193 protein-coding genes and 1 pseudogene (1 of these 194 cut by a window edge) are annotated in these 230,686 nt (G+C 51.6%); 90 read left to right on the top strand and 104 right to left on the bottom strand.

What is annotated here, in order from left to right:
• The 5 genes from ABD920_RS14965 to murB all read right to left on the bottom strand — a co-directional run.
• Nucleotides 1-2,392, bottom strand: the 5' portion of a protein-coding gene (locus ABD920_RS14965) for a SusC/RagA family TonB-linked outer membrane protein (protein ID WP_345160166.1). Its footprint begins 1,004 nt before the window's first position; the window shows 2,392 of its 3,396 coding nt (coding positions 1-2,392); its start codon is at nt 2,390-2,392; its stop codon lies off the left edge, out of view.
• Nucleotides 2,393-2,614: 222 nt separating this feature from the next.
• Nucleotides 2,615-3,241 (bottom strand): collagen-like triple helix repeat-containing protein, encoded by a 627-nt coding sequence (locus ABD920_RS14960; RefSeq protein ID WP_345160165.1) that lies wholly within the window; start codon nt 3,239-3,241, stop codon nt 2,615-2,617.
• Between the two features lie 386 nt (nt 3,242-3,627).
• Nucleotides 3,628-4,128: a lipocalin family protein gene (locus tag ABD920_RS14955; RefSeq protein ID WP_345160164.1), complete on the bottom strand. Its 501-nt coding sequence runs from the start codon at nt 4,126-4,128 to the stop codon at nt 3,628-3,630.
• A 270-nt stretch (nt 4,129-4,398) separates the two neighbouring features.
• Nucleotides 4,399-4,899, bottom strand: a complete 501-nt coding sequence (locus tag ABD920_RS14950) for a hypothetical protein (RefSeq protein WP_345160163.1) — start codon at nt 4,897-4,899, stop codon at nt 4,399-4,401.
• 93 nt (nt 4,900-4,992) lie between these two features.
• Entirely contained in the window at nt 4,993-6,009 is a 1,017-nt protein-coding gene (murB, locus tag ABD920_RS14945) for a UDP-N-acetylmuramate dehydrogenase (RefSeq protein ID WP_345160162.1), read from the bottom strand.
• A 267-nt stretch (nt 6,010-6,276) separates the two neighbouring features.
• Between murB and ABD920_RS14940 the strand changes: the two genes are divergently transcribed.
• Complete coding sequence (locus tag ABD920_RS14940) at nt 6,277-7,464, top strand: THUMP domain-containing class I SAM-dependent RNA methyltransferase (RefSeq protein ID WP_345160161.1); 1,188 nt, start codon at nt 6,277-6,279, stop codon at nt 7,462-7,464.
• A gap of 68 nt (nt 7,465-7,532) precedes the next feature.
• On the opposite strand, the gene ABD920_RS14935 is transcribed toward ABD920_RS14940, so the two are convergent.
• The 5 genes from ABD920_RS14935 to ABD920_RS14915 all read right to left on the bottom strand — a co-directional run bounded on the left by ABD920_RS14935 (nt 7,533) and on the right by ABD920_RS14915 (nt 13,562).
• Nucleotides 7,533-8,339, bottom strand: a complete 807-nt coding sequence (locus ABD920_RS14935) for an MBL fold metallo-hydrolase (protein ID WP_345160160.1) — start codon at nt 8,337-8,339, stop codon at nt 7,533-7,535.
• 159 nt (nt 8,340-8,498) lie between these two features.
• Nucleotides 8,499-9,803 carry a UDP-N-acetylglucosamine 1-carboxyvinyltransferase gene (gene murA / locus ABD920_RS14930; protein ID WP_345160159.1) on the bottom strand — a complete coding sequence of 435 codons (1,305 nt, stop codon included), beginning with the start codon at nt 9,801-9,803 and terminating at the stop codon, nt 8,499-8,501.
• A 6-nt stretch (nt 9,804-9,809) separates the two neighbouring features.
• Complete coding sequence (locus ABD920_RS14925) at nt 9,810-10,490, bottom strand: DUF4290 domain-containing protein (protein WP_345160158.1); 681 nt, start codon at nt 10,488-10,490, stop codon at nt 9,810-9,812.
• Nucleotides 10,491-10,646: 156 nt separating this feature from the next.
• Nucleotides 10,647-11,003: a tRNA-binding protein gene (locus tag ABD920_RS14920; protein WP_345160157.1), complete on the bottom strand. Its 357-nt coding sequence runs from the start codon at nt 11,001-11,003 to the stop codon at nt 10,647-10,649.
• Nucleotides 11,004-11,156: 153 nt separating this feature from the next.
• Entirely contained in the window at nt 11,157-13,562 is a 2,406-nt protein-coding gene (locus ABD920_RS14915; protein ID WP_345160156.1) for an ABC transporter permease, read from the bottom strand.
• A 352-nt stretch (nt 13,563-13,914) separates the two neighbouring features.
• On the opposite strand from ABD920_RS14915, the gene ABD920_RS14910 reads away from it, so the two are divergent.
• The 5 genes from ABD920_RS14910 to ABD920_RS14890 all read left to right on the top strand — a co-directional run bounded on the left by ABD920_RS14910 (nt 13,915) and on the right by ABD920_RS14890 (nt 19,680).
• A complete protein-coding gene (locus tag ABD920_RS14910) occupies nt 13,915-15,300 on the top strand; it encodes a sigma-54-dependent transcriptional regulator (RefSeq protein WP_345160155.1) in 1,386 nt (461 codons plus the stop codon).
• On the top strand, nt 15,290-16,660 hold the full coding sequence (locus ABD920_RS14905) for a sensor histidine kinase (RefSeq protein ID WP_345160154.1): 1,371 nt from the start codon (nt 15,290-15,292) through the stop codon (nt 16,658-16,660). Before ABD920_RS14910 ends, ABD920_RS14905 begins: the two co-directional genes overlap by 11 nt.
• 123 nt (nt 16,661-16,783) lie before the next feature.
• Nucleotides 16,784-17,233, top strand: a complete 450-nt coding sequence (locus ABD920_RS14900; protein WP_345160153.1) for an OsmC family protein — start codon at nt 16,784-16,786, stop codon at nt 17,231-17,233.
• 315 nt (nt 17,234-17,548) lie between these two features.
• Complete coding sequence (locus ABD920_RS14895) at nt 17,549-18,880, top strand: type IX secretion system plug protein (protein ID WP_345160152.1); 1,332 nt, start codon at nt 17,549-17,551, stop codon at nt 18,878-18,880.
• A 212-nt stretch (nt 18,881-19,092) separates the two neighbouring features.
• On the top strand, nt 19,093-19,680 hold the full coding sequence (locus tag ABD920_RS14890) for a CREC-EF hand family protein (protein ID WP_345160151.1): 588 nt from the start codon (nt 19,093-19,095) through the stop codon (nt 19,678-19,680).
• Nucleotides 19,681-19,758: 78 nt separating this feature from the next.
• On the opposite strand, the gene ychF is transcribed toward ABD920_RS14890, so the two are convergent.
• Together ychF and ABD920_RS14880 are read right to left on the bottom strand one after the other, a co-directional pair.
• On the bottom strand, nt 19,759-20,856 hold the full coding sequence (gene ychF, locus ABD920_RS14885) for a redox-regulated ATPase YchF (RefSeq protein ID WP_345160149.1): 1,098 nt from the start codon (nt 20,854-20,856) through the stop codon (nt 19,759-19,761).
• A 147-nt stretch (nt 20,857-21,003) separates the two neighbouring features.
• The gene (locus ABD920_RS14880; protein WP_345160800.1) at nt 21,004-21,351 is read right to left on the bottom strand and encodes a DUF3276 family protein; all 348 of its coding nucleotides are present in this window, start codon (nt 21,349-21,351) and stop codon (nt 21,004-21,006) included.
• A 130-nt stretch (nt 21,352-21,481) separates the two neighbouring features.
• On the opposite strand from ABD920_RS14880, the gene ABD920_RS14875 reads away from it, so the two are divergent.
• Entirely contained in the window at nt 21,482-21,892 is a 411-nt protein-coding gene (locus ABD920_RS14875) for a septal ring lytic transglycosylase RlpA family protein (RefSeq protein WP_345160148.1), read from the top strand.
• A 15-nt stretch (nt 21,893-21,907) separates the two neighbouring features.
• The gene (locus ABD920_RS14870; protein WP_345160146.1) at nt 21,908-22,819 is read left to right on the top strand and encodes a DUF58 domain-containing protein; all 912 of its coding nucleotides are present in this window, start codon (nt 21,908-21,910) and stop codon (nt 22,817-22,819) included.
• 119 nt (nt 22,820-22,938) lie between these two features.
• On the opposite strand, the gene ABD920_RS14865 is transcribed toward ABD920_RS14870, so the two are convergent.
• The 6 genes from ABD920_RS14865 to ABD920_RS14840 form a co-directional block, all read right to left on the bottom strand.
• Nucleotides 22,939-23,550, bottom strand: a complete 612-nt coding sequence (locus ABD920_RS14865) for a hypothetical protein (protein WP_345160144.1) — start codon at nt 23,548-23,550, stop codon at nt 22,939-22,941.
• Between the two features lie 165 nt (nt 23,551-23,715).
• Nucleotides 23,716-24,339, bottom strand: a complete 624-nt coding sequence (locus ABD920_RS14860; RefSeq protein ID WP_345160143.1) for a DNA-3-methyladenine glycosylase family protein — start codon at nt 24,337-24,339, stop codon at nt 23,716-23,718.
• Nucleotides 24,340-24,615: 276 nt separating this feature from the next.
• Entirely contained in the window at nt 24,616-25,737 is a 1,122-nt protein-coding gene (locus ABD920_RS14855) for a porin (protein WP_345160142.1), read from the bottom strand.
• A 254-nt stretch (nt 25,738-25,991) separates the two neighbouring features.
• On the bottom strand, nt 25,992-27,311 hold the full coding sequence (locus ABD920_RS14850; protein WP_345160141.1) for an ammonium transporter: 1,320 nt from the start codon (nt 27,309-27,311) through the stop codon (nt 25,992-25,994).
• 63 nt (nt 27,312-27,374) lie between these two features.
• Nucleotides 27,375-27,713: a P-II family nitrogen regulator gene (locus ABD920_RS14845; RefSeq protein ID WP_345160140.1), complete on the bottom strand. Its 339-nt coding sequence runs from the start codon at nt 27,711-27,713 to the stop codon at nt 27,375-27,377.
• A 610-nt stretch (nt 27,714-28,323) separates the two neighbouring features.
• Nucleotides 28,324-29,370 carry a threonine aldolase family protein gene (locus tag ABD920_RS14840; RefSeq protein WP_345160139.1) on the bottom strand — a complete coding sequence of 349 codons (1,047 nt, stop codon included), beginning with the start codon at nt 29,368-29,370 and terminating at the stop codon, nt 28,324-28,326.
• A gap of 78 nt (nt 29,371-29,448) precedes the next feature.
• Here ABD920_RS14840 and ABD920_RS14835 point away from each other — a divergent pair, with 78 nt between their 5' ends.
• The gene (locus tag ABD920_RS14835; protein ID WP_345160137.1) at nt 29,449-29,661 is read left to right on the top strand and encodes a hypothetical protein; all 213 of its coding nucleotides are present in this window, start codon (nt 29,449-29,451) and stop codon (nt 29,659-29,661) included.
• Nucleotides 29,662-29,771: 110 nt separating this feature from the next.
• Here the strand turns inward: ABD920_RS14835 and ABD920_RS14830 are convergent, their stop codons facing one another.
• The 3 genes from ABD920_RS14830 to pyrE form a co-directional block, all read right to left on the bottom strand.
• Complete coding sequence (locus tag ABD920_RS14830) at nt 29,772-30,269, bottom strand: metallophosphoesterase family protein (protein ID WP_345160136.1); 498 nt, start codon at nt 30,267-30,269, stop codon at nt 29,772-29,774.
• Between the two features lie 331 nt (nt 30,270-30,600).
• Entirely contained in the window at nt 30,601-31,116 is a 516-nt protein-coding gene (locus ABD920_RS14825; RefSeq protein WP_345160135.1) for a hypothetical protein, read from the bottom strand.
• 120 nt (nt 31,117-31,236) lie between these two features.
• The gene (gene pyrE, locus ABD920_RS14820) at nt 31,237-31,878 is read right to left on the bottom strand and encodes an orotate phosphoribosyltransferase (RefSeq protein ID WP_345160133.1); all 642 of its coding nucleotides are present in this window, start codon (nt 31,876-31,878) and stop codon (nt 31,237-31,239) included.
• A 108-nt stretch (nt 31,879-31,986) separates the two neighbouring features.
• Here pyrE and ABD920_RS14815 point away from each other — a divergent pair, with 108 nt between their 5' ends.
• Nucleotides 31,987-32,667 carry an NUDIX hydrolase gene (locus ABD920_RS14815; RefSeq protein WP_345160131.1) on the top strand — a complete coding sequence of 227 codons (681 nt, stop codon included), beginning with the start codon at nt 31,987-31,989 and terminating at the stop codon, nt 32,665-32,667.
• On the opposite strand, the gene coaD is transcribed toward ABD920_RS14815, so the two are convergent.
• The 3 genes from coaD to ABD920_RS14800 form a co-directional block, all read right to left on the bottom strand.
• Nucleotides 32,621-33,100 carry a pantetheine-phosphate adenylyltransferase gene (gene coaD / locus ABD920_RS14810; RefSeq protein ID WP_345160129.1) on the bottom strand — a complete coding sequence of 160 codons (480 nt, stop codon included), beginning with the start codon at nt 33,098-33,100 and terminating at the stop codon, nt 32,621-32,623. The two genes, ABD920_RS14815 and coaD, sit on opposite strands and share 47 nt — an antisense overlap.
• A 225-nt stretch (nt 33,101-33,325) precedes the next feature.
• Nucleotides 33,326-34,213 carry a DUF3822 family protein gene (locus tag ABD920_RS14805; RefSeq protein WP_345160128.1) on the bottom strand — a complete coding sequence of 296 codons (888 nt, stop codon included), beginning with the start codon at nt 34,211-34,213 and terminating at the stop codon, nt 33,326-33,328.
• An 89-nt stretch (nt 34,214-34,302) separates the two neighbouring features.
• A complete protein-coding gene (locus ABD920_RS14800; protein ID WP_425568629.1) occupies nt 34,303-34,797 on the bottom strand; it encodes an NUDIX domain-containing protein in 495 nt (164 codons plus the stop codon).
• Between the two features lie 37 nt (nt 34,798-34,834).
• Here ABD920_RS14800 and ABD920_RS14795 point away from each other — a divergent pair, with 37 nt between their 5' ends.
• The 5 genes from ABD920_RS14795 to ABD920_RS14775 all read left to right on the top strand — a co-directional run bounded on the left by ABD920_RS14795 (nt 34,835) and on the right by ABD920_RS14775 (nt 39,862).
• Nucleotides 34,835-35,290 (top strand): PaaI family thioesterase, encoded by a 456-nt coding sequence (locus tag ABD920_RS14795; protein ID WP_345160125.1) that lies wholly within the window; start codon nt 34,835-34,837, stop codon nt 35,288-35,290.
• 130 nt (nt 35,291-35,420) lie between these two features.
• A complete protein-coding gene (locus ABD920_RS14790) occupies nt 35,421-35,612 on the top strand; it encodes a cold-shock protein (RefSeq protein ID WP_115564124.1) in 192 nt (63 codons plus the stop codon).
• A 221-nt stretch (nt 35,613-35,833) separates the two neighbouring features.
• Entirely contained in the window at nt 35,834-37,240 is a 1,407-nt protein-coding gene (locus ABD920_RS14785) for an ATP-dependent DNA helicase (protein ID WP_345160122.1), read from the top strand.
• A gap of 80 nt (nt 37,241-37,320) precedes the next feature.
• Nucleotides 37,321-37,770 (top strand): DUF1573 domain-containing protein, encoded by a 450-nt coding sequence (locus ABD920_RS14780; protein WP_345160120.1) that lies wholly within the window; start codon nt 37,321-37,323, stop codon nt 37,768-37,770.
• 610 nt (nt 37,771-38,380) lie between these two features.
• The gene (locus tag ABD920_RS14775; protein WP_345160119.1) at nt 38,381-39,862 is read left to right on the top strand and encodes a TolC family protein; all 1,482 of its coding nucleotides are present in this window, start codon (nt 38,381-38,383) and stop codon (nt 39,860-39,862) included.
• Nucleotides 39,863-39,914: 52 nt separating this feature from the next.
• Here the strand turns inward: ABD920_RS14775 and ABD920_RS14770 are convergent, their stop codons facing one another.
• From ABD920_RS14770 to ABD920_RS14735, 8 genes are all read right to left on the bottom strand, one after another.
• Nucleotides 39,915-40,292 carry a DUF423 domain-containing protein gene (locus tag ABD920_RS14770; RefSeq protein ID WP_345160118.1) on the bottom strand — a complete coding sequence of 126 codons (378 nt, stop codon included), beginning with the start codon at nt 40,290-40,292 and terminating at the stop codon, nt 39,915-39,917.
• Between the two features lie 119 nt (nt 40,293-40,411).
• Complete coding sequence (locus ABD920_RS14765) at nt 40,412-40,861, bottom strand: DUF2750 domain-containing protein (protein WP_345160117.1); 450 nt, start codon at nt 40,859-40,861, stop codon at nt 40,412-40,414.
• 165 nt (nt 40,862-41,026) lie between these two features.
• Complete coding sequence (locus ABD920_RS14760) at nt 41,027-41,929, bottom strand: glycerophosphodiester phosphodiesterase (protein WP_345160115.1); 903 nt, start codon at nt 41,927-41,929, stop codon at nt 41,027-41,029.
• Between the two features lie 360 nt (nt 41,930-42,289).
• Nucleotides 42,290-42,553, bottom strand: coding sequence for a hypothetical protein (locus ABD920_RS14755; RefSeq protein ID WP_345160113.1), 264 nt, complete (start codon nt 42,551-42,553; stop codon nt 42,290-42,292).
• Between the two features lie 192 nt (nt 42,554-42,745).
• Nucleotides 42,746-43,429, bottom strand: coding sequence for a YggS family pyridoxal phosphate-dependent enzyme (locus tag ABD920_RS14750; RefSeq protein ID WP_345160111.1), 684 nt, complete (start codon nt 43,427-43,429; stop codon nt 42,746-42,748).
• Nucleotides 43,430-43,536: 107 nt separating this feature from the next.
• On the bottom strand, nt 43,537-44,589 hold the full coding sequence (locus tag ABD920_RS14745; protein ID WP_345160110.1) for a VWA domain-containing protein: 1,053 nt from the start codon (nt 44,587-44,589) through the stop codon (nt 43,537-43,539).
• Nucleotides 44,570-45,481, bottom strand: coding sequence for a hypothetical protein (locus tag ABD920_RS14740; protein WP_345160109.1), 912 nt, complete (start codon nt 45,479-45,481; stop codon nt 44,570-44,572). The genes ABD920_RS14745 and ABD920_RS14740 overlap by 20 nt, the downstream gene beginning before the upstream one ends.
• Nucleotides 45,474-46,355, bottom strand: coding sequence for a DUF58 domain-containing protein (locus ABD920_RS14735; protein WP_345160108.1), 882 nt, complete (start codon nt 46,353-46,355; stop codon nt 45,474-45,476). The genes ABD920_RS14740 and ABD920_RS14735 overlap by 8 nt, the downstream gene beginning before the upstream one ends.
• Nucleotides 46,356-46,413: 58 nt before the next feature.
• On the opposite strand from ABD920_RS14735, the gene ABD920_RS14730 reads away from it, so the two are divergent.
• Nucleotides 46,414-46,827 (top strand): DUF4296 domain-containing protein, encoded by a 414-nt coding sequence (locus ABD920_RS14730; RefSeq protein WP_345160107.1) that lies wholly within the window; start codon nt 46,414-46,416, stop codon nt 46,825-46,827.
• 22 nt (nt 46,828-46,849) lie between these two features.
• Here the strand turns inward: ABD920_RS14730 and ABD920_RS14725 are convergent, their stop codons facing one another.
• Nucleotides 46,850-49,093 (bottom strand): ATP-dependent helicase, encoded by a 2,244-nt coding sequence (locus ABD920_RS14725; RefSeq protein ID WP_345160105.1) that lies wholly within the window; start codon nt 49,091-49,093, stop codon nt 46,850-46,852.
• A 299-nt stretch (nt 49,094-49,392) separates the two neighbouring features.
• Between ABD920_RS14725 and ABD920_RS14720 the strand changes: the two genes are divergently transcribed.
• The 3 genes from ABD920_RS14720 (at nt 49,393) to ABD920_RS14710 (ending at nt 55,781) form a co-directional block, all read left to right on the top strand.
• A complete protein-coding gene (locus ABD920_RS14720; RefSeq protein ID WP_345160104.1) occupies nt 49,393-51,003 on the top strand; it encodes an ankyrin repeat domain-containing protein in 1,611 nt (536 codons plus the stop codon).
• Between the two features lie 168 nt (nt 51,004-51,171).
• A complete protein-coding gene (locus ABD920_RS14715) occupies nt 51,172-51,750 on the top strand; it encodes a DUF3109 family protein (protein ID WP_345160103.1) in 579 nt (192 codons plus the stop codon).
• Nucleotides 51,751-52,385: 635 nt separating this feature from the next.
• The gene (locus ABD920_RS14710; protein ID WP_345160101.1) at nt 52,386-55,781 is read left to right on the top strand and encodes a GEVED domain-containing protein; all 3,396 of its coding nucleotides are present in this window, start codon (nt 52,386-52,388) and stop codon (nt 55,779-55,781) included.
• Between the two features lie 63 nt (nt 55,782-55,844).
• On the opposite strand, the gene accC is transcribed toward ABD920_RS14710, so the two are convergent.
• The 3 genes from accC to efp all read right to left on the bottom strand — a co-directional run bounded on the left by accC (nt 55,845) and on the right by efp (nt 58,339).
• A complete protein-coding gene (gene accC, locus ABD920_RS14705; RefSeq protein ID WP_345160100.1) occupies nt 55,845-57,188 on the bottom strand; it encodes an acetyl-CoA carboxylase biotin carboxylase subunit in 1,344 nt (447 codons plus the stop codon).
• A 101-nt stretch (nt 57,189-57,289) separates the two neighbouring features.
• Nucleotides 57,290-57,772, bottom strand: coding sequence for an acetyl-CoA carboxylase biotin carboxyl carrier protein (gene accB / locus ABD920_RS14700; protein WP_345160098.1), 483 nt, complete (start codon nt 57,770-57,772; stop codon nt 57,290-57,292).
• Nucleotides 57,773-57,775: 3 nt separating this feature from the next.
• Nucleotides 57,776-58,339 (bottom strand): elongation factor P, encoded by a 564-nt coding sequence (gene efp, locus ABD920_RS14695; RefSeq protein WP_345160097.1) that lies wholly within the window; start codon nt 58,337-58,339, stop codon nt 57,776-57,778.
• A 376-nt stretch (nt 58,340-58,715) separates the two neighbouring features.
• On the opposite strand from efp, the gene ABD920_RS14690 reads away from it, so the two are divergent.
• The 3 genes from ABD920_RS14690 to ABD920_RS14680 all read left to right on the top strand — a co-directional run bounded on the left by ABD920_RS14690 (nt 58,716) and on the right by ABD920_RS14680 (nt 61,932).
• Complete coding sequence (locus ABD920_RS14690) at nt 58,716-59,729, top strand: NADP-dependent oxidoreductase (RefSeq protein WP_345160096.1); 1,014 nt, start codon at nt 58,716-58,718, stop codon at nt 59,727-59,729.
• A gap of 127 nt (nt 59,730-59,856) precedes the next feature.
• Nucleotides 59,857-61,014: an iron-containing alcohol dehydrogenase gene (locus ABD920_RS14685; RefSeq protein ID WP_345160094.1), complete on the top strand. Its 1,158-nt coding sequence runs from the start codon at nt 59,857-59,859 to the stop codon at nt 61,012-61,014.
• Between the two features lie 672 nt (nt 61,015-61,686).
• Nucleotides 61,687-61,932 (top strand): hypothetical protein, encoded by a 246-nt coding sequence (locus ABD920_RS14680; RefSeq protein WP_345160093.1) that lies wholly within the window; start codon nt 61,687-61,689, stop codon nt 61,930-61,932.
• Nucleotides 61,933-62,076: 144 nt separating this feature from the next.
• On the opposite strand, the gene ABD920_RS14675 is transcribed toward ABD920_RS14680, so the two are convergent.
• Together ABD920_RS14675 and ABD920_RS14670 are read right to left on the bottom strand one after the other, a co-directional pair.
• Nucleotides 62,077-62,316 carry a hypothetical protein gene (locus ABD920_RS14675; RefSeq protein WP_345160091.1) on the bottom strand — a complete coding sequence of 80 codons (240 nt, stop codon included), beginning with the start codon at nt 62,314-62,316 and terminating at the stop codon, nt 62,077-62,079.
• Between the two features lie 65 nt (nt 62,317-62,381).
• A complete protein-coding gene (locus ABD920_RS14670; RefSeq protein WP_345160090.1) occupies nt 62,382-63,071 on the bottom strand; it encodes a hypothetical protein in 690 nt (229 codons plus the stop codon).
• Nucleotides 63,072-63,221: 150 nt separating this feature from the next.
• Here ABD920_RS14670 and ABD920_RS14665 point away from each other — a divergent pair, with 150 nt between their 5' ends.
• Together ABD920_RS14665 and ABD920_RS14660 are read left to right on the top strand one after the other, a co-directional pair.
• Entirely contained in the window at nt 63,222-63,911 is a 690-nt protein-coding gene (locus ABD920_RS14665; RefSeq protein WP_345160089.1) for a hypothetical protein, read from the top strand.
• 70 nt (nt 63,912-63,981) lie between these two features.
• The gene (locus tag ABD920_RS14660) at nt 63,982-64,518 is read left to right on the top strand and encodes a hypothetical protein (protein ID WP_345160087.1); all 537 of its coding nucleotides are present in this window, start codon (nt 63,982-63,984) and stop codon (nt 64,516-64,518) included.
• Nucleotides 64,519-64,918: 400 nt separating this feature from the next.
• Here ABD920_RS14660 and ABD920_RS14655 read toward each other — a convergent pair whose 3' ends face one another.
• The 8 genes from ABD920_RS14655 to ABD920_RS14620 form a co-directional block, all read right to left on the bottom strand.
• The gene (locus tag ABD920_RS14655) at nt 64,919-66,028 is read right to left on the bottom strand and encodes a lysylphosphatidylglycerol synthase transmembrane domain-containing protein (RefSeq protein WP_345160085.1); all 1,110 of its coding nucleotides are present in this window, start codon (nt 66,026-66,028) and stop codon (nt 64,919-64,921) included.
• 502 nt (nt 66,029-66,530) lie between these two features.
• Nucleotides 66,531-67,382 carry a hypothetical protein gene (locus ABD920_RS14650; RefSeq protein WP_345160084.1) on the bottom strand — a complete coding sequence of 284 codons (852 nt, stop codon included), beginning with the start codon at nt 67,380-67,382 and terminating at the stop codon, nt 66,531-66,533.
• A 217-nt stretch (nt 67,383-67,599) separates the two neighbouring features.
• Entirely contained in the window at nt 67,600-68,439 is an 840-nt protein-coding gene (gene dapA / locus ABD920_RS14645) for a 4-hydroxy-tetrahydrodipicolinate synthase (protein WP_425568625.1), read from the bottom strand.
• Nucleotides 68,440-68,675: 236 nt separating this feature from the next.
• Nucleotides 68,676-69,413 carry a LytR/AlgR family response regulator transcription factor gene (locus ABD920_RS14640; protein WP_345160080.1) on the bottom strand — a complete coding sequence of 246 codons (738 nt, stop codon included), beginning with the start codon at nt 69,411-69,413 and terminating at the stop codon, nt 68,676-68,678.
• A 4-nt stretch (nt 69,414-69,417) separates the two neighbouring features.
• Nucleotides 69,418-70,464, bottom strand: a complete 1,047-nt coding sequence (locus ABD920_RS14635) for a sensor histidine kinase (RefSeq protein ID WP_345160078.1) — start codon at nt 70,462-70,464, stop codon at nt 69,418-69,420.
• A gap of 498 nt (nt 70,465-70,962) precedes the next feature.
• Nucleotides 70,963-72,975 carry an NAD-dependent DNA ligase LigA gene (ligA, locus tag ABD920_RS14630; RefSeq protein WP_345160077.1) on the bottom strand — a complete coding sequence of 671 codons (2,013 nt, stop codon included), beginning with the start codon at nt 72,973-72,975 and terminating at the stop codon, nt 70,963-70,965.
• A 260-nt stretch (nt 72,976-73,235) separates the two neighbouring features.
• Entirely contained in the window at nt 73,236-73,739 is a 504-nt protein-coding gene (locus ABD920_RS14625) for a DUF4920 domain-containing protein (RefSeq protein WP_345160076.1), read from the bottom strand.
• Between the two features lie 127 nt (nt 73,740-73,866).
• Complete coding sequence (locus tag ABD920_RS14620; protein ID WP_345160075.1) at nt 73,867-74,445, bottom strand: hypothetical protein; 579 nt, start codon at nt 74,443-74,445, stop codon at nt 73,867-73,869.
• Between the two features lie 291 nt (nt 74,446-74,736).
• On the opposite strand from ABD920_RS14620, the gene ABD920_RS14615 reads away from it, so the two are divergent.
• The gene (locus tag ABD920_RS14615; protein WP_345160073.1) at nt 74,737-75,363 is read left to right on the top strand and encodes a cytochrome c oxidase subunit 3; all 627 of its coding nucleotides are present in this window, start codon (nt 74,737-74,739) and stop codon (nt 75,361-75,363) included.
• A 198-nt stretch (nt 75,364-75,561) separates the two neighbouring features.
• Here the strand turns inward: ABD920_RS14615 and ABD920_RS14610 are convergent, their stop codons facing one another.
• Nucleotides 75,562-78,009 (bottom strand): T9SS type B sorting domain-containing protein, encoded by a 2,448-nt coding sequence (locus tag ABD920_RS14610; RefSeq protein ID WP_345160071.1) that lies wholly within the window; start codon nt 78,007-78,009, stop codon nt 75,562-75,564.
• Between the two features lie 179 nt (nt 78,010-78,188).
• Complete coding sequence (locus tag ABD920_RS14605; protein ID WP_345160070.1) at nt 78,189-78,731, bottom strand: hypothetical protein; 543 nt, start codon at nt 78,729-78,731, stop codon at nt 78,189-78,191.
• 273 nt (nt 78,732-79,004) lie between these two features.
• Between ABD920_RS14605 and ABD920_RS14600 the strand changes: the two genes are divergently transcribed.
• Entirely contained in the window at nt 79,005-79,466 is a 462-nt protein-coding gene (locus tag ABD920_RS14600) for a hypothetical protein (RefSeq protein ID WP_345160069.1), read from the top strand.
• Between the two features lie 283 nt (nt 79,467-79,749).
• Here ABD920_RS14600 and ABD920_RS14595 read toward each other — a convergent pair whose 3' ends face one another.
• The 3 genes from ABD920_RS14595 to ABD920_RS14585 all read right to left on the bottom strand — a co-directional run bounded on the left by ABD920_RS14595 (nt 79,750) and on the right by ABD920_RS14585 (nt 81,659).
• Complete coding sequence (locus ABD920_RS14595; protein WP_345160067.1) at nt 79,750-80,148, bottom strand: DUF2147 domain-containing protein; 399 nt, start codon at nt 80,146-80,148, stop codon at nt 79,750-79,752.
• 669 nt (nt 80,149-80,817) lie between these two features.
• Complete coding sequence (locus ABD920_RS14590) at nt 80,818-81,192, bottom strand: hypothetical protein (protein ID WP_345160066.1); 375 nt, start codon at nt 81,190-81,192, stop codon at nt 80,818-80,820.
• A gap of 110 nt (nt 81,193-81,302) precedes the next feature.
• The gene (locus tag ABD920_RS14585) at nt 81,303-81,659 is read right to left on the bottom strand and encodes a C40 family peptidase (protein WP_345160065.1); all 357 of its coding nucleotides are present in this window, start codon (nt 81,657-81,659) and stop codon (nt 81,303-81,305) included.
• Nucleotides 81,660-82,171: 512 nt separating this feature from the next.
• Between ABD920_RS14585 and ABD920_RS14580 the strand changes: the two genes are divergently transcribed.
• From ABD920_RS14580 to ABD920_RS14570, 3 genes are all read left to right on the top strand, one after another.
• Nucleotides 82,172-82,594, top strand: a complete 423-nt coding sequence (locus ABD920_RS14580) for a hypothetical protein (RefSeq protein WP_345160064.1) — start codon at nt 82,172-82,174, stop codon at nt 82,592-82,594.
• 93 nt (nt 82,595-82,687) lie between these two features.
• Complete coding sequence (locus ABD920_RS14575; protein ID WP_345160063.1) at nt 82,688-84,496, top strand: M61 family metallopeptidase; 1,809 nt, start codon at nt 82,688-82,690, stop codon at nt 84,494-84,496.
• Between the two features lie 354 nt (nt 84,497-84,850).
• On the top strand, nt 84,851-85,297 hold the full coding sequence (locus ABD920_RS14570) for a hypothetical protein (RefSeq protein ID WP_345160061.1): 447 nt from the start codon (nt 84,851-84,853) through the stop codon (nt 85,295-85,297).
• Nucleotides 85,298-85,326: 29 nt separating this feature from the next.
• Here the strand turns inward: ABD920_RS14570 and ABD920_RS14565 are convergent, their stop codons facing one another.
• On the bottom strand, nt 85,327-86,751 hold the full coding sequence (locus ABD920_RS14565) for a Glu/Leu/Phe/Val family dehydrogenase (RefSeq protein ID WP_345160060.1): 1,425 nt from the start codon (nt 86,749-86,751) through the stop codon (nt 85,327-85,329).
• Nucleotides 86,752-87,046: 295 nt separating this feature from the next.
• Here ABD920_RS14565 and ABD920_RS14560 point away from each other — a divergent pair, with 295 nt between their 5' ends.
• Nucleotides 87,047-87,526: a hypothetical protein gene (locus ABD920_RS14560; protein WP_345160059.1), complete on the top strand. Its 480-nt coding sequence runs from the start codon at nt 87,047-87,049 to the stop codon at nt 87,524-87,526.
• 276 nt (nt 87,527-87,802) lie between these two features.
• Here ABD920_RS14560 and bamJ read toward each other — a convergent pair whose 3' ends face one another.
• The 3 genes from bamJ to ABD920_RS14545 all read right to left on the bottom strand — a co-directional run bounded on the left by bamJ (nt 87,803) and on the right by ABD920_RS14545 (nt 92,834).
• The gene (bamJ, locus tag ABD920_RS14555) at nt 87,803-88,402 is read right to left on the bottom strand and encodes a BamJ family beta-barrel-assembly machinery protein (protein ID WP_345160057.1); all 600 of its coding nucleotides are present in this window, start codon (nt 88,400-88,402) and stop codon (nt 87,803-87,805) included.
• 443 nt (nt 88,403-88,845) lie between these two features.
• Entirely contained in the window at nt 88,846-88,977 is a 132-nt protein-coding gene (locus ABD920_RS14550; RefSeq protein WP_345160055.1) for a hypothetical protein, read from the bottom strand.
• 470 nt (nt 88,978-89,447) lie between these two features.
• Nucleotides 89,448-92,834: a methylmalonyl-CoA mutase family protein gene (locus ABD920_RS14545; protein WP_345160053.1), complete on the bottom strand. Its 3,387-nt coding sequence runs from the start codon at nt 92,832-92,834 to the stop codon at nt 89,448-89,450.
• 307 nt (nt 92,835-93,141) lie between these two features.
• Here ABD920_RS14545 and lepA point away from each other — a divergent pair, with 307 nt between their 5' ends.
• Together lepA and folD are read left to right on the top strand one after the other, a co-directional pair.
• Nucleotides 93,142-94,926 carry a translation elongation factor 4 gene (lepA, locus tag ABD920_RS14540; RefSeq protein ID WP_345160052.1) on the top strand — a complete coding sequence of 595 codons (1,785 nt, stop codon included), beginning with the start codon at nt 93,142-93,144 and terminating at the stop codon, nt 94,924-94,926.
• Nucleotides 94,927-95,133: 207 nt separating this feature from the next.
• Nucleotides 95,134-96,015 carry a bifunctional methylenetetrahydrofolate dehydrogenase/methenyltetrahydrofolate cyclohydrolase FolD gene (gene folD / locus ABD920_RS14535; protein WP_345160051.1) on the top strand — a complete coding sequence of 294 codons (882 nt, stop codon included), beginning with the start codon at nt 95,134-95,136 and terminating at the stop codon, nt 96,013-96,015.
• A 72-nt stretch (nt 96,016-96,087) separates the two neighbouring features.
• On the opposite strand, the gene thrA is transcribed toward folD, so the two are convergent.
• From thrA to ABD920_RS14515, 4 genes are all read right to left on the bottom strand, one after another.
• Entirely contained in the window at nt 96,088-98,535 is a 2,448-nt protein-coding gene (thrA, locus tag ABD920_RS14530; RefSeq protein WP_345160049.1) for a bifunctional aspartate kinase/homoserine dehydrogenase I, read from the bottom strand.
• A gap of 144 nt (nt 98,536-98,679) precedes the next feature.
• On the bottom strand, nt 98,680-100,008 hold the full coding sequence (thrC, locus tag ABD920_RS14525) for a threonine synthase (RefSeq protein WP_345160048.1): 1,329 nt from the start codon (nt 100,006-100,008) through the stop codon (nt 98,680-98,682).
• Between the two features lie 2 nt (nt 100,009-100,010).
• Complete coding sequence (locus ABD920_RS14520) at nt 100,011-100,964, bottom strand: homoserine kinase (protein WP_345160046.1); 954 nt, start codon at nt 100,962-100,964, stop codon at nt 100,011-100,013.
• Between the two features lie 10 nt (nt 100,965-100,974).
• A complete protein-coding gene (locus ABD920_RS14515; RefSeq protein WP_345160043.1) occupies nt 100,975-102,384 on the bottom strand; it encodes an aspartate kinase in 1,410 nt (469 codons plus the stop codon).
• Nucleotides 102,385-102,832: 448 nt separating this feature from the next.
• On the opposite strand from ABD920_RS14515, the gene ABD920_RS14510 reads away from it, so the two are divergent.
• The 4 genes from ABD920_RS14510 to ABD920_RS14495 all read left to right on the top strand — a co-directional run bounded on the left by ABD920_RS14510 (nt 102,833) and on the right by ABD920_RS14495 (nt 108,563).
• The gene (locus ABD920_RS14510) at nt 102,833-103,486 is read left to right on the top strand and encodes a 7-carboxy-7-deazaguanine synthase QueE (RefSeq protein ID WP_345160799.1); all 654 of its coding nucleotides are present in this window, start codon (nt 102,833-102,835) and stop codon (nt 103,484-103,486) included.
• Between the two features lie 7 nt (nt 103,487-103,493).
• On the top strand, nt 103,494-105,422 hold the full coding sequence (locus ABD920_RS14505) for an OmpA family protein (protein ID WP_345160040.1): 1,929 nt from the start codon (nt 103,494-103,496) through the stop codon (nt 105,420-105,422).
• A 265-nt stretch (nt 105,423-105,687) separates the two neighbouring features.
• Nucleotides 105,688-107,151: a M16 family metallopeptidase gene (locus tag ABD920_RS14500; protein WP_345160037.1), complete on the top strand. Its 1,464-nt coding sequence runs from the start codon at nt 105,688-105,690 to the stop codon at nt 107,149-107,151.
• Between the two features lie 5 nt (nt 107,152-107,156).
• Nucleotides 107,157-108,563, top strand: a complete 1,407-nt coding sequence (locus tag ABD920_RS14495; RefSeq protein ID WP_345160034.1) for a M16 family metallopeptidase — start codon at nt 107,157-107,159, stop codon at nt 108,561-108,563.
• Nucleotides 108,564-108,687: 124 nt separating this feature from the next.
• On the opposite strand, the gene ABD920_RS14490 is transcribed toward ABD920_RS14495, so the two are convergent.
• The 5 genes from ABD920_RS14490 to ABD920_RS14470 all read right to left on the bottom strand — a co-directional run bounded on the left by ABD920_RS14490 (nt 108,688) and on the right by ABD920_RS14470 (nt 116,280).
• Nucleotides 108,688-110,733: a M13 family metallopeptidase gene (locus ABD920_RS14490; protein WP_425568624.1), complete on the bottom strand. Its 2,046-nt coding sequence runs from the start codon at nt 110,731-110,733 to the stop codon at nt 108,688-108,690.
• Nucleotides 110,734-111,263: 530 nt separating this feature from the next.
• Entirely contained in the window at nt 111,264-112,496 is a 1,233-nt protein-coding gene (locus ABD920_RS14485) for a sensor histidine kinase (protein ID WP_345160033.1), read from the bottom strand.
• A 708-nt stretch (nt 112,497-113,204) separates the two neighbouring features.
• Nucleotides 113,205-113,699 carry an ankyrin repeat domain-containing protein gene (locus ABD920_RS14480; RefSeq protein WP_345160032.1) on the bottom strand — a complete coding sequence of 165 codons (495 nt, stop codon included), beginning with the start codon at nt 113,697-113,699 and terminating at the stop codon, nt 113,205-113,207.
• 188 nt (nt 113,700-113,887) lie between these two features.
• Complete coding sequence (locus tag ABD920_RS14475) at nt 113,888-114,367, bottom strand: VOC family protein (protein WP_345160030.1); 480 nt, start codon at nt 114,365-114,367, stop codon at nt 113,888-113,890.
• Nucleotides 114,368-114,615: 248 nt separating this feature from the next.
• Entirely contained in the window at nt 114,616-116,280 is a 1,665-nt protein-coding gene (locus ABD920_RS14470; RefSeq protein WP_345160028.1) for an alpha-amylase family protein, read from the bottom strand.
• A 128-nt stretch (nt 116,281-116,408) separates the two neighbouring features.
• Between ABD920_RS14470 and ABD920_RS14465 the strand changes: the two genes are divergently transcribed.
• Nucleotides 116,409-117,251, top strand: coding sequence for an MBL fold metallo-hydrolase (locus ABD920_RS14465; RefSeq protein ID WP_345160026.1), 843 nt, complete (start codon nt 116,409-116,411; stop codon nt 117,249-117,251).
• Between the two features lie 82 nt (nt 117,252-117,333).
• On the opposite strand, the gene ABD920_RS14460 is transcribed toward ABD920_RS14465, so the two are convergent.
• Nucleotides 117,334-117,603: a hypothetical protein gene (locus tag ABD920_RS14460; RefSeq protein WP_345160025.1), complete on the bottom strand. Its 270-nt coding sequence runs from the start codon at nt 117,601-117,603 to the stop codon at nt 117,334-117,336.
• A gap of 499 nt (nt 117,604-118,102) precedes the next feature.
• On the opposite strand from ABD920_RS14460, the gene ABD920_RS14455 reads away from it, so the two are divergent.
• The 5 genes from ABD920_RS14455 to ABD920_RS14435 all read left to right on the top strand — a co-directional run bounded on the left by ABD920_RS14455 (nt 118,103) and on the right by ABD920_RS14435 (nt 122,563).
• Nucleotides 118,103-119,170: a mechanosensitive ion channel family protein gene (locus ABD920_RS14455; protein ID WP_345160023.1), complete on the top strand. Its 1,068-nt coding sequence runs from the start codon at nt 118,103-118,105 to the stop codon at nt 119,168-119,170.
• A gap of 89 nt (nt 119,171-119,259) precedes the next feature.
• Entirely contained in the window at nt 119,260-120,246 is a 987-nt protein-coding gene (locus ABD920_RS14450; RefSeq protein ID WP_345160020.1) for an aldo/keto reductase, read from the top strand.
• A 233-nt stretch (nt 120,247-120,479) separates the two neighbouring features.
• Entirely contained in the window at nt 120,480-121,034 is a 555-nt protein-coding gene (yjjX, locus tag ABD920_RS14445) for an inosine/xanthosine triphosphatase (protein ID WP_345160018.1), read from the top strand.
• Nucleotides 121,035-121,087: 53 nt separating this feature from the next.
• Nucleotides 121,088-121,984 carry an aldo/keto reductase gene (locus ABD920_RS14440; RefSeq protein WP_345160017.1) on the top strand — a complete coding sequence of 299 codons (897 nt, stop codon included), beginning with the start codon at nt 121,088-121,090 and terminating at the stop codon, nt 121,982-121,984.
• A gap of 273 nt (nt 121,985-122,257) precedes the next feature.
• A complete protein-coding gene (locus tag ABD920_RS14435; RefSeq protein ID WP_345160016.1) occupies nt 122,258-122,563 on the top strand; it encodes a hypothetical protein in 306 nt (101 codons plus the stop codon).
• Nucleotides 122,564-122,838: 275 nt separating this feature from the next.
• Here the strand turns inward: ABD920_RS14435 and hypE are convergent, their stop codons facing one another.
• The 6 genes from hypE to ABD920_RS14405 form a co-directional block, all read right to left on the bottom strand.
• Nucleotides 122,839-123,858, bottom strand: a complete 1,020-nt coding sequence (hypE, locus tag ABD920_RS14430) for a hydrogenase expression/formation protein HypE (RefSeq protein ID WP_345160015.1) — start codon at nt 123,856-123,858, stop codon at nt 122,839-122,841.
• A 9-nt stretch (nt 123,859-123,867) separates the two neighbouring features.
• The gene (gene hypD / locus ABD920_RS14425; protein ID WP_345160013.1) at nt 123,868-124,974 is read right to left on the bottom strand and encodes a hydrogenase formation protein HypD; all 1,107 of its coding nucleotides are present in this window, start codon (nt 124,972-124,974) and stop codon (nt 123,868-123,870) included.
• 61 nt (nt 124,975-125,035) lie between these two features.
• The gene (locus tag ABD920_RS14420) at nt 125,036-125,299 is read right to left on the bottom strand and encodes a HypC/HybG/HupF family hydrogenase formation chaperone (RefSeq protein ID WP_345160012.1); all 264 of its coding nucleotides are present in this window, start codon (nt 125,297-125,299) and stop codon (nt 125,036-125,038) included.
• 2 nt (nt 125,300-125,301) lie between these two features.
• Nucleotides 125,302-127,635, bottom strand: a complete 2,334-nt coding sequence (gene hypF / locus ABD920_RS14415; RefSeq protein WP_345160010.1) for a carbamoyltransferase HypF — start codon at nt 127,633-127,635, stop codon at nt 125,302-125,304.
• 6 nt (nt 127,636-127,641) lie between these two features.
• Nucleotides 127,642-128,355 carry a hydrogenase nickel incorporation protein HypB gene (hypB, locus tag ABD920_RS14410; RefSeq protein ID WP_345160008.1) on the bottom strand — a complete coding sequence of 238 codons (714 nt, stop codon included), beginning with the start codon at nt 128,353-128,355 and terminating at the stop codon, nt 127,642-127,644.
• A gap of 46 nt (nt 128,356-128,401) precedes the next feature.
• Complete coding sequence (locus tag ABD920_RS14405) at nt 128,402-128,749, bottom strand: hydrogenase maturation nickel metallochaperone HypA/HybF (RefSeq protein ID WP_345160007.1); 348 nt, start codon at nt 128,747-128,749, stop codon at nt 128,402-128,404.
• 336 nt (nt 128,750-129,085) lie between these two features.
• On the opposite strand from ABD920_RS14405, the gene ABD920_RS14400 reads away from it, so the two are divergent.
• Genes ABD920_RS14400 through ABD920_RS14385 form a run of 4 tightly spaced genes read left to right on the top strand, consistent with a single transcriptional unit; the run spans nt 129,086 to nt 134,026 of the window.
• Nucleotides 129,086-130,813 (top strand): NAD(P)H-dependent oxidoreductase subunit E, encoded by a 1,728-nt coding sequence (locus ABD920_RS14400; RefSeq protein WP_345160006.1) that lies wholly within the window; start codon nt 129,086-129,088, stop codon nt 130,811-130,813.
• Complete coding sequence (locus ABD920_RS14395; protein WP_345160004.1) at nt 130,800-132,092, top strand: NADH-quinone oxidoreductase subunit B family protein; 1,293 nt, start codon at nt 130,800-130,802, stop codon at nt 132,090-132,092. Before ABD920_RS14400 ends, ABD920_RS14395 begins: the two co-directional genes overlap by 14 nt.
• Entirely contained in the window at nt 132,085-133,554 is a 1,470-nt protein-coding gene (locus ABD920_RS14390) for a Ni/Fe hydrogenase subunit alpha (RefSeq protein ID WP_345160002.1), read from the top strand. Before ABD920_RS14395 ends, ABD920_RS14390 begins: the two co-directional genes overlap by 8 nt.
• Nucleotides 133,535-134,026, top strand: a complete 492-nt coding sequence (locus ABD920_RS14385) for a hydrogenase maturation protease (RefSeq protein WP_345160001.1) — start codon at nt 133,535-133,537, stop codon at nt 134,024-134,026. Before ABD920_RS14390 ends, ABD920_RS14385 begins: the two co-directional genes overlap by 20 nt.
• Nucleotides 134,027-134,731: 705 nt before the next feature.
• Here the strand turns inward: ABD920_RS14385 and ABD920_RS14380 are convergent.
• From ABD920_RS14380 to acsA, 5 genes are read right to left on the bottom strand one after another with little or no spacing between them, the layout of a single operon-like run.
• On the bottom strand, nt 134,732-134,986 hold the full coding sequence (locus tag ABD920_RS14380; RefSeq protein ID WP_345159999.1) for an acyl carrier protein: 255 nt from the start codon (nt 134,984-134,986) through the stop codon (nt 134,732-134,734).
• Nucleotides 134,983-136,287, bottom strand: a complete 1,305-nt coding sequence (locus ABD920_RS14375) for a dihydrolipoamide acetyltransferase family protein (RefSeq protein WP_345159997.1) — start codon at nt 136,285-136,287, stop codon at nt 134,983-134,985. The genes ABD920_RS14380 and ABD920_RS14375 overlap by 4 nt, the downstream gene beginning before the upstream one ends.
• On the bottom strand, nt 136,280-137,266 hold the full coding sequence (locus tag ABD920_RS14370) for an alpha-ketoacid dehydrogenase subunit beta (RefSeq protein ID WP_345159996.1): 987 nt from the start codon (nt 137,264-137,266) through the stop codon (nt 136,280-136,282). Before ABD920_RS14370 ends, ABD920_RS14375 begins: the two co-directional genes overlap by 8 nt.
• A gap of 3 nt (nt 137,267-137,269) precedes the next feature.
• A complete protein-coding gene (pdhA, locus tag ABD920_RS14365) occupies nt 137,270-138,265 on the bottom strand; it encodes a pyruvate dehydrogenase (acetyl-transferring) E1 component subunit alpha (RefSeq protein ID WP_345159995.1) in 996 nt (331 codons plus the stop codon).
• 10 nt (nt 138,266-138,275) lie between these two features.
• On the bottom strand, nt 138,276-139,994 hold the full coding sequence (acsA, locus tag ABD920_RS14360; RefSeq protein WP_345159994.1) for an acetate--CoA ligase: 1,719 nt from the start codon (nt 139,992-139,994) through the stop codon (nt 138,276-138,278).
• A gap of 339 nt (nt 139,995-140,333) precedes the next feature.
• On the opposite strand from acsA, the gene ABD920_RS14355 reads away from it, so the two are divergent.
• The 3 genes from ABD920_RS14355 to ABD920_RS14345 all read left to right on the top strand — a co-directional run bounded on the left by ABD920_RS14355 (nt 140,334) and on the right by ABD920_RS14345 (nt 143,924).
• Nucleotides 140,334-140,975, top strand: coding sequence for an SRPBCC family protein (locus ABD920_RS14355; protein ID WP_345159993.1), 642 nt, complete (start codon nt 140,334-140,336; stop codon nt 140,973-140,975).
• A gap of 638 nt (nt 140,976-141,613) precedes the next feature.
• The gene (locus ABD920_RS14350) at nt 141,614-142,255 is read left to right on the top strand and encodes a phosphoribosyltransferase (RefSeq protein ID WP_345159992.1); all 642 of its coding nucleotides are present in this window, start codon (nt 141,614-141,616) and stop codon (nt 142,253-142,255) included.
• Nucleotides 142,256-142,427: 172 nt separating this feature from the next.
• Nucleotides 142,428-143,924: a trypsin-like peptidase domain-containing protein gene (locus tag ABD920_RS14345; protein WP_345159990.1), complete on the top strand. Its 1,497-nt coding sequence runs from the start codon at nt 142,428-142,430 to the stop codon at nt 143,922-143,924.
• Nucleotides 143,925-143,952: 28 nt separating this feature from the next.
• Here ABD920_RS14345 and ftsH read toward each other — a convergent pair whose 3' ends face one another.
• Entirely contained in the window at nt 143,953-145,902 is a 1,950-nt protein-coding gene (ftsH, locus tag ABD920_RS14340) for an ATP-dependent zinc metalloprotease FtsH (protein WP_345159988.1), read from the bottom strand.
• 313 nt (nt 145,903-146,215) lie between these two features.
• On the opposite strand from ftsH, the gene ABD920_RS14335 reads away from it, so the two are divergent.
• Both ABD920_RS14335 and ABD920_RS14330 read left to right on the top strand, forming a co-directional pair.
• Nucleotides 146,216-147,220: a zinc-dependent alcohol dehydrogenase family protein gene (locus ABD920_RS14335; protein ID WP_345159987.1), complete on the top strand. Its 1,005-nt coding sequence runs from the start codon at nt 146,216-146,218 to the stop codon at nt 147,218-147,220.
• A 334-nt stretch (nt 147,221-147,554) separates the two neighbouring features.
• Nucleotides 147,555-148,022 carry an Hsp20/alpha crystallin family protein gene (locus ABD920_RS14330; RefSeq protein WP_345159986.1) on the top strand — a complete coding sequence of 156 codons (468 nt, stop codon included), beginning with the start codon at nt 147,555-147,557 and terminating at the stop codon, nt 148,020-148,022.
• Between the two features lie 568 nt (nt 148,023-148,590).
• Here ABD920_RS14330 and ABD920_RS14325 read toward each other — a convergent pair.
• The 4 genes from ABD920_RS14325 to ABD920_RS14310 form a co-directional block, all read right to left on the bottom strand.
• On the bottom strand, nt 148,591-149,016 hold the full coding sequence (locus tag ABD920_RS14325; protein ID WP_345159984.1) for a hypothetical protein: 426 nt from the start codon (nt 149,014-149,016) through the stop codon (nt 148,591-148,593).
• A gap of 309 nt (nt 149,017-149,325) precedes the next feature.
• Nucleotides 149,326-150,273 (bottom strand): gamma-glutamyl-gamma-aminobutyrate hydrolase family protein, encoded by a 948-nt coding sequence (locus ABD920_RS14320; protein WP_345159983.1) that lies wholly within the window; start codon nt 150,271-150,273, stop codon nt 149,326-149,328.
• Entirely contained in the window at nt 150,264-151,265 is a 1,002-nt protein-coding gene (locus tag ABD920_RS14315) for an amidoligase family protein (RefSeq protein ID WP_345159981.1), read from the bottom strand. The genes ABD920_RS14320 and ABD920_RS14315 overlap by 10 nt, the downstream gene beginning before the upstream one ends.
• 484 nt (nt 151,266-151,749) lie before the next feature.
• Nucleotides 151,750-152,979 carry an MFS transporter gene (locus tag ABD920_RS14310; RefSeq protein ID WP_345159979.1) on the bottom strand — a complete coding sequence of 410 codons (1,230 nt, stop codon included), beginning with the start codon at nt 152,977-152,979 and terminating at the stop codon, nt 151,750-151,752.
• 403 nt (nt 152,980-153,382) lie between these two features.
• Between ABD920_RS14310 and ABD920_RS14305 the strand changes: the two genes are divergently transcribed.
• Complete coding sequence (locus tag ABD920_RS14305) at nt 153,383-154,639, top strand: metallophosphoesterase (protein WP_345159978.1); 1,257 nt, start codon at nt 153,383-153,385, stop codon at nt 154,637-154,639.
• 212 nt (nt 154,640-154,851) lie between these two features.
• Here ABD920_RS14305 and ABD920_RS14300 read toward each other — a convergent pair whose 3' ends face one another.
• Nucleotides 154,852-156,111, bottom strand: coding sequence for an asparagine synthetase B (locus tag ABD920_RS14300; RefSeq protein ID WP_345160797.1), 1,260 nt, complete (start codon nt 156,109-156,111; stop codon nt 154,852-154,854).
• 369 nt (nt 156,112-156,480) lie between these two features.
• Complete coding sequence (locus ABD920_RS14295) at nt 156,481-156,687, bottom strand: hypothetical protein (protein WP_345159977.1); 207 nt, start codon at nt 156,685-156,687, stop codon at nt 156,481-156,483.
• Nucleotides 156,688-157,341: 654 nt separating this feature from the next.
• Here ABD920_RS14295 and ABD920_RS14290 point away from each other — a divergent pair.
• The 7 genes from ABD920_RS14290 to ABD920_RS14260 all read left to right on the top strand — a co-directional run bounded on the left by ABD920_RS14290 (nt 157,342) and on the right by ABD920_RS14260 (nt 167,234).
• The gene (locus ABD920_RS14290; RefSeq protein WP_345159975.1) at nt 157,342-159,270 is read left to right on the top strand and encodes a PrkA family serine protein kinase; all 1,929 of its coding nucleotides are present in this window, start codon (nt 157,342-157,344) and stop codon (nt 159,268-159,270) included.
• 163 nt (nt 159,271-159,433) lie between these two features.
• A complete protein-coding gene (locus tag ABD920_RS14285) occupies nt 159,434-160,702 on the top strand; it encodes a YeaH/YhbH family protein (protein WP_345159974.1) in 1,269 nt (422 codons plus the stop codon).
• A gap of 235 nt (nt 160,703-160,937) precedes the next feature.
• Nucleotides 160,938-162,452 (top strand): SpoVR family protein, encoded by a 1,515-nt coding sequence (locus ABD920_RS14280; protein WP_345159972.1) that lies wholly within the window; start codon nt 160,938-160,940, stop codon nt 162,450-162,452.
• Between the two features lie 484 nt (nt 162,453-162,936).
• Nucleotides 162,937-163,710 (top strand): M15 family metallopeptidase, encoded by a 774-nt coding sequence (locus tag ABD920_RS14275; RefSeq protein WP_345159970.1) that lies wholly within the window; start codon nt 162,937-162,939, stop codon nt 163,708-163,710.
• Nucleotides 163,711-163,849: 139 nt separating this feature from the next.
• Nucleotides 163,850-164,059 carry a hypothetical protein gene (locus ABD920_RS14270; RefSeq protein WP_345159969.1) on the top strand — a complete coding sequence of 70 codons (210 nt, stop codon included), beginning with the start codon at nt 163,850-163,852 and terminating at the stop codon, nt 164,057-164,059.
• Nucleotides 164,060-164,584: 525 nt separating this feature from the next.
• On the top strand, nt 164,585-165,874 hold the full coding sequence (locus ABD920_RS14265; RefSeq protein ID WP_345159968.1) for a serine hydrolase domain-containing protein: 1,290 nt from the start codon (nt 164,585-164,587) through the stop codon (nt 165,872-165,874).
• A gap of 928 nt (nt 165,875-166,802) precedes the next feature.
• Complete coding sequence (locus ABD920_RS14260; RefSeq protein WP_425568634.1) at nt 166,803-167,234, top strand: fasciclin domain-containing protein; 432 nt, start codon at nt 166,803-166,805, stop codon at nt 167,232-167,234.
• Nucleotides 167,235-167,520: 286 nt separating this feature from the next.
• Here ABD920_RS14260 and ABD920_RS14255 read toward each other — a convergent pair whose 3' ends face one another.
• The 7 genes from ABD920_RS14255 to ABD920_RS14225 form a co-directional block, all read right to left on the bottom strand.
• Entirely contained in the window at nt 167,521-168,414 is an 894-nt protein-coding gene (locus tag ABD920_RS14255; protein ID WP_345159966.1) for a phosphorothioated DNA-binding restriction endonuclease, read from the bottom strand.
• 84 nt (nt 168,415-168,498) lie between these two features.
• Complete coding sequence (locus ABD920_RS14250) at nt 168,499-170,868, bottom strand: AIPR family protein (RefSeq protein WP_345159965.1); 2,370 nt, start codon at nt 170,866-170,868, stop codon at nt 168,499-168,501.
• Nucleotides 170,862-171,875 (bottom strand): PD-(D/E)XK motif protein, encoded by a 1,014-nt coding sequence (locus tag ABD920_RS14245; RefSeq protein ID WP_345159964.1) that lies wholly within the window; start codon nt 171,873-171,875, stop codon nt 170,862-170,864. Before ABD920_RS14245 ends, ABD920_RS14250 begins: the two co-directional genes overlap by 7 nt.
• Nucleotides 171,853-174,771 carry a Z1 domain-containing protein gene (locus ABD920_RS14240; protein WP_345159962.1) on the bottom strand — a complete coding sequence of 973 codons (2,919 nt, stop codon included), beginning with the start codon at nt 174,769-174,771 and terminating at the stop codon, nt 171,853-171,855. Before ABD920_RS14240 ends, ABD920_RS14245 begins: the two co-directional genes overlap by 23 nt.
• A gap of 1 nt (nt 174,772) precedes the next feature.
• On the bottom strand, nt 174,773-176,242 hold the full coding sequence (locus ABD920_RS14235; protein ID WP_345159961.1) for an ATP-binding protein: 1,470 nt from the start codon (nt 176,240-176,242) through the stop codon (nt 174,773-174,775).
• 260 nt (nt 176,243-176,502) lie between these two features.
• Nucleotides 176,503-178,107 carry a DNA cytosine methyltransferase gene (locus ABD920_RS14230; protein WP_345159960.1) on the bottom strand — a complete coding sequence of 535 codons (1,605 nt, stop codon included), beginning with the start codon at nt 178,105-178,107 and terminating at the stop codon, nt 176,503-176,505.
• Nucleotides 178,088-178,567 carry a very short patch repair endonuclease gene (locus tag ABD920_RS14225; protein WP_345159958.1) on the bottom strand — a complete coding sequence of 160 codons (480 nt, stop codon included), beginning with the start codon at nt 178,565-178,567 and terminating at the stop codon, nt 178,088-178,090. Before ABD920_RS14225 ends, ABD920_RS14230 begins: the two co-directional genes overlap by 20 nt.
• Nucleotides 178,568-178,569: 2 nt before the next feature.
• Here ABD920_RS14225 and ABD920_RS14220 point away from each other — a divergent pair, with 2 nt between their 5' ends.
• The 9 genes from ABD920_RS14220 to ABD920_RS14180 all read left to right on the top strand — a co-directional run bounded on the left by ABD920_RS14220 (nt 178,570) and on the right by ABD920_RS14180 (nt 185,907).
• A complete protein-coding gene (locus ABD920_RS14220; protein WP_345159957.1) occupies nt 178,570-178,782 on the top strand; it encodes a hypothetical protein in 213 nt (70 codons plus the stop codon).
• 258 nt (nt 178,783-179,040) lie between these two features.
• Nucleotides 179,041-180,231: a serine hydrolase domain-containing protein gene (locus ABD920_RS14215; RefSeq protein ID WP_345159956.1), complete on the top strand. Its 1,191-nt coding sequence runs from the start codon at nt 179,041-179,043 to the stop codon at nt 180,229-180,231.
• Between the two features lie 395 nt (nt 180,232-180,626).
• On the top strand, nt 180,627-181,451 hold the full coding sequence (locus ABD920_RS14210) for a hypothetical protein (RefSeq protein ID WP_345159954.1): 825 nt from the start codon (nt 180,627-180,629) through the stop codon (nt 181,449-181,451).
• A gap of 91 nt (nt 181,452-181,542) precedes the next feature.
• Nucleotides 181,543-182,226 (top strand): transposase, encoded by a 684-nt coding sequence (locus ABD920_RS14205; protein ID WP_345159952.1) that lies wholly within the window; start codon nt 181,543-181,545, stop codon nt 182,224-182,226.
• 465 nt (nt 182,227-182,691) lie between these two features.
• Complete coding sequence (locus tag ABD920_RS14200; RefSeq protein ID WP_345159951.1) at nt 182,692-183,141, top strand: hypothetical protein; 450 nt, start codon at nt 182,692-182,694, stop codon at nt 183,139-183,141.
• The gene (locus ABD920_RS14195; protein ID WP_345159950.1) at nt 183,107-184,231 is read left to right on the top strand and encodes a toxic anion resistance protein; all 1,125 of its coding nucleotides are present in this window, start codon (nt 183,107-183,109) and stop codon (nt 184,229-184,231) included. The genes ABD920_RS14200 and ABD920_RS14195 overlap by 35 nt, the downstream gene beginning before the upstream one ends.
• Complete coding sequence (locus ABD920_RS14190) at nt 184,231-184,407, top strand: hypothetical protein (protein ID WP_345159949.1); 177 nt, start codon at nt 184,231-184,233, stop codon at nt 184,405-184,407. Before ABD920_RS14195 ends, ABD920_RS14190 begins: the two co-directional genes overlap by 1 nt.
• Nucleotides 184,404-185,231, top strand: a complete 828-nt coding sequence (locus ABD920_RS14185; RefSeq protein WP_345159947.1) for a hypothetical protein — start codon at nt 184,404-184,406, stop codon at nt 185,229-185,231. The genes ABD920_RS14190 and ABD920_RS14185 overlap by 4 nt, the downstream gene beginning before the upstream one ends.
• Nucleotides 185,232-185,526: 295 nt before the next feature.
• On the top strand, nt 185,527-185,907 hold the full coding sequence (locus tag ABD920_RS14180; RefSeq protein ID WP_345159946.1) for a rhodanese-like domain-containing protein: 381 nt from the start codon (nt 185,527-185,529) through the stop codon (nt 185,905-185,907).
• Nucleotides 185,908-186,058: 151 nt separating this feature from the next.
• Here the strand turns inward: ABD920_RS14180 and ABD920_RS14175 are convergent, their stop codons facing one another.
• Both ABD920_RS14175 and ABD920_RS14170 read right to left on the bottom strand, forming a co-directional pair.
• Entirely contained in the window at nt 186,059-187,189 is a 1,131-nt protein-coding gene (locus ABD920_RS14175) for an MBL fold metallo-hydrolase (RefSeq protein ID WP_345159945.1), read from the bottom strand.
• Nucleotides 187,190-187,618: 429 nt separating this feature from the next.
• Entirely contained in the window at nt 187,619-188,377 is a 759-nt protein-coding gene (locus tag ABD920_RS14170; RefSeq protein WP_345159944.1) for an SDR family NAD(P)-dependent oxidoreductase, read from the bottom strand.
• 521 nt (nt 188,378-188,898) lie between these two features.
• Between ABD920_RS14170 and ABD920_RS14165 the strand changes: the two genes are divergently transcribed.
• From ABD920_RS14165 to ABD920_RS14115, 11 genes are all read left to right on the top strand, one after another.
• A complete protein-coding gene (locus ABD920_RS14165) occupies nt 188,899-190,059 on the top strand; it encodes a dienelactone hydrolase family protein (protein WP_345159943.1) in 1,161 nt (386 codons plus the stop codon).
• A gap of 348 nt (nt 190,060-190,407) precedes the next feature.
• Entirely contained in the window at nt 190,408-191,667 is a 1,260-nt protein-coding gene (locus ABD920_RS14160; RefSeq protein ID WP_345159942.1) for an FAD-binding protein, read from the top strand.
• A 133-nt stretch (nt 191,668-191,800) separates the two neighbouring features.
• A complete protein-coding gene (locus tag ABD920_RS14155; protein WP_345159940.1) occupies nt 191,801-192,841 on the top strand; it encodes an alcohol dehydrogenase catalytic domain-containing protein in 1,041 nt (346 codons plus the stop codon).
• Nucleotides 192,842-193,269: 428 nt separating this feature from the next.
• On the top strand, nt 193,270-194,031 hold the full coding sequence (locus ABD920_RS14150; RefSeq protein ID WP_345159939.1) for a hypothetical protein: 762 nt from the start codon (nt 193,270-193,272) through the stop codon (nt 194,029-194,031).
• A 40-nt stretch (nt 194,032-194,071) separates the two neighbouring features.
• Complete coding sequence (locus tag ABD920_RS14145; protein ID WP_345159938.1) at nt 194,072-194,788, top strand: hypothetical protein; 717 nt, start codon at nt 194,072-194,074, stop codon at nt 194,786-194,788.
• Nucleotides 194,788-196,128 carry a hypothetical protein gene (locus ABD920_RS14140; protein WP_345159937.1) on the top strand — a complete coding sequence of 447 codons (1,341 nt, stop codon included), beginning with the start codon at nt 194,788-194,790 and terminating at the stop codon, nt 196,126-196,128. Before ABD920_RS14145 ends, ABD920_RS14140 begins: the two co-directional genes overlap by 1 nt.
• Before the next feature lie 15 nt (nt 196,129-196,143).
• Nucleotides 196,144-198,192, top strand: coding sequence for a hypothetical protein (locus ABD920_RS14135; protein ID WP_345159935.1), 2,049 nt, complete (start codon nt 196,144-196,146; stop codon nt 198,190-198,192).
• The gene (locus ABD920_RS14130; protein WP_345159934.1) at nt 198,185-199,261 is read left to right on the top strand and encodes a hypothetical protein; all 1,077 of its coding nucleotides are present in this window, start codon (nt 198,185-198,187) and stop codon (nt 199,259-199,261) included. Before ABD920_RS14135 ends, ABD920_RS14130 begins: the two co-directional genes overlap by 8 nt.
• Before the next feature lie 4 nt (nt 199,262-199,265).
• A complete protein-coding gene (locus tag ABD920_RS14125; protein WP_345159933.1) occupies nt 199,266-200,327 on the top strand; it encodes a hypothetical protein in 1,062 nt (353 codons plus the stop codon).
• A gap of 25 nt (nt 200,328-200,352) precedes the next feature.
• Nucleotides 200,353-201,777: a dipeptidase gene (locus tag ABD920_RS14120; RefSeq protein WP_345159932.1), complete on the top strand. Its 1,425-nt coding sequence runs from the start codon at nt 200,353-200,355 to the stop codon at nt 201,775-201,777.
• Nucleotides 201,778-201,815: 38 nt separating this feature from the next.
• Nucleotides 201,816-202,655 (top strand): amidohydrolase family protein, encoded by an 840-nt coding sequence (locus ABD920_RS14115; RefSeq protein ID WP_345159931.1) that lies wholly within the window; start codon nt 201,816-201,818, stop codon nt 202,653-202,655.
• A gap of 83 nt (nt 202,656-202,738) precedes the next feature.
• Here the strand turns inward: ABD920_RS14115 and ABD920_RS14110 are convergent, their stop codons facing one another.
• Nucleotides 202,739-204,124: a sigma 54-interacting transcriptional regulator gene (locus tag ABD920_RS14110; RefSeq protein WP_345159930.1), complete on the bottom strand. Its 1,386-nt coding sequence runs from the start codon at nt 204,122-204,124 to the stop codon at nt 202,739-202,741.
• 434 nt (nt 204,125-204,558) lie between these two features.
• Here ABD920_RS14110 and ABD920_RS14105 point away from each other — a divergent pair, with 434 nt between their 5' ends.
• The 5 genes from ABD920_RS14105 (at nt 204,559) to ABD920_RS14085 (ending at nt 209,967) form a co-directional block, all read left to right on the top strand.
• Nucleotides 204,559-205,542, top strand: a complete 984-nt coding sequence (locus ABD920_RS14105; protein ID WP_345159928.1) for a 2-dehydro-3-deoxygalactonokinase — start codon at nt 204,559-204,561, stop codon at nt 205,540-205,542.
• Nucleotides 205,539-206,192 (top strand): bifunctional 4-hydroxy-2-oxoglutarate aldolase/2-dehydro-3-deoxy-phosphogluconate aldolase, encoded by a 654-nt coding sequence (locus tag ABD920_RS14100; RefSeq protein ID WP_345159926.1) that lies wholly within the window; start codon nt 205,539-205,541, stop codon nt 206,190-206,192. The genes ABD920_RS14105 and ABD920_RS14100 overlap by 4 nt, the downstream gene beginning before the upstream one ends.
• 109 nt (nt 206,193-206,301) lie before the next feature.
• A complete protein-coding gene (gene dgoD / locus ABD920_RS14095; RefSeq protein WP_345159924.1) occupies nt 206,302-207,450 on the top strand; it encodes a galactonate dehydratase in 1,149 nt (382 codons plus the stop codon).
• Between the two features lies 1 nt (nt 207,451).
• Complete coding sequence (locus ABD920_RS14090) at nt 207,452-208,816, top strand: GntP family permease (protein ID WP_345159923.1); 1,365 nt, start codon at nt 207,452-207,454, stop codon at nt 208,814-208,816.
• A gap of 311 nt (nt 208,817-209,127) precedes the next feature.
• Nucleotides 209,128-209,967, top strand: a complete 840-nt coding sequence (locus ABD920_RS14085) for a lytic transglycosylase domain-containing protein (protein WP_345159921.1) — start codon at nt 209,128-209,130, stop codon at nt 209,965-209,967.
• 197 nt (nt 209,968-210,164) lie between these two features.
• Here the strand turns inward: ABD920_RS14085 and ABD920_RS14080 are convergent, their stop codons facing one another.
• The 4 genes from ABD920_RS14080 to ABD920_RS14065 all read right to left on the bottom strand — a co-directional run bounded on the left by ABD920_RS14080 (nt 210,165) and on the right by ABD920_RS14065 (nt 215,742).
• Nucleotides 210,165-210,998, bottom strand: coding sequence for a 6-phosphogluconolactonase (locus ABD920_RS14080; protein WP_345159919.1), 834 nt, complete (start codon nt 210,996-210,998; stop codon nt 210,165-210,167).
• The gene (locus ABD920_RS14075) at nt 210,964-212,043 is read right to left on the bottom strand and encodes a Gfo/Idh/MocA family protein (protein ID WP_345159917.1); all 1,080 of its coding nucleotides are present in this window, start codon (nt 212,041-212,043) and stop codon (nt 210,964-210,966) included. Before ABD920_RS14075 ends, ABD920_RS14080 begins: the two co-directional genes overlap by 35 nt.
• Nucleotides 212,044-212,564: 521 nt before the next feature.
• A complete protein-coding gene (locus ABD920_RS14070) occupies nt 212,565-213,230 on the bottom strand; it encodes a protein-L-isoaspartate(D-aspartate) O-methyltransferase (RefSeq protein WP_345160796.1) in 666 nt (221 codons plus the stop codon).
• Nucleotides 213,231-213,768: 538 nt separating this feature from the next.
• The gene (locus ABD920_RS14065; protein WP_345159915.1) at nt 213,769-215,742 is read right to left on the bottom strand and encodes a fructose-1,6-bisphosphatase; all 1,974 of its coding nucleotides are present in this window, start codon (nt 215,740-215,742) and stop codon (nt 213,769-213,771) included.
• 984 nt (nt 215,743-216,726) lie between these two features.
• Between ABD920_RS14065 and ABD920_RS14060 the strand changes: the two genes are divergently transcribed.
• Nucleotides 216,727-219,222, top strand: coding sequence for a glycogen/starch/alpha-glucan phosphorylase (locus ABD920_RS14060; RefSeq protein WP_345159913.1), 2,496 nt, complete (start codon nt 216,727-216,729; stop codon nt 219,220-219,222).
• A gap of 114 nt (nt 219,223-219,336) precedes the next feature.
• On the opposite strand, the gene ABD920_RS14055 is transcribed toward ABD920_RS14060, so the two are convergent.
• Both ABD920_RS14055 and ABD920_RS14050 read right to left on the bottom strand, forming a co-directional pair.
• Nucleotides 219,337-221,595, bottom strand: coding sequence for an IPT/TIG domain-containing protein (locus tag ABD920_RS14055; RefSeq protein WP_345159912.1), 2,259 nt, complete (start codon nt 221,593-221,595; stop codon nt 219,337-219,339).
• 216 nt (nt 221,596-221,811) lie between these two features.
• Nucleotides 221,812-223,128: a hypothetical protein gene (locus ABD920_RS14050; protein WP_345159911.1), complete on the bottom strand. Its 1,317-nt coding sequence runs from the start codon at nt 223,126-223,128 to the stop codon at nt 221,812-221,814.
• A 1,039-nt stretch (nt 223,129-224,167) separates the two neighbouring features.
• Between ABD920_RS14050 and ABD920_RS14045 the strand changes: the two genes are divergently transcribed.
• From ABD920_RS14045 to ABD920_RS14040, 3 genes are all read left to right on the top strand, one after another.
• Nucleotides 224,168-225,196 carry a phosphotriesterase family protein gene (locus ABD920_RS14045; RefSeq protein WP_345159910.1) on the top strand — a complete coding sequence of 343 codons (1,029 nt, stop codon included), beginning with the start codon at nt 224,168-224,170 and terminating at the stop codon, nt 225,194-225,196.
• Nucleotides 225,197-225,266: 70 nt separating this feature from the next.
• Nucleotides 225,267-225,407 (top strand): IS1/IS1595 family N-terminal zinc-binding domain-containing protein, encoded by a 141-nt coding sequence (locus ABD920_RS24975; protein ID WP_425568622.1) that lies wholly within the window; start codon nt 225,267-225,269, stop codon nt 225,405-225,407.
• Between the two features lie 24 nt (nt 225,408-225,431).
• Nucleotides 225,432-225,800, top strand: coding sequence for an IS1 family transposase (locus ABD920_RS14040; RefSeq protein ID WP_425568621.1), 369 nt, complete (start codon nt 225,432-225,434; stop codon nt 225,798-225,800).
• Between the two features lie 141 nt (nt 225,801-225,941).
• On the opposite strand, the gene ABD920_RS14035 is transcribed toward ABD920_RS14040, so the two are convergent.
• The 5 genes and pseudogenes from ABD920_RS14035 to ABD920_RS14005 form a co-directional block, all read right to left on the bottom strand.
• Complete coding sequence (locus ABD920_RS14035; RefSeq protein ID WP_345159909.1) at nt 225,942-226,631, bottom strand: hypothetical protein; 690 nt, start codon at nt 226,629-226,631, stop codon at nt 225,942-225,944.
• A gap of 71 nt (nt 226,632-226,702) precedes the next feature.
• On the bottom strand, nt 226,703-227,278 hold the full coding sequence (locus ABD920_RS14030; RefSeq protein ID WP_345159908.1) for a Crp/Fnr family transcriptional regulator: 576 nt from the start codon (nt 227,276-227,278) through the stop codon (nt 226,703-226,705).
• Nucleotides 227,279-227,336: 58 nt separating this feature from the next.
• A pseudogene (locus ABD920_RS24970) lies at nt 227,337-228,312 on the bottom strand (IS701 family transposase).
• Between the two features lie 360 nt (nt 228,313-228,672).
• On the bottom strand, nt 228,673-229,134 hold the full coding sequence (locus tag ABD920_RS14010; protein ID WP_345160795.1) for an IS1 family transposase: 462 nt from the start codon (nt 229,132-229,134) through the stop codon (nt 228,673-228,675).
• Nucleotides 229,135-229,172: 38 nt separating this feature from the next.
• Nucleotides 229,173-229,601 carry an IS1/IS1595 family N-terminal zinc-binding domain-containing protein gene (locus ABD920_RS14005; protein ID WP_345159900.1) on the bottom strand — a complete coding sequence of 143 codons (429 nt, stop codon included), beginning with the start codon at nt 229,599-229,601 and terminating at the stop codon, nt 229,173-229,175.
• Nucleotides 229,602-229,872: 271 nt separating this feature from the next.
• Here ABD920_RS14005 and ABD920_RS14000 point away from each other — a divergent pair, with 271 nt between their 5' ends.
• Nucleotides 229,873-229,998, top strand: a complete 126-nt coding sequence (locus tag ABD920_RS14000; protein ID WP_345159898.1) for a hypothetical protein — start codon at nt 229,873-229,875, stop codon at nt 229,996-229,998.
• A 71-nt stretch (nt 229,999-230,069) separates the two neighbouring features.
• Nucleotides 230,070-230,540 carry a L,D-transpeptidase family protein gene (locus tag ABD920_RS13995; protein WP_345159896.1) on the top strand — a complete coding sequence of 157 codons (471 nt, stop codon included), beginning with the start codon at nt 230,070-230,072 and terminating at the stop codon, nt 230,538-230,540.
• The last annotated feature ends 146 nt before the right edge of the window (nt 230,541-230,686 follow it).

Raw genomic sequence — 230,686 nt, 5'->3', positions numbered from 1 at the left:
TCAACTCCGAGTTCTCCAGGTTCTGGATATAGATCATGGACTCCACCTCCGTGAGGTAAGGCCTCCTGGTGCTGCCGCTCTGCAAAACCAGGCTGGAGTTGGTGGCGTTGCCCATGCTGGCGGTGAGCCCATAGGTGGCACGCAGCGTGAGCCGGTTGACGATGTCCTGCTGCTGCATGAAAGGTTCGGTGTCTATGTTCCAGGAGCCGCTCACGTTCCAGGTGGGCAGCCAGCGCGCCGTGCGCGACTCCCCAAGCAGGTTCGAGCCATCGTAGCGCACAGTGCCGTTCAGGTTGTATTTCCCGTTATAGGAGTAAGCCGCATTGGCCATATAGGCCAGGAAGCGATCGTAGCGCAGGCTCATGCCATAGTAGTTGAAGTTCCCCTCCACGCCCTGCTTAATAATGTTGGGGTCTATATAGGGTACGCCTCCTTTGTCGTACTGGTACCCGTAGCCGTTGAAGAACTTGTTCTGCCGGTCGGCATACCGCAGCTCCTGCGACGCAAACAGCCGGACGGTATGGATGTCGCTGAGCGTCTTGTCCCAGTCCAAAGTATTGCGCAGGTAATAGCTGACCAGGTTATCGTCGTTGGTATTGTAAAAGCCGCCGTACGGCAATACCACTACAGGCTGGGCCTCGGGGTTGTCCGGGTCGCGGTACAGGAATTTATTATTGGCCTGCACCGTGGCATCGTCTGCCGCCCGGTAGGCCAGGGCCATATTGGCATTCTCCCGCACCTTGTGCTCACGGTTTGTGTTGGCGTAGCGTAAGGCCCCTGAAAAATTATAGTTCAGGTTAGGCAGGATCTTGTATGCAAAGTCAGCCTGCAGCTTCAGGTCCAACACCGAAAGGTCCAGGGTGTTGTTGTCCAGTTCGTTCAGGATGTTGAAAGGGGCGAAGTTTCTCCGGAAGTACTCCAGGTTGCCGGCATCATCGAAGGCCGTGAGCGTGCGGCTGCTGTTAAGTGCATAGCTGAACGGGTTGATATCAAAGTCCCGGGTGTACTCGCCGGTGACAGGGTTGCTGATCCGCTCGATCACCCCCGGGGCCTGCTGATCCCGGATCGAGCCCTGCGTGATCAGGCCCAGCGATATCTTGTCTGAGAAGTTGAAGTTTGCCCGCGCATTGCCTGTAAAGCGTTTCACTTCGTCCGCGATCGTCCAGCCTTCGTCCTCCAGAAAGCTGGTGGAGAAATAGAGCTGCGTTTTTTCTGTTCCGGACGATATACTCACCGAATGTTCCTGCATGAAGGAGTTCCGGAACAGCTCGTCGAACCAATCGGTGTTGGCCCTGGCATAGCGCTCCAGAAAAGCCCCTCTCGCTTCCGGAGTGTTCTGTAAGGCAAATGTACCTGTGGTTGGGTCATAGGTGTTGATCAGGTCATACATCTTGGTGTATACACCGCCGTTTTGCCTGCGGGAGGCGTCGGAGTGGTTCAGCCATCCTTTGCGGGCAATCTCTGCGTAAACCGACATCTGGTCGGCTGAATTCATGATGTCAAACGAGCTGTAGGTTGGCTTGAGATAGGTAGAGAAGTTCCCGGTATAGGACACGACCGGTTTTCCGATGCGCCCTTTTTTTGTGGTGATCACCACCACGCCATTCATGGCCCGTGCCCCGTACATCGCGGTGGCGGAGGCATCTTTCAATATCTGAAAACTCTCGATGTCATCCGGGTTCAGGCCGGCCACCGAAGAGCCGATCAGCGTGGCAGGGTCGCCGGTGGAGAGTTGCTCGTTGGATATATTCACCACGTCTTCCAGGATGATGCCATCCACAACCCAAAGCGGTTTATTGTCGCCCGTGATGGAGGTGGCGCCGCGCACCCTGATTTTAGGGGCAGCCCCAAAGGTGCCCGACACGTTCTGCACGGATACCCCGGCCACACGGCCCTCGAGCATCCTGCTGACATCGGTCACGCCTTCCCTTTTGGCGTCCTCGCCGGTGAGTAGTGCAGCCGAGCCGGTAAACATTTTTCGGTCAATGGTCTGGTAGCCAGTCACCACCACCTCGCGCAGAGCGTTGTCGCTTTCTTCCAGCGTGACGTTGAGGGTTGTGCTGCCGTTCACACTTACATCCTGTGTTGTATAGCCGATCATGGAAAAAACCAAGACGGCATTTGGCTGTACCTGTAACTGGAAATTACCGGCGGCGTCCGTGGAGGTTCCGTTGGTTGTGCCTTTCTCCAGGACCGTGACCCCGGGAGAGGCTTCCGCGGGTGCGCCACTGGCAGGCTGCAATCGCACGGTTCCGCGCACAGTGATTGCCTCCTGAAGATCCTGGGCAGGCGCGAAGTTGTTTGCCTGGGTAGGGTAGGGTGAGACTACGTGGAAAAAGGCCAGCAGCATTGACGGAAACCAGGCCTTTTTACTTTTAAAATAATTATTCATATATGCGTGGCTGTGCTCCTTTGTTGATGAATAACCAGGTCGTATTCTTAAGTCAGCACCTTGTACCTGCTGATGCTAATGTAAGCGGGTGAATTATGTCATCAGCCTACAGATTATACTTCAAGATTTCTTGGGAGGCGGTGACATTTATCCTGTGCCTCACTGCAAAATAATGGCAAAAAGAATGTTAGAGCCGCCAGAGAGGCGGCTCTAACACTTGTATTATTTTAAATCAATTTTCTGAACACTGGCTTCAGTAAGTTTGAAGAAGTCAGCTACGTCTGCATAATTCTTGAAGTCTACCGGAGGCCCGGAGGTTCTTCCGCCATCCATAAAATCACCAGGAATAACTACTATCCTGAAACCTTGGTTAGTAGTATAACGTGCCAAGTCCTCAGCGCTAAGGGTTGCTAAATCAAATTGAGAATCAATATACACCAGCACTTCAGCTAAGCTATGAAGGAAACTGTATTGGAATATTCTATTCTGGGGTAATAAAACCGTCTCGGGAAGTGGGCTCCACAATAAAATATCGGTGTCATTATCATCCGTATACGCCCCCCTAAACCTATACACCAACACCACATCAGATTCAGCGGCCTCAATTTCATTTGCAGTGAAGTTTATATATATAGAGTACAAGCCATCGTCATCCTGCTCAAAATCTGCCGGAAATTCATATACCTGAGCTGCGCCTGACTCCCCAGGCTCACCTTGTGGTCCTGTAGGTCCAACTGGCCCCTGTGCCCCTGTTGGTCCCGGAGGCCCTTCCGGCCCTTCGTCGCCCTCACACGAAACCTGGCCAAGTGCAACGGCTAACACCAGGATAAATTGTAAGATTTTCTTCATAATAAATTGGTTAGATAGTTATAGAATAAGGACTGGCTACTAAAGAAGAATGGTTTAATATACGCATTATTTAAATATTATATTTTATTCATGTTAAATTACTTACCTTAAAATGTGTCGAATTGTTATACAAAAAACTGACTTGATCAGAATTTAGACAAAGAGCCGTCAGGCTTACAGACCGGACTATCCAGCTCAAAGCGGTTTTCTGAATTTCCCACGTCTTATATCTTTGCTTAGAGATAAGCCTATCTAAAAGGTTTTGAAACTCTGAACAGACCTGCCGCTGGCTATATAAATGGAGGCCAAGAGAAGAACACGTAAGCTATATAAACGCCAAAGGCCCCTGTTTTCAGGGGCCTTTGGCGTTTATATATGGTAAAAGTCTATGGCCGCACCAGGCGCAGTTCTAATGTATTGATCGTGTTGCCCTGTAACTCAACCGGCTCCATGCCCAACTCCTCAATATTAAGTTCTAAATTAAGATTGTTGGCGGTCAGGTTTTTAACTGTGAAAGTAGTTTCATCGTTATCAGCATCCGTGATCACTATCTTTTGCTCGTCTTCTGTGAATTTCCATTTGCCGGAATCTGCAATGCCATTTGCTGTTGCTGTGAAGGTGCCGTCTTCTTCGAAGTTGAATTTCGCATCCTTGATGGCATCCAGCTGGTCGGCAAGCTCCTGTTCCCCTGCTAGCTGTAAAAGCAGCGCCACGGAGATAGAATTGGCACCCTGCACCACATAGATACCCTCTCCGCTCCATTCACCGTCGGTTAGAAATGCGCTTCTTGGAGACACTTCCTCATCTTCGTCGCCATCTTTACAGCTGGAAAGAGATAGTGTGAACAGCGTCACCAGGAGCAGGGCAAACAAATTTATTTTTTTCATAGGATAAAACGGTTTAATAAAATAGCTATACGCAGTTAACGGCAAAGTTGGGTAAAATGATAAACGGAGTTCCTGGAGTTTCAGTATGAGTTCCTTTAATATATAAATTTACGGGATAACTGACCTTCACAAATGCATCACCTATGGGCTAAAACTAGTTTGCCAGGGTCAGATGCACACTGAAAAGTATTCTGAATAAGCCACCTTCCGATATATAGCTAAGCGGCGGCGACGGCAGAACTGCAAATCTATATATGGAAACGTTTTGCCTTACGGCTTCACAAACCTGATTTCAGCTTCGATCTCCGTTCCGTCAGGTAATTTTGTAAGGGGGCCTAAACTAAGGTTCAGGAGTTGGGCGAGCAGCGTGAGCTGGTCTTTGGAAACACTGGTGCCGAGTTGAAAGCTGTCATTGGTCAGTTCCTTTATATCAACCTCCCCCAAGGCCAAAAAGTCGAAGTAGATTTTGGTCTCGTCTTCGTTGAACCTCCATTCCCCTTCAAACGTGAGGACGTCACTTTCGGCAAGGTAGGTATGATCGGGTCTGAAGGTAAGTTGCAAGGTGCGTACGTCCGGTGCGTTCGGCGGAATCGCTTCATTATTTGTCACGTCGAGACCCATCAAAAAGACTTTTTCTCCCTGCCAGACATGCGCCGTGAGCAGCTCGGTTTTAGTGGGGGCCACATCTTCGTCATCGTGGCGGTTGCAGGAAAAAAGGAAAGGAAGGGTGAAGAGTGCTACCAGTAGCAGTTGGAAATGTTTTGTCTTCATTTTAAAAAACCTATAAAGTAAATCAAGAATATTGTGAGAACGATATTCTTATAGGAAAGATGCTTAAAAGAGACAATTAGGGGAGAAATATTTTTACAGGATGTTCACCTCGGGGTGGAGCCGGATGCCGAATTTCTCCTCGACGGACGCGATGATGTCGTAAGCCAGCTGCCGCACGTGCTCGCCGCTGGCACCGCCGTAGTTAACCAGTACCAGTGCCTGGTTTTTATGCACGCCATAGTTGCCGATCACTTTGCCCTTCCAGCCGCACTGCTCGATCAGCCAGCCGGCCGGCACCTTCACGGTTTCGGGGGTTACGGGGTAGGAGGGGATGCCGGGGTATTCCGCTTTCAGCTGCTCGTAATGCGCCAGCGGGATCTCCGGGTTTTTGAAGAAGCTGCCGGCGTTGCCGATCTGTTTCGGGTCGGGGAGCTTGCTCTGCCGGATATGGCACACAGCCGCGCTTACGTCCTGTATGCTGGGCTGCTGCACCTGCATCTCCTGCAGCGTGGTGGTGATGGCGCCATAGGAGGTGTTCAGGGTGTGCTTTTTTGAAAGTCTGAAAACCACGGATGTCACTACAAACTGGCCCTTCAGCTCATTCTTGAAAACACTCTCGCGGTAACCGAACCTGCAGGTGGCATTGTCGAAAGTGCGCACCTCGCCTGATTGCAAATGCACAGCCTCCAACTCATGGAACACGTCTTTCAACTCCACCCCATAAGCACCAATGTTCTGAAGCGGCGAGGCGCCCACCGTGCCCGGAATAAGGGAGAGGTTTTCGATGCCGCCGTAGTTTTTCTCCAGGGCATATAGCACGAAATCGTGCCATACCTCGCCGCCGCCTACTTTTATATATACCTCGTCCTCGTCCTCGCGCAGCACCTCAATGCCCGTAATGCCGTTCTGCAGCACCACGCCCTCAAAATCCCTGGTGAAGAGCAGGTTACTGCCGCCGCCCAGTATCAGCTTGTCGAGGTGCTGCAACTCCGGTAAAGCCAGAAGCTGCTGTAACTCTCCCACACTTTCAAAGCGGGCAAAGTAGCGGGCTTTTACATCGATGCCAAACGTATTGAGCGCTTTCAGCGGAAAGTCAGACTGCAGTTTCATAAGCGTAAGTTTGTACAAAGATAGGGCATGGAGTTAGAAAGTTTAGGAGTTAAAGCGTTAGAATGTTACAGGGAGGAAGCTGAGAAGATCTTAAGGCCACGGAGTTATGGTGACACAGCGGCGCGTTTTAATTCTTATGAATTTGACAAGGCACTACAAAAACTACATGAAGGCAAATACTTCATCCTTTATACTGTTTAACTCTTTACTTCTTTCACTCCCAAAATTCCTAACTCATACCCTATCTTTGTGGTTTATATATAACTGATGGCAAAACAGAAACCAAACGGGAATTTTAATATAACAGTCACGACGCTGGCGGGGCTGGAAGAAGTGCTGGCCGGGGAACTGCGCGCCCTGGACATGGAGTACATCAAGGTGGGCACCCGCGCCGTGACCTGTTCCGGCAACCTGCGCCAGCTGTACGAGGCGAACCTGTGGTGCCGCACGGCCATCCGCGTCCTCAAGCCATTCCGCAATTTCAAGGCCCGCGACGAAAACGACCTGTATGCCCAGGTGCAGAAGATCAACTGGTCGGAGTACCTGGACGTGAAGCAGACCTTTGCCATCAGTGCCGCTGTCAGCCATTCCACGTTTGAGCACTCGCTGTTTGTGGCGCAGCTAACGAAAGACGCCATCGTGGACCAGTTTCGCAAAGCGACCGGCGAGCGGCCTTCCGTAGACCTGGTGCACCCGGATATACGCCTGAACCTCCACATGCACGAGAACATCGTCACGCTCTCCCTCGATTCGTCCGGCGATTCGCTGCACCGGCGTGGTTACCGCCTGCAAACGAACGTGGCGCCGCTGAACGAGGTGCTCGCCGCTGGAATGATCGGGCTGAGCGGCTGGGATAAAAAGTCACCGTTTGTTGACCCCATGTGCGGGTCCGGCACGCTGCTGATCGAGGCCGCCATGATGGCGCAGAACATTGCGCCGGGCCTGTACCGCCGCGACCCGTACGGCTTCGAGAAATGGAAAGATTACGATGCCGGCTTGTTCGAGATGGTCTGGAAAACAGCCGAGGTCAAAGCCTCCTTCGAGCCCAGGGCCACCATCCTTGGGTATGATATTGACCCGGATTATGTGGAGGCGGCCCGGAACAACATCGAGAACGCCGGGCTGGAAAATGTGATCAAAGTAGAAGAGGCGGATTTCTTCAAAACATCAGCGCCGGAAGAGCCTGGCGTGGTGGTCATGAACCCGCCTTACAACGAGCGCATATTGTCAGACGACATCAACCTGCTTTACAAGAACATCGGGGATACGCTGAAGAACAATTACCAGGGCTACGATGCCTTTGTTTTAACCGGTAACTTAGAAGCCGCTAAGAATGTGGGCCTGAAAGCTTCGCGCCGTATCCCGCTTTACAACGGCCCGATTGAATGCCGCCTGCTGAAGTACGAACTGTACCGCGGGAGCCGCCGGAGTGGGGAAGAACACACGGAATCATAAGAAGGCTTATGGCCTCCCCACAGGCTCGTCCTGTTGTATAACTATGACTCAGGCGCTGCGAGACAGTATTATCCATATATCCGCAGGTAGCGCTTCACTGACTTGTCAAAGGCTGTGCGTGCACCGCTGGCTATATGGGTGTCGAAGGCGGCATAGATGCGTTCAAACGCTAACCCAGCCAGTGCATCCCGGATACCCTCCACCTGCGGCTTCCGCAGCGGAATCAGATTGGGAAAGCTGTGCATAAATGAAACGGACCTGCGATCCATGTTCACATGGATGGTGTCGCCGGTCAGCAATGCGCCTTTGCCGTTCGCGCCTTCAGGCCAATACAAGACACAGGAGCCCGGGAAATGGCCGCCGGTTTTAATCACCTCCAAGCCATCCCACAGCGTAAGCGTTTCACCTTCCCAGAAACTGATGACAGCGTCGGGGCGCATCACCCACTGCCTGTCCTGCGCATGTATATATACCGGTATATCTCCAAACGCATGACTCCATTCCACCATGGAAGCATAAAAATGCGGGTGGGAGATGACGATGGCACGCAAGCCCCCGAACTGCTGTATTCGGTCGGCAGTAGCTTCGTCCAGCAACGAAATACAGTCCCAGAGCACGTTTCCCGAGGACGTCTGCAGCACAAAACACTTCTGCCCAATGCCAAAACGCGGTTCGGTCCTAATGCTGGTCAGGTGCGGTTCAGCCTCCTGAAAAGTGTTGTGATGCTCTTTCTTAAGGCTTTCGGAAGTCGTCCAGGCCTGGCCGTCCCAGTTCACGTACTGGCGCTCGTCCTCGCAAACCGGGCAATGGCCTGGCGTTGCGCCTGTAGCCGCGAACTGCGCGCCGCAGGTGACACATATGGCATGCTGTTGCATCGTTTTCCGTCGGAAAGGAGTGGAGACGAAATATAAAGAAAAACCAGCAAATTTGGATGTCAGGTCATCCCTCCAAGGGCTTGAGCAAGGACCGCCTCAAAAGCAAGAGAGCACCCATCGCCGGGTGCTCTCTTGCTTTTGATGTTATATATAACTGGTTTATATCCTCCTGATCTGGGCGCCGATGGCGTTCAGGCGGCCATCGATGTTCTGGTAGCCGCGGTCTATCTGCTCCACGTTGTCGATGATGCTGCGGCCTTCTGCCGAAAGCGCGGCGATCAGCAGGGCAACCCCCGCACGGATGTCAGGCGAGGTCATGCGGATACCACGCAACGGTACTTGGTTGTTCTGGCCGATGATGGTGGCGCGGTGCGGGTCACAGAGAATGATCTGCGCACCCATGTCGATGAGCTTGTCTACGAAGAACAGGCGGCTCTCAAACATCTTCTGGTGAATAAGCACCGTTCCTTTCGCCTGTGTCGCTACAACCAACGCCACGCTCAGCAGGTCCGGCGTCAGGCCCGGCCAGGTATGGTCCGAAACGTTGAGGATGCTGCCATCTATATAGGTGTCCACCTCGTAGTGGTCCTGCTCCGGTATATAGATGTCATCTCCCCGGAACTCCATCTTGATGCCTAGGCGCTGGAATGTCTCTGGTATCAGGCCCAGCTCCGGTATCTTACAGTTCTTGATGGTGATCTCAGAACCCGTCATTCCGGCAAGGCCGATAAACGAGCCGATCTCGATCATGTCGGGGAGCATGCTGTGCTCCGTGCCGTGTAATTTCTCCACGCCCTCGATGGTGAGCAGGTTAGAGCCCACGCCCGTGATTTTGGCGCCCATGCGGTTGAGCATGCGGCAGAGCTGCTGCACATAGGGCTCACAGGCGGCGTTGTAGATGGTAGTGATGCCCTCGGCTAGCACGGCTGCCATCACGATGTTGGCCGTGCCTGTAACGGAAGCCTCATCGAGCAGCATATAGGCGCCCTTCAGGCCGTCCGTTGTCACGTTAAAAAAGCTTTCGGGGGAGTCATACTCAAACCGGGCACCCAGCTTCTCAAACGCGAGGAAGTGCGTGTCGAGGCGGCGGCGGCCAATCTTGTCGCCACCCGGCTTCGGCATCTTGGCCTGCCCGAAACGCGCCAGCATCGGGCCGACGATCATGACGGAGCCCCGGATAGCGCGGCCCTGCTCCACGAATTGCGCTGTTTCAAGGTAGTCGAGGTTTATGTTGTCGGCCCGGAAAACATAGGTGTCCGGGGCCGTTTGCTCTACCGCCACGCCCAGGTCGCGCAACAACTCAATCAGTTTGTTTACATCCCGGATATCCGGAACATTGGAGATGGTAACGGGTTCAGGGGTCAGCAAAACCGCACACAGTATCTGGAGTGCCTCGTTTTTCGCCCCCTGCGGATAAATGTCGCCTTTCAGTTTGTTGCCGCCAATTACTTCAAATGAAGCCATTCAGTATTATTTATTTCTTTGGTTAGAAGAAGAGGTTCTGGTGTTCTTGCGGGTCCTGTTGTCGCTGCCGCCGCCACGGTTTTGCTGCTGGTTGCTGCTCCGCTGGTTCTGGCTATCCTGCTGCGGCTTCACATTCGACTCGAACAGGTTATTGCGCTCAATATAGGCCAGGTCCATATCCAGCTTGCCCTTCGACAGCTGCCGGATATCATCCAGGATCACGATGTCCGTGATGCTGTCCTTGTTGTACGAGCGGTACAGGGTTTTCATCAGCTTGCCGAGCGACACGATCGCCGCATCGCGCTCCTGCTCATCCTCGAGCTCCGTGGCCTTCTCTATCAGCAGCTCCACATTTTTGCCGTAGTGCTTGTAGCGCGGCGTGTCCAGCGGGTATTCTATTTTCTGCGGTTTGTCGTTGAGGTACTCCATGGCGCTCAGCTTGTAGGGCGCATCCACATCCAGGGTAGAGCCGGACATCACGTAGAGGTGGTTCCAGAGCTTCTGCTGGTAGTCCTGCGTGTCGCGCAGCTGCGGGTTCAGTTTGGCCATCAGGTTGATGAGCAACTGCGAGAGCCGGGTGCGCTCTGCGCGGTCTTCCACCCGGGTGATATAATTGACCAGATCCTGCACATTGCGGCCGTATTCGCGCAGCAACAGGTCTTGTTTAAAAGTGGTACTAGCTTCCATTATTTCTTATATATGGATTCAAAATTAGAAATTTGAGCGCACAATGGCTCAAGGCATGCTTAAAATTCTTTCTGCGTCCTGTTCAAAGCTTTACGCAAAAGCAGGGCTAAACGGTCAGTTATACGGGCCCGCACCGGTAGGGTGGGGCCCGGGCCGCTATTTTAGCTTAGACCCGTTCGGCACCGGCGCGGCGGGTTGCGCCAGCACAATAGCGCCGTCCTCGTCCTCAAAGCCGGTTACGAGCACCTCCGATATGAATTTGCCGATCTGTTTTTTGCCCAGGTTCGAGACGCATAGCACCTGCCTGCCCACCAGGTCTTCGGGCGTGTACCGCTCCGTGATCTGCGCGCTTGACTTTCTCAGGCCCAGGGGGCCGAGGTCCACGAGCAGCTGGTAAGCAGGGCGGCGCGCCTCCGGAAAAGCACGTGCCTCCACAATAGTGCCAACGCGAAGGTCTGTCTGTTCAAAGTGCTGCCACGTGATAAGGCCAGGCTGATCAGGAGGTGTGTGCATAGGTACTCAGGCGCGGTGTAAGCGTGATGTCACAAATAGAGGTACAATATAGGGCTTTATTCTGAACATTGTGCTATATAGCCTGCAGGCTGCCAGGGTTAGGGCAGCCTGCAGGCTATATAGCAATTATATATGGATATATATATAAGCGGCTTACTCGCTCTTCAGCGACACCACCGGGTTCGCCATGGCAGCTTTCACGGCTTGGGTGCTCATTGTGACCAGGGCGATCAGCAGCGTAGCAAAACCGGCCAGCAGGAAGGGCTCGTAGCTTAGGCTGATGCGGTAGGTGAAGTCCTGCAGCCAGAGCGTCATCAGGTAGTAGGCAATCGGCACGGCGATCACGAAGGCAACCAGCACCAGCTTGATGAACTCTTTCGAGAAGAGGTACGTGATGTTGAAAATGGAGGCCCCCAGCACTTTCCGGATGCCGACTTCCTTGGTGCGCTGCGCCGCCATGAAGGCAATCAACCCATATAGCCCCAGGCAGCCAATGAAGATGGCGATGAAGGAGAAGATCTTGAACAGTTTGTTTTGCCGCGCCTCTTCCTGGTAAAAATCAGCGATCGTCTCATCCAGGAACTCGTAGTTGAACACGTCATCCGGGTACGCCATTCCCCACACTTTCTCCAGATGGCTAAGCGCCTCCTGCTTCTTGCTCAGGTCAATTTTGGCCGACAGGAAATAGTAAGTGTCCGGGTTCGTCATCATAATGGTGGGGTCGATGGGCTGCTGCAGGGGGTGCTGATGGAAGTCGCTCACCACGCCGATGATGCTGACCTTTTTGTCGCGGCCTATCTTGAGCGTTTTGCCGATGGCCTCTGCCGGGCTGGCGATGCCCAGCTTGTGGCGCATGGTTTCGTTGATGAGCACCACGGCAGAGTCATTGTCGGAATAAGCGCGCCCGGCGGCCAGCTTGATGTCATACAGGTCGAGGTACTTCTCATCGGAATATTTCATGTTGGCCTGGAAGTTGGCGTCCTCGCTGGAGTTGTTGTAGGTGAAGTTGGAGCCCCAGGTCATGTTGGCGGATGGCGGGGCGGCCGCCAGGCTGACCTTCCGGATGGCGGCGTTGCTGAGCATCTCCTCGCGCAGCGGCAGCATCTTTTTGCCCGCCTGGCTGGGGAGCTGCACGGTTACGACGGCGTCCTTGTTAAAGCCGAGCGATTTGGTACGGAAGTAGTCCATCTGCTCGTTTACCAGGATCGTGCAGATGATGAGCACCTGGCATATGGTAAACTGCAACACCACCAGCCCCTGCCGGATGGGCAGGCCCGCCACCTGCTGCGTGGAAACTTTGCTTTTTAGGGCGGCGATCGGCTGGAAGCGGGACAGGATCAGGGCCGGGTACAAGCCCGCGAACAACGTTACTAGCAGGACCTCCGCCACCAGGAACAGCACCAGCACCGGGTCCTGCAGCAGGCTGAACGTGATCTTCAGCTCCAGCAGGCTGTTGAGGTAAGGCAGGGCCAGTTCCACCAGTATAATTGAAACGAAGGTGGCCAGCAGCGTAATCAGGAGTGTCTCCCCGATAAACTGCAGCATCAGCTGGCTTTTGCTGCTGCCCATCACCTTCCGCACGCCTACTTCTTTTGCCCGCTTCATGGCCTGGGCGGTGGCCAGGTTCACGAAGTTGATGCAGGCCACCAGCACCAGGAACACGCCGATGAGGGCCATGGACCATATGATTTCCCTGGAGATGGTGCGCTGGCCGTAGTTGCCGAAGTCGGGGTTGAAGTGGATATCGCTCAGGGGCTGTAGCAGGTAGGTTTCTTGCCCCCGTGCATCCTTTGGCTGTAACCGTTTGATAAAAGCGTTTAGCTCAGCCTCCTTTGCTTCCGGCGAGGCGCCTTCCGGCAACAGCACATATAGCTGCTGGTTGCTCGAGAGCACATCGAAACCGTCGAGCGGCAGCGGCGAATAGCTCTTGAAAGAAGGGTAAGAGATCAGCATCACGAACGGAAAGTCGGTGTTGGGAGGGTAGTCCGGGATAACGGACGTCACTTTGAGGGTGAGGCTGTTGTTGAACTTAATGACCTTGCCAACCGAGTTGCCCTCGGGGAAATACTTGGCTGCTGTGCTTTGGGTGAGCACGACGTTGTTCGGCTCCGCCATGCCGGGCTGTGGGTCCATCTCCCCCTGGGGAATATCAAACAGCTCAAAATACTCAGGCTCCACAAACGCGACTGAGCCTTCCTCCAGGAAGCGCTTCGGGGCCGCACCGTTGTCGCTCAGTATATTGATCTGGGCGCCTTCCTCGCTGTACATCTGGGTCAGGTTCTCCATGCCCAGTTTGTCGTTGCTCCGCAGCAGTTTCGGAAAAGGGAAGCGCGTGCCTGTATTCTGATTCACCCCATCTTCATAAACCTGCTCCGTGTTCACGCGGTAGATTCTGTCCGCTTTGCTGTGAAAGGCGTCGTAGCTCAGCTCATACTTGATTACCAGAAAGAGCAGGATGCTGCAGGTGATGCCCAGCGCCAGACCCGCAATGTTCAGGAGGCTGTAACTCTTGTTGCGGAGCAGCGAGCGGAAAGCCGTGAGGAAATATAGTTTCAGCATAGTTTTAAGATTGTGTGTGGGACTTGTTTCGGATGATCAGGTTCTTAGCTTTATATATCCCCTTGCCAAGTGCTGTGCCAATTCCCAAAACTGCCGCCGCGGCTGCAATACGCACCTTTGATCTGTTCCGCGGTGTCCGGCTATGGACACTTTTTGTTCAGGATTGGACACCGCAGCCATATATAAATACCCTGAATTCTTTTAAATTAGATACTGGATGCTGTGGCATCATATTTATATATAGATTATATATAGATTATATATAAGAAAGCGGCTTCTGGGGTACAACCGGGTTATGGGGTTCTGCAAAACACAGCACCCGGCCGAACGCCCAGGCACACAAAGTAAAACGATGGAAGAACAGAAACTAGGCAAAATCCTGATCATTGATGACAACGAGGACGTGTTGTTCTCGGCCAAAATGCTCCTGCGCAAGCATGCCAAAGAGGTGGTGATGGAGAAGAACCCGAAGAAGATCCCGTTCCTGGTCTCCAACGAGGACTTCGACCTGATCCTGCTCGACATGAACTTCAGCCAGGACATCACCAGCGGGCAGGAGGGCTTTTACTGGCTGAAGGAGATCCTCTGGTACGACCCGTCGGCGGTGGTTGTCATGATCACGGCCTACGGGGATGTGGAGATGGCGGTGAAGGCGCTGAAGGAGGGAGCCACCGACTTCGTGCTCAAGCCCTGGCAGAACGAGAAGCTGCTGGCCACCCTCTCAGCCGCCGCCAAACTGCGCCATTCCTACAAAGAGGTAAACCAGCTGAAGGAGGTGAACCGCACCCTCACCACGCAGCTCAGCCCACCGCAGGCCATCATCCAGGGGAATAGTGCCTCTATGCGCCAGCTCTTCACCATCATCGATAAAGTGGCGCGCACTGATGCGGATATTCTGCTGCTCGGCGAGAACGGCACGGGGAAGGAGGTCATCGCCCGCGCCATACACCAGCGGTCCTCCCGCGCCGACAAAGTGTTTGTGACGGTGGATATGGGGGCCGTAACCGAGTCATTGTTCGAGAGTGAACTGTTCGGTCATAAAAAAGGCGCTTTCACCGATGCCAAGGAAGACCGCATCGGTCGGATAGAAGCCGCGAACGGCGGGACGCTTTTCCTGGATGAGATCGGGAACCTGTCGCTGGCGATGCAGGCCAAGCTGCTGACGGTGCTGCAGCGGCGCGAGGTGGTCCGGGTGGGCACGAACAAACCGATACCGGTAAACGTGCGCCTGATCAGTGCCACCAACATGCCCCTGAAGGAGATGGTGCAGCGCAATGAGTTCCGCCAGGACTTACTCTACCGCATCAACACCGTGGAGCTGAACCTGCCGCCGCTGCGGGAGCGCCTGGAAGACATTCCCATTTTCGCAGCGCATTTCCTGGCCGAGTATGCGCAAAAGTACAGGCAACCGGTGAAGCGGCTGTCGGAATCGGGCCTTGCCCGGCTGCGTCGCTATAACTGGCCCGGCAACGTGCGGGAACTGCAGCACGCCCTGGAGCGCGCCTCTATTATGAGCGATAACCGGGAACTGCAGGCCGACGACTTTTTCTTCTTGGCGGAGGCGGCTCCTTCCCCAGCGGCGGAAACGGGGCCAGCTCCCCTGGACCTGGACGGCCTGGAGCGGGAAGCCGTGCAACGGGCCATGCAGAAGCACGAGGGCAATATTTCGAAAGCCGCAAAAGAACTGGGCCTGTCGCGCGGGGCGCTTTACCGAAGGCTGGAGAAGTATGCGTTCTAACCCGATCCGCTTCAGAACCTACCGGCTGCAACTGGTGCTGCGTCTCCTGCTGCTGTCGGCCTCCCTCTATGGCCTGGCCTGGGTCGGCTTTAACCCGGACTACCGCAGCACGTTTTTAGGCCTTTTTATATTCATCCTGCTTCAGATCGGGCTGCTGGTGCATTTTCATGAACGCACCAACCGACTGTTTCTCCGCTTTCTCAATGCCATTAAGTATGATGACTTTACGGAGCAGTTCCATATAAGCGGCGAAGGGAATACCATGCGGGAGCTGTCGCTGCGGCTGAATGAGGTGATGAAGAAATTCCGGGAGGTACGGGCCGAGAAGGAAGCCCACCTGCAGTATTTTGAGGTGATCGTGCAGCACATCGGCATCGGCATTATCACCTTTAAACCGGACGGCAGCATCCTGCTGCTGAATAACGCTGCCAGGAAACTGCTGCAGGTGGGGCAGCTGCGCCAGGTGCAGGAACTGGAAACCGTGAGTCCGCAACTGGCCCTCGGGCTGCAGCAGCTCGGCAACGACGACAAGGTACTGGTGCCGGTGCGGCAGGGGGCGGAGCAAGCCAACCTGTCGGTGCATGTGATCGAGCTTTCGCTGCTGGGCGAGCGGGTCCGGATGGCTTCGCTCCAGAACATCCAGAGCGAGTTGGAAGAGAAGGAGATGGAGGCCTGGCACAACCTGATCAAGGTGCTGACGCACGAGATCATGAACTCCGTGACCCCCATCGCCTCGCTGTCCGCGAGCGCCTACGAGGAGGTGAGCAGCTTTACAGACACAGATGCGGAGGAGGTGACGCTTTTGCGCGAGGAACTGGAGGATATCGGGCAATGCCTGCAAACCATCAGCCGGCGCTCCGACGGGCTCATTTACTTTGTGAATGACTTCCGCAACCTTACTACTCTATCGGTGCCCAAGCTCAGCCGCTTTAACGTGACGGAGCTGTTGCAGGAAATCAAAATGCTGCTGCGCGGGCAGCTCGCCGCCCGGCAAATTTCGCTGCAGTTGGAGGTGCCGAAGGAGGCCCTGCTGCTGTCAGCGGACAGGGCCATGGTAGAGCAGGTGCTCATTAACCTGGTGAAGAACGCTACAGAGGCCGTGCAGGAGCAACCGGACGGCAAAGTCACCGTCCGGGCTTACCTCGACGAGCGCAGTCGCATCAGCATCGAGATACAGGACAACGGACACGGCATGACCCCGGAGGCCATGGCCAAAATATTCATCCCCTTTTTCACCACCAAGAAATCCGGCTCCGGCATTGGTCTGAGCCTGTCGCGGCAGATCATGCGCCTGCACAAAGGCGCTATCTCGGTGCAGTCAGAACTCGGGAAAGGGACAACTTTCATTCTCCGGTTTTAATGCCGCCGCGCATGCGTCACTATTCCGATATGCGAGCGCTTTCAGACGAGGGTCCTATAGAACACCCACAACATTTACGCCCAATCTTGCTTATAAGGAGAATCAAACTAACCAAATCATATCATGGGAGAGAAAGAGCAGGAAGGGGGCGTTTGGGTAAGCGCCGATAGCAGTGCGCCGTTTATAGCCAACATCAGGGCAGGCGCCGATACCATGGTGCTGGATGAGTCAAGCGCCGTGACCGGTGTGAAAACAGGGGCAGACCCCTATGATTACATCCTGAGCGCACTCGGTGCCTGCACCGTAATAACGCTGCATATGTATGCGAATCGCAAAGGCTGGCCCCTGGAGCGGGCCGAGGTGAGACTGCGCCACAGCCGGGTGCACACCGACGACTGCGCGAACTGCGAAGACGAAACAGCCAGGCTGAGCCAGGTAAACAAGTACCTCCGCCTCACCGGCGACCTGACAGAGGAGCAGCGCAAGCGCCTCAAGATTATCTCCTCCAAATGCCCTGTTCAGAAAACACTGGAGGCAGGGCTATCCATTGTCACTGAGATGGAGGAGCTCTAAAATTTTCCTGCTGCCTCTGTATACGGCACAATTTTTTTTGCAGTAAGGCTGGCATTTATATATAAGTAACTCCGCCTACGGATTTCAGCGTTGTCCCTCTTGCCAGCGCTGGTGCAGGGAAGCCCGGGTCTCTTCCATTTTCTTTTTGCCGGCGCGCAGGAATATGTGCGGCAGTTTAAATCGCGCGATCGAATAACACTTAGAGCCTGTGGTACCGCCTGCCGCTGACAGCCGAAGCCGGTTGAAAAATTTATTTTGCTATCTTCGTTCTGACGAAGCGGCCGTTGCACCGGCTGCGGCCATATCTTATACCGAATGCTGAGAAAACTGACCCACACGTACCTTATCGCCTCTCTGATTGCCTTCGGGCTTGTATCCTGCGTGCCCATCGAGCAGCAGGGCCAAAGCGGCAGCGGCGCCACCTCTTCCAGCCCCGCCACGCAGTTGCGCTACGAGGATCATGTATATGACGAGAGCATTAAGTCGGTGCAGGCGTACCTCGCCTCCGGCAGGGAGGATGAGGTGCTGAACCCGGCCGTGACCCCGCTGAGCCAGGAGCGACCGATTGTGCTGGAGTTCGACCGCCTGAACGCCCGGCAGCAGCGCCTGCTCGTAAAGCTTCGCCACTGCGACGCCAACTGGACGCCCTCCACCTTAAATGACACCCAGTTTCTGTACGACTTCAATGAGTTCATCATTACTGACGCCCAGATATCGGTGAACACCCGCATCCCTTACGTGCATTACCGGTTTGTGATGCCGCGGGTGCGCATCAGCGGGAATTACCTGCTCGTGGTGCAGGAGGAAGGCGGCAATACCCTGCTGACGCAGCGCGCGATGGTGTACCAGGACGGCGTGGTGGTGACGGCGAAGCTGGGTTCCCCCATCGGGCCGGGCGGCCGGGAGACCCGCCAGCCCATCGAGTTTAACGTAATGCACCCCGACTTTGAGCTGGTGAACCCGGCGATGGAGGTAAAAGCCGTCATGCGCCAGAACTACCGCTGGGACAACGCCATGGTTATCCCCAAACCAACCTATATACACGATGCGCAGCGCCGCCTGGAGTATGTTTTCTTCGAGCCGAAGCAGCAGTTCAAGGGGTTGAGTGAGTTCCGGGCTTTTGATACGCGCAGCCTTAACTTCCGCAGCATCGGTGTGCAGAGTATCAACCTGGAGGCAAGCCCCATCGAGGTGAACCTGGTGCCGGACAAAAGCCGGCAGACGGTGGCGTACACGCAGGACCCGGATATAAACGGCATGCGGATTTTCGGCAACAAGCAGTATGGCAACGCTGGCGTGAACGGAGACTATACCTGGGTCGACTTCGAGCTGGAGACAGGCACCAAGGCCCCGGGCGAGGTATATGTTCAAGGCGAGCTGACGGACTGGTCGCAGCAGGAAGAAGCCCAGCTGCTGTTCGATATAGAGCGCGGGGTTTACTCGGGTCGACTGCTGTTGAAGCAAGGCTACTACAACTACTATTACGCCCTTAAGCCCAATGCCGCCGCCGCGCCTGACGCCAGCTTCTTTGAGGGCAGCCATTTTGAAACAGACAACATCTACGATATCCTCATCTACTACCGCCCGCCCGGCACCAGAGCCGACCTGCTGATCGGGTATGAGCAGCTTTTCTTTAACAGGAAATAGGGAGGAACCACAGGAGTGAACTGCCTGGCAGTGCCGGAAATTAACCTTGTACGAACCCCTGTTTTAGTGTACGTGCCGCCGGTTTGCGGAGCAGCAGATGGCACTATATGGCTTTAGGGAATTGCGGAGGGATGCAGCGCATTCAAAACCTTATCACGAGCAAAACCCGTAAAACTTTAGTATAGAGTTATTTCGAACTAAAACCAACGACTATGAAGACGAATGAATTAAACCCTTGGAAACTTTTTCGGTCAGGCCTTTGCTGCACACTCGTGGTAACGATGGTGTCGTGCGGCGGCACAGACACTGTGGAAGACACAGAGGTAATGGAGGAAACGGCTGCCGTGGAGGATGATGCCGGGGTAATGGATAACTGGGACAACAACCGCTTTAACACCACCTTCGCCTCCAACGACCGCTATGAGGAGTGGGACGAAAACGACGATAACCTGCTGGACGAAAACGAGTTCTATGGCAGTTACTACGATACCTGGGACGTGAACGACGATGAAGCCCTGGATGAAGACGAGTGGAACAATGCCACCAGGGATTTCGGGTTGGAAGGTCAGAACTGGGCTGACTGGGATGCCAACAATGACATGAAGCTGGATGAAGATGAGTTCCGAACCGGTGCCGCGAAGAACAACTATTACGGCGACTGGGACAAAGACGGCGACAAAATGCTGAACGAGCGGGAGTACACCGATGGCATCTTTGGCTTGTGGGACAACGATGCGGACGGCACGATAACAAATGACGAGTACACCACCCGAAACGACAGATATTACGGCACCATGTAATTTTATTGGCTGATCTATATATGGCAAAAGCCCCCGGATTCTATATCCGGGGGCTTTTGCCATATATAGAGTCTGGGATTACACGTTGAAGCGGAAGTGCATGATATCACCATCCTTCACCACGTAGTCTTTCCCTTCCACGGCCATCTTTCCGGCCTCCTTTATTTTTGCTTCTGTCTTGTATTCCTGGTAATCGTGCAGCTTGATGACCTCGGCACGAATGAAGCCTTTCTCGAAGTCGGAGTGGATGACGCCAGCCGCCTGCGGGGCTTTCCAGCCGCGGCCGATCGTCCAGGCGCGCACTTCCTTTACACCGGCTGTGAAGTAGGTCACCAGGTTCAGCAGTTCGTAAGACGCCTTGATGAGCTTGTTCAGGCCGGACTCCTCCAGGCCATACTCCGCCAGGAACATCGCTTTCTCCTCCGGGTCCGTGAGTTCCGCGATCTGGGCCTCGATGGAGGCGGAGATCAGCACCACCTGCGCATTCTCGTTCTTCACGTGCTCGCGCAAACCCTCCGAAAACTTGTTGCCGTTTATCATAGAGCCCTCGTCTACGTTCGCGGCATATATCACGGGCTTGTCGGTCAGCAGCTTCAGGTCGTCCACGGCTTCCTTGTCCTCTTCCGTTACCTCCAGGCTGCGGGCGTTCAGGCCGGATTCGAGGTGCGCCTTGTATTTCTCCAGGCTGGCGAGTTCTTTCTTTGCTTTCGCATCGCCGGATTTAGCGGCCCGCACCACCTTCTGTATCTTCTTGTCCACCGACTCCAGGTCCTTCAGCTGCAGCTCGGTGTCGATGATCTCCTTGTCAGCAACCGGGTCTACCTTGCCGTCCACGTGCACGATGTTCGGGTCCTCGAAGCAGCGCACCACGTGGATGATGGCGTCCACCTCGCGGATGTTGGCCAGGAACTTGTTACCCAGTCCCTCGCCCTTGCTGGCGCCTTTCACAAGGCCGGCAATGTCCACGAACTCGATCACGGTGGGCAGCACGCGCTCCGGGTGCACCAGCTCCTCGAGGATGCGCAGGCGCTCGTCGGGCACCGTGATCACGCCCACGTTAGGCTCTATCGTACAGAAAGGATAGTTGGCAGATTCTGCCTTGGCATTAGAAATAGCGTTGAACAACGTAGACTTGCCCACATTAGGCAGTCCGACAATTCCGCATCTGAGTCCCATTATAAATATTGTTTTTAATCAGGGCGCAAATATACGAAAAATTTTGGCGGCCCTGCAGCTCCCTGCCGCAGGGGAGGGCATTAAAAAGAGGAAACCCATGACGGAGCCATGGGTTCGGTTGTTTTTATAGGAAGTCAGGTTCGGGTGTTATTCCCACTTCAGGTCGTTGTCGAAAGAAGGAGCTGCCTCAGCGGTCTCCACTGTCTCGGCAACAGGTGCTTCGAGGGCGGCCAGGGCTTCTTCAGTCAAAAGTTCAGATTTAACGTGGTCAATTGTTCCCTGCAGGGCATCCATGAATTTCACGAAGTCCTCTTTATACAGGAAAATCTTGTGCTTCTCGTAGGAGAAATTATCCTCGTTGAACTTCCGCTTGCTTTCCGTAATAGTCACGTAATAGTCATTCGAGCGAGTCGACTTCACATCAAAGAAATACGTTCTTTTCCCGGCTCTTACTCTCTGGGAATAAATTTCTGCTTTTTCGTTGTTCTCTTCCACCGTTATAAACGTTAAATTCAACTTTGTGAAGCTAAAAGTAACATATATATCCGATATATAAAAATCTTCGAATTTAAAATTTAAGATAATTTTTTCCCGTTATATTTGCAGTTGGTCCAAATCGATTCCTGTGCAGATATGTTCGATAGTACTCCTCTTTGTCCTCTCTTTCTTTCACAGCGCCGCTGGCTATAAGGCCGAGGGGACGGCCTCTTTCTATGCCGACCACATGCAGGGCCGCGCCACTGCCAGCGGGGAGCGCTACGATAAAAGCCTGCTGACCGCCGCGCACCCCACACTTCCGTTCGGCACCAGGCTGCTTGTGCGTAACCTGGGAAACGGCAGCTCGGTGGTGGTGCGGGTAAATGACCGCAAGGCCCGGCACCGGCACAACATCATCGACCTTTCGCGCGCCGCCGCCGAGGCCATTAACATGATCCGCGACGGGAAAGCCACGGTGAAGCTTGAGGAAGTGAAAAACGACGGGGCGGAGCAACAACAGGCGCCCACCGCCGTTTCAGAGAGGAGTGCCTCTCACTAAATACACCCAAATTGCATGAAGACGCCCCTCACCCTTGCTGATGTTCAGAAGTTTAAGAACATGGAGTTTCTTGCCAAGCAGCTGGTGGAGGGCTTTATCACGGGCTTGCACCAGTCGCCTTACCATGGCTTTTCGGTGGAGTTTTCGGAGCACCGGCTCTACAACAGCGGCGAGAGCACCCGCCACATCGACTGGAAAGTGTTTGCCCGCACCGACAAGCTCTTTGTGAAGCGCTACGAGGAGGAAACCAACCTGCGCTGCCACATGCTGCTGGACGTGTCGCCGTCGATGTATTACCCCACCGAAAACAACGGCAAGCTTACCTTCTCCGCGCTATGCGCCGCTGCCCTCGCCACCCTGCTCCGCAAGCAGCGCGATGCGGTGGGCCTGGTTACTTTCTCGGATAAAATAGAGCTGCAGACGCCGGTGCGCTCCACGGGCTCGCACCTGCACACGCTGCTGCTGCTGCTGCAAAAACAACTGGAGCAGAAACCCACTGCCCACGACACGAATGTGGCCGAGGTGGTGCACCTGATCGCGCAGCAGATACCGAAGCGCTCCCTCGTCATCATCTTCAGCGACATGCTCAGCCGGCAGGATAATCTGGAGGAGATTTTTGCCGCGCTCCAGCACCTGAAGCACCAGAACCACGAGGTGCTGATCTTCCATGTAATGGACAAGAAAACAGAGGAGGAGTTTGACTTCGCCGAGCGCCCCTATGTGTTCGTGGACGTGGAGACAGGGCAGGAGCTGAAGCTGCAACCCTCGCAGGTGCGGGAACACTACCGCGCCGCTATCGAAAACTACAAACGCGAGCTGGAGCTGAAATGCGGGCAGTATAAGATCGACTTTGTGCCGGTGGATATCAGCGAGCCGTTTGACAAGGTGCTCTACGCCTACCTCGTAAAGCGGGGGAAGGTGAGATGATTTTGCCGCATTCTCTGCTTCATTTTTGCCTGCAATTCGGAGGGTAAAAACGGGTTTTCCTTAGTCTACAAGATCCTATAGGGCTGGGCAGGCTGAAAGCAGCAATGGGACACCATGCATCACCTGAGCGTATAACGCACCAGTTCATGGCGTTGCATGACATTATCAGAATTCACATAGTACCTGTCTGAGCGCACCAGCCCGATGTCAGGGGCTACATAATCGTGTTGTTTGAGGGTGTTGGTGGCTGCATTGTTCGGGGATATATACTGTTTCTCAATGCTGAACAGGTAGCTGGCATATGTTTCGGCGGCAGCCGTAATGGTGTCCGGCTGCTGGCTTCGGGTGGTCAGCACCCACATTTCGTAACCGGGGTATTCATACATATAGCCGATGCCGCCGTAGCCGGGGCACTGGTATATCATCACGGGCTGGTCTCCGGCCTCATTATAATACACGTAGCCCTCTTTGCTGTTCTGCACAATGCTGCCACTGCTTAAGATGTACCAGGTGCTGCGATGGATAAGCGTGTCCCTGATGACGGAGTTTCTGTAGGAGCTTTTCGTCAGAGGCTTTGCGCTGGTGTCGAAGTCGGTTACCTCATATACCCACTCATTCCCTACCTGCAGCGGCAGCGTTTCCTCCACAGGTGCAACCTCATTCTCCCGATCGCAAGAGAAAAGCAAAATAAGCAGCAGCGTGCACAGAAATGCGGAAAATACTTTTTTCATAGGCCGTAATTGGGGGTATATATAGGGAGAGCTGATTTTACAGGAAACCGTTGCAAGCAGAATGTAAATTAACAAGCGTTATATATGACTCCGCCCTAGCCACGCTTTTCGGCAGCCATATATAAACCTGAAGATAACCACCCACTGTAGTTGCTGCTTTACCTGCTACTTCGGCATATTATCCAGCGACTGCCACAGGTACTTGCTTGCGATGGTGCGGTAGGGCCGCCAGCTTTCGGCAATGCCCTGCATGCGAAGTAGCAGGGCCTTACCCGATTCAGCTAGCCCGTAGTGGCGTTTCATGGCGTTCTGTATGCCGAGGTCATCCACCGGAAACACATCGGGCCGCTCCAGGGCAAACATCAGCAGCATCTCCACCGTCCAGCGGCCCACGCCCTTGATCTGCGTCAGGTGTTTGATCAGGTCCTCGCTTTCCATAGCATCAATGGCGGCGTGTGCCATGTGTCCAGCTGCCGCAAAAGAAGCCACATTCCGCACGTACCCGATCTTCTGGAAAGAAAGCCCCGCTCCGCGCAGCAGCTCGTCGGGCGCCTCCAGCACCAGCTGCGGGTGGGGGTAATCCTCGGGGAACAGGGCGGTGAACCGCCTGAAGATTACGGCAGCCACCTTCGTGCTCAACTGTTGCGACACGATAGCGCTCAGCAGTTTGTAGTACAGGTCTTCTGACCTGGAGGAGGTAAGGGGGCGGCCCCGGCGGATGATGTCCGCCATGATCGGGTCGTTGGCCAGTACTGCCATTATTTCGGGCGAAGGGAAGTCAGGTATCATAGCGTGTTACCATTTTGACTCAAGTACCTAAAATTTCATGAGTTTGCCAACCAATAGTAATGTTGTGGTTGTATAGGGCAAAGTTGTCAAAGAAAATAGATGCATCCCTGCCAACGTCAGAGCAGCTTCTACAGGCATGCTCCCGGGCGTGATCAGAATCAGGATGGCTATATATAAAAAGTGAGCAGCAAAGCAGCTGGAATTCCAGACTACTTTGCTGCTCACCTGAAGGCTGCCTGAGTTGCAGCAAATAGCGTATTTCAGACGCAGCGCTTCCTACTCGGTGCTGAAAGAGTAGATAAAGGCAGCCCCAAATGTTGTCTGGCTCTGCTTGTTATATAACCCGTTGGAGCTCTCGAAAAAGTCATCGCTTGCTTTGTCGAAGCGTATCTCCGGCTTGATGTTGAGGTTTCCGTCGGCCACTTTTATATCCCCTGTAAGGGTGAGCGAAGCAACCTGTAGCGGTCCGAAGTAACGGACGCCTTCCGGGTCAGAGAAGTACTCGGTGCGAAGACCAAGCCCGAAGACAGGGCTGGCAGCGTAGTTTATATAGAGTGCGCCGCCTCCCCACTTGGCATCGTCAGACCAGGGGTTTTCCGGATCGATCTCTGAGTTACCGGAGTAGAAGGCGCCGTAAGCCGCATTAATGCCGACCTTCAGCGCTTCGTTCAGCTGGTAAGAGGTAGTGAGGTCGTAAAGGCTGGTGTAGGATCCCTCGCCGTCCCCGAAGTTAGAGAGTGTGTTGTACTCATCACCCCCAATCCAGTTCACGAACACATCAAACCCTGCGACCGGCGTGATGTGCGCCTGCGCCGTGATTGACTTCTTGTTGTTGAAGTCCGACAGGCCGTCCCAGCCGTTTACCACGCCCACCATCAGTCCCAGCTTTTCGCTTGCTGCATAGTTCAGCTTGGCGCCGGTGTGGTAAAAAGGTCCGTTTCCGAAAAGGTAGGACAGGCTGTAGTTGTAGTTCAGCGGCGCGTCGATCAGCTCGTACCCGATGTGCGTGCCGTACTGCCCGATGGTGAAATTAAGCTTCGGCGTGAGGTCGTAGGAAAGGTAGGCCTGCTTGATGATGCGCGCCGTGCCCTCGTTGCCGAAGTTGCCGAGCTCCGCGTTCGGCCCGAAGGTAAGGTCGGCTACCACCGTTGCCCGCCCCTTGGTGTAGGTGAACATGGTCTGCACAAGGCCCAGGGCAAAGCTGTTGTGCTTCGTGTCGAATACCCTGCCCTGGTTCAGCCCTGACTCCGGGTTGTTCAGGTTGTACTGGTAATACGCATCCACGTACCCACTGATGGTAAGAGCGCCTTTGGTCTCTTCCGTTGCCGTTTCCTGGGCATTTGCTATATTTGCACCTGCGAGGAAAGTAGCTGCGACGAGTGATAAAAGTCTTTTCATGATCTTTTCTTTTGTGTTAGGAGTATTTTAGAAGAAGTATGAGGGCACCCGTTCTGCCAGCCGCCGCTTCTCAAATTGCCGTTTTTGAAGAGGATGCTGATTTTTTCAGGACTGGGTGTTGTTCTTTCACATGGGATGGGGCGTGGAGGGCAATACTTGTTCAGCCATCTTCGCTTTTGTAAAAGGGTGGTAATGCCTGACCGCATTACCACCTGTTTTACTTCCATGTCACTAAGGGAGCGGGTATAGGTAATTTACTTGGATATGACCGCCTTGCCGGACTCTTTCTGGGTGCGCGTGGCGGCTGCCACCATCATTTCCTTTTCGTCCAGGCTCATCTCGTAGCCGGTTCCGTTGAAATCAGGGTAGGCGTGCATTTTGTGCTCGTGTATGTCAAGGCCTTCTATTTCCTCTCTCGCACTCACCCGTATCCCCATCGTCAGCTTCAGCACGTACCACACCACGAAGGCAAAGCCGAAGCTGAACAAACCGATCGCGGCGATTCCGATAAGCTGGCTGATGAACTGATCCATGCCCGCCAGGCTACCGAAAAGCCCCACGGCCAGCGTGCCCCATATGCCGCACACCAGGTGCACGGAAAGCGCGCCCACCGGGTCGTCGAGGCGAATGCGGTCGAAGAAGGCCACTGCCAGCACCACCAGCGCACCGGCCACCAGACCAATGATGATGGAGTCTGTGACGCCCATCTGGTCGGCCCCGGCCGTGATGCCCACCAGCCCGGCCAGTATGCCGTTCAGCACCATCGTGATATCACTTGCTTTGAACATGACCAGCGAAAGGAGACAGCCACCGATGGCGCCGGCAGCGGCTGCCAGGCACGTCATCACCAGCACGCGCGATACGGCACCGGGATCAGCTGACAGGACAGAGCCTCCGTTAAAGCCGAACCAGCCCAGCCAGAGAATGAACACGCCGATGGTCGCCAGCGGGATGCTGTGGCCCGGGATCGGCTTGATCTTGCCGTCCACGTACTTGCCGATCCTGGAACCGAGGAGCATGATACCCGCCAGCGCGCCCCAGCCGCCTACGGAATGTACCAGGGTAGAGCCTGCGAAATCATAGAACGGCACCTCCAGCGTATTCAGGAAGCCGCCACCCCATTTCCACATGCCCACAATCGGGTAGCAAATACCGACAAAAAGGATAGAGAAAATGATGAAAGAGGAAAGCTTGATGCGCTCCGCCACCGCACCGGACACGATGGTGGCGGCTGTAGCGGCAAACATGCCCTGGAACAGGAAATCGGTCCAGAAGGTATAGCCTTCGTTGTAGGCAGAGGTCTCACCGCCTTCCGGCAGCGGAATACCGAAGCCGGAGAAGCCGAAGAAGCTGCCTGCGAAGCTCTCGCCGGGGTACATCATGGAGAAGCCCCACAGTGCGTACGTGATCAGGCCGATGGCCGGGATCATGCTGTTTTTGAAGAGAACGTTCACGGTGTTCTTTGACCTGGCCAGGCCTGACTCCAGTGTGGCAAACCCAAGGTGCATAACGAAAACCAGGAAGATGCAGACCATCATCCAGACGTTGTTCGTGACAAATAATTCTTGTGACATGGCTTAAAAGTTAAGTTTCTAAATTAATTTCTGTTTGTTGATGTGTTTGTTCAGCAGGATGTGCTACAGGGCAAGTTCCCCTACTTCCCCGGTTCGGATGCGGATAACGGACTCCACATCCATGATAAAGATCTTGCCGTCGCCCACCTTGCCGGTGTTTGCTACTTTCAGGATAGTGGCCACCACGTCGTCTACATGGTCCTCTGTCACGATCAGCTCAATCTTGGTTCTTGGAATAAACCCCACATTATAGGTTGTGCCCCTGTACACCTGCGAGGAACTGTGCTCAGAACCGAAACCCTTGATGTCATAAGTAGACATAAAGGCAATCCCGATCTCGGTGAGGGCTTCATACACATCCTCAAACTTGGATGTTCTGATGATAGCTTCGATCTTTTTCATAATACATGATTTTTAATTAAGGGTATGTTTTTACAGGGGGTAATGTTTAATTTTTCATGAAAGTATGGCATAGCCCCCATATATGCAATAGGGGGTGCAATAAAAATTTGTAAAATATTCAAAACAAAGGGTAGAATGTTGAAAGGGTGCTACCAAAAGGGGTGATTTGGTGTGGGATTGGATTTTTTTAAAGCGTTTTGATAGAAGCTTTTAAGCAAGCTATAGAATCGGCTTGCCTGAGTAGGCGCCTGATAAGAGAAGCATATAAAAAATAAGAAAGGAAGCGCTGCAGCAAGAGGGGGTGAAGCAGCCAAATGTGTGAACAACCCCTGCCTTCCTGCATGGCCGCAACTAATCAATGAAAAGAAGGCGGTTTTTACTTTGGCCCTATAAACTTGAGAACAAGCAACTCTGTTCGCCCACTTGCAAGCAGCTGCTTAGGAAAAAGGGGATATAGAGGCGTGAAGCTACTGGTGTAGAAGCGCCGGGCAGGATGTAGGGGCGAACAGCTTGTGTAAGGGAAAGCGGCCGGACACAAAAAAAGCGCGGGGGTTTCCCAGCGCTTTCTGTTTATATATGGTTTCTACACCTTATATATAGTTCTATATCTTCAGGCAGTAGTTACCGGCGTCCTGCTCAAGGCCTGTAACACCTGCAGTGTGTGTTGCAGCATTTGCTCGGTTACGTCGAGGTGCGTCACGAAGCGGACCATCTGCGGGCCAAAGCTGGCGGCGCGGATGCCTTTGCTGGCGAGGGCATCCACAAAAGCCTTGTCGCTGTATACAGCATTCAGCCTGAAGATGACAATGTTCGTTTCTACGGGCAGCACGCTCTCTACATAGTCGGTCTGCAACAGTGCCGCTTCCAGTTCTTTCGCTTTCCTGTGGTCCTCCTGCAGCCGCTCCACATGGTGGTCGAGGGCATAGATGCAGGCGGCAGCGAGATACCCGGCCTGGCGCATGCCGCCACCGAGCACTTTGCGCACCCTGCGGGCCCGGTTGACAAAGCCGCTGCTCCCCAGCAGCACAGATCCTACGGGGGCGCCCAATCCTTTGGAAAGGCACACCGAGATGCTGTCGAAATACCTGCCGTAGTCCTGCGCGCTGTCGCCCGAGGCGGCCAGGGCGTTGAACACGCGGGCACCGTCGAGGTGGAGGGCCAGTTGGTGGCGCCTGCAAACCCGGGAAATCGCGGCGATCTCCTCTATACTATAATAAGTGCCGCCGCCTTTGTTGCAGGTATTCTCCAGGGCGACCAGCTTTGTTTCCGGGAAGTGGATGTTGTCGGGCGGGCGGATATGCGCTTCTACCTGCTGCGGCGTCATCTTGCCCCGTGTGCCATGCACCAGCGCCATTGAGGCGGCGGAGTTAAAGGCAATACCGCCGCCTTCGTACTGGTATATGTGCGCCGTGATGTCGCAGATGACCTCGGTGAGTGGCTGCGTGTGCACCTTTATGGCAATCTGGTTCGTCATGGTGCCGGAAGGGCAGAAGAGGCCGGCCTCCATGCCGAACAGGGCGGCAGTTTTAGACTCCAGGGCATTGACGGAGGCGTCTTCCCCGTACACATCGTCGCCCACCTCCGCGCTGAACATGGCCTGCAGCATGCCCGGGGTCGGTTTGGTGACGGTGTCGGAGCGCAAGTCTGTTATTTGCATAGCAATTTGGTTCTGGAAATACTTTACTTTGTAAAATTAATAAGTTACTTTTGCCGTTCAAATTAAATTATTGCAACGATGGGAGTTACTAGATTAAAAAGAAAAGACCGTAAGAATAAGGCGAGGGCAAACAACAGAGTAGCAAGAATTAAGCAACTTTTGTTAACGCCAGTTATCAAGAACGTAGACATGGACGAGCTGAGAGCTCAGTTCGGTGAGGCTCCGAAAAACAAGCAAGAGGAGACTACGGAAGCGCCTGCTGCACAGCCAGAGGAAACTCCCGCTGCGTAGTTCTTTTTAGGGGAACGTAAGCCCATCTGCCTGCCGCTGCTATTTCAGCAAATGGCGGCGGCTTACTAAAAAGACTTCAGAGTGTGTTTGCCACGGCAGGCACACTTTTTTTATGCCCGCTTGCCGAGCTCGATCACCTGCAGGTCCAGCACCCGGCCTTCCTCCACATTAAATCGCACCATCGTTCGCATCTTATGGAAGCCGTGCCTGCCGGCCGCGCCGGGGTTAATGTGCAGCAGGTTGTTTAGCTTTTTATCGGTCATCACCTTCAGTATATGGGAGTGCCCGGTGATATATAACCGGGGAGGGTGCATTTTGATCAGGTCGCGCACATCAGGATGGTACCGGCCCGGGTAGCCGCCTATGTGTGTCATCAGCACGTCCAAGCCACTCACCTCAAAGCGCTGCACCTTGGGGTGCAGCTGCCGGATGTCCTGGCCGTCTATGTTGCCGTAGACACCCCGCAGCGGCGCAACGGCGCTCAGGCGCTCCGATACCTCCGCCGTTCCGAAGTCGCCGGCGTGCCATATCTCATCCCTGTCTGAGAGAAGGCGCAGAATCTGGTCGTCGAGGTAAGCGTGGGTGTCGGATAGGAGGCCTATTTTCATGAGTCAGATTCAGCAAGGGGGGTAGTATGAAAATTCCCTTTGCAAGAGAGCAATTTGGGGGTATATATAACATGGAGGTATATATAACAGGGGAGCAGACCTGTCTTTAGTATATACACAAACCGGTAGTGGTAAAGAAGTAATGCTATGCCTGCGCTCGCCTCTGGCGAGTGTGAGTTATCAGGAGGCGTTCTGCTTCGTTTAACTCTATGTTATGGATTCTCAGCGGCCAGAGGCCGACCTATAGCTCACACTCGCCAGAGGCGAGCGAGGGCAGCCGTAGCTGTATTTTTGAACCAGCATTACTTCTTTATCACTACCCACAAACCTTTTACCCGTTCACACAGCTTTTTGTTTTGATGTACCTTTCGGTAAAGACCGGCCAGAGGTAATCCGAGGAATGGCGGCTCATTAGAAGCCGGAGCCCGATGACCAGGTTAAGCGGGGCCGGGAAGGCGGCGCCGAGTCCCATGGGGAGCAGGAGCGCCAGCAGGAGGATGCCCGCTACGACCCCGCATCGGAAAACCCACCCCTTGCCCCAGATGCTGAGGGCCACCCAAAGCTGGAGCGTGGCTATGCCAAGTATAAAAACCTGGGTGTGCTGCGCAAACCAGCCAAGCATAAAAGACTTGTAAATCGGGAAAAGGGTATATTTGGCCAGTTCCAGATAGGCTTCTGGCTGGAAAAAGGCAATATAGGCCTGCAGCACGCTAACCGCACCAAAGAAAAGCGAATATACCAGACGTGCAAGCAAAGGCTTCTCCAGGCATACTACAAGGGCAATCAGTGCCAGAATATTACAAGCTGTATAGGCTGTCCAAAATACGGTGGGAGAACTTAAATCCATTGCTTTGCCTGAAAGTTATATTGCAAAGCTACTTATAGTTTTAGTGTGATTGCAAAAGAAAGAAATATAATTTTTTCAGTTTGTTGGCAAATGAAATGAATCTATATAGTCTTTAAATAATTATATATTTCCCCATGTTGCAGGCGACTGGCGCCACTGTGCCAGGGTTTCCACGGCAGCGGCCGGTATATAGCCATTGGCCAGGGCGGCTTCGAGCAGGGCGTCGTAATTGCTCAGGCATTGCAACGGGATGCCGGCCTCGCTAAAGTTCTCGTCGGCCACGGCAAACCCGTAGGTGAAAATGGCCGCCATACCGATCACCTCGGCCCCGGCCGCCTTCACGGCCTCGGCTGCCTTCAGGGAACTGCCACCCGTTGACACCAGGTCTTCCACCAGCACCACCTGCTGCCCCGCCAGCAACTTTCCCTCGATCTGGTTACCCATGCCGTGCTTCTTCGGCTCCGGGCGCACGTACAGAAAAGGCATCTCGAGCAGGTCGGCCACCAAGGCGCCCTGCGCGATACCTGCCGTTGCCACCCCCGCGATGGCTTCCGCGCCAGGGTAATGCTGCTTTATGAGCTCAGCCAGCTGCTGTTTTATATAGCTGCGTATATAGGGGAAGGAGAGGGTTACGCGGTTATCGCAGTAGATGGGAGAGTTCCAGCCGCTGCTCCACTTAAATGGTTTTTCCGGGCTTAGTTTTACCGCCTCCGTCTCTAAAAGGAAGGCTGCTACCTGAAGTGCTGTGTTTGTCGAATCCATGGCCGAATTTACATAAATATTCTTCCTTTTTGAGCCGGCGAATTTTGTTTGCAGCGATTTATTTATTGATTTGTGTAAATTTCGGATTCATCAGAGCCACCCAAGCGCATGAATGTTTTTATCAACGATATCCCCCTTATTCTGAAAAAGGCTTCAGAAAAGGTGTACAAGCACGAGTATGATCTCATTCTGAAGGCTTCTGATCACTTTACCTCCAAAGACCTGATCGGGGACGTGCTGATCAAAGACGCCGATATTCTCCTGATCGATCGCATTGTGCGGCTGATGGAGGTGAAAAAACTCAAAAAGCTGCGGTCGCTTACGCTCGTTGCCAGTAAAAAAACCAAGCTCATCGAGCACCTCAAGGACCAGTTTAAGATTGTGAATGCGGCCGGGGGGCTCGTGCTGAAGGACGGACAGATCCTGATGATATACCGCCTGGGCGTCTGGGACCTGCCGAAAGGCAAACTGAACAAGAAAGAGGAGGTAGAGGCTGGCGCCCTGCGCGAGGTAGAGGAGGAGTGCAACATACAAGTGGAGGTGGTGGACAAGCTTCCGAAGACCTGGCACTCGTACGCCTACAAGGGCAAGAAGATCCTCAAGAAAACCAGCTGGTTCGTCATGAACTGCACCGACGACAGCCTGATAAAGCCGCAGGCGGAGGAATTTATCGAGGAGGTGCGCTGGATGACGCCGGATGAGGTGCTGGAGGTGCTACCAAAGGCCTATACCTCCATCGCCTTTATTGTCCGGCACTATCTGCAATCTCTGAAAACTGGAAAGGTATAAACTGATCTACGTTGCCGCCGAAGCGGTGAATCTCCCGGATAATGGAGGAACTGATGGCGGCAAGCTGCGGGGAGGTGATGAGGAACACACTCTCTAAGTCGTTGTTCACCTGCCGGTTCGCCTGCGCGATGGTGTTCTCATACTCAAAATCGGTGGTGTTGCGCAGCCCCCGCAGCAGAAACTGTGCGCCAACCTGCCGCGCGAACTCCGCCGTAAGCCCCTTAAACGTCTGCACCTGGATGTTCTCCTCCTTCGCAAACAGGCGTACCATCACATCATGCATCTTCTCGACGGGTATATAGCGCTGCTTGCTGCTGTTGTTCCCGATCGCCACAATCACCTCGTCAAACAGCTTTGCCCCGCGCATCACCACATCATAGTGCCCGTTAGTAAATGGATCGAAGGAGCCGGGGAACAAAGCGATTTTTTTCATGGGTTGATTGTTAGTTGATGAAAGTTGGTTGCTGTAAAGTTAAATTGTTCGATTGTTCAATTGTTACTGAGTAAGGAATTTGCGTAAATTTCTGTTTGCCGCTTGCGTGCAGGTATATGATATAAAGGCCTTATCATATATAACTGTTATTTCAACCATGCAGCCATTAAACAATTCAACCATCAAACCTTTTAACACTCAACAAATAGCAATCAACAACGAACTTCACTCACACAGGTGCAGGCTGTAAAGCTCGAAGTAGCGGTGCTCGAACAGGTCGTGGAATTTGTAGCTGTATTCTATATCCGCGGGTTTCTTGCCCAGTTTCACCTGCCGTATATACTTCTGCAGGATATGGAACAGCGCGGAATCATGCGTGATGTCGCCCCACACCACTAAGGTTTCCTGCTCCGGGTTCAGCTTCTGCTCCTGCATCACAAACACGATAAAGTATATGAAGTCCTCCGGGCTCTGGTACTGGAAAATATTGCAGAACTCCAGCCCGCTCTGGTTCACTACCAGGATGGTGACATAATTACGCTCCACGAAGATGTTCATCTGGCGGCCAGGGCTGTGGTCGGTGTGGTGGAGGATGCTGCGGATGAGGGCGCTGGTCTGGTGCACCACCTGTACCCGTTGCCTGGGGAAGATCTCCTGAAGTGCCTGATAAGCCGTGGCGTCCACCGAAAAGATATTGACGGCCTCCAGTCCGCTGTGGCGGTAGGAGAGCACCACATCCTGCAGGGCGTTCAGCTCGCTGTGCAGGCGCAGGTAGTCCTGCTGGTGCGCGGGGTCATAGAGCGTTTCGGGTACCAGCGTAAAGTGCTGGTTACTGAACGAGGCCCGTACGACGTTCCAGTGCTTTTCCTGCAGCAGCGGGTTCTCCTCCGCAATCAGGCGCAGTTGCTCTGCCATCTGAAGGGGCGTGAACACCGTTATCAGCTCATAATCCTCCAGTACCACAAACTTATTCCGCACTGTGTCGGCCACGGCAAAGCGGATGGCCTTTAGACTAAGCGATATATACAGATTGCAGTACGGCGCCTGCGAGAGGGCGAAAGCCTCGTCTTCGATCTTGTGGGAGAGCCGGTAATGGGTATTGATGGTGGTCAAACTAAGCTACGTTAAGGAGAAAGCCGCTTTGCGCCGGGGCGCTTTCTGCAAGTATAAAAAAAATATGGCAAAAGGCAGCAAGGCGCCCGTTAGGGTATAAAATAATGGTTCAGGCCCAGCAGGTCGTCGAGCGACAGCAGCAGTTGCAAGGTGCGGTGCTTGTCCTGGTAGGGGATGGCCTGCAGCTCTTTGATCGTCAGCCACTGCACGTGCTCCAGCAAAGCCCCGCCGGTTGCCGCCTCCGGGTCGGTGCCGGTGCGGAGGCTCCCGCCGGTAACGCGCACCTCGAAGAAGAACTCGACCGCGTGCAGCGGCGGCTGCAGAAACTCCTGCACGTACAGGAAGCGCTCCACCCTCACCTCCAGGCCGGTCTCTTCCAGCAGCTCGCGCTTCAGGCACGCCTGCATCGTTTCGCCGAAGTGCAGGCCACCCCCCGGCGGTGCCCAGAAAGCATTGTTGGCGATGGTGCTGCCGTGGCGCGCCAGCAGCAGCCTGTTGTCTTGTATACAGATGCCGCACACGCGCACGCGCAGCTTATCGGCGTAGGCAGCGGCATGGGGGTTTAGCTTTGGCAAGTGAGGCATGGTTTGAGAATCATATATAAGGCAGTACTTTTAGGGCATGATCAAAACTTTGAATCCTGACTTTGAGCAGGACATACGGCAGAAACTCGAGCACCAGGGGTTTATGAAGCTCCTGGGCTTTGAGGTGACAAAGATAGAGGTTGGGCGGATAGAAGGCGAATTAAAATTGACACCGGAGCACCGCCAGCACAAAGGCTTCGCCCACGGCGGCGTGATCGCCACGGTTGCCGACATCGTGGCGGGCTTTGCCGCCGTCAGTCTCGTGCCGAAAGACCATCATGTGGTGACGGCGGAGCTGAAGGTTTCCTATTTTCACCCGGGTGTGGGCGAGAGGCTGTTGGCGAAGGGCTACGTGATCAAGCCCGGACGTAAGCTCAACTTCTGTGAGGCGGAGGTGTACGTGGTGAAGGCAGATAACACGCACATACTCATAGCCAAGGCCACAACCACCATGGCAACCATAACCCCAGCAGATATACCGCGTAGTGTATAAAATCGATCGCAAATTCTTTGCCTCTGCAGGCAGCTCTCAAATCTTTTTTGGCTCTGGAAGACAAATAATTTGAAATTGGTGAACATTGTTAGGCATTATTATGTACTTTTAGGAAAAATAAAATTATATCATGAACAAAGGAGTAGTAAAGTTCTTTAATGAGACCAAAGGATTTGGGTTCATTAAAGATGAAAGCACAGGACAAGAGTATTTCGTACACGTTAGCGGTCTTGTTGACGAGATCAGAGAAAACGACGAAGTTACCTACGAACTTCAGGAAGGAAGAAAAGGACTAAACGCTGTTAATGTAAAAAGAGCCTAGTTCTTAATCATACACAGTTTTGAAGATCTAAAAAGCCTTACCATAGTGTAAGGCTTTTTTTTGCGCTTTAGCCCCGGCTGCTGTACCTTTACAGCAACCTGCGTGGCGGCCGGCGTGGTGTGGCTGGAAAGGGATAGAGCACGTCGTTCTCCCCCTTGTGTATCCTTCTCAGCGGCTACGCCCTTGCCGTTGCGTGCGGTCGCCATTTTACCCTCGATTTCATGCGCCCCTTAGAAGCCTTACGGAACAATTTCCCATTCGAACCCACAGAAGACCAGGCAAAGCTTTTTACAAAGTTGGAAGAATTCATTCTTGCCAAAAAGGAGGAGCGGCAGGTGTTTTTGCTCAAAGGCTACGCCGGAACCGGCAAGACCACCGTGGTCACTTCGCTCGTGAAAATCCTGAACACCTTTGGTTATAAGTATGTGCTGCTGGCGCCCACAGGCCGGGCGGCCAAAGTAATGGCCAGCTACAGCGGCACGCCTGCGCACACCATCCACAAGAAGATCTACCGCCAGACGTCAAACCCCTATTCCGAGGGGCTTTCGTTTACCCGCCAGCCAAACAAGTCAGACAACACGATCTATATCATAGATGAGTCGTCGATGATCTCGAATGAGAGCAGTTTTGGTGACAAGGGGCTGCTGGAGGACCTGCTGGGCTTTGTGTTCGATAAGAAAAACAACAAGCTGCTGCTGATAGGAGACACGGCGCAGCTGCCGCCGGTTGGCCAGGCGCTGAGCCCTTCGCTTGATGCGGAGTACCTGAAGCAGAACTTCTGGTGCCATGTGCAGCAGATGGAGCTGCGCCAGGTCATGCGGCAGGCCGAGGCCTCCGGTATCCTGATGAACGCCACGCAGCTCCGCGACCAGATGAAGCAGGACCCGCTTGAGATCAAGCTTTTCACCAAAGGCTGGCGCGACATTTTCAGGATGACGGGCGAGAAGCTGGAGGACGGTCTGCGTTACGCCTACGACAAATTCGGCATCGAGAACACCATCATTATCTGCCGCTCCAATAAATCGGCAAACCTGTATAACCAGCACGTGCGGCGGCGTATCTTCTTCGCCGAAGACGAGCTGGGCGTGGGGGATTACCTGATGATTGTGCGCAACAACTACTTCTGGCTGCCCAAGGACTCTGATATCGGGTTTATGGCCAACGGCGACTTTGTGGAGGTGACCAAGATCATCCGCTATGAGGATATGTACGGGTTCCGCTTTGCAGATATCCGCATCCGCTTCGTGGACTACCCGGACGCGCAGGAGGAAGAGGTAAAGATCATGCTCGACACCCTCTACTCAGACACGCCCGCCTTGCCCTCTGACCAGAACAAGAAGCTGTATGAGGCGGTGCTGCAGGACTATATGGAGATCACGACCAAGCGCGAGCGCAGCAAGGAGCTGAAGAAAAACCCCTACCTGAACGCGCTGCAGGTGAAGTTCGCCTACGCCCTTACCTGCCACAAGGCACAGGGCGGCCAGTGGAAGGCCGTGTTTGTGGATCAGGGTTTCCTGAAGGAGGACATGGTGAATGAAGAGTTTGCCCGCTGGCTCTATACAGCGCTTACCCGGTCTTCTGAAGAACTGTACCTGCTGAACTTTAACCAACAATTATTAGTTGACTAAGAAAACAAAACGCTATTTTGCATCGTTTTGATAAAAATTTAGTATAATAGCTATTGCAACAACCTTAACCCTTTATATAGATGAAAAAAGTACTTCTTTCTTTTGCTTTTGCGGCCTTGGTAGCTGGTAGCACTTTGGCGCAGGAACAACCAAAAGCCAAGGCGACAGCCCCGCAGGAGCAGGCGAAGAATGGCCCGGCGCTTACTTTTGAGGAAATTGAGCACAATTTCGGCGACATCGCACAGGGCGACGTGGTAGAGCATACGTTCAAGTTCACCAACACAGGCACGCAGCCGCTCGTAATCGAGCGCGTGGACGTAACCTGCGGTTGCACCACCCCGAACTGGACGAAAGAGCCTGTGATGCCAGGTAAAACCGGTTTCGTTACGGCCAAGTTTAACAGCGCCGGTAAAATGGGGCAGCAGAAGAAGGCCATTACGGTACACTCTAACGCTGCCGACGGTGCGAAATACGTGTACATCGTAACCAACATCAAGGACAAATCGACTGCCAGCGCCGTAAAGCAATAGTTAAAACCGCAGGCAGCAGCAAACATAGGAAGCCCTCCATTTTTGGAGGGCTTTTTTTGTGACAGCATTTTGAGTTACTTTTAACGTTATATATATAAATAGCGCTTGCTGGGCGACTGGATTTGTTGTTTTTCAGCTATATAATTCTTTACTTTATTGTGAAGTAATTGGCAGGAGAGACCAACCCCTTATCACGCCGCTGTAGGTCTGTAAATAAGGTATATTTTACAAGGCATATAGTGGAAAGGGGTGCCGGAGCACATCCATCTGCGCATACTAAAAAAACTTAATTTCAGATTCTTGCTGTTTCTGAGAGGCTGGCAGGCTTCACCAATTCAAGGGGAAGCCGGGTCGCGGGGCAGCAGTTCCGACTGCGGAAGCGAGTTATTACCAGCTATATATAGCTTGTGCTGGAGTGAACTATATCAGTAATTGGTTCCAGCACGTGCTGCTCTTGCTAAAAGCTTTTACCTGAGATGGCTTATTGTGCCTGCCGTTGCTTCGATTATTTGAACATTGAATTTCTTTTTATACCATATTCACTTTAATAATTTAGTGCAGTTTCATGGCTTAGGCTGCTTCAGAAGTTCTGCTTTCAGTGTCCCTTTTTATGTATAAGTTTTTGTTTGTCTTCCTGCAGTTACTTGTCCTGGTTTCTGCCCCCGTCCTGGCCAGTGCAGATGATCCTCTTTTCACCCGTGTATTATCCCTGAACGAAGCTGTAGAGCTTGCAAAAACACAGTCACCTCAATATCGCAGCGCTACCGTGCTCCTGGAGAACAGGCAGTGGCAGTACAGGACATTCCGCTCCAATTTCTATCCGCAGCTGAGCCTGAGCGGTGTGCTGCCAGAGTACAACAGGACCATTGACCCGCGTATTACCGACAACGGAAGCCTGATCTTCATCAACACGCACAACGCCAACTCCTACCTGCAACTCTCGCTTGGGCAGGAAATCGGGCTGACAGGCGGTTATATATCCATCAACAGCCAGATCAAGCGCCTCGACGACTTCCAGGCTGACGCAAACCAGACGAGGTATTCTTCCATACCGGCCACCATTACGCTGAACCAGCCGATCTTCGGGTTCAACTACCGGGCATGGGACAGGAAGATAGCCCCGCTCCGATACGAGGAGGCCATCCGGGACTACAGGGAGGAGATGGAAATTATCTCGAGCGCGGCTACGAACCATTTTTTTAACCTCCTGCTGAGCCAGATCAGCCTGCAGATAGCAGAGAAGAACGTGGCCAACAGCGATACACTCTACAAGCTTTCAGAAAGCCGGTTTGAGGCCGGCGAGATCCAGGAGAATGACCTGCTGCAGATGGAACTCACGCTCCTGAACTCCAGGCAGAACCTGGAGCAGGCGATACTGGATGTGGAGGCCAATACGCTTAACCTGAAAGTTTTCTTGGGCATTACTGACGACTACCCTATCAAACTGGTAACCCCTTACGAGATCCCCATATTCGAGGTGGATGAAAAGATAGCCCTGGACGAGGCGCATAAGAACCGGCAGCGCGTAATCGAATTTAAGCGGCAGATACTGGAGGCAGAGAGGGGAGTGGCGCAGGCAAAAGGGCAGTCAGGGTTCACGGCAGATCTTTTCGCTTCGTTTGGATTGACGCAGCAGGCACTGGAGTTTCAGGATGTGTACAATGATCCGGCGAGGCAGCAGCGTGCCAGGATCGGCTTCAACATCCCCATCATGGACTGGGGCCGCACAGCCTCGAAGATCGGGACCGCCACAGCCAACGAAACCCTGGTGAAGGGAAACGTGGAGCAGCAAAGGATCAACTTCGACCAGGAGATTTACCTGAACGTGAAGCGCTTCAGGGTACTGCGGAAGCAGGTAATCGGGGCGAGACGGGCCGATGAAATCGCGGAGAAGCGCTACAACCTCACCAAGGAGCGTTACCTGCAGGGGAAGCTGGGCATATTGGATCTGAATTTCGCCACGGAGGAGCGTGACAAGGCGACGCGCAGCTTTATCAGCGCCCTCAGAAGTTTCTGGTCGGCTTACTACACGCTGCGCCGCCTGACCCTATATGACTTTGAGCACAACATGACGCTCGTTGTGGAATATTAAATGCGCCGAGATACTTGGCCAACTTCGAAACTGGTCAAAAATTGCTTGCAGCCTACAGGGCTTTTAACACAGCATAAAACAGGGCGCCCCATCCGACAATAAAGGCCGTTCCGCCAAGCGGTGTGACGGCACCTAACCAGGTGATGCCTGTGAGGCAAAGTGTGTAAAGGGAGCCTGAAAAAATAAGAATGCCGATAAAGAAGCACCAGGCCGCTATCTGCAGCGCCGGCTGCTCTACCCTGAACAGCAGCAGCCCCACCGCCAGCAGCGCCAGTGTATGGTACATCTGGTATTTCACGGCAGTTTCGAACGTTTCAACCCGGTTCGTCGCCCGGAGCATCGGCCCCAGGGCGTGCGCGCCGAAGGCTCCGATGGCCACAGTGAGCGCCCCGAAAGCGGTGGCAATCAGCAGAATAGTTTTTTGAGTCACTATATATATAGATTTAGGTCTGGGGCGTGATTCCTGATCACTGCTGCAAAGGTAAGGCTCAGGCCTTGAAATCAGTATAATGGAGGTGAAATAATGGGGAAACAGTGTCCTAAAAAAAGCTATTCTTCATCGCCGAGCGCCTCAATGACCTGCTCCTCAAACTCACTCTGGCTATCGTACTGAGTAAAATTCAGTGTCTTGCCTTTTGCTTTCAGTTCATTTATCACATCCAGGGCTACCACCAGCGGGTCTCTCTCTTTCCCATTCAGGTCAGCGCCCCAGTCGGCGCCCAGCAACAGCCCGTCGCCGTACATGCCGACGCACCAGTTCTCCAGAAACTCCACCAGCGAAATGCTTTCCGGCGTATAGGCTTCCCATTCGTCTTCAGCGCAGGCCTCGGCGCCTTTTTGCGCAGACCAGAACAGGATCACTTCCGTCTCATCAAACTCTGCTGAGCTGGACGTGGCCCAGGTTTCATCCTTGGTGAGTCCCCATACAGCATCTGTCTCCACAATACGGGTTATGAATTTGTTATAGGTATTCTTGCTGGTAGCTGCATCTAACGTCATGTTTGTCAATTTCTTATATTCAAAGTCTTGTTTCCTGATCAATTCAAACCATTAAGGCTGTGTTGCAATAGGCCATATAAGGCGGTGATGTGGTATTCACAATATAAGGTTTTTGCGCGGCGGGGTAGCAAAACAGATTGAAAGATCAATATTATATACGTTAAATCATAATTTTAGGAACAGATTGGGATAGTCCGAAATGATGCCATCCACCCCCATCTGCTTCAGGCGGCGCATTTCCTCTAGCTCGTTCACCGTCCATGGAATCACGCGGATGCGCTGCTGGTGGGCGGCGGCTATCAATGCGGGTGTCACCAGGCGATGGGCCGGGCTATATATGGTCGGGGTGAATCCCAGTTTTTTTAGGTTCTTTTCAAACCCTGATGTGTTTTCTACCAGCAGCGCCGTCTTCACCTGCGGGAATTTCTGATGCAACACCTGTAGTGTCCGCACATCGAACGACTGGATGATGACCCACGGCAGTAGCTGTTTTTCTTCCAGCACCTCCATCAGGCGCGCCACGAACTCTTCCGGTGCCGGGTGGTACTTGCTGTCCGTTTCAGGCTTCAATTTTGTTTCGATGTTGTAGAACACCTGCGGCAGTCGGTGTTTTTTTAGATAGGCCTGGGTGTAGTCTAGCACTTCCGATAGCAGGGGTTTGTAAGCTGGCATGAGTTGCTGCTCCGGGAAACTGCTGTAGCGCTTGGAGCCCACATCGAAGGCCCGGATGTCGCTGTAATCCATGTTGTACAGCACATACTTTTTCTTATCTGCAGCAGGGATCTCCGATCCATCGGGCAGCAGCTCGTGCGCCGGGTTTATATAGGGGTCGTGGGAGAGCAGCACCTGGCCGTCTCTGCTGATGTGCGCGTCCATCTCGAGTGTCGTAACGCCGAGGTCAAGGGCGGCCTGCATGGCTGGCAGGGTGTTCTCTGGAAACAGGCCGCGCGCGCCGCGGTGTCCCTGGGTATCAAAAGCAGGCAGCCCGGCAGTAGCTGAAGTCATTTTGGAGGTGCAGTTTGTGAGGAGCAAAAAAGCGGCAAGGGCAGTGGAGAGCATCGATTGCATAGGATTTACCAGTAGTTCAGAATAAATCTCGCGCTTTTATGGGTGGCAGAAAAGCACAGTAGCCAAAATTAACATAATGATTTTCATGTCCGTTTATACAAGTCAATTTTAGGGGGCGGTTAAGGCTACCTGCCTAACCCGACTGCTAATCTTATGTATATGGATACGGTAAGTTGTTAGATAAAAATGGGTGAGAAGAGAAGCCTAATTCTGCGCATCGACATATTTTCGTGTCTGCAGAAAAATTGCGCATGGGGCCGCATTTCCTAAATAAATATAATCGGAATCACCACAGCATGGCGCTATAACAGCAGAAGCCGGACACAGGGCCCGGCTTCTGCTGTTATAGCGCCATGTAGACTAATTATTTACACTAATGTCCACCTTCTTTGTCTCGATGGAGCCTCCGTCAGGGCCTATTTTGATGGTGGTTCCTTTCTTTTCCTCCACCACGACCTCTTTCGCGGGGGCTTCCACCACAATTACCTCTTTGGCTGGCTTTTCGACTTCCACCACCTTAACGGTTTCTTTCTCCACCACCTTGGTTTCTACTTCTTCTGGTTGCGTTGTGCAGCCAAAGTTTAATGCAAGCGCAAAGGCACTCACTAAATGAACAATTCTCATATGATTACAGCCTGTAAGGGGTGAAGGCAATCAAAAATAGATAAAGCTTAAAATCCAGGATTGGATTCAGGGGAGTAGTACTTTCTTGCCACTTACAAGGTAATCATATATAACAGCAGATGCTATTGAATTTGCATATATAAAAATATATAAATATTATTAATGGTTTCGTCAGTGCATTGCATCCGGTAGCTACTTGCTGTAGTTGCGCTCCCCGAAGATGCCGCTGCCTACCCGGATCATGGTGCTGCCCTCGGCCACCGCCAGTTGCCAATCCGATGTCATGCCCAAGGAGATTTCCTTAAAGCTTTCTTTGGCGAAAAAGAACGTTTCTTTCAGGTTCTGGAAACACCCGCGCAGGTAACGAAACTCCTCGCGCAGCTTGTTTTCATCAGTAGTGTTGGTGGCAATGCCCATCACGCCGGTTACGCTGATGTACTTCATCTGCCGGTAATCATCCGATTGTAGCAGCGCCACCGCCTCGTCGTAGCTCATGCCATACTTGGTTTCCTCATCCGCAATTGATATTTGGAGCAGGCAGTTTATGGGCATCGTGCGCCCGAACATCTCTGCCCGCCTGTTTATCTCGATCAGAAGCTTCAAACTGTCCACTGACTGAATGGTGTCGATGAACTCGGCGATATACTTTACCTTGTTCGTCTGGAGGTGGCCAATCAGGTGCCAGGCGATGTCGTGGGGGAGCAGGTCCCGCTTTTCGATCAGTTCCTGCACCTTGTTCTCGCCGAAGAGGCGATGCCCGGCATTATATGCCTCCATGACTTTCTCGGCGGGATGTGTTTTAGACACGGCCACCAGGCGGCAGGGTGTGTTTCTGAGTTGCGCATCGAAGTAAAGTATGTTCTCGGCTATAGACATGGTTCTTTTGTTTTAATGTATCACGTAGCTCGTATCACGTAGCACGATATATAAAATCACTGCTGTTTTTTGTCGTGATACGTGATACGCAATACGTGATACGTTTTTCAATCCTCCAGCACGTTGGTGAGGAAGGTGTTTTTCAGCAGCATCCAGAACACCAGCAGCAGCAGCGCCCATTTCAGGTACACCTGGTAATAATCCTGGGTGTCGCGGAAGCGCTTTTCTGTGATCTCCGTTTTCTCCAGCCGGTTGATGTTGCGGAAGATCTCCTGGAGTGCGTCTTTGCTGTCGGCCCTGAAGAAGCTTCCCTCGCCCACCGTGGCGATCTTGCGCAGGGTGGTTTCATCGAGCTGTGTCTCGACGAAAATCGTTTTGCCCGTTTCCTCCTCTTTGTACGCCACCTGCCCGTCTTTACCGATCCCGATGGTATAAAGTTTTATGCCATATGCGTACGCGAGTTGCGCGGCCAGCTCCGGGTCCAGGCTCCCGGCGGTGTTCTCCCCGTCGCTGATCAGGATGATGACTTTGCTCTTGGCTACTGAGTCGCGCATGCGGTTGATGGCCACCGCCAGGGCGCTGCCAATCGCGGTGCCGTCATTTTCGATCATCTTAAAGCCGATGGAACTGATGTTGTCGCGCAGCAGCTGGTAGTCGGTGGTGAGGGGGGAGAGGGAGTAGGCATCGCCTGCAAAAACCACCATGCCGATGCGGTCCTGCACCCGTCCGCTGATAAACTCAAGGGCCACTTCCTTCGCCGCCGTCAGGCGGTCAGGCTTTATATCCTGCAGCTCCATCGAGCCCGACACGTCCAGCGCCAGCACAATGTCGATGCCCGCCGCGGATTGCGCTACCTGCTCGTTTACGCGCTGGGGTCGGGCCAGTGCCACCACCACCAGCATCATAAAAAGTATATACACGATGTTGGGGATATGGCGCAGCACACTGCTCCACTGCCAGCGGGCTTTGCCCTCGAACATGGCCAGGTCCAGCTTGTTCCGTGTGTTCAGGGTAAAGAGCCACTTCAAGAGGAACAGCAGCGGCACCACCGGCAGGGCGTAGAGCATAAGCGGGTACACCCACTCAAAAGAGCGGAGCGTACTGTAGCTGAACCACTCCAGGCTCAGCCAGTCCCAGAAATCATCGCTTAGTCTTAGCATTCCGGATCAGTTCTCGTTGGGTTTTGTGGCGGCCCTTGGCAAATCGCCGCAGCATGCCCAGGGCCAGCTTCGTCTCACCCTCCGATTCCGTCTGCAGGTTGCCATATATGGCCTTGTCGCAGATGCGGAGGGCGGTGTTTACTTCCTCGTCATTTTCATAATATTCCACGATCTCTTTGGTCGTGAAGGAGTTGATGGCGCTCCGCTCCAGCTTCGTCAGGTAATTCTTCCAAAGCGATACCGCCTTCTCCAGGCTTTGGGGCGAGCCGGTTTTTTTAAACCGTTCTTCATGCGAGTTATAGCGGGAAGCAAAATACACGTGGTCCTTTCGGAGGCGGTACAGTCGGTACTTGTCCCGGATGGCCTGCCCGAAAATTAGCCACACCAAGGCCACAAAAGTGGCCGTAGCCATAATCCACAAAACGAGCACCGGCCAGTTGAAGCGCGTCTCCACCGGGGCCAGCTGGGTGTCTTCCTTCACCGCCAGCGGCTCCTGCACCGCCTGCACCAGTTGGGCCACCGCAACAGTGTCTGCTGCGGCGTACACCAGCTGTGTATCGCGCTGGCCCAACACATAGATGGGGAGTGCCAGCCATTGCGAGGGGCTAGTCTCAAAGGTGCGCAGGGTATATACGGCGCTGTCGGTGCTGATGCCGGCTTTGGTTTTAGTCGGGAAGTAAGCCCGGCGCACCAGCTCAAAGGGGGAGAAATTATCGCGTGCCGATGGGAGGATGACTTCCTGGGCCGCAGGGTGACGGTGCACCAGCGTGTACTGCAACAGCTGGCCCAGCTTTGCGGTGTCGCGGTTAAAGGCCCCTTCCGGTTTCGGAATCTGCCCCGCAGCCACCGTCTGCACGAGGCACAGGCATAAGATCAGGATATGTTTAGGCACTTTTCTTCGTCGACTTGTTTCTAAGCCTGAACAGGTTAATCAGTTGCGGGACGTAATCCTCGTTCGTTTTGATAGTGAGGTAATTTGCCTGGTATTTCTGGCACAGGCGCATCAGGTCCTCTTTGTTTTGGTTGTACTGGGCCAGGTAACGCTGCTGAAACTCTTCGCCTGAGGTGTTGAGCCAGATGGTGCGGCCCGTTTCCTTGTCCAGCACGGGCACAATGCCCATGGGCGGCAGGTGGTGCTCGCGCACATCCAAAAGGTGCAGCACGATCAGGTCGTGGCGCTTGGCCAGCATCGCCAGCTCCTTGTCGTAATTCACATCTATGAAATCAGAAAGCAGCAGTATAATGCTGCGGCGCTTGATAATGTCCAGGGTAAGCTTGATGCCGGCGGCCAGGTTCGTTTTCGCCGACTTGGGCTGCAGCTCGCTCAGCGCCTTGATGATGCTGTAGGCCTGCTGAACGCCTTTGGCCGGTTTGATGTACTTCTCTTTCTGGTCTGAGATACAGATCATCCCGATCTGGCTCTGCTGCCGCGCAGCGGACAGGGCCAGCACGCCGCATATCTCCTTGCCCACGTCAATTTTCTGCTGCGCCCCCGTGCCGATTGTCTGCGAGGCGCTCACATCCAGCATCAGGAAAACCGACTGCTCCTTTTCCTCCCGGTACGTCTTCACAAAGGTGCCGTGGCCTTTCGCTGACACGTTCCAGTCAATAGAACGCACATCGTCGCCGTACTGGTATGCGCGCACATCGTCAAACTCTAGCCCGGTGCCTTTAAAGACAGAGTGAAAGTCGCCCTGCATTTGCGTGGTGATGGCTTTGCGTATGCGGATCTCGTACTTGCGTAGCTTCTTTACAAGCTCTTTCATGGGCGGCTGCCGTGTTGTGTAATTTTAAAATTATCACATATTCTCGTAATTTACATCCGTGAAAAGACTTTTCTGCATACTTTTTTGCCTCTGCCTGCTCAGCTGCCAGCAGCAAAACGAAGACAAACCCGAGAATATGATCCCGCAGCAGAAGATGGTGCGTATCCTGGCTGATATCCATACCGCGGAGGCGCAGTTGGAGCGCAACGTCTCGTACCCGGACACAGCCCTGGTAATGTTTGCCGACCAGCAGACCGATATTCTGAAGAAGCACGGGGTGGGGAAGCAGGCTTTCAAAGATACATACCGCTACTATCTCACGCACTTGGAGGAGATGGACAAACTGTACGAGATGATAGTAGACTCACTCAGCGTGCGGGAGTCGAAAGCGGAGGCGATCAAAGCTAAGACCGATACCACAAAGGCAGTCCGGATCATTAAGAAGCAGCCCGGGGCAACAGGTACAGAATAGCCCGGATGCCCCGGTTTAAGCATCAGTCATGTATCTTCAGCTTGGCGAAGCTGAGCAGCAGGGTCTTTTCGCCCACTTCCTCGAAATTGATGATGGCCTTGGTGCTGTTGCCCTGCGTGTCCATCTTTTCTACCACGCCAAAGCCGAATTTCGGGTGCTCCACCTTCATTCCCGCTGCGAGTTTGGAGGTGTCGCTGGCCTTGAAGTCGGCGGGAGGGGTATAGTTGCTGGCCACCTGCTTGCGTGGCGGGGCGGCTACTAAACTGCTCTTGCGCTGCAACACCCGGTCGAACACGTTGCCGCCACTGCTGGCCCCGCTGTCCCCGTACTTAAAGTTTATATACTTCGGGTCGATCTCGTCGAGGAAGCGGCTTTTCTCGCAGGCCCGCAGGTTACCCCACTGGTAGCGGCTGGTGGCGTAGGTAAGGTACAGTTTCTTCTCCGCCCGCGTAATGGCCACATAAAACAGGCGTCGCTCTTCTTCCAGGTCGGCGCGGGAGTTGAGCATCATCTGGCTCGGGAAGAGGTTTTCCTCCATCCCCACGATGAACACGTTCTTAAACTCCAGGCCCTTGGCTGAGTGGATCGTCATCAGCGTCACGAACTCACCGTCGTCATCGGCCTTGGTATCGGCATCCGTGATGAGGGCAATGTCCTGCAGGAAGGCCGACAGGCTCTTGTCTTCCTTCTCCGGATCGTCCACATACTCCTTTATACCGTTCAGCAGCTCCTGTATGTTCTCGTAGCGGGCAAGGCCCTCCACGGTCTTATCCTGGTACAGGTCATCCACGATACCAGAGTGCTTGGCCACGTGCTTGGCCACCTCAAAGGCATCGGAGTGCTCGGCAATGCGGGCAAAGTCGCGGATCATGATGGAGAAATTCTCGATGGCCGTGCCCACGCGGTTTCCCAGGAACTCCGTCGCGTTCATCACCACCTCCCACACGGCGTGGTTGGTGTCGTTGGCCGTCACGAAAAGCTTCTGCTCGGTGGTTTCGCCGATGCCACGCTTGGGGTAGTTGATCACGCGGCGCAGCGCCTGCTCATCGTTCGGGTTCACCGTCAGGCGCAGGTACGCGATCAGGTCCTTGATTTCCTTGCGCTGGTAGAAGGAGAGGCCGCCGATGATCTTGTACTTGATGTTCATGCGGCGCAGCGCCTCTTCCATCGCGCGCGACTGGGCGTTGGTGCGGTAGAGGATGGCGAAGTCGTCGTAGGAGAAGTGGTTGCCCATTTTCTCCTCGAAAATGGTGGTGGCCACCAGCTTGCCCTCCTCGTTGTCGGAGTTGGCTTTGATCACCTCGATCAGCGGGCCCTGCTCGTTGTCGGTGAAAACTTCCTTGCGGAGCTGCGCCTGGTTGTTTTTGATCACCGAGTTGGCCGCGTGCACGATGTTCTTGGTGGAGCGGTAGTTCTGCTCCAGCTTAAACACCTCCAGTTCGGGGTAGTCGCGCTCGAAGTTGAGGATGTTCTGGATATCCGCCCCGCGGAAGGCATAGATGGACTGCGCATCGTCGCCCACCACTACGATGTTGCGGTTCTGGGCGGCCAGCTTGCGCGTGATGAGGTACTGCGAGTAATTCGTGTCCTGGTACTCGTCCACCATCACGTACTTGAAGATGTTCTGGTACTTGTTCAGCGCGTCCGGGTGATCCTTAAAAAGCACGTTGGTCTGGAAGAGCAGGTCGTCGAAGTCCATGGCCCCGGCCCGGAAGCAGCGGCTCTGGTACATCTCGTATATCTTCCCGATCTTGGGGCGCATCGCGGCCTCATCATCCGCCTGGATCACCGCGTCGTTGAGATACTGCTTTACCGAGATGAGCTTGTTTTTGGCGGAGGAGATGCGGCCCAGCACCACGTTCGGCTTGTAGAGCTTGTCGTCCAGGTTCATCTCCTTCACAATGTTGCGGATGAGCGTCCTGGAGTCGTCGGTGTCGTAGATGGTGAAGCTCCTGGGGTAGCCGATCTTCTCGGCCTCTGAGCGGAGGATGCGGGAGAAAACGGAGTGAAAGGTACCCATCCATATATTCTTGGCCTCGTTCCCGATCACCTTCTCGATACGGTGCCGCATTTCCTTCGCCGCCTTGTTGGTAAAGGTAAGGGCCAATATGTTGAACGGGTCCACCCCCTGGTTGATCAGCTGGGCGATCCTGAAGGTTAGTACTCTTGTTTTGCCGGAGCCGGCACCCGCAATAATCATGGCAGGCCCCTCTTTGTGCAGTACCGCCTGGCGTTGCGACTCGTTTAGTAAACTTAAATGATCCATTTCTTCTCTTCCGCGTGCTTCTTTAAATCAATGCAATTTACGAATTCAATTCCGTTTTCTGAACGGCGGCTTTACTTTTGGCACGGCGCGTGCAGTGACGTGTAAAGATAAGCGCCGGTATGTGAACAGGAACAAGCGGCAAAGCGTTTAGAATTAAGCTTGTATCTTGCAGGAAAGTTTGCGGTTGCCGCTGAAAGGTAGATACAATGACCATTGGCCGGTACTGTGGTGATTTTGCGGATCGCCTGCACTTGTTTATTTTTGAACAGACATTTTTTGATTTACCTCAATACCCTTATATGAAGCATTTGCTACTGATATTGCTTTTAGTCGGTGCGAGCCAGGCTGGCTTTGCTCAGACTGCGCCTCAGAAAACTGACACCGCAACAAGTGCTGCGAAGGCTGCCGTAACAGCATCTGCCAAGCGTTCAGGCGCCCCCGCCCCAGTGGTGGTGACTAAAAAGATATGGCGGACCCCGGCTATGGACGAGGCCATGGCCTATTACAAGGCGCTGCGCTACCAGGCGGCCTATATAAAGTTCAGGGAGGCGATTGCGCAGGGCGATAAAGATGCTTATTACTTCATTGGCCGCATGCACCAGTTCCGGGAGCTCAAATATGACTCTGTGCAGATAGATACCATCCAGCAGGTGCAAAACGCTGAAAAGTACTTTGCAGCCAACAAAGACTCTGCGAACCACTACTATAAGCTCGCCCTGCAGGAGGGCAGCGTGTTAGGGCACCTGGGCCTGGCCGAGATGATGATACTCCGCACCAAGGATGACAAGCGGAAATTCACCCAGCACATGCGTACCGCAGCCATGGAGATCAGGGAAAAAGCGGTGGCAGGCGACGCCTTCAGCAACCGGATACTGGGCAGCATGTATTATACCGGTTTCGGGGAGATGGTAGACAAGGGCCTGGCCTTTAACTACCTGAGCCGGGCCGCAGAAGCAGGGGATGTGCAGTCCTACACCTCGCTTGCCAACCTGTACCTGAACGGCGAGGGCGTCGGGAAGGATTATGAGAAGGCGGTAAACTGGCTTAACAAAGGAGTGGAAGCCGGCGAGAGGGAGGCGCTATATACCCTGGCCCTGCTCTATGAGGAAGGCACTCTGGGCGAAGTGAAAGTAGAGGAGGCGCGGCATCTGTACCGTAGCGCGGTAGGAAAAGGAAGCGTGAATGCCTACGAGCAGCTGATGTATATAAACCAGACCCCAGATCAGAAAGTGGTGATCTCGGCCATCAACCGCGACCCGGAGATGCTGCAGCGGGCCATCGCGGCGGGCGGCGACGTGAACACACTGGCGGTGCCGGAGGAGTACAGCGCACAGCTGCACGGGCGCACGCCACTGATGCACACGGTATATGTGCCCATGCTGTTAGAGGATTACGGCACCACCTATGAGCCAGAAGTGCGGTTTAAGACAGTGGCGCTGCTGCTGAGAAAAGGAGCCAATGTGAACGCGCAGGACGAGGACGGCAAAACAGCGCTCCATTACCTGGTGAGCAGCTCCAGGATTAAATCAGAGTTGTATGAGATGGAGCAGGTGCAGTTACTGGACACGCTCCTCAACAACGGCGCAGACCCGAACATACAGGACAAAGAAGGCAATACGGTCTTGGCGCAGGCGCTGCAGGCCACCATTGGCCAGCACATCGGCATCATGGAACTGGAGAAGCTGCTGCAGTCGGGCGCTAATCCTAACAGCAAGAACAGCGAAGGCAAAACACCGCTCATGCTGGCCTGCGAGATCAATGCCAACTACGAGGTCATTGTCGCCTTGTTGCAGGCCGGCGCTGATCCGAAACTGCTCGACAATACGCAGAAAGCCGCCATTGATTACACCAAGCATCAAAACGTAGAGAACATCCTGCTGGCCTCCGGTTCGCCGCAGCGCCAGAAGTAACATCTTTATGAAGAATCGGTCCGGGAGATATGAATTTATTCGGCATACCGTACCGCTCCTTGCCCGTACCGGCCATCGGCTTTAAACTATTTTATCTTTACCTTTGTCTCCCTTTCATATATTTTAAGGTTGAAGGGTATTTATCCCGATGCCATTTCCATTTAGAACATGATAGTCCTACAGAATACGGTCATCAGCGATGACGTGCGTGAACAGTTTTTTGTGTGCAATCTCGATAAGTGCAAGGGGGCCTGCTGCGTGGAGGGGGACCTCGGGGCTCCATTGGAGGAAGAGGAACTTACCATATTGCAGGAAAGCTATGAGCAGATAAAGCCGTATATGACGGGTGCCGGAAAGCATGCGGTGGAGGAGCAGGGGCTGTATATTAAAGACTGGGAGGGTGATTATTCCACGCCCACCATCAACAACCGGGAGTGTGCCTACGCTATATATGATGAGAATAAGACACTGAAGTGTGCCATTGAGCAAGCCTACAACGACGGCAAAATCGGTTGGAAGAAACCTATCTCCTGCCATTTGTATCCCATCCGCGTCACGAAGTACGATGATTTCGAGGCCTTGAACTACGACCGCTGGGGCATTTGCAGCGCCGCCTGCAGCTTCGGGCAGGACCTGGGGGTGCGCGTATACCAGTTTCTGAAGGAACCGCTCATCCGCAAGTACGGCGAGGGCTGGTACCAGGAACTGGAGAAGCTGGTGGAGGAAGAGGAGGCAAAGCCATCTTAACCTCTAGAAGAAAAATCAGAAGAATAGCAGAGGCTTTTCAAGTATTCCTTAATTAAGTGAGGGAAAAATACAGCCCCTCCTGAGTTAGCGGTGGAAACATTTCCTCCCTAAGGCGGGAGGGGCTGATTTTTTAATCTCATAAAGGTGTTTAAAGATATAGATGAGGGGTAAGGACAGACTTACGGCCGGGATATAAGTAGTAAATTAATCATAAAAAATATAATTAAATGCATACTTTAATTTTAAAAAGCAGTATACAATAACTCGTTTGGTATATTTTTCTATGATGCTACAGCATCTCTGGTTCTTTAAATAATAACGACCAGCCATCGCCCTAGGCTCGCTTTTGATTAAGCTATGTAATTGATTTTCCCCTAACCCCACAAAGGTTTAGTGCCCCCCCTTACACCGGCAGGTGTCATTTCCAGATGATCCATCAGTGCAGGTTATGGCTTCACTCTGTAACTGTCTAGTAGCCTGACAGCACGTCCATTAGATCAATTACACAACTCAAAAGCAAACTTATGAAAAAAGATCGAACACCTATTTCATCTGGGACAGTGTTCGCCCAGATGCCTGGCTTTAGTGTGATGCAAAGCCAAGGCTACTTAATTTTAGTCTTATGGCTGCTTATTTTGCTTCAGCCTCAGCTTCTTTCTGCTCAGGTTGACCACCCCGAATGGAGGTGGGCCAAACAGGCAGGTGGTCCGTCTTCCGACTACGCCAGTGCTGTGGCTACTGGCTCGTCCGGGACAGTATATACCGCCGGGGCCTTCAGCGGCACCGCTGCGTTCGGTAGCACAAGCCTTACAAGCAGCGGCGCAGAGGACGCCTATATAGCACACTATACTGCTGACGGAGATTTACTGTGGGCCCACCAGATAGGAGGACCAGCAGCAGACCGTGCCACCGCCATCGCGACGGATGGATCTTATAATATATATATAGCTGGCACGTTCAGCGGCACCGCCGACTTTGGCGGCACGAGCCTGACAAGCAGCGGCGAAGCGGATGCCTTTATCGCCAAGTATGATGCGTCGGGCTCCTTGCTATGGGTGCGACACGAGGGGGGAGAGCGCATTGACAGTGTTCTGGAGCTATCGCTTGATATAGCTGAAAACGTTCACCTGGCCGTTCGTTCCGAAAGGAGCAGCAGCGATGAGCCCCTGGAGCAACAGGTCTACATATATAAATACGGCTCTTCTGGAAATTTACAATGGTCATCCAACGCAGGCGGAGAAGGCGGCAATGTTACAGATATATCCTTTGATTCGGGCGGTAATGCCTACGTCACAGGAGATTTCACCGGAACGATGGTGATTGGGGGCCAGACTTTCCAAAGTCCAACCAATACTTATGAGAAATACTCCGCTGTTTTTACGGCAAAGTTTAATCCGGATGGTGAGGTAGCATGGGCTAGGGAAGCGTACGGCATGGAGAAGTACACCGAGATAGGGTTTCCTGCCTCTGTTCAATCAGCCCAAATAGCTACGGATAAAGCTGGCAATGTCTACATTTCCGGCACTTTTTACAGCGGTATCCAGTTTGGTGATGTTATACTTGATGTTGGGTTTGATCGTGAAATTCCAGAAGAAGTATTTCTGGCCAAATATGATAATGCAGGTAATCCGGTATGGGCCAGGTGGGTTGACGGCCTTAATGGCGGCGTTGACATAGTAGCATTAATATCCAGTGCGGATGATAACCTCTACCTGGCCTATCACCCGCTGGGTTTCATGGCCCAAGACCCAACTGCCAATGTCAATAAATACGATACAGATGGGAACCTGATCTGGAAAATAATCGAAGATGCCGATTTTGACAACCCTACGCCCATCCATCAAATTGCCCTGGATGAAGACAGCCGGCTTTATATGACTTTCTCTTTTATTGGAGAAGTTTATATATTAGGCACAACCGGAACTGAGGAGACTTCGGAACTTATTACCAGCGACGATTTGTCGAACCGATTTACTGCCATTTACAGCGCGGAGGGAGCGCCAGTATGGGTGCAGCAGGTAGGAACGAGTGCCATATCCGATGCTCCTGATGGGGTGTATATGGCTGGCTCGTTCGAAAACACAGCCACTTTCGGAACTGCCACCCTGACCAGCAACGGAGACAAAGACGCTTTTCTTGCCAAGGTTCACTTTAGCGTCATAGATAACCCCTACTACTGTGTTCCTGTCATAGCCAATGGCTGCACGGATTATAACGTTATCGCATATTTTAAATTCGCCAGTTTATATTCCAATACGCGGGGGTGCTTATACCTTAACGGCTACACCAACTTTTATCCTTTTAATGACAAGTTTAACCAATCATATTACGTTGCGACAGTGAAGCCTGGGCAAAGCTATCCCATCAGCCTCAGGTCTGAGTCTGAATATGGTTATATTTCGCAGGAGCAAGCCTATGGGGTGTGGATCGATTACAACGATGACAAGGATTTCGATGACCCGGGAGAGTTTGTGTACGCCTCCCCCGAAGTAGGAGCCGAGTTCTCCGGTACCGTCACGATTCCGGCCGACGCTGTATCGGGTGTGAGGCGCCTGCGGGTAAGGAGCAGGCCGGATGGCGTGTTCGCGGCCTCCGAGTCCTGCACGGCCGGCACCTACGGCGAAACCCAGGATTACAGCATCGCCATCGGCTACTGCGCACCGTTCCCTTACGCCCAGAGCAACAACGGATCCTACATCGACAACTTCAGCTTCCATACCCTTGTCCATAACAACTCAGGCTTTGATGCGCCCGGGTATAACTTGTATGAGCCTACCGGCACCCTGACCACCACCGTCACTAAAGGCGAAAGCTACAGCCTCAGCGTGCAGTCAGGGCCGGTGGCGCAGGCTTTTGGCGTGTGGATAGACTACAACAATGACCTTGACTTTGATGATGAGGGGGAGTTGGTATATGCCTCTCCAATCCTCGGCGAAGATTATATCGAAGAAGGAACCATATATTCCCCCTCCGTCAGCACCGATCCGTTCACTGGAACAGTTGTGATACCTGCCTCGGCTACTGCAGGCCCTCTGCGTTTGCGGGTACGGTCGAATTCGTTTCCGTTCCTGGGTGGCGGGTACGGCGCCTGTGCGGAGTATGATTCAGATCCTGTTGGCCCCGATTCAGACTCCTTTCTATATGGAGAAACAGAGGATTACACAATCATCATAGAGGAGCCTGAGGAAGAGCCGCCTGTGATTACTTCTTTCTCGCCGAGCCAGGGCCTGCCCGGTACCACGGTCCAGATCATAGGGGCGGGATTCGAAACAGCAACAGCTGTTAAATTTAATGGTGCGGGAGCAAGTTTTGAGGTAGTCAGTAACACAGAGTTGAAAGCCGTCGTTCCGGCCGCGGCAACCACAGGCATCATCACTGTCACCACGGAGGGCGGGGAGGCCACCAGCGGAACAGACTTTGTCGTACTGCAACCCAGCATTTTTGTCTTTGCGCCGTGGTGGGGCCATGCGGGCACTAAGGTCATCCTGATCGGGCAAAACCTCTCCACCACCAGCGAGGTCCGCTTCAATGGCGTGCCAGCGAGCAATTTCACGGTCTACAACGACTATCTGGTGCGGGCGACGGTGCCAGCCGGGGCCTCCACAGGAAAGATCAGCCTGTCGCTGTATGGTGGGGCGGAGGCAATTAGCCCCTGGGACTTCCATGTGCTCTGGTGGCCATCAGCCCTGATCGCTTCAGAAGCAGCGGCCGATTCCACTGTTCAGGAAGAGGTAAAATCACCAGGACTGGAAGAGGGGTTGGTGGCGTACCCGAACCCCTTTCAAGAGGGCGTCACCATCTCCGCCACATTGCAACAGGAGGGGCCTGCGGAGCTGATCATTTTCTCGGAGCTTGGGCAGCGGGTGCGGGAAATCCGCTATGGGCAGCTTGGGGAGGGCCGCCATGACCTTATGTGGGACGGAAAAGACAGCCAGGGCATAAAGGTGGCGCGCGGACTCTACTTTTACCAGGTGGTGCTCGGCAACAGGCTCCTGAGCGGCAAGCTGCTCAAGTCGGGGGGCGGCAGGTAAAGCCTTGAGCACACAAAAAAGCCCGGGCCATATATGGCCCGGGCTTTTTTGTGTGGGTCTTGCTTATAAATCCGTGAAATCAAAGTTATCAAGGTAGGCCGTTGTGAAGTTGCCTTCTTTGAAACCGGGATCATCCATCAGCTTCAGGTGGAAAGGCACCGTTGTTTTTATGCCTTCTATCACAAACTCGCTCAAGGCGCGCTTCATTTTCACCAACGCCTCCTCCCGTGTCTGGGCGCTCACGATGAGCTTTGCGATCATGGAATCGTAGTTTGGTGGAATGGTATAGCCGGAGTAAACATGCGAGTCTACCCGCACACCGTGGCCACCCGGCATATGGAGGGTGGTGATTCTGCCAGGCGAAGGCCTGAATCCATTTTTTGGGTCCTCTGCGTTAATGCGGCACTCAATGGCGTGCATTTTCGGAAAGTAATTTTTGCCGGAAATCTTTTCGCCGGCAGCCACCTTGATCTGCTCCTTTATCAGGTCAAAATCAATCACTTCCTCCGTAATCGGGTGCTCCACCTGTATCCGCGTATTCATCTCCATAAAGTAGAAGTCACGGTTTTTGTCCACCAGAAACTCGATGGTGCCGACGCCCTCGTAGTTGATGGCTTTGGCGCCGGCTATGGCCGCCTTTCCCATTTTTTCACGAAGCTTGTCAGTGATGAAAGGCGAGGGGGTTTCCTCTACCAGTTTCTGGTGACGGCGCTGGATAGAGCAGTCACGCTCCGAAAGGTGCGCCACATGCCCATGCTGGTCGCCGATGAGCTGTATCTCGATGTGGCGGGGCTCCTCCACAAACTTCTCGAGGTAGATGCCGTCGTTGCCAAAAGCCGCTTTCGCCTCGGTGCGGGCATCGTTCCAGCCTTTCTCGAATTCAATATCGTTGCGGGCGATGCGCATTCCTTTGCCACCACCGCCGGCGGTTGCTTTCAGGATGACCGGGTACTTGATCTTCGCTGCGAGTTTAAGGCCCTCCTCCAGTGACTTTAACAACCCTTCGGAACCCGGAATGGTGGGGACTCCTGCTTTCTTCATGGTTGCCTTGGCAGAGGACTTGTCACCCATCTGGTTGATCATGTCCGGGGTGGCGCCAATAAACTTGATATGGTTCTCGGCGCAGATGCGGGAAAATTCAGCGTTCTCCGACAGGAATCCGTAGCCCGGGTGGATGGCGTCTGCGTTGGTGATTTCAGCGGACGCGATGATGTTCGGGATGTTGAGGTATGACAGCGCGCTTGGAGGAGGACCGATACACACTGCCTCGTCGGCGAAACGCACGTGCAGGCTTTCCTTGTCGGCGGTAGAATAAACAGCCACCGTCTTTATCCCCATCTCTTTACACGTGCGGATGATGCGCAATGCAATCTCGCCACGGTTAGCGATTAGTATCTTTTTAAACATATTTTTCAATTAGAAATTAGAAATTAGAAATTAAAAATAGCTGGGATGGGATTTTAACATCTATAGCTCCCATCTTCTAATTTTTAATTTTTAATTTTTAATTATGATGGGTCTACCAGGAACAGCGGCTGGTCGTATTCTACCGGGTTTGCATTGTCTACCAGCACCTTTACGATCTTGCCTGATACCTCAGACTCAATCTCATTGAACAGTTTCATCGCTTCGATGATGCAGATTACCTGACCTTTTTTCACTTCATCCCCCACATTCACAAAAATCGGGCTTTCGGGGCTGGCCGCACGGTAGAAGGTTCCGATCATTGGGGCCTTGATGGCCACATACTTGCTGTCGTCGGTAGCTGCTGGCGCCGCAGCAGGGGCGGGGGCTGCAACGGGTGCGGCTGGCGCTGCCGGCTGAGGTGCTGCAACGGGTGCAGGAGCCGCGCCGGAGTCTTTTACATATTTTACTTTCTGGTCCGGGTCACGTTTTACCGAGATTTTAAACTCCTCTGTTTCAATGTTTACTTTGTTCAGGCCGGATTTGGCGATGAAGTCGATTAGTTCCTGGATTTCTTTAGCTTTCATGTGTTATTTAACTCTCTCTGCGTATGAATAAGTACGAGTGTCTACTTTGATTTTTTCATCCTGGCCGATGAATAATGGGACTTGAATCGTAGCGCCCGTTTCCACAATGGCTGGCTTCGACGCGTTGGTAGCCGTGTCGCCCTTCAGGCCCGGCTCCGTATACGTGATCGTCAGTTCCACAAAAGGCGGTATCTCGCAGGTGAGCGGACTCTCTGTTTCTGCGTGGAACAGAATCGTCACTTCCTGGCCCTCTTTCATCAGGTCAGCGAAAGGCACCATGTGCTCTTCCAGGGTTACCTGCTCAAAGTTATTCATATCCATAAAGTTATAGCCCAGGTCGTCTTTATATATAAACTGGTGGGGGCGCTGCTCCACACGGGCTGTTGTTATTTTATGGCCGGCAGAGAAGGTGTTGTCGAGAACCTTGCCAGTTCTGATGTTTCTAAGCTTTGTTCTAACAAAAGCTGGGCCTTTTCCGGGCTTTACGTGCTGGAAGTCAATCACGACATATAGATCGTTGTTGTACTCCATGCACACTCCGTTTTTAATATCAGCGGTGGTTGCCATACAGGTAAACTCTTATTTGTATTGTGAATAGAGGGTAAAAGTAATTTTGTTTTTGCTGTCTTGCAATGTAAAGTTAGATATTCTGCATCAAATCTTGCCAATGAACAGAACATGAATATGGTATGAACCCTATTCAACTTTTTGCCTGTTATAACTTCATTTGTCCTTTTCCCGGAATGGAAAGGCATGGAGCAGACTTGTTTTGTTTAACAATGAAATGAGGGATAGCTTAAGATGAATTACTTATGCTGTTCTATATGAATGGCTTAAGTAAAAGTAGCTTATGAAGGAGGCTGGTGCAGAGCTCCTCCTTTAAAACAAAATGTGCTGCAAGGGGTTGTGCGTGTAAAGAAAAGAATCCTAGCAACACAAACGAATGAAGAATAAAACCATCATCTTGAAAAGCCGGCCCAACGGCGTACCAACAAAAAACAATTTCCAATTCACTGAAACACCCATGCCTGAACTTCAGCAGGGTGAGGTGCTGCTGAAAGCCCTTTATATATCCGTGGACCCCTATATGCGGGGGCGCATGAGTGATGCAAAATCATATGTGGCGCCATACGAGGTAGGCAAGCCAATATTGGGCGGCGTTGTGGCTGAGGTAGTGGAAAGCAAACAAGAATCTTTCCGGAAAGGCGCCGTAGTAGTAGGGACTTTGCCGTGGCAGCAGTACACCATACATGATGTCAGGGGCCTGCATGCGGTTGATCCGGAGGTAGCGCCGCTTAGCTACCATTTGGGAATATTAGGAATGCCCGGACAGACGGCTTATTTCGGCCTGTTGCACATTGGCCAGCCGAAGCCCGGGGAAACGGTAGTGGTCTCCGGGGCTGCTGGCGCCGTAGGCACCGTGGTTGGCCAGATCGCCAAATTGAAAGGCTGCCGGGTAGTCGGTATTGCCGGATCGGATGAAAAAGTGTCTTACCTTAAAAATGAACTCGGTTTTGATGAGGCCATCAATTATAAGACAACCACCGACATCAACCAGGCGGTGTCCGCCGCCTGCCCGGATGGGGTAGACGTGTACTTCGACAATGTGGGTGGCGCTATCTCAGATGCCGTGCTGCTCGCCCTGAACAAGTTCGGGCGCATTGCCATATGCGGTCAGATATCCTTTTATAATAATACAGTGCCAGCCACGGGTATGCGCGTAGAGCCTATCCTGCTCCGGAAAAGCGCCCTGATGAAAGGCTTCATCGTCTCAGATTATGCCAGCGAGTTCGGGGCAGCCGCCAAAGAGCTGGCTACGTGGCTCAAAGAGGGGAAACTGCAGTACCGGGAAACCGTAAAAGAAGGCTTTGATCAGATTCCGGAAGCCTTTATAGGGCTTTTTACCGGTGAGAACACAGGCAAGCAATTAGTAAAAGTAGGGGAGCGCGAAGGGTAAGGGACCAACAGTTTGCCTTTTCTCAGTTGCATAGGTTTTTCGACTTTTCCGGAAGCATGCCACAAGATTCCCTTGCGCTGCAGCAGTTCGTTGTCCTCCCTTCAGGAATCAAATTTAAATCAAGAACATGAATAACTTCACATTTTATAATCCAGTAAAAATATTTTTTGGTAAAGGGCAGATTAGCGCTATTTCCAAAGAAATACCTGCCAACGCCCGCGTGATGGTTACGTATGGCGGAGGCAGCATCAAGAAAAATGGCGTATATGACCAGGTGATGGCAGCCCTGCAGGGGCATACGGTGCTTGAGTTCTGCAACATTGAGCCTAACCCGCACTACGAGACACTGATGCAGGCTGTGGACATAGCCAAGCGCCAGGAGATAGACTTTGTGCTGGCAGTAGGCGGCGGTTCCGTGATCGACGGCACCAAGTTTATTGTGGCTGCCATGGCTTATGAAGGGGAAGACCCGTGGGACATGCTGGCAGAACGCGCACCAGTGAAAGGCGCCGTGCCGTTCGGAACGGTTTTGACGCTGCCGGGCACTGGGTCTGAGATGAACTCTGGCGCTGTGATCACGCGTGTATCCACACAGGAGAAACTCTCGTTTGGCAGCCCCCATACTTTTCCGCAGTTTTCCGTGCTGGACCCGGAGACGACTTTCACGCTGCCGCTGCGCCAAGTAAGCAATGGCGTGGTAGATGCCTTTACCCATGTGCTGGAACAGTACCTGACCTACCCGGTGAATGCGCCGCTGCAGGACCGCATGGCGGAGTCTGTATTGCTGACGCTGAAAGAAGAGGGGCCCAAGGCACTGCAGAGCACACAGGATTACGAAACCATGGCTAATATTATGTGGAGCGCCACGATGGCCCTGAACGGGGTGATCAGGGTGGGGGTGCCGACTGACTGGGCCACGCATTATATCGGGCATGAACTCACTGCGCTTCACGGGATAGACCATGCGCGTACGCTTGCGGTCGTGCTGCCGTCGCTGCTGCGCTACAAGAGCGAGGTGAAAAAAGAAAAACTGCTGCAATATGGCGAGCGCGTCTGGGGAGTGAATGCCGGCACAGAAGACGAGCGGTTGGAGGCGACACTGCAGGCTACGATTTCGTTCTTCGAATCAATGGAGATCGACACGAAACTTTCTGATTACAAAGTGGGAGAAGACACCATCAAACAAATTGTGAAGCGGTTTCAGGAGCGTGGTGTCAAGAACTTAGGCGAGCGCTCTGATATACAAGTGACAGACGTGGAGCAGATTCTATTGATGAGCCTGTAAACTCATTCAATCCGAAACAAAAAAATAAACCCGCTGCAGTGCTTCTGCAGCGGGTTTATTTTTTTGACCCTGCCATATCGATATAAGCTGTTAGAAAAAAAAGTCTCATGGGAAAGAGGTTATAAATTAGGGCGATCTGTCACAGCCAGGTATACATATAGCTCAATCATACTTCCCTCTTCTGCAGTAATTTAAAGCAAGAATGAGAGCGCACCGCAGTGAAATTTTATTTACTCCTCTGTGTTCCATGGAAGCTTTTTATGGATACTTTCTGAGAATTAGGATAAAAAAAATGGACAGTATTTTGGGCAATATGGTACTATTCCTAATCCATTTTACTACATTGGCTCTCATACTGGTAAAACCTGATTTGAACTTTTAGGATATGGTCTTTTTTAGCGTGAGTTCTCACTCATTGTCATAACTATATGACATGTAGAAAGAAAGGACTTAATTATATAAGAATCTGAATATTATAAGTTCAGGATTATCTTATCAACAAATTTTTATTGTGAAAGCTTGTGTTTTTAATACCAACCGTCTAAATTGCATTAAGCTGTTTTGGTAAAGAGGTTATCAGAACAATCAGACCGAATAGATGGGTTGGAATTTTTTTTATTTGAGCTTATAAAACGACCATTAAAATTTCAACCTGACGATAACTTTTAGCCAATGTTAGACATCATCAACTTCGTAGCGCTTTCCGGAATATTCAATGTACTGTTCTTTTGGTACGCGTCTACCAAAATGAGTTCGAAGCTAGATCCTGTAAAGACATTGATCGTTTCATTTGTCTTTTCCATCCCACTTAGTTTCCTGCTGATCGGGGTATACACCACGATGCTGATATATGCTGCCAAAACCGGCTCCAGTGAAGATGCCATGTGGGAGTACATGGAACAGGAAGAATTGCAATAGAAACTGATACTGATATATAGTTCTGAGCCTTCAGAAGCAGGAAAAGCCGCCTAATTAGGGCGGCTTTTCCTGCTTCTGGTGAAAATAGAATAGCGAAGGGAAGGCATTTGCCCTTCCCTTCGCTATTCTATAATACGTGAGAGATTAATGGCTGCCTGCGCTGCTGCCTACATCCTCTCCGCCATCCTGCACGTCGGCACTGCCCCGGCTGCCACTCTTTTGGGAGGGCGCTCCGCCCACTTTTCCTTTCATAATCTCTTCCTCATCAACTGTTTCCTTTTTCACACCCGAGGGATGGATATTAGGAACGCTGTTGCCTTCGTTTAAGGTTTTGTTTACATTTTCGTCTTTCAGTTTGTCTTTGCTTTTATCGTTCTTGTTCATCGTCTTAAGGTTAAATTAATAGTGAGAGGCACAAGCCTCTTTTAACTTACTGCTGCAAGTCTGGTTTAGAACCAACTGCTGTCGTTGTTACCGCTGCGGTTACGTTTGTCCCGGTATTGCCCACTTTCCGGATGGCGGCTTTCATAGTCGCCGTGGTAACTTCGGCGGTGTCCGCTCATAGGGTCATAGCGCCTGTTCCAATCGGGGTTAGAATTGTAGTCTCCATCATAACCATAGCTGAGCGAGCCGGCCATGTTGCCGTAATTGGCACCGCCTCCGCTTCCGTAGCTGTCCCGGCGATAATCGGATTCAAAGTTGCCGGACCCATAGGGGTCGCGGTCCTGCCTGTTGCCTCCCCGGGCGCCAGAGCGCGAGCCATATCCCGTGCTGGTCGGGTGGTAGTGCTCCTCCCAATTGGGTGTGTTCCTGCTGCGGTCCCCGGAACGGCTGTCGCGGAATTGGTCATTTTCTCCTGCTGAATCGTCCCGGTTGCGCCGCTGGTCGCTGTTATAATTCCGGTTGAAGTCGTAGTTGTAATTTCGGTTATAGTCTTGGTTATAGTCAGGGCCCCGGCGGCGGCTCCTGTCGCTTTGGGGGCCGAACCCATCCCAGGTGGACTGGTTGCGGTGGTCGCTGGATATATCGAGGCGGTAGGCGCCCCGGTAACTGTCTTCGTCAGCCCGGTCCTGTTTGCTTCGGTTACGGTGTTGCTCATTGCCGTAGCCTGCCCTGTTGTTCCATTCGTTTCTTTCCATAGTAAGTTATGTTTAGTGATGTACTTCTTTAACGCTTGCGAAACCGCTAAGTTTTTCTTCTGTTATCACCCTGCCGTTAACCCATCGCATGATTGCTCCCGTAAAAAGAGGAGTAACATGTTAAACCGCAACACACAAATCTAAGAAGCTATGAGAGACGAAAGAAGAGACAATAACAGAGAAAGAGAAAACGAACCACGTTGGCTGCACGGTCACCACCACGGGCAAAACTCCGATCGCGGCAATTATGCCCGGGACAGCCACTTTAACAGGGGATATGGCGACAATTCCTTTAGCCAGTACGGCGACGACAGCAGCTTTAACAGCAATGCAGACCAGCGACAGATGTCGCCGCAGGGGCGTTTTCAGGCAGGCGGGGCAACCTATAGCGGAGACGACTATACCCGTGGCAACAGCAGCCCCGACAATCCCTATGGTATGACGTATTTTCAGGAGGACAGCCATAACTCCTATCGCCACTACGATCCCCGAGCCGATTACAGCGACCAGGACTACAGCGGCTTCGGGGACAACGGGCCTTCGCGCTACAGGTATGGCATGGCTGATGAGCGCTTTGGACACGAGGTGCGGCGTGGAGATAACGAGGGAAACTGGGCCAGAGGCGCGCGCGGCGACCATGAATCCTATCGCCGGTATGAGCAGGGTAACCGAAACTACGACAACGACTATACCTCCGGCTTTGCAGGGCGCAACTACACAGAGGGAGCCGCACACTACGGAGAAGGCAGCCGCTACAGCAGCATGGACCAGCGGCGGGACGAAAGCAACCAAAACCGTGACCGCTACGATGACTACATGCGTGACAGGGACAGACGCTAAAGCAGGCATGTAGGCAGCTACGTGTAATTATCAATCCGGCAGCACTCTTGCTGCCCAAAACAACATTATAATGAGAGACGACACAAACAGAAACTACGGCGACTATAGCCGAAACTACAGACATCAGGAGGATCGCTACTGGCAGGGCGGTCCTTACCAGGGGCATGCGCATGCCCGCTTAGGGGATACCCGCCAGGAACCGGGTGAGCATTACAGGCTGCAACAGAGTCGGGAATATGGCCGCAGTGGTGGTCGTGAAGGAACGCGGGAGGATAGGTACAACGAAATGTACGACACCGCGAATTACTCAGACCATCCAAGGTCCACAGACTATGGATTACCTTACGGTGCAGAAAATGACTTGGAGCGGATTGAGCGGTTCCCCTACGCAGAGGGGCCTTATGCGCGGGAATCCCGGCACTACAGGTATAGCCAGGGCTATAACCCGAACTATGACAACCCCGAGGAGGGAGACCGCTACCGTGACTTTGACAGCCGGGGCAACCACGGTTTCCGGCATGACGCTGGCTACGGCAATGAAGACTCCTTCCGTGATTTTGGCAACGACCACTATGGCAGGCAGGACGAGGGCCATTCCCGCTACTAAAGGCAGTACCCGTTTAAGATAATATACATGCTTGGCAGGCCTGCAACAACTGAAACAGATTGTGGCTCCGTGTAAATAATGCATATATCCATTTAAGAAAAGGCTGTGGCTATTAGTCGCGGCCTTTTTTATTTTCCCGTTTGGATTGAGCCGCTGGGTGTTAAGCAGGTATCTATATATGACTCAATGCCAGGGTATTCAGTTTCTCTTAAATTTTATAGCGACGTTGGATAAGGGTGTAGAAGAAAATTTGACACTGACTTCATAGGAGAGGATCAATATGGGGTGGTGACGCCCCTTATGCTTAGCTTGATGTGAATCATTGGAAGAAGAGAGGGCAAAATTATAAATAAGCGCTTGGGAGCGAAAAGAAACGTGCGAAAACAAGCTACAGCGGCGGCTATAGAGTCAGTTGTTTTGGGGAAAGTGCAGGAGCAGGGGCAATGTTAGATGCCGCCTCTTCAGCAGGATCGTTGTTTTTGAATACGCGTGCGGCCCAGCGCGGAAAAATCACAGCCCCCATCACCAGGTACAGGTAATGCGTCAGCATGCGGTACAGCAGGACCACAATCGTCGTAAAACTTCCAAGGAAAGCGCCGAAGAAAGCAGGGAAAGCTATCTCCGCGATACCGGCAGCGCCCGGCGTGATCGAAACAAAAAGAACGATTTTATAGATAAGGTTTCGCGAGAAGATCACCAGGTGGTCGTGCAGGCTGAGGTGGGTGAAAGCGGCTATCAGGAAGCCGATAATGATATAGCGGGCAGTCCAGACAAACACAGTGGACACGCCGGCATGCAGCCAGTAAGTGGCATTTTTGCTGCGCAGGTGCTTCGACGAGATCAGCAGTTCGTTGGCGTGCCGAAACATACTCTCGCGCCAGCGACTCAGTGGCTTTAATCGGCCCAGGCGTAGAAACAGGCGCTTTACCGCCTGCGGGTTAATAAACAGGGCATAGAACATGGTAAATGCGTACAATGCCACCAGCAGGTAGCTAACAAAAAAGGCAATCCCCAGCGTCTCGCGCAGGCTCTCACTCAAGCCAATCATCTCCGGCAACACGTTCCCTTTTGTGAAGTAAAGCACCAAAGGCACTGCCAGCACAAAGTACAGGTTGTCCAGCATGGATGTCACCATCACCTGGGCAATCGATTTGCCCAGTGGGATTTTTTCCTTGAAGAGTATATAGGCTACTACTGTCGTGCCGCCCACAACAGACGGCAGCGCACAGGAGGCAAACTCCCACAGCATAATCACGTTGAAACTCTGCTTCCAGCTCAGCACCTTGTCTGTGATGTAGCGAATGCGGTACATGTACCCAAAATCCCGGACAAGCAAAACGGAGATGGCCATAGCCACCCAGAAGAGATTAGCCTTCAACAGCGTCTGGAGCTGCCCGGGTTCATAAGTAGTATAAAGCATATAGCCGATCACGCCGAAGCCCAGGAGAAGGGGCAAAATGATCTTGCGCACGGAAAACTGTTCCTGGAGTTTCTGTTTTGATAAGGCCATATGTGGGCTTCCTGTCAAATATCAGACCATTACTTGCTGATGCAGCGGAATGTAGCAGTCCTATTTTGATGTTGTTTTTCTATGATCGCCGAGGCTTTGCTGCGGGTAAAACGAAAAGGTTTGGTGCCATAAAATTATGTTAGTATATGGGGCCACAAGAGTAATGATCGCATTGTTTGGATAGGATATTTCTGCGAAGATAGGGACTTCGGTTTGACTAAAAATAAGGTGTTGTTTTTTATTTAGTGAAAGTAGCTAATCCTGATGCAGATGTCATTTTTGTCCATCAATTCTCCAGTACGGCAGTACATTGCAGGTCTGTATGTGGCAGAATTTGGCTACATATAGAATTTCATGCAGCAGATAGCGGATCGTGCTGCAATTTTCATCAGAGCTTTTCCTTTGCAGAGAGGTTCATTTCTCTTACGCGTCTCTTTTTAGGACTATCGCCTGTTATATAAGAGAGAGCAGGCAATATAAGTCAGATGTGCAGTGCCCATCCTTATTTTACTACAGCCTTAAACTCTGCTACTTTCTTGTATAATTTCCATGGGTCGGCCATGGAAGAAAGGTAAAGCGCGTAACGCGAAATATTGAAGTGGTTTGAGATGTCCAGGAGGAGGTCAGGGATGCCATCACGGTCTAAATCGCCTGCCCAAAGCAGCAGATAAATGGAATCCTGAAAGTGTTGGTCCTCCACCAGTGTTTGTTCTATTTGGCGGCCATTTCTGCTTCCTTCCACTTTCCATCCGTAATTTTTGTAGCGATAGCCAGCAGAGTCAGTCTGTACGCTGTCGCCGTAGGCTTTTATCTTGTAGGCTTTGTTTTTGAAAGTGTAGATGAGTGTTGTGTTCGCAGGAACTGTGTTTCTGCTAAAAGCAGCCGTGTCCACTTCTCCATATTCATTATGTTGCAGCCCTGCTACGAAGAACATAGCATCTGCGTCAGCTGCCGTCACCTGCCTTCCGGATAACAGGCTGTCGCCATCCGCGACAGGGTCTCTCACTGTGCTAATCTTTAGTTCAGCCGGCCGCAGAACATAGCCGGTGCTTTCATGGTAAAGTCCCAGCCACTTCATTTCGTCCGCCCCGCCCCACACTTCATTTTTATGGTAGGAGCCTTCCAGCAGAAGCTTCATCGGGGTGTCAGGCTCCGGCGCTAAATCTGTCGTGTCAACTTTGAGCAAAGTGTGGGCCGGTGCAGTTTTGTCTGTGGCTTCAGGCGCTGCAGGTTCCGTTACGGGTTCTTCCAGCACCATATGGTCGGTGGGAGCTGCAGGGGGAGTGTCTGCGTTTTGCCTGCAGCCAAGCAGCATGAGCAGGCTGAGAGGCAGCAGCAGGCGGATATATAACATGAATTTAAGTTGAAATGGAGTGGGGGCAACCGTTTTTTAACTGATGCAGCTAGCAGGATTTAGTTATGTAAGCTTAAGCTGCACGTGTTTTTAATTAGATTCTGGTGAGAGAAAGAAAAGAATGGATAGCGAGCGGTGGCTGAAAGAGTTAAATTATTTATTCGGATATAAGTGTTAACATGCTGATTAACAATTTTTTTATATAGTACAAGCGAGGTTATATAAGCTTGTCAATTTTATCACGCAGGCCTGCCGAAGCCTCTACAAGCGGCAATCGTACGCTGGCTGTGCAAACACCAAATCTCTCCAGCAGCACCTTTACCCCAACCGGGTTTCCCTCTTCATACAGCAGCGGGTTCACGTCCACGAAGCTGAGCAGCAGTTCTGCCGCCGCCTCAAAGTTCCCGTTTAACGCATGCCTTGTCATGCTGCTGAATTTCTCCGGATACGCATTGGCCAGGACAGAAATAGCGCCCACTGCACCGAATGACATCATGGGCACCGCCATCATGTCGTCCCCGCTAATCAGCATAAAATCCTTGGGCTTGTGTTTTGCGATGAACAGGCACTGCTCCAGGTTTCCCGAGGCTTCTTTTATCCCGATGATGTTTTCGTGAAGCGCCAGTTTCAGGGTTGTTTCGGCTGTCATGTTACTGCCTGTCCGTGACGGCACATTGTAAAGCATCACCGGCACTGGTGAGGTTTCCGCTATATGCAGGAAGTGCTGGTAAATGCCCTGCTGTGAAGGTTTGTTATAGGCAGGGCTTACTGAGAGAATAGCATCGATGCCCTCAAAGTCGGTAGCGGCTATTGTTTCGGTCACGTGCAGGGTGTTGTTGCCCCCAACGCCGTACATTAGCGGAACACGGCCATTTATATGCTGCTTGCAAAACTCTAAAATCCCTGTTTTCTCAGCAAATGTGGTTGTAGCCGATTCGGCGGTGGTGCCGTTCACCACCAGGTAATCCACCTTTCCCTCCAGAACAAAGTCCAGCAGTTTTTTGAGCGCCTCGTAGTCTACAGCCAACTCTCTTGTGAACGGTGTTATCAATGCCACACCTGTTCCTCTTAATCTCTCTCTTACCATTATATCTAATTCCGAACTACGAATTACGAATTATCAAATGATATGTGCAAATGATGTTGTCAGGAACAACGCCATCTTACCTCACCAGGGACACCATCGTGCCTGTACTTTATATATGAAACGCTTAAAGCACTGGTTTATATATAAGCTATAATGTTCTCATTCAATATTATATAACCCGGCCTGTGCACATCGAGGGTGGGAATCTATTGTATGTTGTTTTCCTCCACCCACTTCAGAAACTGCTCTTTGTATACTTCCCCGATCGGGATCTCTTTACTGCCAATGCGGATGCGGCTTTTCTCGATGCTGTCAATTTTCTGCAGCGACACGATGAATGAACGGTGGACACGCAGGAACTTCGAGTCCTGAAGTTTCTCCATCATCTTGTTCATCGAGAGCAGCGTGATGATCTTCTGATCTTTGGTCTGGATGATGATATAGTCCTTCAGCCCCTCGATCCAGAGAATGTCTTTAAAGTCGACGCGGATCGTCTTGTAATCAGCTTTCACAAACATAAAATCATGCTCCGGGGCAGCTTGCGGAGTTGGGGCAGCGAGGGGTGCCTCCCTGTCCCTGCCATTGCGCTGCAGCCGCTCCTGCGCCTTGGTCACTGCCTTCAAGAACCTGTCGAAGGGGATAGGCTTGAGCAGGTAATCCACGGCATCCTGGTTAAAGCCCTCCAGGGCATAGTCGGGGTAGGCGGTGGTGAAGATGATGAGCGGCTGGTGTTTGAGGATGTTCAGAAACTGGATGCCGGTGAGCTCGGGCATTTCAATGTCCAGAAACATCAGGTCCACCTGTTCCTCCTGCAGCACCTGCATGGCCTCCGTGGCGCTTGAGCAGGTTCGCACCAGCTTCAGGAACGGAAGTTTGCCTATATAGCTTTCAATGATGTCCAGGGCGAGCGGTTCGTCGTCCACGGCAATGCAACGTAATGTCATAGTTTTATCTGAGCTTAGGTCTGAAGTATAATGTTAATGTCGCGTAAAAGGCTCCTTCCTTTTCTTCAAGGGTCAGATGGTGCTGGCTGGGGTACAGCAGGTTCAGGCGCCGGCGCAGGTTCTCAAGGCCAATGCCACCGTACTCCCGCTTTTTGTGCGAACTGGTATTGTTAATGGTGCTGAAGAGCAGCGAATCTTCCTTCACCTCCAGGTTCATGATGATGCCGATCTCGTTTTTGCTCACCAGGCCGTGTTTGAATGCGTTTTCAACCAATGTCATCAGCAGCATGGGGGCAATCTGCTTGCCTCTCAGATCGCCCTGCACCTGAAACCTGATGATGGTCTGCTCGCGCAGCCGCAGTTTCTGCAAGTCGATGAAGTTGTTGATGTGGTCTACCTCTTTTTCCAGGCTTACCAGCGCGTCATTGCTCTCGTACAGCATGTAACGCATCAGCAGTGAGAGCTTCATGATGGCATCAGGCGTCTCGGGATGCTGTTTATAAGCCAATGAGTATATGTTGTTTAATGTGTTGAAGAGGAAGTGTGGGTTTACCTGCGATTTGAGGTAAGCCAGCTCTGTGATGAGCTTCTGCGTTTCAAGCTCTTTGTTCCGCCGCTCATTACGGATATAATTTCCCGTCACTTTCAGGGCCGAGCTGATGAAGGTGGTCACCAAGCCCCCGAGCACGTACTGCAGCAGCCGTTCGTAGCTGTAGAGGGTGGACATGCCCGGGTTAAACTCCCTGAAAACAAAGTAATCGAAGGGAGCCTGAAGAACAGCCACCGCCAGCAGCATGGTCAGCACAGCGGTTACATAAAGCAGGATACGGTTTCGCGCCAGGTACTTCGGGATCAGCACGTACCAGTTAAAATAGAAAATGAGCAGCTGAAACAGCAGTCCTACTGTGATGTCAAGCCCCTTGCTGAAGGAGAGGGTGCGGTTGGCATAAACGAAATAGAAGATCCAGGCGCCGAATATCAACCATCCGGCAACATGCAGCGCTATCTGGTAGCGTTTCTTCATGGTCACCTCCGGTAGGGTCAAGTTCATGGTATAAGGGGTGCAGCGGTGGTTTATTTGCTAACATGGCCGTTCAGTCACGATAAACATAGCCAATTATATATAAATTTAAACAAATTACTGCATTTAATCCCGCCGGTACAGGCATGTCTATACAGAAGCCCGTTTTCTGTCGATGAAGGGGTGTTTTTAGAAGATCAAGCCCTATCCTAACACAACCATAGCCTGACCTAGCTTCATCCCTGCATGGTATGATTGAGAGGTTGAGGGGAAGTTAAATGCGAAACCTGAAGGGAACGAGAGCAAGGTTTTGAATAGCGCAATTTGAGAGAATGATGCGGCTCGGGAGGTTAGAAAGGTCATCAGGCAGGACATTTGAATGGAGGCGCGGATGAAGCCATTTCACTAATCAATTTTATATATACCTCCTCTCGTGCTTCAATAGCAAGTCAGAGGCGCTTTTTAGTTGCGTATATACAAGGGGCACAATTGCCATATAGTTGTGCCCCGTGTATTGTTTTTATTTACCTATTGCTGTATCATAGCAAGAAATTCATCCTCATTTAAAATTCTCACGCCCAGTTTATTAGCCTTCTCCAGCTTCGCGGGGCCCATTTTGTCGCCTGCCACCAGGTAAGACAGCTTTGCCGAGATGGAAGAGACGATTTTTCCGCCGTGGCTCTGGATCAGCAGTTGCAACTCTTCCCGGCTCATGGTCCGGAATACCCCTGATATTACAAAGGTGTTTCCTGCCAATCGCTCGCTTTCGATTTCTATGGTATCCTTTTCAGATTTGAATTTCAATCCTGCTGCTTTCAGCCGCTCTACCAGTTGCACATGTTCCTGGTTCTGGAAGTACGCTATGATCGATCCGGCGATCCGGCCCCCAATCTCATTTATGGCCAGCAACTCCTCGTAAGTGGCGCCGCGCAGCGCCTCCAGATCCGGCAACTGCTCCGCCAGTTTCCTCGCCACCGTGCTGCCTACAAATCGGATGCCCAGGGCGAACAGCACCCGGTCGTAAGGCGTTCCCTTCGACTTCTCCAGGCTCTCGAGAATGTTGTTAGCCGATTTTTCACCCATCCGGTCCAGTTCAACCAATTGTTCGAACGTGAGGTCATAAAGGTCTGCAGGATTGCGCACTAATCCGGTCCTGTACAGTTGCTCAATCGTTTCCGGCCCCAAGCCGTCTATGTTCATGGCCTTTCGCGAGATAAAGTGCTCCAGCTTTGCTTTTATCTGTGGAGGACAGCCTTCGTCGTTGGGGCAGTAAAAATGCGCTTCACCTTCTGAGCGCACCAGCGGGGTTCCGCAGGCCGGGCACAGGGTGGGGTATATGATCGGCTGGCTGTCCTGTGGGCGCTTAGTGAAATCAACCCCTGTAATTTTAGGGATTATCTCACCGCCCTTCTCCACATACACTACATCACCCAGGCGCAGGTCCAGGCGCTGTATCTCATTCGCATTGTGTACAGACGCCCGCTTCACTACAGTGCCGGCCAGCAGCACGGGCGCTAAAAGCGCAACAGGCGTAACGGCACCCGTACGCCCCACCTGATACTGTATACCCTGCAACTGCGTGGCGGCGCTCATCGCAGCGTACTTATAGGCGATGGCCCAGCGGGGGCTTTTTGCCGTGTAGCCGAGTTCTTCCTGCAGTGCAAAGCTGTTTACTTTCACCACCACCCCGTCTGTGGCAATGGGAAGCTCAAAGCGCTTCGTCTCCCACTCTTCAATATAGCGCAACACATCTTCTATGCCGCCGCACTTGCGCCAGGTTTCTGATACCTTGAAACCCCACTTCTGTATGGCCTGCAGGCTCTCCGAGTGGGTATCGAAGGGGTTGTGCGGGCAATGGAACGAGTAGGAGAAACACCCTAATTTCCGGCTTGCCACGATCGCGGAATCCTGCTGCTTCAGCGTTCCCGAGGCAGCATTTCGCGGATTGGCCAGAAGCTGCTCACCGGATTCCTCACGCTCTACGTTCAGTTGCTCAAATACCGGCAGCGGCAAAAAAACCTCGCCCCGTACCTCGAACAGTTCCGGGAATCCCTGGCCGTGCACCTGCAGCGGCACATCGTGTATGGTTCGTACGTTCGCGGTGATGTCGTCGCCGCGGGTTCCGTCGCCGCGCGTTGCGCCCTGTATCAGCAGACCGTTCTCATAGGTCAGGCTGATGGCCACTCCGTCAAACTTTTGCTCACACACGTACTCCACCTCCTCGCCTATGGCTTTGCGCACCCGGTTATCGAATTCGCGCAGCTCTTCCTCAGAGTAAGTATTACTGAGCGAGAGCATGGGCCACTTGTGGAATACAGACTTGAAGTTTTTGGTGATGCTGCCCCCCACCCGTTGCGTGGGGGAGTTCGGATGGCGCAGGTCCGGGTAAGTTTCCTCCAGTTCCTGCAGTCGCTTCAGCATGTGGTCGAACTCCACGTCCGGTACCTCCGAAATGCTGTTCTGGTAATATTGGTAGTTCAGGTAATTAATGCGTTCTGTCAGCTCCTGTATCTGCTGGGCCGGCTCTTTCTCTACTGCCATATCGGGTTGTCTTATGCTGCCGTAAAAATAGGAAACAGAAGGCAGAAGTCAGAGGAAGAAATAAGGCGGCTCGGCGTAAGAACTCCAGCAAGGCGCGCAATTGGCACAGCTTCAACGCTATAGTTTTGTTTTCTGCTGATTTCCTGAAAAAAGGAAATTAACCGCCTCAGCTATAGCCATGAGGGCAGTTATACCAGCAGAACTTGTGTGGCTGATGGTGTGCTTATAATATTTAAAGGGTTGAAATAACTCATTAAGCTTTATTTCAGAATAACCCCATCCGCTATAAAGCGAATTTCATTTTTTGGAACAGTGATGGAGGCGATCTCGGCTGCTGACTTGCCGGCATCTGCTGCATAATGCCGCTGGTCCTCCACCGACACCTGTTGGTGCAGTGCGGTGCCGGTAAATACTACTTGCCGTCCTTTCAGGTCTTCAACAGGTATAAAAAAACTATAATCACGGAATGTGACTTTCATTGTGCTATGATCGGAGAGCTTTACATCCATCCAGCAGCCCTTAGACTGGCAGCTTTCAGCTATCTCGGCAGCCACAGTGGCCTGTATAGAATCTTTGCCCGCCAGCGCACTCACCAGTTGGTTTGCTGGCATGGCATCCGTATCTGAAACGGCAGCGCCATAAGAAGTTCCTGAGGAAGTAGCAATGGTTGCGTCAGCTTCGCTAGATAAAACGGTAACAGGTGCTTTCTGGCTGCAGCCGAAAGCAACAAAAGCTAAAAACAGGGCAAGAAGTGTTTTTTTCATAATGCGCAAAGAGGAGAATATTGATTAGGCTATGGTTATCTGCCTTTTTGGAGTTTTTTCCCGACGATTTGATTAAGAAGAAGCACGATTCGAATATAATAAATACACAAAATATCGCTAACTTAAGCTATCGTTGCTCCAGGTTATACCAGTAGGCTTTATCGATGCTGAACATGACGCGGCCTGTTAGAAGAGGCAGATATTTGATAGGCAGCGATGCCTGAAAGTTGCCCAGCAGGAGGTCGAAGTTAGTGGAAAAGTAGAAGGAGTTTTTATCGGCCAGGAAGGCAACGGGAACAACCGTTTCATTGTTAACGCCCTGCAACCTGATCGTGGTGGTGCGGTTCCTGGTGGCAGGGTCGAACTGACCGGTATTGGATTGTTGCACAGGCGCCGCTATGGAGATCAGCAGCTCCGGGTATTTTGCCCCGAACAGCACTTCGTAAGCCATGGCTGGCGGTATGGTGTCGTTCAACGGAACAAGGCTGATGACCGGCAGCACACATTCCAGCGTATGCCGTTCTTTGTTGTGGCGCACCAGCATCTGATTTGATATAAAATCATACCGCTTTCCCATGCCCTCCAAGGCAACTATTATGGTGTTATTGCCTGTATATGGTGCCCGCTCGTCCTGTGCAAAGGCATCCAGGCAAAGCAGGGGGTAGAGCAGAATCAGATAGAGAATGCGGAGTATGTAAATTTTCATATTAGCCGGAATTACGTTGCATCACATATTTTAACGCAGCACTTTCCGTAAAGATGCCGAAGCGAAGCGGCAATGGGAATAATATACCCGAAAAGTGCGTACTGCCGCAGAACAAATGCAGGTTGCGCCTGTTGATAAAATGCAGCTATTCTGTTCATAAATTAATTGGGTAAAATACAAAACTAAAAATGCCTGCACCGGTATAATTAGAATAGGTAAACGCATATACTATATTGACTGCAGAACCAGGTAATTTTGCAGTTATTCCCAGAGGAGAAAAAGGGGCTGAGGATGGATTCAGATAAGAAAAAACAACTAAACGCAACACAACGCTCTGCCTTCCGCAGGATTGAAAAAATGCACCCTATCCGGATGCTGCTCTACCTGAGCATGATCGGGATAGGTGTCCTCTTCTTTATACTGACGGTCGCCTTCGCCCGTACAGGCGGCTTTCCAGGAGAAAAGTTCGAATTACCCAATTTTTTCAGCGTGAGTGTCATCCTGCTGCTCTTCAGCAGTTATACCATGACGAAGGTGCCCCGCATGTACAAGAAGGAGAAGCTGAAGAAAATGGTGCGCTACCTTGCGCTGACGCTACTACTGGGTATCCTGTTTATCGGGGCCCAGTTGATTGGCTGGAACGAGATGTCTGCAACCGGTATCTACTTTTCTGGCAAAGCCTCCGGAACCTATCTTTACCTTATCTCGGCGCTGCATATCCTGCACTTACTGGGGGGCATTATCTTCCTCTCCTTCATGCTCTTTAAAACCATCTATGTGGCCTCGGACGGGGTTCGCAGTCTGATTTTTATCCGTGATCCTTTCCGGCACCTGCAGTTGTCCATGCTCAATAGCTACTGGCATTTTATGGACTTTCTGTGGCTGGGACTTTATCTTGTTTTCCTGTTCATCGCCTAAACCCACAACAACTGAGGTGCTGTTTAGCAGGAATGACATTTTTAGCGGTTTCCTTTCATATTGATTCACTCTTTAGATATTGTCCTTTATATAGGAATCAACTGCTTACCCTTTGTAAAACATTTCAATCAAACAAAAGCGAGCTGCCCCTTCCTAATTAAATAGGGGAGGAGCAGCTCGCTTATTTTCTTATTTCTGCTATCTCACCAAGGTGACAGAGCCTTTGTATTTGCTGGTTTTATAGTCAATCACATAGAAGTAAATTCCGTCGTTAACGCCTTTCCCATCCCATTTAAAGTTGCTGCTGGTGCTGGAATATACCTCTTTGCCCCATCGGTTGAAAATACGGATGCTGGAGAAGACGGCAGAACAGAACTCAGAGGGCAGGTTAGGCACTTCAAAGAAATCGTTTTTGCCATCCTCATTCGGTGTGAAGATGTTGGAGGGGATATAATCCCCGACCTGCGGCACCTCAATCCGGAACTCCATCGTCATCAGCTGTGGCGATGGGTCGCAGGCATCTTCCGCCAAAGTAAAGTTTACCCGCACCACTCCCTGCTCTGCTGCCTGGCAAAGCGCCTGCATTTTGAACAAACCTACCGTGTTGCCTTTGCCTGGGGTGCTCTCGAAACTCATGCCATACTCCTCCAGGTTGAAACCTTCTCCAGCGGCTGAGAGAACCAGGTTATCCAAATCTATATCCGTTCCTGCCAGTTGGGCTTCAAAGTTTTCGTTCAACTGGAGGTCGAATGTGAGCACTGTTTTATCTGAAGTCAGCACAGGCGCGTTGTTTGAGCTCTTTAGCCGAAACTCAAGCACCAGCTCCTGCGGCGTGCTGGGGGCGCAGGCATCCTCCGTCAGGATGTACTTTACCCGTAGGGGGCTTTTTGTGAAAGCTTCGCAGGTAGGGGTCCAGGTGAAGGTGCCGGAAGCTTCGCCGTTGCCTCCTGTGCTTGTAAAACTCATGCCATAGTCTGCCAGGTTAAAGCCTTCGCCCTCTGCCTGCAGGGCCAGCAGGTCCTGGTCGATGTCTGCACCAAACAGGTTTGCGTTGAAAGGCTCACCCACTTCCAGCTCGATTACCTGTGCAGGCTGGTCAGATGTCAGGGTAGGAAGGTTGTTGCTGCTTTCCGGCTGCACCTCTATTGTTTCCGTACGGGTGACGGATTCATTGCAAACCATAGAGGTGACGGTAAAATCTATTTTATAGGATTCCTGTTTCAGAGTGTTGCAATCTATGTTCCAGTTGAAAGGAGCAGTGACCTGACCGGGGGCGCTACCTCCCTGAAATGTGATATCCTGCTCTGAAAGTGAAAAACCCTGGCCTTCCGCTGCTAAGGAAACGATATCTTCGTCAGGGTCAATACCCAATACATCAAAGTTGATCCGGTCCCCGTTCTTAACTTTGAAAACGCGGTTAGGGGTAGAGAGCGACACAGTAGGCGGGGCGTCGGGGATAGGGTCGATCTGCAGGCGCAGGCGCACTGTGTCCTGTCGGGGGAGGCTGCAGCCGTCGTCACGCACGATCAGGTCCAGTTCATATATCTTCCCCTCTGTGTCAAAACAATCGTCGAAGCAAAGCGTGGCCTTCAGTGAGTCCAGGGCGGCCCCCTGGTTGATCATGCCGCTGGTGGTGCCATTGAAGGTATACTCCTGGCCCGTAAAGTTTACCGGCCTTGCCCGTAGCGATACAAACTCGCTCAGGTCTGGGTCGGTGATAAATACATCGATGCAGCGGTTGTCGGTGGGGGTGATGCGCAGCACGGACCCTTTCTCATAAAACTCCTTATCGCCTTGCTCCCGTGCCACTACCTGAGGAGACTGGTTTCGGGGGCAGTCCAGCACCAGTACCTGAAAATCTCTCCGGACTTCGCCTATCTTTCTGCCTGCCCTGTATTCCTGGGCCCGTATGCCAAACACAAACAAGCCCTTGCGGCTCGGGCGCATGGTTAACTGCCCGGAGTTCCGGTCAATTGTCATATTCGGGTTCCCCTGCACCTGCGCATTTATAAAATACCCAGGCATCCACTTCACTTCCGGATAGGGTGCCGAACGAGGGGGTACGGTGTAGACTGGCATAGCGGGGGTAGTAAAACCATTTAGCGGCGTCACCATATCATAAGTGATGGAATCGCCGTCAGGGTCTGTGCCATTGAAGTCAAAGTAGAACAGCTCTCCAACGCAGGCATAGTCGCTCAGGGGCGGAAACAAGATAGGGGAGGAGTTGCGGAAGAAATCCCCGTTCAGCACCACCGGCGGGAACTCCATATAAAAAGTCTGGGCGGCATCTTGCGGTGCCATGATGTTGTTGATGGTATTATTGCGGCAGCAGCGCTCCCAGGTCACATAGTATCCGTCAGGTTTGTTGTAGATGGTCGGATCAAGAAAGATGGTCTGGTAGTAAACGATTTTTCGGGTCACAAGCTCCCCGACTGTGCAGTCGATGTTGGTATAGGGTACCAGGGACTGCTCCTGAATATACATCACCTGTGAGCCGATCCGTTGATTAGTTGCCTTGTCAAAAATATTGACACTTATATAAGGGTCAAGCGCATCGGGATTTCCGTTTACCACGTCAAAGTACAAGTTTAGCTTGAGCCTGTAATTGAAGTTGTTCAGGTGCTCCAACTCAAACTCACCACCCACAATATGAGTGGCGCCTGCGCTTAGTGAGAGTAGGAAAGCAAAAAATAAAAAGAGAAAACGCTGCAACATACGCAAGCCAAAATTTAAGCAACATAAACTTGTCTTAAATGTATCTAAAACAAATGTTATTTAAAACTGAATTTTTCGTATATTTCTTAAGCTAAAAACTTACAAAGGGATTAAGTAGGTTGATTCGTATTTTCCTCATGCGGTTGTAGCACCTTGTCAAGCAGTTCGTCGAATGGAAGAGGCTTGGAAAAGTAAGCATCGTTGTAAGCGTTGGCTATGAAGCGGATATATCCCGGGCGGCTGTTTACCTTGATATAATCGAGCAGCACGTTCCCATATAACTGGTTGCAGAGGCTGGTGCCGGGCAGGTCGGAAGCAGGCGGCGTGAGTACGTGCTTTTCCACCTCCTCTGTGTAGCGCTCATGGCGCACCTTCAATTTGTCGCAGCTGTGAAGCGTATATCCCAGGGCCTGTACCCTGTCTTTTAGAAGGTCAAAAAAGAAAGAGAAATTACTGTCGCCTATGCTAGGGTCATAAAAGAAAACAGCCCCCCGCACATGTGCATCCTGTACCAACTGCACCCGTAACGGGCCTGTTAAGTTGGCTTTTGTGTAATGGTATGACTTGAAAAAGGGGCCTGTCCAATGGAGGTACACGCGGTCATGCAACCATGCCTGATAGTCCGCCTCATACCTGCCGGACCGTTTCAGCATGGTGCAGGTGGCTATGCCGTTTTCATGGCCCAACAATCGTCTAATAAATTCGTTTAATGGCATTCGATAATTTACCCATAAAACATACTTCGCCTTAAATAGTTTAAGACTTACTCCTGGCTTGCTGCCTCCTGCGGAACGTTCAGGTAGTGCCTAAACCTTAAATTTACTTAAATAGATTTGAAACATGCCAGTCACGCATGTATGAGCGGCTGCATATGCTGCTGCCAAAACAAAAATCGCTGGTTCTAACGAAATTTGAAACCTATGGAAATGCTTACGCAAGATTTAGAAACCAAGAAGCGGTTGCTTCAGGAATCCACCAAAATACTGAATGCCCAGATAAAGGCGGCAAAGGACGCCATGGATGAGGCACAGGAGAGTGCCAATGAACATCAGGGGGCCATGGAAGACAAGTTCGAGTCGTTCCGGGAGAACTGCCAGATTCAGCGGGATATGTATGCCCGCCAATTGGATGAGTTGATCAGGACCCAGAGTATACTGCGCAACATCAACGCCACGAAAACCAACAAGGAAGTGTCTATGGGAGCTGTGGTGCAAACCGAACTGCAGAATTATTTTATCGGCGTAAGCCTGGGGGAGATTAAATTAGACGGCGATTCTTACTTTGCCATATCGGGCATGTCGCCGCTCTATAAGGTGATGGCGGGTAGAACAGCAGGGGAAGAGTTCACGTTCCGGGATAAAACCTATAAAATCCTGCAGGTGTTCTAAGGCATCCTAAAAGCCTTTTTTCAGTAGTGAACTATATTACTTCTGACTACACTCGCACCTGGATGCTCTGCAGGAGGGAAGCTGCAGGGGTATAAATAACCCTTTTCCCTGTTCTTATATGCGGTGCCGAAGAGGTTTTATATATAAGTTTGGCTGCTGCCATGTGTAATGCTGTAAATAGGAAAACTTTTTGTCGCAATCAAGAGTAAATAAACGTGTAAAGGGTTAAAAAGAGAGGGCCGTGCATGCACGGCCCTCTCTTGATTTATAGCCTATGGGAAACTTACTTCACCCGGGTCCAGCTTTGAGACCTGCCTATCAGGGAGAAGCCGATATATCCTTTCACCTCCATTTTATCCTTGCTCAGCATCTTCATGTAGCAAGAGTAGGTTTTTCCGCTTTCAGGGTCATAGATGGTGCCTTCGTCCCACTTATGGTCTCCGTCATACTCAAACCCCTTCAGGAACACCAGGCCCTGCAACGGTCGGTTTTGAAGCTTCTTCTCCGGGTTGTTCTCGTCCACTTTCGGTTTACCGTTCCTGTTTGGCTCCTTGAGCGATACAATTTTTCCGCACAATTTGTCGCCGCACGGGTAGACCTCAAAATTTGCCTTTCCGTCCTGGTTCGTCCAAACCCCTACCGGCGACATGCTTTGAGCCCAGGCACTTGCGGTAAACAGCATAAGAGCAACTAAAGATAAAAGATGCTTTTTCATGTATAAGAATGATTAGTTAGAGTATGCAACGAAATATAGTGAAAATTATCATACATACTGCCTTGCCTGATGGACTGATCTCATTAGCGCCACTGTAGAACAACCTCGGTGAACACGGACCACTGAAGCAAAAATATGCTTATATGCTCTTATAAAGAGGATAACGGTTGCCAATGAGTGAAGGCGGTGATAGAGTTCTTTGTGTAGAAAATTGAGTGTAAGCCGGTTGCTGCTGCAGAAGAAGCTTCCCTTAAAGATCTTAAAATAATGTGAAAATTATTGTGAACTTTTAGGCGTTGTTATATCTTTATGATACAGTAGCGAGTGCTACGGCTCTGGTCTAACAACCTAATTCTACATGGTCTAAGGTTCAGGGTTATGTTGGACTAATGAGAAAGGAGGTGCTGATGTCTAATCCCAAACGAGTGTTATCAAGCCTACGTAATAGTATTCACCTAAACCGTGAATTGGCTTCATAAACGGGATTTTGCTGTTTATGCAGCATGCAATTGCATTGGTCTTCGGACGGTGAACTGAAAAACAGGAAGCCGCTTGGTAAGACTTTTTAGGATTCTGAAACACCTGGTGTACCTTGACGGGCTGCACCAGGTGTTTCTTTTTTATACAACTGGCTGCTTACAGGTCGTCTTTAAAGATGGTGTTGTTGCGCAGCCGCCGCTCTCTTATAAAAGTACCAACGTAAAAGCCTGCCGCCACAAAACAACTCAGCCCCATCAGCACCAGCAGGATGTTTCGCCTGCTCCAACTAAAAGCCCCCGGGTCGATGCGCCAAACCACCAGTAGCCCCACGAGCAGCGTCAGGGCAGTGACCGTATTGAATACAAACCGGTTGTGTCTGCGCAGATGGTAAGTGCAGGCCAACAGCAGCAGCCCGAACAGTGGCGCGATGAGCGCAGTCGGCGGCTTGGCCGGGTTTGCAAAATATCCTATCAGTCCTGCAACAAGCAGCACAAGAGCGTTGATGGTGTTGATGATGTAAGGATGTACCATGGCGTTGTTGTTTAATACAGCAACAGGGACTCATATGCCCATGTCATGGTTTTGTGTACGTATAATTCCGAAAGGGTTATAGAGGCATAGAGAATATGCCAATTTAGACCCTACAAAATCCGCCTTACCTGCAGGAAGCGCAGGTCATACCGGGAGCCCTCCACCTTGCTTACTTTTACCCCCCCGTTAGAGGAGGAGTGCACGAACTCAATGGTGTTGCCTGGTGAGGAGATGACGATGCCAGCATGGCCGGGTTCACGCACGTCAGCATCGGTGCCTGTAAATATCACCAGGTCGCCAGGGCTGGCCTTGTCCCTTTCCACATATATACCTTCTTCGGCCTGCATAGCGGAAGAATGGGGGACCGCTATCTTAAACCTGCTAAAAACGTGGGTAATAAAGCCTGAACAGTCAAAGCCTTCCGGTGTTATGCCCGCATATAAATAGGGGGCACCCCGCAGACTCATGGCATAAGAAACAAGGCGTTTGCTGTTGGAGTTGCTTTCCTTAGGCTCTAGGTGCGAAACAGCTGCAGGAGAGGAGGCAGGTTGATTTGATGTCTGATGATGTGTAACAGCATCATCTGCAGCAGACGGAGAAAGACTTGGGAAAAAATGCTGCGGCGTAGCCCAGAGTAGTATAAAGAGCAGTGCAAGCGGTGACAATACTAATAGCTTCGTCTTTTTCATAGGTGTGTTGTAAGCGGTGTGGCATAAGATATGGAAATACCATGCCAAAGTTTGTTCTCTAAGCCACCGGTGTTTATCTCAAGCCATGATTCAACTATAATCCATATATACCCCTCCTTAAAAACATAAGAAGTAAGTATAAAAGTTTACATTATATTTTAGTGTCTTCACGCTTATTATAGGTCTATTAACTTATTAAATGAATTTTTTGAAACATTTTCATATGGTTACATTGCTTTGTATAGCAAAAGAGATATTTTTGTATAGGAACGTGTATTAATTGCGTAATCATGAAAACATATAGCACAGGTTCGTGGGAGGTGAGGTTTGATGCGGCACAGAGCAGGCTTCATCTGGCTTGCTCCGGTAGTTTCAGATCAGAGGATTTCAGGGAAAGCCTGCTGGTGGCACTTGATTGCGCCGAGGAGCACCATGTAAAGCAGTGGCTGATTGACTACACGGCAATCGGTAATCTGGATGAGGCTGAGGAGAACTGGCTGCATAATCACCTCTTTCCGAGAATCATGATGACGATGGGAACCGGCAACTACGTGGCCGTGATCCTATCTGAGAGGTGCTACCAGACCCTGTTAAGCGAAGCGGGGCTTTTCGGACTGCAGAGCTACAATTCTTTCATTATCATCAATACCTTCTCAAGCACAGAACTTGCCGTAGCCTGGCTCAATGACAGCGCCATACCGCATGCTTCCTGAGGCTGCTGTGTGGCCGTCCGCGTAGTCACTGGATTTTGAAAAGCACGGTTTTTGTTGTAAAATGCCGAAGCTTTAATCAATCCTATTTTCAACATGTCCCAACCAAAAAGATTTTCTCTTTCCCTCTTATTCTTTGCCTTTCTCAGTTTAAGCCATGTGGCTGCGGCTCTCGCTGCAGAACTTCGCTACACCCTATCGATGCCTGCGCCGCACACGCATTATTTTCAAGTGGAAGCAGAACTTTCAGGGGCTAAGAAAAACTATATAGACTTCACCCTTCCAGTCTGGGCACCAGGGTCTTATCTGGTTCGCGAGTTTGCCAAGAACATCGAGGGCTTTGAGGCAACCGACAAGGCAGGCAAAGTGCTCCGCTCCGAGAAGATTGACAAAAACACCTGGCGGGTGTATAGCAACAAAGCCGATCTGGTGCGCGCTAAGTACGCTGTTTATGCCTATGAACTCAGCGTGCGCACCAGCTTCCTGGACTCCTCCCACGGCTATGTAAATGGTACCAGCGTGTTCATGTATCCTGAAGGATACCAGGACGAAAACGGGACGCTGGTCGTGAAGCCTTACCAAGGCTGGGGTAAAGTCTCCACCGGAATGAAAAGCACCGGCGACTTTACCTATGTGTTCCCCAACTACGACATTCTGGCTGACTCTCCGCTCGAGATCGGGAACCATGAGGTATATACCTTCACGACTGCCGGTGTGCCGCATGAGGTGGCCATGTACGGCGAGGGAAATTTTAACCCGAAGCAACTGATGGAGGATATGCAGAAAGTGACGGAAGAAGCCGTCAGGGTCATAGGTGAACTGCCTGTGGAACGCTATCTGTTTATCGTGCACAACCTGTACCGCGGCGGCGGCGGCCTGGAGCACCTGAATTCCACCACGCTGCAGACGTCCCGCTGGAACTATGGCACAGAGGCTGGCTACAATGGTTTCCTTGCGCTGGTGGCGCATGAGTATTTTCACCTCTGGAACGTGAAGCGCCTGCGCCCGCTGCCGCTCGGACCCTTTGATTACAATCAGGAAAACTATACTGATTTGCTGTGGGTGTCGGAGGGTATTACAAGTTATTACGATGACCTGCTTGTGCGCCGTGCGGGTTTCACCTCTACGCAGCGGTACCTGGATGTGGTGGCCGGTAGCATTAATTCGGTTGAGAACACACCCGGCAACAAGGTGCAGCCGGTGGCAGAGTCAAGTTTTGACGCTTGGATCAAGTACTACCGACGCAGCGAAAACTCGAACAACGCCGAGGTTTCCTACTATACCAAAGGCGGCGTGTTGGGCTACCTCCTGAACATGGAAGTGATGGAGGGCACCAACGGAGAAAAGTCCCTGGATGATGTGATGCGGTATATGTATAATCGCTACTATAAGCAGTTGGGGCGAGGCTTCAAAGAAGAAGAATTCAAGGAAGCGCTTGAGAAGATTTCCGGCCGAAGCATGGACGCCTTTTTCCGGTATTACGTGAATGGCACCAAAACCCCCGATTACAATTCCTATTTCGATGCGGCCGGGCTGCTCCTCATCAACGTGAATGAGAACAGCAGCACCCCAAGCTGGGGGGCAGCCACGGCTGTGTCTGACGGCAAGGTGCTCGTGCGCAGCGTGAACCGGGGCAGCAGCGCTTACGAAGGCGGCCTGAACGTGAATGATGAGATTGTGGCCTTGAACGGGTACCGCGTGGGGAGTGACATAGACAGCTTTGTGAACAGGCTGAACGTAGGCGATACGGCCGAGGTGGTGGTCGCCCGCGAGGGTAGGCTGGAGACGCTCAAAATTCCGATCCTGAAGGACGAAAGCGTACGCTTCCGTTTCGAGCGGGTGCCGAACCCAAGCAACTTACAGCAGAAAATTTTCAACAAGTGGCTGGCCACGAACAACAGTTAGGGTAAGCAGCATTTCATTTACAAAGCGGCGTCAGAAGGGGGAAGCTCTTCTGACGCCGCTTTATTTACGGGCGGTCATATCTTTATTACGTGCTGTTTGCCGGGACCTATATATCCTGCTAAAGTTGGCAGTCAGCAACCTAACGCGCAGGAATATATAATTTCAGAAACGTCACAATTTCCAATCACACCAATAGCAAAGTTATTATTGACTTTTTATGTATAAAAAATAGTGCAATTTATCTGATTGACCAACTATTCGTTTTACTGCAGAAGGTTGCAAAGTAGAAATATTTTATTTTGCAGTTTTACTATGTATCTTTCGAAGTAGAAGAACCTTGAAAGTTTATATGGCATGCTGCTGCTTGAGACGGAAATCGTAATTATAAGCTATTTGGAAGGTGCTAACTGTCTCCATATTAAATGGTTAATGAAGCCTGATGATGCTGCCTTTGTGCATGCTCACCTGGCAGCCTTGCAGTTATCCCTCGAAAGGCAATCCGTTAAGTTTTATTGCACTGATCTAACTTCAGTAGGTGCGCTTACAAGAGAGCAGGAATACTGGCTCAATCAGGAGCTTTATAAAAAGTCATACAATATTTTGCAGGATGATTTCTTTGTGGCTGTTGTGTTCTCCGAGGAGCATTTTAAAGCCGTGGTGTCTAACTACATCGTCCCGTCGGCCACCCCTTCGCATGAGTTTGTGCATTTCAATTACTTCACGGATCAGGCGGAGGCGCTGCAATGGTTGAGGGGTATAAAAAAAGGCCAGGACACGGCGCTTATCCAAGCTGTATCCTGACCTTTTGCCGATAGCGGCGCTACCGGAGATCAAGGGAAGATACCCAATGACTCGTAGCTCACGCCAATTTTCTCTATAGCTGCCAGGAATGCCGCTGTGCGGAGGTCTGGGATGTTCTTCTGCTGCATCACATTCCTGATCTCGTGGTAAGCGTTGATCATCGTATCTTCCAACCCTGATCGCACCAGGCTTATCTCATCCGCGCCCTGCGTTAAGAAGGCCCTCTCGCCCGCCGTCATGCTTTTACCCGACGAAGTTTCTATTGCGTTCACCAGGCGCAGGTAACTGGCCTCCTCAGCGCGCTTGCCCATGCGGCCAAAGCGCACGTTCGATAAGTTTTTCAGCCACTCGAAATATGACACTGTCACACCACCCGCGTTTAGGTATAGATCCGGAAGTATGATGACACCGTTGCGCTTCAGAATCTCCTCAGCCTCACGTGTCACAGGCCCGTTGGCTCCCTCTGCTATGATCTTTGCCTTTATCTTGCCGGCGTTTGCTCCATGTATTTCATTTTCCAACGCAGCAGGAATCAGGATATCGCAGTCCATCTCCAGCAGATCGGTTGAATTGTCGTAGTTTTTGCATTCTTTGAAATTAAGGATCGAGCCGTTCTCGCTCCTGTGCTGGAAGGCCTCCTGCACGTCGATGCCGTTGTCGTTGTAGATGCCGCCTTCGCGCTCGGCTATACCGATGATCACAGCGCCATCCTGCTGGCAGAACAAGGCGGCGTGGTATCCCACATTACCAAGTCCCTGCACAATGATTCTTTTGCCCTGCATGGTGTTCCCATCAAGGCCTTTGCCCTGTAATAGCTCAGTGTCACCCAAGGCCTCCCGAATGCCATAGTATATACCCAGTCCGGTTGCCTCGGCACGACCCCGGATACCACCCTGGCCCACAGGCTTACCCGTCACGCAGCCCAGGGCGCTTGTCTCGCCATACTTAAACGTCTGGTACGTATCGGCTATCCAGGCCATTTCGCGGCTGCCGGTGCCGTAGTCCGGGGCGGGCACGTCAATGCCGGGCCCGATCAGGTTCTTCTTGATAAGCTCTGTGGCGTAACGGCGGGTAACGCTTTCCAAAGTTTTAACGGAACTGGTACGGGGGTTTATCTTTACCCCGCCCTTTGCACCGCCGAATGGTACATCCACCACGGCGCATTTGAAGGTCATAAGGGTAGCAAGCGCCTTTACCTCGTCCTCATCTACCTGCATGCTGTACCGGATACCCCCTTTGGAAGGAAGCTTGTGGTGGGAGTGCTGTACCCGTATACCTTCGATAACTTCAATTTTACCTTCTATCTCAACGGGGAAAGATACCTTGTAGACGCTGTTAGGAGCTTTGATTTGGGCAAGTATGCCGGGGCTTAATTTGGAAAAGCTTGCAGCATGGTCAAAAAACTGATGTACACTGTCTAAGAATTTTTTTCCTTCATTAGGTTCGTTTGCCATACGTTTGTGTCATTTTTTTGAGATGTTCATCTGAAGATTTATGAACGGTTACCGGCAGGTTTTGTTCTCATCACCTTCTTTTCTGCCTCTTCCGACATCAAGTGCAAGAATGTGCAGTGTTTAAAATTTATATTTTAATTATATAAAATAAAAGATTCATCTAATTCCTTTGTTTTATATCTTCTAATAGCATAAGTTTACATACTTTAATTTAGCACTACCTCAGCATTGCTCTGCCTAAGCTGTACTTCTTAATTCTCAGGATACTTGATTACTTATTAGAAAGACCACACTGATGATAGCAGAAAGGATTATCAATAAAAATGTTCTTCCGGACATTTCTCTAAAGCCGGAACTAGTCTATAAATTAGAGAACTTAGATGTGTCTTATAATGCTGCGGATGAAGTGCTTACCGTACAATGGGCAGGAGAAATCAGCTCTGAGGATATTCGTGTCGGGTATGAAATAGTAATGAGACAGGTGAAGTTGCACAGGCCCAGTAAACTTCTGTTTGATTTCCATAAGCGGGTATCCATCAAGCGGAAGGCTCAACGGTGGGTTTTTAGCACTGTTTTCCCAAAGATCCTACGTACAGTCGGTGACAATGTGTTTGTGGCTATTGTGCTGCCCGTTGAACTCTACCACGGCCTCGTGGCAGATATGGATGGGGATGAACTGATGCACGCTAATAACTTCCTTATCATTCATCATTCCCTGTACCGTGAGGAGGGGTTGCGCTGGTTAGCAACCATGCGGGCGTCAGCACGGCGATAAACGATCCAGCTTCTACCAGGTTATGTGAACCTTCTTCCATCTATACCTTTATCCTTTTTATGATGAATGGGAAGGGGCTTTTTGCTGTTGCTATGGAAAGGAAGTATGTATGATTTCATATTAGCCATACAACTACAGGATAAACATAAGCAAGGTCTTTGGGATCTACGGACACCATGTTATCCCGCTTATTGTATATATAAATGGCCGTCGCCCGGGCAGGATCTACTCCTGACATCCGGGCGGCGGCCATTTATATATACGACGGCTGTGCCGTTATTTAACAGAAAGCAGCTCTACATCAAAGATGAGGGTAGAGTGCGGGCCGATATCGCTACCGGCGCCCTGTGCCCCGTACGCCAGGTTTGCCGGGATAAAGAGTCTCCATTTCGCGCCTTCTTTCATCATTTGCAAGGCCTCTGTCCAGCCAGCGATTACGCCATTTACCGGAAAGGTAGCCGGCTCGTTGCGCTGATAGCTGGAGTCAAACACTGTACCGTCGATCAGGGTGCCATGGTAGTGGGTGGTAACGGTGTCGGTTTTGGAGGGCGATTTGCCCGTGCCTTCCTGCAGCACCTGGTACTGAAGACCGCTCGGTAGCGTCTTCACACCTTCTTTGCCCTTGTTCTCTGCTAAGAATTCCTCACCGGCCTTCTTGTTGTCAGAGCTGGAGGCATTCTGCTTCTGTGCCATTTCCTGCTGAAGCGCCATCATGGCCTGCTGTACTTCCTCCTGCGACAAGGACGAGGGTTTACCTTCCATTGCCTCTTTCATGCCTTTGATGAAAGGCTCTGCTTCTATTTCAATGCCCTGCTTTTTCAAGTTGCTGGCCATGTCGCGGCCAATAATGTAGCTGATTTTTTCCTTTAATTCCATAATGTCTCTTTTTGCACCAAACAGTGCCATCTAAAATAAGGTATACCGCTTGGCAGCGGCAAAGTTACAAAGCTAAACATTTTGAAGCTAACGGATCGGATTGACACCCGCACGGGTAGTGCGGCCAAGTGAAAAATCAGGGGCTACTGTTATTTTATATAGAACCATAATGCCTGTGTTTTAGGACTTCCCGCGTTTTATATATAGAAAAGGAATCTACGCTTTCAAAGCGTTATTGACAGCTTTACCCTATCAGACATTGAGAAAGGAGGGTGAAAATTGCAGCCTTTGATCAGCAAGAAGCCGCATTCATCCTATGGATGCGGCTTCTTGCTGATAATCTATATTACACTACATTATTTTTGTATGAAGAATATATTCCCTAGCCATATATGGCTATGATTTGCATCACACCTGTAGTTGCCGGAATGTTGTATAAAATATTATAAATAGAGGTGGTAATCTTCTTCTGCATCGTCAACGTGCAGGTTGCTTGGCTGAAGCCAGCTTTTCATCAGCAGGCTGATTGTGGTTCCGATGAGGAAGAAAGACGAAAGTGTAGTGATGCTTTTCATATGCCAGAACTTTGTGAAGGTGAGACGCGATTTTAGCATATTAACGTATCAGTATATTAATAAGTTCTACTCTTATGTTAAGAAACTATAAAAAATTAGTGCTTACTCACTTTTTTTATTAACCTACTGGAAATGTATACCATATAGCCTTAGAAAGATCTTTTTTTGTAAAAGCTACTCCCTCTACATTGCTTTGAGACTCCAGTATTCCGAAGCAATTTAATGGAGCCGTTGAGCATATATGAATCCAGCAAAAATGAATTTAACTTTCCGCCCCATCTGCAAAGCCAGAAAGTGAAGCGGATAGTCCCTTAGTAATGAATTTGTAAAATTTAAACCTTCCTGTCTGCTGATGGACGCATTTAGTGTTTAACCGAAGCGCATTAAAATCCTTTCGTGAGGAAGGGGTAAAAAGGAAACGCCATACAGACTTGTATGGCGTTTCTGCTCAAAATGGGTTAGCCGTTGGCTTACATGTTCCTGCGATACTGGCCGCCAACCTCAAAAAGGGCGTTGGTGATCTGGCCAAGCGAGCAGAATTTCACCGTTTCCATCATCTCCTCGAAAATGTTCCCGTTGTTGATCGCCACCTGCTGTATGCGCTTCAGCATGTTGCCTGCCTCATCTGTGTTGCGCTGGTGCAGCGATTGCAGCATCGAGATCTGGTACTGTTTTTCTTCTTCTGTGGCACGGATCACCTCGGTTGGCAGCACGGTAGGGGAGCCTGTAGAAGAAAGGAAGGTATTTACCCCAATGATCGGGTATTCACCGGTGTGCTTTAAAGTTTCATAGTAGAGGCTTTCCTCCTGGATTTTACCGCGCTGGTACATCGTCTCCATGGCGCCCAATACCCCGCCGCGCTCTGTTATCCTGTCAAACTCTGTCAGCACCGCTTCTTCTACCAGGTCGGTCAGTTCTTCAATGATGAAAGAGCCTTGCAGCGGATTCTCGTTTTTGGCCAGCCCCAGCTCGCGGTTGATGATCAGTTGAATGGCCATGGCACGGCGGACGGACGCCTCTGTAGGCGTTGTGATCGCCTCATCATAGGCGTTTGTATGCAGTGAGTTACAGTTATCGTAGATGGCATACAGCGCCTGCAGCGTCGTGCGGATATCGTTAAAGTCGATCTCCTGCGCGTGCAGCGAACGGCCCGAGGTCTGGATGTGGTACTTCAGCATCTGCGAACGCGCGTCTGCGCCATATTTGTGCTTCATCGCCTTCGCCCATATCTTCCGGGCCACGCGCCCAATCACAGCATACTCGGGGTCTATGCCGTTGGAGAAGAAGAAGCTCAGGTTCGGGGCGAATTTATTGATGTCCATGCCGCGGCTCACGTAGTACTCTACAAACGTGAACCCGTTGGCCAGCGTAAAGGCCAGCTGCGAGATGGGGTTGGCACCTGCCTCGGCTATATGGTAGCCGGAGATGGACACCGAATAGAAGTTGCGGATGTTCTTGTCGATGAAGTACTGCTGCACATCGCCCATCAACCGGAGCGAAAACTCCGTGGAGAAAATACAGGTGTTCTGTGCCTGGTCTTCCTTTAGAATGTCCGCCTGCACGGTGCCGCGTACGGAGGCCAGCGTGCGCACCTTGATCGGTTCATACACCTCAGCGGGTAAAACCTGGTCTCCGGTTACACCCAACAGCATCAAGCCCAACCCATTGTTCCCTTTCGGAAGCGGCCCCTGGTAATGCGGGCGCTCTGTACCCTTCTCTTTATATATAGCGGCGATCTTCCGGTTGATTTCCTCTTCCAAACCCTGTTCCTTTATATAGAGCTCGCATTGCTGATCGATGGCGGCATTCATGAAAAAACCGGTAAGGATAGCCGCAGGGCCGTTGATGGTCATGGAAACGGAGGTCATCGGGTCCGCCAGGTTAAAGCCGGAGTAGAGTTTCTTGGCATCATCCAGGCAGCAGATGCTTACGCCGGAGTTCCCGATCTTGCCATATATGTCCGGCCTGTAATCAGGGTCCTCCCCATATAGCGTCACCGAGTCGAAAGCCGTGGAGAGGCGTTTGGCGGGCAAGCCCAGGCTCACGTAGTGGAAGCGGCGGTTCGTGCGCTCCGGGCCGCCTTCCCCCGCAAACATCCGGGTAGGGTCCTCGCCCTCGCGCTTAAACGGGAAAACCCCGGCCGTATAGGGGAATTCACCCGGAACGTTCTCCTGCAGGTTCCACTTCAACAGGTCTCCCCAGGCCTCATAGCGGGGCGTGGCCACTTTCGGTATCTGCAAATGGGAGAGCGACTCCGTGTGCGTCTTTATCTTCAGCTCTTTATCCCGAACTTTGAAGATGTAGAACTCATTCTTGTAGGCCTGTACTTTTTCTTTCCAGTTCTCGAGAATCTTCTTGTTCTGCCCGTCCAGGCGCAGCTCTACTTCTGCATATGCCTGCTCCAGTTGCCTGATCAGGCGGTCTTTATCTGCTACCTCGATGCCCTGCACAGCTTCAATGGATTTTTTAATGCCATATAGCCTCTGCGCCACTTCCGCCTGGTCTTTGCTCCACTTGTCGTAGCCGCGGATGGTCTCTGCTATCTCCGACAGGTAGCGCGTGCGGGCAGGGGGAATGATGAAGACTTTCTCCGACATCTCTTTCGAGGTCTGGAGGTTCGAGTCAAACGCAATACCGGTTTTCTCAGATATCTTCGCCATTACAGCCCTGTAAAGCTGGTTCATGCCCGGGTCGTTAAACTGCGAGGCGATGGTGCCGAACACCGGAACATCCTCGTCTTTCGTGTCCCACAGCTGGTGGTTGCGCTTGTATTGCTTCTTCACGTCGCGCAGGGCGTCCAAGGCGCCGCGCTTGTCGAATTTGTTCAGGGCGATTACATCCGCAAAGTCCAGCATATCGATCTTCTCGAGCTGGGTGGCGGCCCCGTATTCCGGCGTCATCACATACAGGCTCATGTCGGAGTGCTCGATGATCTCGGTGTCGGACTGGCCGATACCGGAGGTCTCCAGGATGATCAGGTCGAAATCAGCCGCCTTTACGATGTCCACGGCGTCCTGCACATATTTACTGAGCGCCAGGTTGCTCTGGCGCGTGGCCAGGGAGCGCATATATACCCGCTCGTTGGAGATGGAGTTCATGCGTATTCTGTCACCCAGCAAAGCTCCCCCGGTTTTGCGCTTGGAGGGGTCAACAGATATAATGGCGATCTTCTTTTCGGGGAAGTCCAGCAGGAAACGGCGCACCAACTCATCCACCAATGACGATTTTCCGGCACCGCCCGTCCCAGTGATGCCCAGCACGGGCGTTTTGACATCCTTCGCCTGCTCTCTCACCTGATTCAGGATTCCGCTTGCCTCCTCCGGGAAGTTCTCAGCGGCGGAGATGAGGCGGGCAATGGCTTTAGGGTCTTTGGCACGCAGATGCTTCGCTACACCGTTCAGGTTCTTCCCGGTCGGGAAATCGCATTTGGAGAGCATGTCGTTGATCATGCCCTGCAAGCCCATGGCACGGCCATCGTCCGGGGAATAAATGCGCGTAATGCCGTAGGCCTGCAGTTCTTCTATTTCAGCGGGCAGAATCACACCGCCGCCCCCGCCGAACAACCGGATATGGCCACAGCCGCGCTCACTGAGCAGGTCATACATGTATTTAAAATACTCAATATGGCCGCCCTGGTAAGACGTAATGGCAATCGCCTGCGCATCTTCCTGTATGGCGCAGTCCACTATTTCCCGCACCGACCGGTTGTGGCCCAGGTGAATCACTTCGGCCCCGGATGCCTGAATGATGCGGCGCATGATATTGATGGCGGCGTCGTGGCCATCGAACAAAGAAGCGGCTGTCACGATACGGATATGATTGACAGGCTTATAGGGTTCTACGGTAGTTGCTTGCATGTCTACTTAACAGGATTTTTTCGAATTTGATGCGAATATAGGCATTTAATTGCACAATAGCCGGGGTAAGGGCAAGTGCGGATATGGGATAAGGAGGCACTCACTTATTCATAAAATGTTCGTGCATATATACCAGTGATCCTGATTCAGCGTGTTCGCACGTGCAGGCTAGGATCCTTTGCACTGATCGGAACCAACTCTCTGCGGGAGTTTTAAGGGTGTACTCATGCGCGGAGAGCCAAAAATATCGGCCTTCTATAAAGAGTAACGCGCTTTCTTCTTAACTTTGTTATTCGTATACATACTTATGAAGAACATTCGCAATTTCTGTATCATCGCTCACATCGACCATGGCAAGAGTACGCTGGCCGATCGCCTCTTAGAGTACACCTCCACGGTGGCGGAGCGTGAAATGCAGAACCAACTATTGGATAACATGGACCTGGAGCGGGAGCGGGGCATCACCATCAAGAGCCACGCCATCCAGATGAAATACCCTTACAAGGGCGAGGATTATGTACTGAACCTGATCGACACGCCCGGCCACGTTGACTTTTCGTATGAGGTTTCCCGCTCCATTGCCGCCTGCGAGGGCGCGCTGCTGATCGTGGACGCTTCGCAGGGCATTGAAGCGCAAACTATCTCTAACCTATACCTGGCCATCGGCAATGACCTGGAGATCATCCCGGTGCTGAACAAGATCGATTTGCCGCACGCGATGCCGGAGGAGGTTTCAGACCAGATCATCGAGCTGATCGGCTGTGAGCGGGAAGACATCATCCTTGCTTCCGGTAAAACCGGTATCGGGATTGAAGACATCCTCAACGCCATCTGCGACCGTATCCCGGCGCCGAAGGGCGACCCGGAGGCGCCGCTGCAGGCCCTGATCTTCGATTCTGTTTTCAACTCCTACAGGGGGATAGAGGTATACTTCCGCATCTTTAACGGCACACTCCACAAGGGGGACAAGGTAAAGTTTATCAATACGGGCAAAACCTATGAGGCGGATGAGATCGGAGTGCTGAAGCTGAACCAGGAGTCGCGCCAGGAAATGGGCGCCGGCAACGTGGGCTACCTGATCTCCGGTATCAAAAACGCCAAGGAGGTAAAAGTAGGCGATACCATTACACACGTAGACCGGCCAGGACCTGGGATACAAGGGTTTGAAGATGTGAAACCGATGGTTTTTGCTGGTATATACCCGGTGGAGACGAGCGAGTACGAGGAGCTCCGTTCCTCGATGGAGAAGCTGCAACTGAACGACGCCTCGCTGGTATGGGAACCGGAAACGTCCGCTGCCTTGGGGTTTGGTTTCCGTTGCGGTTTCCTGGGCATGCTGCATATGGAAATAGTGCAGGAGCGCCTCGAGCGAGAGTTTGATATGACGGTGATCACCACGGTGCCGTCGGTGGAGTTTCATGCCTATACCACCAAGGAGAAAATGATAAAGGTGAACGCGCCGTCTGAGATGCCGGAGCCGAACTATATCGACCATATCGAAGAGCCCTATATCAAAGCGCAGATCATATCCAAATCGGAGTTCGTAGGGCCCATCATCACGCTCTGTATGGACAAGCGCGGTATCCTGAAAAACCAGACCTACCTTACCAGCGATAGGGTGGAGCTCTCCTTTGAAATGCCGTTGGCCGAGATCGTGTTTGACTTTTTCGATAAGCTGAAGACCATTTCCCGCGGCTATGCCTCCCTGGATTATGAGCTGATCGGCTTCCGCCCCTCGAATATGGTGAAGCTGGACATCATGCTGAACGGCGAGAAAGTGGATGCGCTCAGCGCCATCGTGCACCGCGACAAAGCCTACGACTGGGGCAAGCGCCTCTGCGAGAAGCTGCGCGAGCTGCTGCCGCGGCAGATGTTCGAGATCGCCATTCAGGCGGCCATCGGCCAGAAGATCATCTCCCGCGAAACCGTGAAAGCCATGCGCAAAAACGTGCTGGCCAAGTGCTACGGCGGTGACATCTCCCGTAAGCGCAAGCTCCTGGAGAAGCAGAAGAAAGGAAAGAAACGCATGCGCCAGGTCGGCAACGTGGAGATTCCGCAGGAGGCCTTCCTAGCCGTGCTCAAGCTCGACTAACCCAAACCAAAAGCCCCGATGTGCTGCCGCGCATCGGGGCTTTTGGATTTTGATAATTTGATAATTGAAATTTTGACAATGGACGAAAGACTTTGCCGTAACTAAATTTCTCCTTTGACCCTTATCAATAGAACTTATAACTCTTAATAGAACTCATAACTCTTAATAGAACTCATAACTCTTAATTCATAACCTTTAACTTATAACATGACCCTGCTCGACGGTAAAAAAACATCAGAAGACATCCAAAAGGAAATAGCTGCCGAGGTGGCTGAGCTTAAAGCCAGCGGCGGCAAAACCCCTCACCTGGCCGCCATTTTGGTCGGTCATGACGGGGGCTCCGTGACGTACGTGAACAACAAAGTCCTGGCATGTGAGCGTGTGGGTTTTGCATCTTCGCTTTTTCATTTTGAGGACACGATCACGGAAGAAGAGTTGTTGAACAAAATAAAGGAGCTGAACGAGGATGAGGATATAGACGGGTTTATTGTGCAGCTGCCGCTCCCGAAGCACATTGACCCCGAGAAGGTGCTGGAAGCCGTGGACCCGCAGAAAGATGTCGACGGATTTCACCCCATCAATGTGGGGCGCATGGTTGCCGGGCTGCCAGCCTATTTGCCCGCCACCCCTGCCGGAATTTTACAACTGCTGGAGCGCTACAAAATAGAAACATCAGGCAAGCATTGCGTGGTGCTTGGCCGCAGCAACATCGTGGGTTCGCCCATGAGCATCCTGATGGCGAAAAGCACCTACCCCGGCAACTGCACCGTCACTATCTGCCACAGCCGCACCGTAGACTTGCCCTCCTTTACCCGCCAGGCCGATATCATCATTGCCGCCATCGGGAAGCCGGAATTCCTGACTGCGGATATGGTGAAAGAAGGCGTGGTTGTGATTGACGTGGGTACCACCCGCGTTCCGGATGCGTCCCGCAAGTCCGGTTTCCGATTGAAAGGGGACGTTAACTTTGACGAAGTGGCACCCAAGTGCAGCTATATTACCCCGGTACCGGGCGGCGTAGGACCGCTCACCATCGCCATGCTGCTGAAGAACACCCTGAAGGCAGCGAAGAAAGAAGTGTACGCCTAAGCTATATAGCATATAAACAGAAGGCCCTGCAGTATATATACTGCAGGGCCTTCTGTTTATATGCTTGTTACTTTAATGCGCGCCTACATTCACGATATCCGCGAACACGCCGGCTGCTGTTACCTCTGCGCCCGCGCCAGGGCCTTTCACCACCATAGGGCGCTCTTTGTAGCGGTCGGTGGTGAAGGAGATGATGTTGTCGCTGCCCGAGAGGGTATAGAACGGGTGGCTCTCGTCCACCATCTCCAGCGAAATGGAAGCTTTGCCGTTGTCAAGCGTGCCTATATAGCGCAGGGCTTTTCCGCTGCTCTCCGCCTTGTCTTTCAGCGCCTGGAAATAATCCTCCGCGGCCTTCAGCTCCGCATAGAACTCCGGCACAGAGGCGGCCTGCAGGCATGAAGGCGGCAGGATATTGGCGATCTGCACGTCTTTTGCCTCCAGTGCATAACCGGCATCGCGCGCCAGGATCAGCATCTTCCGCATAAAGTCCATGCCGCTCAGGTCGTCGCGCGGATCCGGCTCGGTGAAGCCCTTCTCCTGCGCCAGCTTCACCACATCATGGAAAGAGGCATTGCCTTTAAAGTTGTTGAAGATGAAGGAGATGGTGCCCGAGAGGATCGCCTCTATGCGCAGCACCCTGTCACCGCTCATCATCAGGTCTTTCAGCGTACGGACGATCGGGAGGCCTGCCCCCACATTGGTTTCGTAATAGTAATCCACCCCGTGCTGAAAGGCGGTGTCTTTGAAATTCCTGTATTGCTGGTAATCAGAGGAGTTGCCGATTTTGTTGCAGGTAACGATCGATATATTGGACCTGAACACCTCTTCATAAAACCGGATCGGGGCGGGACTTGCCGTGTTATCGGCAAGCACGCAGTTGGGCAGGTTCATGCGCTTCATGCGCTGCACAAACTCCTCCAGGTCAGCAGGCTCTCCTTCAGTTTCCAGTACCTCCTGCCAGTTATCCAGAGGCAAACCGTCAGCGTCAAACACCATATGGCGGGTATTGGTGATGCCCACCACCTTCACCTGAATGCCATTGTGCTGCTGCAAAAAGCTGTGGTGCTCCTGCAGTTGCCGGATAAGGGTGCTGCTGATATTGCCGGTGCCGAGGCAGAACAGATGCAGAGTTTTCTTCAGCTCGATGAAAAAAGCATCGTGTACGGTGTTCAGGGCTTTGGGCAGGTCCTGCCGGGAGATGATGACCGAAATGTTGTATTCCGAAGAGCCCTGCGCAATAGCGCGGACGTTGATGCCGTTCCTGCCGAGGGCGTGAAACAGTTTCCCGGCGATGCCCGGCGTTTCCTTCATGTTTTCCCCCACAATGGCCATCACCGAAAGGTGTTGCTCGATCGTGGGCATCTCCAGTTTCTCGGCCTGCAGTTCCAGTTCAAACTCCTGTTCAATCAGTTTTTTTGCCTTGGGCGCGTCGGCCGGGTGTATGGCAAACGTGATGCTGTGCTCGGAAGAAGCCTGAGTGATGAGGATGACATTGATCTGCTCCCGCGACAGCAGGGAGAAGAGCCGCCCGCTGTAGCCTGCCTTGCCCACCATGCCGCTGCCCTGCAAATTGATGATGCTGGTGTCGTTGATAGACGATATCCCCTTGATGTTGGAGCCGGACTTCCGGATGTCGTGGCGGATGGCCGTTCCCGGGAAAGCTGGGTTCTGTATGTTTCGGATAACAATAGGGATTCTTTTCAGGAAGGCTGGCGTCATGGATGGGGGGTATATAACGCGGGCGCCGAAGTAAGAGAGTTCCATGGCCTCTATATAGGAGAGCTCTGTCAGCGGAATCGCCTTCTTCACCATCTTCGGGTCGGCTGTCATCATGCCGTTCACGTCCGTCCATATCTGGATTTCGGAGCTGTTGAGGGCAGAGGCGATTAGCGCGGCAGTGTAGTCGCTGCCTCCCCGGCCAAGGGTAGTGGTCTGCCCCTGCTGATCACTGGCGATAAATCCGGTCACCAAAAGCAGCCGGTCTTTGTGTTCGCTGTAGAAGCTCCGGATCAGCAGGTCGGTTACCTCGGTCTGCACCCTGGCATGCCCGAAACCGCTGTCTGTCTTGATCAGGGCGGCGGCATCCACAAACAGCGCCTTCGGGAAGCGCTGTGCTGCCGCCTCACTGAACAGGAACGTGGCGCAGCGCTCGCCGTAGCTCAGCACCGAGTCGCGGGTCTTGGCGGTAAGTTCCCGCAGGGAGGAGATGCCATGCAGCAGGCTCTCCAACTCCCGGAAACAGGCTTGTAGCCGGGCGTTAACGCTCTCGCGGTTAGCCGCATGAATCAAACCGTTCGCAATTTCAAGGTGGCGGTCCTCCAGTTCTTTCAGGTAACGGGAGAAATCTTTGCCGTCAGCGGCGTGGTCTGCCATGCTGGCCAGCAGGTTCGTCACACCGCTCATGGCCGAAACCACTACGACAGGCTTCTCGGTTTTTGCCTCTTCAGCGAGTATATCTAAGGATGTGAGGACATTTTGAACAGAACCGACAGTTGTTCCCCCGAATTTCAGGACTTTCATGGTGATTTGGAGCTTTAGTATATGAGCCCAGGCTTCTGCTTTGCCTGGCGCTTTGTATGGTTACTGAAATTTGCCAGCATCACGGTTAACTCAGTGGTGAAGCGGCAAAGGCAACATTTATAAATGCTTTGAGTTCGATAAAGGTCAGGAGGCAGTGTGCAGTCTGTGCTGCTCCTGCAGCAGCGATGCTAATTCAGAGAACTCGTTCCGGATGCTGCTCACCTGCTTTTTCCGGTGCAGGAAAACCTGCAGTTGCTCCGGAAGCGGGAGATCTGTCTCTAAGATCGCATCGATGGTCTGCTTGAACTTAGCCGGATGGGCCGTTTCGAGGAAGATGCCCGCTGTCTTCAGATCCGGCAGCTCCTTTTTCAGAGCCATATAGCCGATGGCACCGTGCGGGTCCAGCAGGTAGCCTTGGTTCTGCTGCACCTCCAGGATGGTAGATTTAATGGGGCCGTCCTCTGTCCAATACCCTTTGATGACCTGCGTCAGGGCCTCGTACGCCTGCCCGAAGGTTTCCTGGATGCGGGGGAAGTTATTCGGGCTGCCTACGTCCATGGCGTTGGCAATGGTGGCCACCGACGGGGCGGGCGTGTATTGTCCTGACTCCAGGTACGCCGGCACGATCTTATTGAGGTTGGTGGCTGCAATGAAAAATTTCACCGGCAGGCCCATCTGCCTGGCCAGCACACCCGCCGCCAGGTTGCCGAAGTTGCCGCTCGGCACCGCAAAAGTGACGGCGTCGGCATGGGCTTGTGGCTGATGCTTGCGCCACTGTCCCCAGGCATGGAAATAGTACACCATCTGCGGGAGCCAACGCGCCACGTTTATGGAGTTAGCCGATGACAGCTGCATTTCCTTTGTCAGCACCGGGTCAGAGAAAGCCTGCTTCACAAGGTGCTGGCAATCGTCGAATGTGCCTGCTACGGCCACGGCATGTATATTCTGGCCCAGCGTGGTGAACTGCATTTCCTGAATCTCGCTCACGCCGCCTTCCGGGTACAGAATCACGACCTCAATGTTTTCCACTCCCAAAAAGCCGTTGGCTACGGCACTGCCGGTATCGCCGGAGGTAGCCACCAGCACCGTCACCGGCTTCTCGGGTTCGGCAAAGGCCTGCAGGCAGCGCGACATGAACCGCGCACCTACATCCTTAAAGGCGCAGGTGGGGCCATGGAACAGCTCCAGGCTATAAATGTCTTCTTCTACTTTTACAAGCGGAATGGGAAAGGTGAAAACCTCCGCGCATATATGCTTCAATGCTTCCGGTGTGATATCAGGTGCGGTATAGGGTTGCAACACTTCGAAAGCGATTTCAGGGAGCGTCATATCCGGCAGGGCCTCAAAGAAAGCGGCCGGTAGGGCAGGGACGTGCTCCGGGAAGAAAAGCCCTTTGTCCTGGGGCAGCCCTTTTACAACCGCCTCTTTGAAGCTCATGTCAGGCGACTGGCGGTTGGTGCTATAGTACTTCATGGTTAAGCGTGTAAGGTTGGTTGTTGGATAACGCGGGCCCCTTGCTCCGGCACCTGCGACACATAGGCATGCAGGTCGATGCCGCTTGAAAGGTACACCTGCTCGATGGCCGTGCGCACATCAAATGCCACCTGCTCCGTCGCGGACAAAGCAAAGATGGAGGGACCTGACCCGGAGATGCCGGCGCCCAGCGCGCCCGCGTCTAAAGCGGCCTGTTTCGCCTGTTTGAAAAGCGGGATCAGGAAAGAACGCTCTGGCTCAAAAATCTCGTCGTGCAGGCTGCGCCCGATCAGCGCATAATCCGCTTTCAGCAGGCCTGCCATCAGCGCGGCCAGGTTGCCCCACTGCCGGATGCCTTTCTGCAGCGGAATATCTTTTTTTAAGATGCTGCGGGCAAGCGATGTTTTCAGCTCCACCTGCGGGTGCACCACCGAGCAGTAAAGCTCCACCGGCACGCCCAGCGGCACCACATCCAGCGGGTCGTAGCTCCTCACCAGCACAAACCCTCCTAAAAGGGAAGGGGCCACGTTATCGGCGTGGGCCGAGCCCGAGGCAAGGCGTTCGCCTTCCATGGCAAAAGGCACGAGTTCTTCCGTTGTGAAAGGCTTCCCCAACAGTTCGTTGACGGCATAGGCGGCGGCGGCGGAACTGGCGGCGCTGCTGCCGAGTCCGCTGCCCACGGGCATGCCTTTGTGCAGCTGCATGTCCAGTCCGAAGGAAACCTGCAGTTCGGCCAGCATTTTCTGCGCCACCACGCCCACCACGTTTTCTTCCGGGTTTTGCGAAAGGCCGCTAATGCCCCTGATCGCAGAGATAGTAATGCCAGGGGCGTCCTTCCGCCGCACCCAGACCTCATCCCCGGGTTGCTCCAGGGCAAAGCCCAGTACGTCGAAGCCGCAGCAGACATTTGCCACGGTGGCGGGTGCAAACACCTTTATATATTCTGATACCTCCATTTATATATGCTTATGCCAGTGCTTTGGCAGTTTGTTCTGATTTAGCTAAAAAGAAGCTGTCGTGCAGCAGGTTGACGGCTGTGACTGAGTCCTCCCCCCGGATTACCAGCGAGATGTTCCGTTCCGTGGCACCCTGCGCGATGGCCCTGATGTTGATTTTGTGGTCTCCTAGGATGGAGAACATGGTGCCGGCGATGCCCGGCTGCTGAATCATGCCGTTGCCTACGATGGCCACGATGCTCATGTGCTGCTCCAGGTTCACTGGGTCCACTTCGCCCGCGGAGATATGGTACTTAAATTCGTCCGTCAGCGCCTCCAGCGCGGCCTGCCCCTCCGTGTCTGCGAGGGCAATGGTGATGCTCTGCTCCGACGACGACTGCGTGATGAAGTATATGTTGATGTTGCGGGTAGCCACGGCCTTGAACATGCGCATTGCGATGCCGGGCACACCCACCATGCCACTGCCGCTCAGCGTGATCAGGGCAATGTTATCGATGCAAGAAACCCCTTTGATGATATTGGGACCCGGTGCAGGCGTGGCCGTGATCAGCGTGCCTTTGTGCGAGGGGTTAAATGTGTTCTTCAGGAGCAGCGGGATGTTGGCCGTCACCAGCGGCGCGATCGTTGGCGGGTAAAGCACCTTTGCCCCGAAATAAGCCAGTTCCATGGCCTCTTTATAGCTCAGCTCCTTGATGGAATGCGCCGCTTTCACCTTGCGGGGATCGGCGGTGTACATGCCGTCCACATCCGACCACACCTCCAGCCGCTCAGCCCCCAGCGCCGCTGCGTAAATGGAAGCGCTGTAATCAGAGCCGCCGCGGCCCAGCACAGAAGTTTTTCCGGCATCAGTCCGAGCGATAAAGCCCGGCGCCACCACCAAGTCCACGTCCGGCATCTGCTCGAGGATGCGGGCATAGGTTTTCCGCTGGTCTACCTTTGCATTTAAATAATTACTATCCGTAATGATATAATCGCGGCTGTCTATCAGCGTGTTGGGCAGGCCCTGATGGTGGAAAGCCACGGACACAATGGCAGACGACAGCAGCTCGCCGTATGACATCACCCGGGCCTTGATGCTGTCGCTTAGCTCGTCGAGCAGCAGCACCCCCTGGCATATATCCTCCAGCTCCCGCAGCAGCAGTTTTATCCTGCCTTTTACCTCGATCTGGAAACTATAGGGCACCAGTTGCTCAATTGCCTCCATGTGCTTTGCCTCCAGCAAGTGAATCACCTCATGGTAGGAGTTGTCCTGCTTGCCAGCTTTCTGGTAACAGGAGATGAGCATATCCGTGACACCCGACATGGCCGATAGCACCACCACCATATGATGTGGATATTTCTTTTCTTTCAGGACTGCGGCGATTTGCTGAATTGCTGCTGCATTAGACACAGACGTGCCGCCAAATTTTAAAACCAGCATGGGGAATATATAAAAGCTTGATACAAGAGAAATTGCCTTACAGAAGGCCTAAACCGCAGGTAGCGCGATATTAGAGAAGGGACGATATGTATAGCAGAACCCCAAAAGGGGTAATAATGATAGCGGTGAAGGAAGCGGAAAAAAAAGGCGTAATCATCCCTTTCTTCAGAGAAGAAACCAGGGGCAGCGATATGTTTTTTGCGCGTTTCATTGCTTATGATGCGACAAATTACTACCAGATTTACACAATTACTAATTATTGATAAATTTTGTTGAGAATAAACCAAAGGCAGCGCCGGGATAGGCCGCAGTACGGAACATATAGCACTGCTGCGCTTGTTGCATTTTTAACTAAATTGCGCAATCTGCGCTGGCAAACAGCCCACAAACGCGGGGTTTATATATAACAGGCCCTCCTGGCAAATGCCACGGCCGAAGCATAATGACATTGGACTTAACAAAAGCATATCATACCGCCTCTATCCACTCAGTGCCGAAAGACGGCAGCGAGCTCCCTCTGATGGAGGCTTTCTACACCATTCAGGGCGAGGGCGCCAATACGGGCACGGCCGCTTATTTCATCCGGCTGGGGGGCTGCGACGTAGGCTGCCACTGGTGCGACGTGAAGGAGTCGTGGGACGCGGAGCTGCACCCGCTCACCGAGGTAGCTGCCATCGTGGAGCAGGCGGACGCCTTTCCGGGTAAGACCGTGGTGATTACGGGCGGGGAGCCGCTGCTCTACAACCTGCACCCGCTGACATCGCAACTGCAGGAGCGCGGCATCCGGACGATGATCGAAACCTCAGGCGCATACCCTGTCAGCGGCACCTGGGACTGGGTGTGCCTTTCGCCAAAAAAATTCAAAGCCCCGGACGCGTCGGTCTATCCTTTTGCGGATGAGCTGAAAGTTATTATCTTTAACAGAAGCGACTTTAAGTGGGCCGAGGAGCACGCGGCGCGGGTAGGCGAGAAATGTGCCCTCTACCTGCAGCCGGAGTGGAGCAAAGCCCACGAGATCATGCCGCTGTTAGTGGAGTACGTGAAGCTGCATCCGAAGTGGCGCGTATCGCTGCAGGCGCATAAATATATGGATATCCCTTAATTGCCTTATGTATAAACCCCTGCTTGCAGCGTTGCTGCTGACGGCTGGCTGTGCCACCGCCAGTCTGGCACAAAATCAGAAACTAAGCACCAGCTCTACTAAAGCAGAGCGTTTATATGAGAAGGCCGATGAGTATGCCCGCACCCGGGACTTCGAGCGCGCCCTGCAATCGCTTTCCGAGGCCATAGAGAAGGACCCAAAGTTTGTGGAGGCCTATATCCGCGCCGCCAGCCTGCAGAAGCTGATGGGCAACAAGGCCGCCGTATATGAGTTGCTGCAGAAAGGCCTGCAACTGGTGCCTTTCACGCCTGCCTATGGCGGCTACTATTTCGACCTGGCCGACCTGCAGTTTGAGCGGGGGGAGTATGCCGCCGCGAAAGCGAACTACCAGGCATACCTGAAGTCGAAGCCGAAGAACCCAAAGCTGATTGACTGGTCCAGAAGCCAGGTGAAAACGGCTGATTTTGCCATGGAGGCCATCCAGCACCCCGTCCCGTTCGACCCGATCCGGATGCCAGCCACCTTAAACCGCTTTGGCATGCAGTATTTCCCCTATACCACCGCCGACCAGCGCTACTTTATATATACTGCCAGGGCCAGTTCCCGGCCCGACCACGACGAGAACATCTTCATCAGTGAGCGGGTAGCGGGGGAGTGGCAGGAGCCGGTTTCTATTTCGAAAGCCATCAACACGCATGCTAACGAAGGCGCCGCCACTATATCCGGCGACGGGAAATCACTGGTGTTCACCTCCTGCAACCGCCCTGACAGCCAGGGAGACTGCGATTTATATATCTCCTTCCGGACCGGGGAGGAGTGGAGCAAGCCCAAAAACATGGGCAATATGGTGAACTCCAAAGCCTGGGACTCGCAGCCGAGCCTTTCCGCTGACGGACGCACGCTGTACTTCTCCTCCACGCGCGGGGGCGGGGTGGGCAAAGAGGATATATGGGTGGCGTACCTGAAAGAGGACGGCTCCTGGCTAAGGCCCGTAAATATGGGCAAATCAGTCAACTCCGCTGGCCGCGACATGGCGCCGTCTATCCACACCAGCGGCTCCACCATGTACTTTGTGAGTGACGGGCACCTGGGGCTGGGCGGTTTGGATGTGTTCAAGACAACAAAAGAAGAAAGCCAGAAGTGGTCGGAGCCGCAGAACCTGGGCTACCCGCTCAACACCCACGCCGACGAAGGCTCCCTTTTCATCACCCCGGATAACACCATTGGCTACTACTCGAGACAGGAAGCCACAGAGGCCGGCGCTGCCACCATCCAGTTGTACCGTTTTGATGTGCCCGCGGAATGGCGCAGCAGTGAGAACAGCACCTATGCCCAAGGCCGCGTGTTTGACAAGAGCACGAAGAAGCCCCTGGCAGCGCAGGTGCAGCTATATAATGTAGAGAATGACTCGCTGGTGCAGCAGGTGAATTCTGACAAGATCAACGGAGAGTACACGGTGGTGCTGACGGAGGGGAAACAGTATGCGCTGTACGTGAGCGCGCCGGATTACCTGCTTAACAGCCTGAGCTTTGATTACACTTCCCAAAAGGCGCTTTCGCCGGTGGCGCTTGATGTGTACCTTGAGCCCATCAAGGCCGGCGCTGCCGTGGTGCTGAACAACCTGTTCTTCGACACAGGCAAGTTTGGCTTAGAGAATAAATCCAAGACTGAGCTGAACAAGCTGATCCGGTTTCTGCAGCAGAACGAGAACATCAGGATGGAGATCTCGGGCCATACCGATGATGTGGGCTCTGACAGGGACAACCAGTTGCTGTCGGAGAAAAGGGCAAAGGCGGTGGTGGATTATCTCAGCAACAACGGCATCAGCAAAAGCCGCCTCACCTACAAGGGCTATGGCGAAAGCAAACCCGTCGCAGCGAACACAACCGAAGAGAACCGCCAGCTGAACCGCCGCATCGAGATGCGGGTGCTTTAAGTTTAATAGTGGTTTCTCCCGTTGAAGTTGCAGGCATACCCTCATTTCCTGGATCTACCTGAGTAGCTACTCCACTAAGTTTTTCACAAGAGGCTATCCGAAGAAGAGCTGTCCGCGGATAGCTTTTTCATCGCATGAATCGAGGGGTTGGGCTATCTATTTAACCCTGTGAGCTAAAACCTTCTGCAAAATCATATATAATAGCAATATAAGCGTATAACAGGCGAGTAAGTATTCTTTTCAGATACCTTAATCCAGTTTTCTGATGACAACACGCCGAATACGCTTGCATGTACTCCGGAATTTTCTCCTGTATGCGGGGCTGAGCCTAGGGCTAAACCTCAGTTCCTGTAGCCAAAAATCGGCTCCGCCTGCCATATCAGATGTGCAGGCCGATGCTTCCGTCGCTCCGGGGGATTCCACATCGGCTGACGCAGCTGCTTTTCAGATACCGGTGGAGTACTATACCCTCGACAATGGCCTGAAAGTCGTGCTGTCGCCGGACGAGACGGCACCCATCGTGACGGTAGCTGTGTATTATAACATTGGCTTCCGCAACGAGCCCAAGGACCGCACCGGCTTCGCACATTTATTCGAGCATATGATGTTCCAGGGGTCGGAGAACCTGGGAAAGATGGAGTTCATCGATCTGGTGCAGAAGAACGGCGGAGTCCTCAACGGCAGCACGCGGTTTGATTTCACCATTTACTTTGATATTGTACCGGCGCATAAGCTGGAGACGATGCTCTGGGCCGAGGCCGACAGGATGAAGGGGCTTAAGATCACGCAGGACAACCTGACCAACCAGCAGGGGGTGGTGAAGAACGAGGTGAAAGTGAACGTACTCAACCAGCCGTACGGCGGCTTCCCGTGGCTCGATATGCCGCAGTACGCCAACAAGAACTGGTACAACGCCCACAACTTCTATGGAGACCTGGAAGACCTGGACGCCGCCACCCTGGAGGACGTGCAGTCCTTTTTCCATACCTTTTACTCGCCAAACAACGCGGTGTTGGTGGTAGTGGGAGATTTTGAGCCGGCGCAGGCAAAGCAGTGGGTGCAGCAGTATTTCGCAGCGATTCCGTCCGGCACCGTTCCGGCAACTCCAAACCTGACTGAGCCGGTACAGGAGAAAGAACAGCGGTTTACCAAAGACGATAAACTGGCAAACAAGCCCGCACTGGCTTTTGCCTACCATATGCCGGTGCGCAACTCACCGGAATACTATGCCATGGGGCTGCTGGACCAGATCCTGCTGCAGGGCAACGACAGCCGGCTGCACCAGGCCCTGGTGCAGGAGCGGGGTTACACCGGTTCGGTTGGCGGCGGGATCAATGCCGAGCTGGGAAACATGTATAACTACAACGGCCCGATGCTTTGGATGGGAAGCCTGGTGCACGACAAAAACGTTTCCGCAGATTCCATTGTGGCTGTGTTGGATCAGGAGATCCGGAAGCTCCAGGAGAACGGCATCGACCAGGAACTGCTGGACCTGGCCCTCGTGAAAATGCGTTCCTCGCTCTACGACCAAGTAAGCCAGATGTACGGGTTCGGCAGGGCAGACCTGCTGGCGACCTTCGCTTTGTTCGATGATAACCCCGCCCGGATTAATGAATTGGAGGCAGAGTTCAGAAAGGTAACGCCTGAACTGATGCAGAAAACCATTAGCGAGTACCTGCGGCCCACCAACCGCACCGTTTTGATCATAAACCCTCAGGCGCAGAGCTGAAACCTATGAAAAAAATAATTTCTATCTCCTTGAGTGCGCTGCTGGCGTTTAGTGCTTCCGTGGCCACAGCGCAACAGCAGACACCGCCCGAAGGGGGCACGCCAAAAGACTTTACCTTGCCGGCAAAGCAGGAGTTTACCTTGCCGAACGGGCTGGAGGCAACCCTGGTGCCCTACGGGGAAGTCCCGAAAGTCACGATCAGTGTGATAGTGGAGGCAGGCAATGTGCACGAGGGGCAGGACCAGAACGGGCTGGCGGATATCGTGGGCGGATTGATGGAGGAGGGGACCACTACCCGGAGCGCCACGGAGATTGCGGATGCCGTTGCCCGCATGGGCGGGTCCCTGAGCATCAGCGTGGGGCCCAACCAGACGTATATATCCGGGGATGCGCTCTCTGAATACGGCCCGGAGTTGGTCGCCCTGATGGCGGATGTGTTGCAGAACCCCGCTTTTCCGGCCTCAGAGCTGGAGCGTATCAAAAATGATTTTAAGCGGCGCATGAACCTGGCGCGGGCGCAACCCGGTACGCAGGCAAACGAGAAATTCAGGGCGGCCCTGTACCCGAACCATCCCTATGGCCGCGAACTGCCCGATGACAAGCAGATAAATGCTTTTACACTGGAACAGGTGCAGGATTTCTATCAGAAGCAGTTTGGGGCGAAGCGCACCAATGTATACGTAGCCGGTAAGTTTGACAGCGGTGAGATGAAGGAGGCGATCACTTCTTCGCTGAGTGAATTTAGAGCAGGCCCTGAAAGCAGCATCCCGGTAGCGAAGCCTGTCACCAAAGGCGACATGATCGTGATAGACCGTCCGGGGGCGCCGCAGTCCACCATCGTGCTGGGCTTGCCTGTCGTGGATCCTGCGCATCCTGATTATGTGCCCCTGAACGTAGCCAACTCGCTTTTGGGCGGGTCTTTCGGTTCCCGCATCACCAGTAACATCCGGGAAGACAAAGGCTATACCTACTCGCCCTACAGCTCCATTTCGACCCGGTACAAAGCAGGGGACTGGTCAGAGTCGGCAGATGTGACTACGGAGCACACCGGTAACTCCCTTCGGGAAATCGTATATGAGATCAACAGGCTGAGCAAAGAAGCTCCTTCGGAAGAGGAACTGGAGGGCATCCAAAACTATGAGGCGGGCCTCTTCGTGCTGCGAAACTCCACACCGGGCGGTATCATCGGCCAGCTGAATTTCCTGGACCTGCACGACCTGCCGGAAAGCTTCCTCACAAATCAGGTGCAGAACATATATGCCGTTACACCCGAGCAGGTGAGCGAAACGACTGCAAAGTACCTGAACCCAAAAGACATGACCCTGGTGGTGGTAGGGGACAAGAAGCAGATAGACAAGCAACTCAGGCAGTTTCAGCAGGAGTTGAAAAAGCAGGCGCCGGTAACACAGTAGCCGCTTTATATATCCTGCCTATATATAAAAGCCGCCCCGACATTTGCCGGGGCGGCTTTTGTGTTTTATTCCCAGGCAGCGGCTATTCTATATAGGGCCGGAGGGGATATAGCATGAAATTGAATTACCAGATCCGGATTCTGTCCTCCGGCGCTTTATACAGCGCATCGCCCGGCTGCACATTAAAGGCTTCATACCAGGCATCCATGTTCACAGGTGCTCCGATGGTTCTGTACTGGCCCGGGGAGTGTGGGTCGGTCACGATCTGCTGTGCCGCGCTCTCCGGCAGGATGTTGCCTCTCCAAACCTGTGCCCACGACAGGAAGAAGCGCTGATCGGGCGTGAATCCATCGATCTTCTCGTTCGACTTGCCCTGCTCCGTCATCTTAAAGGCCTCGTAAGCAGCGTTCAAACCGCCCAGGTCACCGATGTTCTCACCCAGTGTCAGCTTGCCGTTCACATGGATGGTGTCCAGCACCGTGTAGGCATCATATTGTGTGGCCAGGGCCTGTGCTTTCTCCTTGAAGCGGGCCATGTCTTCCGAGGTCCACCAGTTGCGGAGCGTGCCGTCTTTGTCGTACTGGCTACCGGAGTCGTCGAAGCCGTGGGAGATTTCGTGGCCGATCACGGCGCCGATACCACCGTAGTTCACCGCGTCATCCGCATTCGGATCGAAGAACGGGAACTGCAGGATACCTGCCGGGAACACGATCTCGTTCATCACCGGGCTGTAATAGGCGTTCACGGTCGGAGGCGTCATGCCCCACTTCGTCCTGTCGACAGGCTTGCCCAACTGGCTCACCATATCGTTGTAGCTCCACTGGTCAGCGTTGCGCACGTTCTGGAAAAAGGACTTACGGCTGATCGCCAGGCCGTCATAGGTTTTCCACTTGTCAGGGTACCCTACTTTCGGGGTAAAGGCATGCAGCTTCGCCAGCGCTTTCTCCTTTGTCTCCGCACTCATCCAGTCCAGGTTGTTGATGCGGATCTCGTAGGCTTTGATCAGGTTGCTGATCATGTCATTCATGCGGGCTTTAGCCTCCGGCTTAAAGTGCTTCTGCACGTAAAGCTGGCCCAGCAGTTCGCCGATTGCATTATCCGTCAGCGACGACATGCGCTGCCAGCGCGGCGTCTGTACTTTCTGTCCCGACAAAGCAGCTGTGTACGCAAAGTTCGCGTCTACAAAAGGGGAACTCAGGTAGGGGGCCGAGGACTTCAGCACGTTCCACTGCAGGTACGTTTGCCAGTCAGACACAGGCGTCTCTTTCACCAGGCCGTTGAGGGCGGTGAAGAACTTCGGGTTGTTCACCAGAATCGTGTCTTCGCCGGTTACCTTCATTTTCGACAGCATCGACTTCCAATCGATATTCGGGGTAGTCTTGCTGAAATCGGCGACAGCGAATTTGTTGTAGGTTTTATATGGATCGCGCATTTCCACACGGGCCATCTGCGCCTCCGCCATTTTCTTCTCCAGGTTGAAGATCGTTTCAGTGTTTTGCTGTGCCTTCGCCTGCGGAACGCCTGTCAGTGTGAAAAGCGTGGTGATGTACGTTTTGTAAGCTTCCTGAATTTTCTTGGTGCGCGCGTCATCCTTCAGGTAATAGTCACGGTCTGGGAGGGTCGTACCGCCCTGGCTCAGTTGCGGCACCATGTTGTTTACGTCTTTGCGGTCCTGCCCGACGTAGAAGCCAAACATCGGGGAGGCAAAACCCGTGGCTTTCAGGTTGGCCACCTCATTCAGCACCCCCTTCGCGTCCTTCACCGCGCCTGCTCTCTTCAGATCAGCCTTGATGGGAGAGTAACCCGCTTTCTCAATGGCAACGCTGTCCATCGCCGAGGCATAAAAGTCACCCACACGCTTCTCAGCAGAGCCCGGGGCTGCTTTTTTGTTTGCGGCTGCTTCGTTCAGGATGTCCTTTACTGCATTGATATTAAAATCGCGCAGCAGGTTAAAGCTGCCCCAGCGGGTCTCTTTTGCCGGAACCGGGTTGTTCTCAAGCCAGGTACCGCTGGCGTAAGTGTAAAAGTCGTTGCCCGGCTTCACGCTCAGGTCCATATTCGACTTGTCGATGAATTGGTTTTCACCTTTATCTTGTGCAGCGGCCTCTGCCCCGTATAAGACGGCAGCGCCGAAAAGTAGTAGTCTCAGGTGGTTTTTCCAGTTCGACATGCTCTTCATGTAGGTTGTTCTATGTTAGGTTTTAAAAAAGGATACTATATATGCGGTTGCTCTTCATGTGAGCGAAAAAATATTGTCAAAATTAAAGCATGTCCCGGAATTTCCAGCTGTAAATCTTTAGCCCATCACTGAAGTGATTCTCGACAAGGTACCTGTCCCATTATCCGTTCAGATTTGCTGAATAAAGCCTGATTAAGTGGCGCTCCAACGACGGCTGAGGAGGCAAAGCATCAAACTTCGTGCCTTCGTGTTCAAACAGCGGTTATCCGTAATTTGTTCATGCATGTGTCCTGAAGCGGCCAGTTTATATATAGCCATAATGATAAACGCACCCATCTGTACAAGTAGCGCTGAAAAAAGCTCTCACTGCATAGCGGGCATGAAACTTATAGCCAGAGATTTGGACAAGGTTGTGGAAAGGTATAGGCTAATTCAATTTAGTGAGCTTGCTTCAGAAATGGCTTCAGTATGGTAACAGGCAGCTTACAGAGCGGTTAAGTTTAAGTGTGGATTTTCCTTGGTCAGGCCAGTAGCAGGTCAGCTGTCTCTTCTTTTATTGGGGTACCGCCCGCCGCCCGCTCCAGGCAGATGGAAAAAACGCTCCCCTTGCCCTCTTCGCTTTCCGCGCGTATGCTACCGTTCTGGCTCTCAACAAACTCCCGGCAAAGCATCAGGCCCAGGCCGGTACCCTTTTCATTCTGTGTTCCGGGGGTCGTCACGCGCTCTTCGGTGAACAGCTTCGGGATATACTTGGAGGGAATGCCTTTGCCGTTATCGCGCACTGCAATGGTAACGCGGGTTTCCTGCACGCAAACCGTAATTTCTATCTGCCCGCTTTCATAGGTGAACTTCACCGCGTTCATCAGCAGGTTGCGCAGCACGAAGTTCAGCATCTCCCTGTCAGCGTGTACCACGGCATCCTGCCCGATGTTGCTCAGCAGCTGTATCTTTTTCTCAGCAGCCTGCACGGAGGCGAATGTAATGTTCTCCTGTACAAGCTGCTGCAGGTTAACAGGCTCCAGGCGTACATGCGCATCCTCCAGCTGCGCCTGCGACCATACCAGTAAGTTCTGCAGCATATCGGTAGCCACTTTAACATCCCTGCTGAGCAGCCCGAATACACGCTTCATCTGGCCCTCGTCCATGGATTTATGCAGCACCAGGCGCAGGACACTGTTAATAGAGTTGAAAGGAGTCCGCAGGTCATGCGAGATGATCGAGAAGATTTTCGTCCGGAATTGCTTGTGCTGCTCCAGTTCCTCGTTTTGCGCACGCAGCACCGCCGACTGTGTCATTAGCTCGTTTTTCTGGAGTATAATCTCTTTCTGCTGTGCCTGCATCCGTTGGTGCGCCTGCTGCAGTTCTTTATAAGCCGTTTTACCGCGCCGCCTGCTCCGATGCAGCACGGCCAGCAGCACCAGCAGCAGGATAAGGACGGCGGTGCCCAGCGCCATTACCACTTGATGATGCCTGATGGTCAGGTCCTGCTTCTTCTTCTCAGCCCGCAGGTGCTGGTTTTCCTGCTCCCTGGCGGCTGTTTCATATTGTAGCTTTGTTTCAGTTGAAAGTTTGTTAAGGTCATTTATATCCTGCTTTATAAAAAGGAAATTCGTGCCCCGGCTGATAAGAAGCGCAGCATGTGCGGGATCGGTTCGGTCGCTGTAGCAGGCAGCCGCCTGTTTTTCTGTCAGGAGGTTTTGAGCCTGTGCATATAGCGGCAAAAGGAATAAAAGCAGCAGTAAAATTGATCTCATTCAGAGGGCGTGAATGCGTCGAAGTGCCTGAGATTAGATGCTAAAACAACAAGTGTCTATTGATCAAGGGTAAACTTGAATAATAGGAGTGTGCAGTGAAGCTGGGTCATCGGTTTTGTAAGGGTTTTATATATAAGGATGATGCAAAGTAAGCGGTTATATATTAAAAGAGAAGTATTTGAGATGATAAATATTCAAAAAACCTAATAAATGAAATCCGCAGCTTGATAATTGAATTAAAATAAGATGCCACCGGAGTTTCTGCAAGTAGATTCTTAAAAAGGTAAGGTAGAAAACTTTGAAACCAGTGCAATTTAAAGCGGGATGGTAAAGAGGCTTTACGCAATTCTTGAAAAATGTAAAATCAAAGGAGGACCGTAGAAGCGCGGATGTTTTTGGAACGCTCTGGACAAAATAAAGGTGAGATTTTCGGAGGGTACGATTTCAAATAGGTAAACTTACGCGAAGGGAGATAAGTTGAGATACCTTTTGACGAATCCGGGCGGCGGTTCTATAAAAATTCCTTTCTCTCCATCTGGGTAGCCTGTATATATACCGGTATATACCGGCGACGTGCCCAACGAAATGTGCAAACCTATCAACCTGAAGGTGTGACCAGGCTTGAATCGAATAATATAAAAAGGTGTTAAACACCCATAAGCAAAAACAGAAGCAGGCCTTTTCCAGGTAAGAGATGGAAGCTATCTTCTAGTGGGGTGACGCTTGCAGATACTTTAGGGCTTCCTCATTGCCCTGCTGGTGAGCAAGGTCTAAGGCAGTAAGGCCCCGGGCGTCCTGTACGGTTTTGTCGGCGCCGTTTTCCAGCATAACTTTCACAAGCTCATTCCTGCCGAACAAGGTGGCAAACATCAGTGCTGTACCACCGTTGCCATTCTGTAGGTCGGGTGATGCCCCGTGCTGGAGAAGCAACCTCGCCACCTCCGCATACCCTTTAAAGCACACGCCCATCAGCGCCGAATTTCCGCCAAAGTCCTGTGCGTTTACATCAGCGCCAGAGTCAATCAACAGCTTCGCTGCTTCAACATGGCCTTCGTAGGTGGTGAGAATCAGGGGGGTAAATCCTCTTCCATCCCGGATATTCACGTCTGTTCCGGCATCAATCAACTCTTTTATATAGGCAACGTCGCCTTTGCGGGCAGCGTCAAAGAAAAGGTCTTCTGGTCTGGTAGAACTGAAAGTCATGCGGCATGGAGCATTTAAGGTGAAAGCATTAATACCGTGAAAAACGCAAAATTGTTTAGAACGGCTGCAAATCAGCCGTGCCGCGACTCATCAGTGGCAGGAGGAAGGGATATGGAAATCTATCGTTATCAACATGCGCTTTTTGAGATAAACGCACCTGCCTGTATTTATGCCTGGTCAGTGGCCCGCTACCTGGCCGGCGTGTCATTGTTTACTTCTATCCAGTGGCCATCGGGGTCCTGGAAATACACTTGCTTCACCCCGTCAACCCGTATGGTTGGCTCCTTGGCTGTGCCGGGCCAGTTGGTGTATTCAACCTTGTGCCTGTCGAGGTTGGCAATGAAATCCTCGATGGATGGGACGCTGAAGCAAAGGTGGTCGTTCTTATTGGGCTTCAGTTCCGCTGCCGCCCCCTGTATCAGGTGCAGCTGCCCGGCGGGCCCAAGCGTGAACCAGGTATGCAGGCCGTCTTTAAACGGCTCCGGAATCTTTTGAAGCTGCAGCACATCCTCGTAAAAAGCAGTGCTCTGCCCAAGGTCGTGTACATACACGGCAATGTGGTTCAGCGCGATCGGTGCAGCAGGGCGTGTGGCGTTGGACTGGGCCAGCACAGCCTGAGTGGTAAAACTGAGCAGACAGAAGGTAAAAACTTTAAACAGGTGTTTCATGAGAATGGGATAAAAGAAAGTGCAGCGCAGATTTTAGGTAAGGTTGCAAAAGAACAGCGGACCTATATAACGTGAAGACTAGATCCAAGCCTTCGCACCGTTTATCCGCAATATTATATATACGAGAGTAAGCGGAGAACAGGGGGAGTATTTTCAGTGTGATAAAGTAGAAGCACTTATATAAATTCCTCCGGGCAAAACCACAGTATACACCCGGAGGAATTTATATATAAGTGCTCAGCATTTTATCATGGTTTTTCTGAGTCATCGCCAAACATCTGGTAACTCAGGTCGCCTGTGCGGAACCAGCGGTAGCCATATGCCTCGATGGTGATGTGCTGGTTGCCCTTGCTGTCAGCCTCACCTTCGTAGTTCTTCATCAGGTCTATCAGCTTTTCGCCCGGCCCCTGGTTCAGGTTGAGAACGATCTCGTACGCCTTCTCGTTAAAGTTGTGCAGCACGACCAGCGAGTTGCCCTTCCAGCTATAGCAGATGCCTAGCACTTCGCTATAGCCTGTTTTAAGAAGCTTCCATTTTCCCCAGCCAATCTCGGGGCACTCTTTCCGCAGGCGGATCAGGGACGTCATCCAGTTGAGCAGCGAGCCTGGGTCCCGGCGCTGGTTTTCCACATTCACATGGTCGTAGGCGTAAGGCCCCTCGTCAATCACGGGGTGCACCAGCTTGTCAGCCCTTGAAAAGCCCGCCTGCGGGTCGGAGGACCATTGCATGGGCGTGCGGACCGCGTCGCGTTCATTCAGGCTCAGGTCGTCGCCCATGCCTATCTCGTCGCCGTAACGGATAACGGGGGTGCCGGGCAGCGAAAACATCAGACTGTAAGCCAGCTCCACCTGCTGCCGGTTGCCCAGCATCGGCGATAGCCTGCGGCGGATGCCACGGTCGTACAACTGCATGTTTTTGTCCGGCCCGAAGCGGCTGAAGACTTTCTGCCGCTGCTTTTCAGTGAGGCGCCCCAGGTCCAGCTCGTCGTGGTTGCGCAGAAACTGTGCCCACTGCGCCGTAAAAAAAAGTTCTTTGGTCGATTCCAAAGCCTTGGCAAGGGGTTCGGTGTCAGCGGAGGCGAGGGCATAAAAAGCGTGCTGGTTTACGTAGAAGTTGAACATCAGCTGAATGCCATCGCCCTCATGGCCAAAGTACTTCTGGTTCTCCTCCGGCAGCACGTTGGCTTCGCCCAACAGCACGGCATCGCCGCGGCGCCACTGCAGGAAGCGGCGCATCTCGCGCAGGTACTCAAAGTTCATGGTGGGTTTGGCCTTGCCCGGTGCCGGGCTCTCCAGTATGAAAGGGACGGCATCAACCCGGAAACCCGCCACTCCAAGCTCCAGCCAGAAGCCCATGATCCGCTGGATTTCTGCCCGCACCTCCGGGTTGTCCATGTTCAGGTCGGGCTGAAACTCATAGAAGCGGTGGAAATAGTAGGCTTTCGCCTTCTTATCGTATGTCCAGGTGGCTTTCTGCACGCCCGGAAACACCATGCCCTCGTCCCAATCAGAGGGCTTCTCCTCAGACCACACATACCAGTCGCGGTGCTTGGCGTCTTTGCTGCTGCGGGCGTCCTGAAACCAGGGGTGCTGATCGGAGGTGTGGTTTACCACCAGGTCGATGATCACTTTGATGCCGCGCTTGTTGGCCTGGTGCATAAACTCCACAAAATTTCCGCTGGAGCCATGCCGGGGGTCTACGCCATAGTAATCGCTGATGTCGTATCCGTTGTCTTTGTTAGGGGTAGGCTGAAAAGGGGCCAGCCAGATAGTGTCCACTCCCAGTGCGTGAAGGTAGTCGAGGCGGCGGGCCAGGCCCTCAAAGTCGCCGGTGCCATCGCTGTTCACATCCATGAACGTTTCAAGGTCGAGGCTATATATGATCGCGTTTTTATACCAGAGATCTTCTATCATAGTTGGTTGGTTAGTTATGATTTTTTGAATGATGGGTGTGACATCCAAGCGGAGGCACAGTCATTATACCCCCATGGTATTTTAAGGGTTGAATAAAAGGGGAAAAACAGCTTTCTTTGCACGTATATATGCCACTCTCCATCACATCGCTCAACTCAGGAAGCAACGGAAACTGCTATTACATCGGGAACGAAACAGAGGCCGTTCTGGTGGATGCGGGTATCTCGTGCCGCGAGACGGAGAAACGCATGCAGCGCCTGGGCCTTTCGATGCACCGGGTAAAGGCCATTTTTGTCTCTCATGAGCACTCCGACCATATCCGGGGCCTCAAGGTGCTGGCCAAAAAATACGCGTTACCTGTATATATAACCCCCTTTACACAGCGCGGCGCCCGCATGAGTTGCGACGGGGTGCATGTACTTCCTTTTACCGCGTATGAGCCGGTGCAGGTGGGCAGCCTCAGCATCAGGCCATTCCCAAAAATGCACGACGCCGCCGACCCGCACAGCTTTGTCGTGAGTGCGGAGGGGATCAACATCGGGGTGTTTACGGACATCGGCGCTCCCTGTGAGCATGTGATCCGGCACTTCCAGGAGTGCCACGCGGCGTTTCTGGAGGCAAATTACGATGAGGACATGCTGGACCGAGGGCGATACCCTTATTACCTGAAGCAACGCATCCGGGGTGGGAGGGGGCACCTCTCCAACAGGCAGGCGCTTAGTCTATTTTCCGCGTATAAGCCTGCTCATATGAGCCATGTACTGCTCGCGCACCTTTCCAAAGACAATAACTGCCCCAGGCTGGTAAAAGAATTATTCTCTCAGCACGCCGCCGGCACGGAGGTGGTGGTCGCTTCCCGTTTCGAGGAGACGGCTGTGTATCAGATAATTGCCGGGGCAGTGCCCGTGAATACAGGCGGCCCTGCCGTACGTTCAGCAACTGCGGGCGTGCAAACGGCCTTTGCTTTCTAATCTTTTACCGAGAATCATCCAATGGCCGGGTTTGGGTGGGGCCTTGCAACAGTCAGTACAGTATACCGACTGAGAGGCCTTCTTACCTCCGCAAGTTTTGTGAACTGGGTAACGGATTGTTTTGGTCATCCGGTTGCTGCTCTGTTTCCTCGTAAGGTTCCGGGAAGGGCTGCCAGGCCTGTACCAGTGAGAAGCTGAACGTCTGCGTGTTTGGCGTGTCGTAAAGCATGATACGGTTGCCTTCCACATACCAGCATGGCACAACTTTCGTCTTACCGGATTCGACGATGGTGGCCAGTATCTGTTGTTTTAATTCGGGTTTTTTATCGGTGGCTTTGGTCCACTGTGTCATAGTTGTATCTGAATTTAAAGATTATCAATAGCAGAGATGGTGTATTCCCTTATAAAAGGAAGGTAACACTATAAATGTTTTACGTGTTTATACGCGCCTACTACGTTAAAGTACTGCCGATTTAGGTTAGTATTAAATCATAAAAGGTTACTTCATAGAAAATTAAAGTTGCACGACAGGTGAAAGTGCACAATATTCAGCGGTTAAACTCCCCGGAGCACCGATTTATATATAAAGTTTTCTACGGGGTAAGGATTCAGCTTTCTGCCACACGGCACTCCACGATTCGATTTTCAGCCAATGCTTTGGCAACTCAGGCAGTTAAATAAGTTGGTCCACTTTCCCCTAAAAATCACCCTTAGCTGTGAAACACAAATCCCGGAAACAGGTTAAAAAATTACCGATGGCTTTGCAACTCGCTCGCGGTTTAGGTTAATTGTCAGAATGGAGCCGTTGCATTGCCTGCTCAAACCTATTTCATACTATATCTGATCAAAGCATGAATGAAATTTTAGAGAGAACCTTTTACCACAATACTGTCCTGGACTATATAATCGCCGCTGGCATTATCCTGCTCGGTATCATCATCATAAATGTTTTTAAGCGAACAGTTTTAACCCGTCTCCAAAGGCTGACGGAGCACACCAGCACCTCCATCGACAACTATGTGGTGGAAGGGGTCGAGCGATTCGGGTTGCCGGCGCTGTATGTCACTGTTTTTTTTGCGGCGCTGAATTACCTTGTGCTCTCCCAGAAGCTCGTCAATATCCTGCGCATCGCCGTCACCATCGCTGTTACGGTGCTGGTGATCCGTTTTATCTCGTACGCGATCCTGTATATGCTCCGGGGGTATGTGCGGAAGCAGACACACGGCGAGGAGAAGGTGAAGCAGCTGGGCGGCCTGATGCTGCTCATCAACGTGCTGATCTGGTTCGTGGGGTTTGTTTTCCTGTTTGATAACATGGGCTACGACGTCACCACGGTGATCGCGGGCCTTGGGATTGGCGGTATTGCCATTGCCCTCGCCGCGCAGAACATCCTCGGCGACCTGTTCAACTACTTTGTCATTTTCTTCGACAGGCCATTTGAAGTAGGCGATTTCGTGATCGTAGATGATAAAATGGGTGTTGTGGAGTACGTCGGCATCAAGACCACGCGTCTCAAAAGCCTCTCGGGCGAGCAACTGGTTTTTTCGAACAGCGACCTGACCGGCTCCCGCCTCCACAACTACAAACGCATGCAGCGGCGCAGGGTGCTGTTCAAGATCGGGGTAACGTACCAAACTTCGCTCAGGGATGTGAAGGAGATCCCGGTCATCATCAAATCCATTGTGCAGGCACAGAAGCTTACCGAGTTCGACCGCTCGCACTTCTCTGCCTACGGCGACTCCAGCCTCGACTTCGAAACAGTGTTCTATGTGCTCAGCTCGGAGTATAACGTGTATATGGATATACAGCAGGCGATTAACCTACGTATCTTCGAAGAGTTCCAGATGCGCGGGATTGAGTTTGCCTACCCTACGCGCATGCTCTATGTGCAGAACCAACAGCAGGAGGCAACCACCTGACAGGAAAACCGGAACTATATACCGCAGGAAAAAAATTTTCTAAGCTGCCACCAGCAGATGCAGCGACAACACTTACAAAACAGCAACACATGCAATACAGAACATTAGGTAAAACCGGATTCGAGGTCTCAGAAGTGTCGTTGGGCACCTGGCAGGTAGGCGGCCGCTGGGGAGAGCCTTTTAGCGAGCGGAACGCGGAGCGGATTATCAACGAGGCCATAGACGCGGGCGTCAATTTTATTGATACCGCCGACGTGTACAGCGACGGCGCAAGCGAGGCCGCTGTGGCCAGCGTGGTGAAAGGGCGCTCCGAGAACATCTATGTGGCCACAAAATGCGGTCGCCAGATACAGCCCCACACTGCCGAGGGCTACACGGCCCAGCGCCTGACCGGCTACGTGGAAGACAGCCTGCGCAACATGAAAACAGACACCATCGACCTGATTCAGCTGCATTGCCCGCCCACGGAGATATATGCGCGGCCTGAGATTTTTGAGGCGTTCGACCGGCTGAAAGAGCAGGGCAAGATCCGGAACCTGGGCGTAAGCGTGGAACTGGTGGACGAGGCGCTGATGGCCATGCAGTACCCGAACGTCACGACAGTACAGATCATATATAACATGTTTCGCCTGAAACCGTCAGAGGTGTTTTTCTCAAAGGCAAAAGAAAACAACGTCGGGATTATTGTGCGCGTGCCGTTGGCCAGTGGCCTGCTTACAGGCAAGATGAGCCGTGCAACCACATTCGGCCCTGACGACCACCGCAGCTTCAACCGGAACGGCGAGGCATTCGATAAAGGTGAGACTTTCTCCGGAGTGGAGTATGGCCTGGGGCTGGAGGCGGTCGAGCAACTGAAAAAGCTATTTCCGGGGCAGGAGCCGCTAGCTGCCTGGGCCATCCGGTGGGTGCTGATGGCAGAGGAGGTGAGCACGGTCATCCCGGGTGCCTCCCGACCAGAGCAGGTTGCTTCAAACATCGAGGCCTCTGGGTTGCCTGCCCTTTCCGCTCAGCAGATGCAGGGGGTAGAGCAGATTTACGACAAATACATCAGGCCAAGTGTGCACGCACAGTGGTAGGTTCAGAGGCTTGTATACTATTGCTTCAGGAGCCGCCAGGCCTCGCTTATGGTATATGAAGTGAAATCAGCCTGCTGCCTGAAACTGGCGGCAGGCTGATTTTTAGCAATCGAGGTTGCTGTCTATCCACCTTCAGGAGCTATATATAGGAACAAGTACGTGACATTTATATATAGCTTCCGATACCTGCAGTACCTGAACTATGCTTTTTGATTCCTGATCTGAATATATAAATGAGTACAAGAATAGTAGTGGTTGCCTCCCTGAACCCGGTGAATGTGTGGGCGGCATTGGAGGGCTTTCAGCGCATGTTCCCGGAATTACGTTTTGAAGTGGCGACTGTCTCAGTGCCCTCCGGGGTCTCGGATCAGCCCCTGACGGATGAGGAAACCTTAACCGGCGCCCGTAACCGGGTGGCCAATGCCAGAACCGCAAAACCGGCCGCCGACTTCTGGATCGGGATCGAGGGTGGCGTGGCGCCGCTGGATGGCGAGCTGGCAGCCTTTGCCTGGGTAGTGGTCTGCTCGAAAGAAATTGTAGGAAAGGCTCGGTCCGGTACTTTTTTTCTTCCCAAAGCCGTCTCCGAACTGGTGGAGCGCGGCGTAGAATTGGTCACTGCCGACGACCTGGTGTTCAGCCGCACGAATTCCAAGCAGGCGGGCGGCGCCATCGGTATTTTAACTGATAATGTACTCGACCGTAAACAACTCTACGAGCAGGCAGTGGTGCTGGCACTGGTGCCTTTTAAGAACCAGCAGCTCTACTCCCCCAAACCCGCTGAGGGCTGAGTTTTCAACATAGAAGGAGAGGGGAATTTGCTCTCTTTTCAATCTGTTTATATATGAAATATAAAACTTTAGGAAGATCTGGTTTAGAAGTGAGTGAAGTCGGCTTTGGCTGCATGTCGCTGGGTGAGGACCGCGCTGTGAATAAAGCGCTGCTGCACCAGGCCCTTGACAGTGGCATCACCTTTTTCGACACAGCGGACCTATACCAGAAAGGCGAAAATGAAGTAGCAGTCGGGAATGCCTTCAAAGGGATGCGCGACCGGGTAGTTTTAGCCACCAAAGTGGGCAACCAGTGGCGCCCGGACGGCAGCGGGTGGGACTGGAATCCGACCAAAGCCTATATCCTGCAAGCCGTGGAGCATAGCCTGAAACGCCTGCAAACAGATCATATCGACCTGTACCAGCTGCACGGCGGCACCATCGAAGACCCCATCGACGAGACTATTGAAGCCTTCGAAATTCTGAAAGCACAGGGCAAGATCCGGGCTTACGGCATCTCTTCCATTCGGCCCAATGTGATCCGGGAATATATAAAGCGCTCCAATATCGACTCCGTGATGATGCAGTACAGCCTGCTTGACCGCCGTCCGGAGGAAGCCTGCCTCGGGCTGTTGCAGGAGCAGGGCATCGGGGTACTGGCAAGAGGCAGTTTGGCCCAGGGCCTGTTGGTGGGTAAATCGCCGAAGCCGTACCTGGGCCACTCAGAGAAAGAAGTAGCAGCGGCAGCTGAAGCTGTCAGCCGGGTGGCAGGCAACCAGCGGTCGGTTGCGGAAGTAGCCGCCCGTTATGTGCTGCATCATCCGGCCGTCACCACCGCCGTGTTGGGGATCCGGACAGCGGCGCAACTCCAGGATGCGCTGCATGTGGCGGAGGCAGCCCCCTTACAGGAGCAGGGAATTGAAGAACTGAAGCGGGCAGTGCAGGCCCTGCGCTACGAGCAGCACCGTTAGTTAGTCCGCAGCATATATGGCATTTGTCAAACTATATATAACCTAACGTTTCTACATGCCGGCGATCGCTCCTCTATCTGATTGCTGGGTCAAATAGACCTCCAGCAAATATAAGCGCTTTGCCAGCTCATTAATCAGGCAGCATTGGGCGGCTGCCTTAAAGTAAACTGATAAACAATGGCTATATGCCTTACCTACCTGTAAAGGGGAAAGTTTAAACCATCATGCAGGGGAATGTCGTAAGCCACAATAGACCTGCCCCAGCACGAGCCTATGAAGACGATAGAACTGAATCACTATAATGCCTCCTTCAGAGTTTCAGGAAGCGAAGCTACCAGAAGTTTGGCTATTCAAAGTATCATGGTCAAAGAATGGCCAGAAGCAGCAAGTCACCTGAAATTACTGGTGCTGGATGAAAAGGATATCCCGATATATAGCCAGGTTCTGGACTCACCACAGGCGAAGGAGGATGCTGCTATACCGGTTGACAAAAGCTTTGTTTTTTACGATCACCTGTCTGTTCAGGTAATTTCGGAGCCAGCGGGAATGCCTTTCTCGGTCGTTGTCAACTTTGATTGAAACGCTTTTTCCATACGATAGCTGCTTTCGTTTTATGAGGACAGTAGCGCGCTTTAATGTAAAATGGCGATCCCAACATGAGTAGTAATTGCCGGAGGTAGTAGGTTTGTGTGCACGGTGCTAAAGTTTGGCATCATAAGTCCGGCACCACGAGACTCGGAAGACGTTTTTCTGAAAGGGGGCGGTTCATTCAACATGGCATTTATCTGCTTTATAGATTTCGAGCTGACTTATTAAAAGTTGCTGCGCTCCTGATATGTACAAGGTTAAGCTTGTCAGCAGATCCTTGGCAACTGTTCCCCGGAAGGCATTGCCACCACTCTGCGTCCACCGATCCCGGTAAGCATCACCACCTGCCCGGGATGCTCCGTTACTACAGTCCCAATGAGAGCGGCCTGCTGTTCTGATGGTAAAATGGCCTGCAGTTTCTGTAAGACCTGTTCGCTTACTTCTCCTTTCACCCAAGCCATAAAAATGCCTTCGTTCGCCACATAGAGCGGGTCCAGCCCCAGCATTTCGCAGGCTGACTGCACCTGTTCGTGGAGTGGTATCTGGTGTTCTTCCAGCGCCATGCCAAGATTTGTTTGGCGGGCAATTTCGTTGAGGACAGTGGCCACGCCGCCGCGGGTGGGGTCCCGCAGGAAATGGATATCCGCACCAAACGCATCCAGCAGCGCCAGTACCTCTGCATGCACGGAAGCGGTGTCGCTTTGTATCTGCGACTCGAATTCCAGGCCTTCCCGCACCGACATGATCGCCATGCCATGGCTGGCAAGGGGGCCGCTGATCAAAATCCTGTCGCCAGCCCTGATGTTTTCAGCGTCAATAAAGGCCTGGTGATGCACCTGCCCGACACCGGACGTATTGATGAAAATTTTATCGCCTTTGCCCCGTTCCACTACTTTCGTGTCACCGGTTACCACCAATACGCCTGCTGCGTCGGCTGCCTTCCGGATAGCCAGCAGTATCACATGAAATTCTTCTTTGCTGAACCCCTCTTCCAGTATAAAGCTCAGCGATAAGTATCTTGCTTTTGCGCCGCACATGGCCAGGTCGTTCACTGTTCCGTTTACGGCCAGGTCACCAATGTTTCCGCCCGGAAAGAACAGCGGAGAGACCACGTAGCTGTCAGTGGTGAAAGCAAGCCTGCCGGAAAGCTCAAACACAGCGCCGTCATGCTTTTTACGAAGGTATTCGTTACCCAGTATGCTGAAAACCTCCGTCTCCAGTAGCTGGTTCGTGAACTCTCCGCCGCTGCCATGGGCAAGGGTAAAACGTTCAGCAGGTTTCTCCATAGGGGTAGTTTAAGGAATCATTTCATAAGCCTGTGAGAAGTGGAAGTAGGCAGCGCAGGCACCCTCTGAAGAGACCATGGGAGCTCCCAAAGGATGAAGCGGCGTGCAGCCTTTGCCAAAGTGCGGGCATTGCGCCGGTTTTTTGAGTCCCCTGAGAATTTCTCCGGCTATACACCCTGTGTCAGTCGGGGCGACAGTGGTGTCGGTAGTTGTACCGAACTTTTGTTCAGCATCATACTGCCAGTACTTCTCCCGCACTTTGTAACCGCTCTGAGGGATCACGCCGATGCCGCGCCATTCCCGGTCCGTCACTTCAAAGACTTCCCGAATCACTGCCTGCGCCTGTTGGTTGCCATTTGGCCGCACCACCCGCGCGTACTGGTTCTCCACCGTGGCTTTACCCGACTCGAGCTGGCGCACAGCCATCAGGATGCCTTCTAAAAGGTCAACAGGTTCGAAGCCGGTCACTACAATGGGCACTCCATACTTTTCTGCCAATGGGTAGTACTCCTGCATTCCCATTACGCTGCATACGTGTCCGGCCCCCAGAAACCCGTTGATAGTATTGAAAGGGTCGCTGAGAATGGCTTCCATGGCGGGCGGCACCAGCACATGCGAAACCAGCACCGAAAAGTTCGGTAGATGAAGTTTGGCAGCCTGGAGCACGGCCAGGGCATTGGCTGGAGCAGTGGTCTCAAAGCCAACGGCAAAGAAAACAACCTCTTTCTCAGGATGATCGAGGGCAAGTTTCACGGCATCCAGCGGGGAATACACGACCTTCAGATTGCCTCCTTCGGCACGGGCCTGCATCAGGCTTTTGCTGCTGCCAGGCACCCGCACCATATCCCCGAATGAGCAAAGCAGTACTTCCTCGCGGAGTGCAAGCGCCACGGCCTGGTCGATCATGGAAGCCGGTGTCACGCAAACAGGACAACCCGGCCCATGCACCATCGTGACCATTTCCGGCAACATGTTCAGGATGCCGTTCTTTACCAGGCTGTGCGTTTGCCCCCCACACACCTCCATCAGCATCCGGGGGCGTTTTACCACAGCCCCTATCTCGGACAGGAGCTTTTTTACTTTAGCAGCGTCCCGGTACTCAGAAAGGTGTTTCATGTTGTAGGAAAATATAGTTCATTCAACCAATTGACATATGGGTATATATGGCTCATGCATTTTACGTCTCCTCCTCCGCCAGCCCCTCCTCACCCAATTCCCCGGATTCCTTCAGGTATTCAAATACGGTGGTAGCCTCCTGCTCACTGATCAGGCTTAATGCGACGCCGGCATGCACCAACACATAGTCCCCCGGCTTAGCCTCTGTCAGCATGGCCAGGCTGACGGTGCGCGAAATACCACCAAAAGATATCTTCCCTGTGCGAAAGCAGTCATCTGCTGCTTCGTCAATTGATTCGAGCCTTGCCGGAATGCCTAAACACATGATCAGGGGTTAATTGGATGGTTTAATATATTCTTTGCATTTACAGATACCTCCCCGGGCTTTCCCTTCAACTGCATCCATGCTAGTTGCCCATAGGATACACATTCGTCGTTCGGCGGAAGCTGTTGATGGAAGTATAGCTGGAAGTCTGGCGATAACTTGTCGATGAGCAGGTCTGTAAGCAGGCAGTTCTGAAATACCCCGCCGCTGAACGCTATTCTTTTCAGCGCGTAATGTTCCGCCACAATCCTCACCACCTCTACCAGCGTCACATGAAACTTTGCTGCGATGTGCTCTGTGCCAAGCCCTTGCTGCACATCCTTTATTATTTGCCGAATTATATATAGGAATGAGATATTCTTCCCGTTAAACACATCCAGCGCATAGCCGGCCACACCATAGAGTTCGGGTTCCCTTGCGGCGGAGGCCTCCAGCAGCATGGCGGCTTCTCCTTCGTAGCTCATTTGGCTGCACAAGCCAAGGAGCGCGGCTGCGGCATCAAAGATGCGTCCCATGCTGGTGGTTTGTCGTTTATACCCGGCACCCTGCAGTATACTTTGATATAGCTTCCATTCCGCTGTGGAATAGTATAATTTTAGGAGAGCCTCTGCACCTGGTGCATCAAAGCACAGCGCTAAGGCTGAAAGGCGTGGTTCTATGGCCATTTTATCACCTGCCAGGTGTGGGTATGGCTCGATCTGCGCCAGCGGTGTGATCCGATTATTCTGCAAGAGCAGAAACTCACCACCGCGTATCAAATTATCATTGCCAAGCCCGGTGCCGTCCCAGATCACTCCCAAAACAGGTTCCTGGCTCTCGAGCAATTGGTTTTCATCCAGGACGGCAGCAAAGTGCGCCTCGTGATGCTGCACTTCCTCACAGGGTAAGTTATACTGTTGCGCCAGCCTTTTTCCTAAAATCACTGAAGTATAGTCCGGGTGTTTATCGGTGAGGATATGGGAGGGCGAAAATCCATATAGGCTTGCCAGGTGCTCCAGGCTTTGCTCAAGATTTAGCACATTGTCATAAAAAGAAAGGTTGCCGAGGTACTGGCTTATATATAGATTGCCTGAGGAAGTGAAAGAGAAGGTGCTTTTTTGGTCTGCTCCCAAGGCCAGGAAACTTTCTTTGGCTGTCGCCTCACGCACAACAGACGGGGCAAATCCACGCGACCTGCGTAACAGGATGCTCTGGCGGTGCCTTGGCGTGACTTGTACAACAGAATCGTCCTGTGAGACCAGGATATCCCGATCATGCTGAAGTACATAATCGGCGATACCTGCTAATTCCCTAAAGACATCCTGATCACGAAAACTGATGTGGTGGCCATGCGTGTTTGCGCTGGTAGCGATCACAGGTTTCTTTAGCTGGGAAAGCAGCAACTCGAACAGGGGCGTGTAAGGGAGCATGACGCCCAACTTGTTTAGCCGTGGAGCAACGAGTTCTGCCTCTGTCCCTGCTGCAGGGTGCGTCTTCTTCTGTGCCAGCACAATGGGCGATGCAGTCCCCTGCAGCAGTTCTATTTCTTCCTCCTTTAGCTGCACATCTCTCTGCGCAGTCTCCAGATCAGGGTACATCAGGGCGAAAGGTTTGGAAGGGCGGCGCTTTCTTGCTCTCAGGGTCCGGATGGTTTGTGCATTCGTCGCATCAGCTAGCAGCAAATACCCGCCGATTCCTTTCACCGCTATGATATACCCTTCCTGCAGAAGCTGCACTGCGGCAGGTATAATTGCCTGCTGATCAGCTGTAACCATTTGCTGTCGTACAGTATATAATATCAGCAAAACAGGGCAGGCAGGGCAGGAGTTTGTCTGTGAAAAATAACGCCTGTTTTCCGGGTCATCATATTCCCTTTCACACTGCTCGCACATGGCGAAAGGAGCCATGGTAGTGTGCTCCCGTTCATAGGGCAACTTCGCCATAATGGAGTACCTGGGGCCGCAGCAAGTGCAGGTGGTGAAGGCATAATTGTAGCGCCTGTTCGTGCTGTCTTTGATCTCTGAGCGGCAGGAAGCGCACATTGCCAGGTCAGGCGTGAGTATCAGGTTAGCAACAACACTTGGGGATTCTTTTATGATCTGAAAACCGGCCAAGTCTTCCTCCCCTATACTTTCTATGCTGGCAGATTGGATCCGGGCAAGGGCAGGGGGGTGGCATTTGAGCTGTCCATAAAAATCCAGTACCTGCTGTGCTTCACCCTTTACTTTTATATATAGCCCGTCCGATTGGTTACGCACCCAGCCACATAAACCTGATTGCTTTGCTAAGCGGTATACAAAAGGCCTGAACCCAATGCCCTGAACCTTACCGGCGATATGGATACAAAAGGTTGCCACACTACATTAAACAGGCAGGGCCATGTGTTCCTGCCGGAGCCAGTTCAGCCAGCCTTCCATCCCTTCTCCCTTGGTAGCGGATAGCTCATAGAACACAAGCTTGTGGTTTACCCGAAGGGCATACTCCTTCGCTTTTTCCATATTGAAATCGACGTAAGGCAGCAGGTCCATTTTGTTGATGATGCAGACATCCGCACTCTCAAACATGTTGGGATACTTCAGGGGTTTGTCATCGCCCTCCGTCACGCTCATCACCACCACACGGTACTTCTCGCCCAGGTCGAACAGGGCCGGGCAAACCAAGTTGCCAACATTCTCGATCATCAGGATGGAGTGCTCGGCAGGGGGCATGGCATGCAGGGCGCGGTGCACCATCGACGCATCCAGGTGGCAGCCTTTGCCGGTGTTGATCTGTACCACCGGCGCACCCGTCGCCTCAATGCGGTTCGCATCCTGCATTGTTTGCTGGTCGCCCTCCACTACATAAAAAGTCACTTCATCTCGCAGGGCTTTGATTGTTTTTTCAAGGAGCGTTGTTTTTCCGGAGCCGGGAGAACTGACCAGGTTAATGGCCAGCATGTGTCTTTGTTCGAAGTGCTGCCGGTTATGCGCCGCATCGCGGTCATTCTTGTCCAGCACATCCCGCTCCAGGAGGTGAAGTTGCTTTTGTGGAGGGCCAGCAACAACAAGCTTCTTAAACGCTTGCCCTGGAATAGCCATTTTAGCCGGCTCATCTGAATTGCATCCGCAGGTAGTACACATGGTATTAGTTATAAAGGATGGTCAAACTCCTGATCCTGATCTCCTTCCCCTGGAGCAGCTCTTTTCTGAAACCGTTGCAGGAAGGGCATATATCGTAGGCAAACGAGAGCGTGAATTCCTGTTGGCAGTTGAGGCACCGGGCAATGCCTGATTTTTTTTCAATCGTACATCTTGCCTTCTCCAGGATCGTCTGCTTTACGGCTTCCTCCCAGGCGTATTCCAGCGCTTCTTCCTCCACCCCGGCCAGATCGCCTATCTCCAGCACGATCTCCTCCACCAGGTTGCCGCCCGCTTTCTTTACCTCTAGCTCGGCGGTTTCCACAATGCTCAACGCTATATAAAATTCATGCACTGTGCTGGTATATGTAAATTTTAAGTTAAAGCCGCCCTCCCTTCTTCATATACTCACCCTTCTCGCCTTATAGGAACAGGTTCTGGTGTGCTTCCATATAGCCGTTGCCCAGCAGGTGACCTGCTACAGCGAGATATCGGATCCTGTTGAGTTACAGGTCGGGTGCATCATGTACCACGAAGTTCAAGCCTGCGTCAACGAAACGATTCTTCTGCGTATGGCTTGTCCTCCTGGAATAACTTAAACAAAACGGTTGAAGCACTATCGTTATATTATATATAACGTTAATAAGAACGGATGTGGCTATCTATTGTTCCGGCCTCGCCTCGGATTGCGATGAAAATCAAAAAAAGAATCTATCTATTGGACAGGCTTTGGGAACTGCAAAGTACCCGTGGGTATCTCAGTGATGAAGATATTTTGCAGGTGGCTCAGGAGTTTGGCATGTCTCCGGTGGAGGTGGAAGGGGTGGCTGGCTTTTACCATTTTTATCACCGGGAGCGGACCGGCAAGTATAAGATCTACCTGAATAACAGCATTCTCTCCTGGTTTCATGGCTTTGAGAAGGTAAAAGAGGCTATAGAAAAAGAAACAGGTGCTGCCATGGGCGGAGTAGACCCATCCGGCACTTTCGGCTTTTTCGAAACATCCTGCATTGGCCTCAGCGACAGGGAACCGGCCGCACTCATCAACTTTCATCCTTTCACCAAGCTCACCCCGCAAAAGGTAAAACGCATCATCAACGGACTCAAAGCCGGGAATGCACCGGCAGAACTGGCCGATGCCATTGAGGAGAAGGTGCGGTACAAGCCGGGAAAAGACAAGGCCATACTTCTTAGGGACTTTGAACCGGGAAAGGCGCTGGGTAACCTGAAAAACTATTCGCCGGACGAGGTGATAAGTATGATCAAGGACTCAGGCTTGTCGGGCAGGGGAGGTGCTTTTTTTCCGACGGGGATGAAGTGGGAGTTTGCCCGCAAAGCCAAGGGAAGTATAAAGTACATTGTGTGCAATGCCGATGAAGGGGAGCCGGGTACTTTTAAAGACCGTGTTTTGCTCCACCTGCTGCCGGGGCTTTTGATCGAAGGGATGATCGTGGCGGGGTATGCCGTAGGAGCCACGGAAGGTATAATTTATTTAAGGGCTGAGTATACCTGGCTGCTGCCCAAGCTCAACGCTGCGCTGGAGGAATACCGGCAGAGTGGCTACTTAGGCCAAAGTATAGCTGGATTGGGCAAGTATAGATTCGACATCCGGGTGCAGCTGGGGGCAGGCGCTTATATCTGTGGCGAGGAGACCGCTTTGCTGGATTCACTGGAGGGGAAGCGGGGGGAGCCGAGGCTTAAAACCGTGTTTCCAACTGATAAAGGCTTTTTGAGGAAGCCTACGGTCATCAACAACGTGGAGACATTCTGCGCGGCTGCCCGCATCCTGGAGTTGGGAGTGGAAGCTTTCAAAAGAATGGGCACCCCGAAGTCTACCGGCACCAAACTCCTAAGTATAGCCGGCGACTGCAAAAAGCCGGGGCTGTATGAGATCGAGTGGGGGATGCAGCTAAGAGAGTTGCTGGAGCTGTGTGGTGCCGAAAACCCAACATATATCCAAATGAGTGGACCTTCAGGAGAATTGCTTTCGGTTAAGGAGAAAGACCGGGCCATTTCGCTGGAGGATATCCGTTGCGGTGGCTCAGTGATGATCTTCGATGCGCAGCGCGACCTGTTCACCATCCTTCAGAACTACTCCCGCTTCTTCACTTACGAGTCCTGCGGCTTGTGCACGCCCTGCCGGGCCGGTAACCCGCAGCTACTGCACATGATCGAGCGCTTCATAAAAGGCAAAGCGGCTCCCGGCGATGTGGAGAAGGCGCTGCAATGGTCAGCTATCGTTAAACACAACAGCCGCTGCGGACTGGGGCAAACATCACCAAATTCATTAGAGCAGGCCATTCAGAAGTTTCCGGAGCTGTTCCACGAGAAGCTGGTGCGCGACGACAAGTATAACCGGGAGTTCAGCCTGGAAAAGGCCACAGAAGCATATAACAACTTAACCCATGCCGAAGACTGAGAAAGAGATAGAGATCGTGCTGGACGGCAAAAAAGTGACGTGCCGGGAAGGGGAGAACCTGCTGAAAGTGGCGCAGGCAAATGGCGTGTTCATACCCGCCCTCTGCTATTTCGACCACGTGGACCCGCCGCTGGGCACCTGCCGCGTGTGCACCGTGAAAGTGAAAGGCAAGTACACAGCCGGCTGCCAGGTAATAGCCAAAGAGGGACTGGAGGTGGAGGTGATGACGCCGGAACTGCTGGACCATCGCAAGGCTGTGGTAGAAATGCTGTTTACGGAAGGCAACCACATCTGCCCGCTCTGCGAGAAAAGCGGAAAGTGCGTGCTGCAGGCGCTGGGCTACGAGATGGGCATGGAAACGCCGCGCTTCCCTTATACTTTCCCGAACCGCGAGATAGATTATAAGCCGAAGCACATCATCATGGAGAACCACCGCTGCATCCAATGCAAGCGTTGCGTGGAGGATGTGTTTACCGATGAGGGCAGGCCGGTATTCTATTTTCAGCAGCGGGGGAAGGAGACCTTTGTGGCCGTGGACTATGAGCAGGAGGCAAAGCTGTCGTATGAGCAGGCGTACCGTGCCATGGAGATCTGCCCCGTTGGTACTATACTACTGAAAGAAGATACCATGGAAGCCCCCGGCTTCCGGAAGTATGATAAAGTGCCCATCTCTGAAAAATCACCTGAGGAAGAGGCAAAGCAGGAAGTAAAGCAGCAGGTAGTGAACCCTGCGGAGGTTAAGAAAAAAGTGGTGGCTACCGTGTCGCTGTCCGGTTGCTTTGGCTGCCATATGTCGATGCTGGATATGGACCTGGACCTGCTGGATCTGATCGAGGTGGTGTCGTTTAACCGCTCACCCTTCACCGACATCAAAGATTTTACCCAGCGTTGCGATGTGGGCCTGATCGAGGGCGGTTGCTGCAGCGATGAGAATGTGGAGGTGCTCCGCAAGTTCCGGGAGAGCTGCGATATCCTGGTGTCGGTAGGAGCTTGCGCCATTAACGGCAACCTGCCTGCGCTGCGCAACTGGATGCCGGTGGAGCAGACGTTGCGGGAAGCATACCTGGAGACTCCGACAGCCGATTCCACCGCGTTGATTCCGCACCACGAGGATCTGCCCAAAATACTGGACAAAGTATACCCTTGCCACGAGGTAGTGAAGATAGACTACTATATACCGGGTTGTCCGCCGGGTGGCGACCACATCTACAAAGTGGTGCAGAACCTGCTTTTGGGAACAAACTACGAAGTGCCTTACGAGAAATTCAAGTATGACTAAAGGTAAAGCGACAAGTCGGAAAATAGCGATAGACCCCATCACGCGGGTAGAAGGGCATGGCAAGGTAACGCTGCACCTGGACGAGCAGAACCGGGTGAAGGAGGCGCGTTTTCATATCGTGGAGTTCCGGGGCTTCGAGAGCTTTGTGAAGGGGCACCCGTACTGGGAGGCGCCGCTGCTGGTGCAGCGCCTGTGCGGTATTTGTCCGGTAAGCCACCATTTAACTGCCGGTAAAGCTATAGACCAGATTGTGGGAATAGATCCGGAGACCCTGCCTGAAACCGCCACTAAGATCCGACGGCTGCTGCACTATGCGCAGGTTTTTCAGTCGCATGCCACGCACTTTTTTTACCTGGCTTCCCCGGATCTGCTGTTTGGTACCGATGCACCGCTCGAGAAAAGAAACATCATGGAGGTGGCGGTAGCGAACCGGGAACTGGCCTTAAAAGGAATACAGATGCGCAAGTTCGGGCAGGAGCTGATACAGGCCATCGCAGGCAAAAAGATACACGGCATTTCGGTAACACCAGGCGGCGTGCACAAGGGGCTGACAAAAGCGGAAAGGCAGTTCTTCCTGGATGGGAAAGCAGTTCCGTCAGTCGATACCATGATCAAATGGTCGCTGGAGATGGTAGCTTTTCTGAAGGAGTACCGAAACAAAAACCAGGTTTGGCTGGATACCTTTGCCGCATTCCCTTCCAATCATCTGGGTCTGGTTACAGCAGACGGAGCGCTTGAGCTCTATGACGGAAATTTTCGGGTGAAAGATTTTGAAGGTAAGACAATTATAGATCAGGAACCCGACATGCGTTACCAGGAGCTTTTCAGCGAGGCAACTGAAGTATGGACCTACCTGAAGTTCCCTTACCTGAAAAGCTTAGGCCGCGACAAAGGCTGGAGCAGGGTTGGTCCGCTGGCCCGGATGAACGTTTGCGATCATATACCTTCACCGCTGGCTGAGCGGGAGCGGCAGTACTTCAAATCCTTAACAGATAACAAACCCAGCAACAGCTCGATGCACACGCACCTGGCCCGCATGATAGAGGTGCTGCATTGTGCCGAGCAGATGAAAGTGCTGCTGGAGGACAACACGCTGGATAAGGGAGAACTGGTACGGCAAGGGGTGCACCGCAACCTGGGCATTGGCGTGATCGAAGCCCCGCGTGGTACGCTGATTCACCACTATGAAGTTGACGATGATGGCATGATCACCAAATGCAACCTGATCGTTTCAACCACGCACAACAACGAGCCTATGAACCAGGCAGTGAAGTGGGTGGCCAACAACGTGCTGGACGGGAAGCCGGAGATCACTGAGGCGCTGCTGAACCAGGTGGAAACCGCTATCCGCACCTTCGACCCCTGCCTGAGCTGTGCCACCCATGCCCTGGGACAAATGCCGCTGAAGATTTCCTTGTTTGATGCTGATGACAAACTGCTCGATGAACGGACAAGAGACTAAACAAACACTGCTGATCGGCATCGGAAACTCTGCCCGTGAAGACGACGGCCTGGGCTGGGCTTTTGTGGAACGGGTGGAGCAGGAGGCATATTTCAATGGTGACTGCATTTACAAGTTCCAACTCAACCTGGAGGATGCTGATCTGATCTCAAAGTATAAACTGGTGGTTTTCGTGGATGCGCACAAGGGGGAACTGCCGGAGGGGTTTCGTTGGAACAGATGTATACCTGCTGCCGGGGCAGGATTCTCTACACATCAGCTGGAGCCACAGAGTGTGCTCTACCTTTGTCAGCAGCTTTACAATGTGCAGCCGCAGGCTTTTATACTTGTCATACAAGGGTACAAATGGGCGCTAAGGGAGGGACTGTCGCTAAAGGCGCTTGGACATATGGGCTCTGCTCTTAAAGGATTTATGACGTGGATAGACGGGTATAGGCAAGAGATTCACGGGCTAGAGAGGAGGAAACAATAGCTTATACCAGATGATATATACACCCTTCCATCGCTACAGTTAAAATACCTCCCCCCTCTAACTCAAAAGAATGAAGCCATATATGGAAGAGGGTTTAGGCGATTTGGTATTATATCAGTAGGAGGTTTCCAATCTTGCAAATACTTAAAAGAGTGGGTGGGCTATGAGGGGATTGAATAGCGGGAAGGGGGTTATTTGTGTGCTTTTATTTAACAGGATGGTTTCGGCTTCTTTGGGTTTGCTATAGTCTGCCAGCTGCGTTATCGTTTCGTTTCATATTTGATACAGAGCGCCAACTGGCCTGTATGGTAGGCCATATAGGATATGATTTTTCCGATAGCCTCGGGAGTGTAATTCTAACTGTGTCATCATTTTCCTTTTTCCAGATAACCTTATAAAGTGCATCCGCTCCCTGCTGCTGGTAGTTTAATAGCGTATCGAGGTTATTCCATTCTCCGGTATCCCGTTTCGCAATAACTTTTTTTTCTGAAACTTTTAATTCTGTGCTCCCGAAAATGTTCTATGCGTAGAGGTATTTTACGTCCGCTATGTGCCTGACAAAGAAACCTGCGCTGTTAGGGGAAGCACCAGATTTCTTCACAAGCTCCTGCTCCGTCAGGTTCTGCAACATAATCGTGAAGCGCGTCCGAGCTTCCAGCCAGCTTTGTAAGTATGAATTGGTCGTACTGCTCCTTTGCCTCTATTTTAATTCTTATTTTCTATTCTGACCCTAACATAATCCGTCAGTTCCTTTAATGTCTGTATTTTCCCATAGTCCTCTTCCGGCGTTTCAATTCCAAACTGCTCATCCAGCTTTACAATAAACTGTAGATAATCGAAGGAATCAATTCCCAGGACCCGGCGGATGTCGTCGTCGGGCTGGAGCATTTCGGGCTCTGTATCAGGGGCAACCTGCTTGAGTTCGCGAAGCAGGGTCTGCTTTATTTCTTCATCTGTCATAGCTTTTCCGGTTGCTGTAGGTGATTTTTTATTGCCGTGAGAAATTTACTACCGGTGCTGCCGTCGGAGGCGCGGTGGTCGGCTGCCAGGGTAGCTGTTAGTACCGGGCGTACATCCAGCATCCCTTTTTCAGTCCAGGGCTGCTCCGTAATGCCTCCAAACCCTACCAGCGCGACCTGTGGTGGGTATATGACACCATATACTGTCTCCACGCCGCCTTCGCCCAGGCTTGTCACGGTGATGGTGGAGTCAGCGAGTTCGGAGCTGCGCAGCCGCAGGGCCCGGGCCCGGGGTATCAGGTCGTTCAGCGCCTGCATCAGCTCCTCCAGCGTTTTCGTATCCGCATCATGCAGAGCAGGCACCATGATGCCGCCGGTTCGTAGCGCCACCACGTAGCCAACATGTATGCCTTCTTTCCGCTGCAGCCCGTTTTCCCACCAGGCATTCAGGTCAGGAACATCGGTCAATGCTTTGGCCACGGCCTTGATCAGCAGCACCGCCGGCAGCAGCCGTTCCTTTACAGGCCGCTGCTTGTTTGTCTCTGTGAGCCAGGCTAAAGCGCGGCTCATGTCTATTTTGGTTTCAAGGTAGTAATGTGGCACCTCCCGGTTGGACTTGCTCATGGCGGCGGCCACGGCCATGCGTATACTTTCTGTAGAGGCAGCTGTTGCCGCTAAAGGTTTTTCCACCGTTGTCTCCGCAGTGCCGGCAGGTGCTTTTTCTTCTGTGGGAACAACAGGTGTTGCCTCTTCTGGAAGTGCAGGCGGTTCTGCGTGTTCTTTATGAGCGGCTTTTCCTGCGTCCGGGGCAGCTTGCGCGGCAATGGCTTGCTCCACGTCTGCCCGCACGATGGCCCCCTCTGGCCCGGTGCCGTGGAGCGCCGTGATATCGATCCCCCTCTCTGCGGCAATTCTTTTTGCCAGCGGCGATGCCCGGATAGGGTGAGGAGGATGTACAGCCTTTAGTGGGGCTGCTGCTGTTGCAGTAGGTGGCTTTGGTTCAGTCGGCGCTTTCTGTTGTTCAGGAACAGGCGCCCGTACAGCATTTTCCCCTGCCGCTGCTTCCTCTTCCGAAAAGATAGTCGCCATGGGAGTGTTAACCGGCACCTGGTCATCAACCTTAACCAGCAAATCACCGATTACACCTTCCTCAAATACTTCAATTTCAATGATTCCTTTCTGCGTTTCCACTTCTGCCACGATGTCACCTTTTTTGATCCTGTCGCCGGGTTGCACGCGCCACTCCCGCAGATAGCCGCTTTCCATGTCGGCTCCGAGGCTGGGCATTTTATACTCAATCATGCTGCAGTATTTTTTTTACCATGGATACGATCTGGGCAGGCTGCGGAACAGCGGCGTCTTCCAGGTGCTTTGGGTAAGGGATCGGCACTTCTGCGCCACACAGCCGCGCTACCGGTGCATCCAGTTCATAGAAGCACTTTTCCATGATGCGAGTGCTTACTTCGGAGGAGATGCTTACTGAACGGCTGGCATCTTCTACAAGCAGGGCGCGGTTCGTTTTAGACACAGAGGCCATGATGGTGTCATCATCCAGCGGGCGCAGGATGCGCAGGTCCAGCACCTCCGCCTCAATGCCTGCTGTAGCCAGTTCTTCCGCAGCCTCCAGCGCTTTGTAGACGCCGGTGCCATACGTGATAAGGGAGATGTCCTTACCCTCACGGCGGACGCTGGCTTTGCTGATATCAACGGCATCAGCCGCCTCTGAGAGCTCCTTTTCCAGGTTCAGCAGGGAGGTGTATTCAAAGATGATGACAGGATCAGGATCGAGCAGGGCAGGGGCCAGCATATAGCGGGCATCTTGATGAGTGCCGGCGGAGAGAATGCGCAGCCCCGGCAGGTGCGCGAACAGCGGTTCCCAGCTATGGGAGTGCTGTGCCGCCAACTGCTTCCCGATGCCGGCGCTCATCCGGATCACAAGGGGCACGTTGAACTGCCCGCCTGACATGTGCAGCAGCGTCGCGGCATTATTAGCGATCTGGTCCAGGGCCAGCAGGCTGAAGTTAACCGTCATGATCTCGACGATGGGACGCATGCCGCCCAGAGCAGCGCCTATCCCTGCCCCCACAAAACCTGCCTCCGATAGGGGCGTGTCCAGGATGCGCTCCGGCCCGAACTCCTGCAACAGGTTTTTGCTCACGGCAAAGGCCCCACCGTACCGGCCGACGTCCTCGCCCAGCAGAAACACGCGCTCATCTCCCTGTAAGGCTTCCTGAATCGCCTGTTTGAGACACTCCCGGTATGTGAGCATGCGGTTTGCCATGGTTTAGCTCTTACGCTCGCTGTAGGTGTACCTGGTCAGTTCCTCCACGGGCTCCCAACTGCAGGTCTCGGCGAAGTCCACAGCATCCTGCACTTCCTTCTCCACCTGCGTTTCTATGTTCTTGAATTCGACATCAGTAAGGACCTGCTGTTGCATGAGGTAATTTAAAAAGCCTGGGATAGGGTCACGCTTTTTCCATTCCTCCACCTCGCTTTTCTCGCGGTACAGCTCGGCGTCAAACATGGAATGCGCCCGGAAACGGTACGTGTTGCACACCAAGAAGTGCGGTTGCCCTGTGCTTCTTACTGCTTCGGCTGCCATATTTGCCGCCTGCATCACAGCCAGCAGGTCCATGCCGTCTACTGAGGAGGAAGCGATGCCGTAGGCAGCTCCTTTCAGCTCCAGGTTGGTTTGGGCATGGGTATAGCGCAGGGCCGTGCCCATGGCGTAGAGATTGTTTTCACATACGAACAGAACAGGCACCTGCCACAGTGCTGCCAGGTTCATGGCTTCATGAAAAGCACCCTCTGCCATCGCGCCCTCCCCGAAAAAGCAGCAGGTCAACTGGTCCCGCTTCATCTTTTTATCCGCCAGCGCCAAGCCTACCGCCATGGCCAGGTGGCCTGCCACAATCGCATTGCCGCCGTAGAATTTTGTTTTGGAATCGAACAGGTGCATGGAGCCGCCGCGTCCCCGGCTGCAACCTTCCAGCCTGCCATACATCTCGGCCATGATTTTGCCGGGGTCAATGCCGCGCACCAGCGCATGCCCGTGCTCGCGGTAGGTGGCCAGCACATTATCTTCCGCACGCAGGGCCTGCAGCACACCTACGGCAACGGCCTCCTCGCCAATGTACAAATGGAGGAAGCCCCTGATCTTCGTTTTGGTATACATCTCCGCCGCTTTTTCCTCAAACCTGCGGACAAGGATCATCTGGTGAAGCAGCTTTCGGGCCTGCTCCGGGCTTAGCGGTGTGGTTGATTTTGGTGTCTGTGCCATCTCGCCTATTTTATGCTTGTTCCAAGGTGGAGGTGTCACCTTCCGGCAATCCCAGCTCCCGCGCCTTCAGCAGCCGGCGCAGTATTTTGCCGCTGCGTGTCTTGGGCAGGCTTTCCACAAAAGAGATCTCTTTGGGCGCTACAGCAGGACCAAGTTTTTTCCGGGCAAATCCGGTGATGTCCTGCTTCTGCTGGTCATCGGCATTATAGTGAGGCTTAAGCACGATAAAGGCTTTCACCAGCTCCCCGATCATCTGGTCCGGCTTGCCGATTACGGCGGCCTCGGCCACGGCCGGGTGAGCCATTAAGGCGCTCTCCACCTCAAAGGGCCCGACCATGTGCCCGGAGGTTTTGATGATATCGTCGGCGCGGCCTACAAACCAGAAGTAACCGTCGGCATCCCGCTTGGCCAGGTCGCCGGTGATGTACCAGTCTCCTTTGAAGCTCTTGTGATAGCGCTCCTCATCGTGCAGGTAGGTGCGGAACATAGACGGCCAGCCGCGCTTCAGTACCAGGTGCCCGCCTTTATCCGGTTCAGTGATAATGTTGAAATCCTCTTCTGTTACCTCGGCAATAGCGGCCTCCACCCCCGGAAGCGGTTTTCCCATAGAGCCGGGCCGAACAGGCATGGACCTGAAATTGGCAATCATGATTCCCCCTGTTTCGGTTTGCCACCAGTTGTCCAGTATCGGCATCCCGAATGCCTTCTCACCCCAGGTAACGGCCTCGGGATTCAGAGGCTCTCCAACGCTTAGCACCAGCCGCAGGTTCTCTAGTTTGTATTGCTCTTTTGGAATGATGTTCATGCGCATCAGGCGCCGGATGGCGGTGGGAGCAGTATACCACACGTTTACTTTCTGTTCTTCCAGAATGGAGTACCAGCGGGTGGCATCGAACTCTTCCTCGTCCACAATGTTCGTCACGCCATTTACCAACGGAGAGATGATGCCATAGGAAGTCCCTGTTACCCAGCCGGGATCCGCGGTGCACCAGTAGATGTCGTCAGGGTGAAAATCGAGCACATATTTTCCTGTAGCATAATGTACCAGCACGGCCTGGTGCACATGCAGCGCCCCCTTAGGTAATCCGGTTGTGCCGCTGGTAAAGTGCAGCAGGGCCGGGTCTTCCGGGTCAGTGGGAGGGACCGTGAACTCATCGGAGGCTTGCTCCATCAGGCGTGGGAGCGAGCGGATCCGTTCGCTCTCGTCTTTGTCTGTGTCTGTGAGTAAGACGCACTTTAGCTCCGGTAAACGCTCCAGCAACTGGCGCACCTTTTTCTCAAACAGGTCTTTGGTCGTAACCAGTACTTTCCCATCGCCCCGGCTGATACGCTGAAAAATTGGCTCGGGGCCGAACACATTGAACAGGGGACAGAAGACTGCCACCTTCTTCAAAGTGCCAAAGGCGGTAAAGTATAACTCAGGAATGCGTCCCAGGAAAGAGAAAACCCGGTCCCCTTTTGTGATGCCTATCTCCCCCAGCACGTTGGCGAAGCGGTTTGTAAGCTCCATAAAGTCATGGTAGGAGCAGTCCATCACCGACCTGTCCTGCTGAATAAAACGAAAGGAGACCTTTTCTTTCAGTGGTCCGGCGGCGTGCCGATCGATGGCCTCATGCGCTATATTGAGTCCCTGCCCGTTGGGTAAACCGCTGAGCCCTGACTTCTCCTTCTCCCAGCTAAAAGAAGAAGTGAACGAGGCATAGTCTGCTAAATTTGGTGTTAAGGACATAGGAATGATTTTTTGGCTTCAGCATCTGACCATATGGCTACCCGGCTTCCGTCTGTTATCGCGTATAGAATCCCGGTTCGTCCCAATTCAGCCAATCATACTGGGAATACTTACGGCCAGAAGGATGAGCTGACGCTGTTATTCCTGTTATTGCGTAATTTGTGCTGTTAGTGAATTGATAAATATTATTTGATTAATCATACGTATGCAATAAGAAGTAAGCTGAACGTATTCATCTTAAATGTGAATAACTTCGGTAGGTAGCGCTATCCCACCCAGCAATAACAGAAGCGGGTAGTAGAGGTACAACAGTAGCAGACTAATTTTTAAAAGAGGACCATGAAGGATTGTAAATTCTTAAATAAGGGTATGCTGGCTGTTGCTGCCCTTTTGGGGTATGTTGGGGTAGTGACCATCTTCCACAGGAAGTACACCAATTGGGGAGCCACGGATGCGGAGTTGGAGCAGCCACTGCCGGGAGATGCGTTGATGGACCACCCGGCTTCGAATCACGCTGTTACCATACAGGCGCCAGTTGAGGCAGTATGGCCCTGGCTCGTACAGATAGGGCAGGACCGGGCTGGCTTTTACAGCTACTCCTTCCTGGAGAACCTGGTTAAGGCCGATATACACAATGCAGACAGCATTGTGCCCGAATGGCAGCACCTGAAAGCAGGTGATACAATAAGGTTAGGATCAAAGAAAATTTATGGCGATAAAACATTGCTGCCGGTAGCGGAACTGGAGGAGAATCATTTCATAGTGTTAAAAGGCTGGGGTACCTTCGTGCTGCAAGCCATCAATAAGGGAACAATGCGTTTCATCATTCGCACTCATGGGCGAGTGGAGGGCTCGCTGAGCCGCCTACTTCACTTTCTGCTTTTCGATCCGATCCATTTTGTGATGGAGCGCAAGATGTTGCTCGGTATCAAGAGGCGGGCTGAGCGAGCTTACCATAAAAGGCAACCGGGGCAGCCTTAGGCTGTCGCCGGTGTTTCTTATCGCACTTATATCGTTATATGCGTCAATGTTGATTTCTTTGCAACGATGCCCTGGATGTACTTAACAATCTCCTACTTATATATGGACGTGTGGCGTTAAATATCTGCTTTTAACGCTCCCTTAGAAATGTCTTCAACGGGCTATTTTAAACGTTAGCACCAAGTATCCCTGTTACTGTTGCGTGATGTTTTTTTACCAAAGTTTCCGCAGAGGTCCTCATTCATACCCATCCCAGGAGTTTTATGGAGACAGATATTCCTCATTCGGTCGACAAGCCTTGTCAAAATGGAGCCGGTTATGGGGCAACAGGCAGTGTGCAGGTTTTGGTTAAAGAAATGAAGCCGACGCCAAAGCTATATTATTGTCTCCTGCTATAACCGACGCACAGGGAGAAAGAGTATTTAGGGGAGTACCTGGTTAAACAAGTTCGGTTTCTTTGTTAATTGACAGTTAATTTAATTTTACTACTTATGGTAATTAACGTAGAAAATAATGACATCCGGGAGTAGTATAGGTAAAAACGCCCCAAGAAGAAACTGGCAACTTTTTTCTAACCTGTCGACCTACTTTAGCTTCCGGTGTCAGTAAAATGGGCTTGTTTTTAATACATCCGAAATATGTTCCAGGACCGCAAAGATGCAGCCATACAATTGGCCAGTAGGCTTGAGAAGTACCAGGGCCCCGAAACGATTGTACTGGGTATACCAAGAGGCGGTGCAGAAACAGCGTACTACGTTGCAAAGCATTTAGGCGCCCCGTTTTCCTTGCTTGTTTCCCGGAAACTGGGGCACCCAGCCAACCCGGAGTATGCCGTAGGAGCTATTGCAGAAGATGGGAGCACTTATTTCAATGAAAATGCACAAGCTGGCCTATCCCACGAAACGATCAACCAAATCATTGAGCAGCAGAAAAAGGAAATCGAACGCCGGATTCAGATCCTACGGAACGGGGAGCCGCTCCCTGACCTTAAAGGCAAGACCGTGCTGCTGGTGGATGATGGCATAGCGACCGGGTCCACTGTTTTTGCCGCCATCCGGATGTGCAGGAATAAAGGAGCCGGCAAAATTGTGGTAGCGGCCCCTGTCTCAGGGAGGGAGCGCAAAAGCAAGTTACTGCAGGAGGCGGATGAAGTTTTAATATTGGAAACCCCCGATTTTTACAGTGGCGTATCACAGGTCTATATAAACTTCTACAACCTTACAGACGAGGAAGCCCTGGCCTTTATGGAAAAATGGAAAAGGGATCAACAGCAGAAGTGACAGGAGCAACCCCGCTTTGGGAAAGAGCGCCAGCACAAGGCACTGCAGGAGACATGGGGGAAAGATTAAGTTTGCTGAATTTATATATACCGGGTTCTAATAATTGCATTTGCAAGTAAAAAACGAAGTAGCTGACGAAATGGATGCTCGATATATAAGAAACACAGGAAGCATGAAAAGCGCTGGTTTAGTCTTATTCATTGCCTTGCTTTCAGCAGCACTGGCCATTGCGGGGTACAGGTATGTGGATAACAGGGGCAGAAGCATTGACGTCTTCGCGAAAGGTCAGAAGGTGAGCTTTGTCAGTGACCAGACCCCATCGAAATCCTCGGCAGGAAACCCGGATTTTGTGCAGGCCGCGGCGGCCGTGATACCTGCTGTGGTGCATATAAAGACCACGTTTGAGGGAGCAAGTGACACTTTCTACGATCTTTTCGGTGCACGTCAGTCCCCGATACTTGCCAGGGGTTCCGGTTCGGGTGTATTAATCACACCGGACGGGTACATCGTCACCAACAACCATGTGATCGAAAATGCCGCGTCCATAGAAGTCATTCTGCCTGACAAACGCAGCCTGGAAGCCAAATTAATCGGGAGGGACCCGAACACTGACCTTGCATTAGTGAAGGTGAATGGCGATGGGTTCCCGGTGGTACCTCTTGGCAACTCCGATGCGGTGCAGGTGGGGGAATGGGTGTTGGCGGTAGGATACCCTTATTCGCTTAATTCTACCGTTACGGCCGGAATAGTGAGCGCCAAAGGCAGAAGTATCGGTATCTTGAACCGCCCGAGCCAGGGCGCCTTTGCGGATCCATCACAGCTTACCTCCAGCACAGCCATCGAGTCCTTCATTCAAACGGATGCCGCGATCAATTCCGGCAACAGCGGCGGTGCCTTGGTGAACACGAATGGGCAACTTATCGGTATCAATGCGGCGATCGCCTCTCAAACAGGAAGCTATGCCGGCTATGGGTTTGCTATACCCGTGAACCTGATGCAGAAGGTGGTGAGTGACTTCAGGCGGTATGGAAAAGTGAGGCGCGGGTATCTGGGCATCAGTTTTCCGGTGCCCGCCGTGGAAGACCAGGTACTCAGGGAACGGGGGATAGATCCTGCAGCAGTGAAAGGAGTGTACGTGCTCGGCGTGCAGCCTGAGAGCGGGGCCGCCGCGGCGGGCCTTGCGGAAGGTGATATCATCAAAAGTATAGACGGTGCAAGGGTGTTATCCTCCTCGGAACTTGCAGAAAGAATTGCCCGCCATCAACCAGGAGACAAGGTGCAGGTCGCTTATTTGCGCGAGGGTCGCACCCGCGAAGTGGAGGTTACGCTGAAAGGGGAGGACTCGGACAAGGAAAAAGCCGGCAAAAGCGGGGCAGCCAAAGGACTACAGGCGAAGCTTGGTGCCAGCTTCGCACCGCTACCGGACCGAATAAAGGAACAATACGGCTTGAGCGCAGGGGTATATGTAACCGAGGTGGCAAGGGGAGGCCTTTTTGAACTGGCAGGCATACCCAAAGGCACCATCATCACCAGTATAAACGGAAGACCGGTCAATACGCTTTCAGAGGTTGACAAAGCCGTCGGCGCTTCGCAAAGCGGAATGGTTCGTATCGAAGGCATTGCACCTGATGGAACGGGTTTTATTTTCAGCTTCCCCCTCGGCACGTAACCTCCGCTGAACAGGATCCATAAATAAGTTAGCGGCTGTCCGGCACTGTTTTAGCCACTGGAGTCAGACGTTTGCCTAATATGCTTTCCAGGTCTTCCTGGAACACCACCTCTTTTTTCAAAAGTAGTTCGGCCAGTCGCACATGCGCCTCCTGGTTTTTTTGCAGGATTTCCTTCGCCTTCGCATATGCTTCACTTATCAGCTTGATTACCTCCTCATCTATCAGCCTGCCGGTTTCCTCGCTGTATGGTTTGGAGAGGCGGGTGTCCTGCTTTCCCGTGGAGTCATAGAAGCTGATGTTGCCGATCCTCTTGTCAAAGCCATAGTAGGCCACCATCATATAGGCTTCCTTGGTGGCTTTCTCCAGGTCGTCCAGCGCGCCCGAGGTCACTTCGCCAAATGTGATTTCCTCTGCGGCCCTGCCCGCGAGCATGGCGCTCAGGTGCTCCGTGAAGGCGGTGGCAGACTTTAACTGATGCTCTTCCGGCAGATACCAGGCAGCCCCCAGCGACTTGCCCCTCGGGATGATAGAGACCTTGACCAACGGGTCTACGTGCGTGAGCAGCCAGCTGACAACCGCGTGCCCTGCCTCGTGGTAAGCGATGATCTTTTTCTCCTCCGGAGATATGACTTTACTTTTTCTTTCAAGCCCGGCCACGATCCTGTCAAGGGAGTCCAGGAAATCCTGCCTGCTGATGCTGTCCTTTTTCCTTCTGGCGGCAATCAGGGCGGCTTCGTTGCATACGTTGGCTATGTCGGCACCGGAGAACCCGGGCGTCTGGCCAGCCAGAAACGCCACATCCACGGATGGGTCAATCTTAAGGGGGCGCAGGTGGACCTGGAAAATTGCTTCCCGCTCTCTGATGTTCGGTAGTTCCAGGTAGATGTGCCTGTCAAACCGGCCGGGGCGCAGCAGCGCCGGGTCCAGCAGGTCGGCGCGGTTGGTGGCTGCCAGCACGATCACACCGCTGTTCGTCTCAAAGCCGTCCAGCTCGGTCAGCAGTTGGTTCAAAGTGCTTTCCCGCTCGTCGTTGGAGCCGGAGAAATAGGCCCTGTTTCCCCGGGACTGTCCGATGCTGTCTATCTCATCGATAAAAATGATGGATGGGGCTTTTTCCTTTGCCTGCCTGAACAGGTCCCGTACCCGCGAGGCCCCCACCCCCACGAACATCTCTACAAACTCGGAGCCCGACATGGAGAAAAAGGGCACATCAGCCTCACCGGCCATGGCTTTAGCCAGCAGCGTTTTGCCAGTTCCAGGAGGCCCTACCATCATAACCCCCTTCGGGATTTTGGCGCCCAGCTTGGTGTAATCCTCCGGATTTCGAAGAAAGTCTACGACTTCCTTTACTTCCATGGCAGCCTCATCCAATCCTGCCACATCTTTGAAAGTCACTTTACTCTTCTGCTCCTTGTTGAACAGCATCGCTTTGGATTTCCCGAAGTTAAAGACGGAGCTTCCGCCTGCACCACCTGCACTGCGCAGCAGGTAGCGCCAGAAGAATATGAACAGAAACAAAGGAAGCAGCCACACCAGCGCGGTGCCGATCCAATTTTCATGGTTGGTGTATATGACTTCTACCCGCTCCCCGGACGGGACGTTTTGCTGTGCTTCCTCCAGCTTCCGCTCAAAAGTCTCCACTGAGCCGATGGTAAAAGTATAATGGGGGCCGGGCAAAGCGGATTCACCGTTGCCGGGTTTCATGACTTCTTTGAAAGGAGCGGTATCGGCAAACTTTTCCTTGATGTATACATTGGCTTCTGCGCCATTGATAACCTCGATTTTTTCGATTGCGTTTTTGCTGAGCATGGTCCTCTCCACCTCCAGCCAGGACGTTTCCCGGTCTGGAGAAACGTCCGCGTTGTAGATGGCAAAAAAAAGGATCAGGCCCAGGATCATCAGGTAGCTCAGCATGGAAGGTACCGTTATCTGGGGTTTTTCGTTTTTGCCGTCTTTTGGAGGGGTTGTCTCAGTCAAAGTAGAAGTATGAAGTGGTTCTTCTTTTTACTATATCTTCTAAAGAATGGATTTTATTTTACCTAAAGCAATGATCTCTATCAGTTTATAATTTTAATATACAACCTATATACCCTTCGTCTTGATGCAGGTGAAAAGATATTTCTGCCCGCGTATGGACTTTGGGCCACCACGTTTTAAGTGTTTTAGATCATCATATAGAGGATATGCCCTCGTATAGGTAAATACGGCTGGAGCAAAAGGCACTGCGCTGGCAGGACGCTCTGGTAAAGCTATGAAAGGGATGTAAGTTAGATTTGAAAATTCTAAGGCGATGAAGATTCCGCTTGAAATGAACGCAATGGTGCTGGAGAGGCAGGGGCAGCCGCTTGTCTATAAAACCGTTCCGGTGCCAACACCATTTGCACAGCAGGTGCTTGTGAAGGTAAATTCCTGCGGCGTGTGCAGGACCGACCTGCATGTGCTGGACGGAGAACTCCCCAAACCGAAGCTGCCCCTCATCATGGGACACGAGATCGTAGGGACTGTGGTAAGCACAGGGGCAGAGGTGAAGCTTGTGAGGGAAGGCGATGCGGTCGGTATTCCCTGGCTGGGTTATACGTGCGGGCGGTGCCGGTACTGCCTGCGCCAGAAAGAGAACCTGTGTGAAAATGCCCTCTTTACCGGATATACCCTCAACGGCGGTTATGCAGAATTTACGCTGGCGGATGAGCGCTATTGCTTCCCACTTCCATCGTCAGCCGGACCCGCCACTGCCCCGTTGCTCTGCGCCGGCCTTATCGGTTACCGCTCCTACACGATGGCGGGGGAAGCCATTAAAAGCCTCGGCATCTACGGTTTCGGAGCGGCGGCGCATATAGTTATCCAATTGGCCATTTACCAGGGCATAGAAGTCTATGCCTTCACGCGGGAAGGGGACGCGGCTGCGCAGCAGTTCGCCCTGCGCCTTGGAGCAGTGTGGGCCGGAGATTCCGAACAGGCGCCCCCCCGTAAACTGGATGCCGCCATTATTTTTGCGCCGGCAGGCCAACTGGTGCCTAAGGCTTTAGCCGCTGTAGACAAAGGCGGCACAGTGGTTTGCGGAGGGATCCATATGAGTGATATTCCCTCTTTTCCTTACCATATCCTGTGGGGGGAAAGGGTGCTTCGCTCCGTGGCCAACCTCACTCGCCAAGACGGTGTGGAATTTCTGAAGCTTGCGCCCCAGGTTCCTGTTAAAACGCAAATTCAACCCTTCAACCTGTCGCAGGCCAACGAGGCCCTGGAGGCCCTGCGACAGGGCAGGCTAACCGGTGCAGCAGTACTGGTGATGGATTGAACAGACGCTTTTACTGTAGTTGCTACCCCTGGCACGAGCAGTATAGGCAGTTGCAAAGGCAGGTTGTCTAACAGAAAATGCTCCTAACTGCACGCCTGCATTTTCCACCTCTTCACACAATGCACTTGCTTTGGCCTTTAAAAGTGACCAGTGTCATCGAAATAGAAGGTATATACTGATTGTTGTCACTTTCCTTAATTTGGGACCCTTCCGGTTTAACTAATAGAATTATGATTCGTTTATTCTAATAAATAATAGGTAATGTTATAAACATAGCTATTATTGTGTATAGAGATAATCAGTAATTTATGTTAAACCTTAATTAGTTAAAGCCATGGCAAACTTGATGAAAAGAAACGGCGGAGTCTCAACTCCCACCCGTTCTGTGTTTTCAGACTTCTTTACAGACATTGATCGTATGTTCGACAACGATTTCTTCCTGATGCCCATGAACCTGAAAAGGCAGATGGAAGGTAAAGTACCGTCAGTTAACATCCGCGATAAGGAGAAAGAGTTCCTCATCGAGGTGGCGGCGCCCGGCATGAAGAAGGAGGACTTTAACATCGACATGGAGGAGGGCATGCTGACCATCAGCAGCCAGAAAGAGGAAGATAAAACAGAGGAGAAGGAGAACTACAAGAGACGGGAGTATAACTACAGCTCTTTCAGCCGCTCTTTCAACCTGCCTGAGAACGTGAAGCCCGAGGAAATCAAAGCCCAATACCAAGACGGTGTTTTAAGCTTAACAATACCGAAGAAGCAGGAGCAGGAAAAACCAAAGCAGAAGATAAAAATTCAATAAGAAAATATAACCCGCGCCATATCAGTGGCGCGGGTTTTTAATTTTGGGTAGTGATAAAGAAGTAATGCTATGCCCTCGCTCGCCTCTGGCGAGTGTGAGTTATCAGGAGGCGTCCCGCCTCGTTTAACTCTATGTTATGGTTGCTCAGCGGCCAGAGGCCGACCTATAGCTCACACTCGCCAGAGGCGAGCGAGGGCAGCCGTAGCTGTATTTTTAAACCAGCATTACTTCTTTATCACTACCTAATTTTGTAGGCAGAGGAATGCGCTTTACGGATAAATTAATCTATATACAGCCCTTTGAAAAACTCATAGAATGCTTGAGCAGGTTCTGCTGCTAATTAAAAAAGCAGTTCCTGAAAGCATATTCATGGTTCTGGCAGTTGAAAAAAGCCTGATCAAGTCTCAGCATATAAAGTGGTTCCCCATATATCAAGCATCCTGAAGTTGCCCCCCTTTAATATCCCTCAGTTAATTTTTCACGAGAAAGAATATGACGGTTCCAGAGTTGAAGCTCTTTTGGATGTACTACTTTATCGCCTCAAAGGATGGAGTGCTAAACGTTACCTCTAGAGGTACCTTTCCGTAAACTTATAAAGATCTTTCCTGTACTGTTTGAAGTCGTAGTTGAAGGCCTTTATTTGATATTCGTACTTTTTGTGTACTTCCCGGTATAGCTGCTCATTAAAAGGGGATTTGTTCTGTAACAGCCTTTCCAGGTACCTTTCATGCTCCCGGATATCATGTTCAAACTGGTCTAATAACTCACCTTTAAAGTACAGGATCAGGTTCTGGAAATGATCTATCCCTTTCTTGCCCTCCACAGAGGTTATTCTCCCCGCCACTCTTTCAAGCAGCCGCTGGTAGAAGTCCATCTCAACGCTCCAGAAATTTATGTCAGAGAGCCAGGATCTGCTCTCTCTGTGTAAATCCGCGAGGCTTACCTCAAGCAGATAATTAGTATTTACCGGACTGAGACTTTTCATTTTTCTCATATTTAGGTTATGCAAAAGCCAAACAGGGTGTTTAAAGCAAATCTATATGGTTTAATGTAAATAACTTAGAATCTCCGGGTGAGCGACAGAAGCCAGCTATGCAAGGACAAGGCTGTTATTCTATATACGTGGCAAAGTTGAATTAATAATCGGTTTTTTTACTTTCTTAACCTCTGTGATATGACTTGTTGCATGTAAGGGAGTGCCAGATGTTAGCCTGCTTTAACAAGAACAAAGCAGATAGCTGAGAAAGTAGCGCCATAAACGGGCTATATATGCGCTCGAGAAAGCAAGCAGCAGGGGAATTTGCTACAGGTTTTTGTTCAGCTCGCTCATGAGCAGCTCCTCTTCCTGCCGCTCGAGTTCTTCCAGCGCCTCTGCCCTCGGGCTCGCCAGTGCCTCCTGCACATCATCGTCTTCAATCTGGTGGTACACCTGCCGGGCCTGCTGCACGAGCGCCCGGAAAAGGCGGCGCTGGTCTTTTTGCTGGGGCAGGTACTCCGGGTGCCACTGTACGCCCACTATGTATTCCTCCTCCACGCTCTCGATGCCCTGCACCACGCCATTTCGCTCACGGGCTACTATTTCGATGCCCTTCCCGGGATCTTTCACTGCCTGGTGATGCAGGGCGTTTATTCTTAAGTGCTCCACCCCCAGCACGCCGGCCAGTCTGCTGCCCGGTTTCAGGTTCACCCGCTTCACAGGAAAAATGCTGCTCGGGTTCGGCTCCTCCAGGTAAAAAGTGTTGATGTCCTGGTAAAGGGTGCCGCGGAAGTACACGTTCAGGAGCTGGGAACCGCGGCAAATACCCATGATGGGGAGCTTTTTCTTGACCGCCTGGTCAATCAGCTGAAACTCGAGGTGATCGCGTTCCCGGTCCAGGCTCCAGCCCTTCTTCCGGCTGAAAAGCTTCCGGGCAAAGAACAGGGCGGGGTAATACAGCCAGCGGGTGAAGCGTCCAATCCGTTGAAAAATGTTTTTCCGGGGTTGCTGAATGGTCCGGGCGAGGTATTCGTCCAGCACGTTGTCCTGCTGATAGGTACTGGGGTCCACATCGGCGCCGCCCCCGACAATCAACCCCTGCAGGCCATCGGCGGTGCGGGGGCTGGCAGGTGTGATGCGCACAGGCCTGCCGCCCGCTATCCAGACGGCCAGCGCCGAGAAAAACCAGGCTACACCGCCTCCTCTGTCCGGGCCTGTCACGCCGATGGTAGGTCTGTCACGGTTGATCTTAGATTTCTTTTTGATTAAAGCCACTTTTCTGTCTCTTTTGTCCATTTACCTGCAAACCCAAGAAGCGTTTCCTGCTTCAGCGTGAGATACCGACGGCTCATCTCCGCCAGCCGCTCCGGGTCATTGGCCAGTTCTTCTACTGTTATCCAGTTATTCCACTCCTGCGCCAGCGTCCAATCCGGCCTCGAAACCCAGCTGTTTGGCAGCCTGTAGTGGAATGTCTCCCTTGCCTTCACATTGCCAAGGTCCGTATAGGCACTTATTTTATTTGCGCGCACGGCTGCAAAGAATGGGTACATATCGAGGGGGCGGTTCCGGTCGGGGTTCAGCCGGTGGTAGTCTTCTATCAGCGTATCTATATCGGGCTGGTAGGAGGAGGGTAAAATCAGCGTTGCGTACTCATCCGGGAAGGGGTTGATGAAGGCCGTCATTTTGCGGGCGAAGTCAGTCTCCCCTTTCTCCAGCAGCCAGGGATACAGCAACAGGAATGCCCGCAGGTAGCGCAGGATCGTTTCGGCATCAGGGGCGGGTACCTCCGGGTTGATGTGGGTGGCAAAAGCATTCGTTATGAAAGCCTCCGTTCCCTTGGCGTGGTGCTCGTACAGGGCCTGCCGCAGCTTTTCAAACTGCCGGAGTTCTGTGGCAGGCACAGGGGGCGTCGTGATCTCATACGGGATGACCTTGTTCACCACCCGCTCCAGCACCTCTTCCACTTCGTCCTCCAGCGTTTCATCCCCGATGCGGATGTCCTGTAAATGGATGTTCAGCTTGTCGAGCGGTTCTTTGTAGGTTTTCTCGTTCAGCAGCTTCAGGTCTATTTTCACGGAGAAGTCTCCGATTCTGGAGCCTGTTACCTCCCTGGAGAATCGGTGCTTTACCTGCTCTTTGCCGCCATACAACTGCTGTATAATCCTCACAGAGTCTTCTATGTTTACGTTGGCGTACTCCAACTCTAGTCCCACTTTTCTGATCTCGCCATTGGCGTTATGGAGCACCGGCAGTTGTTTGAATTGCATTTGTTTTCAGTTTAGCTGCCTTCTGCAAGGCAGGTTGTTTCTCGGTAAAACGTGAAAGAAACAAAGGCGTTGCAGGTTGAAGGGAAGCTTCGTTAGCTCGAAAAGCAGTTTTGGGCTCCGGAGCCATACCTAAAAAGCAAGGGAATCGGTAAAAAGGTTGAGCTGTTGGGAGAGATGGAAGTAGTTGCAATAGATTGGTCTGTTGATTTCCGGCAGTTGCTCTATGATTTATATATGGAGGGTAGAGGAAACAGCCAAAAAGAGAAGCGCCGGCTCCTTTAACGGGAGCCGGCGCTTCTCTCTGAAAATTTTACTTTTCAACTTTTAGCCGTTTTTATATACGGCACTTCTTGTGCATAGGTTTAAAAAAATGTGAAATCAGGTGCAATTTATTTAGATGCGATCTGCTACAGCCGATATGGTTTATTTTTTCAGGATAAAGACTTCAAAGGATGATAGTCACCACAGGGCCAGCGGTTAGCACCTACAATTGCTTCACTGTTTTCGGGCGCTCTGCCGGTTCCTGGCTTCCTGTCCGGGAGAAGATCACGTGCACAGCCAGCGCCAGGGAGGAGAAAAAAAGTCCAACGCCCACCACCCCGTTCCAGCGCCATATATGCCAGGCCTGGCTGGCAATGAAGGTGCCGATGGCGCCGCCCATAAAATAGATGAACATATAGACGGTGTTCAGGCGGTTGCGGGCCTGGGGGTTGAGAGAGAAAATGAGCGTTTGGTTTGCTATATGCGACGCCTGCAGGCCCACATCCAGCAGGATGACGCCCACCACCAGGCCGAGCATGCTGTAACTGAAAAAGCCGAACACCAGGTAAGCGAGGATGAGCAGGGAGATGGTGGCCATGAGCATGTACCGGGTATCGAAGCGGTCGCTGAGCCTGCCCATGACAGAGGCCATCACCGCTCCGCCTGCCCCCACAAGCCCGAATGCCCCGGCCACATCGCTGCCGGCGTAGAAAGGCGGCCCTTCCAGCAGAAAGACCAGCGTGGTCCAGAAGCCACCGAAGCAGGCGAACGAGAGCGCCCCCCGCGCCGCGGCCAGCCGCAGTTTCGGCTCGGTCCGGAACAGGTGCACCAACGATTTCATCAGGCTGCGGTAGTTACCCTTGAAGTGTGGGTTCACTTCCGGTAGCAGGTAATACAGCACCACCCAGAGCACCAGCATCAGGCCAGCCGCAATCACGAACATGGCCCGCCAGCCTAGGTGTGCCCCCACAAAGCCGCTGAGCGTGCGCGAGCACAGGATGCCGATCAGCAGCCCGCTCATCACGGTGCCCACCGCCTTGCCCCGTGCCTCCGGCCGGGCCAGGTGCGCGGCCATCGGCAAAAACAGCTGCGGCACCACCGAGGTGGCGCCAACCAGCAGGCTGGCCGCCATCAGCACATATATGTTCGTGGAGAAAGCAGCCAGCAGCAGCGATAGGATGATCAGCACAAAATCAAACAGGATCAGGCGCTTGCGCCGCAGCATATCTCCTAACGGGATGATGAACAGCAGCCCGATCGCGTAGCCCACCTGGGTGAGCATAGCCACATTGCCCGCCTCTGCCTCAGTCACGTTGAAAGTCTTGGCGATTTCCACCAGCAGCGGCTGGTTGTAATAAATATTCGCCACCACCAACCCCGAGCCGATGGTCATCAGCCAAAGGGTGGCACGGGTAAGTTCAGGTTCGGGGGCGGAGTTATGGGGGTTTTGCATGCAAAGGAATAAGAATGCCAATATAAGCAACAACGGGTACAGAAACAGCCGCAGGGGAAAAAGTGTTTAAATAGGATTGCGGCAATAGAATACGTGTTTCTCCGTAACTTTACAAAACACGGAGCCTCAAGAATATGTTGTTTCAGCTATACCACCTTGAAGTTTGATTCCAACAAAGCAGTATAGCCGGGACTCCGTTCATATGAAAATAATTGCAGAAAATGAACAGGAGTGTCCTCATTTAGAGCGCCTTTCAAAATGACCGCTTGTCAGATGTGTGTCAAATAGCGCTTGCCTGTATATCCTATATCCCTGCTGCACCGTTAGCAGTTTGTGATGAAGCTGCCTGTTTGCTATTTCCAGTGCGACAGCTGCAGCCCAACAGTCGCTTTAAAAAATCAGCATGCAACGCATAATCTTACTATTGGGGATCATCTCCCTCTTCATGGACTGGTATGTATACCAGGGAATAAAACAGCTTACAGCAAAATGGCAATCCGCCTGGCTACGCATGGCGGTACGCTGGGCATACTGGTTTTTCTTTATCTGCCTGATCATCGGCTTTGGCATCTCTGTCTACTTTCGTTTCTCTGCCGACCGTTCCACGCCGCTGATCCAGTGGTTCATCAACGCGTTCCTGACTTTCTTCGTCACAAAGCTGGTTTTTCTGGTGGTGCTGTTTGCTGAAGACATTTCCCGCGCTGCAGTCGCGCTGATCCGGTTTATCAGGCGTGCTGGTAAAGGAGGGGCAGCCGAAAAGCCGCTGGTGCCGCACCGCCGCAAATTTATGAGTCAGTTGGCGCTAGCTCTATCCGCCATTCCCTTTGTTTCGTTTGTGTATGGCGTCACAAAGGGCAAATACGATTACAGGGTACACCGCCACACCTTGTACTTCGATGACCTGCCGGAAGCATTCGACGGTTTCACGATCACGCAGCTGTCTGATATTCACTCCGGCAGCTTTGGCGATGCAGCGGCCGTGCAGCGTGGCATAGACCTGGTGAGGGCGCAGAACGCTGATCTTTTCGTGTTTACCGGCGATCTTGTGAACGATATGGCTTCAGAGATTGAGCCTTTCATCAAGGCCTTTGGCCAGATCAAGGCTGCACATGGCCAGTTCTCGATCCTGGGCAACCACGATTATGGTTTATACCATGACTGGGAGAGCGAGGCGGCACGCGAGGCAAATTTTGTGAAACTGAAACAGCACCACGACCAGTTGGGATTCCGCCTGTTGCTGGACGAGCATGTTACCATCGAAAAGGATGGCGCGAAAATCGCTTTGCTGGGGGTGGAGAACTGGGGGGCGGGCTTCATACAGCAAGGCGACCTAGACAAAGCGCTGCTGGGAGTGGAGCCTGAAGCATTCAAAGTCCTGCTTTCGCACGATCCGTCGCATTTTGACGAAATCGTGAAAGTACACCCCGCACACGTGCACCTAACCCTTTCGGGGCACACGCATGGCATGCAGTTCGGGGTAGAAACCCCGCTTGTAAGGTGGAGCCCCGCCAAGTACCGCTACAAGAACTGGGCTGGACTGGCAAGGGAAAACAACAGGCTGCTGTATGTGAACAGGGGCTTCGGCTTCATCGGGTTCTCCGGCAGGGTAGGGATATGGCCTGAGATCACGGTGCTGGAGCTACGTAAAGGGAACGCGTGACGAGAGACGGCTAATGCCATTATCAGTTAATTCATGCGCATCACATTTAGCTTTCTACGGATTCCTTCTTGAAGGGGCAGGGGTGGGTGCTGTAAGCAGCTTCGTGCGCAGGATGCAAGTGATCGTACTATAAGTGTCGAAGGAAGCTCTCTGGATATATAGAGCTGAATAATTAATGTTCATCAGGCCCTAACCTGTATCCATTCTACTGCTCAGGTCTTTGGTTTTTTCTTTTTGGCGGCGGGAAACAGGATGTTGTTCAGGATGAGGCGGTAGCCGGGGGAGTTGGGGTGCAGGGCCAGGTCAGTGGGCTCCTCACCGGGCATATGCCAGTAATCCTCCGGGTCGTGGCCACCATAGAAGGTCCAGGTGCCATTGCCGATGCTGCCGTTCAGGTAACGCACCTCGCCAGCCTCCTCGGTTGCGCCCATCACGGTGGCAGCCGACTTCACGTGCTGTTTCTTAAAGGCGGTAGTCTGCCCCATAAACCCCCTGATGGTCTTTTCGTGGTTCTGCGTGAGCATGCTCGGGATCTGATCCCATTTGGCCGAGAAAGTGAACAGGGAGAAAAAATCGTTTTCCTCGTACAGCCCGCGCTCGCGGCGCTCGTTGTCGATGCTGGAGAACTCATGGCTGTAAGGCCCCAGGTATACCTCAAAGTCTTTGAAGGCCAGACTTTGGCTGAAATCAAGCTTTTGCTGTGCCTCCGGGTCCACTCCGTCGCCATCATATAATTCATCAACGATGTCAACACCGTTGGCGGCCAAAGCAATGTCGTAGGTATCGGTGGCCGAGCACATGGCAAACATAAAGCCGCCCCCAGCCACAAAGGCCTTTATTTCTTTCACCACCCCCAGTTTCATCTGCGACACCTTTTCGTAGCCATACCGGCGCGCCACCCCCTCAGATTCCATCTGCTGGCTCATCAGCCATTCTCCGTGACGCCGGCCAGACTTCCCGTACTGCCCGGTAAAGTCCTCGTGGTGCAGGTGCAGCCAGTCGTAGCGGGGGAGTTTTTTGGCCAGGACCTCTTCATCAAACACATGGTCGTAGGGGATTTCGGCGTAGTTTAACACCAGCGTCACAGCGTCATCCCACGGCTGATGCGTTTTGGGAGAGTACACGGCAATCATTGGCACCTTCTCCAACTTCATCACGTCCATGTTCACGTCCGGATCCGCTATTTCTTCCAGAAGTCTACTATACTGTGCGTCCGTCAGTAAGGTGTAGCTGACGCCTCTTGCCCGCAACTCCTCCTCAAAGAGATCTGTTTGGCCGAAACCGAAGCTGCCGCCCCGGTAGTTAAGCAGCCAATCCACTTCCTGCTGGTGCTGCAGGACCCAATAAGCCACTCCATAGGCTTTCAGGTGGTTTTTCTGTGCGTCGTCCATGGGCACCAGCACCTGGTTGGCAGTGGCTTCTAATGCGAGGAGCAGTACGAAGGCGAGGCTGATGTATAGTCGCTTGCTCATATTCCGGAAGAAAGGGTAGCGGGATAAATATATAAAATCTATCCATAATTTCATTCTATATAGGAAGTATTTTAATTGGGTATCAGCATGTTGCAGGCAGGGCAGGCAATTTATGGTATGCTGTCAGTCGGCGTGGTGCAGCTGCTGTTCAGTTAGCTTTCGTTTTCTTCCTGTATAGCCTGCAGCTCGGGCAGCTTAGAAGAGCCTGGCCCAGTATCGATAGGGTAGATGATCTAAAGGAGAACGGCATATGATCCGCTTTCTCTGAAGCGTCGGGTTTGGTCGCCATGGTCCCAAAGCTGCGGCTGCGGAAACAAAAAAGAGCACCCTGCAGGCGCTCTTTCGGTTTTGATTTTACGGGAATGGTTATCATCCGCCGCCTACTTTACTTTGCTCAGGCAACTCGTTGTAGCCTGTCATTTTCTCCTTCTTGTTCGCCTCTTCCGGGGCATGCCCCTTCCGGCTATTGTCTTCAGGTGCAGGCTTGCCGGCGTCATTGGCTGTCGCTTCGGTGTCTCCTGTTACTTTCGCGCCTTCTTTCTCTACCTCAGCGGCGGTTTTCTTATTGTCTTCCATAGCTTTCACATTTGGTGTCTACTTCCTATAAGTAAATCAGGAGCTAAAAGTTTCCGTCCTGTGCTGTTTCGCCTGTGCAGCAAGCCCGAATGGAAAAACGCCTCCGTGATTTTTATGTAAACTAAATTTATAAAATATTACCTATTTTGAATTTTAAAAATCTTATTTCTGTTTCTGAAATAGCCGCCGTATCAAAACAAATGTACAGGTGCATTGTCTTTGAATTGATGCCGCAATTGTTTAACTTATATGTTTGCTAACATTGGATGTATAGGTTTGGTTGCACGGGGCATGCTTGGCTCTAAAGAGATGCAAAAGCGTAATCATATCTTTGAGGGTAATAGTAAAAGCATTATTATTCTCGTTTAAGTACTTTAATTCAGCTGTTGGAAAGTAGCCTCAACAGTGAATGTGGCAAGCGGCGCGGAAGGACAGGTAGACAGAAGCCCTGAATTTTTTGGCTCTTACGAAAGCGCCAGACACTAAACAGGCACACTTTCTGTTATTGCTTTGAGGATACCAATTTATATATACCATCATTTCTTATGGGCAGATTTTAGCTGAGCAGTAGCTTATATTCCAGGTAAGATTTTGAAACACTGCTTTTGCTTCATGTTGTAAAATGATTCGGACTATGTTATAAAGACACACCCTATGAACATTTTAGAAAAGATCAAGACAAATTATAGTGCTTCAATGAACGAGATGACAGTAGCTGCCTATCTCGAGGAGTGTAAGAAGAACCCGAAAGCATACGCCAAACCCGCCGAGAGGATATTGGATGCCATCGGGGAGCCGGAAATCGTGGACACGCGCCAGGACCCGGTGCTGAGCAGGATCTTCTCCAACAAAAGAATCAAGGTGTACCCGGCCTTCAGGGACTTCTACGGCATGGAGAGCACCGTGGAGCAGATCGTTTCCTACTTCAGGCACTCGGCGCAGGGCCTGGAGGAAAAGAAACAGATTCTGTACCTGATGGGCCCGGTGGGAGGCGGTAAGAGCTCGTTGGCCGAGAAGCTGAAGCACCTGATGCAGCAGCACCCCATTTATGTGCTGAAGGCAGGTGAAGAGGTGAGCCCGGTGTTTGAAAGCCCGCTGGGGTTGTTTGCCGATTATACCGACGAGTTGGAAGAAGAGTACAACATTCCGTCCAGGTACGTGCCGGGCTGCATGAGCCCCTGGGCCTCAAAGCGGCTGCGGGAGTTCGGGGGGGACATCAACCGCTTTAAAGTGATCATGCTTTACCCCTCTATCCAGGAGCAGATCGCGATCTCCAAAACGGAGCCCGGAGACGAGAACAACCAGGATATCTCCACGCTCGTGGGCAAGGTCGATATCCGGAAGCTGGCCGAATACCAGCAAAGCGACCCGGATGCCTATTCCTATACCGGTGGCCTTTGCCTGGCCAACCAGGGCCTGCTGGAGTTTGTGGAGATGTTCAAGGCCCCGATCAAAGTACTCAACCCACTGCTGACCGCGACCCAGGAGAAAAACTACAAAGGCACTGAGCCCATAGGCGCTATTCCGTTCGACGGGATCATCCTGGCGCACTCCAACGAGTCGGAGTGGTCTAAGTTTCTGAACGACAAGAAGAACGAGGCCTTTCTGGACCGCATATACAAGGTGCAGGTGCCGTATTGCCTGCGCGTGAGCGAGGAGATCAAGATATATGAGAAGCTCATCCGGGAAAGCTCCCTGAAGGCAGCTCCCTGCGCCCCTAAAACCATTGAGCTGCTGGCTGAGTTTTCGGTGATGTCGCGGCTGAAGGAGCCGGAGAACTCCACCATCTACTCCAAGATGCGGGTATATAACGGCGAAACCCTCCGCGAAACCGACCCCAATGCCAAGTCCATCCAGGAGTACCGTGATGATGCCGGCATCAACGAGGGGATGCAGGGAATCTCCACAAGGTTTGCGTTCAAGATCCTTTCCAAAGTGTTCAACTTTGACAGCGAGGAGATAGCCGCCAACCCGGTGCATTTGCTGTATGTACTGGAGCAGGAGGTGATCAAGATGATGCTGCCGCCGGAAACCGAGTCGAAGTACCTGCACCTGATCAAATCGGTGCTGGCCAGCAAGTATGCCGAGTTTATTGCTGACGAGATCCAGAAAGCCTATATCGAGTCTTACAGCTCGTACGGGCAGAATATCTTTGACAAGTACGTGATATACGCCGACCACTGGATGCAGAACAACGATTACCGCGACCCGGATTCGGGGGAGATCTTCGACAGAAGCATTCTGAATGCGGAGCTGGAGAAAATAGAGAAGCCGGCCGGCATCGCCAATCCGAAGGATTTCCGGGCCGAGGTGACCAACTTCACGCTGCGCTATAAGGCCAACCACGGCGGAGAGAGCCCGCGTTGGGATTCTTATGAGAAGATCAAGAACGTGATCGAGAAAAAGATCTTCACCAATACCGAAGATCTGCTGCCGGTGGTGTCTTTCACAGCGAAATCAAACAAGGAGGATGAGAAGAAACACAAGGACTTCACCAAACGGATGAAAGACCGCGGCTATACCGACAAGCAGATCAGAATTCTGGTGGATTGGTTTATGCGCGTGCGGAAGACGATGGGGTAAATTAGTTAAGAGTTAAAAGTCGAAAGTTTATTTATTGATCGTTCTAGGTTAACCTTCTTATATACCGGAATCTAAGCATTGAACGAAATGCCAGCCGGTGTTTTGAATGATTCAACAACTCTTAACTCTTAACTGTTAGCTCTTAACTTTTAACTCTTTACTCATGAGCCATATTGTTGATAGAAGAAAGAACGACAAAGGGAAGTCTACTGGTAATCGGCAGAAGTTTCTGAAGCGGGTGGAGAGCCAGATCAAAAAGGCGATCCCCGACATCATCAGCCAGGAAAGCATCAAGGACAGCCATACGGGGGGAAGTGTGAAAGTGCCCGTGCGCGGCCTGGACGAGCCCAGCTTCCGCCATGACCCCACATCCGGCAAAAAGCAGATCGTGAAGCCTGGGAACGACAAGTTCAGCGAAGGCGACCGGATACCCAAACCCAAGGAGGGCGCCGGGAGCGGGGGCGGCGGAAAAGGTTCTAACAGCCCGGAGGTAACCGAGGATGAGTTCACGGTGATCCTGTCGCGGGAAGAGTTCCTGAAGTATTTCTTCGATGACCTGGCGCTCCCGAACATGGTGAAGAAGCTGATGGAGAGTACCGAGAACATCGAGATGAAGCGGGCCGGCTACACCCGCGACAGCGTCCCTTCCCGGTTAAACATCAAAACCAGCTACCAGCAGTCGCTGGGGCGGCAGCTGGCGCTGAAAGGGGTGTTCGACAAAAAGCTGCAGGTGCTGCAGGAGCGGCTGGCCGGCACATCTGACCCGGAGGCCCGGGCAGCCCTCGAGCTGGAAATAGAGAAGGTAAGCAGACAGGCGAACACGATCCCTTTTTTCGAGGACATTGACCTGCGCTACAACAATTTTGAAAGGGTGCCGATTCCGATCACCTCTGCCGTGATGTTCTGCATCATGGACGTGTCGGCCTCTATGGGCTACCACGAGAAAGACATCGCCAAGCGGTTTTTCACGCTCCTGTATATCTTCCTCACCAGGCAGTATAAAAATGTGGAGCTGGTCTTTATCCGGCACCACACCGAGGCGAAGGAGGTGAGCGAGGAGGAATTCTTCAACTCCCGGGAAAGCGGCGGCACGGTGGTGGCTCCCTCCCTGAAACTGATGGAAGAGATCATGCGGACGCGCTACGACCAGAGCTGGAATGTGTACTGCTGCCAGGCCTCAGACGGGGACGTCTGGTCGAAGCAGGATGCGCTGGAATGCAAAAAGCTGGTGAAAGAAAGCATCCTGCCGGCCATCCAGTATATGGCCTACATCGAGATCAACAACAAGCCGAAGGAAGGCGACCTCTGGCAGGCTTACAAGCGGATCAGCAACGATGAGAACTTCTCGATCCGGCACATCTACGAAGTGTACGAGATATGGCCGGTCTTCCAGGGCCTGTTTAAAAAGCGCAGCGAAGCGGTGGGCGCATAAACAGATAGAAACCGGGTATTGCCCTTCTATACCCTGTATATACCGCCAGTTTGAGCACAGCGGTAACTGGTGGTTTGACTTACAGCCAGTTTGTAACTGGCGAAAGTATAGATCAGAATTATTCTCCAGTTACAAACCTGCCTCCTGAATGCCACCAGTTGCGCGCGCGCTAAACTTGCGGCACCGGAGGGCAGCCTGATATCAACTATCTAACACCCTAATACATATAACAGCCATGGTGGATAAAGAGAAATACAGGGCGATGTTCTGCAACCCCAACTGGGATTACGAAACGCTGGAAGCGGCTGACGAAGTGATCAGCAGGATTGGCCGCGAGTACCTGAAGCTCAAGACGTACCCAAACCAGATCGAGATCGTGACTTCAGAGCAGATGCTCGATGCCTACGCCCTCACCGGCCTACCCACGTCTTACCCGCACTGGAAATTCGGGAAAGACTTCGTGCTCAACCAGAACAACTACACCAAGGGCCGCATGGGGCTTTCTTACGAGCTCGTGATCAATTCCAACCCCTGCATCAGCTACAACATGGAGAACAACTCCACCTGCATGATGCTGCTCGTGATTGCCCATGCCTGCCAGGGCCACAATGCTTTTTTCGCCAACAACTACATGTTCCTCGACTGGACTTCCGCAGACTCCATTGTCGACTATATGGTGTTTGCGCGTGACTTTATCATGAAGTGCGAGGAAGAGTATGGCGAGGAGGAAGTGGAGACGGTGTTGGACGCCGCCCATGCCCTGATGCACCACGGCGTGGACAAGTACAAAAAGCCAACCAAGGTATCAGCGAAGGAGGAAAACGAAAGGCTGAAAAAGCTGACGCAGATCAGGCGGGAGAACTATAACGAGATATGGCGGACCCTGCCGAAAGCACCCGCTGCAGCGGACTCGTTTTTTGGGGAAGAGGAAATATTCCCGAAAGAGCCCGAGGAGAACATCCTGTACTTCATCGAAAAGTACGCCCCGAACATGCCAGCCTGGAAGCGGGAGATCATCCGGATCGTGCGGAAGGTGTCGCAGTACTTTTACCCGCAGGGTGCTACCAAGGTGATGAACGAGGGCTTTGCCACCTTCACGCATTACCACATCATCAACAAGCTGTTTGAAGAGGGGTATGTGAACGACGGTTTTATGCTGGAGTTTATCAAGAGCCATAGCGGGGTGCTCTTCCAGCCGGGCTACAAAAGCAAGTACTACTCCGGACTGAACCCCTACACCCTCGGCTTTAACATTTTTATGGACATCAAGCGGATGTGCGAGGAGCCCACTGCCGAGGACCGCGCCTGGTTCCCGAACCTGGTGGGGAAGGACTGGCTGCAGCAGGTGCATTATGTGATGGAGAACTTCCGGGACGACAGCTTTATCCTGCAGTACCTCTCTCCGAAGGTAATCCGCGACATGAAGCTGTTTACCATCGTGGACAACGAGTTTGACAAGGAGTATGAGATCGGTGCGATTCACAACGAGCGCGGCTACAAAAGGGTGCGGGAGCAGCTCAGCCAGCAGTACGACAGGTCGGCGCACGTGCCCAACATACAGGTAACCAAAGTAGACCTGCACCAGACCAGCAAACTCTACCTGACGCACTATATACAGAAAGACCGCCGCCTGGACCCCGACAGCGCCTACGACACGCTGGAGCACATCCGCTACCTGTGGGGCTATCCGGTGGAGCTTCATTCAAAGAACAAGCTGGGCATAAACGAAAGCACCTACGAGGTGAAGTAGGAGAGCCTACTCGCTTATATATAGGCTGCATATATATAAGCTTGCCGCTTGATTCACGAGGTTCCGGTACGCGAAAGGCAGTGCTATATACCCTTCTTCAAGCGGCTTACCTCCGGAGGGGGACTTCATTGCATAGATATCATCTTCTATACCTGCACCAGGTTTCGAAGCAGCCACGGCATTGAAGGCCTGGCTGCTTTTTATATGCCGGGCCTGGCTCCATGGTAGCCGCTTCCATACCCCTTTTGCCGTTGACAGGACAACTGTCAGATCATATCCTATTGCCGCAGCGTGCCGTGCAATCTTTAGGCACAACCTGTCCTGTCTGAAGCGCCTTTCACGGATTTTTCTCCCCCTGTTTCCAGTTAAACCGGTTTTTGTATATATAAATCGTTGATTTACAACCTGGACTATATACCCGTGTCTGCCTGCCGCGTAGTTTGTAGTAGGTGTTTCTATATCCTATCATCAAACTTATATTTATATGCAAGTTCTGCAATTCGGAGACAGGGGAGACGATGTCCGGCGGTGGCAATACTTCCTGACAGGACTCCAATTCGAAGTAGGGGAGGCAGACGGTGTTTTTGGGGAGAAGACCAGTCATGCGACGATCGCTTTTCAACGGCTGCACCAGCTAGCGCCGGACGGCATTGTAGGCAACAAAACCGCCGGCACCGCCATGACGCTTGGGTTTGATTTGTTAAACGATGACCGGGAAGGGATGATGGGGGCAAACTGGCCATCCAAGCCTGATTTCAGACCGCTCCTGAGCCACGAAGCGCGGGCCTCCATGTTCGGGTATTTCAGCTACAGGCCGCTGCCGCTGCCACGCAACCCCGAAAACATCGAAGTGTTGGATGGCTGGATCGCCCGGAACATTGTGCGGGTAGAGGTGCCGCAGCTCATCCGCATCAAAGGAAGTGCAGCGGTCTACTTCCACCGGCTTGCGGCCGGCCAGCTCATCCGGCTCTGGCACCAATGGGAACAGGCCGGGCTCCTGCACCATGTCCTGACCTGGGAGGGAGCGTATGCGCCGCGCTTTATCCGGGGCAGCAGCCGGATCCTGAGCAACCATGCGTTCGGCACCGCCTTCGACATCAATCATGATTGGAACCGGCTGGGCATGCTGCCGGCACTTGTGGGGCAGCGGGGCTCTGTGCGGGAACTGGTCTCCATCGCCAACGGCAATGGCTTTTATTGGGGAGGTCATTTCTCCCGGTCCGACGGGATGCATTTTGAAGTGGCGTGGCTGGGGTGAGGCAGCATGTTGCGATTACTGCAGCTTAAAGCTATATACTGGTAAGGTGGCCGTACCACGGACTGTGACGGTAGCAGATCCGGGTGCAGGTACAGGATAATTTGGATGCGTGTATTTTTAAAATTGAAGGGGTGAAGCCATGGACAAGAAGATTTATATATGCCGGTGGGGCGATTGGGATGATCATGCCATCAATTCCTACGAAAGCAGGGAAAAGGAAGTGTCAGAGGATTATTTTTCAGATCAGAACGGGTACGAGCAGGAAGACATGAACGCGATCTCAAGCCTGGATATCGGGGAGCGGTATGATGTAGGGTCCGGCAATCAGATTGTGGAAAGGATAAAGTAGGTATCCTGCTGCTTACGGTATTGTCGAACGGCCACTGCCAGTGCGTTCAGGGGAATGCGCTGCGACCAACCGCGCGTAAACCTCAGCACATGCCGCGTTTCTGCTCGGCACACGCAGGAGGAAACACATGTTATAGCTGCCACTGGTGAACAATATTGCCGACCGTAAAGGGTGCCTTTACCATTTGATACGAGGGTAGCGTTTACACTGCTCAATAGAGCGTGACACAACCTGCCGCTTCCATGCCGGGCATGTATGCCGGTAAGGAGGCGGCAGGTTCTTTTATGCTCGCGCTGTAAAAAAGGCAAATAGTGGCAGCACAGTAAATGGGTTGAGTGCAAAGGAACAGGCTCAGAAGAAGAGAAGCATTCTTCAAAAGAACCTGGTGCGTGACAAAACCTTCCCAAAAACAAAGAAATAGCGCCAGCGGGGATGCGTGGCATCCCATCAAAAATCTATATATTGTTGTGGAAGAAGAGAATCGGGGACGAAGAGTATCTAAACCATATCTTGTAACGCTTTACTATGAAGAACCTTTACATCCTGCTGCTGGTAGCCTTTGCAATGTCATCAAATGCGCAGACGAATTCATCCCAAAAATCAAAGCCCCTGTCGGAGGCCTCGCCGGAAAAGGTGGGCATGTCCCCTGAGCGCCTGCAGCGGATTGATGCGATGCTGCAGGAGGCTGTTGCCGAGGGCGATGTACCGGGGGCAGTAGCCCTGGTAGCCCGTAACGGGAAAATAGTGTATCACAAAGCCTTCGGCCTGGCGGATAACGAGTCGGGGCGGGAACTGAAGAAGGATGATATCTTCCGGATCGCTTCCCAGACCAAGGCCATCACGGCCACTGCCGTGATGATGCTGTGGGAGGAGGGGAAGTTTCAGCTCGACGACCCCATTTCAAAATACATTCCGGCGTTCAAAAACCCGCAGGTCCTGAAATCTTTCCAGTACAAGGACACCAGTTATACCGCCGTGCCCGCCGCCCGCGAGATCACGATCCGGCATTTGCTGACCCATACCTCCGGATTGGGCTATGGGGCCATAGACGGCGACGAGCGTTTCAAGATGCTCTATCATAAGGCTGGGGTGACAGACCTGTTCACGACGGAGCCTGTCAGCATCGGGGAAAGTGTCAAGAAACTGGCAGCCCTGCCGTTGCACCATAACCCCGGGGAGAAGTACACCTACAGCGAGGGGCTCGATGTAATGGGCTACTTTGTAGAGGTAGTGTCCGGGATGCCCTTTGATGTTTTTCTGAGGAAGCGCCTGTTCGAGCCGCTCAGCATGAACGACACCTGGTTTTATCTACCCGACGCGAAAGCGAAGCGACTGGTGTCGGTGCAACGGCCCGAGGACGGTAAATGGCGCCGGTACCCGGTTACGTTTTATGACCCGGAGTACCCGGTAAAAGGGGCAAAGCAGTTCTTCTCCGGCGGGGCAGGCCTTTCCAGCACCGCAAAAGACTATGCCACCTTTCTGCAGATGTACCTGAACGGCGGGGAGTTGAACGGAAAACGGTTCCTCAGCCGGACAACCGTGCAGTCGATGATGGGCAACCAGATCGGCGACCTGTGGGAAGGGACGGGCAGGCACTATGGCCTTGCCTTCGGTGTGCAGACGCAGCAGGGCCAGGACAAAGGGGGGAACGGCAGCCAGGGAACCTTCGACTGGGGAGGCTATTTCAACACGCAGTATTTCGCAGACCCCCAGGAAAACATCATCGGGATCTTAATGAAGCAGACACAGGGCACCACATCGGATGACACCGGCTGGAAGTTCCGTTTGCTGGTTGGCCAGTCGGTGGATGATTGAGGGCCTGTATGGTTTATCCGGCGCCGCACCTGGTACAGGTATCATTTCATGCCTCCAGCGCAGATCTATATATACAATATAATAAGTTTGATTTGCCTCTGTAGCCAAATACCAATATTAGTTGGTCTATGCGCATTATATCTAACCTGTCGCAGATTCCGCTCCCTGGAGGGGCAGGGGTGGGGTATGTTGAACAGCTTCATGCGCAGGACGCAGTTGATGGGGTATAATTTTTTTTAAGGTTTAAGTAAATAGCCGCAAATTCCCCTCCTGGGGGTAGGGGCCCTCTAAATAACAAGGTGTGGTAGGGGTGATTCGCATTTATTTGCACAGCGAAAATGCGCTACCCGTATCAACCTGTTTCCCAAATTTAGCTCAGATCCTGCTTCCCGGTAAAAAAGGTTCTGTTCTGGGAATCATTCACAAGAACATTCCGGGGCGTTCGCTGGATAATCCGAGGGATAAATGCCGTTTGCCGTGTGGCTACCTCCACCCACTTTAGCCATATATAAACACTGCACCACGAGGTTGACATATAAGCGGGAAAGGGCGGGGTACTCAGGCCATTGGCTATCGCAAAATATTATCCTGCAAAAGGACATAAATTGATTACTCCCGTTCCAACTCCTCCTTCGCCAGCCAGATCATACAGCCTTTTTCTGAATTGTAATTTTTTAATAGCAGCGGAGCGGCGAAGGCAGGTTTATTTTCAGCGCAGCAAAAGCTTAGGTAGTGATTATCTGAACAATAGGCAGGTTGGGTAGTTAGCTTTAAAACCAATCATAAATTTAAAAAAGCAACTATGAAGAATTTAAGCATTTTTATCTGCGCCACTTTCCTGATGTTCGGATGCAATAGCAACGAGCCAATGACTGAAAGTTCCGAAGTTGTGGCAGAAGAAACAGAAGCCATGGCAACAGAGGAGACCATGACCGCCGAAGCACCCACGATTGTGGAGCTTGCCTCGAATACCCCAAACCTGTCGACGCTGGTGACGGCACTGCAGGCGGCTGACCTGGTGACAGCCATGCAGGGTGCAGGGCCATATACGGTATTCGCCCCGACGGATGAGGCCTTTGCAGCACTCCCGGCCGGCACCCTGGACAACCTTCTGAAGCCGGAGAACAAGCAGCAGCTCGTGGACATTCTGACTTACCACGTAACTGAGGGAAGTGCGATGGCCGCAGACCTGTCGGATGGCATGAAGGTGAAAACACTGAATGGCAAAGAACTGACCGTGATGATGGAAGGGGATAAGGTGATGCTGAATGAGGCCACCGTCACCACACCGAACGTGGAAGCTTCGAATGGCGTGGTACACATTATTGACAAAGTAATGCTGCCGCCAACCGGAATGTAAATTTCACTGACACGACCTACCCTAAAGCAGCCATGGCATCCTTTGCCTGGCTGCTTTTTTTATGCCTGAAATCCAGAAGCCAGTGGAGGCAGCAGCGGAAGGAGCAACAGTGTTTAGAATATGCCTTGCTGATTATATAGCTAAATGATTCGGCTATATAGCCCGCGTGTACTTTTAAGACAGAAATGCGCTTTCATACAGTTGATCTTGGTATTAAAGAGTAAGAGTGACAGGGCTAATCTATATACTCAAAATGCGAAGGTGCAAACAGGCCGGTTGCCCAGCTTTATATATCACGGTAGCTGCCTTTGAAGACTTCGTTCACGTGCCAGACGGTGAATTCGGGGTTTGGATAATAGGTTTTCTTCTGGGGCGGATTGATGGATTTGCCATGGTGCTGCAGCAGCCATTCATTGGCACCGATACCGTTTACTTCATCGGACACCAGCATCTTTAAATCAGCATTAACGGTAAAGGCACCGAGATCGAACAATTTATGATGCGTAGCGCAAAGCGCCAGCCCGTTTACTTCCACATCCGGTCCGCCTGCCTGGTGCCACATGATATGGGCCGCTTCAAGGGCTAAAATCTTGTGCTTCAACCGGACGCCGAAGCCACAAACGGCGCACTGGTATTCGTAAGCTTTCAGAATGCTTTCCCTGAAGAGCGGGTCTCTTTTCCGGGATTGTTTCAAGTTGTTGTTCAGCGGGCCAATATGCAAATTGAGGCCTACGGCATCCAGAATATCCTGATGCAGCGTCTCCGGGAAATTCTGTTCCAGGATCGTTTCCACCACATTCCGTAGTAATTCCGGGTTGTGTCTGATCTGTTCCGTTACAGAATCAGGGAATTTGCCCTGCAGATCGTTTGATAGTAAAAATTTTGAGGTGTAGTCCTGCTTTGTGTCCAGCAATTCCGGTTTATTAAACTGCCATAGATTGTCGTTGGCTAGCTTTGTGAAAGGGAAGTTAGGATAAAGTGTCTTTCGCTGAGGACCAAAATCAAGCAGCAGCTCTTTAAGCTTCGGCTCTATATATGAGTAAGGGATAAAACCTGCGTTCCCCCTTTGAATTTCTCCCAATGCCAGTAGCATCAGCAGCGGCTTGTGGGGCGCACGAATGCCCTTGCTTTTCCAGGTGTTGATGTTCTGGAACTGGGAGAGGAGGTCTTGGTTGAGCATCAGGAAATGAACCTTTTTTCCATCAAACTATTTTACTATCAGAATATTGAAGGCTGTTAGTGTTACCCATGCCAATAACACAAATTATTTCCCCAAATCTAATGAAGCTATCTCCATCTCAAAGCCAAATTTGATAGCTTTCTTATAGTTCTTCAACGCTATTTGAGAATGCCTCTCTGTCAATGCTTTTTTTTCAGCAGCAAGATCAGCCATAAATCGATATTCAAAGTCCAGTAATTTTTTGTTTTTCTTATCCCATTTTACCACCGCCTGTATAAGCTCAAGAGTTATTTCTGGTTTTTCTGTTACACCCGCCGTTGCGTCCAATTCAAAATATTCCTCCGTATCAAAAAGAATTTCAGATGCCTTATCTATAACTAGATCGAGTATTTGCTGACCATTATTGAACTCAATTTCGCTCAGCTTTCTGTTTCTGCTAAAGTTTGATCCAATTGTTCTGGCCATAGTCCGCTGATACGGAGTCAGATTCCTAGTAGCTCTGCCCCAATCTTCAATCTTTTCCCATGTCTTTGGGTGAACCGACTGCAGCCTTTCCTGCAGCGCTTTGATTTCAGCAGAAACCATTTCATCTTCTGTTACTCTGACTCTCTTATACACTTGGCCTCTCACTTCAAGATCATCCCTGATGCTGTCAAAGGATACACCAAAATCCTGTTGCCTGACAGCATTCCAGCAGTCTTCTTTCTTTGCCCACTCACCGTAAAGGGATCCTGGTGCATGGGTTCTGATATAGCTTTCCACTCTTATCATGATTTCACGTAACTTTTCTCTCAGATGATCACTGATATTCTGCGCTTTCCATATCTTATAAAGATCAAGCCTGTAACCAAGCCTGTAACCAAGCCAAGCTATGGTATAAGGCACAGTAACATAACGCATGTCTCCAATTGCGTTAGGCTTGACACCATAAACCTTCTCAGCTGCCCGGAAAAATATTGCTTTCGCAACAGCATCTTCAAAGTATATGTTATCCGGACTTGAGCTGAAGTTATGGTGCATGAACTGCACATAATTTTTCTGATTCCCCCTAACCACAAAATGTGGACCTATAACAATCCTTCTGCCATCATATACTTCCTGATAGGTATTGATGTACTTGGCAAGATCCTCCTTAGTAAGCACTTGAGATTTGGGATTCTTGAGCTCGAACGCCTTCCTTTTCGCCTGCGTAAACCCTTCCTTGAGCATAGCCGTTTTATACTGCCCTCTCGCCCTGTCGTAGAACCAGCGGGTCTGCTGGGATTTACCGGAAACAGGAGGGGCCCATATAGTCCGTGACAATTTTTCCAGCAGAATATGATTTTCGCTGTTAGAGCTAAGATCGGATGCTGAAATCTTATTCTGAGTGTTGGCGTACTCTGCAATGCGCGCAACTACTGTGCTGAAGTTTTCCTTATTTTTGACAACATTCAGCTTAACCTGCACAAAAATGCCTGACACATTTGCTTTATCTTTCTTCCAAGTATGGTATATGGAAGCAGTAGTCTGACCTCCGTTTACTATTTGAAAATCCTTCACCCATGCTACCGAATTTCCTTTACCGTCAGGTAAAGGTTCCAATCGGATTTCCTCGGCAGTTGCAGCCAGACCATTATTAAAAGCCAGAAACATGTGGGGCTCTGTCATTATCGTTTTTCTGATTCCCTTGTTAATCTTACCGGTAAACTGCAGAAACGATCTGACGTTCTGTTCCAGCAGCCGGGATCCAAATCTTTCATAGATGTTGACTAAGGCATCCCCGGAAATAATAGCCAGATAGGATTGATATTCATCATTTTCTGTAGGGGTATAAATACATGGAACCTGAAAGCCATCTTCTTTGAAATTGATCTCAATAGGAACATGGGATTTTCCAGAAATATTGTACAGGTAGTTCAGATCAACGACCCTGTAGTAGATGGGGTGTCCTGATATGGAATGGTTTGCTATATGATCACCCGGATAAATGCCATCTGTCACAATGAAAACATTCACTCTGACCAATCCTTCCTTCAATTCCTTGGACTCCCCTAAAGTGTGTGCCAGATCAAAAATTTCGGAAGCCTCCTCTATTTCATGAACATAATCTTTATAAACCGCATTCCTGAAGAAATTGGTAATTCTTTTTGCTGCCTTATCTATTTGATCTTTTGATATCCTATTAAATTCATCTGTCCCATTGTATATGGTAATGAAGAGATCAAGCGTTTCATAATTGTCTGACAGCGCATAGGCATTGATCTTGTGTTGTATACCTGTTTTCAGGACTTTTTCATCATAGCAAACGCGAACATTTTCTGTTTCACCGCCATCAGATAACAGATCTACAGCAGCCTGTGTGAAGATCTGCTCCAGAGTGCCTCCATCTTCCTCAGAGAGCTGCTCTGACCGGACTTCCTGCTGAATGTTCTGATAAAATTTGCTTAATTCCAGGTTTTCAAGATTTGTTACCATGCTTGGTTCAAGATTTGATATACTGAGTTTTCATTTGTCTGATAAGATTCGCAGTCGGAGATGATGATGGAATATTTAACATCACCAACACCGTGTCTCAGATCATTTTCTTCTATCCGAGGGAAGGCACCTTCAACGCTGTAAAAGGTTTCTGTACGTATTACATAGCCCTTATTCGCATAAAGCTCCCTGTGTGCAGGCAAGTACCCTGCCTGCACCAGTTTAAACTGAAATTGAGAGTAAAGTCTAAAGTCATACAGTAAGAATGAAGACACAGAATCAACTAGGTCATTAAGTGATTCCCCTGCAGCCTGTTGTGTATCCAGTGATAAATGGAATAAGTAAAGATGCCCTACAGTGGTTGTATCGAGCTGGCGTTCACTGCTGATGTGGACTCTCTGATGATTATTCCCCTGACTTGTTTTAACTTCAAGTGCACACACACCATACTGAAAATCCCTGACTGCTTTGTCGGAACCGACCCATGCTGTCAGAGGCTTTTCCGGATCCGGTAAAGCAAGGAGCATTTTCCTCAGCAGAAAAATTTCCCCATATAAGCCTCGGTGTTCTTCCGGTGTTAAGCCACTTGTTGCTGCTTTTTCAAGTAAGGCATGCCATTTATCCACCCTGCTCAGAAACTGTCTTAGAACTTGGCGAGGGTCTGACAGCTCAATGACATTTGAGATAATATCGCTTAGAAGGATATTAAATATATCCTCAAAGTTCCTATCCTGCAGGCAAAGACTGAGCAAAACAGAATCTGTACTCTCAGCCATTTTTTCAACTTTGATGCCTTTGAGATTTCGCTCTACATGTGCGTTACTGGCAACATGAAGGGGTACTCTTATTAACAAGCATCGCAAATTACCAGCCAACTGGCCTAAGTACAGCGGGCATGGTGCTGTATCAGAATACCTTGTCTTCACAAAGCCTGACTGGGAGGGCGCATTGCTGGCAAGCTGAGTCCACAGCTGGTTTATTCTGCTAATTTCCATCATCTTCAGCATCTAGCTCATCCGGATAATCAAATTCCTGAATAAACTGATTATTAACCGCATACTCAATTTTTTCATCATTTACTATTTCCGGAAAGCTGATAGCAAAGCCAAAGATCGGCACATCAGAATAAGTCTCTCTTTTTGTACCATATTCCTTCTTTTCTGGGGTGCTCGTGTCAAGCAACCACCGGTGTAATGGCGCGTGATGCAGGGGGTAAAGCAGTAACAAGCCTTTGATAGCTTTTCTTGTATACTTTATCCTAGCTCCACTTGGTAATGAAGGCTTACCTTCTCTGTTACTCTTTCCCCAGTCCATCTCAGTAAGTGCCAGAGCCCTGCCAATTTCAATATCATCCATATCTATAAGTTCATGATTAGGGGATATAATCATTGCCTTATTTATAGTATAGGAACTCACAATCTCATCAGGACGTGTGAGCGTGATGCTTCTGTCTGTTAATCCAATTTCCTTTTCTTCCCCATTTATTTCGACTATACCCTTGTCGGCTTCGTCCTTCACCATCGTATTATTAATAAGGGCAACTGTCCAGTCTGTAAGGTTCCCCTTTCTTACCTGTGCATCAATGTAATCTGCCATTTTATGAACATCGACCACTTCTCTTGCAATAGAGAAAGAGCGTAGAAACTGTGTAATCAGGTTGCTGTTGTTCGGCTTCTGCCAGACATACTTTTGATTTTCTACTTCTTTATTAACAGGTCCTATTGGGTCTTCCAGTGCTTTAATTAAATCTGTTGTTACACTAAAGTTTCTGGAAAAGATCTGTGGATCGATCTTGAAATTGTGAGTTTGCTCAAGCTTACCGGAATAGCTTAACATCATTATATGTTTATGCCTGAACTTGTTGGCAGAAGTGATTTTCAAAACTCCCGGATGAGTCCTTACTTTCAGTCCATAATTTCTTGGAGTTTCATTAAGAAGAAACATATAATCAAATTCAGATCTCATCTCTTCTGAAGCGATTGTTATATGTTTAAACCACTCAATGAGATCATTACTGGTAAATAACCTGCACAAGTCTGCATACCCGGGTCTATAACCAAACCACCGGCCCATTTGCATAAGAGTATCATACATCTTAGAAGCGCGCAGGTAATAACTTGTAGTAAGCCCTTCCAAGGTTAGCCCTCTTGAAAGTTTATCTCCTCCAATAGCTATAACAGATAAATAATTGCCTTGCTGTTCAGAAGTGAAGTAATCAATAGGTGAAATATTGTGATAGGATAAGCCGGCAACGTTCTTGTCACCATGAACTGCCCGTACTTCAATTTTAGAACTGGCGTTGAAAAGTTCGGCTTTGACCCTTGACCAGGATATCGGCTTGATTTCCGGATCGGTATAAGTATGGGTCTGATTAATAACCTGTCGGGTTTTAGGCTCAAATTCCTCAACCCATATTTTACGGAGCTCTTTGACGACATTACCCTGATCAAACTCGATTTGACGCTGATAGAATTTCAGTTCAGCGTCAACTAAACTGGATATTCTATCCTGCCAGTCAATGAACCTAGACACATGTACCAGCATGGAGTTATGGACATTCACCTGCTTTCTTGCTCTTCGGGCGGCACATGAAAGTATAAAGCACTTCACTGCATACTTCAGGCTTTGCGGTAGCTCGGTTGGCAGCGGGCCTCCCTTCTTATGTTTGTCAGGAACAAAGTTTATATAGTCAGAGATTTTAACAACTACCGGCAACGGTTCTTCAGCATTTTCAGATGAAGAGGCGGCAGGCAGACCAAATACTTTTGAAGGTCCTATGTAATTTGAAGGCGCGGGAATATTGATGATAAAGTCTCTAGGGAACAAGTCCTGACCTACAGAGAATTCAAAATCCTTTATGTTCATATTCAGTCCTTTCGTCTGATTATCATTTAGAAGTGGAATGAATATATTTGCGAATGGCGTGGCGGTATATCCTATATAAGCACTCTGCTCAAACAAGGACAGCAGGGCTCTGATACTTCCATTTATAGTAGAAACTTTTCTGGGGTCAACATTGATGGAAGCATTATCAGCCTCATCATCTATCAGCAGGAAAGGCAGATCACGAATAATAATCTTACCATCAGGAGTTTTGTCTCCTCTTGCAGCAAGCCATGTTATAAGGTTTTTTAAAATCGATGGATTCTTTTTTACAACCAGAATAATAGGATCAGTACCGCGAATGTTTACTCCCGATGACTGGGCAGCCTGTGCCTTGAAATCCCCGTTCAGCCTGCTGGTTGTCAAAGCATGTGCTGGCAGATTTTTATTGTACTGGCCAACACCTATTCTGTTACCTGCATTTGAAAAGTTCATGGCAGTCTGGGTGTTAAATCCCAAGAAGCCTTCATCAACCCTTATTTGAGTCTGGCTTCGGAGACTATCATGCATGCCTGCAAGGACTATTATTAGCTTAAACCCTGCATCAGCAGCTTTATTAATCAGACCTATATAGTTGCCCGTCTTGCCCGACTGAACCTGCCCGACAACCATACCTCTCTTATCCCATGAACCCGGGGTTTTGGGGTCAATGATTCTGTCAAGTATATCATCTGTTAAGTTATCAAGCTTATTCAGTGTAGAGGGAGCAATCTTTTTCTGAAGATACATCACATATCTGTTCCAGAAGCTCCACTTTATTTCTGACTTCTTGTTCTTAAGCCAGGGAACGTACGTTTCATCATCAACAAGTATTCTGTAATTATCGGAAAACACAGAAAACTGGGATTCTAAATATTTGTACATTGAATCGCTCTCACCAAGCAGGTTTGGAAAAAGTTTCAGAATATTACTGATCGTATCCTTAAGATCAGCATCCGTAACGTTTCTCTTTCCTTGCAAAAGGGTGACACCTATTTGTTTTGCCTGTTCAAATTGTTTTGCCTGTTCAACCTCTGACATATTATATAGAATCTACTAGTTGTGGATAAAGATTAAAAGGCTCCATGTTGAGGATTGCCGTCTTTGCAAATTCTTCTGTATGGCCTTGTTCTATAATGGAATCATACATGAGCTTCATCAAACTGATAAGCGCGTCAGAAGTAACACTTTCAAACGGTTGACCTTGCAAGTCAGGCTGTTCGCTTTCCCTGATTGTGATGAGTGGAATAGGTACAGTTTCCTCAATCAGACATAAGAGCCTCGTAATAGAAGCCTTTTTAGCATCAATATCGGATAGAAGATGCTGAACCAGTGGGTGATCAGTATTTATGGCATAGAAGCGCTTGCCATGCCTGACTTTTTCCAACCAGACCGGCCTGAACTCATGGGAAGCATATTTACGCTGAAGCACTTTCCCTTTGTGTCTGTAAACATCAACAGCCTGTGCCCGAACCTTGCTTGCATATGCCTTCAGCTGCTCTCTCAGGATTAGAGGAGGTCTTGCAACTGACTTCTTTATATCAATCTGCCAGTCTTCATCTAAGTTATTAGGCAGGTCTACTCTGATTCTTGCCAGTTTATAATGCTCCTCTTTTCTGAACATGCCTAACCAGTCACCGGCAAGAAGTAGTCGTTCATTGCGGTAGATGTAGAACCCCTGATGGGCGTTCCATCCGTTAGGCCCTTCTGCTTCTCTGAACTTTATTTCTGTTAATTTGGATTTATGTGGAAGGACGAATCCTCTCAGTTTTACCCGTCCGCCCTGTACAGGCTCCCCAGGTAATTTCTGCGTTGCAGTTTCACTGATAAGAAATGGATCCCAAGCAGCTAGTTCATGTTGCTGAAACCATAGCTTGATTTTGTTACCATCAATATACCTGTGAAAGGTCATGGCCAGATGGTATTTAACCTGTTCCATTCTTCTCAGGAATTTATTGAGTGAAGTATTATCATTCTGGTTCAGACCTCCAACCAGACGATCAATATCATTCCATATTATAGTTGTCCCTGAATCCTGAGCAAGCAACTGCTGCTCAAAAGACGGATCCGGCAGATATTTTATTAGATTCCACTTTCCCGTCTGGTTCACAAAATCCAAGTCCCATGTCCAGAATACTGGCTCAGAATCTATCTTTCTGGAAATTACCGATAGCTTGCGGCACTGGGAAAATGATGCTGTTTTAAGTCCCAAACCAAACCGACCCAGATCTGTGGTGTTCCGGGTTTCATTTGGGTTTCTGGAGCCGGGGCGCATAGCATTAATCAGTTCTGCGTTGTTCATCCCAATACCATCATCCTTAATAGCAATCCATGACATAGACCCCTTCCATGCAAAGTCAACCCAAATGTTGTTAGCTTCAGCGGATATGGAATTATCTATAATATCTGCCACTGCAGTTTCAAGGCTATAACCTATAGCACGAAAAGTTTCAATCATGGATCCTGCTTCAGGTTCAGCAGGTGTGGTTTCAATCATCGAATAATCAACCATTGAATAATTTATAGTTAGTTTTCATTATACAATCAGCAATAGACCCTTGCGTAATCAGGCTGAATGCTTTAGTCAAGCAATATTAGTGGCGCTATTAGTGGCGCTTAAATTCTTAAAAATGCTGCTGGCCCTTAGCTTTTGCTAATATATGAAAATAACTATTTAGACAAGTGTTTTCCACTATTTTTTGTAGAAAAAAGTGTATTCTTTTTTGAGAAAGATGCTTTAGAGATACTTTAATTTAAGTTTAATAAAAAAACTTAAGCCGTTACTGCTGTAGATTTTACCTCCATTTGTTGAGATAAACCAGCTCCTATTGATTTGAAAATAGGAGAGACAATCTTAGAAATTTTGTTTGCTAAAAGGGGAGGAACTGCATTTCCTACTTGTATAAATTGAGAAGTTCTAGAACCGCAGAAGAAATAGTTGTCTGGAAAAGTTTGGATACGTGCGGCCTCTCTTACAGTTAAGCTTCTGCATTGTGAGGGATCAGGGTGTATGTAATAATGTCCGTCTTTAGAAATGTGGCTGGTTATTGTTTTTGCTGGATAATCTGCAATTTGAACTCTAAACCTGTCTGAAAATTTTTTTTCGACCACTGCCTGATCTACATTTTTGTGCAGCGGATATAAGCTTTTTGGGAAATCTTTTATTTTAGGTGATCTACCTTTAGCACGACCAAAGCAAGCAGCATAAAAATAGCGATGAAGATCAGAATCCATATGGCCTCTCGAATTATGATTAGCAACCCCCTTGAGCTTTTGATCATGAAACCAGCCCTTTTTATATGTACAGGTTTTATCAATCCATGGAATGAAATTGCTTCCCACTCCATGTTCAAACGGCTCCATTTTCTGTATTTGTTCCTGAACTGCAGAATAGACTTCTGTGCTCTCTGGCACGCTATCAGGTCGAATATCTATATTACCTACAGCTTTTAGCCAATTTTTGGCTGTGTCTTTTTGTTTGGATAGACCGCTTCTAAGTTTAGGTAAGTCATCAATAACCTTAATTAAAGGTACATGTTCTACTTTATTGATTGTGTCGGGGACAAAATTAATATCGTTCCTGATACCTAAAAGTATTACTCTATGACGTGTCTGAGGAACTCCATGATTTTCCGCATATATAATGAAGTCTTTTTGATTATAAACAGGTCTACCATCAAGTTCATGACTTTGGGGCTTGTTCACCAGAGAATAAATTTTGTATCCTTTACAGCGTATTTCTACTTCAGGAAAGTCTACTTCTTCTAAAAAAGCTTCTGCAGGATCAGCCAAATCTTTCAAAATCTTTGAAAAAATCGAACTCTCTTGTGTCTTAGCAGACAAAATTCCTTTAACATTCTCCATGACAAATACTGCTGGACTATGTACTGCAAGTATTCTCAGGTACTGTTTATAAAGTTCAACTCTTTCATCCTTAGCAGCATCTAGAATTTTTTCCTGTCTTCTGGACCTACCCACAACTGAATATGCTTGGCAGGGGGGACCTCCAATTAGTAACCAGTTTTCTTCTCCTCTTAGTGCCTGAGTTATTTTTTTATCAACTTCAGTATTTGAAATTTTACCAAGTTCAGCTTGCCACGCTTCTTCTTTGGCCACTAAGGCCTCATCAGGATATCTTTCATATAGTTCATCTACACTTATCTCCCCACGAACAAAAGAATAATAATCTTCGGGAGCCTCACCTATAGGAAATTGCCTAAAAAAACTTCTTAATGTTAATGTTTTATGGGCCTCACTGTCTTTCTCAATAGATAGAGCTATATCAAAATATCTCTGGCTTTTGTCTTCTAATAAAGCACTAAAACCTTCTCCGAGTCCTCCCGGTCCTGCAAATATGTCAACTACTGGTATCGCCACAATTTATAAATTTTAAGATACGGTTGAATGTTTCTTCTCTGATTTTTGGTTTTAATTCGCATTCAAATATCGTTAAAACTTTCCAGCCTTCTTGGCTTAGTTTTGAAAGGTTCTGTTCATCAAGTTCTTTATTTCTATTAATTTTATGCAACCACCATTCTGTTCTGGTCTTAGGAATAACATAGTATCTGCATCCCTGATGACCATGCCAGAAACAACCATGAATATTAATGATAGTTTTATATTTAGGCAACACTATATCAGGTTTTCCTGAGAGTCTCTTAACGTGTAGTCTATATCTGTATCCTCTACTATGAAGAAATTTGCGAACCAGCATCTCAGGTTTAGTGTCTTTACCTTTGATGCGGCTCATGTTATAGCTACGGGTTTCTTTAGAATGAACGTCTGACATACTTACTAAAGGTATATTTCCTAATTTAGTAACTTTAACGAATGACATAGATGAAAGCCTACAAAATCAATATAGTAAGAGAACCTGGAGCTGACCCTTTTACAGGGGAACTTTATCCCTTGGAGAATGAGGAGTTTTTTGTAGAAGCTGACTCTGTTAGAAAGGCTTATATAAAAGCAATGGAAAGTTTTGAAATGGATGTAAGAGGGCAGCTGCTTAGGTTCTTTATTGATGAAGAAGAATATTTTGATGAAAATTACTAAAAGCTGAAATCCTATAATTTAATGAAGATTCAAAACATTCTTGAGCATGGCAGCTATCAAAAGTTTAACTATCGCTAAAAAGCTGAGGAGGGAGTTTCTAATTTGATATAAATATTATAGTAAAATGCTTGTTGTCTGCAGTGGTGAAAGTATATCTATACTTAATGTACCGGCTTGGCCGAAATCTTTAGTACTGCGTCTCTAGGACAGTTAGTCCCTTAAACTCTTAGGTGCCTCCACCACCAAACTCCCACACCTATGAAAAAGCGATTTTTCCTCTTCCTCCTCCTCTCCATGCTCCACCTCACGCCGCAGGCCCAGAACGTCACCAGGCTCGACGGAAGCAAGATAACCGCCGCTGCCTTAAACCAGAAGATACAGGCGCTCATGGATGCGGCCAATGTGCAGGGGATGGCGATCACGGTGTTCAACCAAAACAAGCCCGTCTACAAAAAGGCCTTCGGCTATAAGCGCCTCGATACAAAGGAGCCGATAAAAACCAGCACCAACTTTTATGGCGCCTCCCTGAGCAAGGCCGTTTTCAGTGTTCTGGTAATGGAGTTGGTGGAAGACGGCGTCCTTGACCTCGACAAGCCTTTGCAAGCATATTTGCCCAAACCGATCTATGCCTACACGCCTACCAAGAAATGGCATGACGACTTCCGCGACCTGGAGCAGGACAGCCTCTATCAAAAAATAACCGCCCGCATGTGCCTGGCCCATACCTCTGGTTTCCCGAACTGGAGATGGTATGAGGCGGATAAGAAACTGAAGGTGAAACACACGCCCGGCACAAAATACCTGTATTCCGGGGAGGGAATGGTGTACCTGCAGGTGGTGCTGGAGTACATGACGGGCCAGCCACTGGAGGAGCTCATGCAGGAAAAGATCTTTGGGCCGCTGGGCATGAAGCAGACGGCCTATACCTGGCAACCGCGGTTTGAAAAAGATTATGTGCATGGCCACAAAACGAACGGCGAGCTGTATGAGAAGGACAAGGACAATGAAGCCCGCTCGGCCAGCACCCTCGAAACCACGCTCGATGATTATACCCTGTTCACGGAGGCGGTGCTGCAGCACAAGATCCTGAAGCCGGCCACAACCAAAGCGATGTTCAGCCCCCAGATCAGGATCCGGTCCGTCCAGCAATTCCCCCCGCTGAATGCGCGTGACACCACGGCCAACGATGCCATCCACCTGAGCTACGGCCTGGGCTGGGGGCTGCTGCAGTCGCCATACGGCACAGGGGCGTTCAAAGAAGGGCACGGCGACGGGTTTCAGCATTATTCCATCATTTTCCCGGAGCAGGGCACCGGCATCATTATCCTCAGCAATTCCGACAACGCCGAAGGCATCTTCAAGGAGCTGCTTGAGACCGCCATCGGCGATACGTACACCCCCTGGTACTGGGAGAATTATATACCCTATAACCAGAAAGCAGCCAGGTAAAGTGTTTCAGACAGAGGGGAGGCTGTTCAAATTGTCTTTCCGAACTGCGGTTGAGAAGGAATAAGCGGCACCTCAACGACGCACGCTATATGGGAGGGGTTTTATTTATCCTGTGGCGGCCGCGTAATTTGCAGCTATAGCCAACCCTTTCTGCTCTACAGAGACAGCAGGCCATCTGCCTGGAAGCGGAATAGGGATATATAAATTTTGCAGGCGCTAAAAGAAGTGAATCGGGTGTACTGAAAACGGACATATGAGCAAACATCCTGTCCTTAAACGGACACTTTGGAAGCGTGTGAAAATCAATTATATATACGCAAGTAACTGGTTATAAATCATTTATAATATGTGGCATATAACTTGGCTATATAGGTTTACCAAGTATAAATAAACCTATGAAAAATATTGCCATGAAACTACATCAACTCGTGCTGTTTGCCGGACTTAGTTTGTCCGCCTTCACTTTCTCTTCCTGCGACAAGGAAGATATCCTGCCTGCCGCACCAGGCACTCCATCTACCGGATCACCGTCCCCGAGCCAGCCAACGCCGCCAGCCACGCCAACTACGCCTCCGATCACGACGAACAGCCTGCTGAAGCAGCTGGGAACAAAAACCATGACGTATGACACGCAGAACCGGCTGGTGGAGGTCAGTTACACTGACCAGCCTACGTTGGGTTATACCGTGGTATATGAAGGCGCTAAACCTGTTCGGCTGAACTTTAAGGGTAGTGACAATTTCCTGCGCTACACCTACGAAGGTGATAAAGTGGTGGAGGCTGTTCGCTATTACGGGGAGAACCAGGTGAACTACCGCTATTCCTTTGAGTACAGCGGAGACAAACTGGTGAAGAAAACGACCATGAGCTATGCGCGATCTGACGGGGGCAAGCTCGGCATAGCCGAATACAAGTACGACGCCAACGGCAACCTGGCGGAGCTTGCGCAGGCCTGGTCTACAGATAACAGCATCGAAGGGCTCGGCACTCCGACCGTCATCAGGTGGGGCGACTATGACAGCAAGCCAAACCCAATGCCTTACGCCGAAAGTGAGGTTTACCTGCCCGGTGTGAGACTGTTTGAAAACAACCCGGGTTTCCGTGACCACGAACTCTACTCGTACACGTACCACGCCTCCGGGATGCCGAAGCAACGAAACACGAAGCTGAAGTCCAATCCCTATGTGCAGGATTTTATTGAAACCTATGTCTACCAGTAAAGCCGTGTCGCTGCGGAAGGTGCAGCTTGCTATATAGCCACAGAACAGCCGCCCCCATATTAGCGTCAGGGCGGCTGTTCTGTTAAAGGGGGTGGAGATTCCCGAGCTGGTTCAGAAGGAGGTGACTTATCGAGTTGAAATTTCTGAAAGCTTAATCCTGGAATGGGTGATGAGCGGTAGAATGGCGCGGGAGATGAGTGGCCGGAGCACAAGTATCCGGAAGCGATTGTCGGGGAATGATTGGACAGGTCGCGACCTGTCCCTACGAGGCTTCGTAGGCTTTAACATGATAAGACCGGATCGGAAATTGAATAGGTTAGGTGGGCATGATTACAGCAAGGAAGGGCTTTATTTCATTACTTCCTGCGTATTTGAAAAAGCCTGTGTTTTTGGTGAAGTGAAGAACTATGAAATGCTGCTGAATGATTACGGGAAAATTGCTCAACGGCAATGGGACTGGCTAGCGGAACAATACCCTTATCTCATCCTGCACGCCTTTGTCGTCATGCCGAATCACGTCCATGGCATCATTGAAATCAATCAGGAAAATATAACGGCTGACAGTAAAGTCAAGAGTTTGTCAGCACTAATAGGTGTGTATAAAACCACTACATCCAAGCAGATTCGTCAGCATGGCTTATTAAGCTTTACATGGCAACGCTCTTTCCATGATCATATCATACGGCACGAAAGGGCATACCGTCATATCATGCAGTATATTCAGAATAATCCAGCAATTTGGCAGGAAGATGTATATTACCAAAACCACTCGTAGGGACAGGTCGCGACCTGTCCAATCATTCCCCAGTAAATCCTTATCAGAACCAGAATAATTCTTTATTAACCGGGTCGTCCAACTACTAGCATGGCTTTATATATAAACAGCCGATTCCTGACACTTCCTACCCCGTTCCGTATGGTGATTTATATAAATGGGAAAGGTAAATCGCTCAGAAACACGATTGGGCAAATACACTTCCATGTTGCGGGAATAAATCGTACGCAGGTTTTGTTCTTCTCTAAAGCGCGGCTGTTTTATATATAAACTTTATATAGATTTATATATAAACCAAGCGGCATTTCAACATGCTACTACCACCGGTTCGGGAAAGGGAGCAAAGCAGACGAATACCCCATTTTATGGCGATCATGGATAGGTTGCTGCTGTCCGACTGGTTGGGCATGTTCCGCGTATAGGTATATGGAATTTATTTTTGGAAGATAACAGGTAAGAATATCTATGATCATCTTTTGGACATTCGTTATAGGGGCAGTGCTGGGGTACGTTTTCGGGCACTATTTAAAACCCAACCACCGCCTGCGCAAAGCCATCGCGGCCGCCCGTCAAACGGGCACCGCCCTGCTGGAGGAGGAGAACAGGGGGGTATATAAAACCATCGTTACGGACCAGAACAAGTCTTCGGAATTGGTGGTGGAGGTGAAGGAGCTGGCCGTGACGCAGGGCGGGCAGGCAAAGGTGGCCTACCTCAGCGCCCGCTACAAAAACCCTGCTTTCCGGACGAAGAAAGGTGAGGCCCTGCTGAAAGAGGTACACAGTTTATTAGGAGATTACCTGCCAATAAACGATATTGAATGGTATGAATCCACTGAGCGCCAGGCCCGCATTAAAGAGCGCCTGCGCGACCTGGACACCATTGAAAACGAGCATAGACATCAACCCGAAGCTTAAAACCATGGAAAACACCAACACCCCGCTTGCTGAAAACAAAGAGCAGCAACAGCAAAGAGCGCTGGAGATCTCTAAAACCATCGACCCCTCCAAACCCGACTCGCTCACCAACTTCGGGGTGGAGACGCAGCGCAAACTGGGCTACTACTCCAACGAGCTGCTCACGAAGGTGAAAGCCAAGGACTCCGGCGACGCCGGCACCGCCATCAACGAGCTCCTGACGCAGATCAACATGATCAAGATCGACGAGGAGCAGAAGCGCGGGCTGCTTTCGCGCCTGCCGTTCGTGAATAAAATCAAGGACAGGTCGCAGCGCATTGCCAGCCAGTACAACACCATCGCCGAGAACGTGGACGATGTAGTGATCAAGCTGGAGAAAACGCGGCAGAGCATCATGAAAGACTCCACCAGCCTGGAGGTGATGTTCAACCAGGCGGTGGAGTATATACACGAGGTGCGCGCCGTGATTGCGGCCGGTAAGATGAAGATTGAGGAGCTTGAGAACGTGGAGATCCCCAAACTGCAGTCGGAGGCGGAGTCGAGCGGGCAGGACGAGCTGGTGGTGCAGCGCCTCAGCGACCTGGTGTCCTTTAAAGACCGCCTCGAGAAGAAGGTGCACGACCTCACGCTCTCCCATACCATCGCCACGCAGTCGATGCCCCAGATCCGGATGATCCAGACGACAAACGATGTGCTGGCGCAGAAGATCCAGAACTCCATCGTAACCGTGATCCCGGTGTGGCGCCAGCAGGTGGCCATCGCCCTCGGGCTGGAGAAGCAGCGCAAGGCCCTGGAGATCCAGAAAAAAGTGACCGACACCACCAACGAGATGCTGCTGAAGAACTCGCAGTTGCTGAAGACCAATGTGGTGAGCGCCGCCCAGGAAAACGAGCGGGGCATTGTGGATGTGGACACGCTGAAGAAAGTGAACAAGGACATGGTGGAGACGCTGGACGCCGTGTTGAAGATATCGGAAGAGGGAAGCCGCAAGCGGGCAGAGGCCGTGAAGGAACTCGCCCAGGTGCAGGAAGAGCTCAACAACAAGATCATCGGTACGTTCGGCAAGTCCAAAAAAATTGAGGCGGAATAATGGCAGATAAAAAAGACCTGCAAAACACCACCCAAAGCATCCTGACAGAAGAACAGGAGGCCCTGCTTGACCTCTATATCCAAAGCCTCGACAGTTTCCGGGAGGAACTGCGGGCATCTGAGAAAATACAGGTCGAGATAGAAACGCAGCACCTAAAAAAGATACTTCGTACATGAGTGATTTCTGGCGTTCCCTTTTCGGGCTTAACGGCGAGACTGAAAACAGAACCGTGGTCGGGAGTCCGGAGGGTATCGATGTGAAGGACGTTCCCTATCTCCGGGACTCGAACAAGCGGCTGGCGGCGCTGCAGGAACTACACCACCGCTACAAAGGCACACCGCACGCACAGAAGATCCAGGCCGTACAGGAGCGGACAAAGGATATTCACGTCTACTTGCTTGAACGGAAAAGGGGCCACGAACTGGAACTGTTCCACCTGCAGCACACCGACCATTTCCTGAATACCTTCACCGTTATCATCAACGCCTATCAGCAGCAGCATGCCCAGGCGGCGGCACTGCGGCGTGCGGCCGCGCGCGCAGAATCCGTGCTTCGGAAAGTAACCCCCGTCGCCTTCCGGAAAGACCGGAAAGAGGTGAAAGCCGCGCATCAGAAGAACCGCGAGATCAGCCAGCGGGCGTTTGAAGACGTGGCCGATGCCAAAGCTGAGGTGCCCGCGCTGGCCGTGCCGCAGATCTCCATCAACACCTACGCAAAGATCGTTTACCTGCAGGAGGATATCTCGGGCGGGCTGCTCACCAACGAAATCGGCTTCACTTCTACCCAGGAAGAAAAGGCTGCCTTTGAGGACTATGTGTCTGAGCGGCTTGGCATTGAAAGCATGGCTTACGTAGGCAATGCCATGGTGTATATCCCCAGCCACCACAGTTCCCAACCCGCCGAAATGGTCCCCGTCATCCACTGGAACGGTGCCCCCTACGCCCTCCACCTCGAAGACTGCCGCCTATTCCCCGTCAGCACGTACCGCAAGGGCAGGTGACATCCTATCTCACCACAACATTTGTTTCCTCAGAACCGAGTATGCAAAAGCGTTAGGTTTCGTATAATAAGTTTGTAAAAACAAGGTTGCAATACCTGCAGCCTTTTGATTATATGAGACTTTTTAGATTGCGCTTAAATAACAGCGACTCTGCTGCAAATCCTGCCTTCGCCCCTGTCTGGTTTGCAGTGCAACTGACCATTTTAGAACAGCTCTTATCGGTTTGGTGCACCCCAAAAGGCTGTTTTTGATCGTGATACTTTCGTTCTATACGCTATACACAAGTCTACAAATTATGGAAAAGACCTTAAAAGATCTGGTGGCAGAGGCCAGCCAGCAAATCAAAACGTATGAAGTTGACGAAGCCATTGATCGCTTCAACAGGAAGAGTGTCACGTTTATCGATGTGCGCGACGAACCTGAGTTGCACAGCGACGGCAAAATTCCGGGTGCGATCCATGCCTCCAGGGGGATGCTGGAATTTTACATCGACCCGCAGAGCCCATACCACAAGGATATTTTTTCTTCGGATGAAGAGAAGATATTTTACTGCAAAAGCGGCGGGCGGTCTGCCATGGCAGCGCAAAGAGCGCAGGAAATGGGCGTAAAGAACGTGGCGCACATGGCCGGAGGCTTCAATTCATGGAAAGAAAAAGGCGGGGGGGTGGAAGCCTGATGCATGAATTCAGGGCCAGTTTGCTGATACCGGGGCCGTTGTTAAAGCCAGCGCACGCGGACAGGAGTAAAGCGGCGCAGGTTGCGATATACTTTATTACAGGTATATAAGACGGGGTGGCCGAAGGCAGATGAAGCACGAAAGGTATATGTTATTCTTTTTTCCGCCACCAATCCTCCTGCGGCACGCGCTCATGTAAAATCACCGGCTGGCCGATCAAAGGCGTTGCGACCGGTACCTGCAGCTCCAGGGCTTTTGCAGTTGCCCGCTCGATTGGGTCTGTCCAGGTGTGCATGGCCAGGGCAAAAGCGCCCCAGTGGATGGGCATCAGCAGTTTTCCCTTCAGGTCAAGGTGCGCCTGCACGGTTTGCTCGGGCATCATGTGGATGTTGGGCCATAGCTCGTTGTACTGTCCGCACTCCATCAGGGTAATATCAAAGGGCCCGTATTTATTCCCGATCTCCCGGAAGCCGTCGAAATAACCGGAGTCCCCGCTAAAGAAGATGCGGTCTTCCTTGCCCATGATCACCCAGGAGGTCCAGAGGGTTTTCATCCTGTCCGTAAGCCCGCGGCCGGAGAAGTGGCGGGAGGGGGTGGCGGCAAAGGTGAGCCCCTGAAACGACTGCTCCTGCCACCAGTCCATCTCCGTGATCTTGCTGGCCGGCACGCCCCAGCGCTCGAGGTGCGCCCCGACGCCCAGGGCTACGTAGAAATGCCCGGTCTTTTCTGCCAGCTTCTGGATGGAGCCGTAATCAAGGTGATCGTAGTGGTCGTGCGAAATCAGGACGGCGTCAATCGGGGGCAGGGCCTCCACCGAAACCGGAAGCCTGGAAAACCGCCTCGGGCCCAGAAAGCTGATCGGGGAGGCAATGTCGCCCATCATGGGGTCGAGGAGCAACCGCTTCCCGTCTATTTCGACCAGAAAAGCAGAATGCCCGAGCCACGTAAGCACGGTGGCTGTGTCCTGCACGGCAGCAGACTGGGTGGTGTCTATCTGCTGCACCGGTATCTCCCAATCCGGCGTTTGATTGTCCATGTCTCCGAAGAAGCGCGTGTGAAGCAGTTTCATGAAGCCCTGAAAGCCAATGTCCATGTTGGTTTCCACAGGATTGTGAAATACGCCGTGCTGATAATTGGGGGAGGCCTGTATCGTTTTCAGGCGCGCCCCTTTCGCCTCGGCACCGAACTGTGGAGACAGCCGCAGGAAGGAACAGCCGCCAACGGTAGCCAATAGGATCACAAAACCGAGCACGTACAGCGCGTACCGTAAACTTTTTTTCATCAGCAGGGATCGATTAAGACCGGATTGTGTGCCGTCAGAGGTATGCCCATTGCCTGTAGAGTCTATATATAAGATGTGTCCAGCAGTTCAGGGTCAGGGCTGTATAACCGCACTATATAAAATATGTTTCGGGTCTATATAAACGGGTAACTGAAAATATCTTTAACCCAACTTGCGCTATATATCAGGTTAATTTCCTTAATGAGTGAAAACCCACCCCTGCCCCTCCCGAGAGGGGAATCTTCCTCAAGCGTAGTTTCATCCCCTCCTCGGAGGGGTAGGGGTGGGTCATGTTTTAACAAAGCAAGTAAATCGCAACTTGGATCTTTTGATTGGGGACCTGACTCTTAAAGGTGGAAGATAGCTACGGCATTTCTACAGCTATATATGGTTTGCAAACAGAGTGGTTGCATGCACCGAGCGGATGATTTAAAAGGGCGATGGGCTGATGCAGGTCCAGCCACCGTCAATCACCAGGCTTTGCCCTGTTATATGCCGGGCATCTTCCGAGACAAGGAACAAGGCAGCATTGGCGATATCCATGACGCTGGCCGGCCTGCCCATCGGGGTGATGCCCGACCAGGTGCGTTCATAGGACGGGTCTTCAAGCGTCCTTTCCGTGAGGGTGGCACCCGGGGCAATGGTATTTACATTTATTTTGAAGGCCGAAAGCTCAATCACCAGGTTTTTTGCCAGCATCTCGAGGGCGGCCTTGCTCATGCCATAGGCGGCAAGGTGCTTGTGCGCCTGGTGCCCGGTAACGGAGGAAGTAAACAGGAGCGAGCCACCGGAGGCCTGCTGCTTCATTTGCCTGGCCGCCGCCTGGGCCAGAAAGAACGTGCCGGCCAGGTTTACCTGCATCACCCTGTTAAAGGATTCAGGCGTATAGGTCAAGAAATCACCGAACAGCGTGATACCGGCATTGGCGACGATCACATCGAGGTGGCCGAACCGGGAGACCGCTGTGTCGACCATGCGCTGTATAAAAGTCACATCACTGGAGTCTCCTGCCACCGCGAGGCATTCTCCGTACTCGATCGAAATTTGATTTGCAGCGCCTTCCGCCAAATCCGCGTCCAGGTCATTCAGGATCACCTTTGCGCCGGCACTGGCCAACTGCCTGCAAATCTGAAGACCTATTCCCTGACCGGCACCCGTTACGATGGCTACTTTATCTTTAAACTTCATATAGCATGCTTTATTTGACTATCAAAATAGATAAAATTTCGGTTATGTTGGATAGGATGAAAAGACTTGCTGGGAATTTCGTTCATTAGACTGGTTATTTCTGTCAAAGACAAGGGGCTTGCCAGATGATTGCAGCCATATAATTGATCTTGCTATAAAGGAGAAGTTAAACGATGAAGCCTGATAAAGCCCATCCAGAATCAGTAGCATGACTAACGTGCCTGCACGCATCAAAAGCGGAATTTTTGCTTCAGCTTATGCTGCACATGCATGCAGGTGGCGCAGAAACAGTGGGGGTGGAGCGGGAGCAGGTATGGGCGCCTTCTTGCTACGTTAGGGTATAGAGCCTACAAAATACATAGGAAAGTTGCGGTAGGAGAAACAAAAGGGTAACTTCAGGAGAGGCTGCACTGCAAGCCACACGACCTGCGCCAAAGCCCGCAGCCAGGGCGGGGACTCAGGTACCAACTCAACTGTAGAAGATGATGCCCATGCGAAACGTGTTAAAAATAGGCCTTGCTATGCTGCTTCTCGGCGCCAACGCGCAGGCGCAGAATTATGAGGAGGCCAAAGTTCCTGCCTATACGCTGCCAGCGGTGCTGCAAAAGTCTGACGGAACCTTCGTACGCAACATAGCAACCTGGGAAAAAGAGAGGAGGCCGGAAATCCTGATGCTGTTCGAGGACAATGTCTATGGGCAAATGCCTGAAGCCTACGACAGCATACAATACACCCTTACCAACGAGGCGCCAGACGCCATGCAAGGGAAGGCACATCTGAAAGAGATAGAAATTGCCGTCTGGAGAAACAACAAGCCGGTCAGGATCCCTCTCGTGCTGTTTATTCCCAATAAGGCCAGGAACCCGGTGCCGGCATTCCTTTTCATCAACAACCGCGATCAGAGTAACACAGACCCTACCCGAGCTACTAAAAGTGACTTCTGGCCGGCAGAAAAGGTGGTGGACAGCGGGTATGCCATCGCTGCTTTTCATGTGAGCGATGCGGCCCCAGATAGCAAGGAAACATACCAGGAGGGCGTCCTGCAGCTTTACCCCGAGCAGCTAAAAGCAGAAAACGGCATGAGAGCGATCGGAGCCTGGGCCTGGGCAGCAAGCAGGGCAATGGATTACCTGCAGCAGGACAAGGAGATTGATGCCGGGAAAGTCGCGGTGGTAGGCCATTCGCGCGGCGGGAAGGCGGCCTTGTGGGCCGGGGCACAGGACCAGCGCTTTGCCCTTGTCTTTTCTAACTGCTCCGGAAACACCGGAGCGGCTTTGTCCAGGAGAAAGTTTGGGGAGACAGTCAAAAAGATCAATGATACTTTTCCGCACTGGTTCACGGATTCCTATAAACAGTACAACGATAACGAAGCCGCCCTGCCCGTCGATCAGCACATGCTGGTCGCGCTGATCGCCCCGCGGCCGGTGTACGTCACCAACGCGTCCGAAGACCTTTGGGCCGACCCGAAGGGCACTTACCTTTCGCTGGTGCATGCGCAAAAGGCATATGCCTTGTACAGCAAGGACCCCAAGCTTTCCCCCGGGCCGCCAGCCATCGATAGCCCCATTCTTCATTCCTATATGGGCTATCACAACAGGAAAGGCAAGCATGACCTGACATCATATGACTGGCAGAACTTTATTCTGTTTGCGAATTATCATTACCAGAACAAAGATCGGTAGCCGTTTTTTTAAGCGTGATGGATATATGAGAACGGCTGATGTCGACAGAGATGCTATCCAGATGCTGTCCCTGATATTTTATACCAGCTTCTATATACACCTTCTATAATTATACACAAAAGGCATTCCTATATAACGCCAAAGGATGATGCCCTATATGGAGGACGCTTTAGGGGACCTGGTGTTTGTTATAGCAGGCAGAAAACACACTTTCTTTGCCAAATTAATTTCAAGCCATATATACCCTACCGCTTTTCCTGAAAAACAGGGAATCCTATAGGGCTTGTTTTGCCGGATTGCACTAGCTTTACACCTTCAGCTAAAGCCATGCAGATTATGAGCAGCGATATGAACCATAAGAATTGGGCCGGCAATATAGCCTACAGCACAGGCCATATCCATTATCCCACATCTATTGAGCAGGTGCAGGAAATCGTTAGGAAAAGCGCGAAGGTGAAGGCTTTGGGCTCCCGGCACTCCTTTAACCGAATTGCGGACAGCACAGCAGATCACATCTCCCTCGGTGCCCTGAACAACGTTATTTCCTTAGACGAATCCTCCCGTACCGTAACGGTTGGGGGCGGCATGCGGTACGGTGAACTGGCTCCCTACCTACAGGAGAAGGGCTACGCCTTGCCGAACCTGGCTTCCCTGCCTCACATTTCCATCGTGGGCGCCTGTGCAACCGCTACGCACGGCTCAGGCCTGCAGAACGGCAACCTGGCAACGGCTGTCTCCGGGATGGAGTTTATCACTGCATCCGGTGAGGCCGTGACGATATCAGGAAAAGAGGATGGGGAGCTTTTGAAGGGAGCGGTTGTGAACCTGGGGGCAATCGGCATCGTGACAAAGGTGACGCTCAACCTTCAGCCGGCTTTTCAGATGAAACAGGTGGTGTACCGGAATCTGCCCATGGAAGCACTGGAGACGAACTTCAGGGCAATCATGGAAAGTGGCTACAGCGTCAGCCTGTTCACGACCTGGGAAAATAAAAACATCAACCAGGTATGGATCAAAAGCGTGGAGGATGGAAGTGCTTCTGCGGCTGCCCCGGAATTCTTTGGCGCCCGGCTTGCCACCCATGACCTGCACCCTTTGGAGAATCTGTCCGCCGCACATGCGACAGCGCAAATGGGCGTCTCCGGAGCCTGGTATGAACGCTTGCCGCACTTTAAAATGGGTTTCCAGCCAAGCGCGGGGGAGGAGTTGCAGTCAGAGTATTTTGTTCCGGTGGAGCACGCCTACGAAGCGATGAGCGCGCTGGAGGAGCTTCAGGCCAGGATTACCCCTCATCTTTTTGTGTCCGAGATCAGGGCTATCGCAGCCGATGAGCTGTGGATGAGCCCATGTTACGGCCAAGCCTGCATTGCCTTCCATTTTACCTGGAAGCAGGAGTGGGATGCTGTGCGGCGCATCTTGCCACTGATCGAACAGGTGCTGGCGCCTTACAATGCCCGTCCGCATTGGGGCAAACTGTTCACCATGGCCCCGCCCGTTGTACAGGCTCGCTTCAGCAGGCTGTCATATTTCAGGCAACTGGTTCAGCAGTACGACCCGGACGGGAAATTCCGCAACGCGTTCTTAATGCATCACCTTTACTGCGATTAAGTCTGTTCTACATGGGCAAAAGACAGGATGTAATGGATGAGAAGCCAGGTATTTCGCTGCCAGGCAAGGAACATCTCGCTCAACGGCACGTTGTGTTAGGTACTGCAAACTGGATTAATCATATCTATAGCTGATGCTTGAACGCCAGGTTTACCGCATGCCGAAAGCAGGTTCCATCAGGGATCTGAAACTACAGACGGAAGAACTGGCCCCGCCCGGTACCGGGGAAGTAAGCGTCAGGGTGAAAGCGATCGGGCTCAACTTCGCTGACATTTTCGCCATGCAGGGCCTTTACAGTGCCACGCCAGCAGGATCGTTTATCCCTGGCCTGGAGTTTTCCGGCGATGTCATAGCCGTAGGCGAGGCGGTGAAGGAGTGGAAAGTAGGCGACAAAGTGATGGGGGCCACCAGGTTTGGCGGCTATGTTTCGCACCTCAACATCCATCACCGCTACGTGATCCCGCTCCCGGATGACTGGAGTTTTGAGGAAGGGGCCGGTTTCCTGGTGCAGGGCCTCACGGCCTATTATGCCCTCACAGCCTTAGGCGACCTGCAGCAAGGAATGACCGTGCTGATCCATAGTGCAGCAGGCGGGGTGGGCCTTCTCGCCAACCGCATCTGCAAAAAATACGGAGCATATACCATCGGCAGTGTGGGCCATGCCAGCAAAGTGGATTTCCTGCGCCAGGAAGAAGCCTATGATGCGGTTATACTCCGGGAAGATGATTTTTACGGCAAACTGAAGGCTGCCCTGGGTGATCGTCCGCTTCGCCTGATCATGGAGTGCATCGGCGGCAAAATCCTGATGCAAGGCTGGAAAGCCATGGCACCCATGGGGCGGATGGTGGTATATGGCAACGCCAGCTTTACCAGTCATGGCTCCAGACCCAACTATCCCCAACTCCTCTGGAAGTTTATCCGGCGCCCGAAAATAGACCCGCTGCGCTTGCCTACCCAGAATAAATCGCTCATGGGTCTTAACCTCATCTACCTTTACGAGCAAACGGATATGATGCACCAGATGCTGCAGGCCCTGCAGGCCCTCCAGCTACAGCCACAGCACATCGGCCAGGTCTTTCCCTTCGAAGAGATGCACGCCGCCATCCACCAGTTCCAGCAAGGGAAGACAGTCGGGAAAGTGGTTGTTACGATTGGGGAGCAGGCGGTGCCGTAGTAGCAGTCAAATCGACACCACCATCCATCCCGTGCATGTACTTGCCGAGGTACAGGGTGCGCCTGTGTGCTTCGTTGCGTACAATCCCCCGAATTAATATCAGATACAGAGCTACGGGTGGCAGTATGCCTCATAATATATATAAATTAAACCTTTAGGAGACCTGACTGCAACATTGCTATATACCCCACCTATAGTTTATATATAGCTTACCTGCTTCTGGAGATAATTTTTCTTATAGGATTCCTGTCATAATATTTTCATCCCAACAGGCGAAATGAATTTCGCCTGTTGGGATGAAAATATGCCCTGATCCGAAATTGATTTCGGACCAACCCCTCTAATTCAGCTGATTAAGCCACTTCTAAAGTTGGTATAGTACTTGGCTTTACGGGCTGAGTACAAACTTAACTTTTAATATTACAGCTATGCATGACATTGATCGCACTTTAAGAGAACAAGAATATTCTGATGAACTGGAGTTTGATCAGGAGTTCAACGATGAGGCTTATCAGGGGCTTGGCTACGAATCGGACGGGCAGGCTGGCTTTGGCGCTGGAAATGAGCTGGAGTTCGACCAGGAGTTTGACATGGAGTTCCTGTATGAGTACGACGGGGAAATTCCGGAGAGCCTGGAGATGGAACTGGCCGATGAGCTGCTGAATGTAAGCAACGAGCAGGAACTGGATCAGTTTCTAGGGAAGCTCATCCGGAAGGCGGGCCGGGCTGTGGGCAAGTTCGCCCGTTCTTCGGCCGGCAGGGCCATTGGCGGGTTGCTGAAGAGCGTGGCTAAGAAAGCGCTTCCCATCGCGGGTACTGCCCTGGGCACCTTTGTGGGCGGGCCTTTAGGAGGGGCCCTTGGCGGTAAGCTGGGGTCGATGGCAACCAAGCTTTTCGAGCTGGACCTGGAGGGGCTGAGTCCGGAGGATCAGCAGTTTGAAGTGTCCAGAGCCTATGTCCGTTTTGCCAACAACGCTTTGCGGCAGGGGGCAGCGGTTGCCCGCAACAACCCCGGGGCCTCGCCTCGCCAGATTGTGCAGACGGCCATCAGAAAATCGGCAAGCCAGCATGCGCCGGGGCTGTTAGCCAACAGCTACGGTGTAAGCAGAAGACAAAGCAACCTCCCGATCAGGGCAAGGAAAGGAACCTGGATCAGGAAGGGAAGAACAGTGATACTATATGACATCTAGCGCAAAGGGAAATGTTTCATAAAATTTAACCAAAGAAGCCATGTACAACAACAGAGAATATGAATTCGATAACGAAATGGAGTTCGATAATGAATTCGAGTTTGATAACGAGCAGGAAAGCGGTGGATTTGACCAGGAGTTCAGCGATGAGTTCGAAATGGAGTTTCTGACCGATCAAGAGGGAGAACTGGGTGACAGCTTGGAGATGGAGATAGCAGGCGAGCTTCTCACCGTCAGCAACGACCAGGAGCTGGACCAGTTTCTGGGTAGTTTGGCAAAAAGGGCAGGCAGGGCTGTCGTTAGCTTCGCGAAGTCTCCGGCAGGGAACATGATCAAGGGCGCACTGAAAAAAATAGCCAAGAAAGCCCTGCCCATTGCGGGCAAAGCCATTGGGGGGTACTTCGGCGGCTCGGCTGGCAGCGCGATAGGCGGAAAGCTGGGGACTATGGCGACCAAGCTGTTTGAGCTGGAGTTGGAGGGGCTCAGCCCGGAAGACCAGGAGTTCGAAGTTTCCAAGGCTTATGTCCGCTTTGCCAACGATGCCCTCCGTAAAGGGGCGATGGCCGCAAAGCGAAACCCGAATGCCCGGCCCCAGCAAATTGTAAAGACAGCACTGAAGCAGTCGGCAAGCGTGTATGCTCCCGGGCTGCTGACCAGTAGTTCCAGCATGGGAGGCAGACCAAGCAGGGTGCCTATCCGCGCCAGGAAAGGAACCTGGGTCCGCAAGGGGAGGGCCCTGATCTTGTACGAGATGTGATGGCTCGGTCAGTAGCCGATACCCAGTTCCTGGAAAATGAGGCGCTTTCCCTGCTGGGCAGGTTAGATACCGTCAAGCCATTTGCGCTGAACACGCCCATGGTACGGGCAGCCGCAATCTCAGACGAAGCACAGAAGGGAATTACCTCCTTACTGAACAGGGTCAGCAGGGAAGTAAAGCACAAAATAGAAGCCTACATCCTGTGGTTGAAGAACCCGTTAAACGCCCGGGTCCCAGCTTCCGAAGCCCAGGGCCGGTTCGCCTATCTGAAACTACGGTTCAACAACCTGCTGGACCAGCTGGATATATTCGCCGACGTGTTATCTCAAAGGGGAGAGCATATCACGGGCGTTTGGCTGGCCGGGCTGGATGTACTGGCAAAGGACGCCCTTGTGTTGCCAGGCAGCTATTACGAGGCGCCGCCGCTGGTCTGCTTCATTGAACGGGGACATGGAGCAGCCATCCGGCGGGCCCGGACCAGGCTACCGGGCGGAGACGATAACCCGGTGGCCGTGATTCAGGTGCCTCGCGAAAGGCTGATCGGAAGCGGGATTGCGTCATCCATCGTGCATGAGGTCGGGCATCAGGGGGCAGCCCTTTTAAATCTCGTTGATTCGGTGAAGGCGGCCCTCGGCGAACGTCAGGCACAGGGGCAGGATGTGTTCGCCTGGAAACTCCTGGACCGGTGGATCTCGGAGATACTCTCTGATTTCTGGGCCATGGCGCAACTGGGCATCGGCGCTACCCTCGGCCTGATGAACGTGGTGAGCCTGCCCAGCTACTTTGTCTTCCGGATCGGGACGGATGGGCCGCACCCTTTCCCGTGGATCCGGGTGAAGATCAGCATCGCGGTCGGCCGGGCGCTGTTTCCGCACCTGCAGTGGAGGTACCTGGAAAATACGTGGGAATCGTTTTACCCCGCCCGGAAACAGAAAGCCACTACGCGGCAGACCGTGCAGGCCCTGGAGCACATCTTACCCAGCTTTGCTGATCTGGTTGTCAATCACCGCCCGGATAGTCTCCGGGGCCAGGCGCTGAAGGATGTTTTCCCGGTGAAGGAGCGGCAACCCGTCCATTTGCAGAAACTCTACAAGCGCTGGAAATACGCCCCCAGGCTTATGGAGGCAGCTCCGCCGACACTCGCCTTTGCGGTGCTCGGGCAGGCTAAATCCGACGGCAACATCACATCGGTAGAAGAGGTTTTCCTGATCCGGCGCATGCTCACGCACTGGGCCCTGTTGCGGACCATGCATGATTGTGGTGCTGGTAAGACCCTTCAGGCCAGCGCGTTGCAGCACAGGCAGATCAACTTTACAGAACAGCAACTTCAACTTATTTAAAAACAGGAGGTTATCATGCAAAGCAAATTAAACAAGATCTTCCCGGAAGAGGTGATAGTTGGCGACAAAGTCGTCATATCGCTTAGCCTGAAAGAAGAAAAACCGGGTGAACTCGACTTCGGGTATCTGAGAGCTAATGACGCAATTGGACCTAGATTAGAAATACTGGATTTATTAACTGCTATCCCAATTAATGGTATTGGGAAACTGCCGTTCTCCTACAAAGGGAATGAACAGGAAGGGCAGATAGAATTCTTTTGGCAATTGTTGCCAGATTCCCCATTAGCCCCGGGTATATATGAAGCAACAGCGACTTATATACCAAAGCGGGGAGCTCCATCTGAGGGAGTAGGGCCGCTCAGATTTAATATTTCCCCTCCTGCCACAAGAACCGTGATTGAGACGCCGGTTAAAGTTTCCATGACGGAGGCAAAGCGGATTTCCTCTTCTGACCAACTGCTGTGGGTACTGATCCGGAACCGCACCATCGACTTCAACAAATACAAAGGCTTCATGGATGCCTTGATGTGCGATGATAAGCCAAGGCGGCCTGGGGCAATACAGGAATATATGCACTCCAACCGGCTTCCCTACCATAATGCCGCTTCCTTTAGCCTGCTGAAATACGCCACTGAATATTATATGATGCAGGAATGCGGGCTGGTTCCCAGTGGATTATATGAGCCAGGCATGAATATAAGGTGGGATTTGCTGAACGAAGAAGTGTTGAACGGCAAAGTGATCGAAGATGAGCTTGGCCGTACAGGCCGCTCCACCCTTGATCTAGCAGATATAAAAGATAATTATCTGGAAGAGCTGAACGGGGAGGGAGGCTATGCGCTTCCTTATTTTAATATGATCAGGGAGAAGTTAAAGGAAGTTCCCCTGAAAGAGCCGTTTGAAATACCGGATATCCTGCTAAAGGCAGGAATAGAGGTTAGAGATGGGGGAAATTTTGATGATATCACACTGTCCGTGTCTCCTCCACGAGGCTTGCATCTTTCCAAAGCCTGCTACGGCATCTCCAAATCTAAATTACTCGGCCCCTGCATGATTGAGCTGCTGTGGTCGTACTGGCATGAGGAGGCCGGGCTGGTGCAGACGATGAACGCCATCAGCAGGCGCTTCCAGAACGTGCGCAGCACCTCCTCCAGCAAAGACCCGCTGGCTAACCTGAACTTAGACCCACTTCGCCCGCTGAGCAACCTGCTGTGGGGGTATATAGAGGACGAGCGGACCCGCCTGAGCATTACCAGACGTAACCTGGAGTACCAGTACGAATACGGTATATCACTGATCGGTAAGGCCGTATCGCAGGTGAGCGTGGCAGAGCACCGCACGCAGTTTATCCGCGCTTTCCACAGCCTCCTCAAAGCCTGCCTTGATTTCTATAACCAGGCGAATTTCACGACCGTAATCCCGGATGCCTTCCCGCTGTTGAATCATCTCCGTGAAGTACACCTGCTGCTTGCAGAGGGAGCCCATAACCAGTACGGCGACCTGGCCTGGACCTCCAGGGTGGAGATGCTGACGCAGCAATGGCTGTTGTCGCGGCCCGAGATGCGGGAGTTTATCGGCAGCCGCATCATGGTGCCATACACAGAGGCGTGGATGGATAAGGTGGACACGATGAAACAACTCCAGGATTGGAACGTGCCGAATGTCACGCACTTCCACGACCTGGCCGTGTTCGGAGAGCAACTGCTGCTATCGATCCGATTCGGGGGCTGGAACTCCACAACGGGTGTTGGGGGCACTAACGCAGGCAACTGGGCGCACTACTGGCGTAATGAGGTGCAGCGGTACGTGCACGCGTACAACGCCGTAACCGGCGTGGACCTGAATGCCGACGTGGCCGACGCCCGGGTGCAGATCACCTCGCAGGAAGAACGGTATGTGCAGCCCGCTTATCTGATCCAGAAGCAGGCAGCCTTGCAGAAAAGCAGACAACGCCAGACCTTGCCGAGCAGCAGGTCGCAGGCTGCGCTGCCCATGAGTATGCAAACAACCCTAAAGCAGGGCGCTGCCATTCCTGTACCTGTCCAAAAAAAGCTGAATGGATGATTTCACATCAGCGCTTTACCTGGGCCTCCATAACCCTGCGGACAAGGTACAGCCGTGGCGGCAGCTGACCACAGGTGTGCCGGCGGCCTTGCGGGAGCGGGCCGCTGACCGGTGGCTCGCAAAGGAAGTGGCCCGCATGCAGGGCCTGGAAAAGGGGGTGATCGCCCCGTCTTCCCTGCACCTGTTCTGGGATGTGATGAGCATGCTGGGGGCAAAAGACCTGGTGTTAGCTGACGACAAGGTGTACCAGATCGCGCGGTGGGGGCTGGAAAGGGCCGCCTGCCACGGGGCGAAGGTGATCTACTTCAAACACCACGATGCGAAGAGTCTGCAGCTGCAGTTGCAGCGGCATCAGCCCAGTCGCAGTTCATCTGTTCTGGTGGTGTCGGACGGGTGGTGCCCGCACTGTGGCAAAGCGGCCCCTTTGCCTGCCTATCTTGCCGCGGTGCGGAAGCACAAGGGCCTCCTGCTGCTTGATGACACGCAGGCTTTCGGCGTGCTGGGCAAAGCCCCCTCCGGAAGCATGCCCTACGGAGAAGGCGGGGGCGGGCTGCTGCAGTGGTTCGGATTAAGCGGACCGGACATCATCACCATCTGTTCGCTGGCAAAAGGGTTTGGTGTCCCGCTTGCAGTGCTGAGCGGGAGCGCCACGTGGCTGAAAGGGTTCTTGCGGCAGAGCGAAACGAGGTTGCACTGCAGCCCTGTGTCGGCGGCCCATGTGCATGCGGCGCAATATGCGCTGGCGGAGAACAGGAGAGCAGGTGCCATGCTTCGGCAAAAGCTGCTGCAGCACGTGCTGTTTTTCAAGGCAGCGGTGTCACGGGCGGGGTTTACGTCCCGCGGCAGCTTTTTCCCGGTGCAAACGTTATCCCGCAACCGTGCCATTTCCGGACAGGCACTGTATCAGCTGCTTTCCGAGAATGGCATAAGGGCTTTGCTGCTGGAGCCGCATTCGTCTCAGGAGGCACTGGTTGGCTTTTGTCTCTCTGCCGCTCATACCACTGCCCAGCTAAAGCGTGTGGCTGAGTGCCTTTTTCACACGAAGAATTCTGTCCTCCAAACGGTATAGCTTTATGGATAATGCCTATATAAAATCGCAACCACAACATGGCTTCTATCAGCCAGGTGCCGAAAGGGAAGTGCCTCTCCGGAAAGATATCGCACCGTATGTGGCTACCAACAAGGGGGGCGTTCCGGTTACGCGGCTGCGGGCTGTCATCACGCTGCATGACCGGCTGCCTGCTTTTACCATCAAAACAATCAAGCCCTATATAACGAAACACATCGTAAGCGGAATAGGGGGTTTAGGACATGCGCTGGTACCGGTTCAAAGCAAAGGCGGGCGTGAGTTTGTCTCGTTGCCAAGCACGGGGGTGCGGGGTAACGGAGGCGTCCTGTTCCTGCCGCGGCCAGGAACCAACACCGTCCGGCTGTTTGCCTGGAACGTCGAGCGGTTGAGCCTGTCCCGAAACTGCAGCAACCAGAGCCACGCTGAAACGCAGTTCCTGAACTGGTTTAACGGCCACGCCAAGCGGTATCCCGGTTTTGTCAGCCGCGTCAAACGCATTCACCTCTATATAAACAAAAGCCCGTGTGGGGGATGCACGGAAGACCTCTGCAGCTTTGTGAGGAAACACGGTTTAGGAGGTAAGGTGCACATCACCTGGGCTAAAACCTATACGAAGGGCACCTGTGGCATTATGGATGTGCAAAAAATGAAACAGTGCGGCATCCAGGTTTTGTCCGATCAGGAACTACAATCAGAAAACGGTCCCCGGCTCCGAAACATCAAGGTGGAAAAGCAACAGGCGCACACCTATATGCTGGACAAAAGGGTGCACTCCCCGAAACCCCAAGCAGTTAACAGAAGACTGGAGCGGCTGTTCAAGTCCCCGGCAGGGAAGCCGGCCAGCCTGCTGTCGCGGGTTTTCGCCAGCCCCCATAACCGAGCCCGGGTAAAACGCCTTTTCCAGCGGGCCATCGACCAGGGCAACTTTACAAAGCGGGTGGGTGGGGGATATGAGGCCGTCATTCCCTTTAAACACACCACGGGGTGGTCGTACGGCAGGCCGGTTAAGCGTTTAAAGATGATTTTGGACAAAAAGGGAAGCTGGCATTATTACCCAGTACCCTGAGCTACGCACTAATTTAATTGCATATATGGCTTCGGTAAAATCTGCTTTATCTTATGCTTCGGCCAACTTTGCAGAATCCGTACAGGATTTAGCCAGCTTCATACGTTTTGAGAGCATAGGCACGGACACAAAGTACAAGCGCCAGACAGCCGCCTGTGCCGGTTGGCTGGCCAAACATTTAAAGCAGATTGGGTTGGAGCATGTACAGGTTTTTGCAACCAAAAACCATCCTGTTGTGTACGCCGACTGGATCCGGTATCCGTCAAAACCAACTTTGATCCTCTACGGCCATTATGATGTGCAGCCGGTAGAACCGATTCAGGAGTGGGTAAGGGCACCTTTCAAGCCTATTGTGTCAGGTAATTATATATATGGCAGGGGGGCATCAGACGACAAGGGGCAGTTACTGGCGCACGTTAAAGCGCTTGAAGCGTTCTTGAAAACGCAGCGACAGTTGCCAGTCAACGTGAAATGCGTTTTTGAGGGCGAAGAGGAGATGGGCAGCCCCAACCTGCAAAATTTTCTGCACACGCACAGAGACCTCCTGAAAGCAGATGTAGCTGTATTGTCAGATATGGCTATTATGGCGAAGGATAAACCGTCTTTGACCTACGCGCTGCGGGGCAGCCTGAGCGTTGAGCTGGAGGTAAGGGGGCAAGGCGTAGACCTGCATTCCGGTAATTTCGGCGGTGCGGTACACAATCCGTTGCAAGTCCTGTGCGAGCTGCTCGCGAAGCTGCATGATGCCTCGGGTAAAATCGCTATCCCCGGGTTTTATGCCTCTGTCAAAGATTATGAGCAGCAGGAAAGGGCCTATATGGCACGCTATGGCCCAACGGACAAAGAAATCCTGCAAAATGCTCGCGCTGCAAAGGGGTGGGGAGAAGAAGAATTTACCGCATATGAGCGTACCACCATCCGGCCATCGCTGAGCATTAACGGCATCGTGGGCGGATACCAGGGGCAGGGTGTGAAATCAGTTATCCCCTCGAAGGCGAGCGCAAAACTCAACTTCCGGATCGTCCCGAACCAGGACCCTTACGTGGTGGAGAAACTGTTCAGGCAGTATATAAAAAAGCTAACCCCTGCTACTGTCACCACCCATGTTCATGCGAACCTGCACGCCAGGTCTTATGAGATCGGCGTGAGGCATCCGGTGCTGCAGGCCGGAAAGTTAGCTTACGCCAGGGGGTTCGGGGTGGCCCCTGTTCTTACCCGCATCGGGGGGACCATCCCGGTGCTGAGCCTGTTCGAGGAAGAACTGAACATCCCTTCCGTCTTACTAGGCTTCGGGTTACCCGATGATCGCATTCACGCGCCTAACGAGCGTTTTTATCTGCCCAATTTCCTGAAAGGTATTCATACCTGCATCTGGTTTATGGCAGCTTTAAGTAAATACAAGTTGTCTGCTAAAAAAACTGGAAAAGCCGCGGTAGTAAGCGAGCCGTAAAGCTGCAGCACCAGCACGAATAAATTAACCCATATGCCATGATCATAGACTGCCATTGCCATGCCGGAAAAGGGGATGGGCTCACAGGGCCTTGGGACACGGATGCTCCCCTGACAGACTACCTGGAGTGGGCGAAGGAGGCGGGGATTCAGAAAACCGTCATTTTTGCCGCTTTCCACTCCGATTACCGGGTAGCCAACAGAGAGGTAGCCAGCATCGTGCGCAAATACCCGAACCGGTTTTACGGGTTCGCCTTCATTCACCCGGAGCGGGACAGGGGAAGGGTATATGAGATGGTAAAAACCGCCGTGCAGGCTTATAAGTTCTGCGGCATCAAAGTCCACCGTTACGATGCCCGGATTACCCGCGAGATTTGCGAGGCCGCCCGCAGCTTTCGCCTGCCCATCCTGTACGATGTGATGGGAGAGGTAGCGGTGGTGGAGCTCCTGGCAACGCAGTACCCGGAGGTGAATTTCATTATCCCGCACCTGGGCAGTTTCGCAGATGACTGGAAAGCCCAACTGGCCTTGATTGACCATCTTGTCCGGCATCCGAATATCTACACGGACACCTCTGGCGTGCGTCGCTTTGATATCCTGAAGAAGGCGTTTGAACGGGTCGGCGCGCACAAGTTTCTTTTTGGTTCTGACGGGCCCTGGCTGCACCCGGGGGTAGAGCTCGCTAAAATACGGGCGCTGCATTTATCTGTGAAAGAGGAACGAATGGTGCTGGCAGCAAACCTTCTTCGCCTGCTTTCAAAAGCGGGGGCGAAGGCCTCACGCGTTTCAGGCAAAGCCGGAGCTATACCTGCCGGGCTTCCTCCTTCCAGGTACCGCGACCCCTGGTTAGCAGGCCAGGAAGTGTTCGGACTAACTTAAAAGGACGAAGAGGCAAAGCTGTATGTGGTTCGATTCCCTTTAATTTAGGAATAGCATTGGGCAGGACGATGCAGATAACAAAGTTATATCCCCCTCAGGTAGGGATTCGGAGCATCTGTCTTTTTATGCATCTGAAGTATCCGCTCGCTGCAACCAAGCTGCTGGGCCGCCTCTTTGATGTTTCCGTTCTTATCTTCAATAGCTATTTCCTTGGCGAAAGCCGTCACCATGTCTTTTAAGTCTTTCAGGCCGACACCGGCGTAGAACAGTCTTTTCACGGCCTGCTCCAACTCTCCTTTCCCTGGTAGGTGCTCGGCATCTCCAAACACAGGCCTGTCGGCTTCCGGTATATCACCAAGCGTGAAAGGACCATCACCCATATGCTTATTCGCGATCCGGCTCACCAGTTGCTGCAACTCACGCACATTGCCCGGAAAGTCACGGACGGACAGGTACTCATATACCTCCGGATCAACGTGCTGGTGTTTGTGATGGTCATGCTGCAGGAAATGGTCTACAAGCAGCGGGATGTCTTCTCTCCTTTCCCGCAGGGGCGGGAGGCGGCACAAATACCCTGAAACCCGGTAGAACAGGTCTTGCCGGAAGTGACCGCTTTTAACGTCCTCTGTCAGGTTGCGGTTTGTAGCGCTAATGAGGCGGAAATCAGTCTTGCGCCAGGTATTGCTGCCCACCCGCTTGTATGTACCTTCCTGCAGCACGCGCAGCAACTCCGCCTGCAGGGGCGCTGGCAGCTCTCCCAACTCGTCTAAAAAGAGGGTTCCTCCGTTGGCAAGCGCAAAGGCCCCGTCCCGGGTGCTGATGGCGTTGGTGAAAGCCCCCTTTTCGTGCCCGAAAAGTTCGCTCCCGGAAAGGCCGGGTACAATAGTCGTACAATCCACCACCACGAGGTCTTGCTTGTGCGGGCGTGGGTCCAGCGCGTGTATTTCCCTGGTGATGAGCTCTTTTCCGGTCCCGCTTTCACCGAGGAGGAGAACCGGGCAGCTGGCAGATGCCATCTCCGCTATTTGCCGCAGGGTGGCATGCCAGATTTTGCTTTTGCCGATCAATACCTGGTGCAGGTGCTGAAGTTGCTGCTTCGCTTTTTCCCAATACCTCAGCCGGGCCGTGATGGACTCGACTGGTTTCTCAGCGGCATTCCAGACAAAAACATCAGATGCCCCGGCATTCAGTAGTTTCCACGCGGTGCCTTTCGGTAAAGCGCTCAGGGAGACAGCGATGATCTGCTGCCCGCACAGCGGCGCAATGGCGTTAACATAAGCGGCAACGGCTTCTAACGCGGAGGGATGATCGAAAAAAACGACTCCAGGGCCTGTTGGCTGGTCCTGCTGGTGAAGTATCTGAACGTCTACTTCAGCCTTCTCCAGCGTGTAGATTACATCCGTTAGCTCTGATAAATTTCGGCAAAAGTGGCTGAGCCAGAGCTCAGCACGGGCTATATTTTTCAGCATGGTTACAGGAAACTGACATGGCGGGTAGCATGTAAACCAAATACCGGGGACCTACGAAATCATTTCGTGCCTGCTTTTCAGAGAAAGCATAAAAATATCAGCCACAGGGACGCTGAAGGAGGAAAGGGTGATTTAAAGCTAGGGGAAGCTTAACGAAGTGAAGTTAAAAAAAATAATGAGAAAACCATATAAAATTGATGTTTTTTTGTAAAGCTGCCGCAGCAGGCTTTATATATAAGCAACAGCTGGCACCTGATCAAAATAAATTGCATGACCATATACAGGCAATACTATAGAATCTAACGCAACCGCTACACAGGCTGCAACTTTAGCAGCTGCCCCGGCTAAAATTGGCAACTCCCCGGTAGTTCTTAAGTGAAGGCGCTTGGGTTCGTGATTAGATATTTTATATATTAGGCTCAGAAGTTTTCTCTATGGTAAATTTTTTGAGTTGTGATTGGGGAACATCCTCTTTCAGGCTACGGCTTGTGGAGGCCCAAAGCTTCCGGGTACTGGCAGTACAGGAGTCGCAGGAAGGCATTGCCGCTACTTTCAACCGACTGGATCTAAGAACGAGAGAGAACCCGGAAGAGAGACTGCGGTCTTACCTGCTCCTTATAAAGAAGTATATCTCCGGAATAGAGCAGGAGAAAAACACAGGCCTGGCTGGGGTACCGGTAATTATATCAGGGATGGCTTCCTCTTCTATCGGCATGGCGAACCTGCCTTACCGGGACCTTCCGTTCAGCGTCGACGGAAGAGATATAGGAGCCGCTTATTATGACGCAAGCCCGGGTTTTGCGCATCCGGTGTTGCTGGTTTCCGGCGTGCGAAGCGAAACGGACGTGATGCGGGGCGAGGAGACACAACTGATCGGGAGCGTTCCGGACAATGCCACCGCCGCAGATGGAATCTATATCTTCCCGGGCACTCACTCCAAGCATATATGGGTGAAAAACGGACAGGTGACTGCCTTCAAAACCTATATGACCGGGGAGTTATTCAAGCTACTGTCTGAGGAGAGCATTCTGCGGGAGGGTGTGGAAGAAAATGACAACCTGCACAATACCAACTACCTGCAACATTTTGAAGACGGCGTCCGCGATGCTCAGGGTACGAACCTGCTGCACAGCGTGTTCCGGGTCAGAACCAATAGCCTGTTCGGGAAACGCTCGAAACAGGAGAACTTCAACTACCTGAGCGGATTGCTGATTGGGGCGGAGTTAGGTGAGATAACGCCTGCAGAAACCCCTCACGTATACCTGTGTTGCGGTTCTAACCTGAAAGGGAGGTATGCGGCAGCCCTCGGCGTCTTGGGCATTAAGGACAAAGCCCAAACCTTTCCCGCCGATTGGGCGGATGAGGCCGTTGTAAGGGGGCAGGTAAAAATATACAAACAATTTACCCATAGCACATGAGCGCATCTTTTTCCTGGGAAGCCTTTGAGAAAATCCCGGTGGTAGGCATTTTAAGGAACATGCCGCCGCAGCATCTGCACCATTTAGCGGCTGTGTTCCTGGATGCCGGTTTATCCACCCTGGAAATCACCATGAATTCGGCGGGCGCCACAGAAACCATATCCTCGCTGGTGAAAACCTTTGGAGACCGGCTGAACATCGGCGCAGGCACCGTCTGTACGCTGCAGGACCTGGACCAGGCACTAGACGCCGGGGCGCAGTTCATTGTGACACCTGTTCTTAAGAAATCCATCATCAAAGCCTGTGTGAAGAAAAAAGTGCCGGTATTTCCGGGGGCCTATACGCCTACAGAAATTTACAAAGCCTGGGAGTTGGGCGCCAGCATGGTAAAAGTGTTTCCGGCAGGCCAGCTTGGTTCAAGCTATATCAAAGAAGTTCTGGCTCCCCTGGATCATATCAAGCTACTGCCCACCGGCGGCATCGATCAGCACAACTTTACAGAATTCCTCGGGGCCGGCGCCAGTGGCCTTGGCATGGGAAGCCACCTGGTGCCCAGGTTGATGGTGGAAAAGGAACAGTGGGACGAGTTGCGGGCACACTTGGACGTTTTTGTAGACAAGTTTCAACGCTTCAGGCAAAAGCCTGTATGATGCGGGCATACGCCAGGCGCTTCAGGAGAAGCAACCACAGCCCCTGTTGACTGGCCTGAAGCGGCTTGCCGCTGTAAAGCCCATTTTATATGTGAACTAATAATCTGAGATGAGAATAAAGAACTACGAATTATTCCAGGTGCCGCCACGCTGGTTGTTCCTGAAAATTGAGACGGATGAAGGGATAATCGGGTGGGGTGAACCTGTGATCGAGGGGAAAGCGGCAACCGTGAAGGCGGCTGTGGATGAGCTGATGGAGTACCTGGTTGGGAAGGACCCGATGCGCATCGAGGACCATTGGAATGTGATGTACCGGGCGGGGTTTTACCGGGGAGGGCCGATCCTGATGAGTGCGATTGCCGGGATAGATCAGGCGCTGTGGGATATAAAGGGCAAATATTATAACGCCCCTGTGTACCAGCTGCTCGGAGGCAAGGCCCGGGAGTCCATAAAGGTCTACTCCTGGATCGGCGGCGACCGACCGGCAGATGTAGGAAATGCAGCGAAGGGCATGGTGGCGCAGGGTTTTACAGCCCTTAAAATGAATGCCACCGAAGAACTGCAGTATGTGGATACCTATGACAAGATTGACCACGCCATCGAGCGGATCGCAGCCGTGAGAGAAGCTGTAGGCCCGCATATAGGGATAGGAATCGATTTCCATGGGCGGGTGCATAAGCCGATGGCCAAAATTCTGGCCAAGGCCCTCGAGCCGTACCGCCCCATGTTTATCGAGGAGCCGGTGTTGCCTGAAAACAACGAAGCACTTCGGGAGATCGCCAACCACGTCGCCATTCCGATTGCCACAGGCGAAAGGATGTTCTCAAAGTGGCAGTTCAAAACGTTGCTGAAGGAAGGCTACGCCGACATCATACAGCCCGACCTGTCGCATGCAGGCGGCATTACGGAATGCAAAAAGATATTTTCCATGGCGGAGGCGTTTGATGTGGCCGTGGCGCCCCATTGCCCCTTGGGCCCTATTGCCCTGGCGGCCTGCCTGCAGGTGGATGCCACCTGCCACAATGCGTTTATCCAGGAGCAGAGTTTGGGAATCCACTATAACCAGGGCAGCGATCTGCTGGATTATATCGTTGACCAGAAAGTTTTCGCCTACAAGGACGGCTATGTCCAGATCCCGGACGGCCCAGGCCTTGGCATAGAAGTGAATGAGGCGCATGTCAGGAAGATGGCGCAAACCGGCCACAACTGGAGGAACCCGGTGTGGAGACATCAGGATGGTAGCATAGCAGAATGGTAACATGATGAGCGAAACGACCTACCTCTTATCCATTACGATCCTTTCTATTCTGCTGCTGCTGGTGCTGGTCATGCGCCTGAAGATACACGCTTTCATCTCCCTGCTTTTAGCAAGTGCTTTTGTGGGGCTGGCAGCCGGCATGCCGTTTATGGAGCTTATCAGCAGCCTTCAGGCGGGGATGGGCAACATCCTGGGCTTCATTGCGATCGTTGTGGGGCTGGGCGCCATTCTGGGGAAACTGCTGGAAGTATCCGGCGGCGCTGAAACCCTGGCGCACTACATCATAAAAGCCTTTGGCGAGAGCAGAACCACCTGGGCCCTCATGCTGACAGGGTTCATTGTTTCTATCCCGGTTTTCCTGGATGTGGGTTTTATCATCCTCGTACCCATCGTATATGCGCTGTCGAAGAGATCGGGTCTGTCGCTTTTGACGTTCGCGATTCCCCTGCTTGCCGGAATGGCTGTAACCCACTCCTTTATTCCCCCGACTCCCGGCCCGGTGGCCGTGGCGGAAATTCTTAATGCGCCCCTGGGCTGGGTAATTGGGTTTGGCATTGTGGTGGGCTTGCCGGCTGCCGTCTTAGCGGGTCCTGTTTTCGGGAAGTACATCAGTAAAAGAATCAAGGTTGGTCCACCCGACTTTGTTACCTACAATACTGACAAGGTTTTAGCGAGCCGCCAGGATTTCTGGACCATTCTGTTCATTATTGTCCTTCCGTTATTTCTGATTCTGATCGCCACCTCGCTTGACATGGTGGTAGGTATGGGGGAGCTGTCGGGCGATAACTATTGGATAACGCTGTTCCAGTTCTTGGGCCACCCGTTTGCCGCCCTGACTATTGCCACGCTGGTGGCAGCCTACTTTTTGGGCATCAGAAAAGGATATAAAGCGAAGCAATTACTGGAGTTTTCGGACAAAGCCCTGGCACCTGCCGGCCTCATCATCCTGATAACGGGGGCTGGGGGAATGTATAAGCAGATATTGGTTGACAGCGGTGCCGGCGAAGCCTTGGCGCAGCTATTCATCACCTATAATGTAGCGCCCCTCCTGATGGCCTATGTGCTGGCGGTTATTATCCGGGTTATACAGGGGTCGGCCACGGTGGCCATGATCACGTCCGCAGGAATGATGGCCCCGATTATGGTGGAACTGCAGATCTCCGACCCTATGAAAGCGCTCATATGCCTGGCCATAGCGGCGGGGGCCACGATCTTGTCCCACGTGAATGACAGTGGTTTCTGGCTTGTGAAAAAGTACCTGGGCTTAACCGAAAAAGAAACGCTGCAGTCCTGGACCGTGATGGAAACCATCATTTCGATATCGGCCTTTATCTTCATTCTCGTTCTATCCGTTTTTATAAGCTGAGAAAAGATTGGCTTCGTCCGCACGACCTCCAGTTGTGCCTTCGGGCATTTATCCGCTTAAATCAGTCAGCGTCTGTCCTTTTCATTACTTCAATTGAAGAAAAAACGGTAAAGAGGCGAACGAAATGCGTATAATCCTTAAGCCTTGCTATATTTTTTTTATCTTATGGAATAAGATAGCATAGCGCATGTTATGAAAGAGAGCAAACAAGAAGAAAGGGGCACAGAATGGCACAGCAGGTTTGGAAGTACGTTTGGGTAACTTTGATAATAGTTATTGCACTGCAGTTATGCACTCAGCAGCAGGCACGGTTGGAAAACCTGACAGATGTTGCGAATGAAGAAAGGCGAGGGGAGAAGCTGGTGCTCAGTCCGCCTCCTTTGCCCGCATCACTCAGTTTTGCGGGCGAGCCGGTGCCGCTCCACGTTCCGGACGTGGCTGAGCGGCTCGACCGGGAGTTGCTCGTCAACTCCTATTTACATGCCACCACACTGCTCGGGATGAAACGGATGCAGCGGTACGTGCCCGAGATCAGGGCCATGCTTATCGAAAATAACGTTCCTGAGGATTTCATCTATCTGGCTTTGGCGGAGAGCCTCTTCGGCCATGTTACCTCTCCTGCCGGCGCCGCGGGTTTCTGGCAGTTGATGCCTGACACTGCGCGGGGATATGGCCTGGTCGTGAACGGTGAGGTGGACGAGCGCTTCCATGTACAGAAGGCAACGCGTGCCGCCATCCGGTACCTGACCACCGCCCGGAAACGCTTTGGCTCCTGGACCAATGCAGCCGCCTCTTATAACCGCGGGATGGGCGGCCTCGATAGTGCCCTGGAGCGGCAGGGCGTGCGCTCATACTATGACCTGTACCTGAACGATGAGACTTCACGTTACATGTTCCGGATACTGGCGCTGAAAGAAGTGATGGGAAACCCCCAGAAATACGGGTTTGAACTACCGGAGGCGCAAGCCTATCAACCCCTGACGACCCGACCGATGGAGGTAGCTGCAACAATTGCTGACCTGCCTGCTTTTGCCTTGGAGCAAGGCACAAACTATAAGACCTTGCGGCTTTACAACCCCTGGATCAAAAGCTATACACTTACTGTCCCAGCGGGCCAAGAGTATGTGTTAGAGCTGCCAGTGAAGCCATAAGTTAGCCTGGTTGGAGACTTATAGCTACGTTTTTTCAAATGCTCTGAATCTATATATAAGATAGGGGAGATGTCTCAGAAGCTTCACTTATGTTCTTTATATCACCACTGAGCTTGTTTCAATCTATATGGATTTTGCTCACCCAAATATTTCTCATTTCAATCTGCTTTATAGTATTTAACAGGGACTTATACAAGCTACTCCAGCACCAGACAATCTACTTTGGGATGGGTGCAAAGGTACGTGGCGGGGTATTCGTTCGTGACTTTTCCTGCAAGCAGTTGCTGTGTTGCCTTTTCCTTGCCCGAACCTGCTATCAATAGGATGATATGGCTGGCAGCCAGAATATCCTGGATGCCCAACGTAAGGCCAAAAACTGGCTTTGTTTCCAGAGCAGCTACCATCGTATGATTTAAGGTTGTGGGCGCCAGTTTAGCAACGTGGCAATGGTCAGCTAGTTCTTCGGCGGGTTCATTAAGTCCTAAATGACCGTTCACACCCATCCCCAAAACGCAAAGATCGATGGGATTTTCGGCCAGTACCTGCTGCATCCTGCTGCATTCTTTTTCGGGGTATTGGGTGTTGGCGTCAAACCCGAAATAGCGCTCCTCGCTGATCCTTAGCGGCTGAATCAAGTGATGCTGTAAATAATATTCACACGTGGCAGGGTGTGCTGCATATAGCCCGCCCCACTCATCGAGTTTCAGCACGCGCAATTGATCGAAGTCTTCGCTTTTGGCTGCATAATACCTTTGCAGTTGCAGGTATAGGCCGGTAGGAGAGTTACCCGTTGCCGCACAAAGCACTAAATTTGGCCTGGCTTGAATGGCAGCATAAACTGTTTGAGCCGCATTCAGGCTCATCGAGGTATAATCACTGTAATACTGTAAGTTCATCAGGCTCCGGCAGGGGGATTGGGGAAAAGTATTTTCATTATGTGACCTATATAAAATTCGGTGTAGCGCAAGCCAGAGCGATTCTTCATCACATTTCCGCTTACTTTTTCCAGAGCCGGATCGGCTTTTCGGCATCTGTTTTAAAAGGCAGTTCCACTTTTCTGCCGGTTCCGGCTGAGGCATAGGCTGCGAATATCACTTCCAGAACGGCTCGGCCATCTTCACCGGTTACCAGCGGTTGCTTGTCATGCTGCACACAATCCACAAAGTGCTCAAACTCCTGAGGGAAGCCATAATTCCAGATTTCTTCGTACATGGTAAAACTCCAGCCTACCGTGTTTCCCGCTTTTTCTACTGCATAGCCTATCCCCTTGTTGCTGTAGGTGAGTATGGAGTTTCCCTGGAGCACATCGGCATAGGCCACGCCTTCAGTGCCATGTATTTCAGCCCGGTCGTCCATGCCGCCAGGCTTTGTCCAGCTTTCTTCCATCATGGCCACCACACCGTCTTCGAACTCCAGGATGACGATTGCGTTATCGTCTCCCTTGGTTTTGGCCTGGTGCACCGTTGTGCTCATCTGCGCGTAAACAGACTTGATGGGCACACCGGGATGAAGCCACCGGAAGAACTGAATGCCATGGCATCCCATATCCATCGTGACACCGCCGCCTGATCTTTCAACGTCCCAGAAATGATCGGCGTGCGGGCCATCGTGTTTTTCAGATTGCTTGAACAAGACAGGTTTGCCCAGCGCGCCTTCCTCCAGCAAGCCCTTTAGACGCACATATTTCGGGGTGAAGCAAAGCTCTTCTGCGTACATCAGCTTCACGTTGGCCTTTTGGCAGGCTGCAATCATGCGGTCAGCTTCTTCCAGGTTCATGCAGAGCGGTTTTTCGACTACTACATGCTTGCCTGCTTCGGCTATTTTCAAGGTGATTTGGCAGTGTAGGTAATTAGGTGCCCCAACCACAATCATATCCAGTTCCGGCATGGCCAGCATGTCATCCAGATTAGTGAAGTGGTGGGGGATGTGGAACTTCTCCGCAAAATTTTTCGCGTGTCCTTCTGTAGGTGACATCACGGCCAGTATTTCAGCATTTGCCACTCTTTTCAATGCTTCTGCATGAATGGTAGAAATAAACTGCGATCCGATCAGGCCTACGCCTACTTTCTTTGCCATTGGTATATAGGTTTTGTCTGACTTAATTACTACAGCATGAGCTGCACAGCAGGCTTCCAACTTAATCCGATTATCCTGTTCCGATTGTCAGTGCGCGTGTATTCATTAGGTTATCCAATGGGTTTAGTTGATATTTCATCTCCATTGCAGGAACTTCACATCCCATTTTACGGTCGCACAGTCAGTTCACCGGCCTCGCGCTGAAAGCTTGTTTCCGAATTTACCAATTAACTTAGACACGCACAAACAGGATTCATCCTCGTTTCTGTACGCTGTTGCAAAAGGCATTCTCAATCTATATAACGCAATTTATCAGCGAACTTGGGATTTCTGTAATTCTGAGGTCCTGTAGGAGTTGGCTTTAGTCGGACCAGCTCTCATCAAAGCACATGGCTTTTCTATACTGCCGCCGCGACCTATATGGCAGTACCTTCAATTTTATAATTGCATAGAAGAGAAATTACTGTATCAGGTTTAGCACAATCACTCGCACATTTAACGAACCGTGGGTTTGTGAAACCTCACTCTTGACCTTTGCCCGTGAAGGGAACAAACACTACGGGTATCAGCTTTTTGGAGACAGTCTTGCCTTTCTTCTTTTCCAGCAGCATCAGTGTTTGCGTCTTATGAGGAGGACCTACGGGAATGACCATTCTGCCGCCCTCTTTCAGCTGCTCCAGCAGGGGAGGAGGCACAGTTGCAGCACCGGCCGTCACGACGATGGCATCATAGGGGGCGTGCTCCTCCCAACCAAGGTAGCCGTCGCCCACTTTTACCTGCACGTTGTCGTAACCCAGTTTTTTTAATCGCTCCGCAGCCGCTTTGCCGTGTTCCGCAACAATCTCGATGGTGTATACTTGCTTTACGATTTCGGCCAGCACTGCCGCCTGGTATCCCGAGCCCGTCCCAATTTCCAGCACCTTCATCTGCGGGTTTGGCCTGATCACCTGCGTCATATAGGCAACGATGTAGGGCTGAGAAATGGTTTGGTCGTACCCAATCGGCAAGGGGTGGTCCGCATAAGCCTGATCGGCGAATTCGGGAGGAACAAACTTGTGCCGTTCTACGCTGCGCATGGCTGCTAACACGGCTTTATCATCAATTCCCCTTCCCTTGATATTTCGCTCTACCATTGTCTCCCTCCTTTCCTTATATATATCCTGCTGAACAGGAAAGGAGATAAGCATGAACAGAAGAAGGGCAGAGATTGGATTTAACATAAGGTCAGATCATTATCTTATATAAAAAGGTCATACACCAGGAATAGCATTGATAGTTAATAGTGTTCTGGTTACCAGTATTTTATACTTTAAACAAAAGAATAAGTTCTTCCCTATGCAGGGGCGGTTACCTGCCGGTTTGTGATAGTTATTATGTGATAGTTATTATATATGGAAGAGGAGTGTTTGCGACTACAGTGTCCCGAAGCTACGATATGCTCCTTTGCATCAGGAGAGGAAAGGTTGTTCGCAGGTTCCTTTTCATAGAGAAAAAAAATTGTAGAAGCGACTACCGGAGGTTGATCAAATAGAGGCAACCTGACTGTTGATATATAAGCCTCTATAGAAACAGAGAGTTTTTTTGCTCTGCACGCAGCAAAACAGTCATGTTGATTAGATAAAGCAACGCGCACAAAAAAGGGGATATAAAAAGACCCCGCACCACCAGTAATAAAAAAAGATAAACACCTTACGGTTGAGACAGGCGCAAATGACACGCTTTAATTTAGTTACCTGTTGGTTGGAACCGCTCCGTTAAGCGTCCTGCGCGGTAGCAGCTGAGTAATTCCTTCAGATCCTCTACCAACTCCTTGATCCTGTCCCCGTCCCTGATGTCTGCAACTTTCAGGGGTTTCCCGGAGTAGGAGTAGAGCGTTTCGCTCGATAAGATATCAACTTCATCCGCTATCGCTTTCTCCGTGGACTCGAAGGGGAGATGCGCAATGAGTTGCTTTCCCTGCTCATCGAAGATTAACGTGTACCCCGCTATCCCTGTCTGTTCCTGGTACGCTTTGGCAAAGCCCCCATCAATCACAATGAGCTTTCCATTCGCCTTGATCGGGTTTTCCCCCTCCCTGACCACCACGGGAACGTGTCCGTTTATGATCAGGGAGTTCTGGGGCTCCAGTCCGAATTCTTTTAGTATGGTATCGCAGGTTGCGGGATCATCCCTGTACTGGTAATAATACCCCTTCACCTCCTTGTGGGCGGCGGGGTCGCTGATAAAGTACCGCTCAAAGGTTGTCATCTTATTTTTCCCGAACAATGGCGACTGTGGGCCTGCCCACAGGTACCACATCATATCCACGGCCAGTTCGTTCTCCGGCGTGCCCACGACCCCGGAAAAAGCCTCCCGGGTGAGCTTGTCCAGGAAATCCATATATTCCCTGCCTTTGAGTTTCTTACCCAATAGATCCACCTGGGCGAGGTTCCCTTTTTCATCAAGGGGGATAGACCCGTGAAACAGCAGGCAATTATTGGAGATATGGTACATCGAGCCCTTCTCAAAAAGGAACTGCACGTGCTTCTTCAGCCTGCTGCTGTGCTGAAATGAGTCAGAGAGCTTCTCGACCAGGTCCTCTTCCTCCTTTGAAAGCCTTTCAGGCTGTTCCGGGTCAATCGTGGGGAAATACGTGTCTTTCAATTGGTAAACCTTGCCCTCGATCTGGATCTCGCCCGTCTTGAAATTGATGTTGGAGAGCATTTTCCGGTGTCCGATCCGGAAGTCCGGCCTGCGGGCGATCAGCTGATCCTCCAGCTTGAATTGAATAAGGCTGATGGCCTTGTGCATGATGCGGTTAAGCCAGTGCTCGCTTTCATTCAGCAGTTCCTCAGGGTTGATTTTAGGGTTGAACACAAGGCTTTTATCCTCCTTGTAATGCTCCAGGGCAAAAGACGCCAGCGGGATGAGGTTGATCCCATAACCCTTCTCCAGCGTATCGGTGTTGCCGTAGCGGAGCGAGAGCCGGATGACATTGGCCATGCAGGCCAGGGAGCCCGAAGCAGCCCCCATCCAGACAATGTCATGGTTCCCCCACTGGATGTCGACGGAATGGTAATCAATCAGGCTGTCCACGACGGCTTCCGCACCGGTGCCCCTGTCATAGATGTCGCCGATCACGTGGATTTTGGCAATGGCGATGCGCCGGATAAACTCGGCCAGGGCAACGATCAGCTGCTCACTGGCGCCTATTTCCGCTACTGCCTTCAGTAGCCTCTCATTGTATGCGCGCTTCCTTTCACCCAGCGCCTCCCCCTGCAGTAATTCGGAAATAATGGGCCCGTACTCCTTCGACAGGAGGCGGTCGATTTTCCTTTTCGTGTAGATGGTGGTGAACTCGTAGGCGATGCAAACCAGTCTTTGGATGGTGCTGGTATAAAAAAGGGCAAGGTCTGGGCTTTCCTTTTTGATGATCTGGATTTTTTCCTGGGGATAATAGATCAGGGCAGCCAGCCTGCGGAGCTCCTGCTGGCTTAAGGTGGCGCTGAACAAGGCCTCGATCTTCTGACGGATCAGCCCGGAGCCGTTCCGGAGCATGTGCTGAAAGGTCTCGTGCTCCCCATGTATATCACTAATGAAAAGCTCAGGGCTTTTGGGGAGTGACAGCAAAGCCTCCAGGAGAATGATTTCTTTCCCTGCCTGCGCCGAATTTGGAAAGCGGTCAGATAGCAGCTTTAAATATTTGATATCGTTTTTCATATATAACTGGGGTGTAGGCCTTCCTTAAACCCTGATCAGATAAAGATAACACAGCAACATATAGAGCGCGCCTGCCGTCCCGTTCTGGAGCCTACCCTATATCCTGTTTCCTTTACGGAGCCGGAGAACGATTATATGCCTTCCAGCCATTCTTGATGTACTGGTATTAAGCAAAAAAGGAAGTTCAGAAAGTCTATTTTTTAAAAGAGTTAAATTATTTTGAGTGCTCTTGCCCTGTTTATCGCCAAGCCTTTTTGGAAAACAGATGCCGACTTTTGGGTGATCTATATAGTCCTATATAAGCTTCAGCCATCGCATATATGAGCTATATACATCGGTTTATTTCATACTTATTATACAAGAAAACACCTGACACGTGGCGGGACAGACCGCTTTCAACGCTTAGGTTATATAGGGTGTGAGCAAAAATCCATACGGCACATGATGCCGTTGTATCTGCTGACCTGGCAGGCAGGAAGGATCAACCAAGCTAGTTTAGATGGGTCGTGAAATTGACAAACAGGAAAAGCTGGAAGAGTTGGCGTAAAGAATATATCACGCATCCTGCTTTTCCTGTTTAACATGAATACGGCACTTAAGCCAACATCAATTGGTTCATGCGCCCTGCATTAAACCTGTGTGGAGATTCATTTTCCTGGCGGGGCAGGGGTGGGCTCTGTCGAGCAGCTTCGAGTGAAGTATGCGGGTGCTGGTGGAATTATATCTCAAGATTAGCGTCCTGATAAACCCGACCCTCTCCAATTTCACACTGGCTATCGAAAGTTTTTCAGAAAATGGGAACTGCATAATTCGAAACTGACCCTAGATCTTAACCTTGATCCTATGGATCAAGTTATAGGAAGGGCATGACTGATTAGATGATGCCAATTAAGAGAGCCTCCTCGCTATATAGGATTAAATCATATCTGGTTGAATCCAAACGAGCAGAGCGGCAAATAATTCCTGTATTGAAAAGCAAGGAGTATGAAAGATGAGAAAAGATTAAATGAGAAATTAAGTGTATTATCCCCGGCAGGATCCAGGCGGGTCGGCAACTCCAAAGAAGACATCAAAGCCTCCTTTCTGGAGAATCTGTTCTTTGGCATTGGCCGCATCCCAGTCCTGACGACGCCACATGATTTGTATACTGCGCTGGCCATGACCGTACGGGACCGGATCTTCCAGAAATTTGTACTGACAACGGAGACCATCTCGAGACAGGATGCCCGGGGAGTTGCCTACCTTTCAGCGGAATACCTGCCAGGCCCGCACCTTGCCAACAACTTGCTAAACCTTGGAATCACCCCGCAAACCCGTGAGGCCATGGAAGAACTGGACATAGATTTAGATGAACTGTTCGATATAGAGGAAGAGCCTGGCTTGGGCAATGGGGGCTTGGGAAGGCTGGCTTCGTGCTACCTTGATTCTCTGGCAACCCTGGGCATACCGGCCATCGCTTATGGTATCCGGTACGAATTCGGTATTTTCGACCAGATGATAAAGGATGGGTGGCAGGTAGAGCTTACGGACAAATGGCTTCATTATGGAAACCCCTGGGAGGTGGTGCGGCCTGAAACCGCGTATGAAGTAAAATTTGGCGGCAGGACAGAGTACAGCAAAGGTCCCGATGGTAAATTGTCAGTTACCTGGATACCTGGTTCAGAAGTGAAAGGTACCGCATATGATACCCCCATTCTGGGTTACCAGGGGAATGGCGCGGTACTAAGGCTTTGGAGAGCGGAAGCCATTGAGTCATTCGATTTCGCTGCTTTTAACTTGGGCGACTATTACCGTGCGGTTGAGGCGAAAATGATTTCTGAGAACATCACCAAAGTGCTGTATCCGAACGACCAGGCGCTTGGTGGGAAAGAGCTAAGGCTGAAGCAGCAGTATTTCTTTGTTACCTGCTCTCTGCAGGACATCATGCATCTACACCTGACGCAGGGGCGAAGGATTGAGCAATTGCATGAAAAATTCGCCATCCAGCTAAATGATACCCATCCCGCTATCGCCGTGGCAGAGCTCATGCGGCTATTGGTTGACGTGCACCAGGTGGAATGGGAGAAGGCATGGCACGTTACTCAAAATTGTTTCGCCTATACCAACCATACCCTATTGCCGGAGGCACTGGAAAAGTGGCCGGTACAGTTATTTGAAAAAGTGTTGCCAAGGCATCTGGAAATTATATATGAAATCAACCATCGCTTTCTGGAGGAATTGCGCACACGGTATGCCTGCGATGATGCGCAGATAGCGCGTATGTCTATTATCGAAGAGAGTGGCGGGCGTTATATCCGGATGGCACACCTGGCTACCATAGGGAGCCACAAAGTGAACGGGGTATCCGCCATGCACTCTGAGCTGCTAAAGAAGGAGGTTCTCCATGATTTTGCCGTGCTTTCCCCTGAAAAGTTCTGCAATATAACCAACGGCATCACCCCCCGGAGGTTCCTGTGTATCTGTAACCCTCTCCTGGCTGCTCTTATTGATAAACACGTTGGGATAGACTGGCCAACAAACCTGGAACGGCTAAAAAAACTCGAGGATTTTGCAGACGACACCTCCTTTCAAAAGGAATGGATGGATATAAAGTACAAAAACAAGCAGAACTTATCTTCTCAAATTCTGAGACAAACAGGAATTGAGCTAGACCCGGCCATGCTTTTCGATATCCAGGCCAAGCGGATCCATGAATACAAGCGGCAACACCTCAAAGTTTTACATATTATCAGTTTATACCTCCGACTCAAAAAAGGAGAGCTTGCGAATTTCTCCCCCTGCACATTTATTTTTGCAGGAAAAGCCGCCCCCGGGTATGTGATGGCTAAACTAATCATCAAACTAATCAATTGTGTTGCAGAACTGATTAACCGGGACGCCGAAGTACAGGATCAGATGAAAGTAATTTTCCTGCCGGATTTTAATGTCAAAAAAGCACAAAGTCTATATCCTGCAGCAGACCTGTCAGAGCAGATTTCATTGGCTGGTATGGAGGCATCCGGTACCGGTAATATGAAGTTTGCCCTCAATGGGGCGCTTACCATCGGTACCTTGGATGGGGCCAATGTGGAGATCAGGCAAGAAGTAGGCGAAGAAAACTTTTTCGTTTTTGGCCACAGCGTAGAGCAAGCGCAGGCGGCTAAATCTTCAGGGTATCATCCATTTGACATTTATCAGCAGAATCAGCTCTTAAAGGAAGTACTGGACTTTCTGATTTCAGGAGCTTTAGCACCAGAAGACACTCAGTTGTTCAAACCACTTTATGAGAACCTTCTCTATCAGGACCCATATATGTTATTGGCTGATTTCCAGGATTATGTTGATTGTCAGGAGCGAGTATATAAACTTTGGCTTGATCCAGGAGAATGGACCCGGAAGTCTATATTAAATGTTGCCCGTATGGGAAAGTTTTCATCCGACCGGTCTATTAAAGATTACAGTGATATGATTTGGAACGTAAAGCCTATAAACCTGATGTAGCAGAATTTAAAACAAAAGATGGGGTAGGGTTCTCCCTGTATATGAGGTTAAGTGTAGCTGCCGCATCGAAAAAATATTTACCACATAGGTTTGTATATTGTGTTTTCTTCGTCCTTATGCAATTAGGAAGCGGGTTGGGTTCAGGTTATCTAACATTACTGAGAAATTAGCGGCAATTGGCACTCCGGCCACCAACGAAAACGCCCTGCCTTGCGACGGCTGATCCCATGGTCCTGAGAGTGTCGTGGTTTTAACCGGTGTGGCTGTGCCAGGGTCAGTGTACGTGAACTCAACCTCCTGAACGGCGACGTAATAAGTGCCGTTGGGGTAATTGGATTTTTCAAACAGGGCTTTCGCACTTACTCCATTCGCTGCCACCACGCCGGCGTATGTTTCCATCACGTTGGTATGAGACGGAGTCACCTGAAAAGTAGCCCTGTTTATTCTGATCGTACCCATTGCGCCTAGGGATACTGACATGTCCAACTTGAGGGAGGCTGGGGGAGGAGGAGGGGGCGGCGGCGCCTCAACCTTGAATTGCAGGGAACCTGTCATCTTCCCGTCCGTGTTAACGACCAACACTGGCAAGCTCCGAGCGGAAGCCAGATCGCTGGCGCCGATTTGGGCCGTTACCTCGCTGCCAGAGACAAAGGTGGTGGTACGGTTCTGCCCTCCCCAGCGTAATACGGCTCCTTGCCGGAAATAGGAACCTTTCGCGGTTAAAGTTATTGCGCTGCTCCCAACCAAAGCCGAATCAGGTATGATCTGGCTCAGAACAGGAGCATGAAACGCGACGGGTAGCCCCTCGTTTCGGCCATAGTGCCCGCAGTACCAGAACTTCATGTAGATGTGCTGCCCGGCATGCAACTTGCCGAAATCACTGAACGTGACGGTGGCCTTACCGTCGCTGCTAAATGGAGCATAGCCACTGTGGATCCTGTGGGATTGGTCCCAAAGCTCCACATAGGCGTTGGCCGTAACATCCTTCACCCTGACGGAAGTATCCCCATCAAAGAGGGGGCCTTCCACCTTGCCCGGACTGATATGCGCCAGTGGGTTGACGCGCTTCATGTCAGAGGTTTCCAACATACCGCAAAGCTCGTGCTCCACCCGAATCTCATGTCCGGCGATCAAACTAGGGGCAACCTGTATAGACATGATATCGCTGCTGACTGTGCTCTGGGCAATTGTCCCCAAGGCATTTGAGACCACCCGGACTATGCCAGCGAGCGGAAAGACGTTCTCTACAGGCACGCTTCGCTGGCAGTGGAACAGCTCGGAGGTAATACGCGGTTTTTGCACGGGCCCTGCGAACACAGCGGTTGTACGGGGCTCTGACCAGTCGCTCCAGTGGCCGCATTCCCCTTGCCGAACACGCACGGTAGCTCCTTCCGGCATGATGGGTGCCGGCACATAGCCGATTTTATTTGTTGCCTGGCCTCGGTAAATAGTTGTCACCCCCTGAAAAGTTACCTCGAATTCCAGATCTGCTTCCGGCTTCAGTTCAGCGACGTGGACAAACGCTAATGAATGACAGTCGATCTGCCATAGCCTAGGCTTCTCAAGGCTCTCCGGTGGGCCTACCGTCAGTTGGCGAACCTCAGGATGGTATTCACAGCGCATCCCGACTTCCTGCCGCACCTTTACCTGGCGCCCCTCCTCTAACGGGACAGGCAACCTGACGGTGACAGTCGTCTGTTCAGAAGGTCCCACCCAGGCCCACCAAGCAGCATTGGCATCCTCAATGAATACTTCTGCGCCGGGAATCACATCCGTGACTTCCACGGCACGGGAACAGGCAGTCACGCCCTTTGTAATGTTCGGGGCCGGTAGTTGCCCTCCTGTCGGAACCTGGGTCGGCAAGGCCTCAACAGCAGGGAGGGAGGTGTCCACTATCCATTCGGGGGCATTATTGGGTGGGGGAGGCTTTGGGCAAACATGCTGCCTGGCAGTGAGAACAGCCCCGGGCAAGGGTAAGCCAAACTCATTTATCTGGATAAAGGCCGTGCCGTCAATTGCCTCCCCCTGCCCGATGGCGGTGTTGTCCTCCAGGGCTTCCACTTTGGTTCCAGGTCGCATGCCCCCTAAAGTAAACCCGCGCGAGCAATGGTATAGGTGAGTCAGCACCTGGGGGGGATTTATATCCTTCCCGCTACTCTGTACTTCCACCGCATCGGGTTGCTCGTGGCTGGAATCTGTATCTGTTTTCTGGTAGATGGTGATTTTATCCAGGGCCATCAATTCCTCACCCGCTTCCAAAGAGATGATTCCCCGGCTTTGGACGGCCTGTGTTGCGCCTACTTCCTGCTTCACTCCGTTTCGAATACGAACAAGGACTACTTTTGCGCCGAAGCTGGCGTTTTCATAGATCATGGATCGGCTGCACTCTGACAGCGGACCGAAAAGTTGGGGAGGTAAGAGCGGCATCGCAGTAAGGCTTTGGATTGAAAGGTTGTGTGAGGGAAGTTTTCGATCCTGACTATGATTGACATATAGGAACAACAGAAGGGCGGGAAGGGAACAGATAGGGTATTAGCTGGCCATCCCGGGTGATTGATTATATATAAATCATTTTGAGCATACGCTGTGCTAGCTCGGCCCGGTCCATACAAGCACGTCACGAAACTCAGCTGCCTGTGGTCGCAGCAGAATGGTGCCGCATACAATGGAATTGCCCTGACCGGCATGAAAGAATGTCGGGAAGCCCCCTATAAATCCTTGTTGCACAGCGTAATTATGGCTTAATCTGAACCTTGCTTCAATGTCAGAAAGATCGGGGTTACCTAAATCCGCCAGCAGGACATCGCGGAACACTGCCTGATCATGTTTCACCAGCACAGTCCCGCAAACAGTCGCCAGCACCATCCCTGCGTTCGGCACCCCTACCCGGGCGCTCCGTGTGACATCCGTTTCGGTATAGAATCCCTCCAGCGTTGGCTGTTGTTCAGTAGGGTACCTTGGGTTATCCAGCCTGGCAGAGGCTTCCATGCTTCCGTGGATCGGAGCGAGTATCAGGCGATCGGCATGAAAGAAATTGGGGAATCCCCCGATAAAGCCATGCTGAACTGCATAAACTTGGGTGGCCCGGAACCTGGCCCCGAAATCAGTCAAAGCGGGATTCCCCAGCTCGCTTAATGGAATATCCCGCCACTCAGCGAAACCCGGTCTGATGAAAACCGTGCCGCCATATTCCCGGATGCCTTCCCGTCTGAAGTAAAAGGTAGGAAAGGCACCTACAAACCCTTGTTCTGAGGCGACCCCAGCCCTGTGCCGGAAAGTGTGCATCACCACTTCCTCCTGACTGAAGGGAGTAATTGGGCCAAAAGGACCTATGAACTGTTCAACAGGCTTGGCGTTTATTTTGCCGAAGATCTCCCATTCGCCCCCGCTTTCGATAAACCGTCCGGGCCCTCTTACCACCTTGTTTTTCCAATTGTCGTCCAGCGGGTCAAAGACACTTACCCCTTGCTTCCACCGATCCGTAAAAGCTATTTCCCTTCGCTGTGCCAGTTGGTCGTGGTCAAATTTAAAGGTGGCGCTGCCCAGGTTCTGATCCGGGCCAGTTGCCCAATTCCATAGACTTTCCAGAATGTTCAGGTTTCCCGCCATGGCCCCTTCAATGGCTTGGCGAACAGATAGCTGGATTTGGGATTCATTTTCCTCCGTCAACTCCTTCTGTGTCAACCCCAGGGTGTTGATGACCTCATTCATTTTAGTTTCGAATGTGGAACAGAAAGCATCATAGCCATCCCTTGCGGCACTGTCAGGCAGACTGTCCTCTTCCATCAGGATACAAACGATGCCGATCGTGCCGGGAATGTCGACTATAGTCTCTCCGGGTGGTTCCCGGAGCGTGATTGGGTTTTCCAGCGGAACAGGAAGGAGAGTTGTTTCCCATTTTCCCAAAGGAGGAGGAATTGGGATATGATCGCCCGCTTCCACATTGGTGGTGCCGAGGTTGCCATGCCCCCCATTTGTTCGAACTATTGTAATGGACCCCGATAACTTCAGATTCGCCGTCAGGCGACAAGTACTGCCGTCAATTTTAAAAAACAACGTCCATAAGTAAGGTTCAGCGTTGCCGGGGCCATCCCCTTCGTCAATACAATGGACATGGTCCAAGGTAAGTGACACATTCAAAGAATTTCTAGCTGCACACATGGAAACATCTACATTATCTCCTGTCAGTCTAATCAGAAAAGTATATAACCCTGGAAAGACCGCTTTCGATGCTGGCATTTTCCTACTTTGCATCAGGAAATGGTCTATTCAAGTAGAGGGCGCATTCGGGCAGTGGGTGGTGGTGCCCTGCGGGATTTACCTGTTGTTTCGCCAGTTTAGTTCACAAAACCAGCACTTTTGTTATAAGCGTATTGTAAGATATATACGTTCAGGAGTGAAAAATGTACAATGTAATCATAACAAATTGCTGCTATGATGTGTGATAAAAATTGATTGGGTATACGCTATCCTATATATGATAAGCCTCCACAGAAGTAATAGATTGCTAACTCTTATGATCCAGACGTTATATATAAGAAGAGGTACTGCGCAATTTTAAATTGGCTATAAATCGGATTGCCATGAATAAGACGAGGTTCACAGGAGCACAGATGCAGTTGCCATCAGGCAGAATGAAATCGGTGTTCCGGTTGTAATGGAATACTGCAAGTTACGCATCTTTGAGGCCCCATTTACAACGGGAAGATAAAATAAGGAGGTTTAGAAGTGAGTGAATTATATTAGATGCGGCAGTTAGATACGGAGTATCCTAAATTGTAGAAACTGGTCGCGGACCGGAGCCTGAATAGACTAAGGCGGACGCTTAAGCAAAGGACTACAAGAGGCTTCTCACTACCACGGAAGCTTTCGTTCTGCTGGTTATAGATTCAGGAAATGTTTGAGTATATATGAATCCTTATTTCTAAAGAGACTCTTTATGTTGATGAGCAAATTCATTATAAGTCTGGTTGCAATTTTTTTTGTGACAAGTTGCTCCCAAAATTTAAAGCAAGGCAATCTTATTACTGTCAAGGGCAAAATACCTGTCGAAGAAATGGGGGTCAGTTTAATACATGAGCATATACTGGTCGATTTTATTGGAGCTGACAGCACCGGATACCATCGATGGGAAAAGCGTGATGTGATTGAAAGGGCGCTTCCTTTTTTAATGGAAGCTAAACATAAAGGTGTAAATACATTATTTGAGTGCACCCCTGCCTATTTAGGCCGCGATCCTATATTACTGAGGGAGCTTTCCGAAAAAACCGGAATTAACATTGTTACCAATACAGGCTATTATGGGGCAGTAGACAATAAATATATGCCGAATCACGCTTTTGGTGCAACTCCCGAGGACATTGCCAAAGTGTGGATCGGTGAATTCAACAATGGAATTGAAGCCTCCGGTGTATTTCCGGGTTTCATTAAGATATCAGTAGAATGGAAAGGCGCCTTGTCGCCATTGCATGCAAAAATTGTTAAAGCCGCAGCAATTACGCATAAAGCAACAGGATTGACCATTGTCTCGCATACGGGCGCAGATGACCCGGCATTTGCGCAATTAGAGATTTTGAAAAACGAAGGGGTATCCCCTGAAGCCTTCGTGTGGACGCACGCCCAGGATGGCACGATTGAAGGGTATGTCAAAGCTGCAAAACAAGGCGCATGGATTTCGCTGGATAATGTGAATAAAAACAATTTAAATAAACCTGGTGGAATTGATTGGTATGTAGCCCTTCTGGCAAAATTAAAAAAAGAAAAAGTGCTTCATAAAGTATTGATATCCCATGATGCGGGGTGGTATGAGCCGGGACAGGAAAACGGTGGGAACTATCGCGGTTATACCGATATTTTCGAACATCTGATTCCTGCCTTAAAGGAAAATGGGTTTAGTCAGGAGGATGTCGACTTATTGCTAATTAAGAATCCACAGATGGCCTATGCTGTAAACATCAGGGAAATTAACGAGTAAAAAATCGGGTAATGCTTTACAAAGTATGATGCTTCCTGAAGAGAAATAGCAGTGGAGCTGTTAGATATGGATGTGTGTGTTAGAAGTCCATATCTATTGTCCCCACTGCTACTGTAGTAAGGTCGTCAAAAACGGCAAAAAAGTTACGGGGCAGCAGAACTTTAAATGCAAAGACTGCGCAAAGCAGTTTCTGCACGGGTATCTGTACTGAGCCGACCCAGCCAACAAGCGTCTTATGAGTCGCATGCTGGTGCGGGGCTCGGGCGTAAGTGACATCGCCCAGGTGCTGGGCGTGAGCCAGGTGTGTGTGCTGCGACATTTGCAGCGGCTGGCCGAGCGGGCTGGTCCGGTGGCCGAAAAGCGGCACTACGAGCGGCTGCAGCTAGACGAGCTGTGGAGCTATGTGGGCAGCAAGAAGCGCAAGCGCTGGTTTCTGTACGCTTACTGCCCGGAAAGCAAGGAAATAGTGGCCATGGTCTGTGGCTCGAGGAGAGCTGCAACCGTGCGGAAGCTCTCCCGCAAGCTCGGGGGCGTGGAGGTCGACTGGTTCTGCACCGACAAGTGGAAGGCCTTCCAAAAGGTGCTGCCTTACGAAAACACCTGATCGGAAAAAAATTCACCAAGGCCATTGAAGGGGTGAACACGGCACCAAGGCTCAGAAATAGAAGAATAAACCGGAAAGCAACTCGCTTTTCAAAGAAAGAAGAAAACCATATGTATGCTATGAACATAACCGTCAGCTATTTTAACCATCATACTTTCTAAAGCGCAACCGAAGTTTTCTAATGCTCACAAGATGTGAAAGCAAGGCGGCTGGGACAATGATGCTTGGCAGCCACACATACGGAAAGTAAGTTACCCCTGTGTTTGGTTGCTCGAAACCAAATTGTTGAAAAGGTGTAGGGGAGGACATTATGGCTAAGGCCATAATGGTGAACAGCAGTATCAGGCAATCGAAATTCCATACGAGCAACCATCTCAAGTGCATTGTTCTCCGCATGAAGGTAAAGTAATAAATTATCGGCGCTGAAAAGCCTGTGAAGATGTCAAAGTTGATGCCCTCAAAAGTCATGATTTGGGGAACCAGTGCTGCCGCATAGAGTTGGTAGAGCACGATTTCAATAGGGAGCCTCACAGAGTGCAGCAAAGTGAGGTCAGCGATATCAAGCGAGTCTGAAAATGCCCTCCCTCTTTGGGTAAAAAGCGCAATGAGGACAACTGCAATACCTGGACCAACCAAAAACAGGAAGCGCGGGGGCATTTGGTCGCCTTGACGATAAAAACCTGCTGCACCTAAGGCGGCTGTGATAAGAGCCCATAGTACAAGCGCTGCGAGGAGCATTCCTGAACGCTGCGAGGCTTTATATAACTGGTAAACTACGAAGGTTGTTGAGAGCACAAAAAGGATGTGCGTTAAAACCGATACCTTTTCCATGGCATTGTGGCTATGATTACAATGCAAAGGAAGGAGTAGTACGGCACATAATTCTTGCCAAATGACAAGAATTACTTATTTAGAAACTCTCTCCGTATTCTGCTCAAGGATGTGTCTGTCACGCCCAGGTAGGAGGCAATGTGCTTGAGTGATGCATACTGAAAGACTTCAGGGTTTGTGCGCATCAGCTCTTTATAGCGCTCATCAGCCGTCTTATTTATCAGCGACAGCGTCCGTTTCTTAAACTGTATAAATCCCTTCACCAGCAGGGCTCTTCCGATTTCCCTAAACTCAGGAATAGCGTGAAAAAGATAATTGAGCTTGTCGTAGCTTATCACGCTGCCGTTAGACTGAGTGACGGCCTCAAGGTATTCTTCGGCGGGAATCTGTTGAAAAAAGGAGGCTACCTCAAAGACAGGCTGCTGAGCTGTGAAAAAGTTCATCGTCACCTCATTACCTTCTGTGTCATATAAAAAGGAACGCATGCAACCCGACTCAAGGAAGAGGTATTCATTGCTTACTTGTCCTTCCTTCAGAAACAGCTCCCCCTTTCCAAATGATCTCTCATTGAAATGCGCGGCAATATCTCTTGCTATATTGGGGTTAACAGGCATTGTATTCTGAAGGAATAAGACGAGATTTTCCATATATAAATATCTGTTCAGAGGCCACTGTAAACATCGGGAAATTGACCAAAGATAGGAGTTACGCATAGTTTTGAATGAACTCTCTCTGCACCTGGAGGAATAGCTTTCTCTGCAGGGCGTAAACGTTTACAATGATTTGATCCTGGCTCATCCACACCAGCCTCTGAAATGCCCTGAGCACGCAGAAGATGTGGTTCTTGATGGCCTGTGTGTCCCTGACAAAGAAGTCCTGTGCGTGGCATTCCTGCTTTAGAGTCCGGAAGAACTCCTCCACATGCCAGTGCTGCGCCTTCACCTGCTCAAAGACCTCCCTGCTTAGTTGCCTGCACTTCTACCCTGTCGGGCAGGTACATGGCATAGTGTCTCACGCGGCCTTCTTTGCCCACTCCTCCGAAACACTTTCACGAAATCAAAACCCTTTAGATGCGTCAAGAGCCCTTGCTCCGGGAAAGCCTCTATTTGCCCCACCTGCTCATGGCTGCCGGGCAGGGAGGAGACGATGCGGTTGGCCTCGAGCCCGATGAGAAAACCCACTTCCTTGTCTCTAAGGAACTTCAGGTTCTCCAGGGAGGCGTACCAGCTGTCGGCGCTCACCCAGGCCGGGCGCAGGCCCCATTCAAGGCATTCCTTCACCATCTGCTGGAAATAGTCATGCTTGCTTTTCCCCTCCCGGTGCCGGTACAACCGAAGTTGACCGGAAACCTCAGACCCGATGGGTCGGTGTAGAAAAGGGCGATGAGGCTGATGCCCTTCACCGTCCTGTGATGCCTGCCTGACCAGAAAAAGCCCACCAGCTCTGTTGACTGCAAGTCGGTGAAAGGCTTGTCGAGCACCGAGTCATCGGCCGACGAAGTGCCGCCCTCCAGGCGCAAACCCGCTTTTACGGCCTCAAAGAGTTCTTTCCCTGTAAAGTCGTTGCTGAGCAGAAAGCGGTTTATCTCGTCATGTGACACCTCCAACACCTCGCTTGCCTTCACGCAGCTCACCTTGCGTGGCTCACTCAACAAATAGGCGATGTATTGAGCAGATTCCATGACTTTTATATGATTCTACGTCAAAGAAGTAGGTTGCGTAACTCCTAAAAGAAATCAAATGGCGAGTCATCAGGAAAAAGGTAAGAGTTAAGGTGATTCAGTCAAATACCTTCAAGTACACCTCTTAAGCAGCAGGTGCTCCTTCTGAAGAAGCAATGCGCATAACTACATTCACTAACAGATACTATCAGCCCAAGTCGTTCGAACACCTTCAATACTCTTTTTATCGGGTGGCAATCTTCCCTTTTACTTCCCACATATTACTATTACAGCACCCGGACAAGAACTTCTACACTTTGAACTGCCTCCCACGTGATAAAAACTCACCCCGTGCTCCTTCACGATATATTCCAGGTAGTGTTAAATATGTAATGCTAAGCATCTATTGTAGTGGCAAATAAAGTACTTTATGGCACCGACATGGTTTTCTAGCTTTTTCGAGAAAGCCAGCGTCTTTCTCACCAGTCTGCTGCACCTTTGCCTCATGGTGTTGTTGAACCTTTCGATGTGGTTGGTATAGCCCTTTTCCTTGCCCGCCGCCACATGCCGCCCCTCCTCCAGGATATGGTAACCGCTCCAGAAGTCAGTAAAAAAGGTGGCGTTCCGGCGGAAAACCTCCGGCACTTTTTCAAATAGCAGTTTTGCCTCTTCCTGCCCCCTTCCTCCTACATGGAAAGCGACGATCTGCCGGTTGGCCGTGTTCATCACCAGCCAGAGCCACTGCTTGTTGCCCTTCCTGCCCACAAAGCTCCACATCTCATCTGCCTCACAGCGGTAAAGCTCGCAGAGCACCCCTTCCTTCTGCTCATAAAGGCTCTCCAGCAGCGGGTCGTGGAGCGCTTCAAAAGTGGGCTCTTGGCTCAGGAAAGGGTTAAATGCCGCAATATCCTCCCATGATAGCGCAGACTCAACTGGCGCAGCGTTTTTTTTAAAGCCTCTATCTTGTAGACGTGCTCATCAAACCTGTCCTCTCGGTGAGCCTCCATCGCTTCTTTGCTCGGAATGAGTACATGGAGGTCATCGGGCTGGGCGGCGTAAAGCTCGCTCACATAACCCTGAAGCCACACCTGGCTCACCTCGGCCACACGGGCAATACCCGCCAAGGATATCTTCTCCAGCAGCAGCTTGTCAATCATGGCCTTATCAGAGTCGCTTATCAGTCTCTTTTCCCTGTCTGCCACAAACTGCCTGCCGCAGTCTTTGCACAGGTGGTTCTGCTTTCCGTTATGTATATGGCCGTTTAGCTTTATATTAGTGGATGCAAATGCAGGACAAACTACTTCTGCCATGGGTCTTCTAGCTTGGTGATACTATATAGAAAACAGCGGCATTACTTGTTTGGTGCTACCATATTCCACTAGCTCCTTTTGTGTTAAGGCACTCAAACTTTCTTTCGACTGCTTCCTTGAGGGCGTAGTGCAACAGAGAGGGCTTTGCGAAGAGTTTATGTGGTGCACGTTCTCCTTTACCGGCTTTTCTCTCGCTACAACTCTTTTACTTCTAATCCTCGTGCTTTTTCAGGTGGTGGTACTTTTGTATATTTTAAGTTATTACTTACCGATGCAGAAAGTATTTAAAAAATTAAAGCTGCTGATGAAGCCTGCCGTTTATCACATGCAGCTTATAGGCAACTGGTGCTATGGCGAAGTGTTTTTAGGCTATAAAGGTGTAGATGTTTTTGCTTGATGCTTTTCGTATAGGCTCAGAAACTAATTCCTAAACTACGTGTATCCTATTTCTCCTTAGTCTGACTGTTCATGAAAAACATGCTGTTCTTACTCCTACTGGGTACAGGTTTATACTTCGGCTATCACTTCGTCACTGATAACGGTCTACCTGGCAGCACTAAAATAGACCGATTGGTAGTGCGTAAATCAGAGCGTAGATTAGAAGCTTATGCTAAAGGCGAACTGGTAAAGAACTACACAATTGCGTTGGGTAAGCAGCCGGAGGGCGACAAGCAGTTTCAAGGCGACAACAAAACGCCTGAGGGTTTTTACACGATTAACGATAAGAACCCCTATAGCGGGTATCATAAGAATTTATGTATCTCATATCCCAACGCTTCTGATCGTCGTGAAGCAGCCCTCTTGGGTCAGCCAGTTGGAAGCAATATCAGGATACATGGTTTGCCTAACAAAATGCCATTCATTGGAAAATGGCACCGGTTCATAGACTGGACTGCAGGCTGTATTGCTGTGACAAATGATGAAATTGATGAGTTGTAACGTGCTGTTCCGGTTGGCACACCCATCGAAATCCGTCCTTAGCACCTACAACACACAATAAACTATGATAAGGTTCGGGAGTGTAATTCTAACTGTGTCATCATTTCCCTTTTGTCCGTCTTCACTTCAGGTCCAGCTGCATCCTG

Origin of the sequence: Pontibacter saemangeumensis, from assembly GCF_039541895.1 — a bacterium.
GTDB lineage: Bacteria > Bacteroidota > Bacteroidia > Cytophagales > Hymenobacteraceae > Pontibacter > Pontibacter saemangeumensis.
Note: the sequence above shows the minus strand (reverse complement) of the source record. Positions and strands in the feature narration are given on the sequence as shown.

Excerpts from the sequence above, each read along its gene's own strand:
- ABD920_RS14585 (WP_345160065.1), bottom strand. The coding sequence starts at position 81,659 with ATGAGTCTGCGGGGTGCCCCCTATTTATATGCGGGCATAACACCGGAA.
- ABD920_RS14385 (WP_345160001.1), top strand. The coding sequence starts at position 133,535 with ATGAACGGACAAGAGACTAAACAAACACTGCTGATCGGCATCGGAAAC.
- ABD920_RS14560 (WP_345160059.1), top strand. The coding sequence starts at position 87,047 with ATGATAGCAGAAAGGATTATCAATAAAAATGTTCTTCCGGACATTTCT.
- ABD920_RS14955 (WP_345160164.1), bottom strand. The coding sequence starts at position 4,128 with ATGAAAAAAATAAATTTGTTTGCCCTGCTCCTGGTGACGCTGTTCACA.
- ABD920_RS14075 (WP_345159917.1), bottom strand. The coding sequence starts at position 212,043 with ATGGCAAAGAAAGTAGGCGTAGGCCTGATCGGATCGCAGTTTATTTCT.
- ABD920_RS14835 (WP_345160137.1), top strand. The coding sequence starts at position 29,449 with ATGGGAGTTACTAGATTAAAAAGAAAAGACCGTAAGAATAAGGCGAGG.
- ABD920_RS14370 (WP_345159996.1), bottom strand. The coding sequence starts at position 137,266 with ATGGCAAACCGCATGCTCACATACCGGGAGTGTCTCAAACAGGCGATT.
- ABD920_RS14435 (WP_345160016.1), top strand. The coding sequence starts at position 122,258 with ATGAAGACGATAGAACTGAATCACTATAATGCCTCCTTCAGAGTTTCA.
- yjjX (WP_345160018.1), top strand. The coding sequence starts at position 120,480 with ATGAGTACAAGAATAGTAGTGGTTGCCTCCCTGAACCCGGTGAATGTG.
- ABD920_RS14255 (WP_345159966.1), bottom strand. The coding sequence starts at position 168,414 with ATGCTCAACCAAGACCTCCTCTCCCAGTTCCAGAACATCAACACCTGG.
- ABD920_RS14850 (WP_345160141.1), bottom strand. The coding sequence starts at position 27,311 with ATGTCACAAGAATTATTTGTCACGAACAACGTCTGGATGATGGTCTGC.
- ABD920_RS14235 (WP_345159961.1), bottom strand. The coding sequence starts at position 176,242 with ATGGTTGATTATTCGATGATTGAAACCACACCTGCTGAACCTGAAGCA.
- ABD920_RS14635 (WP_345160078.1), bottom strand. The coding sequence starts at position 70,464 with ATGAACTTGACCCTACCGGAGGTGACCATGAAGAAACGCTACCAGATA.
- ABD920_RS14130 (WP_345159934.1), top strand. The coding sequence starts at position 198,185 with ATGGATGATTTCACATCAGCGCTTTACCTGGGCCTCCATAACCCTGCG.
- ABD920_RS14755 (WP_345160113.1), bottom strand. The coding sequence starts at position 42,553 with ATGAGAATTGTTCATTTAGTGAGTGCCTTTGCGCTTGCATTAAACTTT.
- ABD920_RS14350 (WP_345159992.1), top strand. The coding sequence starts at position 141,614 with ATGTTCCAGGACCGCAAAGATGCAGCCATACAATTGGCCAGTAGGCTT.
- ABD920_RS14100 (WP_345159926.1), top strand. The coding sequence starts at position 205,539 with ATGAGCGCATCTTTTTCCTGGGAAGCCTTTGAGAAAATCCCGGTGGTA.
- ABD920_RS14735 (WP_345160108.1), bottom strand. The coding sequence starts at position 46,355 with ATGAAAGAGCTTGTAAAGAAGCTACGCAAGTACGAGATCCGCATACGC.
- ABD920_RS14240 (WP_345159962.1), bottom strand. The coding sequence starts at position 174,771 with ATGTCAGAGGTTGAACAGGCAAAACAATTTGAACAGGCAAAACAAATA.
- ABD920_RS14070 (WP_345160796.1), bottom strand. The coding sequence starts at position 213,230 with ATGCTTATCTCCTTTCCTGTTCAGCAGGATATATATAAGGAAAGGAGG.
- ABD920_RS14395 (WP_345160004.1), top strand. The coding sequence starts at position 130,800 with ATGCCGAAGACTGAGAAAGAGATAGAGATCGTGCTGGACGGCAAAAAA.
- ABD920_RS14040 (WP_425568621.1), top strand. The coding sequence starts at position 225,432 with ATGAGTCGCATGCTGGTGCGGGGCTCGGGCGTAAGTGACATCGCCCAG.
- ABD920_RS14905 (WP_345160154.1), top strand. The coding sequence starts at position 15,290 with ATGCGTTCTAACCCGATCCGCTTCAGAACCTACCGGCTGCAACTGGTG.
- ychF (WP_345160149.1), bottom strand. The coding sequence starts at position 20,856 with ATGGGACTCAGATGCGGAATTGTCGGACTGCCTAATGTGGGCAAGTCT.
- ABD920_RS14780 (WP_345160120.1), top strand. The coding sequence starts at position 37,321 with ATGAAAAAAGTACTTCTTTCTTTTGCTTTTGCGGCCTTGGTAGCTGGT.
- ABD920_RS14390 (WP_345160002.1), top strand. The coding sequence starts at position 132,085 with ATGACTAAAGGTAAAGCGACAAGTCGGAAAATAGCGATAGACCCCATC.
- ABD920_RS14950 (WP_345160163.1), bottom strand. The coding sequence starts at position 4,899 with ATGAAGACAAAACATTTCCAACTGCTACTGGTAGCACTCTTCACCCTT.
- ABD920_RS14960 (WP_345160165.1), bottom strand. The coding sequence starts at position 3,241 with ATGAAGAAAATCTTACAATTTATCCTGGTGTTAGCCGTTGCACTTGGC.
- ABD920_RS14135 (WP_345159935.1), top strand. The coding sequence starts at position 196,144 with ATGCAAAGCAAATTAAACAAGATCTTCCCGGAAGAGGTGATAGTTGGC.
- ABD920_RS14300 (WP_345160797.1), bottom strand. The coding sequence starts at position 156,111 with ATGAGCAAGCGACTATACATCAGCCTCGCCTTCGTACTGCTCCTCGCA.
- ABD920_RS14595 (WP_345160067.1), bottom strand. The coding sequence starts at position 80,148 with ATGCTGTTTACCGCAAGTGCCTGGGCTCAAAGCATGTCGCCGGTAGGG.
- efp (WP_345160097.1), bottom strand. The coding sequence starts at position 58,339 with ATGGCAACCACCGCTGATATTAAAAACGGAGTGTGCATGGAGTACAAC.
- ABD920_RS14650 (WP_345160084.1), bottom strand. The coding sequence starts at position 67,382 with ATGTTATATATCCGCCTGCTGCTGCCTCTCAGCCTGCTCATGCTGCTT.
- ABD920_RS14280 (WP_345159972.1), top strand. The coding sequence starts at position 160,938 with ATGGTGGATAAAGAGAAATACAGGGCGATGTTCTGCAACCCCAACTGG.
- ABD920_RS14890 (WP_345160151.1), top strand. The coding sequence starts at position 19,093 with ATGAAGACGAATGAATTAAACCCTTGGAAACTTTTTCGGTCAGGCCTT.
- ABD920_RS14815 (WP_345160131.1), top strand. The coding sequence starts at position 31,987 with ATGAATGTTTTTATCAACGATATCCCCCTTATTCTGAAAAAGGCTTCA.
- ABD920_RS14470 (WP_345160028.1), bottom strand. The coding sequence starts at position 116,280 with ATGATAGAAGATCTCTGGTATAAAAACGCGATCATATATAGCCTCGAC.
- ABD920_RS14335 (WP_345159987.1), top strand. The coding sequence starts at position 146,216 with ATGAAGATTCCGCTTGAAATGAACGCAATGGTGCTGGAGAGGCAGGGG.
- ABD920_RS14275 (WP_345159970.1), top strand. The coding sequence starts at position 162,937 with ATGCAAGTTCTGCAATTCGGAGACAGGGGAGACGATGTCCGGCGGTGG.
- ABD920_RS14830 (WP_345160136.1), bottom strand. The coding sequence starts at position 30,269 with ATGAAAATAGGCCTCCTATCCGACACCCACGCTTACCTCGACGACCAG.
- ABD920_RS14260 (WP_425568634.1), top strand. The coding sequence starts at position 166,803 with ATGACCGCCGAAGCACCCACGATTGTGGAGCTTGCCTCGAATACCCCA.
- ABD920_RS14545 (WP_345160053.1), bottom strand. The coding sequence starts at position 92,834 with ATGCAAGCAACTACCGTAGAACCCTATAAGCCTGTCAATCATATCCGT.
- ABD920_RS14915 (WP_345160156.1), bottom strand. The coding sequence starts at position 13,562 with ATGCTGAAACTATATTTCCTCACGGCTTTCCGCTCGCTGCTCCGCAAC.
- ABD920_RS14330 (WP_345159986.1), top strand. The coding sequence starts at position 147,555 with ATGGCAAACTTGATGAAAAGAAACGGCGGAGTCTCAACTCCCACCCGT.
- ABD920_RS14145 (WP_345159938.1), top strand. The coding sequence starts at position 194,072 with ATGTACAACAACAGAGAATATGAATTCGATAACGAAATGGAGTTCGAT.
- ABD920_RS14625 (WP_345160076.1), bottom strand. The coding sequence starts at position 73,739 with ATGAAAAAAACACTTCTTGCCCTGTTTTTAGCTTTTGTTGCTTTCGGC.
- ABD920_RS14895 (WP_345160152.1), top strand. The coding sequence starts at position 17,549 with ATGCTGAGAAAACTGACCCACACGTACCTTATCGCCTCTCTGATTGCC.
- ABD920_RS14000 (WP_345159898.1), top strand. The coding sequence starts at position 229,873 with ATGCAGAAAGTATTTAAAAAATTAAAGCTGCTGATGAAGCCTGCCGTT.
- ABD920_RS14375 (WP_345159997.1), bottom strand. The coding sequence starts at position 136,287 with ATGATTGAGTATAAAATGCCCAGCCTCGGAGCCGACATGGAAAGCGGC.
- ABD920_RS14165 (WP_345159943.1), top strand. The coding sequence starts at position 188,899 with ATGCTGCTTCTCGGCGCCAACGCGCAGGCGCAGAATTATGAGGAGGCC.
- ABD920_RS14190 (WP_345159949.1), top strand. The coding sequence starts at position 184,231 with ATGGCAGATAAAAAAGACCTGCAAAACACCACCCAAAGCATCCTGACA.
- ABD920_RS14140 (WP_345159937.1), top strand. The coding sequence starts at position 194,788 with ATGGCTCGGTCAGTAGCCGATACCCAGTTCCTGGAAAATGAGGCGCTT.
- ABD920_RS14590 (WP_345160066.1), bottom strand. The coding sequence starts at position 81,192 with ATGGTACATCCTTACATCATCAACACCATCAACGCTCTTGTGCTGCTT.
- hypE (WP_345160015.1), bottom strand. The coding sequence starts at position 123,858 with ATGGAGAAACCTGCTGAACGTTTTACCCTTGCCCATGGCAGCGGCGGA.
- ABD920_RS14855 (WP_345160142.1), bottom strand. The coding sequence starts at position 25,737 with ATGAAAAGACTTTTATCACTCGTCGCAGCTACTTTCCTCGCAGGTGCA.
- ABD920_RS14295 (WP_345159977.1), bottom strand. The coding sequence starts at position 156,687 with ATGGAAGACAATAAGAAAACCGCCGCTGAGGTAGAGAAAGAAGGCGCG.
- ABD920_RS14045 (WP_345159910.1), top strand. The coding sequence starts at position 224,168 with ATGAGCAAATTCATTATAAGTCTGGTTGCAATTTTTTTTGTGACAAGT.
- ABD920_RS14600 (WP_345160069.1), top strand. The coding sequence starts at position 79,005 with ATGCTTACGCAAGATTTAGAAACCAAGAAGCGGTTGCTTCAGGAATCC.
- ABD920_RS14325 (WP_345159984.1), bottom strand. The coding sequence starts at position 149,016 with ATGAGAAAAATGAAAAGTCTCAGTCCGGTAAATACTAATTATCTGCTT.
- ABD920_RS14035 (WP_345159909.1), bottom strand. The coding sequence starts at position 226,631 with ATGGAAAAGGTATCGGTTTTAACGCACATCCTTTTTGTGCTCTCAACA.
- ABD920_RS14790 (WP_115564124.1), top strand. The coding sequence starts at position 35,421 with ATGAACAAAGGAGTAGTAAAGTTCTTTAATGAGACCAAAGGATTTGGG.
- ABD920_RS14615 (WP_345160073.1), top strand. The coding sequence starts at position 74,737 with ATGGATTCAGATAAGAAAAAACAACTAAACGCAACACAACGCTCTGCC.
- ABD920_RS14760 (WP_345160115.1), bottom strand. The coding sequence starts at position 41,929 with ATGCAATCGATGCTCTCCACTGCCCTTGCCGCTTTTTTGCTCCTCACA.
- ABD920_RS14055 (WP_345159912.1), bottom strand. The coding sequence starts at position 221,595 with ATGATCTATGAAAACGCCAGCTTCGGCGCAAAAGTAGTCCTTGTTCGT.
- thrA (WP_345160049.1), bottom strand. The coding sequence starts at position 98,535 with ATGAAAGTCCTGAAATTCGGGGGAACAACTGTCGGTTCTGTTCAAAAT.
- ABD920_RS14680 (WP_345160093.1), top strand. The coding sequence starts at position 61,687 with ATGTTAGACATCATCAACTTCGTAGCGCTTTCCGGAATATTCAATGTA.
- ABD920_RS14480 (WP_345160032.1), bottom strand. The coding sequence starts at position 113,699 with ATGACTTTCAGTTCTACCAGACCAGAAGACCTTTTCTTTGACGCTGCC.
- ABD920_RS14505 (WP_345160040.1), top strand. The coding sequence starts at position 103,494 with ATGTATAAACCCCTGCTTGCAGCGTTGCTGCTGACGGCTGGCTGTGCC.
- ABD920_RS14225 (WP_345159958.1), bottom strand. The coding sequence starts at position 178,567 with ATGTCATTCGTTAAAGTTACTAAATTAGGAAATATACCTTTAGTAAGT.
- ABD920_RS14620 (WP_345160075.1), bottom strand. The coding sequence starts at position 74,445 with ATGAAAATTTACATACTCCGCATTCTCTATCTGATTCTGCTCTACCCC.
- ABD920_RS14500 (WP_345160037.1), top strand. The coding sequence starts at position 105,688 with ATGACAACACGCCGAATACGCTTGCATGTACTCCGGAATTTTCTCCTG.
- ABD920_RS14715 (WP_345160103.1), top strand. The coding sequence starts at position 51,172 with ATGATAGTCCTACAGAATACGGTCATCAGCGATGACGTGCGTGAACAG.
- ABD920_RS14570 (WP_345160061.1), top strand. The coding sequence starts at position 84,851 with ATGCTGCTGCTTGAGACGGAAATCGTAATTATAAGCTATTTGGAAGGT.
- lepA (WP_345160052.1), top strand. The coding sequence starts at position 93,142 with ATGAAGAACATTCGCAATTTCTGTATCATCGCTCACATCGACCATGGC.
- ABD920_RS14170 (WP_345159944.1), bottom strand. The coding sequence starts at position 188,377 with ATGAAGTTTAAAGATAAAGTAGCCATCGTAACGGGTGCCGGTCAGGGA.
- pdhA (WP_345159995.1), bottom strand. The coding sequence starts at position 138,265 with ATGGCACAGACACCAAAATCAACCACACCGCTAAGCCCGGAGCAGGCC.
- ABD920_RS14110 (WP_345159930.1), bottom strand. The coding sequence starts at position 204,124 with ATGCTGAAAAATATAGCCCGTGCTGAGCTCTGGCTCAGCCACTTTTGC.
- bamJ (WP_345160057.1), bottom strand. The coding sequence starts at position 88,402 with ATGGAATTAAAGGAAAAAATCAGCTACATTATTGGCCGCGACATGGCC.
- ABD920_RS14910 (WP_345160155.1), top strand. The coding sequence starts at position 13,915 with ATGGAAGAACAGAAACTAGGCAAAATCCTGATCATTGATGACAACGAG.
- ABD920_RS14860 (WP_345160143.1), bottom strand. The coding sequence starts at position 24,339 with ATGATACCTGACTTCCCTTCGCCCGAAATAATGGCAGTACTGGCCAAC.
- ABD920_RS14655 (WP_345160085.1), bottom strand. The coding sequence starts at position 66,028 with ATGGCCTTATCAAAACAGAAACTCCAGGAACAGTTTTCCGTGCGCAAG.
- ABD920_RS14775 (WP_345160119.1), top strand. The coding sequence starts at position 38,381 with ATGTATAAGTTTTTGTTTGTCTTCCTGCAGTTACTTGTCCTGGTTTCT.
- ABD920_RS24975 (WP_425568622.1), top strand. The coding sequence starts at position 225,267 with ATGTGTGTGTTAGAAGTCCATATCTATTGTCCCCACTGCTACTGTAGT.
- ABD920_RS14475 (WP_345160030.1), bottom strand. The coding sequence starts at position 114,367 with ATGAAACACCTGTTTAAAGTTTTTACCTTCTGTCTGCTCAGTTTTACC.
- ABD920_RS14840 (WP_345160139.1), bottom strand. The coding sequence starts at position 29,370 with ATGCAAATAACAGACTTGCGCTCCGACACCGTCACCAAACCGACCCCG.
- ABD920_RS14420 (WP_345160012.1), bottom strand. The coding sequence starts at position 125,299 with ATGTGTTTAGGCATTCCGGCAAGGCTCGAATCAATTGACGAAGCAGCA.
- ABD920_RS14605 (WP_345160070.1), bottom strand. The coding sequence starts at position 78,731 with ATGCTGAAACGGTCCGGCAGGTATGAGGCGGACTATCAGGCATGGTTG.
- ABD920_RS14450 (WP_345160020.1), top strand. The coding sequence starts at position 119,260 with ATGCAATACAGAACATTAGGTAAAACCGGATTCGAGGTCTCAGAAGTG.
- acsA (WP_345159994.1), bottom strand. The coding sequence starts at position 139,994 with ATGTCCTTAACACCAAATTTAGCAGACTATGCCTCGTTCACTTCTTCT.
- ABD920_RS14675 (WP_345160091.1), bottom strand. The coding sequence starts at position 62,316 with ATGAACAAGAACGATAAAAGCAAAGACAAACTGAAAGACGAAAATGTA.
- ABD920_RS14200 (WP_345159951.1), top strand. The coding sequence starts at position 182,692 with ATGATCATCTTTTGGACATTCGTTATAGGGGCAGTGCTGGGGTACGTT.
- ABD920_RS14925 (WP_345160158.1), bottom strand. The coding sequence starts at position 10,490 with ATGGAAGCTAGTACCACTTTTAAACAAGACCTGTTGCTGCGCGAATAC.
- ABD920_RS14215 (WP_345159956.1), top strand. The coding sequence starts at position 179,041 with ATGAAAAAGCGATTTTTCCTCTTCCTCCTCCTCTCCATGCTCCACCTC.
- ABD920_RS14660 (WP_345160087.1), top strand. The coding sequence starts at position 63,982 with ATGAGAGACGACACAAACAGAAACTACGGCGACTATAGCCGAAACTAC.
- murB (WP_345160162.1), bottom strand. The coding sequence starts at position 6,009 with ATGAAACTGCAGTCTGACTTTCCGCTGAAAGCGCTCAATACGTTTGGC.
- ABD920_RS14575 (WP_345160063.1), top strand. The coding sequence starts at position 82,688 with ATGTCCCAACCAAAAAGATTTTCTCTTTCCCTCTTATTCTTTGCCTTT.
- ABD920_RS14440 (WP_345160017.1), top strand. The coding sequence starts at position 121,088 with ATGAAATATAAAACTTTAGGAAGATCTGGTTTAGAAGTGAGTGAAGTC.
- ABD920_RS14460 (WP_345160025.1), bottom strand. The coding sequence starts at position 117,603 with ATGACACAGTGGACCAAAGCCACCGATAAAAAACCCGAATTAAAACAA.
- ABD920_RS14185 (WP_345159947.1), top strand. The coding sequence starts at position 184,404 with ATGAGTGATTTCTGGCGTTCCCTTTTCGGGCTTAACGGCGAGACTGAA.
- ABD920_RS14060 (WP_345159913.1), top strand. The coding sequence starts at position 216,727 with ATGAAAGATGAGAAAAGATTAAATGAGAAATTAAGTGTATTATCCCCG.
- ABD920_RS14800 (WP_425568629.1), bottom strand. The coding sequence starts at position 34,797 with ATGCCTCACTTGCCAAAGCTAAACCCCCATGCCGCTGCCTACGCCGAT.
- ABD920_RS14935 (WP_345160160.1), bottom strand. The coding sequence starts at position 8,339 with ATGCAACAGCATGCCATATGTGTCACCTGCGGCGCGCAGTTCGCGGCT.
- ABD920_RS14310 (WP_345159979.1), bottom strand. The coding sequence starts at position 152,979 with ATGCAAAACCCCCATAACTCCGCCCCCGAACCTGAACTTACCCGTGCC.
- ABD920_RS14670 (WP_345160090.1), bottom strand. The coding sequence starts at position 63,071 with ATGGAAAGAAACGAATGGAACAACAGGGCAGGCTACGGCAATGAGCAA.
- ABD920_RS14150 (WP_345159939.1), top strand. The coding sequence starts at position 193,270 with ATGCATGACATTGATCGCACTTTAAGAGAACAAGAATATTCTGATGAA.
- thrC (WP_345160048.1), bottom strand. The coding sequence starts at position 100,008 with ATGAAGTACTATAGCACCAACCGCCAGTCGCCTGACATGAGCTTCAAA.
- folD (WP_345160051.1), top strand. The coding sequence starts at position 95,134 with ATGACCCTGCTCGACGGTAAAAAAACATCAGAAGACATCCAAAAGGAA.
- ABD920_RS14515 (WP_345160043.1), bottom strand. The coding sequence starts at position 102,384 with ATGCTGGTTTTAAAATTTGGCGGCACGTCTGTGTCTAATGCAGCAGCA.
- ABD920_RS14065 (WP_345159915.1), bottom strand. The coding sequence starts at position 215,742 with ATGAAAAACGATATCAAATATTTAAAGCTGCTATCTGACCGCTTTCCA.
- ABD920_RS14125 (WP_345159933.1), top strand. The coding sequence starts at position 199,266 with ATGGATAATGCCTATATAAAATCGCAACCACAACATGGCTTCTATCAG.
- hypB (WP_345160008.1), bottom strand. The coding sequence starts at position 128,355 with ATGGCTATTCCAGGGCAAGCGTTTAAGAAGCTTGTTGTTGCTGGCCCT.
- ABD920_RS14785 (WP_345160122.1), top strand. The coding sequence starts at position 35,834 with ATGCGCCCCTTAGAAGCCTTACGGAACAATTTCCCATTCGAACCCACA.
- murA (WP_345160159.1), bottom strand. The coding sequence starts at position 9,803 with ATGGCTTCATTTGAAGTAATTGGCGGCAACAAACTGAAAGGCGACATT.
- ABD920_RS14105 (WP_345159928.1), top strand. The coding sequence starts at position 204,559 with ATGGTAAATTTTTTGAGTTGTGATTGGGGAACATCCTCTTTCAGGCTA.
- ABD920_RS14665 (WP_345160089.1), top strand. The coding sequence starts at position 63,222 with ATGAGAGACGAAAGAAGAGACAATAACAGAGAAAGAGAAAACGAACCA.
- ABD920_RS14120 (WP_345159932.1), top strand. The coding sequence starts at position 200,353 with ATGGCTTCGGTAAAATCTGCTTTATCTTATGCTTCGGCCAACTTTGCA.
- ABD920_RS14155 (WP_345159940.1), top strand. The coding sequence starts at position 191,801 with ATGCTTGAACGCCAGGTTTACCGCATGCCGAAAGCAGGTTCCATCAGG.
- ABD920_RS14565 (WP_345160060.1), bottom strand. The coding sequence starts at position 86,751 with ATGGCAAACGAACCTAATGAAGGAAAAAAATTCTTAGACAGTGTACAT.
- ABD920_RS14795 (WP_345160125.1), top strand. The coding sequence starts at position 34,835 with ATGATCAAAACTTTGAATCCTGACTTTGAGCAGGACATACGGCAGAAA.
- ABD920_RS14380 (WP_345159999.1), bottom strand. The coding sequence starts at position 134,986 with ATGACAGATGAAGAAATAAAGCAGACCCTGCTTCGCGAACTCAAGCAG.
- ABD920_RS14550 (WP_345160055.1), bottom strand. The coding sequence starts at position 88,977 with ATGAAAAGCATCACTACACTTTCGTCTTTCTTCCTCATCGGAACCACA.
- ABD920_RS14685 (WP_345160094.1), top strand. The coding sequence starts at position 59,857 with ATGAATAACTTCACATTTTATAATCCAGTAAAAATATTTTTTGGTAAA.
- hypD (WP_345160013.1), bottom strand. The coding sequence starts at position 124,974 with ATGAAACACCTTTCTGAGTACCGGGACGCTGCTAAAGTAAAAAAGCTC.
- ABD920_RS14920 (WP_345160157.1), bottom strand. The coding sequence starts at position 11,003 with ATGCACACACCTCCTGATCAGCCTGGCCTTATCACGTGGCAGCACTTT.
- accB (WP_345160098.1), bottom strand. The coding sequence starts at position 57,772 with ATGAAAGCTAAAGAAATCCAGGAACTAATCGACTTCATCGCCAAATCC.
- ABD920_RS14490 (WP_425568624.1), bottom strand. The coding sequence starts at position 110,733 with ATGTCGAACTGGAAAAACCACCTGAGACTACTACTTTTCGGCGCTGCC.
- ABD920_RS14900 (WP_345160153.1), top strand. The coding sequence starts at position 16,784 with ATGGGAGAGAAAGAGCAGGAAGGGGGCGTTTGGGTAAGCGCCGATAGC.
- ABD920_RS14400 (WP_345160006.1), top strand. The coding sequence starts at position 129,086 with ATGAAAATCAAAAAAAGAATCTATCTATTGGACAGGCTTTGGGAACTG.
- ABD920_RS13995 (WP_345159896.1), top strand. The coding sequence starts at position 230,070 with ATGAAAAACATGCTGTTCTTACTCCTACTGGGTACAGGTTTATACTTC.
- ABD920_RS14580 (WP_345160064.1), top strand. The coding sequence starts at position 82,172 with ATGAAAACATATAGCACAGGTTCGTGGGAGGTGAGGTTTGATGCGGCA.
- ABD920_RS14345 (WP_345159990.1), top strand. The coding sequence starts at position 142,428 with ATGAAAAGCGCTGGTTTAGTCTTATTCATTGCCTTGCTTTCAGCAGCA.
- ABD920_RS14495 (WP_345160034.1), top strand. The coding sequence starts at position 107,157 with ATGAAAAAAATAATTTCTATCTCCTTGAGTGCGCTGCTGGCGTTTAGT.
- ABD920_RS14210 (WP_345159954.1), top strand. The coding sequence starts at position 180,627 with ATGAAAAATATTGCCATGAAACTACATCAACTCGTGCTGTTTGCCGGA.
- ABD920_RS14030 (WP_345159908.1), bottom strand. The coding sequence starts at position 227,278 with ATGGAAAATCTCGTCTTATTCCTTCAGAATACAATGCCTGTTAACCCC.
- ABD920_RS14765 (WP_345160117.1), bottom strand. The coding sequence starts at position 40,861 with ATGACGTTAGATGCAGCTACCAGCAAGAATACCTATAACAAATTCATA.
- ABD920_RS14290 (WP_345159975.1), top strand. The coding sequence starts at position 157,342 with ATGAACATTTTAGAAAAGATCAAGACAAATTATAGTGCTTCAATGAAC.
- pyrE (WP_345160133.1), bottom strand. The coding sequence starts at position 31,878 with ATGGATTCGACAAACACAGCACTTCAGGTAGCAGCCTTCCTTTTAGAG.
- ABD920_RS14520 (WP_345160046.1), bottom strand. The coding sequence starts at position 100,964 with ATGGAGGTATCAGAATATATAAAGGTGTTTGCACCCGCCACCGTGGCA.
- ABD920_RS14825 (WP_345160135.1), bottom strand. The coding sequence starts at position 31,116 with ATGGATTTAAGTTCTCCCACCGTATTTTGGACAGCCTATACAGCTTGT.
- ABD920_RS14640 (WP_345160080.1), bottom strand. The coding sequence starts at position 69,413 with ATGACATTACGTTGCATTGCCGTGGACGACGAACCGCTCGCCCTGGAC.
- ABD920_RS14305 (WP_345159978.1), top strand. The coding sequence starts at position 153,383 with ATGCAACGCATAATCTTACTATTGGGGATCATCTCCCTCTTCATGGAC.
- ABD920_RS14720 (WP_345160104.1), top strand. The coding sequence starts at position 49,393 with ATGAAGCATTTGCTACTGATATTGCTTTTAGTCGGTGCGAGCCAGGCT.
- ABD920_RS14725 (WP_345160105.1), bottom strand. The coding sequence starts at position 49,093 with ATGGATCATTTAAGTTTACTAAACGAGTCGCAACGCCAGGCGGTACTG.
- ABD920_RS14355 (WP_345159993.1), top strand. The coding sequence starts at position 140,334 with ATGAAGGATTGTAAATTCTTAAATAAGGGTATGCTGGCTGTTGCTGCC.
- dgoD (WP_345159924.1), top strand. The coding sequence starts at position 206,302 with ATGAGAATAAAGAACTACGAATTATTCCAGGTGCCGCCACGCTGGTTG.
- ABD920_RS14845 (WP_345160140.1), bottom strand. The coding sequence starts at position 27,713 with ATGAAAAAGATCGAAGCTATCATCAGAACATCCAAGTTTGAGGATGTG.
- ABD920_RS14080 (WP_345159919.1), bottom strand. The coding sequence starts at position 210,998 with ATGCCGAAAAGCCGATCCGGCTCTGGAAAAAGTAAGCGGAAATGTGAT.
- ABD920_RS14250 (WP_345159965.1), bottom strand. The coding sequence starts at position 170,868 with ATGGTAACAAATCTTGAAAACCTGGAATTAAGCAAATTTTATCAGAAC.
- ABD920_RS14115 (WP_345159931.1), top strand. The coding sequence starts at position 201,816 with ATGATCATAGACTGCCATTGCCATGCCGGAAAAGGGGATGGGCTCACA.
- ABD920_RS14245 (WP_345159964.1), bottom strand. The coding sequence starts at position 171,875 with ATGCTGAAGATGATGGAAATTAGCAGAATAAACCAGCTGTGGACTCAG.
- ABD920_RS14265 (WP_345159968.1), top strand. The coding sequence starts at position 164,585 with ATGAAGAACCTTTACATCCTGCTGCTGGTAGCCTTTGCAATGTCATCA.
- ABD920_RS14750 (WP_345160111.1), bottom strand. The coding sequence starts at position 43,429 with ATGTCTATAGCCGAGAACATACTTTACTTCGATGCGCAACTCAGAAAC.
- ABD920_RS14220 (WP_345159957.1), top strand. The coding sequence starts at position 178,570 with ATGAAAGCCTACAAAATCAATATAGTAAGAGAACCTGGAGCTGACCCT.
- ABD920_RS14315 (WP_345159981.1), bottom strand. The coding sequence starts at position 151,265 with ATGCAATTCAAACAACTGCCGGTGCTCCATAACGCCAATGGCGAGATC.
- ABD920_RS14090 (WP_345159923.1), top strand. The coding sequence starts at position 207,452 with ATGATGAGCGAAACGACCTACCTCTTATCCATTACGATCCTTTCTATT.
- ligA (WP_345160077.1), bottom strand. The coding sequence starts at position 72,975 with ATGGCAGTAGAGAAAGAGCCGGCCCAGCAGATACAGGAGCTGACAGAA.
- ABD920_RS14175 (WP_345159945.1), bottom strand. The coding sequence starts at position 187,189 with ATGAAAAAAAGTTTACGGTACGCGCTGTACGTGCTCGGTTTTGTGATC.
- ABD920_RS14270 (WP_345159969.1), top strand. The coding sequence starts at position 163,850 with ATGGACAAGAAGATTTATATATGCCGGTGGGGCGATTGGGATGATCAT.
- ABD920_RS14690 (WP_345160096.1), top strand. The coding sequence starts at position 58,716 with ATGAAGAATAAAACCATCATCTTGAAAAGCCGGCCCAACGGCGTACCA.
- ABD920_RS14465 (WP_345160026.1), top strand. The coding sequence starts at position 116,409 with ATGCCACTCTCCATCACATCGCTCAACTCAGGAAGCAACGGAAACTGC.
- ABD920_RS14940 (WP_345160161.1), top strand. The coding sequence starts at position 6,277 with ATGGCAAAACAGAAACCAAACGGGAATTTTAATATAACAGTCACGACG.
- ABD920_RS14285 (WP_345159974.1), top strand. The coding sequence starts at position 159,434 with ATGAGCCATATTGTTGATAGAAGAAAGAACGACAAAGGGAAGTCTACT.
- ABD920_RS14005 (WP_345159900.1), bottom strand. The coding sequence starts at position 229,601 with ATGGCAGAAGTAGTTTGTCCTGCATTTGCATCCACTAATATAAAGCTA.
- ABD920_RS14870 (WP_345160146.1), top strand. The coding sequence starts at position 21,908 with ATGAAGACGCCCCTCACCCTTGCTGATGTTCAGAAGTTTAAGAACATG.
- ABD920_RS14745 (WP_345160110.1), bottom strand. The coding sequence starts at position 44,589 with ATGCTAAGACTAAGCGATGATTTCTGGGACTGGCTGAGCCTGGAGTGG.
- coaD (WP_345160129.1), bottom strand. The coding sequence starts at position 33,100 with ATGAAAAAAATCGCTTTGTTCCCCGGCTCCTTCGATCCATTTACTAAC.
- ABD920_RS14160 (WP_345159942.1), top strand. The coding sequence starts at position 190,408 with ATGAACCATAAGAATTGGGCCGGCAATATAGCCTACAGCACAGGCCAT.
- ABD920_RS14485 (WP_345160033.1), bottom strand. The coding sequence starts at position 112,496 with ATGAGATCAATTTTACTGCTGCTTTTATTCCTTTTGCCGCTATATGCA.
- accC (WP_345160100.1), bottom strand. The coding sequence starts at position 57,188 with ATGTTTAAAAAGATACTAATCGCTAACCGTGGCGAGATTGCATTGCGC.
- ABD920_RS14865 (WP_345160144.1), bottom strand. The coding sequence starts at position 23,550 with ATGAAAAAAGTATTTTCCGCATTTCTGTGCACGCTGCTGCTTATTTTG.
- ABD920_RS14180 (WP_345159946.1), top strand. The coding sequence starts at position 185,527 with ATGGAAAAGACCTTAAAAGATCTGGTGGCAGAGGCCAGCCAGCAAATC.
- ABD920_RS14455 (WP_345160023.1), top strand. The coding sequence starts at position 118,103 with ATGAATGAAATTTTAGAGAGAACCTTTTACCACAATACTGTCCTGGAC.